Source organism: Marinobacter similis, from assembly GCF_000830985.1.
GTDB lineage: Bacteria > Pseudomonadota > Gammaproteobacteria > Pseudomonadales > Oleiphilaceae > Marinobacter > Marinobacter similis.
Window position 1 is genome coordinate 1949421 of record NZ_CP007151.1, and the last position, 230686, is coordinate 2180106.

Genomic DNA, 230686 nt, shown 5'->3' on the forward strand with positions numbered 1-230686 from the left:
TCGCTCTCGCCTTCCAGAATGACCGGAAGGCCCTGGTTGGAGGCATTCAGGACCACCTGACTTTCCGGAATCACACCTAGCAGCGGAATTGCGAGGATTTCCTCAACGTCGGCTACGGACAGCATTTCGCCGCGCTCGACCCGATGTGGGTTGTAGCGGGTCAGCAGCAAGTGCTCCTTGACGGGATCCTGGCCCATTTCCGCACGGCGGGATTTGCTTTGCAGAATGCCCAGGATACGGTCCGAATCGCGTACCGATGATACTTCCGGGTTGGTCACGACCACGGCTTCGTCGGCGTAGTAGAGCGCCATCAGGGCTCCGTGTTCAATACCGGCCGGTGAATCGCAAACGATGTAGTCAAAGGTTTCCGACAGCTCGTTGATGACTTTTTCAACGCCTTCTTTGGTCAGGGCTTCCTTTTCACGGGTCTGGGACGCGGGGAGGATGTAGAGGGAATCCACCCGCTTGTCGCGAATCAGTGCCTGGTTCAGGGACGCTTCGCCCTGGATGACGTTGACGAAGTCGTACACGACCCGTCGTTCGCAGTTCATGATCAGATCCAGGTTACGCAGGCCCACGTCGAAATCGATAACGACGGTTTTGTGGCCGCGTTTGGCAAGTCCGGTGCTGATCGAGGCGCTGGTTGTGGTTTTACCAACGCCGCCCTTTCCTGAAGTAACGACAATGATTCTAGCCAAGGTAAAATTCCTGTTTCGCGGTGGATTCGTCGTGTCTGCGGAATTATCCGGTCAATTTTTTGCAGTCCGTCTCGATATCAGGCCTTGTCCAGTGGCGTCACCACCAGCAGGTCGTCCCTGAGCTGGATCTGTACAGCTTTTTTCCAACCGTTATCCTGAAGATCTTCGGAGATTTTATAGTGTCCGGCGATGGACACAAGCTCCGCCTCAAGAGATTGGCAGAAAATTCGGGCCGACTCCGCTCCGTGAATGCCCGCCAGTGCCCGGCCACGCAGCGGACCGTAGACATGAATGTTGCCTGCGGCCAGCACTTCAGCGCCCGCCTGCACCGGTGCCAGTATGACCAGGTCACCCTCGGGCGCGTAGATCTGCTGGCCGGATCGCACTGGCTGGTTGATCACCCGCGCCGGTGCCGGTTCGCCAGCACTGGCTACCGGGGCTTCCGACGCGGCGGCACCGCTGGCCTCCGGGGTCTCGGTTGAGGCTTCCGGAGCATGGGCACGGTCCCGCTGGCTGTTGCCTGGCAGCAGCGCCAGAGCCGCGCCACGGGCCAGTCGTCGCTGGTCGTCATTGCCGCCGCGGACGCCGACCACATGGATCTGATGTCGACGGCAGGCGCCGATGATCTTGAAAAAGTCCAGTTCGCTGTCCAGGCCTTCGTATTTTTCCAGGCTGACAATGATCGGAATGTCCTTGAAGAACCCCGGTGCCTGGCTGATCTTGTCCCGAAGCGTGGCCTCAAAGTCGTCATTGTCGAAATAGTGCAGTTCCAATGCAGTCATGGAGACACTGGCACTTTTCAACTGGAAAGCCTGTTTAACGCCGGGGTTAGCGGTATCGGTCATGAAGGGGTCTCTTCCATGGTGTTGGGCGACGGGCGCGGCCGCAGCGGGCTGTCTTCAAAACGGATGCCGGACCAGCCGGTGCTGATGAACTGGCGGATATTGCCATGGCTGTTGCCGGCAGGCTCATCCAGAACCTGACGGTAGTGCTGGGCAAACAGTGCCAGCGTGTCGGCCTCGGCCAGGTTGCAGTACTGGCCCAGGGCAAAGACCCGACACGAGCCGGCATTCTCACCGGCGGCGTTGAACAGCGGGCCGTTGTGAAAACCGGTCGGCTGATACTCGAAATGCCGCTCGATCAGCGCCAGGGTATCGTCGAAATCCGCGTGGCCGGCGGCCAGGGAGGCCAGGTGGATACGTACCGCCTCGTTCACATTCATTATTTGTGGTCCTGCTTGGCACCGGTCTGGTAGCGGGTTTTCCACTCGTCATAGGGCATGCCGTAAATCTCTTCACGGGCCTGCGGGTCCGAAATCTCGAAGCCTTGCTGCTCGGCTTCGGCGCGATACCATTTCGACAGGCAGTTGCGGCAGAAGCCTGCCAGATTCATCAGATCGATATTCTGTACTTCCGTGTGTTCGCGCAGGTGCTTCACCAGGCGACGAAAGGCGGCAGCTTCGATTTCGGTGCGATTGGATTCGGGGATAGGGTTGCTCATAGGGCCTCGCGAAGGGGTCGACTCGTGATCATTGGATTTCCTGACATTCTCAGCATAGTACCGTAAGATACAAGGCTGTATAAATGTACAGAATGTTGACGCGAGTTCCAGGCACCATGCATCAGCGCAAGATCATTCATGTCGATTGTGACTGCTTTTACGCCGCGGTGGAGATGCGTGACGATCCAACCCTGCGGGAGGTGCCGCTGGCCGTAGGCGGCGCCGGCGGCCGGGGTGTGGTGACCACGTGCAACTACAAGGCCCGCGCCTACGGTGTGCGCTCTGCCATGCCGGGCAGTGAGGCCCGGCGGCTATGTCCGGGCCTGGTGACTGTGCCCACAGATATGGGCCGTTACCGGGCGGCTTCCCAGCAGGTCATGGCTATTCTGCGGGAAATGACCGATCTGGTGGAGCCGTTGTCACTGGACGAAGCCTTCCTCGATGTCTCCGAAATTACCGATCATAAAGGCAGCGCCACATTGATGGCCCGTTACCTGCGCGAGCGCATTCGCCGCGAGGTCGGCATTACGGTGTCAGCGGGTGTTGCACCCAACAAATTTCTCGCCAAGATTGCCAGTGACTGGGAAAAGCCCGATGGCCTGTTTGTTGTCCGGCCTGAGGACGTCGACGGCTTTGTCCGTACATTGCCGGTACAGAAGCTGTTCGGCGTTGGGCAGGTGACTGCGGCCAAGCTCAACGCCCTGGGTGTCGAGACCTGCGGCGATCTCCAGGCCATTGGTCCGGAAGTGCTGATGGACCGTTTTGGCAAGCAGGGTTACCGTCTGCACGAGATGGCACACGGTCGTGATGACCGGCCGGTGGTGGTGTCGCGCATTGCCAAATCAATCAGTGTCGAGCGTACTTTTTCCCAGGATCTGCCTGACCGAGCCGCCTGCGAGACGGTGATGGCGTCGCTGGTCGCGGATCTGAATCTGCGGCTGACCCGGAAGGGCGGGCGCAAACCGATCCACAAGCTGTTCATCAAAATCCGCTACAGCGACTTTTCCACCCATACCCTCGAACGGGTCCGCGAGCATGTGCAGGAGCCGGAATTCGACGACTATCTGCCCTTGCTCAAAGAGCTGGCGGGCGAGAAAGATCGACCTGTGCGGCTTCTCGGGCTGGGGGTGCGATTCCGCAATGACGATGCGCCAGTCACGCAGCTGCGGCTGTTTGACTGAGCTCAGCCCGGGAACAGCAGCAGGAAGTCGCCCAGCAGGTAGTGCATCGACAGACACCCCAACAAGCCGCCAATCACCGCTCCGGCAGCAACGTCGGTAGGGTAATGCAGTCCCAGCACCACTCGTGAAGCGGCAACACTGAGGGTGAAGGGCAGGATGGTCAGAGCAAAAGCGGGGCTGGCCATGAACAACATGGTCTGAAAGCAGGCCGCGTGCAGGGTGTGACCGGACGGAAAACTGTATCGGTCCAGAGGTGGCGTGCCACAGTTAATGGACGGGAAGGAAATAAACGGTCGCTCTCGAATCAGGTGTCGTTTGAGCAGTTTGTAGGTCAGGGTGCAGGTCAGACCGGTCAGGGTCATGAGTAAAGCCAGCGCTGGACCTTCAGTTGGCCAAAGGAAGGGAGTGGTCAGAATCAGTGCGTACCAGAACCAGCCATCGCCCAGGCGGCTGACCAGTCGGAAATAGCCGAGCACTGAGGGGACGCCGGCAACCCGGTTGATGGCTGGCAGAACGCGTATTCCCTCTGATCCACCAGTTCAAAGAAGCGAGATGCTTTGGTTGTCGATGGCATGATATCGGGTCCTGGCTGTTTGCGTGAAAACCAACTGTTCGAACTGTTCAATTTGCGAGTTCCAATCCAGCTCGAGGGCGTCCAGTCGGGCCTGGGCCCGAATGCGATTCAGTAACGTCGGCTGGTCGGCCAGCCGCAGGGCGCCGTCGACAAAGTCTTCGTCCTCCTGCAGATCGGCTTTCATGCCGTTCTCCTCGTGCCGCAGGTGTTCGCTGGCGGCGCCGTCGTCAAAAGCAACCACTGCCAGCCCGCTGGCCATGGCTTCGAGCACCACGTTGCCAAAGGTGTCGGTTTTGCTCGGGAACAGGAACAGGTCGCCGGAGGCATAGTGTCGAGCAAGGTCTTCACCGCGCCGGGTGCCGCAAAAATGTAATCCGGGTGTTGCTCGGCCAGTTGCCGGCGCATCGGTCCGTCACCCACCAGGATGAACCGGGCCCGAGGGTGCAGGTTGCGAAGTCGCTCGAAGCAGGCCACCGCCATGCGTAGATTCTTTTCCGGGGCCAGCCGGCCAACGTAGATCACCGCGCGCTCATTAGCCTTCAGTCCCCATTGCGCCCGTAATTTCTCATCCCGTTTATGGGGAGCAAACCGGGTGCAGTCTACGCCGCGGCTCCAGAGTCCGGTGGGCCTGATACCCATGGCAGCGGTGGTCTGTGCCATTTTCCGGGTCGGCACCAGAGTGATCGACGTGCGATTGTGAAACCAGCGGCCATAGGCGCATAGAAGGCGTTCGAGCACACCAACGCCGTAGTAGTTGCTGTAACTGTGAAAGTTGGTGTGAAAGCCGGAGCTGACTGCCAGGCCCAGGCTATGGGCCGCCGAAACCGCCGCTACGCCCAAGGGGCCTTGGGTGGCCACATAGATGACATCGGGCCGGTCCTGTTTCCAGAGTTTGCGAAGAGTTCCACTTCGAGCCAGGCCAAAACGCAGGTCGGCGTAGCCGGGCAGTGGCAGGCCGGTAACCAGGTGTTCCCGACTGAACAGTGCCTGGCCCGCTTCGGCGACCAGGCCCTTGCATTCTTGGCGCTGACGAGGCCGGATCACGGTAACCCGATGGCCTCGCTGCATCAGACCCTGGCACAGGTGCCTGAGCGTGTTCGCCACGCCATTGATTTCCGGCGGAAAGGTCTCAGATACAATGGTAATGTGTTGTTGGCGCCGTGCGGCCTGAACGGTCTCGGTCACGATGATTCCTGGGGTTCCCCTGACATGTCCCTACTATGGAAACCGGGCGTGACAGTTCTGCGACAGTCCCATGACAATCCCTTTACCCGTTCCACCATCCGATGCGGAGACACTATGCAAACGCGAAAGCTGGGAAATACTGACATTGATGTCAGCCTGATCTGCCTGGGTACCATGACCTGGGGGGAGCAAAACACCGAGTCGGAAGCCTTTGAGCAGTTGGACTACGCAACCGAGGCTGGTGTGAACTTCATTGATGCTGCGGAGATGTACCCGGTGCCACCCCGGGCTGAAACCCAGGGTTTGACCGAGCAGTACCTGGGAAACTGGCTGGCGCGCCGCGGTCGCCGTGACGACCTGGTGATTGCCTCCAAGGTGGCGGGGCCGGGTAATGGCCTGACCTACCTCCGAAACGGCCCCCGCTTGACCCGCGAACACATCAGGGAGGCTTGCGAGACCAGTCTGAAGCGCCTGCAAACTGATTACATTGATCTTTACCAGGTGCATTGGCCGGATCGGAGCACCAATTTCTTCGGTCAGTTGGGTTACCAGCAACCCGGAGGAGAGCTCGACCCCCATTGAAGAGACTCTGGAAGCGCTGGATGAGCTGGTTCGGGAAGGTAAGATTCGGCAGATCGGGTTATCCAACGAAACGCCTTGGGGCACCATGGAGTATCTGCGCCTGGCCCGGGAAAAGGGCTGGCCGCGCGCGGTCAGTATCCAGAATCCCTACAACCTGCTGAACCGGTCGTTTGAAGTGGGTATGGCTGAAATCGCCCATCGCGAACAGGCCGGTCTGCTGGCGTACTCGCCCCTGGCGTTTGGCATGCTTTCCGGCAAGTACCTGGGCGAGAGCTGGCCGGAGAAGGGCCGGCTCACCCTGTTTGAGCGGTTCAAGCGTTACAGCAACAGCCGCGGCATGGCCGCAACCCGGGCCTATGTGGAGCTGGCACGGGAGCATGGGCTGTCACCGGTGGAGTTGGCGCTGGCCTACGTCAACAGTCGCAGTTTTGTCACCAGTAACATCGTGGGCGCTACCACCATGGCGCAGTTGAAGGAGAACATCGGGTCCGCAGCCATTACCCTTGATCAGGATGTGCTCGACGCTATCGAGGCGTTACACACGGAGTTCACCTATCCCTGCCCATAACCGGCGGCCCGGTCCCGGCAAATGCCGGGGCTGGGCGTTGTCTGTTACACGCTGAAATACCCTGGATTATTTTTTGACATAAACGGGGATGTTCGCTGACAAAACAGTGGCGATTTTGTGTTCAATTTCACATCTTTCCGGTGTTTAATCATTAGACTTTAGCCTTAGGTATCATTACAATCCTTTCGGTTTCCAGGTCGTTGAAGTGTCATGATTATTCGCATCTTTGTCGCATTACTAGCCCTTAATCTAGTCGCCTTTGTTGTCCGCGCCGAAGCTGCTGAGCGCGTGTTCGACGAATTTGGCGAAACAGTCACCGTCGAGGACGTTTACGAGCTCCAGGAGCGCATGTCTGGTGATTTTGAAGATGGCCCGGTCGAGGCTGTCAGTGAGATTGGCTCCCGACTGTTAACGCTGACCCTGAGCCGCTCCGACCATGGTGGCAAACGATATGCGTCCGAGCCGGCCCGGCCCGATCATGGCATCGCGCTGCTTAACGAAGGTGCCTGCCTGAACCTGAAGTGGAATTTCTGACTTTCTCCCGATCTCGTTTGTTCTTGCCCTCGCATTGCTAATCTCTCTGTCGTAAACCTGATCTGGCGCATTGCCAGCGTTCAGGTGTCGTGTGATCATCGCCCGTAACAACAGCCGTATTGATCCATAAGGAGCTTGGCAATGGCGACTGATACTGGTCGACGTTCACACGATGTAGAGGCTTGTGTTGATGCAGTGATTGACCGGGTGGGGAAGACCATCACGCTCGGCCTGCCCCTGGGGCTGGGTAAACCCATCCGTTTCGTTAACGCCCTGTACCAGCGTGCGAAAGTTGATCCTGAAATACAGCTGCACATTGTTACCGCCCTGTCGCTTTTGGCGCCCAGGGGTGGCTCGTCACTAGAGAAACGATTCCTGACCCCCTTTGCCGACCGGCTCTACGGTCGGATTCCGGAACTGGCCTACGCCAGGGACGTCTCCGCCAACCGTCTCCCCGATAACGTGCAGGTTTCCGAGTTCTTCTTTAAAGCCGGCAACTATCTCAACAATAAATCGCAACAGCGGCATTACGTCTGCAGCAATTACACCCATGCGGTTCGAGATCTGATGGCGCAGGGTGTCAATGTGGTGGCCCAGATGGTCGCTCCGGGTGAACTCGCCGATCGCGAGGGCATGGTCAGTCTGAGCTGTAATCCGGATCTGACCCTCGACCTGATCCCGGAGCTGCGTGCCCGGGAAGAGCAGGGCACGCCGGTGGCGCTGGTGGCGGAAACGAATCGAAACCTGCCCTGGATGGATCGCCATGGCGCCGTGGAAGAGTCGGTGTTTGATGTGGTGTTCGAGCAGCCCTCCACCGATTACCCGTTGTTCTCGGCGCCGGAGATGGCCATCAGCCGGAAGATCATCTGATTGGTTTTTACGCCAGCGCCCTGTTGAAAGACGGCGGCACCCTGCAGGTGGGCATCGGTTCCCTGGGGGCGGCGCTGGTGCACAGCGCCATCCTCCGGCACAAGGACAACGACCACTGGCGCTCGGTGTACGATCACCTGAGAATTGCCGAGCGCTTTCCCGTGGCCGAAACCGACGGCGGCACCGGCCCGTTCGAGCGAGGGCTGTATGGCTGCAGCGAGATGATGGTGGATGGTTTTCTGTACCTGATGCAGGCGGGCATTCTCCGGCGCGAGGTCTTCGAGCATGCCGGCCTGCAGACACTGATCAATCGGGGCGAACTGAGTGAGCAGGTGACGATGGCTTCCCTGGATGTGCTTCGCCGCGAACAGCTGATCGATTCACCCATGCGGGCCCGGGATGTGGCCTGGTTGGTCCGGTTGGGCATCCTTCGGGATAGCGTGGAATTCCGGGGTGGCCGTTTGCTTGTGGGCTCCGAGTCGGTGGATGGGGATCTGGATGATCCTCAGGCCCGGGAGGCCATTGAGTCCCTGGCGCTTGGGTCGCGGCTGAAGGGCGGAGTAACCATGCACGGCGGCTTCTACGTCGGCCCCGAGAGTTTTTACCGGGCGTTGCGGGACCTGAGTGACGAGCGCCGGGATCAGATCTGCATGACCAGCGTGAATTTCATCAATCACCTGTACGACCATCGCTTTGGTGACCAGCGGCTGAAAGTGGCACAGCGGCTCCACAGCCGGTTCGTTAATTCCACCATGATGTATACCCTGGGCGGTGCCGCAGTTTCAGACGGGCTGGCGGATGGGCGCGTGGTCAGTGGTGTAGGCGGACAGTACAACTTCGTTGCCATGGCCCACGAGCTGCCCGGAGCCCGCTCCATTGTGACCCTGCGGGCGACTCGCCAGTCGGGCGGTAAGACCCTCTCCAATATTGTCTTCAATTACGCCCACTGCACCATTCCCCGGCATCTGCGGGACATTGTCATTACCGAGTACGGTATCGCCGATCTGCGGGGCCAGTCCGACGAGCAGGTCTATCTGCGGCTGATCCGCATTGCCGATTCCCGTTTCCAGCCCGGCTTGCTGAAGCAGGCGCAAAAGGCCGGCAAGGTGGCCGCAGATTTCCGCCTGCCGGCGGACTGGTGTGACAACACGCCGGAAGCTGTTCAGGCTGCAATTGCGGCCGGGGGCGATGCCGATGTGTTTCCGGCGTTCCCGTTCGGACGGGACTTTACTGACGAGGAACTGACGTTAGGGAAAGCCCTTAAGACCCTGAAAGCCGCAACGGCAACCCGCCGTGGTAAACTGTGGACACTTCTGCAGGCTGTCAGAGCCAGGGATCACGACAACTGCTTCGCTTCATTGCTCGAACGCATGGGGCTGGCGCAGCCATCGGGGCTGCGGGCAAAGCTGGATCAGCGCCTGGTGATTTACGGTCTGCAACTGAATGACACACCAACCGACACAGGAAACCCAGAAGCCTGATGGATGTCTCACAAACCAAACCTGACGTTTTCACCGTTCATTACGTGCTGAAAAACAAGATCGGCGAACTTGTCGATACTTCTGAAGGCAGCGAGCCGCTGCACTTTATCTATGGCAGCCCGGACATCATCGAGGGTATTCAGAAAGCGGTGAAGGATCGCAATGTCGGTGATTGCCTGGAAGTCACGGTACCGCCGGCGATGGCCTACGGCGAGCATAACCCGGAGCTGATCCGCAAGGTGCCGCGCTCGCTGTTTGAGGGGGTCGAGGATCTTCAGATCGGCATGAAGTTCCAGACCAATACCGGTGATGAGGCGCAGATCGTTCAGGTTGTCTCTATTGACGGCAATCTGGTCAAGGTTGATGCCAACCATCCGCTGGCCGGCTTCACCCTGTACTTCGATCTGGAGATTGTGGGCCGCCGGGAAGCTACTGAGGATGAGATGGCCCAAGGCCGTCCGCTGTTTTGATGCAGTCGTCCCCGGCGTGGTCCAGCTCCCCGGCCTGAACCTGCGACAGACCGGCCTGAACGGTATTTCGGAGCTGGAGAGCCAATTGCGATGAGCTCAGCTCGGGCTTGACCCTAATCGCCGGGTGAAACACAACATCGACCTGAGTTGGCGGCTGTTTCAGCAGCGTTACCAGGTGGTTGTGGAAGGCGTCGTCGCCTACGAACGGAGCCAGATGGTCCGGGCGTCCCGCGCGGCGATAGCTGATGGTGACTGGTTGGATCGGCGCCCCGCAGTCGGTGGCGGCGCCGAGTAACAAACCGTGAAAGGGAAGCACTGTTAATCCGAAACCGGTGGTGCCTTCCGGAAACACCAGTACCGATTCCCCCGCCTGCAATTTTTCCGTAATCGAAGCCCGGACCCGCCTGGCCCGCCCACCCCCGCGTTTGATAAACAGGGTGCCGGCCTGTTGCGCCAGCCAGCCAATGATTGGCCATTCGCTCACTTCCGCTTTCGACAGGAACAGGATCGGGGTCAAGCTGCCCAGAATCGGGATATCGGACCAGCTGATGTGGTTGCTCACGTAAAGGACGTTGCGTTCGGGTGGGGCGCCGTGAACCCGAACCTCAAACCCGAGACACCGGCACGCCCACAGGAAACATCGGCGCGCCCAGGGCGTTCGATCAATTTGCCGGCGGGTCAGCATGTCGAAGGCCAGGAGGCTGGATGCCAGCAGCACGGTCGCTGCCAGGAACAGGCAAAATGCAGCCAGCCGAAAGGTGAGTCTGAGCCATGCCATGGCAGGTCTCCTGTTTTTTGCCGTCTCACTGGCAGTCTGTAAGCTCCGTTAATAGGCCCCAAGAGGCCTTAAGAGGCCTTGCCCAGGAAATGGCGGCTGTAGCGAGTGGCCAGATTGTTCACTTCCAGCAAGACCAGCAAATCGGCGCACCGGAACTCCGGATCCCAGCAGGGTTCGCCGCATACCTTGGCGCCCAGACGCATGTAGGCCTTGATCAGCGGTGGAATCATGACCGCTCGGGTTTCATCAATAACATGGGTCAGATGCGGCAGTTTTCGTCGCGGAAACACGCGATACTCGTCGTCTGCCAGGTATTCGTTCTGCAGTTGACGAGCGATCCGCCAGGCTTTCAGGCCGCCATCGGCCATGCTGATGCTTGCACAACCGATCACATAGTCCACCTTGCGGGCCATCAGGTATTCAGCCACGGCAGACCACAGCAATCCTATGGTCGCGCCATTGCGGTAGTCCGGGTGCACGCAGGTGCGCCCTAGCTCGGCGACGGTGCCCGGCAACTGGTTCAGCGCCGACAGATCAAATTCGCCAGTGGAATAGAAGCCGCCGACCAGTTCGGTGTCGGCCTGATGCAGGATGCGGGTAGTAGCTACGAGCTCACCACTGTCACCGTCGGTGACGATCAGATGGTCGCAGACGGCGTCGAAGGAGTCGCGATCCAGTCCGGGCACCTCGGCGCCCAGGTCGCTGCCGTATTCGTCGGAAAATACCTGGTAGCGCAGACGCTGCGCCGCTTCAATCAAATCGGGGCCGCGGGTGATGGCGCTGGTCAGGCGACGGGCGCTTCGACGTGGTCTCGCGGTTTGTGCAGTCATGGCATGGTCTCTTTTGTGTCCATTTCCCGACAAGCCTATGAAGCCGGTGTGACACACCCATGACGACGGAATGACGTCTATATGACAGATCGCGATTAGCTGATGTAGGTGAAGCGCTTTGTCACGGGCTGTAACAGAGTCCGGGTTCCATGTATATTTCTGAATAGCATGTATAATTGCTGTTACCGGAGGTTGTCTGTATTGTCGGGCAAACGGTACGACTCACAATTGGAAAAACAAAATCAGAGATGGATGGCGTGGAACAGACAAACGAAAGTTGGCGAATTCTCATTGTTGAGGACGACGAGCGACTGGCCGAGCTGACCCGTGAGTATCTGGAGAGTAACGGTCTGCAAGTCTCGCTCGAAACCCACGGTGGTGCGGCTGTTGAGCGCATCCGCAACGAGCAGCCGGATCTGGTGGTATTGGATCTGATGTTGCCGGGCGAGGATGGCTTGTCGATCTGCCGTCGTGTGCGCCCGTTCTATTCCGGCCCCATCATCATGCTGACAGCCCGCACCGATGATCTGGATCAGGTCCTCGGCCTGGAAATGGGTGCCGACGATTACATCGGCAAACCGGCTAAGCCGCGAGTGCTGTTGGCTCGCATACGCGCCATGCTACGCCGGGTGACGGAAGCCGGACAGGCGGCAAGTGACGAAGCCAATGGCGAAGAGCCGGTTCGTTTACAGTTCAACGATCTGGTGGTCGATCGGTCCATGCGCGAAGCCTGGCTGAGTGATGCCAGTATCGACCTGACCAGTGCGGAATTCGATCTGCTCTGGTTGTTGGCGAGCAACGCCGGACGGGTGCTGAGCCGCGAGGAAATCTTTACCGCCTTGCGTGGCATCGAATACGACGGTCAGGATCGCTCCATTGATGTTCGGGTCTCTCGTATCCGGCCAAAAATCGGCGACGATCCCATCCATCCCCGTCGAATCAAGACCGTCCGCAGTAAAGGCTACCTGTTCGTAAAGGAAGCCTGACGATTCAGTCTCTGGAGCCGGTGCGACCTCTATGAAAGGCGCCGGCGTTCCGTACCAGGGTTCATGACATGCCCCTGATGTTCTTTCTCAAGCTTTATGCTCGCTTTGCCGCCCTGGTGATGCTGGTTCTTGTTGTCTGTGTCGCTCTCTTCGTGGGCGTCAATTCAGTCAGATCCCAGTTCTGGCACGAGCGTTTCCCCGAGCCGCTGATGCGCTGGCTCCAGTCCGACCCCGATGCAGCCGAGCGTTATCACTGGCTTGGCACTCTCTACGACTTCGAAGTAACTTCCCCCGACGAGCTGACGCTGTCTCCGGTAACGCTGGAGCGCCTCGGTTACGATCAGATTGTCTCCCTGGCCAGTCCGGCTGGTTACCGAATTCTTGCTGCCGGGCCTGGCGGCCGGGTGTTGCAGATGGAGTTTGACGATCCCTACCAGGAAGTGGCTGAAGCCGTCGCCTGATCGTCCGTTGGCATTTGCGGGCGACCGGCCCGGATGAGCGTGCCGGCCTGACGTCCCAACTTGCCGAGGCGCTCAATGTCGAGGTGGCGTCGGTGAACGATGTCGGCCTGCTGCCATCTGATGAAGTGCTTGAGCAGGTAGCCAGCGATGGCCTGGTGTTTTACCAGGAGGGCCCAGTCGGTAAGGGGCATGTGTTGTTGCAGCTTGACGATGGTGAGCTTTACCGGGTTGCCATGCCGCCGCCGTTTACGCCCTGGGCCTGGCCGGTCATTTTGCTGCTGGTAGCAGTGGTGGGTGGAGTGCTCGCGGTCGCGGTTTTCCTTGGTGTACGTGCGGTCGACAGTAACCTGCGGAAGGTTGAGTCGGTGGCCGTTCGGATTGCCCGCGGTGAGATGGGCGCCCGGGTGGAAACCGGGTCTGGCACCCTGGTTGCCCGCCTCAGCGCCTCCTTCAATGGCATGGCGGAGCACATTCAGCGTCTGGTCAATGTGCAGCGCGAAATGATTCACGCGGTCTCCCATGAGCTGCGCACGCCGGTCGCCCGCATCCGGTTCGGCGTGCAGATGATCGAGGACTGCCAGGATGAAGGGCGGTTGCAGAAGCAGCTCGATGGCATCGATGGCGATATTCAGGAACTGGATGAACTGATTGATGAAATTCTGACCTACGCCCGGCTGGAGCAGGGCGGGCCGGTGTTCTCGTTGCAGGAGCGTCGGTCACCGATCTGGTCCGGCAAGTGGTGTCGGAGCAGCAACTGATTCGACCGGCACTGAAAATCGAGGCTGATATTGACCCAGCTTCCGAGCAATGGGCCCTTGCCGATGTCGAGCCGCGTTATATCCACCGGGCTGTTCAGAACCTGGTCGGTAATGCAGGTCGGTACGCCGCTGGCCAGGTGCTGGTGCGTTGCCACATCGACGAGGACAACTGCCGGATCGACGTCGAAGATGACGGCTCCGGGGTTCCTGAGGAAGATTGGGAGAAAGTGTTTACCGCCTTTGCACGCCTTGATGACAGCCGCACCCGTACGTCTGGCGGATATGGCCTGGGCCTGTCCATTGTCCGACGCATCCTTTACTGGCATGGCGGGCAGGCTTTTGTGGGCCGCAGTAATGAATTGGGTGGGGCGCGTTTCAGCCTGGTATGGCCGCGTAAGAAGCCGATAGACTATTGTGTGACTTACAGCTCAGGGTCTAACCAGATGTAACAAAGTCGCTACACAACCGCTACGGACGAACGCGACCGCTTGGCTAATACTAAGAGTGTAAGGGATGGCTTTTGAGGTTGTAGTTCTTACGAACTTTCCTTGTTTCATTCGTCATTTGAGGGCCGGTTTTCCGGCCCTTTTTTTATTTTCCCCTCCTTTTTTGCCCCATTCGGTCTCCTCGTTTTTCCACTACTGCTAGAATCCGGGAAAAACAAACGGAGATCTTTATGCCTCGCTACCTGCTTGCCATCGATCAGGGTACTACCAGCTCTCGCGCCATCGTGTTTGATGACACCGGTGCCAGTGTTGCTTCTGACCAACAGGAGTTTCACCAGTATTTCCCCCAGGACGGCTGGGTTGAGCACGATGCGATTGAGATCTGGGAAAGTACGCTGGCGGTTTGTCGCAGTGCCTTGGAAGAGTCAAATGTGTCGGCGGCAGACCTGTCGGGCATCGGCATCACCAACCAGCGCGAAACCACGGTGATCTGGGAGCGCAGTACGGGCAAGCCCATCTACCACGCCATTGTCTGGCAGGATCGACGCACCGCTTCAGTGTGCACAAAGCTCAAGACTGATGGTCATGAGGATGCGGTGGTGGAGAGCACCGGTCTGCTGATCGATCCCTATTTCTCGGCCACGAAGATAGCTGGATTCTCGATAACGTCGAAGGTGCGCGGGCTCGCGCTGAGGCCGGTGAGCTGGCCTTCGGCACCGTTGATAGCTGGTTGCTGTGGAATCTGACCGGTGGCGAGTCCCATTGCACTGACGCGACCAATGCTTCTCGTACTGCCTTGTTCAACATTCACGACCAGAACTGGGACGATAGGCTGCTGGAGCTGTTCCGGGTGCCCCGGTCGTTACTGCCCGAGGTGCTGGATAGCGCTGCCGATTATGGTACTACCCAGGCGGATTGGCTGGGTGCGCCGGTAGCCATTGCGGGCGTTGCCGGCGACCAGCACGCAGCCTTGATCGGGCAGGCGTGTTTTGAGCCGGGGATGGCGAAGAGCACATACGGCACCGGCTGTTTTTTGATGCTGAACACTGGCGATAAGGCTCTGCGGTCGGAAAACCGGTTGCTCACTACCATGGCCTACCGCCTCAATGGCAAGCCCTGCTATGCCATGGAGGGCAGTATCTTTGTGGCGGGCGCTGCCATGCAGTGGCTGAGGGATGGCCTGAAGCTGATCAAACATGCCAGTGAATCGACGGCGCATGCGGAGTCAGTAGGTGTTGAGAATCCGGTATACCTGGTGCCCGCGTTCACCGGTCTGGGCGCACCACACTGGGACCCGCATGCCCGAGGCGCGATCATGGGGCTGACGCGGGATACCGGAATAGCTGAAATTGTGACCGCCGGTCTTCAGTCCGTGTGTTACCAGACCAAGGATCTGATTCGGGCCATCCAAAACGACGGCGCCCACCTGAAAACCTTGCGGGTGGATGGTGGCATGGTGGTCAACGACTGGGTGATGCAGTTTCTCGCCGATATCCTCGATGTCACCGTGGACCGTCCCAAAATCACTGAGACAACCGCTCTGGGCGCGGCCTATCTGGCAGGCCTGCAAACGGGGGTCTACTCCAGTCTTGAAGAAATCGCCAAACTCTGGGAATGCGAGCACCGATTCGAGCCGCGCATGGGGCCCTCGCTGCGGGAGTCCCTGTACGCTGGCTGGATCGATGCTGTTGAGCGTGTCTGCAACGACTGACTGCGGTCAGACGTTGCGCTCAAACGCAATGAGGTGATCAGCTTCGACGCGCACCGGCACGTGTTCGCCCAGGTGAAAATCGAGGTGGCTTCGGAACAGTGCCTCGAACTCGGTGTCTTCAGAACATCGGAAACGGTAGAGCGTTGAGGTTCCGGCAAAGGTTTTTTCAATCACTTTGGGGCGAAGCTCGGAGTCGGCATCGTAGACGATGTCGTCGGGGCGGATGAGAACATCCACCAGGGTGCCGGCTGACCAGTTGTAAGCCCGGTTGCCGTGAATCACACCCAGTTCGGATTCGATGGTATCCGGCCCCAGGGTCTTCCCGGGTACGAAACCGCCCTGGCCAACGAAGCCGGCAACGAAGCGATTCGAGGGTTCGTGGTACAGGTTGTAGGGGACGTCCCACTGTTGGATCTGACCGTCGCGAAGCACCGCCACCTGATCGCACATGGCAAAGGCTTCCTGTTGGTCGTGGGTGACCAGGATGGCGCTGATGCCGAGCGTCTTCAGTATGTCCCGCACATCGAGGCTTAACCGGCGACGCAGGTCTGCGTCCAGGTTGGAGAAGGGCTCGTCCAGCAGGATCAAAGTCGGTTCCGGGGCCAGGGCGCGAGCCAGGGCGACGCGCTGTTGCTGGCCACCCGACAATTCGTGCGGGTAGTTATTGGCCAGGTCCTGCAGGTGCACCACTTCGAGCAGTTCCGCCACTTTCTGATGCTTCTCGGCCTTGGACATGTCGCGCAGGCCAAAGCCGACGTTGTCGGCGATGGTCAGGTGCGGGAACAAGGCATAGTCCTGGAACACCATGCCCACCCGGCGTTTCTCCGGCGCCAGCGTCCGGCCGGGCAGGCTGATGGCCTGGGAGAGCAGGCTGATCTCGCCGCCGTTAAGGGGCAGAAAGCCGGCCAGAGCTCGCAAGATAGTGCTCTTGCCGCAGCCACTGGGACCCAGCAGACACCCGATGTCGCCATGGCTGAGGGCAAAGCTGACGTCCTTGACCACGGAGTCACCCCCGTAACCGCAAGAAAGGTTGTTCACCTCAAGCAGCCAGCCGTCCGGGGAGTGGGTGGGAGTATGCATGGGGTTAGTCCAGCTGGTTAAGGATGAGAAACTCCAGCAGAGCTTTCTGGGCGTGCAACCGATTTTCGGCCTCGTGCCACACCACCGAACTGGGATGTTCCATCATGTCAGCGGAAATCTCCTCACCACGGTGAGCCGGCAAGCAATGCATGAACAGGGCGTCTTTGTCAGCCACTTGCATCAACGCCGGGCTGATCTGATAGCTTCGGAAGGCCTGTTCACGGATCTTCTGTTCCTCTTCCTGTCCCATGGACGCCCAGACGTCGGTGACCAAAAGGTTGGCCTTGCGCGCCGCTTCAGCCGGATCCCGGAACACGGTTACCCGGTCGCCATGGGCTTTCAGCAGCCCGGCATCGGGCTCGTAGCCTTCCGGGCAGGCAACATTAAGATGAAAATCGAACTGCGCCGCCGCATTGACGTATGAATGGCACATGTTGTTGCCGTCGCCAATCCAGGCCACGGTGGCACCGCGAATGCTGCCACGGTGTTCCCGGTAGGTTTGCATGTCGGCAAGCAGCTGGCACGGGTGAAAATCGTCAGTCAGGGCGTTGATAACCGGGGCCCGGGAAGCGGCGGCGAAGCGTTCGACCGTGTCATGGGCGAAGGTACGGATCATCACCGCATCGACCATGCTGGAAATGACAATGGCGGAGTCTTCAATCGGTTCTCCGCGACCCAGCTGGGTGTCCCGGGGTGACAGGAACAAGGCCGAGCCGCCCAGCTGTGCCATCCCGGCTTCGAACGACACCCGGGTCCGGGTCGAGGATTTCTCGAAGATCATTGCCAGGACGCGGTTCTTGAGAGTGTCCCGCACCTTACCTTGATGCCACTCATCCCGGAGTTTGGAGGCATGATCCACCAGGCTTTCCAGCTCGGTGGTGGTCATGTCATTCAGTGTCAGAAAGTGTCGTGCCGCCATGCATTGGCCCTTATGTCAACGAAGCCCGGCATCACCGGAGTTGGCGAATACGTTGCCTGAAAAAATGGGCCAACAAGTCTAGCCCTTCGTAGCAGGGATGACAACGCTGTGGCGCCCGGCTGAGGCGGTCAGCGAGGTGCCGTGTTTGGTGCGGTCTTCGCTGGACGTGTACAATAGACGGCAAGTCCGTTGCCCATTGGCAATTCCGTTTCCGATCAGAGGTGAATGTTCATGGACATTAACGAAACCATCAAAAGCCAGCTCTCCGATAACCCCGTCATCCTGTACATGAAGGGTAGCCCCCAGGCACCCCAGTGCGGCTTTTCCGCCAAGACGGTTCAGGCTCTGATGGCCTGTGGCGAGCGCTTCGCATTTGTAAACATCCTGGACAACCAGGAACTTCGTGAAGCCCTGAAGGTATATTCCAGCTGGCCAACCTATCCCCAGCTGTACGTCAACGGTGAGCTGGTTGGCGGTTGTGACATCGTCCTCGAAATGTCTGAGAGCGGTGAGTTGGCTAAAATTGTCAAGGACGCTGCCAAGCAGGCCGAAGCCTGACTTGACCGGTTCAGAACCGGTTCGGGGAGAACACCAGTTCAATCTCGAACCGGCTCTGGCCGCCGACCGGAGGCTCCGGATAGGGGCTGGCGGCCAGTGATGCGCGGTAAGCCGCATCATCTATTCGTTTAAGACCCGTCGATTTCAGTACCCTCGCCCGAGTCAGGGCACCATTGTTCAGCAGTTGAAGTTCGATCTCCATCGCCCTCCGTTCCGACAGTTGGGTGATCGCTGGCTCTCTCAATTTTTCCAGCGCGTGACCAAGGTGGACTGCCAGTTTGACGAGGTAGGGGTCTTGCTCGTCCGGTGATTCGGTGATCCGGGTGGCAGTTGCTACCGGTTGTGGCTCCACTAGAGGAGCCTGCTCGCCTGCGCGGGCGGGGGTGCTGGTCATGGTGCTGGTGGTTTGGGCAACGGGTTCAGACTGTGACCTTTTTGTCTCGGTCTGAAGAGGGGAGACCTCAAATCTGGGGTTGCGGTTATTGGCCAGTGCCGTCGCCGTGGGACGTTCCGGGCGGGTTACTGTGCCGGGGGCGATCAACTCAACGCTGACGCGATGGTGGGCATCGTCGGGCTCCTGAAACGGCGACGGAAACCCGGACAGTAGCAGCGTGTGGGCCAGAAAGGCCGCCGACATCGCAAGAGCTATACGATAACCGGCCGGCAGGCTGTGCTTGGGGCCTTCTGTTTGCTGAATCAGACTCAGGCTGTTTTGCTCCGCAGGCTGCCGACTACCGCGTCCAGGGCCCGGTCGATCAGGGCGCCTTGTTCAAGCAGGGTCAGGCGGCCCCGGCGCATTTCGTGCGCCAGCTCAATCCGGTTCTTCTCGATGACCTTCAGGCCCATGCGGTTAACGAACACGAAGCAGTCCGCCTCTTCGATGATCGCCGACAGCTTGCAGCGGAAGCTGGCACCATTCACCAGGCGGAATTCCACCCAGTTGCCAATTGCGATGGTATCGATCTGGGCTACGTACTCCGAAATCGCTGCGTCTTCCAGTTCCTGCTGGCGCTCCACTGCGGTCTGGTGCAGCGTGGCAATGTCTTGCTCGGGCTCGGCTGGGGAGTCCTGTCGTGCTTCGATAGCGGCGTTGGTCCGGAAGGCTTCGGCGAGCTCGTGCTTGAGGTGGCCGATCATTACATCCAGTTTCGATGAGTTGTAGGAGACCTCTTCCAGTCCGGCGCGAAGCGTCTTGAGAAGACTGGGGACCACCCGTACCCACTGATCCCGTTCGTCGTCTTCCTGGTGCGGGTGCAGGCACCAAATCAGGTCGTCGACGACACGCACAGATTCGTTCCAGCGATGCTCTACGTCGTCCCGCAGGTACGCAAGGAACATTACGCGGCTCCAGCCATTCATCAGGATATCGTGGATGGTTTCAGGCAGTTTGTAACGGGAGACTTTCTGCTTCAGCAGGTTGTCGACGGTTTCCTGAGCCCGCTGAGACTTGATGCGGCCACGCTCGGATTCCCGGGTGCGCTGCTCGACGAGTGAGGACTTCCGGTTCTCTTTCTCGAGGAACTGGTCAAATTCTTGGTTCAGGGTTTCGAACAGGGCCACGTCTCCGGTGAATTCGTTGAGAATCCGCTGAACAATGTTATGGATCTGGTTGTACAGCTTGTCTTTTGCCTTTTCATCGCTGGAGCTCCAGCCAATGCCGGCGCGGGCCATGGAGTTGAGCAGGCGCCGAGCCGGGTGGTTGGCCTGGCTGAAAAAGGTCTTGTCCCGGATCACCACTTTCAGAATGGGGATCTGCAATCGGCTGATCAGAACCTGTACTGGCGCTGACAGGTTGTAATCGTCCAGGATGAACTCGAACAGCATGGACACCAGGTTGATGAGGTCTTCATCGAACTCGTCCAGCGCTGGCTTCCGGCCATCGCCGGCATCGGCCTGGGATAGAATCTGCTGGACCACGTAGCGGAGATCGATGGTGATTGGCTCGCCGTCGCTGAGGTTGCCGTTGATCGGGCGGGTATCCGGCAGGGGCAGGGCGTTCAGAAGATCTGCCAGCTCGGAATCACCAACCAGACGAATGCCCGGATCGGAGGCGCGTGGCGGAATTCCAGCATTAGCCCGTTGCAGGGCCAACATCTGACGAATTTGTTCGAATACCGCGCTGTTGCTTGCGGCCTCGGCGCTGGATTGCTCCGTTGCCTCTGGCGCCGGGGGCGGTGCATCCTTGGTGGATTCGGCAGTGTGTTGCGTGCCGGCCTTGCCATGGTAGCGGAAATTCGGGATCACACCGGCCTGAATCAGAATCCGGTTGGCCTCGTCCAAGAGCATGCCCAGGTTGGATACCACGTAGCGATCAAACTGCTTGAGCAGGATGAGACGCTCACGAATCTGGATTTCCAGGGCTTCAATGGCTTCGGTGAAGGCGCTGCAGAGATGCTCGGGAGCCATCGGATTGACGGGGGATTCTTCGGTCGCTTCGGAGTAGACCTGGCCGAACCGGGTTTGCAATTGCAGCAGCGGGCCCTGGAAATGGGCCTTGGCTTGGTGATCATGGCATTCAGGGCGACCTGTTCTTCCAGGTCCTCATCGCCGACCAGCGACAGGCTCTCGGAGCTGGCCTGTTTGCTCAGGATCTCTTCCTGACTATGGCCGGTGTGCGGTGGATTCGAAAAGAAGTGGGCGACGGCGCTCTGGAAATGGCGCTCAACGCCTTTGCGCTTGATTCGGATCTCGCGCATAGCCTCAAAGTAGCGATTCTGTTCGTTGTTGCTGCGCGCATTGTTGGCGAGCTCGAACAGTGAATCGTCGACGGCATCGAATGCGCCCTGCATCAGATCGCCCAGCCCGGCGACCACCGTGTCACGGATGCGGGTAACCTCCGCAGGGACCGGTTTTTTGTTGCCCGCTTCCCTGTGCTCGCGAAGGTAATGTATGCCGGACTGCTTGTTCATGGCAGACTCCTTTTACGCCTCAACCGGATACATGACCGAGCAAAAATCCTGATTTTCTAATTATTGGTCAAATTTACCGCATTTTCAGCAAAGTTAACATCACTAAAGCCAGACCTGCGACCGACGTCAAAAAACGGTGCATGTGTCAGGCACTGTATTCGGTAATACTGGCCCAGTTCTCCGTACCGCCAGTGAGAGCCTGGGAAGTATCGGGTTGAGGGGCTCAGGGGTGGGGCAGCCACCCAACGCTGGGCGATGGGGCCAGGGGCCTGCTCCCAAAGATTACTTATTCGTCACCATTCTAAGTGTTGGTGGCGAATCCATAAGGGTCAAGAAAGCGGTTAATATTTGATCTTTCTAAAGTCCGCTTCTTCATAACTCCGGGGTCTATAGCGAGCCCGGAGTTTACTTTGTCACTGAGCGCTTACGGCGTTTGCGTGGGTGGACAATGGCGGCCTTGACCACGTTATCTTTGATCTGGAGCACTTCAACGCAGTGCCCTTCGACTTTCAGGCACACGTTGGTGTCCGGAATGTTCTCCAGGGTTTCGGTGATCAGTCCGTTCAGGGTTTTCGGGCCATCGATCGGCAGTTTCCAGCCAGAGTCTTGTTGATGGTGCGCACGGCAGCGGTGCCATCGATAATAAAGGTACCGTCGTCCTGGGGGATGATGTCAGGGCTGGTGGCCGCGTAGTCGGTGGTGAACTCGCCGACGATCTCTTCCAGTATGTCCTCCAGGGTGGCCAGGCCGAGCACGTCTCCGTATTCGTCAACGACCACACCGAACCGACGCTTGCCTTTCTGGAAGTTGATCAACTGGGTATTCAATGGCGTGCTTTCGGGCACAAAGTAGGGCTCCTGGCACAGCTGCATGATCATGGCCTTGTTGACTTCCTCGTGCAGCAGCAGCTTGGAGACGCTGCGCAGGTGCAATATGCCCTTGATCTCGTTAATGTCGCCCGAGAACACCGGCAGGCGGGTGTGCTGACTGCTTCGGAGCTGACGCAGGATTGTGTCGGTATCGTCTTCCAGGTCGATACCCACCACTTCGTTGCGCGGCACCATGATGTCGTTCACCGTGACCTTTTCCAGGTCCAGAATGCTGACCAGCATGTCTTTGTGCTTGGCCGGTATCAGGGCGCCAGCCTCGTTCACCAGGGTGCGCAGTTCTTCCCGGCTGAGGTGGTCGGTAGCCGCGTCCTCCGGCGAGATGCCCAGGAGTTTCAGGATTCCGCCGGTGAGCAGATTCACCGCCCAGACGATGGGGTAGAGAATTTTCAGTAGCGGGCCAAGGATGTAGCTGGCCGGAAAGGCGATTTTCTCGGGGAAAAGGGCCGCCAGGGTCTTTGGGGTGACCTCTGCAAAAATCAGAATCACCACGGTCAGCAAGATGGTTGCGATGGCAATGCCGGCGTCGCCCCAGATCTTGATGGCGATGACCGTGGCGATCGACGACGCAAAGATGTTCACGAAGTTGTTGCCGATCAGGATGACCCCGATCAGCTGGTCGGTTCGCTGAAGCAGCTTTTCTGCCCGGCGTGCGCCCCGGTGACCGGTTTTGGCCAGGTGTTTGAGGCGATATCGATTCAGGGACATCATGCCGGTTTCCGAGCTCGAGAAGAAACCGGACAACATGATCAGGCCGACGAGGAGGATAAACAGCGCGGTCAGCGATGTTTCGTTCAAGGGGTGTGTCCTTATATTACCGACAAGTGGGGAAAATAGGGTGTGGCCAAGGTCGGTGTCAAGTTATGAGGTCCGGGCTCAGGCACCTTTCTGGAACAGCAGTTCCAGGACGAATTTGCTGCCGTAAAACGCCAGCATCAGCAGTGCGCAGCCTGCCAGCGTCCAGCGACTCGCAGTCAGGCCGCGCCAGCCCCTGGTATAACGCCCGATTAGAAGGGCGACGAAAACCAGTAGGGAGAGCATGGAGAATACGGTTTTATGCGCCAGGTCCTGGGCAAACAGGTCCTGTACAAACAGGGCGCCGGTCGCGATGGCAAGAATCAGCATGACCACGCCTGCCCAGACCATCTCAAACAGCAGCGACTCCATGGTCTGCAGCGGCGGCAGATTCCGCACCAGCAGACTGTTGTAATTGCGTTTCAGTTGACGGTTCTGGAAGTAGAGCAGGGTTGCCTGGATGGCAGCGAGAGTAAACAGGCTGTAGGCTGTGACCGACAGTGCGATGTGTGACAGCATGCCGTAGCTGTCATCCGAGACCAGCTCGATGGCGTGTGCGTTACCAGGGCCAGGATGATGGTCAGGGTGGCCAGCGGATAAACGATCAGGAACAGGTTCTGAACCGGCTTTCTAAGGTTCAGGCCCAGCAACATAAGGACGATCAGCCAGGAAATCAGCACTGAGCTTTTAAAGAAGCCGAAGTCGAAGCCGCCGTCGTGATGGACGCTTTGGGCTATGAGCAAACCGTGGCTGATCAGTGCGAGCACCCCGATCAGGGTGGTGATGGCGAGATTGCTGGTAATGCGTCCCCTGAAATGCAAAGCCTGCAGCGCGGTGCCGACGCTGTACAGGAAAAGAGCGGTGACCGCGAGAATCAGCGTTCCCATAACTTCCTTATATACCACTGTTATTACAGGAGATCGGTGGTTCGTTTCACCGATTTGACCGGGCTGGTCGTTTCAGGGCGATAGTCTGGTTATAATGTCGCGATTATGCAACTGGAATCAAGGCGCCGAGCCGGCACCTGCACTCCATGCACTCAATTTATCCGGGGTACGGAAGAGCAACATGTTTGAGAACCTCCAAGACCGACTTTCCGGTAGCCTGCGCAAGATTTCCGGTCAGGCGCGGCTAACCGACGACAACATCAAGGATACGCTGCGCGAAGTTCGGATGGCGCTGCTGGAAGCGGATGTCGCCCTGCCGGTCGTCAAGGATTTCGTCGAAGGTGTCCGCACGCGGGCCATTGGCCAGGAAGTTCAGCGCAGCCTGACGCCTGGCCAGGTGTTCGTGAAGGTGGTCCAGCAGGAGCTGGAACGCGTCATGGGCGAGGGCAACGAGTCCCTTAACCTGGCAGTGCAACCGCCGGCGGTCATCATGATGGCCGGTTTGCAGGGTGCGGGTAAAACCACAACCGTTGCCAAGCTGTCTCGCTTCCTTAAAGAGCGCCAGAAAAAATCAGTGCTGGTGGTCAGTGCCGACGTATACCGCCCTGCCGCTATCCGGCAGCTGGAAACCCTGGCTGGTGAAGTGGGTGTGGAGTTTTTCCCCAGCACTGCCGAGCAGGATCCGGTGGATATTGCAGAGGGTGCAATCGACGCGGCCCGCAAAAAGCACATTGATGTTGTCATCCTGGACACCGCCGGTCGTCTGCACGTAGACGAACAGATGATGGGTGAGATCGGCCGACTGCATAAAGCGGTGAATCCGGTTGAGACCCTGTTTGTCGTTGACGCCATGACCGGTCAGGATGCCGCCAATACCGCAAAGGCGTTCAATGATGCACTGCCATTGACCGGTGTTGTGCTGACCAAGACCGACGGCGACGCCCGTGGCGGTGCGGCGCTATCCGTTCGTCACATCACTGGCAAGCCGATCAAGTTCCTGGGCGTGGGTGAGAAATCCGACGCCCTCGAGCCCTTCTACCCGGACCGGGTTGCTTCCCGGATTCTGGGGATGGGCGATGTGCTCTCCCTTATAGAGGAAGCAGAGCGCAAACTGGACCAGAAGAAGGCTCAGAAGCTCACTAAGAAAATTAAGAAGGGTAAAAGCTTCGATCTTGAGGACTTCCGGGACCAGCTCCAGCAGATGAAGAGCATGGGTGGCATCGGTGGTCTGATGGATAAGTTGCCGGGCATGGGGCAAATGGCCCAGATGGCGCAGCAGCAGGTCAATGACAAGTCCATGGGGCAGATGGAGGCCATTATCTGCTCCATGACGCCGAAGGAGCGTCGCTACCCCGATACCATCAATAATTCGCGCAAGCGTCGAATCGCATCCGGCTCTGGCACCCAGATCCAGGACATCAATCGTCTGCTCAAGCAGCACAAGCAAATGCAGAAGATGATGAAAAAGTTTGGCAAAAAGGGTGGTATGGCGAATATGATGCGCGGACTTGGTGGTATGATGCCGCCCGGCGGCGGTGGTGGAGGTGGAATGCCTCCGTTTGGCCGTATGTAAAAAGCCTTACACCGAAAACGGGGAATCAACGTGTTTCCCTGTTTTCATTGGCGCTTAATTAGCATAGAATAGCGCCCCTTTCGAGTATGGGTCTTCGCGCCAACTGCGTTTCAGCTGGCGTGAATCGTACAAGTTTCGTACAACAGAACAGGATATTGGTTAAATGGTAAGCATCCGTTTGGCTCGTGGTGGCTCCAAGAAGCGCCCGTTCTATCATCTGACAGTTACCGACAGCCGCAAATCTCGCGACGGTCGTTTCATTGAGCGAGTTGGCTTTTTCAACCCGGTCGCCCGCGGTCAGGAAGAGCGTCTGCGTGTAGATCGTGAGCGCGTTGAATTCTGGATGGGCCAAGCGCCCAGCCGAGTGAGCGCGTTGCCCAGCTGCTGAAAGGCGCTGAGTAAGTACGATTTAAGACCGGGGTTTATGGCATGACACAGACTTCGCAGGAAACTGTGATCGGCCGGATTACCTCGGTGTTTGGGGTCAAGGGGTGGCTAAAAGTTTACTCCTTCACGGACCCCAAGGACGGAATCCTGAACTACCGCCACTGGACTCTAGAGCTCGACGGTAGACGTATTCCGGCCAAGCTTGAGGAAGGTCGCCGCCAAGGGCAGGGGATCGTCGTCAGGCTTAAAGGCATTGATGATCGAGATGTTGCTCTCAAGTACTGTGGTGCAGAGGTCAAAGTCGGCACTCATGAGCTGCCAGAGCTCCCGAAAGGTGAGTTTTACTGGTTTCAGCTTGAAGGTCTTGAGGTATCTACGGTCGACGGTGAGTGCCTGGGAACAGTGCACCACCTGATTGAAACGGGTTCCAACGACGTCCTCGTGGTGCAAGCTTCGGCAAGCTCCATCGATCAGCGCGAGCGTCTGATTCCTTACCTGCCGAGCAAGTGGTCAGGGATGTGGATCTGGCAGCGGGCCGAATGGTCGTAGACTGGGATCCGGAGTTCTGACGGGTGTGGATTGGCGCAGTCAGTTTATTCCCGGAGATGTTCAGTGCGGTAACTGACGTTGGGATTACGGGAAGGGCAGTTCGGGATGGTCTTTTGACCTTCCAAAGCTGGAATCCCCGTGACTACACCCATGATCGTCACCGCACCGTGGACGACCGGCCATACGGTGGTGGGCCGGGGATGCTGATGAAAATTCAGCCTCTCCGCGATGCTATCAGTGCGGCACGGGAGTCGGCACCTGGCAAGGCCTGTGTAGTGTATTTGTCACCGCAAGGTGAAACGCTGAATCAGTCCGTTGTTGAGTCCCTGGCGGCGGAAGAACGACTGATTCTGGTGGCGGGCCGATACGAGGGTGTGGATGAACGCCTGATTGCGACGGAAGTCGATCGGGAAGTGTCGCTGGGTGATTTTGTACTGTCCGGTGGCGAACTGGCGGCCATGGCTGTCATTGATGCGGTTACACGCCTCATCCCCGGAGCGCTGGGTCATGCGCAGTCGGCAGAGCAGGATTCCTTTGCTGACGGTTTGCTGGATTGTCCGCACTACACTCGGCCCGAAGTTTACGAAGGTCAGGCGGTGCCGGATGTTTTATTGGGCGGTCACCATGATCAGATCCGGCGTTGGCGACTGAAACAGTCGCTGAGGCGAACCCTGGAGCGACGCCCCGACCTGCTGGAACAGCGGGTGTTTACGGATGAAGAGCGTCAGCTACTGGAAGAGATTTTGAACGAACCGGGTGCCTCTGAATCATCAGGGCATTAAAAGATTGGGTATCAGGAGCATTACGATGAGCGGCAAGAACAACATCATCAGTCAACTTGAAGCAGAACAGATGACCAAGGAAATCCCTGCCTTCGCGCCGGGCGACACCGTGGTCGTACAGGTTCGCGTAACCGAGGGTAACCGTGAGCGTCTGCAGGCGTTCGAGGGTGTTGTCATCGGCAAGCGTAACCGTGGCATGAACTCCTCCTTCACCGTGCGTAAGATTTCCTACGGTGTTGGTGTTGAGCGTACTTTCCAGACCTTCTCCAAGCTGATCGACGGCATCAGTGTGAAGCGTCGTGGTGACGTGCGTCAGGCCAAGCTTTACTACCTGCGCGACCTGTCTGGTAAGGCAGCTCGTATCAAGGAAAAGCTGGGCTGATCAGCCATTCGCTGAGCAGAACGCTTGTAAAAAAGGCAGCCACTGGCTGCCTTTTTTGTGTCTGTTTGTCCGGTCAGGCATGCTACTGTCAGAGCGACTGCATGGGATTTGAGTATTGAGACTCGAAGATGAGCCATCATTGCCCGTTTTACCGATGCCATCTGGCTGGAGGACGGGTTGGGCGAGAAGACGCGGCAAGCGTACCGCAGTGATCTTGTTCGCCTGGCAGACTGGTTGCACGAACAGCCGGGTCAGCCCTTGCTCACGGCCGTGCGCCGAACCGATCTGCTGGCGTGGATGGCCAGGGGGTTGGCTGAGGGTGTAAAGACCTCCACTGCCGCCCGGCGCTTGTCCGGCTTGCGGCGCTTCTATCGGTTTCTGTTACGCGAAGGCGTAATTGCTGAGGATCCGACTCTGCGCATCGACAGCCCCAGCTGCCGCGCCGGTTGCCGGATTCGTTGACCGAAGAGGAAGTGGAGTCGCTGCTGGCCGAGCCGGACCCTGAAGCGCCCATTGAGCTGCGGGATCGGGCCATGCTGGAAATATTGTATGGTTGTGGCTTGCGGGTGTCTGAGCTGACCCAGTTACGGGTAGACCAGGTCAACTTGCGTCAGGGTGTGGTCCGGATTTCCGGTAAGGGTGGCAAGGAGCGCCTGGTGCCGTTGGGCGAGGAAGCGGTCGATTGGTTGCTCCGCTACATGAAAGAGGCGCGCGGGGAGCTGCTGAAAGGACGTTCCTGCGACGCGCTGTTCCCCGGTAACCGGCCAGAGGCGATGACCCGGCAAACCTTCTGGTATCGCGTTAAGCACTACGCAAGCCGGGTAGGGATTCGCAAGCATCTCTCCCCTCATACCCTGCGGCATGCCTTCGCAACCCACTTGCTGAATCACGGGGCGGATTTGCGCGTGGTGCAGATGCTGCTCGGACATTCCGACCTCTCCACCACGCAGATATACACTCACGTTGCCCGCCAACGTTTGCAGTCGCTGCACCAGTCGCATCACCCCCGTGGCTGAGCCGGTGTTTTTTGGTTAAGGTGTCGGCGTTGAACTTTTGCGGTCGCGCTGTGTCGCAGTATCGTGTTTTCATGGCTTGTCCGGTGCGCCCGGGGCCCAATGTCATCTAACTGGATGTAGGTATGTCTGCCAGAAATTATGTGAAAAATGTGGTTATGGGTGCGGCCCTGTTCGCCGGTGTTGTGGTGGCCGCGCCGAGCACGGCGGGTGAGGTCGAGGATGGGATCGCTAACCGCCTGACCGCTGCCGTGCCAGGCCTTAAGGTGTTGTCCGTTAAGGAGTCCGAGGCGCCGGGTCTGTACGAGGTCCAGAGCAACAACGGCGATACCATTTACACCACCGCCGATGGTCAGTACCTGATGACCGGGGATCTTTTGAAGATCACCGATAACGGCATTGCCAATGTGACCGAAGAGGCAAGGGCCAGTCAGCGTACACAGACCATGGCTGATTTTGGTGACGACGGCGTGATCCGGTTCCCGGCCAAAGGCGAGCAAAAGGCTGAAATCCATGTCTTCACCGACATCGATTGCCCTTACTGCCGGAAGCTGCACGACGAAGTGCCCCAGCTCAACGCCTATGGCATTACCGTCAACTACTACGCCTTCCCAAGGTCCGGTCCGGGCACCCCTTCGTTTACCAAGTACGTGTCAGTCTGGTGCGCCGAGGATCAGCAAGCCGCCATGGATGCCGCCAAGGGTGGTCGCTCGGTCGCCTCAGCCAGCTGTGAGAATCCAGTGCTGGAACAATACCAGCTGGGTGGTCGTGTGGGTGTGACCGGAACCCCCGCCATCGTGCTCGAAGACGGCAACATGGTTCGTGGTTACGTGCCTGCAGACAACCTCGCCGAGGGTTTGGGCCTGCTCTAACGCCTGCCAGGGTCCCGTTCCGATACGGGACCCTTCACGGATTTGATACGGTTCCGGTTCAGGGCTTATTCACGGGCACCTGAATCGGTATACTGTCCCCCCAAAATTGCAATTCATCAGCACCCGTTCGGGATCAGAGGTGAAAGTTTGAAAGACGTCAGTGTCGGAATCTGCGGACTGGGTACCGTTGGCGGCGGTACATTCAATGTCTTGACCCGGAATGCCAGGCTCATTGCCGGCAGAGCAGGGTGCAACATCCGAATTACCCGGATTGCCAGTCGTCGTCCCCGGACCGATATGGATCTGGGCGATGTGCCGTTTTCGACCGATATCTTTGACGTCGTGAATGATCCCGGCGTGGACATCGTGGTCGAGCTCATCGGTGGTTATGACACTGCCAAAGAGTTGGTCATGACTGCCATCAATAATGGCAAGCACGTGGTCACCGCCAACAAGGCCCTGATCGCTGTGCACGGCAACGAGATTTTCGAGGCAGCTCAGAAAGCGGGCGTGGTTGTGGCCTATGAGGCCGGTGTCGCCGGTGGTATTCCGGTGATGAAGGCCATCCGCGAGGGTATGGCGGCCAACCGCATCGACTGGATCGCCGGTATCATCAACGGCACTGGCAACTACATCCTGACCGAGATGCGCGCCGGCCGTGAGTTTGCCGAAGTGCTGAAAGAAGCCCAGGACCTCGGTTACGCCGAAGCCGATCCGACCTTTGACGTGGAAGGCATTGATGCCGCCCACAAGCTGACCATCCTGCCTCGGCCGGTTTTGGTGTGCCGCTGCAATTTGAAAAAGGATTCACTGAGGGCATCTCCCAGATTACGCCCTACGATATTTCCCACGCCGAGCTCCTCGGCTACCGCATCAAGCACCTGGGCATTGCCCGTCGCCGCGATGATGGTATCGAGCTGCGGGTGCATCCGACCCTGGTGCCCCAGAGTCACCTGATTGCCCAGGTTGATGGTGTGCTGAACGCCGTTCTGGTGGATGGAGATGCCGTCGGCCAGACCATGTACTACGGCCCGGGTGCCGGTGACGAAGCAACCGCTTCTGCGGTTATCGCCGACATCGTTGACGTGGCACGGGCTGTCGCCAGTGGCAGTCAGCAGCGGGTGCCTTACCTTGGCTTCGAACCCGAGGCTCTTGAGGAGCTGGATGTGCTGTCCATGGAAGACATCCAGTCCGCGTACTATCTGCGCATTACTGCCCTGGACCGTCCGGGCGTGTTGGCCAAGATTGCCTCGATCCTCAGTGAGCATGGCATCAACATTGAGTCCATCATGCAGAAGGAATCCGAGCTGCAGGATGGCCGCATTCCGGTCATCATCCTGACCCATACCGTTCAGGAGCGGCAGATCAATCGCGCCATTGAAGAGCTGGAAGCCCTGACCGACACCGACGGTCATGTGGTCCGCATCCGCGCTGAAAACTTTAACTGACAGGTAGCTCGCACGTGAGATATATCAGTACGCGGGGCGAAGCCCCCGCACTGGGCTTTGAAGACGTTCTGCTCACCGGTCTCGCCACCGATGGCGGACTGTACGTTCCGGAATCCTTGCCCCATTTCAGCCTGGAAGAAATCCGGAGCTGGCGCGGGCTGTCGTACAGTGAGCTTGCATTCAATGTGATGCATCCGTTTGTGGACGACGCGATTCCGGCCGACGATTTCCGCAAGATGCTGGATGAAACCTACTCGGTGTTCAGCCACAAGGCGGTAGCGCCTCTGGTGCAGCTGGACTCCAACGAGTGGGTGATGGAACTGTTCCGGGGGCCGACCCTGGCGTTCAAGGATTTCGCCCTGCAGTTGCTGGGTCGTTTGCTTGATTACGTACTCGAGAAGCGCAAGCAGCACGTGGTCATCATGGGGGCGACCTCCGGTGACACCGGTTCTGCGGCTATTGAAGGCTGTCGTCGCTGTGAGCACGTGGACATTTTCATCCTGCATCCTCACGAGCGGGTGTCGGAAGTCCAGCGTCGCCAGATGACTACGGTGACCGGGGACAACATCCACAACATCGCTGTGCGTGGCAATTTTGACGATTGTCAGCGCATGGTGAAGGAAAGCTTTGGTAACCAGAACTTCCTGGGTGGCAAGACCCAGCTGGCTGCGGTGAATTCGATCAACTGGGCCCGGATCATGGCTCAGATTGTTTACTACTTCCAGGCCTCCCTGGCCCTGGGTGGTCCGGATCGCAGCATGGCGTTTTCCGTGCCCACCGGGAACTTCGGCGACATCTTCGCCGGCTATCTGGCCAAGAAGATGGGGCTGCCAATCTCCCAGTTGGTCATTGCCACCAATCGCAACGATATCCTTCACCGCTTCATGAGTGGCAACAAGTACGAGCAGCATCAGCTCGAACATACTCTGTCGCCGAGCATGGACATCATGGTGTCCAGTAACTTCGAGCGCCTTCTGTTCGATCTCCATGGCCGCGATGGCCAGGCCGTGAAAACGCTGCTGGAGAACGCTGCTAAAGGTCCGGTCAGCATCGAAGACTACCGCTGGAAGCACGCCCGCAAGTTGTTCGACAGCGATGCCGTGGACGACAAGGCGACCTGCGATACCATTCGCGAGATCCAGGACAAGAACGAGTATCTGCTGGATCCCCACACCGCCATCGGTGTGCGGGCTGCTCGCAATTGCCGTCGGGACAGCTCGGTGCCCATGATTACTCTGGGTACGGCCCATCCGGCCAAATTCCCGGATGCCATTGCCCAATCCGGAGTGTCGGTGAAGCCGCAGCTTCCCGCGCACATGGCGGACCTGTTTGAGCGCGAGGAACGTTACACCGTGCTCGACAACAACATCGCCGGTGTGCAGGAGTTTATTGCCAAGCACTGGAAGAACGCCTGACTTGGTATGACACCAAAAAAGATTCTGCGTCGCCCCCAGCCGGACACCACGCCGGCTTGGGGGCAGAACCTGCCGCCCTTGCTTCGCCGTCTCTACGCTGCCCGGGGTATCACCTCCGATGAGCAGCTGAGCTATACCCTGAAATCCCTGGCATCACCGATGGAGTTGCGCGGCATCGATCGTGCCGTCGAGCTGTTGGCCGAGGCCGTCGGGCAGCAGCAGCGTGTTCTGGTGCTGGGCGATTTCGACGCCGACGGTGCCACCAGTACAGCTGTCGCCATGCTTGGACTGTCGATGCTCGGGCTGCAAAGTGTCGATTTCCGGGTGCCAGTCGGTTTGCTGATGGCTATGGCCTGACCCCGGGCATCATCGAACGACTTCGGGATGAGGGCGAGTTGCCGGACCTGCTGGTGACCGTGGATAACGGTATCTCCGCTATCGAAGGGGTGAAGGCTGCCCGCGATATGGGCATGAAGGTAATTGTCACCGACCATCACCTGGCTGGCGACACCCTGCCGGAAGCCGATGCCATCGTGAATCCGAACCAGCCCGGTTGTCCGTTCCTGAGCAAGAATGCCGCCGGTGTTGGAGTCATGTTCTATGTCCTCACCGCGCTGCGTAAGCACCTGCGTGAGCAGTCGCTGCTGCCGCAACCTGAACCCAACCTCGGCGCGCTGCTCGACCTGGTTGCATTGGGCACCGTCGCGGATGTGGTGCCCCTGGATCATAACAACCGGATTTTTGTTGAGCAGGGCCTGCGCCGAATCCGTCAGGGCGAGGCCCGGCCGGGCATTCTGGCATTGCTGGAGGTCGCTGGAAGGGACCACAGTGCCATCAGCTCCACCGATCTTGGCTTTGTGGTTGGTCCGCGCTTGAACGCCGCCGGGCGTCTGGATGACATGAGTATCGGCATTGCCTGCCTGCTCGCCGACAGTCCCGACGAGGCTCGCCGACTGGCTCGTGAACTGGACACCTTTAATCGGGAACGCCGCACCATCGAAAAGGACATGAAAGCCCAGGCTCAGGATCTGCTGGCTTCGATGTCACTGGATCTGGAAGGTCTGCCCTGGGGATTGGCACTGTATGATCCGGAATGGCACCAGGGCGTGATTGGTATTCTTGCGGCCCGCATTCGGGAGCAAACCAATCGGCCGACCATCGCCTTTGCCAGCGACGATAACGGCGAAGACATCAAGGGTTCAGCCCGCTCCATTCCCGGCTTACACATCCGCGATGTGCTAGCTGCCGTGGATGCCCTCCATCCGGGTATGCTGAAGAAATACGGCGGCCACGCCATGGCTGCTGGCATGACCCTGGCCCAAAGCGACCTGAACGCGTTTTCCGAAGCCTTCGACAAGGTTGTGCGCGACACTCTGGTGGCTGCAGATTTGGAAGCCGCGATCACCACCGATGGCCCGCTGGCGCTGAATGAGCTGCGCCTGGAAACAGCAGCTCTGCTGAAGCGCGCCGGGCCCTGGGGTCAGCATTTCCCGGAGCCGATTTTCGATGGCGAGTTCCGGGTGGTCAGTCAGCGCGTGGTTGGCGAGAATCACCTGAAGCTGGTGCTGCAGCCGTTTGAGGGTGGCGGTATCATCGATGGCATTGCCTTCAATACCGGCCCCGAAGTGCCGGACTACACTCGCACCGGGGCGCGGGTGGTGTACAAGCCGGATGCCAATACCTTTCGCGGGCGGACCAACTTGCAGCTTTTGGTGGACTATCTCGAGCCTCTGGGCTGATCTTTTGTTGGTGGCTGGCCGCGAGCCGGGGTGTCTTTTCTTCTGGGAAAAACAACTCGCTGCGCTCAGACATCTTTTTCCCGGCAGAAAAGACACCCCGGCCCCCGGCCGACCGAGCCCAGGTAAAAGATCCCGTGCTTGCTCCCGTTCTTTTTGACGTTGGTCCGATGAGAAAGCTGCCCCCTGTCTGGAGGCGTTGAGGCGTCTGGCAATAACGTCTGCCGGCTACGGTGTGGGGAGAGCTTTTCTGCAGTGACAAAGGTGTCTGAGCGCAGCGAGTTCTTTTCACGAAAGAAAAGCTCTCCCTACGCCGGAGCCAGCCCCCGCTGCTTACCCCAAGCCTGAACCCGAACCCCAGTTCAGCCCTCTATGCGGAAACCCGCAGGCTGATTTACTGCCGGAAATCCGGTAGAATCCCGCCTCTGTTTTTACTCATCATTTTATAGAGCGAGTAAGGGTTTCATGGAAATCAATCCCATTGTGACGAAGATTAAAGACCTTCGTGAGCGCACTGAAGCGCTCAGGGGGTATCTTTGACTACGATCAGCGAAGCGAACGACTGGTCGAAGTAGAGCGCGAACTGGAACTGCCCACCGTTTGGGACGACCCAGAGCGGGCCCAGGCGCTGGGTAAAGAGCGCTCCGATCTTGAGCTGATCGTGAAAACCATCGACAACCTCACCAGTGGTCTGGGCGACGCCGAGAGCCTGCTCGATCTGGCCGCCGAGGAAGAGGATGCCGACACGGTTGCCGAGATCGAAGCCGATCTGGAAACGCTCGACAAGGAACTCGAAAAGCTGGAATTCCGCCGGATGTTCTCCGGGGAAATGGATTCCAACAACGCGTACCTGGATATCCAGGCTGGCTCCGGCGGCACCGAGGCCCAGGACTGGGGAAACATGCTGCTGCGCATGTACCTGCGCTGGGCTGAGCGTCGCGGCTTCAAGGCCGAGATTGTCGAACTGCAAGAAGGCGACGTGGCCGGTATCAAGAGCGCCACTATCCATATCCAGGGCGACTACGCCTACGGCTGGCTGCGCACCGAGACCGGTGTCCATCGCCTGGTTCGCAAGTCGCCGTTCGATTCCGGTAACCGTCGTCACACCTCGTTCTCGTCGGTGTTTGTGTCGCCGGAAGTGGACGACAGCTTTGAGATTGAGATCAACCCGTCGGACCTGCGCGTCGATGTCTACCGGGCATCCGGTGCTGGTGGTCAGCACGTTAACCGGACCGAGTCTGCGGTCCGTCTGACCCACAATCCGACCGGTATCGTGGTGGCCTGTCAGGCTGGCCGAAGCCAGCATCAGAACAAAGATCAGGCCATGAAACAGCTGAAAGCGAAGCTGTTTGAGCGCGAGATGCAGGAACGCAACGCGGAGAAACAGAAGGCCGAGGACGCCAAGGCCGACATCGGCTGGGGCAGCCAGATCCGTTCTTATGTGCTGGATGACAGCCGCATCAAGGATCTGCGGACCAAGGTTGAGACCAGCAATACCCAGACGGTACTGGATGGCGATATCGATAAATTTATCGAAGCCAGCCTGAAGATGGCGCTGTAATTATTGGCAGCGCCCAAAGAACCCGGACATTCCCGATTTTAGTGAGCCAACATGACTGATCACACCCAGAATGCACAGCCTGAGGACAACAAGCTGATTACCGAGCGTCGCGCCAAGCTGTCGGAGCTTCGCGAGCAGGGCAATCCCTTCCCCAACGATTTTCGTCGTGATGCCACTGCGGCCGAGCTGCAGGCGACCTACGGCGAGAAAACCAAGGAAGAGCTGGAGTCCATGGGTATCAAGGTGGCCATCGCCGGCCGCATGATGCTGGATCGTAAGGCGTTCAAGGTGGTTCAGGACGCGTCTGGCCGTATCCAGATCTACGCGTCGAAAGACGTGCAGAAGGACACCAAGCACTGGGATCTGGGCGATATCATCGGTGTTCGTGGCACCTTGTCGAAATCTGGCCGGGGCGACCTCTACGTCACCATGGACGAATACGTGCTGCTGACCAAGTCCCTGCGTCCGCTGCCCGAGAAGCACAAGGGTCTGACCGATACCGAGGCCCGTTACCGCCACCGGTACGTGGACCTGATGGTCAATGAAGACAGCCGCCGGGTGTTCCACGCCCGTTCGAAAATCATCAGTGCCATGCGTCAGTACTTCACCGACCGGGATTTCATGGAAGTGGAAACTCCGATGCTGCAGGTGATCCCGGGTGGCGCCACCGCCCGTCCGTTCGTGACTCATCACAATGCCCTGGGCATCGACATGTACCTGCGCATCGCGCCGGAGCTGTTCCTCAAGCGTCTGGTTGTCGGTGGCTTTGAGCGGGTGTTCGAGATCAACCGTAACTTCCGGAACGAGGGGCTTTCGACCCGCCACAACCCGGAATTCACCATGGTGGAGTTCTACCAGGCCTACGCTGACTACAACGATCTGATGGACCTCACGGAGGACATGATCCGCACCATCGCCCAGAAAGTCCTGGATACGACCACGGTGGTCAATACCCGGACTCTGTCCGATGGTACTGAGGAGTCAGTGGAGTATGACTTCGGCAAGTCGTTCGAGCGCCTGACTGTCGTTGAAGCCATTCTGCGCTACAACCCGGATGTGAAGGCCGAGCAGCTGGCGGACGAGAACTCAGCCAGACAGGTGGCCAGGGACCTTGGTATTCACCTGAAAGAAGGCTGGGGCCTGGGCAAGGTTCAGATCGAGATCTTTGAAGCCACTGCCGAGCATCGTCTGATTCAGCCGACCTTCATCACCGAGTACCCGAAAGAAGTATCGCCGCTGGCTCGTTGCAAGGACAGCAACCCGTTTGTTACCGAGCGGTTCGAATTCTTCGTCGGCGGTCGCGAAATCGCCAACGGCTTCTCCGAGTTGAACGATGCCGAAGATCAGGCTGAGCGTTTCCAGGAGCAGGTTGCCGAGAAGGATGCCGGTGACGACGAGGCCATGTTCTACGACGAAGACTATGTCATGGCGCTGGAATACGGCCTGCCACCGACCGCCGGTGAGGGTATTGGTATCGACCGTCTGGCGATGCTGCTGACCAACAGCCAGTCAATCCGTGACGTCATCCTGTTCCCGGCCATGCGCCCGGAGCACAAGGCAGAAACCCGCAACAACGAGGGCTGAGCCATGCACCGGTTGAGGTTCTGGCGCATCAGCTCAGGCCTGATCGGGGCTGGTCCGATCACCTCGGTAATGAATTCCGCCAGCCCTATATGAAGGCGCTGGCGGAGTTTCTGGCGGCAGAGGAGCAGGCCGGGACGGCTTTGTTCCCGGCCCGCGATCACTGCTTCAATGCCCTCAACAGTACCCCTCTTGCCAATGTCTCCGTGGTGATACTCGGGCAAGATCCCTATCATGGACCCGGGCAGGCTCACGGGTTGTGCTTTTCGGTCCGGCCCGAGGTGGCGACGCCACCGTCTCTGGTCAACATCTTCAAGGAAATTCGCAGCGATCTTGGTATCGAGACGCCTGATCACGGTTGTTTGCAGCCGTGGGCCGATCGCGGTGTGCTGTTGCTGAACAGCGTGCTGACCGTGGCGCAGTGCCAGGCTGGCGCCCATCAGGGCAAGGGCTGGGAGACGTTTACCGACAGGGTGATCGAGACCGTCAATCGTGAGCGCGAAGGGGTGGTGTTTCTACTCTGGGGCGGTTACGCCCGCAAGAAAGGTCGACACATTGATCGTGATCGACATCTGGTGCTGGAGGGACCGCACCCTTCGCCGTTGAGTGCTTATCGCGGTTTTTTCGGCTGCCGCCACTTTTCCCGCGCTAATCAATGGCTGCAACAAAAAGGGCAGCCATCCATTGATTGGACGCTGCCCTCCAAAGCCGAGTTGATCGCTAACTATCAGTTCTAGCGATCCACCCTGATCACCAAGTCCAGTCGTTACTGCAGAAGCGCCATCGCGGCTTCCATCTGGGCGTTGAGGTCTTCTTCCTCGCTCATGTCGATGTTCGGATCAAGGCCCATGCGCTCAAAGGCGGGGATGTCATTCCAGTCCATTTCAGTCCATGGATGCTCGCTGCCTGCCACCAGTTGCAGGTTGGCCACCATAACCAGGTCGGCGTAGTCGGCAGCCGGAGCCTGGCGTTGGAAGTTGGCGTATTCCAGGGGCACATTCTGCAGTTCGGGCGGGAAATCCCAACGCTTGAGGATGGTCGCGCCCAGACGCGGGTGCAGTTCCTCAATGACGTTGTCGAGCATGATGCTACTGATCTGGATGTCTTGGTCTTCCACGTAGCGCAGAATCGGCAGCACACCAATCAGGTGCACCAGCCCCGCCAGTGTTGCCTGGTCGGGCTTGAGCCGGGTGTAGTGCTGGGCCAGCACGTGACAGATACCAGCCACTTCGGTGCTGGTCTGCCAGGTTGCACGCAGGCGCTTGTCGATCATGTCTGAGGTGGCCTGGAACATCTGTTCCATGGCCAGGCCCATCGCGAGGTTGCTGGTGTAGGCCATGCCCAATCGGCTGACCGCCATGTTCAGGTTTTCAATGGCCCGGCTACCCCGGAACAGCGGGCTGTTGCAGACCCGAATGATGCGGGCAGACAAGGCAGTGTCATTACTGATGACTTTGACCAGATCGGCAATGCCCGAATCCTCATTCTCCGCGATCTCCCGAACCTGCAGGGCAACTTCCGGCAGCGTGGGCAGCAGCATCTTGTCATTTTCAATGGCATCAAGCAGTTCAGTCTTAATGGTTTCGACGATATTCGACATGGTCAGTAGCAATCCGCTTGTCAGGAATGGGTTCCGGCGGTCAGAAACTGCCAGCGCCCAGGAAAATCAATTAAGTGAGTTACTTTATAGCAAATCAGCCCATATTTTCCTGTCAACTTATGTATCTGTCTGAGGACTTTTTTCCCGCTCAGGTACGGCGTAGGGCAGCGGCAGCAGATCTAGCGCGACGTCAGCGTAACCCTCTACCGCCAGTGGCTTGTCTGCGGCATCGTGCCGAAGCACCGCAAGTAACTCGCAGGTGCCGTTGGCCAGTGCTACCGCATTGACCACGGTGCCGACCGACCGGCCGTCGGCCTGAACCGATGCTCCGGGCTGCGGCGTTTCCGCACTGGCAAGTCGGCAGCGGAACAGGCTTTTCTTCAGCTGACCGAGAAAATGCATCCGCGCGATGACCTCCTGACCGGTGTAGCAGCCTTTCTTGAAATGCACACCACCGACGTGTTGCCAATTCAGCATCTGGGGAACAAAAGCTTCTCGAGTCTGTTCTGTAAGACTGGCAATTCCGGCGGCAATCTCCGACGCCTGCCAGTCTGCTTCGGGATGTTCATCGGTGTCATCGAGGGCAGTCTGACCAGGCCCTGTGTGCCAGAGTTCGAACCGGTCGAGGCCATCACCAGTTGGTTCGACGCGAATCAGGAAGCCACCGTCAACGGCCACCGTATCGCCGGGCTGGTTCAGCTCGCCGAGCCCGTCGCCAGCCAGGGCGCTTGCCACCGAGGTGCCGAACAGACCCATGACACGGCCTTCGTTGACGGTCTCTGCCGACGTGCCCCGGAACAGCATCAGGTATTTGCGCAGTTGGGTCAGGGTGGCGTCAGCCAAATCGTGTTGCAGGTCAATCAGCACGTCGTCGCCGTCACGAACCATGCGCGTCAGGCAGTAAGCCCGACCCTTGGGCGTGGCGGCGGCCGCGCGGGGCGAGTACCCGGTGATGACTTCATCCAGGTGCTGGCTGAATTGACCTTGCAGGAACTTGTCAGTGCCCGGTCCGCTGATGCGCACCAGCAGCCGGTTGCTCAAGCTCGACCAGCCGGTCTCGGGCAAAGGAAAATCGGCGGTCAATGGGGCAGAACCACTGTCTGCGGTGACCGGGGATTTCGCGTCAGTCATGGAGTACTCCAACTCGGGGCGTTACACGGGGTTTGGCTGAGATCGGCCCAGTCTGAGCCATACCCGCAGGCGACGAAATTCATCTTCCGGCACGTTACCACGAACAATGCCGTTGCCGGTCAGAAGAATCGCGGAATATGGAAACAATCTGGTGCCGACAGGTCGCAGTTTCAAGAGTGCGAGGTGGGGGGCGAGCTGACTGGAGCTGGCTATTTCCATGGCGACGGTGCGGGAATGGCCCAGCTGGGCGTAAAGTTGCCCATCCAAAACCTGTAGGGCGGTCACGGCGCGTTTTGTGCTCAGCAACCCCGTGCTACGGAACTGAAAGAGGGCGCCGGCCAGGGTTGGAATGAGGCCCAGCAGTAGCGGGCCTTTGTTGGACGTACCTGCTATCAGGATAAAGCAGGCCATCGCCAGCCAGGATGCCGAGGCAACCAGACCGGCGGCTAGCGATGGCTGAAGTGGCAGCTCAATCCGGCTGGACACGATTCACGATCATGTCGACCATGCGCTGAAGATCCGGATCTTCCGGACGGCTGCGCTGCATGAACCACTCGAACATGTCATTGTCCTCGCAGCTGAGCAGCTTCTTGTAACGAGCCTTGTCTTCGTCAGGAAGGTCGCGGTAGACCTCCTCGATAAATGGAATGAGGAGGTTGTCTAATTCCAGCATGCCGCGGCGGCTGTGCCACCACATGCGGTTGAAATCGACGTTGTCGGAGGAAGCAGTGTGTTCGGGCATAGCGGATTCCGTTGAGTTGAATGGGTTGTTAGCTAAAACACACCCCGGTCAGGGGGATAGCGTACGGTAGGTGGTTGGAACCAGCACGGTGTCCTTCGCTTCACTGGTCAGTCCAGGGAAATCCAGGGTGTAGTGCAGACCCCGGCTCTCCTTGCGCTGCAGGGCCGAGCAGATGATCAGATCAGACACGGTCACCAGATTCCGCAATTCCAGCAGGTCATTGGATACCCGGTAATTGCTGTAGAACTCGCCGATCTCCCGGGACAGCAGATCGACGGTGCTTGGCTCGCTGCAGCCGTTTGGTGGTGCGCACGATTCCGACGTAGTCCCACATGAAGTGGCGCAGTTCATCCCAGTTGTGCGAAATCACGACGTCCTCATCGGAGTCGCGAACCTGGCTTTCATCCCAGTCCGGGGCGTCGGGCGGTGGCGGGATGTCTGCTTCCCGGCGGGCAATATCCGCCGCCGCCGAACGGCCATAGACCAGGCATTCCAGCAGGGAATTGCTGGCCATCCGGTTGGCTCCGTGCAAACCGGTAAAGCCCGCCTCGCCAACAACGTACAGGCCGTTGATGTCGGAGCGGGCACGCTCGTCGGTGATGATGCCGCCACAGGTGTAATGGGCGGCCGGCACCACCGGCAGGGGTTCGCGGGTTATGTCGATGCCAAAACCAAGGCATTTCTCATAGATGGTCGGGAAGTGGTGCTTGATGAAGTCGGCCGGCTTATGGCTGATATCCAGGTACAAATGGTCAGCACCCAGGCGCTTCATCTCATGGTCGATGGCCCGGGCCACGATATCCCGGGGCGCCAGTTCCGCGCGCTCATCGAAGCGGTCCATGAAGCGGCTACCGTCTGGCAGTTTCAGCAAACCGCCTTCACCCCTGACTGCTTCGGTAATGAGAAACGACTTGGCATGGGGATGGTACAGGCAGGTCGGATGGAACTGGTTGAATTCCATGTTGGCAACCCGGCAGCCGGCCCGCCACGCCATGGCAATGCCATCCCCGGACGCGCCATCCGGATTGGTGGTGTAGCGGTACGCCTTGGAGGCGCCGCCGGTGGCGATCACCGTAAACCGGGCCCGGAAGAGTTCCACGTGGTTGTCTTCCAGATTCAGGATATACGCGCCTACACAGCGGTTACCCGGCAACGACAGCTTCCGGTGGGTGATCAGGTCGACTGCCACCCGGCTGGACATCAGCTCGATATTGGGTCGTGCCAGCGCCTGTTCGGTCAGTGTGGTAGACACCGCGTGGCCGGTCGCATCGGCGGCGTGGATGATGCGGCGATGACTGTGACCGCCTTCCCGGGTGAGGTGGTAATGGGCGTTTTCATCTTTCGTGAAATCGACCCCGGAATTAATCAGCCAGTCGATGCTTTCGCGGCCGTGCTCGACGGTAAATCGGACTGCATCCTCGTGGCACAGCCCGGCACCTGCGGCCAGAGTGTCCTGGATGTGATCTTCGGTGGAGTCGTCGTCATCGAGCACCGCGGCAATACCGCCCTGGGCCCACAGTGTCGCACCGCTGGAAATGTCGGCTTTGCTTATAACGCAGATCCGCAGGTGTTCGGGCAGGTTGAGTGCAACGGTCAGGCCGGCTGCACCACTGCCGATAACAAGGACATCGAATTCGTAGGACTGTGGCATTGGGTTGTGATCGCGGGCCATAATGTGGACGCCTATTGAACTAAACTTTGCACGTGCTGTCTATTTGGCCTGAATGGGTCAGCCGCCTCACGGGGAGCGCCCTCTTCTTTTAATGGACGCCGGACAGCAAGAATGAATCAACGAAGTCTCGCAAAGGCCCAATCTTTGGCCGAGAAAACAGGGAAGCCCGGCAAGCCGTCCATGACTCCTGACCAAGACCCACGACAGGGTGAACGAAGCGACAGTCAGACCGATCTTCAGCTTGTACGCAAGGTGAGGAATGGTGATCGTGCGGCGTTCGATCTACTGGTGGTCAAATATCAGTCCCGAGTGGCGTCGATCATCAGCCGTTATGTTTACGATAGTCAGGAAGTGATGGATCTGACCCAGGAGGCCTTTGTGAAAGCCTTCCGGGCCATGGATCGGTTCCGTGGTGACAGTGCGTTTTATACCTGGCTGTACCGGATAGCGGTCAATACCGCCAAAAATTATCTCGAGTCGCGCGGGCGCAGGCCCCAGGGCAGCGCAGACGTGGCCGAGGCCGAGAATTTTGATGACGGCGGTCGGCTTCGGGACGTCGCGTCGCCCGAGCGGATGTTGCAGAGGGAAGAGCTCCAGAAGGCGTTGTCAGAGGCTATTTCCCAGTTGCCGGAAGAGCTACGCTCGGCGTTTTTGCTGCGCGAGTATGACGGGCTCAGTTACGAAGACATTGCCCGGATTCTCGACTGCCCGATCGGTACCGTGCGTTCGCGTATTTTTCGGGCCCGTGATTCCGTTGATCGGTATCTCGGGCCTTTGCTCAATCATTCAGTGACGTAGTTGAGGGTGCATCCGATGGATGATCGTCTCAGAGAAACACTTTCCGCCATGATGGACGATGAAGCCGACGAGCTGTCGGTTCGTCGCCTGCTGTCCCACGGTCGGCAGGACGAAGTATGCGATCAGTGGCAGCGTTGGCAGCAGGTTCGGGGCTTGATGCACAAGAATCACTCGCCGGCCGAGGGCGTGGATGTCAGTGGTGCCGTCCGGGAGGTTCTCGATGGCCGGCCCCGGCGCATCAGTGAAAAGGATCCGGCAGCGCCAGATCGGTAGCCCGCTGGCAGTGGCCAGCGGTTGCCATGGTCACCATGGCGCTGCTCATAGGCTTTGGTGCCGGTGCCGGTTGGGAGTCAGTAGATACCAATCAGGGTGCGCCGGTGGCTAGCGCTGAACTCAACAAATCCACTGAGATGCAACCGGTGGATGAAGTGGCGTTGCAGGGGCTGGATCAAGAGCAGTGGGAACACGTCAGTCGGTACTTGCTGGAGCATGCCCAGCACAACAGCGTGGGTGCCGGTCGCGGATCGGTGGGCTATGCGCGCATGGTCAGTGCCACAGGCAGCGGTTACTGATGTTGGATGCAAAGTTCAATGCGTTTAGCCGGGCGGGCGGTCTCCTGCACCGAGGCTGGCGTCATCTGATGGCCGCAGCTGCACTGGTAATGTTGGTCGCCAGCCCATTGGCGGCGAGCGAACCGAACCAGGCCAGCCAATGGCTGGAGCGTCTGGGGCCAGCCCTGAATATGACCTCTTATCGAGGTGTTTTCGTATACGCCCGCGGCGACCGGGTGCATTCCATGCGTATCGCGCACCGGTTCAGGAATGGCATGGTTCACGAACGCCTGGTTTTGCAGGACGGTGGCGATGGTGAAATTGTCCGCAAGGGCATGAACGTGGTGTGCGTGTTGCCCCGGCATGGCGAGGTTCGGCTGGACCAGGTGATTCCGTCAGGCCCTTTTGCCGAGGCCTACGCCAATGAACTTGTGCCGGTAAGCCGCTGGTACAAGGCTGAGCTGGTTGGCGAAGATCGTGTGGCCGGCTATGACGCGGTGATCATTGCGTTAACGGCCAAAGATCCACATAGATACAATCATCGCCTCTGGCTGGAGAAAGCCAGTGGCCTGTTGGTCAAGAGTCACGTGGGCGAGCCCCGTGGCAAGGTCTTGGAGCATTTCCAGTTTACCAGTCTGGAAATTACGGATGACCTCGCCGACAGCGAATTTGAAATTCAGACCAAGGGTCGGGAAGTGACCCACAGTCTTGAACAGGAGCCATCGCCGGAGCCGGTTCAGAGTTCAGTCATGAAAGGCTGGAATCTGGGGTGGCAGCCGCCGGGGTTTGTGCCGGCCGCCGCGCCGCGCTCTGGTCCAGGGCGAGCCATTGCCTTTTCCGACGGTCTGGCAGCATTCTCGGTGTTCGTTGAGCCGGAGGGTGCGGTCAGAATGCCGGTTGGTGCCTCACGTATTGGTGCCACCACCGTATACATGCGGGAGCTTGATGCCGGCAATGGCCGGTTCCTTGTGACCGTGGTGGGCGAAGTGCCGCCAAAAACCGCGCGTAAAGTGGCGGAATCGGTGCGCGTTGATGATGCCTGGCACTCCATTCGGATGATTCATGATTACTGAAACCGGAACTGTAATTGCACTCAAAGGTGAGCAGGTCTGGGTTCAGACCATTCGCCAGAGTGCCTGTGAAAGTTGCTCGGCCCGCAGTGGCTGTGGCCAGCGGGTGATGGCATCGGCGTCCGGCGGACGCGCCAATCAGGTGCTGGTACACAATGCGGTGAGTGCCCGGGTTGGTGACGAGGTGACGCTTGGCATCAATGAGCAGGCGCTGCTGTCCGCTTCGCTGGTGGTCTATGCGGTTCCGCTGCTGCTGATGGTGCTGGCGAGTATCGCCGGCCACCAGTTGTCCGGTGGCGAGGATGCTGGCGCGATAGCGGGGGCGTTGGCTGGGCTGGCGGCCGGTTTCTGGATCGGCCGACGGCTCCAGGCTGGCCGGGGTGACCGTTACCAGCCCCGGCTGCTTCGGGTAAATCGCATTGCTGCTGGGGAGTGGGCCTGACCTGTACTCAAACCCTACCGTTTTTTAAGTTGAAAAACGCTTCGTCGATCTCAAAAAATGAGTGTGGTGACATGAATCTAAGGGAGAACAACATGCCGACAATACTGACAGAGGTCGCTCAACCTGCACCTGCCAATCGGGTGTGGAGAGGGTTCTGTGCTCTGCTGATGCTGTCCGTCATGGTTTCGGTTTTCTGGAGTCAGGGTGTTGCGGCTGCAGGCCTGCCCGATTTCACCGAGCTGGTGGAAGAAAACTCCAGTGCAGTGGTTAATATTGCCACCACCAGCGCGCCCAAAAGTGGCTCGCAGGGATTCAGGGGTTTCAAAGGTTTTGATGGCACCCCATTTGATCAGGAGCAGTTCGAACAACTTCCCGAGTTCTTCCAGGATTTCTTCCGGGGCCCCAGTCACCTTTTGGTGGCGGTCAGGGCAAGTCCCGGCCTCGCCGCTCCATGGGCTCGGGTTTCATTGTGTCCCGGGATGGCTATGTCCTCACCAACAACCACGTGGTGGAAGGGGCTGATGAAATCATCGTGCGCCTGAACGATCGCCGCGAACTGCCGGCGACTCTGGTGGGAACCGATCCCCGTTCGGACATGGCAGTACTGAAGATCGAAGACGGTGATGACCTGCCAGTGGTACAAATTGGCCGCTCCCGCAATCTCAAGGTGGGCGAGTGGGTGTTCGCGATTGGTTCGCCTTTCGGGTTCGACTACACCGTAACCGCGGGTATTGTGAGTGCTCTCGGCCGGTCACTGCCGACCGAGAATTATGTTCCGTTCATTCAGACCGACGTTGCCATCAACCCGGGAAATTCCGGCGGCCCGTTATTCAATCTGGATGGCGATGTGATCGGTATTAACTCCCAGATCTACACCCGCTCCGGTGGTTTCATGGGGGTCTCGTTTGCCATTCCCATCGACGATGCCATGAACGTATTTCGGCAGATCCGCGACAACGGCACCGTGGCACGGGGCTGGCTTGGCGTGCTGATCCAGGAGGTCAACCGTGACCTGGCCGAGTCCTTTGGCCTGAAACGGCCGAGAGGCGCGCTGGTGGCAGAAGTGATGGAGGGGTCGCCGGCACAGCAGGCTGGATTGCAATCGGGCGATATCGTGTTGGCTTATGATGGCGAGGACGTGCAGTTGTCGTCCGATCTCCCGCCGATGGTAGGCAGAACGCCGATTGGAGAAACCGCTCAGCTCACAGTGCTTCGCGGTGGTGAAGAGATTGAGCTGGACGTCGAAATTGGCAAGCTCCCGGAGCAGGGCGGCGAGAAGAAAGCCGCACCGGAGGATAGCTCGGGGGATTCATCGTCGGCGCCGCTGGGCATGCTCGTTGAGCCCGTCCCGGCTGAACTGGCTGACTCCCTTGGCGTCGATGGCGGTGTGGTAGTGTCTGATGTCGCCCGCGGGCCCGCCTTCGAGGCCGGTATCCGGCCGCGGGACGTGATCACTGAGATCAATCGGGAAAAGGTATCGTCGGTCGAGGAGTTCCGCGAGGTGATTGAGGCACTCCCGAAGGACCGGGCGGTGTCAGTGCGAGTAATCCGTCAGGGCAGGGCAGTTTATCTGGTTATGAAGCCCTGAGCTTCCGGGCCTCCCGCCAATGAGCGCTGTTATCGCCGACTGAGCGGTGAACTCAAAGCCCCCGGGTGTTGTCAAAAACGACACACTCGGGGGCTTTTGTTATACTGGCACATCTCCAGCAAAATCATGGCCATGGATCGGACCAGAACAGATGACGAACGCAAAGGATCTTCCTCTACGACAGCTGCTGCAATTTCGTAACGCGTGGGTTGCCTGGCTGATTTTTTTTGTCGTGCTTGGCGTTACTGTTCTGCTCTGGCAGGTGTCGATCCACTTGGTCGATGAACGCACCGAGGCCCGTTTCCGCACTCAGTCCCTCCAGCTTAAGACCGCGATTGAAGAACGTTTGCTGAACTACGAGCAGGTGCTGGCGGGCAGCGCTGGCCTGTTCTCTGTTGCAGGCGATGTCTCACGTGACGAGTGGCGCGTTTACGTCGATAAGGTCGACATTGATCGCTATTACCCGGGTATCCAGGGGATCGGTTACGTCAAGCGCATCGGGGTCCGGCAGATGGCCGACCACATCTCTTCGGTGCGCAAAGAGGGTGTCTACAATTACCTGGTCAGTCCGCTGGGCACCGGTCCCTACTACTACCCGATGGTGTATCTGGAGCCCGGCACTGACCGCAACCACCGGGCCCTGGGCTACGATGCCTTCAGCGATCCAGTGCATCGCAGGGCCATGGAGCTGGCGCGGGACGAAGCCAAGCCGACGGTGACCGCCAAGGTGGTACTGATTCAGGAAGAAGTGGCCGAAGATCAGGCCAGCTTCCTGATGTACTACCCGGTGTACCAGGGCGGGACGGTGCCGGAGCTTCGCAACGAACGGCGGATGATGCTGGCGGGCTTTGTCTTCAGTGCGTTCCGGATGAATAACCTGATTGATGGTATCGTCGGGCTGATTTCACCCTTTCTGGATGTCCGTATCTACGACAACGGAGCGGTCAGCCGTGAAAACCTGATGTACGGCTCGAACCTGGGCTCCCTGGATAACGACTTCAGTTTCCAGATGAGCCAGACGCTGAATGCCGGCGGCCGGGAATGGCTGCTCCAGACCCGGTCCACGCCCGCCTTTGATTTCCTGGCCTCGGACCCGCGGCCACCCATTGTGTTGGGCAGCGGTATTGTTATCAGTGTTCTGCTGTTTTTGTTTGTGCTGGCCCTGATCCGGTCGCGCCTGATGGCGCAGATCAGTGCCGGGCGCTATCGGGCCATCACCGAAGGCGCGGCCAGTGTGACCCTGGTGCTGGATCGCGCCGGCCAGGCTTCCTACGCCAGTCCCTCCAGCGACGAAATTCTGGGCTTCGATCCGGGCGAGATTGCGTCGCTGAATCTTGAAACCCTGGTGCATGTCGACGACTGGTCTAAGTTGCAGCAAGGCTTCGAGGGCGCCATCGGTGCTCCCGGACAGCAGCAACCAGTGATTCGGGCCCGAGTCCGTGACTCGGAAGGCCGTTGGCGCGATATGGATTGCACCTTTACCGCCATGCTCTCGGTGCCCGGCGTGAATGGCGTGGTGCTCAGCCTGCGCGACCTGACGCAGCTGAAGGCGGCCCAGACAGAGCTGCACCGGCTGGCGTTTTACGATCCGTTGACGGGACTGCCGAACCGCCAGTTATTCCGTGATCGGCTTAATCATGCCGTGCGTCGTTGCCGACGCAGTGGTGAGCCCGCCGCGCTGATGTTCCTGGATCTGGATGGCTTCAAACGGATCAACGATACCCTCGGGCACGATGCCGGCGATGAGTTGTTGCGCCAGGTCGCCGAGTGGTTGGAAGGCTGTGTCCGCGAGGAGGATTCGGTAGCCCGGTTGGGTGGCGATGAGTTTGTTGTTTTGCTGTCCCGGGTGGGTGAATCGGAGGCTGCCGGTAAGGTGGCGGAAACGATTTTGCACCGGTTGTGCCAGCGTGTCCGGCTTAGTGAACATGAGGTTGGTATCACCGTCAGTATCGGTATCACCATGATTCCGCAGGACAGTGAGGATCCCGGGACATTGATGAAATACGCGGACCTGGCCATGTATCGTGCCAAGGAAATGGGCCGCAATACCTACCAGTTCTTCACGCCGGCCATGAATATCCAGGCGGCTCGCCGCCTGCTGCAGCAGGAAGAGTTGGCGGCAGCGCTGGAAGGCGATCGTTTTGTGTTGCATTACCAGCCGAAACTGGATCTGGTCAGCGAGCGGGTCATTGGTGTTGAGGCGTTTTTGCGCTGGCATCATCCGGAGAAGGGGCTGGTCTCGGCGCAGCAGTTTATTGGCCTGGCCGAGGAAACCGGTCTTATTCTCCAGCTCGGTGAGCTGGCGCTGCGCCAGGCCTGTATTCAGGTGCAGGCGCTGGAGCGGGCCGGTTTCGAGTCCCTGAAGATGGCGATTAACCTGTCAGTGCGGCAGCTCACCGATGCCGGGTTCCTGGACATGATCCGGCAGGTAATTACCGAGACAGGGGTGTCGCCGGAGCGCCTGGAACTGGAAATGCCGGCGGAGTTGCTGAACGAAGACCCTAGAGTCCTGCGCGAGCTGTTAACAGCCCTGCACGACCTGGGGGTGTGCCTGATTCTGGACGATTTTGGTACTGGTTCCTGTTCCCTGGTGTCACTGCAGCAACTGCCGCTGGATGTGGTCAAGATTGATCACCGCTTTATTCGCGACATTCCCTACAACGTCAGCGCCACCGATGTGGCCTCGGCGGTTATCGCCCTGGCGCGCAAGCTGCACCTGACGGTCGTGGCCGAAGGGGTGGAAACGCCACAGCAACTCGCCTTCCTCAAGTCTGCAGGCTGTGCCCAGTGTCAGGGTAACCTGTTCAGCTACCCGTTGGATGAAGATGCCCTGATTGGCTTCCTGATTCGCCAGTACGAGAAGCCGCTGATGTCCTGATCATGGCAATGACGGCCGGTAACCGGTAAAATCACGGCGTTCCCGGATCCCGGCACCGGCCCTTCCGGCTCAATCCTTCGTCTATACGAGTATTTATTGTCTGTGACTGAACTGAGCCGAATCCGTAACTTCTCCATCATTGCCCACATTGACCATGGTAAATCCACCCTCGCGGACCGTTTTATACAGATCTGCGGTGGCCTGACCGAGCGCGAAATGGCCGAGCAGGTCCTGGATTCCATGGACCTGGAGCGGGAGCGCGGGATTACCATCAAGGCCCAAAGCGTCACGCTCAACTACACGGCGAAGGACGGTCATGAATACAAACTGAACTTCATCGATACCCCTGGACACGTCGATTTCTCCTACGAGGTCTCCCGCTCGCTGTACGCCTGTGAAGGTGCTCTGCTGGTGGTCGATGCCGGCCAGGGTGTTGAGGCCCAGTCGGTAGCCAACTGTTACACCGCCATCGAGCAGGGGCTTGAAGTGGTTCCGGTTCTGAACAAGATGGACCTGCCCCAGGCTGAGCCCGAGCGGGTGGCGGCCGAAATTGAGGACATTATTGGTATTGAGGCGTCGGAAGCGGTCCGCTGCAGTGCCAAGAGTGGTATCGGCGTTGAGGACGTGCTGGAAGACCTGATCAAGCGTATCCCGCCTCCCAAGGGTGACCGCGGCGCCCCATTACAGGCGCTGATCATCGATTCCTGGTTCGACAACTATCTCGGCGTGGTGTCACTGGTACGGGTCACCGAAGGCACCATGCGTAAAGGGGACAGGATTGTCATCAAGTCCACCGGAAAATCCTGGAACGCGGAGAAGGTGGGCATCTTCAATCCCAAGCCGAAAGACACCGATGTCCTGGAGTCCGGCGATGTGGCTTTGTCGTTGCGGGTATCAAGGATATCCACGGGGCGCCGGTCGGTGACACCATCGTACATCAGAAGTTTTCCGAGCAGACACCGATGCTGCCGGGCTTCAAGAAGGTCAAGCCGCAGGTTTATGCGGGCCTTTTCCCAGTCAGTGCCGATGATTACAACGATTTCCGGGATGCTCTGGAAAAGTTGACCCTGAACGACGCCTCGCTGTTCTTCGAACCCGAGAGCTCCGATGCCCTTGGCTTTGGCTTCCGTTGTGGCTTCCTTGGCATGCTGCACATGGAAATCATCCAGGAGCGGCTTGAGCGGGAATACGACATCGACCTGATCACCACGGCGCCCACGGTAATTTACGAGGTGGAGACCAAGCAGGGTGAGACGCTCTCGGTGGACAACCCGTCCAGACTTCCGGATGTTGGCTCTATTGAGGAAATGCGTGAACCCATCGTCGAAGCCAGCATCCTGGTGCCCCAAGAGCATCTTGGCAACGTGATTGCGCTCTGTGAAGAAAAGCGTGGTGTACAGAAAAACATGCACTTCATGTCTACGCAGGTGCAGCTGACCTACGAGCTGCCGATGGCAGAAGTGGTGTTGGATTTCTTCGACCGTATCAAATCTGCGAGTCGTGGCTTTGCTCCCTGGACTACCATTTTATTCGCTTCCAGGCAGCCAACCTGGTGCGTCTGGACGTGTTGATCAACGGTGAACGGGTTGACGCACTGGCGCTGATCGTTCACAAGGAACAGGCCCACTACAAGGGGCGTCAGCTGATCGACAAGATGAAAGAACTGATCCCCAGGCAGATGTTCGATATCGCCATCCAGGCTGCCATTGGCACCCAGGTGGTGGCGCGGGTGACCGTGAAGGCCCTGCGTAAGAACGTGACGGCCAAGTGTTATGGCGGCGACGTCAGCCGTAAGAAGAAGCTGCTTCAGAAGCAGAAAGAGGGTAAGAAACGAATGAAGCAGCTGGGTAATGTCGAGGTGCCTCAGGAAGCGTTTCTGGCCGTATTGCAAGTGGATAAATAGAAGGCGCCTGGATGGACATCGATTTTCCCCTGGTTCTGGTAGTTCTGACCTTCGCGACAGGTCTGATCTGGCTGGCGGACAAACTGTTTTTGCGTGAGCGCAGGCTGGACGCAGCTCGGGCCAATGGTCAGGCGGCTTCCCCTGATGCCCAGGTCGGCACTGTCGACGAGGCTGACGAGCCGAAAGAGCCTTATCTGGTCGATCTTAGCCGGTCGTTCTTCCCTGTTCTGGCGATTGTGCTGGTGCTGCGCTCGTTTCTTGTGGAGCCGTTTCAGATCCCCTCTGGCTCCATGTTGCCGACCCTTGAGGTGGGTGACTTTATCCTGGTCAACAAATACGCCTACGGGCTTCGGCTGCCGGTAGCCGGTACCGAGGTACTGGAGCTCGGCGACCCCGAACGCGGAGACGTCATGGTTTTCCGTTACCCCAAGGATGGCGCCACCAACTACATCAAGCGTGTGGTCGGTATGCCCGGTGACACTGTCCGCTACCGCAACAAGCAGCTGTTCATTAACGGTGAGCAGGTTGAGAGCAAGTTTGTCGCCCGTCTTCCGCCGGTGGAGTTACGCCGCGAGAGCCTTGGTGATGTCGAGCACGATATTTTCCTGACCATGGGACGGCCCGGCGCCAGTGGCGAAGGTGAGTGGGTGGTGCCCGAGGATCATTATTTCGTTATGGGCGACAACCGCGACAACAGCAACGATAGCCGGTACTGGGGCATGGTTCCCGATGAACTGGTTGTGGGCAAGGCCTTTGGCATCTGGATGCACTGGAAATCGCTTACCAGTCTGCCATCCTTTGATCGTGTGGGCGGTATCGAGTAATTCCGACAAATCTGGAGTGCAGTCAAAATGAAGAAAAATAATCTCTCCGCCATGACCCGGCAAACAGGTGCTTCGGCGTTGACAATGATGGTGATGGTGCTGTTTTTCGGTGGCCTGTTGACCCTGGCGATCAAACTTGGCCCGATCTATCTGGATGACATCACCATTCAGGAGGCGCTGGAAAGCCTCGACGGCACTGATGGCCTGTCCACCATGGGTCCGGCGCAGGTGCGCACTCTGATTAACAAACGCCTGAGCGTGAACAACGTTCGCGGGTTTGATGCCAAGAACATCACTGTCGAGAAGGATGGAGACACCGTGATGATCCTGGTCGATTATGAGGTTCGCAACGATCTGTTCAGCAATGTCGATACGGTCGTCCATTTCAAGCATGAATACGAGATGAAGGGCAAGTGAGTTCGCAACCAGACCTGGACCAGTTACAGCGCCGCATAGGCTACCAGTTCAAATCGCCAGAGCGGCTTTTGCTGGCGCTTACCCACCGAAGCTTTGGTAATCAGAACAACGAGCGCCTGGAGTTTCTCGGTGATTCCATTGTTAATATGGTGATCGCCGAATATCTGTTCCTGCACTTCGAAAAGGCCCGGGAAGGGCAGTTGAGCCGGTTGCGGGCGCGCATGGTCAAAGGCGTGACCCTGGCTGAAATCGGTCGTGAGTTCGAGCTGGGCAGCTATCTGCGTCTTGGGTCGGGTGAACTGAAGAGCGGCGGGTTCCGCCGTGAGTCGATCCTGGCCGACGCGGTAGAGTCGATCATTGGTGCTATCTATCTCGACAGTGATTTCCACACTTGCCGCGAGAAGGTGCTGCAGTGGTTCGAGCAACGCCTTAAAAACCTGGATTTGCAGGACACCCAGAAGGACCCCAAGACCCGTCTGCAGGAATACCTGCAGTCGCGCCAGTTTCCGTTGCCACAGTACGACGTCATTTCGGTTGATGGTGAAGCCCACAACCAGACCTTCCACGTAACCTGCGCGCTGCCGTCACTGGATCGCAAGACCAGCGGAACCGGCAACAGCCGCCGCGTCGCCGAGCAGCAGGCAGCCCGAAACGCCCTGAAAGAACTGGGCGTGGAGAATCAGTAATGAATGATATTACCCGGCCGGAAAACCCGGACAGTCGCTGCGGGTTCGTGGCCATTGTCGGTCGTCCCAATGTGGGTAAATCCACATTGCTGAACCATATCCTTGGCCAGAAGCTGAGCATCACCTCCCGGAAACCACAAACCACCCGGCACCAGGTTCTGGGCATCAAGTCCATGGGGCCGGTTCAGGCGATCTATGTGGATACCCCGGGCATGCACGAGGAAGAACCCCGGGCGCTGAATCGGTATATGAACAAGGCGGCCACCTCGGCGCTGATCGACGTTGATGTCGTGGTGTTCGTGGTTGATCAGCTGTCCTGGACCACGGCGGACGAGCTGGTTCTGGAGAAACTGTCAAAGCTCAAGTGTCCGGTGATCCTGGCGGTGAACAAGGTCGATAAGATCGAGAAGCGGGAAACCCTGTTGCCGCACCTCACATGCTGTCGAAAAAGCGGGATTTCGCCGAAATTATTCCCCTGTCAGCGCTCAAGGAAAACAACCTGGAACCGCTGGAGGAGGCCGTTGGCCGTTTCCTGCCGGAAAGCATCCATTTTTACCCGGATGACCAGATTACCGATCGCAGTGAGCGTTTCCTGGCCTCTGAGATCGTGCGGGAGAAAATCACCCGGCAACTGGGCGCCGAACTGCCGTACTCCGTGGCTGTTGAAATTGAGGAGTTCAAGCGCGAAGGCAAGACCCTGCACATTTCTGCACTGGTTCTGGTCGAGCGTGAGGGACAGAAGAAGATCATGATCGGCGACAAGGGTGAGCGCATGCGCCGCATTGGTCAGGAAGCCCGGGCCGATATGGAGCGGTTGTTTGATAGCAAGATCATGCTGCGGCTCTGGGTCAAGGTGAAACGGGGCTGGGCTGACAGCGATCGGGCCCTGAAAAGCTCGGTATGAACGACCTCTGAGGCAACTATGACGGGGCCGGAGCACCAAGAGCCCGCCTACGTGATTCACCGCCGACCCTGGCGGGAGACCAGCCTCATGGTGGATGTGTTCACCCTGAATCGTGGGCGGTTGACCGTCATTGCCCGGGGCGCCAACAGCGCCAAGAGTCCGCTGAAGGCCCAATTGCAGCCCTTCCAGCCGCTGATGCTGGACTGGGCAGGGCGCGGCGACCTGAAAACCCTGACCCATGTTGATACCCGCATTGGCCCCTCGCTGCACCGCACGGCGTCCTTGTACAGCGGTCTCTACCTGAACGAACTCCTGCAGCGCATCCTGCCGGCGGCAGACCCACATCCCACCCTGTTCGCAGCCTATATCGACGCCATTGCCGAGTTGGCCGAAACCACCGACATCGAACCGGTGCTGCGGCGTTTTGAGCGCGCCTTTGCCGCAGAGCTGGGGTTTGATTTTTCCTGGGACCTTGCCACCGATACCGGGCAATCCGTCGAGGCGGGTCAGCAGTATTGTTATGATCCGGAACAGGGAATTGTCGCGCAGCCAGGCCCTGGCGCCCGGGTCCAGAAACTTCCCGGGGAGGTCTTGCAGGCGCTCGCGGCCGGAGATCTGGACGCCGAACCTTGCCGGCGCGTCGCCAAGCGCGTCATGCGGGCCTTAACCGATTACCTGTTGCAGGGGCGTCCGCTCCACAGTCGCAATTTATTCAGTCACCTTCGGAGAGAACGGCATGAATCCTAGAGTGTTACTCGGCGTCAATATTGACCACGTCGCAACCCTGCGCCAGGCCCGGGGTACCCGTTATCCTGATCCGGTTCAGGCCGCCCTGATGGCGGAAGAGGCGGGAGCTGACGGGATTACCATTCATCCGCGTGAAGATCGTCGTCACATTCAGGATCGTGATGTCCTGCTGTTGCGGGAAACCCTGCAGACCAAGATGAACCTCGAGATGGCAGTGACTGACGCCATGTTGGCCTTTGCCGAACAGGTTAGGCCGGAGTGCGTGTGCCTGGTGCCGGAGAAGCGCGAGGAGCTTACCACTGAAGGCGGTCTGGACGTTGAGGGCCTGGAGGCGAGAGTGGCTAAGGCCTGCGATCGCCTGGCTCAGCTGGGTGCGGAAGTGTCGCTGTTTATCGATCCGGCGACTGCCCAGATTGATGCCGCCGTGCGCTGTGGCGCACCGGTTATTGAGTTGCACACCGGTGAATACGCCGAGGCCAAGACCCCTGAGGAAGCCGAGGCTGCGTTTCAGGCTATTGCCTCTGCGGTCGCCTATGCCCGCAAGAAAGGCCTGATCGTCAATGCCGGCCACGGCCTGCATTACCACAACACCGAGCGGGTCGCCGCCATTACCGGGATCAACGAACTTAATATCGGCCATGCGATCATTGCCCGTGCGGTGTTCACCGGGCTTAAGGACGCGGTACGGGACATGAAGGCGATTCTCGATCAGGCCCGCGGCCGGGCCTGAGCCTGAGTTAACTTTTCTAGGCCTTCCCCGGTCTCAGCTGGTTTCGGTCGGCTGGGACTGGGCCCGGAACAACCGTTGCCAATCAGTCTGTTCGCTCCAGTTCTGTAGCCGCTCCATCGCCGCCAGTAGTTGTTCCTTGTGGTGCTCGATATCCGGAGCAGCGCACTTCAGAGCGGTTTCCAGTCGGTTGGCGGCCGCCCTGAGTTCGGGCACGCCGCAGTAACGGGTAGCGCCGTGCAGCTTATGCACGCATTCCAGCAGTCCATCCAGATCACCCCGGCGCCAGAATTCCGCTACCTGACTCTGATCATTGTGAACCTGTTCCAGCAGCATGCTGAACAATTCTTCGGCCAGATCGGTCTTTCCCGCTGCCAATTGAATGCTCTCGCGAATACTGACGCAGTCCTGCTCCATCTTACGGGTTGATGGTCGCATGGCCCGCCGGGTATCACGTATCTCCGGAACCCGGATCTGCTCGTTGTGGCTGGCTGGGACGCTTTCATAACCGGTGTATTCCCGGATAATGCTGGTGAGCTGGCTGCTGCTGATGGGCTTGGGCATATAGCCGTCGAAGCCCTGCTGGAATAGCCGGTCCTGTTCGTCCGCTAATGCATGGGCGGTCAGCGCTATGACCGCGGTACGGTGCGGGGACTGGTCCAGATCCCGCAGGCGGGCCGTGGTTTCCACTCCGTCCATGCCCGGCATTTGCAGGTCCATGAACACCAGGTCGAACGGTTTCTTGCGCGCCTTGCTCAGTGCCTCAAAGCCGCTCGAGGCTCCTTCTGCGTCGATCTGGCAGTCCTTAAGCAGCGTCATCACCAGTTTCAGGTTGGCGTCGTTGTCATCCACTGCCAGCACTCTGGGGACGTCGGTAGCGGCCAGGCTGGTGGTACGGTGATCGAAATCCAGTGCCAGGTGGCCACCTGAGCTGATGCCGTGTACCAGTAGCAGCAATTCGTCGTAGAACGCGCCCCGGCAGATCGGCTTGGTCAGGTGCCCGCTGGCGAGCCCGGACAGAGGGGTATCGTGCGTTTCCAGGGTGGGTGTCAGCAGCAGAGTGCGGCAGTCCCGTTCAATCTCCAGGGTTCGGAACATGGCACAGTACTGGCTGGAATTGAGCAGGTGCCGGGTGATACCGATAATAGCCAGGGCGTAGCCGGCCTGTCTTTTCTGAGCCTCTTCGATCTGTTCCTGCAGAGCGCCGGGGGAGGCGACCCGGTCGACCGTTATGCCCCATTCTCGCAGCAGGTGCTCCACTGCCAGTCCGGTTGTGGTTTGTTGCTCCAGATAGATGACCCGCTCGCCTTGGAGACCATCACGGGGCGCAACGCTTTCGGCGCTAGTGGACAGTTCCGAGGTGAGCGTGAACCAGAACGTAGAGCCCTTGCCGAGTTCACTGTCCAGGCCAATTTTGCCCCCCATCTCTTCCACCAGACGCTTGGAAATCGCCAGACCCAGGCCGGTGCCGCCGTATTGGCGGGCGGTGGACGCGTCGGCTTGGCTGAAGGCGTTGAAGAGCGATTGTTGCTGGGCCCGGGAAAGGCCAACACCGGAGTCGGAAATGCTCAGGCGCAGAGTCACCCGATTGCTGTCCTCAGAGTCTTCCTCAAGGCTGGCGCGCAGCACCACTTCGCCGGTCTGGGTAAACTTGATGGCGTTGTTCACCAGGTTGGTGATTACCTGCTTGACCCGCAACGGGTCGCCCATGATGTTGTCCGGTACGTCGTTATAGACCAGCGGTACCAAGTCGAGATTCTTCGCGTGCGCTGCCGGTGCCAGCATTACCATGACCTCTTCGACGATGTCTCGAAGCTGGAACGGCACACGGTCCAGGATGAGCTTGCCGGCTTCGATCTTCGAGAAGTCCAGAATGTCGTTAATGATGGTCAGCAGAATTTCCGAGGATTTTCGGATGGTGCTGAGGTGGTCCCTTTGCTGGCGGGGCAGGGGGCTCTTCAGCAGCAGCTCGGTAAAGCCGATGATGCCGTTCAGCGGTGTGCGGATTTCGTGGGACATATTGGCCAGGAATTCCGACTTGATGCGGCTGGCCTCTAGTGCCTCCTTGCGGGCGAAATCCAGTTCGATATTCTGGATCTCGATGGTCTCCAGGGTTTCCCGAAGATCCTCGGTGGCCTGGTCGATGTTCTGCTGCATTTCCGCCTGGGCCTTGCTCAGTTCTTCGGCCATGGCATTGAGGCCTGATTCCAGTTGCTCGAATTCCGGACCGGCCTGGGTGAATACCCGGGTGTCGAGTTTGCCTTCCTTGAGTTTGGCGACTGCCTCGTTCAGCTCGAAAACCGGGTCGGTAAAGGCCCGGCTCAGGCGCAGCGCAACGACCAGACTCAGTACCACGCCGGCAAGGACCAGCAGCAGCGAGATCAGCAGCGCCTTGTAGGTTTCCTTTTCGGTGCGAACGTGGGACATTTCCACCGCAACCCAGCCCAGAGGCGGCCGTGGCTCCGCCCCCAGTTCACGCGCGTCCGGGTCGAGCATGGTTTCGATCATCAGTTCCTGCAGTGATACAGGGGTCACGAACCGGGTGCTGTCTTCCCGGGGAATCCGGATCGCGTTGTCTGACACCAGGCTTTCACTGGTAACGGCTTCGGAGCTGCCTGGCCCGGTATGCAACAGGCGAGCGCCGTCGCTATCGAAGAAAGTTATGGAGCGGACATCCTGCTCTTCCAGCAGGGCATTGGATAGATTGCTAAGCAGGCTGCGGTTGGCCGTGAACAGACCGTATTCGGAGGCTGCCGCCAATTGCCGTGACAGAGATTCGCCACGGTCACGCAGCAGGCTTTCTATGTTGTTCACCCAGCTGTAGGTGAAGAACATGCCCAGCATCAATGTGGTCAGCAGGGTGGGAATGAGGGTCACCACCAATACTTTTTTGCGAATGCCCCAGCGCCGCATACCCGGTTCCTGATTTATTGCCTGGGCCCCGAGGTGTAGTTACGGGGTCACGTCCTTGTCAGAATAGATGATCCGTAGGCGATTGACTGAGGTATCAGTCCCAACGCCCCGGGAAAAGTCGACTCGGTTATAGCTGCCGGTCATGGATATAGCGAGAAGCTGTATTGGGAGACGGGGGCTATAACGCGTATCATGCGATCGCAAAAGTGTACCACAGGGTAATGATATGAATTTCCCCACAATTGAAGATTATGTCGGGCATACCCCTCTGGTTCGCCTGCAGCGACTTCCGGGCGAGACCTCCAACGTCATCCTGGCAAAGCTGGAAGGCAACAACCCGGCCGGATCGGTCAAGGATCGGCCGGCTATCAGCATGATTCAGGAGGCCGAACGGCGCGGCGAGATTAGCCCCGGGGACACCTTGATCGAGGCTACCAGCGGAAATACCGGCATCGCCCTGGCCATGGCGGCAGCAATCAAGGGTTATCGCATGGTGCTGATCATGCCTGCCAACATGAGCGAAGAGCGTCGGGCATCAATGCGCGCATACGGCGCCGAGATTGTCACGGTGAGCCGGGAAGAGGGCATGGAAACGGCCCGGGATCTTGCGCTGCAGATGGAATCCGAGGGCAAGGGCAAGGTGCTGGATCAGTTCAGCAACCTGGATAACCCGCTGGCCCATTATCGCACCACCGGGCCTGAAATCTGGGCACAGACCGACGGGCGGGTCACCCATTTTGTAAGCTCCATGGGGACGACCGGCACCATCATGGGCGTTTCCCGCTACCTGAAAGAGCGTAATCCCGACATCCGGATCATTGGCCTGCAGCCGAAGGAAGGGGCCTCCATCCCCGGTATACGGCGCTGGCCGGAGGCGTACCTGCCAAAGATCTATGACGCCGCCCGGGTGGATCAGGTGCTTGATATCGGCCAGGAAGAGGCGGAAACCACCATGCGCGCCCTGGCATCCCAGGAAGGTATCTTCTGTGGTGTATCCTCCGGCGGCTCCATTGCCGCCGCCCTTAGACTGTCTGAGCAGGTTGAAAACGCCGTCATCGTGGCCATCATTTGTGACCGTGGCGACCGATACCTCTCCACTGGCGTCTTTCCCGGCGCCTGAGCAGCCCCAAGACTAGGACCTTTCATCAAGAGTAGTCAGTATGAGTAGACGACGCCGTAAGGCTCTTCCTAAAGAGCCAGTGCGCTGTGAAATTGAAAAACTGAGTCATGACGGCCGGGGTATTGCCCGCCAGGACGGCAAGACCCAGTTTGTAGACGGTGCCCTGCCGGGTGAAACCGTCATGGCAAAGATGATCAGTACCCGCAGCAAATTCGACGAACTGCGGAGCCTGGAAGTGCTGGAAAGCGTACCGGAGCGCCAGACGCCGCCGTGCGAATTTGCCGACCTGTGTGGCGGCTGCAGTCTTCAGCACATGAGTGCCGATGCCCAGATCAAGTTCAAGGAAGACACCCTGCGCGAACACTTTGCCCATTTTGGGGGCATTGAGCCGGAAGAATGGGTGGCGCCGATGCGCTCGGAAAGCGGTCTGGGTTACCGCCGTAAAGCGCGCCTGGGCGTGCGCTATGTACCGGCGCGGGAATCGGTGCTGGTGGGCTTTCGCGAAAAACGCAACAGTTTTCTGACCGACATCGACCGATGCGCGGTGCTGGATCCGCGCATCGGTGAGCGCATTTTGCCCCTGCGTGAACTGCTCCATGGCCTGGACGCTACAATCGCATTCCCCAGGTCGAGGTGGCCTGCGGCGATGATGAGGCGGTCATGGTATTCCGCAACATGGACAACCTGAGTGACAGTGATCGGGCCAGCCTGATCGAGTTCGGTCAGGCCCATGATTTGCATATTTACTTGCAGCCCAAGGGACCGGACACGGTACACCGGATCTGGCCGGAGTCTGCCGGGCGGCATGATGAGCGGCTCAGTTACCGGCTGGACGAGTTTGACCTGACCATGAAATTCCATCCGATGGATTTCACCCAGGTCAACGCCGGCATCAATCGCACCATGGTGCATCGCGCTGTCGACTGGCTCGATGTGCAGCCGGGTGAGCGTGTCCTCGATCTGTTCTGCGGACTCGGTAACTTCACCCTGCCGCTGGCGCGCAAGGGTGGTCAGGTCGTCGGTGTTGAAGGTGACGATGCCATGGTGGTTCGTGGCCGCGAAAACGCGGAACTGAACGGCCTCGATAATGTGGCCTTCCACGGAGCCGATCTGCACGGTGATTTCACTGGTCAGAGCTGGGCAAAAGAGGGGTTCGACAAGATCCTGATTGACCCCCCTCGCTCGGGTGCAGAGGAAATCTGCAAGTACCTGACGGCGTTCGGGGCCAGTAAAATCGTCTATGTTTCTTGTAACCCTGCAACACTGGCACGGGACGCCGGTGTCATGGTGCGCAATGGTTATCGGCTGGTGCGTGCTGGCGTGATGGATATGTTTCCTCACACCACTCATGTCGAATCCATCGCCCTGTTTGAGCGGGATTCCGGCTAAAGGATTGGCGCCGCCACCCGGGTGGCGGCGGGAACGACCGAGAATAGTAAAACCGATATGGTAAAAGTTCGCGAAGATTATGCCGTTACTGGCGATGGTGAGGTGGACATCGAGCGTTGTGTCCAGCACATCGCTGCCCAAACCCAGCTGGACGATGTCGACCAGTTTCGCCGTGCCTGTGAGAAGGCTGCGGAAATCGATCTGGAGGCGTTCCGGGAGGACCGCCTGTGGGCACCGGGCTCCAGCAGCTTTCGCATTGGTATCGAAATGGCCCAGGTGCTGGCGGAGCTGCACCTGGATCAGGCCAGCCTGGTGGCGGCGATACTGTATCGGGCCGTTCGGGAGGAACGGGTCGCCCTCGAGGACATCCGTAAGGAGTTCGGTGACGAGATTGCCGGTCTGATCAACGGCGTTCAGCAGATGGCGGCGATCTCCTCGATCCATCATCCGCTCAAGGGCAATGTCCTGGGGCAGAGTGAGGGTCAGCTGGATAACGTCCGCAAGATGCTGGTCACCATGATTGATGATGTCCGGGTCGCGCTGATCAAGCTGGCGGAGCGGACCTGCGCCATCCGGGCGGTCAAGAACGTCTCGGAAGAAAAGCGCATGCGGGTCGCGCGTGAGGTGTTTGATATCTACGCCCCGCTGGCGCACCGGCTCGGCATCGGTCACATCAAGTGGGAGCTGGAAGACCTGTCGTTCCGCTACCTGCACGAAACGGCCTATAAAAAGATCGCCAAGCTGTTAGACGAAAAACGCCTCGACCGGGACGGCTACATCAAACGGGTCATCGAGACTCTGCAGGCGGAACTGGAAGCCTCGGGGATCACCGCGGACCTGTCCGGTCGCGCCAAGCACATCTACAGTATCTGGCGCAAAATGCGGCGCAAGGGCATCGATTTTTCCCAGGTTTACGATGTTCGTGCCGTTCGCATTCTGGTGCCGGAAGTCCGCGATTGCTACGGCGCTTTGGGCATCGTGCACGGGATCTGGCGCCACATTCCCAACGAATTCGACGACTACATCGCCAACCCCAAGGAAAACGGCTACCAGTCCCTGCATACCGCCGTGATCGGGCCCGAGGGCAAGGTGATGGAAGTTCAGATCCGTACTCATAAAATGCACGAGGAGGCGGAGCTGGGTGTCTGTGCCCACTGGTTGTATAAAGGCACGGATAAGAGCAACAAATCGACCGGTTACGACGCCAAGATCAACTGGCTCCGGCAGGTGTTGGAGTGGCAGGAAGATCTGGGTGATCTGTCCGGTCTGGCCGACCATCTGAAGTCTGACGTGGCCTCGGACCGGGTCTATGTCTTTACCCCGGAAGGCCATGTGGTCGATCTGCCGCAAGGTGCAACACCGGTGGACTTTGCCTACCGCGTGCACACGGAAATCGGCCACGCCTGTCGCGGTGCGCGGGTCAACAACCGCATCGTACCGCTGACTTATCCGCTGAAAACCGGCGACCAGATTTTCATCCTGACCTCCAACAACGCGGCTCCGAGCCGGGACTGGCTGAACCCGAGTCTGGGCTACGTGCAGACCTCCCGTGCCCGTGCCAAAGTAACGCACTGGTTCAAGGAGCAGGATCGTGACCGCAACATTGTCGATGGCCGGGCTATTCTGGAAGACGAGTTCAAGCGGTTGTCGCTCTACGATGTGAACCTGAACGAGCTCGCCCAAAAGGTGAACTACCACGCTCGGAAGACATGTTTGCCGCCATCGGTGCCGGCGATCTTCGGCCTACCCACGTGGCCAATGTGGCGCAGCAAATGCTCGAGCCAAAATCCGAGCAGCTGGATTTGAAACTCAGCAGCCAGCGTCAGGCCCCTTACGACACCGCCACCGATATTCAGATCCAGGGTGTTGGCAAGCTCAAGACCCAGGTCGCCAAGTGCTGCAAGCCGCTACCCGGTGATCCCATTGGGGGCTACATTACCGTAGGTCGCGGAGTCACCGTGCACCGGCAGGATTGCCTGACGTTCCTGAACCTGCGCGAGTTTGAGCCCAATCGGATCATCGAGGTCAATTGGGGTGGCCAGCCTGCGGCTGTTTACCCGGTGGATGTGGAAATCCAGGCCTACGATCGCTCCGGCCTGTTGCGGGACATCACCCAGGTGCTGTCCACCTCCAAGAGCGATGTGCTGGCACTGAACACCCTGACCAACAAGGACGAGAACACGGCCACCATGACGGTGACGCTGGAGATCTCCAGCCTTGAGCAGTTGGCCAGGTTGCTGGCGCAGATTCGCAACCTGCCCAACATCATTGACGTAAGGCGCAAGCGCGGATGAGTTACACCATAGACGACCTGAAAAACCTGATGGCACGGCTGCGGGATCCGGAGACCGGCTGCCCGTGGGATACCAGGCAGAGTTATAAGACCATCGTGCCGCACACCCTTGAGGAAGCCTACGAGGTGGCGGATGCCATCGAGCGGGGAGACTATCCCCATCTCAAGGACGAATTGGGCGATCTGCTGTTTCAGGTAATTTTCTACGCCCAAATGGGCAAGGAAGATGGCCATTTTGATTTCGACGCCATCGTCGACAACCTGGTGCGTAAACTGGTTCGTCGCCATCCCCACGTATTTCCGGCGGGCACGCTGGACAGCAAAATTGATCCGGAAAATCGGCCCGACGAAGCCTGGATCAAAGAGAGCTGGGAGCGGATCAAGGCCGAGGAGCGGGCCATGGTGCCGCCTTCCAATGAGCCTGTAAGTCGTCTTGACGGCATCGCCCGCACCCTGCCAGCCATGGCCCGGGCCGAGAAGCTGCAGAAAAGGGCCGCCAGGCATGGTTTTGACTGGCCAGATATCGAGCCGGTGTTCGACAAGCTGCACGAAGAGCTGGATGAACTGAAAGAAGCTTGGCACGCTGCCCAGACTGGAGCAGGGGACCACGATGCGGTGGAGGACGAGCTGGGCGATCTGCTGTTTGTTTGTGTCAATCTGGCACGCTTTATGAAGGTAAATCCTGAGCAGGCTCTGAAACGAACCAACCATAAGTTCGATAGCCGATTCCGGGCCATTGAAGGGATTCTCAACCGTGAGGGGCGGGACATGGACGAGGAAAGCCTGGATGCGCTGGAAGCCGTCTACCAGACGGTCAAGGGGGTAGAGAAGGGCAGTTCCGGGCACTGATTGTTGGTCTTCGGTAAGTACAATCCGTTACCAATTAGCAGGTTCCCGAGGCGCTGGCTTCGTCTACACTTCGAAGTGTGGCTGCACTGATGTTGTGCGCCGTGCGCCATCAATAAGATGCAGGAGTGAGGGCACCATGAAAATTAAGGATCTGGTCAACTACTGGGACAAGCACGCTCGCGGTCGACTGACTCGCGATGCTTACTTTATGGCATTGTCTGACCAGCATCATAAGCGTCTGGAGAAACTGGCCGCGCTCTATCCCATGAAATCGCCGCAGGATCTGATGCGGGACCTGATTTCGGCCGCGCTGGACGAGATGGAAACCAGCTTCCCCTACGTCGAGGGCACCAAGGTAGTGGCCTACGACGAGGACGGTTTCGAGATCTATGAGGATCAGGGCTTAACCCCGAAATTTGTGAGTCTGAGCCAGAAGCACATCCAGCGCCTCAAGGCCCGTCAGTTGGAATCGGTCGCCTAACGACCCGAATTCGATCTGGCCCGGTCGATTATCTTTGCGCGGAGTGGCGCCTGCCACTCCGTTTCAGTACCCCTCGTGTTCCTTACTTGTCTTTGTTCTCAAGCCGATCCTTAAGGGGCGTTTTCCGAACCAGGTCGTCCAGCGCGGCACCGATCATGTCATTGAGAATGTCGGTTTCGGTCCGGTCCGGGTACAGTTCCGCCAGCGCCGCAATCCTTGCCGCGTCCTCCAGAGGCAGTCTCAGATTGTAGTCGTGGGTCCGGTCCACGGGCGCTTTCTGGTTTTCCCAGTGCTTGGGCAAATCGGTAACTTTCATTAGTACTCCTTACGGCTATAGGCTCCAATCGCCAATAGACTTTTTCGACTATTCCTTAGTATCGTAAGTTTACTTTGCCTCCGTCAATTAAAAGGACGTCAATGTGACTGAGCTTCACTCCGATCTTCGAGAAAACGTACGCATGCTGGGCGAATTGTTGGGTCAGAGTATCCAGCGCCACCCAGGCCAGGACTGTTTCGAACTGATCGAGGAGATCCGCGCCGCGGCCAAGGCCGACCGGCGCCAGGAAAGTGGTTCCGGGCAGCGCCTGGTCAATCTGTTGGGAAAGCTGAGCGACGATGAGTTGTTGCCAGTAACCCGGGCCTTTAACCAGTTTCTCAATCTTGCCAATCTGGCCGAGCAATATCACGCATTCGCCGTAAGAAGGGGCACCAGTCCGACCTGATGGTGGAATCCCTGGGCCAGGTGTTTGAACGTTTGAAAGCCGGTGGTGTGTCGTCGGAGGAGCTGCATGAGCGGGTGTCCAACCTGCGTATCGAATTTGTACTGACTGCCCACCCGACCGAAGTAGCGCGTCGCACCCTGATCATGAAGTACGACGAGATGTCAGAGTGCCTGGCCCAGCTCGATCACGATGATCTGATGCCAGCGGAGCGTGAGGAAGTTATTGATCGGCTGACCCGGTTGATCACCGAGGCCTGGCACACCGATGAGATACGACACGAACGGCCGACGGCGGTGGACGAGGCCAAGTGGGGCTTTGCGGTCATCGAAAACAGCCTGTGGCAGGCATTGCCTCGGTTTTTGAGCAGTCTCGATGCGTCTCTTACCGAATCGACCGGGCGAGGATTGCCCCTGGAAGCATCGCCGATTCGTATTGCCTCCTGGATGGGCGGCGACAGGGACGGCAACCCCAACGTAACCCACCAGGTTACTCGCAAGGTTTTCCTGCTTGGCCGTTGGATGGCCGCGGACCTGTACTTGCGTGACATCCAGGCGTTGCGGGCAGAGCTGTCCATGTGGCAGGCCAGTGATGAACTTCGGCAACGGGTGGGTGACGCCCGTGAACCCTATCGCCAGGTTCTGGCGGAGCTGCGCGAGCGGTTGGTGAAGACCCGTGATTGGGCCGAGGCCGGGGTTAATGGCACCGCCGCCGATGCCACCGACATCCTGTTCGAGAACGAGGATTTCACCGGACCTCTGGAGCTGTGCTACCGGTCGCTGGTTGAGTGCGGGTTGGAAAGCATTGCCAATGGCCCGCTGCTGGATACCATTCGCCGCGCCCACACCTTCGGGCTGCCGCTGATTCGCCTGGATATTCGCCAGGAAGCCTCGCGCCATGCTGAGGCAGTGGCGGAGATGGTGGACTACCTGGGGCTGGGGGATTACCTGTCGTGGTCGGAAGCGGAGCGTCAGGAGTTTCTTGTCAAAGAACTTCGCGGGCGCCGGCCGCTGGTGCCGCGCAACTGGGAGCCTTCCGACCCGGTGCGCGAGGTTCTGGCCACTTGCGAGGCGGTGGCGGAACAAACGCCGCAGGCGCTGGGTTCCTACGTCATCTCCATGGCTTCCAAGCCGTCAGACGTGCTCAGCGTGATACTGTTGCTGCGGGAATCCGGGATGAAGTTCCCGATGCGAGTGGTGCCACTGTTCGAAACCCTCGATGACCTGAAGGGCGCGCCGGACAGCATGGCGGCCCTGTATGAGGTCGACTGGTATCGGGACTACTGCCAGGGTCGTCAGGAAGTGATGATCGGCTATTCGGATTCGTCGAAAGATGCCGGTCAGCTAATGGCAGCGTGGGCACAGTATCAGGCCCAGGAACAACTGACCCGCATTGCCAAACAGTACGATGTGCACCTGACCCTGTTCCATGGCCGGGGCGGCACCGTGGGTCGCGGCGGCGGGCCAGCCAATCGGGCGATCCTGTCGCAGCCACCGGGTTCGGTTAATGGCAGTTTCCGGATTACCGAGCAGGGTGAAATGATCCGCTTCAAGTTTGGCCTGCCGGACCTGGCGGTGCAGAGCCTGACGCTCTACACCACCGCGGTGATCGAAGCGACCCTGGCGCCGCCGCCCGAGCCAGAGCCGGAATGGCGAGCCACCATGGATTGGCTGACTGAACGCTCGCTGAAATCCTACCGGGACGTGGTGCGGGAAAATCCGGATTTCGTTCCTTACTTCCGGCAGGTCACGCCGGAACAGGCCCTGGGCAAGCTGGCCCTGGGCAGTCGGCCGGCCCGACGCAAGGCCACCGGCGGCGTTGAGAGCCTGCGTGCTATTCCCTGGATCTTTGCCTGGACGCAAATGCGGCTGATGCTGCCGAGCTGGTTGGGCAGTGATGTAGCGCTGGAAGCGGCGGCCCAGGACAACCGGTTACCGCAGCTCCGTGAAATGATGAAGGGCTGGCCGTTTTTCCGGACCTACGTCGACATGCTTGAGATGGTGCTGGCCAAATCGGATCTGCGCATAGCCAGCTATTACGAGCAGACTCTGCTTGACGACGATCAGCTGCAAGCGCTGGGAACCGACCTCCGGGAGCGGTTGCAGCGATGTATCCAGCGGCTTCTGGAGCTTAAGGAACAGTCGGACTTGCTTGAGGGGGAGCCGGTGTTCGCCCACTCCATGCGCGTGCGCAATCCGTACACCGATCCACTGCATTATCTCCAGGCCGAACTGCTGCGCCGCAATCGTGAAAGCGAAGGCAGGGGCGATGTTCAGGATCTGGTGGAGCGGGCGTTGAAAGTGACCATGGCTGGTATCGCAGCGGGCATGCGTAACACCGGTTAAGCCGGACACAATAAGAGCGGTGGCCATATAGCCCGCTGATCAAGGTAAAAGGAGTAAGCTGTGGCTCTCGCTGCGCGACTGCAACGTTTTCTGGCCCGCAAGGGCATTCCGTATTCGGAGCTGCCGACGCCGCAAGCCGCTGATCTTGAGGCAGCCGTGATTGCTTCGGGCCAGCCCCGTTCCGATTTCGTTCAGGCAACCGTCCTGATTGATGTCGGCGGCGCCTTGCTGGTGGCGCATGGTTTGGACAGCACCCTGGATCTGGAGGCGGTATTCCAGCTGACCGGCCGCCGACTCCAGCCTCTGACGGCGCGCCAGACCATGCGCCTGTTCGGTGACTGTGATCCGGGATTTGTGCCGCCCATCGGAACGGCCTACGACCTGCCGGTTCTCATCGACGACGACGTCGCGCACGCCGAACGGGTCTTGCTCACCGGTGGCACCAACCATGGTGTGGTCAATATGGAAGGGCGTGATTTCCGGCTGGCTCTGGCCGGCGCCCGGAATGGTCATCTGGTAATTCGGGGCCAGGGCAGCGGCGACCGTGCTGCCCTCAGCCTGGATGAAGTGGCGGATAAGCTCCAGCGACTGTATCGGCTGCCACCGATGCCAGCTCTGGCATTGCGGATCTTGCGGCTGACGGCGCACAGCGAGGCCACGGCGAAAGAACTTGCGGAGCTGATCGAACTCGACCCCAGCCTGACTGCCCAGATCATGCGTTATGCCCGCTCTGCGCTGTTCAATTATCCCGGCCATATTCACTCGGTGCAGGAGGCGGTAACCCGCGTTCTGCTTCGATCGCGTCGCTCACATCGCCATGGGTATTGCTTCGGTAAGGGCTTTCGATGTTCCCCGTAAGGGCGCGCTTGGGATTGATAACTTCTGGCGCCACTCCCTCTATAGTGCGTTCGTTTGCCAAAGTCTCGCGGTGCATTGTGGCGCCGACAAGGCCCTGGCGTATCTGTGTGGTTTGTTGCACAACTTCGGTCTGCTGTTGATCGGCCACCTGTTCCCAGCCGAGTTTGAAGAGCTCAATGTTCTGCACGCGGATAATCCTGAGGCCAGCATGCATTCCCTGGAGCAGCAGGTGTTTGGCCATGCCCGTGATGAGCAGATCCTTGCCGTTGGCCATGGTGCTATTGGTGGCATCCTGCACAAGCTCTGGCAATTGCCGGATGCCGTAGTCAAAGCCGCGGCCATGCATCAACACCCGGGCTATCACGGCGATCACGAACCCTACGTATTGATGGTTCAGCTGGCGAACGCGTTGCTGAAGCCCCGTGGCATTGGTGACGAATTCAATCCGGACGATATTCCCGCTCTGCTGGAAGGCCTGGGGCTGGCGCCCGATACAGTCGTCGGTCTGGAAGCTGAGATTGATCGTGTGGCTCCAGATCTGGACGCACTGGCCAACTCCCTGTCATCCTGAACAGGGCTCGGGTTCAGACATCGTATGCCCCTTTTCCGTGCATGATACGGAGGTCGACTTTCTCTATAGAGGCGGACTTCGTATAATGCGCTGGCTCCGAGTCCGGCTAATTGCCGCTCGGTGCTGAGAGGTTGTCGCAAAGGCGAGGGTCTTTGCCGCAACTTTTCCAACGATAATGACTTATACGGGAGCACAACGTTATGCGAATCATCATGTTAGGGGCGCCAGGCGCCGGCAAGGGGACGCAGGCACAGTTTATTACCGAACGCTTCGACATCCCCCAGATTTCCACCGGTGACATGCTGCGAGCGGCGGTCAAGGCCGAATCCGAGCTGGGATTGCAGGTTAAGGAAGTCATGGCGACCGGTGGTCTGGTGTCTGATGACATCATCATCGCATTGATTGAGGAGCGTATTCAGCAGCCGGACTGCAAGAACGGCTTCCTGCTCGACGGCTTTCCGCGCACTATTCCACAGGCCGAAGCACTCAAAGACCAGGGCATTGTCATTGATTACGTGGTTGAGATTTCCGTTGATGACGAAGAAATCGTCAGCCGTCTGTCTGGTCGCCGTGTTCACGAAGGCAGTGGCCGAATCTATCATGTTAAATTCGATCCGCCCAAGGCGGAGGGCAAAGACGATGAAACCGGCGAGCTGCTGGTTCAGCGTGAAGACGACAAAGAAGAAACCGTACGTAAGCGTTTGAAGATCTACCATGATCAAACCGCACCACTGGTTGGTTACTATCAGGACTGGGCTGCCGAAAACCCCGCCGCTGCACCCAAGTATGTGCGCGTCGCTGGTGTTGGCAGTCTCGACAGCATCCGTGACCAGATTCTGTCCAAGCTTCAATAAATCCTCGTTATCCTGACCTGAGGCTTCGTTTCGTCCGTGAAACTGCTGGCACTGGATACATCATCGGAGGGCTGCTCGGCAGCCCTTCTTGTTGATGGCAAGATATCCGAACGTTTTGAAATAGCCCCCCGGGGCCATACCAGGCTCTTGATGCCCATGGTGAGAGAGTTGTTGGCAGAGGCTGACGTGGCGCCGGCAGAACTCGACACGGTGGCCTTTGCCTGTGGTCCGGGCTCATTTACTGGTATTCGAATTGCCACGGGCGTGGCTCAGGGTTTGGCTTGGGGACTGGGCGTGCCGGTCGTGCCGGTGTCGTCTCTGGCAACCGTTGCCTTTGGCGCTATTGAAACCATGGGTGTCAGCGAGCAGGGCGGTGTTGCCATCGCTTTTGACGCCCGCATGGGTGAGCTGTACTGGGGCTGTTTTGTTTGCCGCGACGGACTGCCGGTGCTGCAGGGCGAGGAGCGAGTCTGCGCGCCCTCTCTGGTGTCGCTTGAAGGCGACGCGAAAGCATGGTCCGGTGCTGGCCGTGGCTGGGCTTTCCAGCAAGACATGCCATCTGAGGTGGCTGACCGGATTGTGGCCGCTGATGACACGCTGATTCCGCATGCAGCCTGGGTCGCTAAACTGGCCGAAATCGGGTTCCGGAATGGTAAGGCGGTCCCGGCGGAGCAGGCCCAGCCTGCGTACATTCGCAATGAGGTTACCTGGAAAAAGCTGCCTGGACGAGAGTAATCGGGCGCGCTCGGTCGGCGCGCCGGTCAGAAACTGAGCAAACGCTTTTCTTCCAAGGCCGATTCTTCCATACTTTGTCTTACCTCTTTCGTTATTAGGCCAGCGGTATCGGGTCATGATCGGCAGTATAAATTCAGGCAACAGCTTTACCCCCCAGTCAGGCAACAACAGCCCGATTCGGGAACGCAGTGATGTAGCCCGAGCACCGGCAGCCTCCCCGGAAAAAACGCCGGAAAGCGCCCGCCGCGATCTCGCCGATGCCCGCACGGGAACACTGGTTGAACGCACGTCGGGCGAGAGCCTCGAGCGTCGCATTGAGCTCGCCGAGCCGCCGAAGATACCCGGCTGGAACGTTTCCGAGCCGACGACATGCCGTTGCCAACCGCCAAGGCGCTGTCTACCTTCGCTGTGGTCGCAGCCGCAGGGCAAGAATCGGGTGACGATCTCCCCCTGGCCGGCATTGATATTCTGGTCTGATGACTGACTCCCGCTCGCACAAAACCGACCCCTCTGAGACTTCCGAGAATCTAGCCGTAGGGCGCAGCCCGCTGGGTGATGGCGAGCAGGCGGTTGCCCTGAGTGAGGCGTTGGCGATCCCGAATCTTGGTGTGGTGCGGCCAAAGGATGTGCGCGACTACTCCCTGCTGCTGTTCCTGGATGATCAGGGGCTCGGCCTGCAGTTGACCGGCAAGGGGGCGCCCGGGCCGGTTCGAGCCGAGTTTGTCACCGGCAAGATGGGTTACCGTCGTGAACACGGTGGTGGAGCGGGTCAGTTGGTGGCGAAAGCAGTGGGTCTGCATAAAACCCGCGCCCATCTGCACGTGCTCGATGCGACCGCAGGTCTTGGACAGGATGCGTTCGTGCTGGCCGGTTTGGGCTGTACAGTGACCCTGTTTGAGCGCAATCCGGTGATTCATGCCTTGCTGGCGGATGGGCTCGCGCGGGCGTCGCTGAATGTCGATTGTGCACCCATCATCGAGCGTATGCATCTGCGCGAGGGCAGCAGCATCGCCTGGTTAGCGTCTGCAGGCCCGGAGTGCGCCGATGTTGTTTACCTGGACCCGATGTTCCCGCACCGGGACAAATCGGCCCTGGTGAAGAAAGAAATGCAGCTGTTCCAGCGAGTGGTTGGCGATGACGACGATTCCGAGGCGTTACTGACTGCGGCTCTGGAGTGCGCGCGCTACCGCGTTGTAGTCAAGCGCCCGCGCAAGGCCCCCGCCATTGCCGGACCCGAGCCAACAACCCGGGTGGAGGGCAAAAGCAGTCGCTATGATGTTTACTCCATCAAGCACTGCCTGCCCGCTAGGGCGCCTCAGGCTCTGTTCATACTGGGGGCGCTTCAGACTCTATCCATAGAGGGGGCGCTTCAGGCTCTATCTACATAGGGGGCGCCTCAGGCGCCTAGCATCGTGACTTGCTGTATGGCCTGGCGCTTCTCGACGCTCAACACCAGGCGGGCATCTTCCGCCACTTCATCCAGCCCCTCGCCATAGCAAATCAGCCGTTCTCCTCGGTGGTGATCACACCATTCTTCTGCAGATTGGCAATGAAGTTGCGGAACAGGCTCTTGTCAAAGAATTCCGGCGCATTCAGGCCAAACAGAATCGACATGCGTTCGGCCAGCAGAGTGCTCTGCTCTTCGAGCTCGGCGGCGCTGAGTTTGCCCGAGCCGTACTTGCGTAGGATGCCCAGAGCGATGTGGTAGCGCTCAAGCGTCTGAATGATAAAGCGTGACAGTACCCGCAGTCTCAGCATCGCTTCCGTGCCTTCCTCAGGGCGGCCAATGCGGTCGTCATCCAGTTCTTCCAGCAGGCCCTGCTCAATCAGCACATTGATCCAGTCGTTGATAACCGGCTCTGCCTCGTCTGCCTGATACTTCAGGAACAGCTCCGACTGCAGATAGGGGTAGGCTACGCTTGCCAGGAACACCACGCGCTCCCGGCGCAGGGTGTCCTTGTTCTCAAACAGGCTGGCGATCAGCGACGGCAGCGCAAACAGGTGCTGGATATTATTGCGGTAGTAGGTCATGAGGGTGGCGTTGCTGCCCTCAAGGGCGATGATGTCACCCAGTTTCTGCGGTTGGCGTGCCACCAGACCCATGTTCTCACAGTAGGCCACCCAGTCCTTACCGCTGCCCTCCGGCAGGGTCACTGTTTCTGCGTACGGGTAGGCCTTGAGCAGTCCGGCGTACTGATCCATCAGGCGGATTAGCTGGTGCTCATCCATGGCCAGGCGATCGGTGCCCAACAGCACGGTAGCGGTAATGCCGATCGGGTTTACGGCCACCGAGGCGTTGATGTTGGAGGCAACCTTCAGCGCCAGCTCATTGACCGCCTGGTTCAGCCAGGGCGGACGGTACTCGGCGTCGTAGGCTTCCTCACGCCAACTGCTGTGAATGTTATCCAGTACATCGGCCAGAGGAATGGCCTCGCCAAAGTTCACCGCTACACGGCCGAAGGAGTTGCTGAGTTTGCGCACGGTCTTGGCTAGCGCAAACACGCTTTCTTTCTGCTTTTTCTTGCCCCTAAGCTCACCCAGGTAGGACCGTCCTTCCATTACTTTTTCGTAGCCGATATAGACCGGAACAAACACGATCGGTTTGCGATGATCACGCAGGAAGCTCCGGACGGTCATCGACAGCATGCCCGGGCGTGGCTGCAACATGCGACCGGTGCGGCTGCGGCCGCCTTCCACGAAGTACTCCACTGAGTAGCCGCGGGAGAACATCACGTGCATGTATTCGTTGAACACGGTGGCGTAGAGCGGGTTGTCCTTGAAGCTGCGGCGCATGAAAAAGGCGCCACCACGGCGCAGGATAGGGCCGACAAGGGGCATGTTCAGATTGATGCCGGCGGCGATGTGCGGCGGCATCAGGCCGTTCTTGTAGAGTACGTAGGAGAGCAGCAGGTAATCGATGTGGGAGCGGTGGCAGGGCACGTAGACCACTGCGTTCTCCTGGGCGACTTCCTTCACCACCTTGATGTTGTTGACGGCAATACCGTTGTAAATCCGGTTCCAGAGCCAGGCCAGTACCACTTCCATTATACGAATGGTGACAACGGACATGCTGGCAGCTATTTCATCGGCGTACTTCCAGGCCTTTGCGCGCACCTTTTCCGGCGGGATTTCCTCCCGTGCCGCGGTTTCCCGGATGGCTTCCTTGACCGCCTGGGTCCTTACCAACCGCCCACCAGTGTGCGCCGGTGTGACAGGTCGGGCCCGAGCACGGCCTGGCGCACGCGCCGGAAGTGAGTGCGCAGGATCCGTGCGAGTTTGCGTTTGGCCCGTTCCTCCGAGTGGCGGTATTCGTCGACCACCAGTTTCAGGGACAGTGGCTGGTTGAACTGCACGTAGGTGTTGCGGCCATGGACCATGATGATCAGCAGCTTCTGGAGCCGGCCCGCCACCGACCAGGTGTCGGACAACAGCAGCTTCACCAGTGATTTTTCCTTGTCCGGAGAGCGACCCCAGAACATGGACACCGGCACAATCTGAACATCCTGCTCGGTGTGTTCCACGCCATAGTGAATCAGGGCTTCGAATTCATTGGTCGGTACCGGTGTCTGACGCCGACGAAAGAGCCCTCCGGTCCGCCGGTACAGGAAGAAAAACGAGTGGGAAGGGCCATTCTTGACCGGCAGGGCCTCGGTGGCCCCGGGCAGGCCGGCGTGGATCACTTCCTGTTCCAGCACCAGTCGGCTCGACAGGGAGCTGTATTGAAGTACGTAGCAAACCGGCTTGTCGGGGTCGATCCCCAGCGCTTCCAGGGTGTTGCCGCTAACGTCGGTCCTGACCCACAGAAAAAGTATCTTGCGGAAAATGGTCAGGATCAGGCTGCGAATGCCTGGTAAAGTCGCATAAAGTGTTGCTCCGGTGAATCAGACAGCTGCCAAGTTTACTTGGTTGCGTTCGGTGCGGAAAGCCGTTGATCTTACTTGCCTTGTTGCCCAGTGTGGTACATTTCAGCTTGGTCCATTCATCAGGCAGGTGAAAACAGACAATGGCGAGCTCAAATTCAGACTGGTCCCCGGGTTGGACCACGAATGCGCCGCGTCCTGGAGACCGGGTTCTGGCCATTTCAGGTTCAGACATTCTCAAGCCGGAGCAGGGCTGGTTGCTGGCCGCAGATGACGCCAGGCTCGGAGACCGGGCCAGCGTGGCGGTTTCGGTAGGGACCCTGGACGGCGTGCCGGTATACGTGACCGAGCTCGAAGACGCGGGCGAGGCGGGGCTGGAGCCTGTGGGCCTTCGGGACGCCCTGCTGATGATGGAACAGGTCCCGGCAGAGCTGTTGAGTACCGGGTTTCAGGTTTGGCAGTGGTGGCGCGACCATCGCTACTGCGGCCGGTGCGGCTTGGAAACCGGCTTTCACCCCCGTGAACGTGCCAAGTGGTGTGAGCCCTGTGGCATTCCCTGGTACCCGAGACTGGCCCCCTGCGTGATTGTGGTGATCAGGCGGGACGACAGGTTGCTACTGGCCAAGAACGCACGTGCGGCACCATTTCTACAGTCTGATTGCGGGCTTCGTCGAGCCGGGCGAGAGTCTGGAAGGCGCGGTCGCCCGTGAGGTCAGGGAAGAAACCGGCCTGGATGTCGCCAACGTGCGCTACCAGTCGTCCCAGCCCTGGCCGTTTCCACACCAGCTGATGGTGGGATCTTTGCCGATTATGCCGGCGGCGAACTGATACTGCAGGAAGATGAGCTGGCGCACGCCGACTGGTTTCTGCCCGGAGATACCCCGCCGGTGCCGCCGCAAACCACCATTGCCGGGCGCTTGATCCGTGCCATGGAAAGCGAGATTACCCGGGGAGGCATAGCTCTTTGACTACGGTTTCCAAAGCCCGCGTGCTGGTTTTTGATTCCGGGGTTGGTGGCCTCAGTGTCGCCGCCTGTGTGCGCCAGCATCTTCCGGGCACGGAACTGCTTTATCTGGCGGACAACGCCGGATTTCCCTACGGCGACCAGCCTGAATCCGTGGTCGTCGAGCGCTGTTGCCGGCTGATAGGCAAGGCGATCGAGCAGTACTCCACGGACGTCATTGTGGTCGCCTGTAACACTGCCAGTACCGTTGTTCTGCCTCATCTCCGGGCCATGACCGCAACGCCGGTGGTCGGTGTGGTGCCCGCCATTAAGCCGGCGGCCGCCAAAACCGAAAACCGCCGGATCGGAGTGCTGGCGACGCCGGCAACTGTTCGAAGGCCGTATCTGGATCAGCTGGTGTCGGAATTTGCCAGCCACTGTCAGGTGGAGCGTATTGGCCATCCTGACCTGGTTCGCTGGGTGGAGGAGTCGGTCAGCGGTGTCGAAGTATCGCGAGCCGCGTTGTCGTCGGCAGTGGCTCGCTTCCGAGAGGCTGGCGTGGATACCGTGGTGCTGGGGTGTACGCATTACCCTTTGCTGCTGAGCGCCCTTAGAGAGGTTCTGCCGGAGGTTCGGTTCTGGTTGATTCGGGTGAGGCCATTGCCCGCCGAGTCAGTCACCTGTTATCAGAACAGGGCAAACACGGCAGTGCGGCCGAAGCGGGGACTTCCAATGGCTCCCCGGTACGTGCGGCTCTCTTTTCCGGGGCCGCTCCGACAGGCTTGGCCAAATTCATGGCCGGGTTAGACCTGAGTCCTCAGGCCGTGCTCGATAACTGGCCCGGGTGCAACGAGCCGGTCAGATCAAGCGCGTCAGTTTGAACATCGCCAGGAATTCCAGAGCTGGAATGGCGCGCCGATGACAGCAGTAGGTCTTAAAGCCTTCGCCCCGGAAGCGTGATTTGGTGAATTCCAGGCCCTTGAAGTTGTACAGGAAGGTGCCTTTGTCATAGACCAGATGCAACAGCTGTTTTAGCAGCCGGCTTTCCTGATGCTCGGTGGTGGCATCCAGCGATAAAGGAATTAGCCCCAGATCCAGAAAAGGAACGCCTTCGGCTTTGAACACTTCCATGGCATGCGCCATCAGGGTGTAGAAAATGCCCTGGCGGAAATCGGCGTTGGCGCGGGAAATATTGGGCACGTAACTGATGATTTCGTTGTTCTGGTAGATCGGATCAAAGTAGATGAATCCCACCGCCTTGCCGTCCTGGTAGGCATAGAAGTGACGCTCGTTCTCCCGATATGCCATCTCCATGGGCCGGATCAGAAACCGGATTTCATTGCTCTTGCACTTGCGGGTGCGAATCCAGGCTTCGGAGATTTCCCGAGTATGGTCGTCGCTGAATCGTTCTTTTACCGTGATGTTGTTTTTCTCGGCCTGGTTCAGAGCAGTACGCAGGATCTGTTTCTTCTTGCCGGACAGCGACCAGGTCGCAAGATCGATACGGGATTCGCTGCCAAACTGGGTGCCGTACAGTCCAAAGCGAAGGTGCAGGACATCGACCACCGGCTTGGACACCTGCATGTAGCTGGCGTTCGGGAAGCGTTTGTGAAAGTGCTCAAGAATGAGGGCGAAGTGCTCCGGGGCACAGACCGGGTCAGACAGTACAAAGGTGCCTCCCCACTTGCGCATGTAGGCGATGTAGCCGACGCCGGGCACATCGAAGTACTGCATGCCGGGTTGCAGGGTGGAGAAGGACTGGGAATGAACCCCGTGCTTTTTCAGGTACCCCACCCGTTCAGTGAACGTGAACGTGTTGTCCGCCAGTTCACGCAGTCCGTCCAGTGCCAGGATCTGATCCGACATGTCATTGCTCCCCATGAGTTGAAGTGGTGGAAGGCTGGATCAATCAGGCCTGTTTGCGCCCGAGAATGGACCAGTAGCAATCCATGTTCAGAAGCTTGAAGTGCTTCTTCTCGGTGACCTGAAGGCCCAGGCGCTGCATGTGCTCGGGGTAGTTGTAGATCTTGTGGAAGGCATTGTTGGCGAACAGCCAGAACGTGAACACCGCCATGTACCAATAGAGTTTCTTGAACAGGCGGGCCACCAGATTGCCGGTGGGGTAGCAAAAATCACCGACTACCACGCCGGCATCAGCTTTGCCGAGCCGGATCAGGTGCTCAAGCACACGCACCATCATGTTCTCGTCGAACACGTTCAGGAAGAAGTTGGCGACGACCAGGTCATACTGCTCAAACTCCTCCACCTTCATGATGTCGCTGTGAATTCGGCGAATTGTAAGCTGGGGAGCTTCCTTTTGCTGGGCTTCGGCAAACTTGCGCAGCATGGTTTCCGACAGGTCAACCACGGTGACGTCGGCGCCTAGCTCGGCAGCCCGGATGGCATCGCGGCCATGACCGACGCCGGCGAACAGGATGCGATCGCCCGGTTTAACGGTTTCGACATCCAGCATCGCGGTTTTGCACCGGTGAATGTTCTTGCCGCTGTAGAGGTTGCTCAGGAAATCGTAGACCGGACCAATGTACTTGTACTTGTCGCGCATGATGACTGCCGCCTGTTCTTGTTCCTCAAAATGTTGTCACCGTTGTTGTCGTTATTGGCCTGACAGCCTGTCGGGAATTCGGTGATCAACGCCTGTCATAAGGAGCTTAGGGAACAGGTTGGCGGATTTATGTGCAGTAATGCGCATTTCTGGATACAAAAGATAACGCAATGCAACACTCTGCAAACCATTTCATGGTTTGCGTTAGGAGTGTCGGACAATCAGATGACGGGCTGGGTGGTAGCGGCTTTCACCGTGGGCTGGCCCAGGGTTCGGGAAATATGCACGGCAGGCCGTGCAGGCCCGTAAAAGAAGCCCTGAACCTGATGGCAGCCGAGGCTGCGCAGGTAGGACAGCTGTTCGTCGGTTTCAACACCCTCGGCCACGATTTTCAGTTTCAGACCGTGCGCCATGGCCACGATGGCGTTGACGATGCAGGCGCCGTCTTCGCCGCTGCGAATGGCCTTGACGAAGGATTGATCAACCTTGAGGGTGTGGATGGGGAGTCGGTGCAGGTAGTTCAGGGAAGAGTAACCGGTGCCGAAGTCGTCAATGGCGATCCGGACACTGAGGGCAGCCAGCTCCCGCAATTTCTGACTGATCTGTTCAAGGTCCTGCATGATCACGTTTTCGGTGATCTCAATCTCCAGATTCCCGGCCGGGAACTGGTGGGCCTGTACCCGCTCCATCAGCGTCTCGACAAACTTCGGGTGTTCAACCTGCACCGGCGAGAGATTCACGGCCAGGCGCAGATCCGGGTAGCCGGAGCGAATCCAGGCTCCTACGTCCTGGCAGGCCTGATCGAGCACCCGCTCGCTAAGTTGGCCAATCAGTCGGGTTTCTTCGGCCAGTGGCAGGAAATCCCGCGGGTAGAGCAGTCCCCGCTCGGGATGCTGCCAGCGCACCAGCGCCTCCAGGCCAACGATCCGGTTGGTGGTTGAGCAGACCTGGGGCTGATAGAACACCCGCAGTTCGTCCCGTTCCAGGGCCAGTCGCAGATCCCGTTCCAGGTTGAGGCGATTCGCGGAATCGATGCTCATGGACTCGGAGAAGAAGCGGTAGCCGTCTTTGCCTTTGGCTTTCACGTGATACATGGCGATGTCAGCGTTCTGGATCAGTTGATCCATGCTTTCGCCGGCATCCGGGTAAATCGCAATGCCGATACTCACGCCCACGAATACTTCGTGCTCGCCAAGCTGAAACGGTGCCCGCAGGGCTTTGATCAGCTTCTTGGCGATAAGCCGCGCATCCTCATGGGTGTGGATCGACGGCAACAGCAGGGTAAATTCGTCGCCGCCAAAACGGGACAGGGTATCGCCCTTGCGCAAACAGCCTTCTAGCCGATGGGTCACTGCCTGGAGCAGTCGGTCGCCCATGGCATGTCCTAGGGTATCGTTCACCACCTTGAAGCGATCAAGATCGAGGAACATGACGGCCAACTTCTGGCGCTGCGCCGGGCCTGGGTTATTGCCAGCTCCAGCCGGTCCTTGAACAGGGCCCGATTGGGCAGGCGGGTCAGCAGATCGTGGTAGGCCTGGAAATTGATGAATGCTTCGGCTTCCTTACGCTCGGTGACATCCCGCGCGGTGCCGTAATAACGCGCCGATTTGCCGCTGCCGCCGCCGCGGGTGGCATCTGAGTGCGGCCAGGTTTGCGGGTCGATCGGGAACGCGGTGATTTCGAAGTGTCGGGTCGCGCGTCGACTGCCCCGAGTCTTCAGCCTGACTTCAAGGGTTCTGGGATTGTCAGCCGAGATGTTGGGGCCGTTCAGGGCATACATGCCCCGGGCGATATCCCGGTCATCCAGAATATGCCGGAAGTGCCGGTCACACAGTTCACCGGGCTGATAGCCCAGGAGGCTCTCAACTTTGCTGTTCACAAAGCAGAAGCGGCCGTTATCGTCGAGCATGAACACGATGTCAGGTGAGCTGTTGACGATGTAGCGGTGCAGGGCTTCGGATTTTTCCAGTCGCAGCTGGACATGCTCGTGCGCCTTGAGCAGGCTTTGCTTGCTGGTGACACTGGCGACCGTGGCCAGCAGTTCATCGGGGTCAAAGGGTTTGCGGATATAGTCCAGCGCGCCACGCCGGAGTGCGCGACTGACCGCGCTGAATGAGCTTTCACCACTTACCACAATGGCGCCACATTCCGGCTGCACATTGGTCAGGTGAGCCATGACATCGAATCCGTCCACCTCGGGCATCCGCAAATCGAGCAGTGCCAGGTCAAACCTTTGCGCATCAATAAGAGCACAGGCCTTTTTGCCACCGTGGGCCTCGGTGACCTCGTAGCCGCTAGATCGCAGCAGCTTTGCGAGGGTATCAAGCAGGCGCGGTTCGTCATCCACCACCAGAATGCGGGCTGTTAACCCGTTACTGAAATGCTGTGCAGTGACTTCAGGTGCCATCGGTCTGTGTCCGTTATTTCTGCGTCAGTCGGTCTGGTTTTTAGTTTCACTGGCCGCCGGCAGCAATATCCTGAAGGTGGTGCCTTCGTGCCCCGTGCGACAAGCTATGATGCCCTCCATGTCATCAATAAGCTGTTTTACAATACTCAGGCCCAATCCACTGTGGCCGTTCCCTTTCGTTGTTGCTACCGGTGAAAACAGGCAAGCCCGAACCTGATCCGGGATTCCTCCGCCGGTGTCGGTAATCTCCAGTTCCACCCAGGCGCGATTGTTCTGCCAGACTGGAGCAGCGGTGCGTAATAGCACCTCGCCGCCCTGTTCGGGCAGGCTTTCGGCTGCATTGCGCACCAGGTTTATGACAATCTGGCGAAGCGGCGCAGCATCTGAGGTCAGCGTGGTTGGATGGTCACAAAGTAGCACGCTGAGCGAACTGTGACCGTCGGAAAACAGACTGTCTTCAAGAATGCGTGACAAATCCTTGAGCTCGGCATTGAGCTCGATGCTGCCGGTGTCCTCCGGTGCATTTTCGCTGCGGCTCATGTTCAGCAAAAGGTCGCCAGCGCGATCCAGCTCGTCCCGAATGATGTCCAGTTCCTGCTGAACCTCGGTATCGTCCAGTCGGTTTCGGAGCTGGTAGATGTATTGCCGGATGATGGTCAGCGGGTTGCTGACTTCGTGAATCTGCGAGCGCAGGTGCTGTCGCGCCAGCTCTTGTTGAATTTCGTCTGGCTGGTTGGTGTCCTGGGGTTCTGGTGCCGGCTCAGCCAGGCTAGCTGACAGTTGGCGGGTGAACAGCAGTGCCAACTCGGTAGTGGTCTTTAGATTTGCGTTATCGGTACCCAGCGCAAATATCCCGGGGCATTCATTGCCGGTAACTACCGGCACAGCGAGTAGTGAAGGGGTGCGCAGGAGCGACAGCAGCTGTCGATCCAGTACGGTTGGTGTGCGAGTGCCCAGGCTGACCGGTTGGCCCGTTGTGAAAGCTTCGGTAAGGACGCTGCCGCCGGGTTGCGCCGACAGGGCAAACTGAGGGGTGTCTCCAGCGGTGCCCGACAACAGCATCAGGCTGTCCTCAGTGTGGCCGAAGCAGAGCGCTGGAAGCCCGGTAATCAGCGTCAGACTGTTCACCGTTTCTGCCAGCACCTGTTGCGTTGGGCCCTGCAGGTCGGCCAGCCCCAGAGCCTGGCTGGCAATGGCCTGCTGCAGAATGGTCTGTTTCAGTTTCCGGGTGGCACTTTCGCCGCTATAGTCGTCATCCAGAGGAATGCCCATGGAGGCCGCCATGCTCGAAACTTCATTGGCGATCCGGCGGTTGATTTCCCGGGTGAGTTCTTCATTCAGGCCAAAAACCGTCGTTGCCGCTGCAATGCCGGCGGAATCTGAAAGAGCAAGACGAGTGGCAAGGCTGATCAGCTTGACCAGGTGGCTGGCATCCCGGAGTTCATTTGGAAGTGCCTGCTGGTAGCGCATGGCATCGGCGGCCATGGCGCCCAGTCCCCAGGTGGTCACTAATTCAGCGGCTACCTCGGGTTGGTGACTGACGTAGTATTCCTGCGCTTCCGGGGCTGGCGTTTTCAGTGCGATCAGCTCGCCGATATTATGCAGCATGCCGAGCATGAAGCTTCGTCCGGCTCCTGGTATCGGGTCAGGGTGGCCAGCGCCCGAGCCGTCAGTGCTGTGGTCAGCGAGTGTCGCCAGAAGTCGCGGAGCTGCTGCCACTCGTCACCGCCCAGTTCGAACAGCAGCTGGCGCAGCGCGGCAGTCAAGAGCAGGGTATGGAAGCGGCGGATACCGAGTCGGAGCAGAGCCTGCTCGACAGATTTGATGGGGCTTCGGGTCGGTAAAGAGGGGAATTGACCAGTGCCAGGACCCGTGCAACCAATGCAGTGTCGACAGATACGATTTCGCTGATAGTGCGGTAGCTTTCTTCTTGCTGGCAGGCTTCGAGCGCCCGAAGGGTAACCTCCGGAATACTTGGTAACTGAAGATCAGGAGCTAAATCCATGAAGCCTGTCCGCCCCATTCGTAATTAGTTTTTGGTTATTCAATTGGTTGTCGACGGCATTTTTGGTTCTTGTTTTGGTTTTGGAGCTTAGACAATTACCCGTCGTTATTAAATACTTATTGTTGTTTTTTTAAACAGAATAATATCTGTCGCGTGATATGTGTAGACTTTTTACAGGTTTCAGCGTGCGAATGCTAACATGTAGCGAACAGATTTCTGGTCATGCCTGTAAAAGAGTTAGCAAAAAAAGAGCCAGCAAAGCAGATGCCGAACCAACACAGAACAATAGCAATTACCGGCGGCAAAGGCGGTGTGGGTAAAACGTCGGTTGCACTTAACCTGGCGTTGACCCTGGCGCGGCAGGATAAACGCGTGCTCTTGTTGGATGGCGATACGGACCTGGCCAACGTCAGCATCATGGTGGGGATGTACCCCAAGCAAACTCTGGCGAACGTGATCGCCGGTGAGTGTCGTCTGCAGGACACATTGCTGGAGACGGATTACGGCCTGCATATTGTGCCGGGGGCCTCGGGTGTCCAGGAATGCATGGATATGGGGCCGACTGACAGCTTACGGATTCTGCGGGCCCTGTCTCAGCTTGAAAGCCAGTACGATTACGTCATCACCGATACGGCGGCCGGTCTGCAAGCGCCCAGCCTACATATGATCGCGTCTGCTGAGCTTGCCTGTATTGTCGTTACCCCGGATCCCGCGTCTTTGACCGATGCTTTTTCGTTAATCAAGGTTATCCGGCGTCGTGGCTATAAACGGGTGCCCAGCGTGTTGGTGAATATGGCCCAGGGCGCCAGCCAGGCACGTTCGGTATTTCAGCGTTTAGATAGCGCGGCCCAGCGTCACCTGGGCTTGTCCCTCCACTATATGGGCGGCATCTGGCGTGACGAAACCCTCAGGCAATCGGTTCTGAATCAGAAGCCAGTGGCCCTGCTGCCGGTGGCCGATCCTTCCTGTCGCCAGTTCCATACCCTGGCCGACATGCTCAATGTCCGCCTTGCCCAGTTGCCGCCCAGGAAGGCTGGCATAGCTGCCTATTGGCATCGGGTGTCGCGCCAGCAATCGGAAGCAACGCAGGCCTCGGCGAAATCGACTGCGCAGGCCAGCCCAAAGGACCGTTGTCTTCAGGCGGTGAGTGAGTTGGAGTCGGTATTGGTTCAAACTCCTGACAACGCCATGCTACGTTATGAAGCATTCACCCGGCTTTTTGCACTGCTGGGGCGCGCACCTGACAGTGACACCATCGAAATTATTCAAACTGGTCTCGGCTCTCTTGAATGGGAAAAGTTGAACGAGGAGCATCGACAGCACCTGGCTGCCCACCTCCGCCACTTAGCCGACCAGATCGTGTCGACTGCACCCCCAACATCGACGCCCGCACCGGAAGAAAACGAGCAGACAGATCCGGTTTACGACCGGGTCAGCTTCGGTGAGCAGGAGCGTCTGGTGCGGGCTCTGCGGGAACAGCCTGCGGAAATTTCCCTGGATGAGCTGCTGCGCTCCCTGGCCGGAAACGGTCGCAATCAGTCCTGAGATCAGGGTTAATACCTGCCCCTTTTTTGGTCATTTCTTTTACTCTTTTTGTAGAGTAATTTTGCAGTGTGTCACCGCACTGTAACCCTGGTTGTGTGAAAATCAATCACCGTAGACGATCGTGGCCCGCAAAATGCAGTGAATCTTTCCTGCGCATTTCATTAACAGATTTCCCGCCGACAGGCTGTTAGAGCGGCTGTAGATATAGGTTACAGAGAAGGAGTTCTTCCAATGGCAACATCGCATTTGAATACCGGAGAGTCGTCGTCCAAGGTTCTTGCACAGCTCCGTGGCAAACATGTCCTGATTACCGGAACAACCGGGTTTCTGGGCAAGGTTGTACTTGAGAAACTGATTCGGACGGTTCCGGATATCGGCGGTATTCACCTGCTGGTCCGGGGCAACAAGCGGCACCCGGAGGCGCGTGCAAGATTCCTCGATGAAATTGCGACCTCATCCGTATTCGAGCGCCTGCGCGCTGACGACAACGAGGCTTTCGAAGCGTTCGTGGAAGAGCGCGTGCACTGCGTGACTGGGGAAGTGACGGAGCCGATGTTCGGGTTGCCGGTTAAACAATTCCAGGCCCTGGCCAATCGCGTCGATGCCGTGATCAACTCCGCCGCCAGCGTGAACTTCCGGGAGGAGCTGGATAAGGCCCTGGCGATCAACACCCGCTGTCTCGATAACATCGCCGAGCTGGCACGCCAGAACAGCAGGCTGGCGGTTCTGCAGGTCTCGACCTGTTACGTCAATGGCATGAACTCCGGGCACGTATCCGAAGCGGTGATCAAGCCGGCGGGTGAGGCCCTGCCGCGCAGTGTCGATGGCCACTACGAGATTGATGAACTGGTGCGTTTGCTGGACGACAAGATTGCCGACGTGCGTTCGCGTTATTCCGGTAAGGCCCTGGAGAAGAAGCTGGTGGATCTGGGTATCCAGGAAGCCAACCGCTACGGCTGGAGCGATACCTATACCTTCACCAAATGGTTGGGCGAACAGCTGTTGATGAAGGCGCTGGCTGGTCGTTCCCTCACAATTGTCCGTCCCTCCATTATCGAAAGCGCCCTGGAAGAGCCCGCTCCCGGCTGGATTGAAGGAGTTAAGGTGGCGGATGCCATCATCTTGCCTATGCGCGGGAGAAAGTGACCCTGTTCCCCGGCAAACGCTCTGGTGTAATTGATGTCATTCCGGTGGATCTGGTGGCCAACAGCATAATTCTGTCACTGGCCGAGGCCCTGTCAGAGCCCGCTGACCACCGCATTTACCAATGCTGTAGCGGTAGCAGCAACCCAATCTCGCTTGGTGAATTCATCGATCATCTGATGGTCGAGGCCAAGGCCAGTTACGCGGATTATGATCAGTTGTTCTACCGTCGGCCCACCAAGCCGTTCGTTGCGGTGAATCGGAAACTGTTCGATGCCGTGGTTGGTGGTGTGCGCATCCCGTTGAGTTTCACCAGCCGGATCATCAAGTTGCTGGGCCATAATCGGGAGTTGAAGGTGCTGAGGAATCTGGATACCACGCGCTCGCTGGCCACGATTTTTGGTTTCTACACGGCGCCGGATTACGTCTTCCAGAACGATGGTCTGTTGGCCCTGTCGTCACGGATGGGCGGACTTGATCGAGTGTTGTTCCCGGTAGATGCCCGTCAGATCGACTGGAGTGTCTACCTGCGCAAGATCCATCTGGCCGGCCTGAACCGCTACGCGTTGAAAGAGCGCAAGCTGTACAGTCTACGGTCTGCTAAAACCCGCAAGAAAGCGGCGTAATACCAGACCAATCGCGGGCCGGCAGGTTGGGTCGGTCCGCGTGTTCCCTCCTTACCTATCCTCGTTGTTCGTCGGCGTCAGCCGAGTTTGCGAACAGTCTTGTTCTGTCTATTCTTAAGGATGTTTCTCGTTCAGCGGGGGCTGTCCGCCGCGTGTCTGTGGTGGCTCGCGACAGTTAATAGGTATCTGCGTCAAAAGTTCAGACACATTAGGACGTTAGTCTAATTAATTGTTCAGTCGCACCCATGTTGTACTACAGACATTCGTCGTATTCAGGCCCGAGCTGGCCGCACCGCTCTTTTTTCCACATCGACAATGACAAAAGACTCTGAAAAGGGGGAGCACCATGACTGAGAAACACGTCTTTCCAGTAGCGCCGGAGGTGGCCCAGCGGGCTCTGGTAAATCGGGATCAGTACAACGCGATGTATCGTGAATCGATCGAGAATCCCGATGCGTTCTGGTCAGAGCACGGCAAACGCCTGGAGTGGATCAAGCCCTACACCAAGGTTAAGAACACCACCTACGATTTCGACAACCTGTCCATCAAATGGTTTGAAGACGGCGAACTGAACGCCTCCGCTAACTGCCTTGATCGCCACCTTGAGAAAAAGGGTGACCAGACCGCCATCATCTTTGAAGGTGACGACCCGGCGGACTCTCGCCATGTGACCTACCGTGAGCTGCACGAGGAAACCAGCAAGTTCGCAAATGTGCTTAAGGGGCTGGGTGTAAAGAAGGGCGATGTTGTCACCATCTACATGCCGATGATCGTTGAAACCGCGGTCGCCATGCTGGCTTGCGCTCGCATCGGCGCGATTCACTCCGTCGTTTTTGGCGGTTTCTCGCCCGAGGCCCTGGGTGCACGCATTGTTAACGGCAAATCCCGGTTCGTGGTCACGGCCGATGAAGGTGTTCGCGGCGGCCGCAAGATTCCGCTGAAGAAAAACGTCAACGCGGCCCTGAAGACCGACGGCGCTGATGCGGTGGAGAAAGTGGTGGTAGTTTCCCGCACCGGTAATTCCGAGGTGCCCTGGGACGACAGCCGCGATGTGAAGTACGAAGACCTCATGCAGTCTGCCTCGGCGGATTGTCCGCCTGAGCCGATGAATGCGGAAGACCCGCTGTTCATGTTGTATACCTCAGGTTCCACTGGCGCGCCAAAGGGTGTGTTGCACACCACCGGTGGCTACATGGTGTATGCGTCGATGACGCACGAGTACGTGTTCGACTATCACGACGGTGACGTATACTGGTGCACCGCCGACTTTGGCTGGGTGACCGGTCATAGCTACATTCTTTATGGCCCGCTGGCCAATGGTGCCATCACCGTGTTGTTCGAGGGTGTGCCCAACTACCCGGACAGCTCCCGTATGGGGCAGGTGGTCGATAAGCACCAGGTCAACATCCTGTACACGGCGCCTACCGCCATTCGGGCCCTGATGGCCGAAGGTGCGTCCTGCATGGACGGTACCAAACGCGACAGCCTGAAATTGCTGGGTTCCGTCGGTGAGCCGATCAACCGGAAGCCTGGGAGTGGTACCACCGAGTCATTGGCAACAGCCAATGCCCGATTGTTGATACCTGGTGGCAGACCGAGACCGGTGGCATCCTGATTTCACCGCTGCCGGGCGCTACCGACCTCAAGCCTGGCTCGGCGACCGTGCCGTTCTTTGGTGTTCAGCCGGCCCTGGTCGATAACGATGGCAATGTCCTGGATGGCAAGGCTGAGGGCAACCTGGTGATCATGGATAGCTGGCCTGGGCAGATGCGCACCATTTACGGTGATCATGAGCGCTTCAAGCAGACTTACTTCAGCACCTACAAGGGACGGTATTTCACCGGTGATGGTGCGCGCCGTGATGAAGATGGGTATTACTGGATTACCGGTCGTGTCGACGACGTCCTGAACGTGTCCGGTCACCGCTTGGGTACGGCGGAAGTAGAAAGTGCGCTGGTCGCTCATAGCAAGGTTGCTGAGGCCGCGTGGTTGGTTTCCCCCACGACATCAAGGGGCAGGGCATCTACGTCTATGTCACTCTGGTGCAGGGCGAAGAGCCATCGGATGAGCTGAAGAAAGAGCTGGTGCAGTGGGTGCGCAAGGAAATTGGTCCGATCGCCTCGCCAGATGTGATTCAATGGGCACCTGGACTGCCCAAGACTCGTTCGGGCAAGATTATGCGTCGGATTTTGCGTAAAATTGCTGCCAACGAGCACGATCAGCTTGGCGATACGTCCACCCTGGCAGACCCGGGTGTAGTTGACGAGCTGATCAGCAGTCGCGAATTTAAATAAGGTCGAATCCAAGACCGTAACCCTGTTAAGGAATTTGTTGAATGGCACAAACAATTATCGTCGCTGATGATCACCCGTTGTTTCGCGCAGCATTGAAGCAGGCGGTCAGTCAGGCGGTGCCCGATGCCGAGACGGTTGAAGTCGATAGCATCAAGGCTCTGCAGGCGGCGGTAGAGTCGCACCCGGATGCAGATCTGGTCTTGCTGGATCTGAACATGCCGGGCGCCCACGGCTTCTCCGGGCTGGTGTTCATGCGCGGGCAGTACCCGGGATTGCCGGTGGTGGTTGTGTCGGGTTCGGAGGAGTTGCAGGTCATGCGTCGCTCGATCGACTATGGCGCGTCCGGGTTCATTCCCAAGTCGGCGCCCCTGCCCACCATCACCGAGGCTATTCAGGACGTTCTGGAAGGGGATGTCTGGTTGCCAGACGGGGTGGCGGACAAGATTGAGCGCATGCACTCAGACGCCACGGATTTTTCCGAGAAGTTGGCGTCGCTGACACCGCAGCAATTCCGGGTATTGGGCATGTTGGCCGAAGGGCTTCTGAACAAGCAGATCGCCTACGATCTGGATGTGTCTGAGGCCACCATCAAGGCTCACATCACCGCGGTATTCCGCAAGCTGGGGGTTCGTAACCGGACTCAGGCGGTCATTGCGATTCAGCAGATGGAGATCGATCCTTCGGATCAGTCATTGTCTGGCAGTTAATAACGGCGCTAATCAGCGTGAATGTGAAACGGGAGCCCTTGGGCTCCCGTTTTTTTATGTTCTGGATTTTTGTCCGGGCGCTATGAACATTCTTCTCTCTGTTTAGTGGTACACGTGTACTCACTTAAAGCCGTTTTATAAGCAAATTTAAAAGATAGGCATTGTCATCGTTATTGTCTTTCGGTAAATTCAGCGCACAAGTGTACTCTCAAAATAAAATTTGAGTGCGCCAGTCTGGATTCTTGAAAGAGTAAAGGTGACGAATGAACGCAGCCGTGAAGCCCGAAGCCCTGGGCCAAGCCGTGTATGGAAAACCTGATGAGCGTGAGCTCAGAGACCGAATGAAGAAGGACCTGCCGGCCGATACCTTCAAGACGCAAACCTGGCGGGTGGTCTGGTTTGTGCCGCTGCAGTTGATGATCTGGGGTGGGATCGCGACGATTCTGCTGGCGGGGTTGCCCTGGTATGCCAACCTGGTGCTGGGCTGGTGGTTGGTCACAGCATCGGGTGCCAGGCCTTGCTGGCCCATGAGGTGTTGCACGGTGCTTTGGGGATGAGCCGGCGCTGGCAGAATTTCTTCGGCTGGCTCGGGTTCGGACCTTTTGTGGTGCCGCCGGAGTTCTGGCGCAAGTGGCATAACGTGATTCATCACGGCAACACCAACGCCGGCGATACCGATCCGGATAGCTTTGGTACATTGCGTCGCTACCGCGCCGACCCCAAGCAAAAGAAATTCGCCAAGCTCGCTCCCGGTTCCGGCACCTGGTACAGCTACCTATTTCTGACCTATTCGTTCACCTTTCATGCCCAGCTGGTGCTGTGGTTCCAGGCCCGAAAGCGTAAGCAGTTCAAGGGCTTTGACCGGACCAGGGCAGTCCGGCAATCGGTTGTTTGCGTGGTGGCCTGGGCAGTGTTGGCCGTGCTTTCGGGTCCGCTGGCGGTGTTCACCGTGCTGATCCCGTTCATGGTGGCGAACGTGCTGGGGCAGGGGTATATCCTGACCAACCACTTCCTGCGGCCTCAGACCGCCACCAATAACCCGTTGGACAACTCCATGAGCCTGCGCAGTCATCCGGTTCTTGATCGGCTGCACTTCCGTTTCAGTCACCATGTGGAGCATCATTTCTTCCCGAAGATGGCCTCCAACAAGGCACCCCGGGTTCGGGCGTGGCTGGAACAACATCACGGTGAACGTTACGTGGCGATGCCCCACAGTACAGCGCTGAAGCTGTTGTACACCACGCCCCGGGTCTACAAATCGTCCACTGAACTGGTTGATCCGAACCGGCCGGAGCGGGTGGTGGATCTGCTGCCATTGCAGCAACAGTACGCCGCCAGCAATCGCGGCTGACGGCATCCGCCGGCAGGTTATTTGCTGCCGGCGTACCCCAGCTCTTTATTGACCAGGTTGAACAGCTCTCCGCTGTCATGCCAGTGGTCGAAGTTCTCCAGGAATTGATCGGTGAGCGCCCGTTTCCAGCCGATAAAGTCACCGGCCATGTGGGCGGTCATGGTGACGTTCTCCATGTCCCACAGAGGGTGGTTTTCCGGCAGGGGCTCTTCTTCAAATACGTCCAGGCCTGCCCCGGCAATTTCGCCATTTCGCAGCGCGGCAATCAGGTCGTCGGTTTTGACGATGGGGCCGCGGCCAATGTTGATCAGCCGGGCCGACGATTTCATGGCCTTGAACGCCTTCTCATCAAACAGGCTTTCGGTCTGCGGCGTTAGCGGTGCAGCAATTACTACGTAGTCGGCGTGCCCCAACTGTTCGAACAGTTCGTCGTTGCCGTGCACGGCAACAAAGTCCGGGTCGTCGTGGCGGGGTGTCCGGGCAATTCCGTGGGCATTCAGTCCGGCTGCCCTGACCAGGCGGCCGATCTGCCGGCCAATGGAGCCGGCGCCTACCACCAGGACCTGCTTGCCTTCGGCGCGCTCGGTATCCCGGTGCTTCCACTGATGTTTCATCTGCAAGCGGATCGAGCCGGGAAAATCCTTGGCGAACATCAGGATGGTGCAAAGCACGTACTCGGCAATGGTGCGGTCGAAAATGCCGCGGGCGTTGGTGACCACCACGTCGCTGTGAATCAGCGCAGGAAACATCAGCGCATCAACCCCAGCGCTGGTGGCGTGAATCCACTGCAGCTTGTCGGCTGACTCCCAGGCCGCTTCCAGGGCCTCGGTGCGGAAGTCGGTGACCATCATGACGTCGGTGCCCGGCAAGGTGTCTCTCAGCGTCTGCTCGTCGCAGGCGAATCGCACTTCCGCACGCGCCTGAGTGCGTCCATGCCCGGTGGCTCCGGCTCGCCGGGTGCAGTGAGAACGGTTATCACGGGTTTGCTTGGCTGTGTCATTGAACCTCCGCCTTATGAGCTGATGGGCGACCTCGAAGCTGGGTCTCACGACAGTCTGGTATCCCGCTGCGGTACGGTCAACTTGTGACGGTGAAAGTTGGCTTCTTGTGAGCGGAAGTAGGCCAATTCCATAGTTGGTATCTTTCTGCTTTTTTGTCTTGTGTGGCCTGTTCTTACTGGCTAACCTGCAGAGGTAAGTTATTTTTGCCCCGCTCGCAGGAGGTGTTTTATGGCAGACTCTGCCAACTACGAGACTGGCCAGTCCAGACCACGTAAAGTGAAGTACCGGAAGAACAAGGCCAGCTGGAACCCTGCCATGCAGGCGATTCCTGTGCCGGGCATTCGTCGCATGGTGAACATGGCGGCCTCGATGAAAGATGTTATTCATCTTTCGATCGGTCAGCCCGACTTGCCGACGCCAAAGCATATTATTGACGCCTACGTTGAGGCGCTGAACGCCGGGCAAACCGGTTACACCATGGATGCCGGGTTGCCGGAGCTCCTGGTCGCGCTCCGTGATTATTATGGCAAGCGCTACAACCGCAAGCTGACCCGCGACAACATCCTGATCACCAGTGGCGCCACCGAGGCCATGTACCTGGCAATCTCGGCAACGTCGGCGCCGGGCCGTCAGTTCATCGTGACGGATCCGTCGTTCCTTCTGTACGCGCCCTGATCCGGATGAACGGTGGCGAGGTCAAGTTCGTGCCTACTCACGCCGAGAATGATCACCAGCTTGATCCGGACGAAGTCATCCGCGCCATGGGTCCGCGTACTTTCGCGCTGATCCTGAACAACCCCAACAACCCGACCGGAGCGGTGTATCCGCGCAGCACGGTGGAGACCATCCTGGAGGAGTGTGCGTACCGGGGAATTCAGGTTTACGCCGATGAAGTCTATGACCACCTGATCTTCGATGATGACGATTTCGCCAGCGTCCTGAACTGCTCCATGGACCTGGACAACATCATGTGCATCAGCAGTTTTTCCAAGACCTACAGCATGGCTGGTTTGCGGGTTGGCTGGGTGATCGCGAGTCAGGCGGCAATCAAATCCCTGCGTCGGTACCACATGTTCACCACCTCCGTGGCCAATACGCCGTCCCAGTTTGCTGGCGTGGCGGCGCTCACCGGTGATCAGCAGTGCGTGCAGGACATGGTTAGTATCTACAAGGAGCGCCGTGACAAGGTGGTGGAGTTGATTGACCAGACCCCTTACATGACCGGCTATAAGCCCGGCGGTGCCTTCTTCGCGTTCCCGGGCCTGCCGCCCCATGTGGATGGCTCTGATCTGGCGCTGCGCATGCTGAAGGAAACCGGCGTTTGTATGGTGCCGGGGGATGCCTTTGGTGAGGCGTCTACCAACGCCGTGCGGATCAGTTTCTCGACGACCTGTGAGAAACTGGAAGAAGCCTTTGATCGCGTCATCCCGTGGATGGCGAAGCAACAGTTCTGAGGAGTTGTGATGTCAGCCCTGGAGTCTGTCCTCATACAATGCCCCTACTGCTGGGAGACGCTGGATGTCAGCGTCGACCCGTCAGTGCAGGAGCAGGAGTATGTGGAAGACTGCCAGGTCTGCTGCCAGCCCATTCTCATACGCGTGTTGTTTGATGATGATCTGACGCCCCATGTTGAAGCCCGCGCCGAGAACGAATAGCGGCGCCCGGCAATTCTGACCGATCCTTAATCTTGCCGTCTTGCCCCCAGTTGGCACCGTGCTCAGGATAGGTGGGTAACTCATGGAGGCGATCGCATGCACACTTTTTCCAAGTCCGGCCTTTGGGCCTGATTCTTCTTACGCTTACCCTGACCAGTGGCTGTGCAAGCCTGTCGCCGTATTCGATATCCGAGGGCGAGCTGGAGCGCCATCTTCAGGACGTGGTGAGCGATTTTGATCGCCAGCAACTCAAAAGCGGGTCGCCGCTCAGCCTGAGTCTGAGTGATGCCGACATTACCCTGGGTCCTGATGGCCGGGACGTAGCGGTGATTGATGTTAAAGGGCAGGTGGCGGTCAATGCCATGCTGGCCCGCCTGCCGGTTGATATCGCGCTCAAAGTGGAAGGTGCACCGGTCTATGACAGCACTGAGAAAGCCATCTTTATCCGGCGGCTGCAGTTGTTGGATAGCAGCATCGATTCCCCGTTTTTCCGGGGCGATCTGAAACCGATAACAGAGCACGTTATGCGGGCGGTGGCACAGATGCTGGAAACCATGCCGGTTTACCGACTGGATGAAACTAACTTTGCCCAGCGTATGTTTGGCGCCATGCCGGTGGATGTGCGGGTGGCTCCGGGGCGTCTGGAATTCGTGATGGCGGATAAGTAGAAGAGAGTTATCGGACAGGCCGAAGCTTTCGAGGAGAGTACAACGGCGGCGCTGTGCAGATGCGCCGCCGTTGGCAGATTCAACCGTTCAGCCGCTGGCAAATAGCAACACCGATCTCATGGGTGCCACGTTTGCTGCCAGCGTTTTCGGCCAGATCAGCAGCCACCGCATCGTAAAGTTCCTTGCCCGCCGCAGCCAGATTCGGGTCTTTCCGGCCCAGCCATTCCAGCATACGCGCTGTGGTAAACAGCATCGCGGTTGGGTCAGCTAGACCCTGGCCGGCAATGTCCGGCGCACTGCCGTGGGTCGGTTCGAACATAGAGGGCATTTCCGGATCGGTCGGATTCAGGTTGCACGACGGCGCCACACCCATGCCACCTGACAAAACCGCAGCCAGGTCTGTCAGAATGTCGCCCTGAAGGTTGCTGGCGACCACCACATCGAAGGCCCAGGGGCTTTGCACGAACTTCATGCAGGCCGCATCCACCAGCTCGTGGTGGACGGCCACATCCGGATATTCCTCGCTGATTGCCTCGAACGCCTCTGTGTACATGTCGCCCCAGTGCCGGAGCGCATTGCGCTTGGTGACCAGGCATACCTGGCTCTCACAAGTTCGGCCATCGAGAGTGCGGAAGCTGCGCGTCCGCCCCTCTTTTACCCGCTCAGCAGCCCGGTTCCGGGCCTGCTCGAAGCCGTAGCGGATAATCCGGTTGGTGGCCTTGCGGGTGAATACCTCCATCTGGGTAGCGACTTCATCCTCGGTACCTTTGCGCAAGCGGCCACCCTGGCTGACGTACTCGCCTTCGGAGTTCTCGCGAATCACCAGCATGTCGATGTCTTTGGCTCGCTCGTCGGCCAGGTACTGCCGGGCGCCTGGTAGAAGCCGGGCAGGGCGTTCACAGACCCATTGGTCAAAGCCCTTGCGCATCTCCAGCAGCGGCGCCAGTGAGACGCTGTCTGAGAGCAGATAGCGCTCGGAATCGTCGATCGGGCCCGGGTCGCCCAGCGCTCCCAGCAGAATCGCGTCGTAAGCCTGGAGTTGCTTGAGGGCATCTTCAGGCATGGATTCGCCGTTTTCCTCATGCCAGGCATGGGAAGGCCAGGGGAATCGGGTCCACTCCACCGCCAGGCCGTGTTTTGCGCGCAGGGTTTCCAGGCAACGGACGGCTTCACCCACCACTTCCGGACCTATGCCATCACCGGGGGTGACTGCGATGCGGGTTGTTTCAGCCATTCAGGCGACTCCTTTTTTAAATCGGCACGTATGTTTACCAGTCTCCCAGTTTAGACGTCCAAGAGCGGGATGCCACCACTCATTCGGGTAATGGCTCCAGGTTAGGTTGCGCCCGCGCTCTGGACCTTATAGTGGGGCATACATACCTTATAGTTGCTGTACCTAAGTGGTGCAGTTCGTTTGTTTAGGAGACCCAGTGAACCAACCCGCAGTCCTATTTGATGAATCCAACTGTGAGCAATGTGCCTGCGGCGAAGGGTTGGATTTCTCCTTTACCTTTGCGTTCCAGCCGATTGTTGACGTCCTAAATCAGTCCGTCTACGCCTACGAAGCCTTGGTTCGTGGTCCGGAAGGCGAGGGGGCCATGAGCGTCCTGTCGAATGTTAACGAGACTAACCGTTATTCTTTTGATCAGGTTTGCCGGGTCAAGGCGGTCAAACTGGCGTCGCGACTGGGCATGAAAACGATGCTCAGCATCAATTTCATGCCGAACGCGGTTTATCAGGCTGAATATTGTATTCGCACTACGCTGGCGGCAGCAAAGACCTACAATTTCGACACCAGCAAGCTGATCTTTGAATTAACTGAAAACGAGCAATTAACGTCTGTTGATCATCTGGTGTCGATCATTGAGGCGTACCAGGAGATGGGCTTCAAAACAGCAATAGACGATTTTGGCGCCGGCTACTCACGCTACAACATCATGATGGCTAGCCCTCCGGACATTCTTAAGCTCGATATGGGATTGGTGCGCAATATTCACAATGAGCCTAACAAGCAGGCTGTGGTGTCCGGTATCATCACCATGATGAAGCAGCTTGGTGGAAGGATTGTGGCCGAAGGGGTGGAGACCGAGGAAGAGTATTTCTGGTTGCGCTCTCAGGGCATCACCCTTTACCAGGGGTTTTTATTCGCCAAGCCGGGATTCGAATGCTTGCCTGAACCGGTCTTTCCGGTCTGAGGCAGCCTCAACTAACAGGGAACTGCTTTGCTCTATCGCATCATGACCGTCATTGGCGGTCTCGTATTTGTTGCTGCACTGTTCGCTCTGCTGTGGTTTTTCTGTAGAAAATTCCTTCAGCACCATGGTGTGACTGACCAGGTATCGGACCGGGCGACGGTACTCGCTACCTGGACCTTCGCAGGCATCAGCGTTGGTTTGGTTTTTGCCGTGGTAGGTGCCTTTGTGCTGGGCCCCTGGGCCTTCTACCGGACTTTGCGCGGCCACGACGTCAACATTTCCGAAGGCGCCGCCATCTGGTGGGGCTTTGGGATTGTGTTGGCATCTATGGCGATCACCGGGTTGGGCTTTTTCGGCTTCTTGATGGCCGTGGGTGCTTACTGAACCTTGTCTCAGGCGATTTCTCGCAGTTGCTCCCGGAACCAGATCAGGGCCGGTTCCTTTTCATAGGCCCGGTGCCAGTACAGGTGCACATCAATAGACGGTAACTCCGCCGGCGGATCCATCAGGGTCAGGCTGGCCCGCTCGGCGATAATCCGGGCGTAGGTTTCGGGCATGGTCAAAAGCAGGTCGGTTTCCTCAACCACCCGGCAGGCCGCAAAATAATGCTGGCAGCGCAATCGGATATCCCGCTGCACCCCCAGGCGTGAAAGCTCGAAATCCTCAATGCCTGGTCCTTCCGTTCTCGACGACACCAGCACGTGCTTCGCCTTCAGATATTCTTCCATCGTCAATTTGCCCTTGATTAAAGGGTGATCGCTACGGGCAATCAGTACCAATCGATCCCGCCGCAACAGCTGGTGCGATGTCTGGTTGCTGACCGGCAAAAGCACATCCACCGCAAAATCCAGCTTCCCGGCTGCGAGCTGGGTTTCCATTTCCCGCCGCGGAATCCGCTGACTGACAATCTCCAGCTCGGGGTAAGGCTCCAGTCGTTTCATCAGCTGCGGCAAAAAGGTGGATTCGAGAATATCCCGCAGCCCCAGCGAGTAGGTTTTGCGCTGGCTGGCGGGATCAAAGGCGTGAAACTGGTTTACCGCCCCCTGTATCTGGTTAAGGCCGGGCCGCATGGACTCCAGGAATCGGCGGGCCAGTGGGGTGGGCACCATCTGGTTTCCCTGCCGGGTGAACAGGGGGTCATCAAAGTGGTCTCGGAGCCGCGAAAGGGAGTGGCTGACCGCCGGCTGGGTCAGGTGCAGGGCCCGGGCTGCGCGGGTGAGGCTGCCTTCGCGATAGATAGTGTCGAAGACGTGCAGCAGGTTCAGGTCGAGGCGATTCAGTGCCATGTCGAGATCCGTGTCTGTGAATAAGTACGGGTAATGATAAAGGATAAGAATAATTCAGTCGCGTAATAGTTTGAGCGGTCCTAGACTGGCTTCATCGTGATCAATTCAATGCACCAGCCGTCAGGATTTCAGCGAGGATAGGGCGATGGATTTCAATATTTCCGAGAGAGGCCAGGATTATCTCAAGCGCGTGAAGGCGTTTATGGCCGACGAGATTTTTCCCATTGAGGCGCAGTACCACAAGGAGCTAGCGTCCCAGGACAACCGCTGGGTGGTTCTCCCGATCATCAAGGAGTTGAAGGAGAAGGCCAAGGCCCAGGGTCTGTGGAACATGTTCTTCCCGGACGAGAAGCATGGCTGTGGTCTGCTCAACTCCGACTACGCCCTGATTGCCGAGGAAACCGGCCGCAGTTTTATTGCTCCGGAGATTTTCAACTGCAACGCGCCGGATACCGGCAACATGGAAGTGTTGATCCATTACGGTTCCGAGGAGCAGAAAGCCGAGTGGCTGCCGCGCTTGATGAGCGGCGAGATCCGGTCAGCGTTCTGCATGACCGAGCCGGGCGTGGCGTCCTCTGATGCCACCAATATGGAAGCTACCGCCGTGGTTGAGGGTGATGAGGTGGTGCTCAACGGCCGTAAATGGTGGAGCACCGGTATCGGTCACCCGGACTGCAAGGTCGCTATCTTTATGGGCATGACCGATCCGGATGCCCAGAAGCACCGTCGCCACTCCATGGTTCTGGTGCCGCTGGACACGCCGGGCGTTCGTATTGAACGTATGCTCCCGGTTTTTGGCGAGTATGATGAACCTTATGGCCATGGTGAGGTGGTGTTCGACAATGTCCGCCTGCCCAAGAGTGCCTTTATTGCCGGGCCGGGCCGTGGTTTTGAGATTGCCCAGGGTCGTTTGGGGCCAGGCCGGGTGCATCACTGCATGCGTGCCATCGGTGCCGCGGAGCGTACGCTGGAGTTGTTGATCAAACGCGCCACCAGCCGTGAAGCGTTTGGCCGGCCGATTGCCAAGCTGGGTGGTAACCCGGACATCATCGCCAATGCCCGTATGTCCATTGAGCAGGCGCGCCTGCTGACTCTGAAATGCGCCTGGGCGCTGGATACCAAGGGTATTGCTGGTGCGCTGCAGGAGGTTTCGATGATCAAGGCGGTGATTCCGGCGATGCTGCAGACCATTGTTGATCAGGCTATTCAGATTCACGGTGGCGCTGGTGTAAGCGATGATGATTTCCCGCTGACTCAGTTGTTTGCTTACGCTCGGGTTCTGCGCTTGGCAGACGGGCCGGATGAGGTGCATCGGGCTATGGTGGCGCGTCTTGAGTTGGCTAAATATAAAAATCGGGGTTCCTGAATCTGGGGCGGGAGCTGGCGGGCGGTATTTCTGAAACCCGCTCAAGCACGTCCATGTGACGCTTGAGCTCCGCCATCCATGGCTCCGCACAGTTTCAGAAATACCCACCCGCCAGCTCCGTCGTTGTTCGGAGTTGGCTTCGGTTTTTTATAACACGTGACGGAAATAATTATGACTCAGAGAATCTTCATTACAGGCGGCGCCAGCGGCCTTGGTCGTGCAATTGCGCTCCGCTATGCCAAAGAGGGTGCCAGGGTTTGTATTGGTGACATCAACCTGAGCAGGGTGCCAGTGTCGAGCAGGAGATCAACAACGCCGGGGGCGAAGGCTACTACTTTGAATGTGATGTTCGGCGCCTGACGGATCTGGAGAAGATCTGTGACGACCTGACTGCCAAGTGGGGCGGTGTCGATGTGGTGGTTAACAACGCCGGAGTGGCTTCCGCCGGGTCGATTGAAGACACCACTATGGCGGACTGGGAATGGATTCTGGATATCAACGTGCTGGGCGTGGTTCGTGGCTGCAAGGCCTTTACGCCGCAGTTCAAGAAGCAGGGTTCAGGTGCGTTTGTGAACATCGCGTCTATGGCTGGTCTGATGCTGGCACCGCTGATGGATAGCTACAATGTCTCCAAGGCGGGTGTTATTGCTCTGTCCGAAACCCTGAGCCACGAGCTGCGGGATGACGGTATCCACGTGAGCTGTGTCTGCCCGGCGTTTTTCCAGACCAATCTGGCCAGCAGCATGCGTTCCGATCTGCCGGGTATTCAGCAGAACGTGAACAAGCTGATGAAGCGCTCCAGCATTACCGCGGAAGATGTCGCTGAAGACATCATGCGGTCGGTGCAAGACAAGAGCTTCTGGGTGCTGCCCCACGCCAAGGAGCGCCGCATGTGGATGGTTAAACGGCATGCGCCTAAGGCGTTTGACTGGTTGATGCACCAGGAAAGCAAGCGCTGGATGAACAAGATGGGCGGTAAGGCCAAAGCCTGAACGATTGGAAAGACGAGAGGAGAGTCCTGAATGACCCAGATTGATCAGGCAAAGGATGTCCGCGAAGGCGAAGAGCTGGATGTGGCCGTTGTTGATCGCTTCATGAAGCAGGCGATTCCCGATCTCAGCGGTGAACCTGAAATCCGGCAGTACCCGGGCGGCGCCTCCAACCTGACCTACCAGGTGGATTATGGTGAGCGCTCGTTCGTGCTACGCCGGCCGCCGTTTGGCAAGATCGCCAAGTCCGCACACGACATGCTGCGCGAAGCCAAGGTAATGCAGGCCTTGAAGCCGGTTTATCCCTACGTGCCCAACATCATTGCGATTTGTGACGACCACGATGTCCTTGGTTGTGATTTCTACGTGATGGAGCGCCTGAAAGGCATCATTCTGCGTCAGGATTTCCCGGACGGTTTCGACCTGAGCGAAGCGGACACCCGCAAGCTGTGCCTGAATGTGATCGACAAGCTGGTGGACCTGCACCGGGTGGATGCTCAGGCAGCTGGCCTGGACAAGCTGGGCAAGGGCGCCGGCTACGTGCAGCGCCAGATTGGCGGCTGGAGTGACCGGTTCCGCAAGGCGCGCACCGAGGATGTCGGCGATTTTGAAGAAGTCATGGCATGGCTCAACGACAAGATGCCGGACGACATTGCCCAGGTGGTGATTCACAACGACTACCGGTTCGACAACGTGGTGCTGAACCCAGACAACCCGTTTGAGGTGGTGGGCGTTCTCGATTGGGAAATGGCGACCATCGGCGATCCGCTCATGGACCTGGGCAACAGCCTGGCGTACTGGATCGAAGCTGACGACGAAGGCCCGTTCCAGATGCTGCGGCGCCAGCCCACCCATCGCCCGGGCATGCTGAGCCGCAAGGAAGTGGTGGAGTACTACATGGAGAAGTCCGGTTTCCGGGTTGATAACTTCGATTTCTATGAGATCTACGGGCTTTTCCGGCTGGCGGTTATCGTCCAGCAGATTTACTACCGCTTCTACCACGGCCAGACCAAGGACAAGCGCTTTGCGGCATTTGGCCACGCGGCCAATTACCTGGAGAAGCGGTGTCAGCGTCTGATTGCAGAGAGTTCCCTGTAATGGCGACGGTCTATCTGGTGCGCCATGGCCAGGCCAGTTTTGGCAAGGCCAACTACGATCAGCTCTCGCCGACGGGCTGGGAGCAGGGCCGGGTGCTGGGGCGTTGGCTGGCGAATCGGTTAACCCCGGGTGCGGTTTTCGGCGGTAACCTGGAGCGTCACCGGGAAACGGTTGAGGCCATTACCACCGGCTTTGGCAGTCAGCTACCCGATATGCAGGTAACCACGGGCTTTAACGAGTTTGACCATAACGAGGTGGTCACCCGTTTTCGGCCCGAGTGGGAAGATCGAGAGATCATGACCCGTGACCTCAGGGCGTTTCCGAAACCTGCCAAGGCCTTCCAGGAAGCCTTTGTTCAGGCGGTTCGGCGCTGGGCCTCGGGGCAGCACGACGGTGATTATTCGGAAACCTGGCCCGGGTTCAAGGCCAGGGTGCTGCAGGCGTTCGAGGAGATGGTCGAGTATGCCGATGGCAGTGACGTTCTGGTGGCTACCTCCGGTGGCCCGATCTCGGTGATCTGTCAGGAGCTCCTGGGGCTGGATGATGCCCGGGCACTGGGGCTGAACGAGGTGATAGCCAACACAAGCGTTACCCGTGTGCTTTATTCCGGCCCCCGTCGCAGCCTGTCCGTTTTTAACAACTACAGTCACCTGGAAGCGGAAGACCCCGCCCTGGTGACCTACCGATAACGATTGAGGTAAACGAATGAGCAGCAAAGACCTGTTTGATCTGACCGGCAAGGTGGCGCTGATTACCGGTGCCAGCCGGGGTATTGGTGAAAGCATTGCGCGCACCCTGGCCAACTATGGCGCCCACGTGATTGTTAGCAGCCGCAAGATTGATGGCTGTGAGGCCGTAGCGGGCAGCATCCGCGAAGCCGGTGGCAGCGCCGAAGCCTATGCCTGCCACATTGGTGAGATGGATCAGATCGAGGGTATCTGGGCGCATATTGAGAAAACCCACGGCAAGCTGGATATTCTGGTCAACAACGCGGCCGCCAACCCTTACTTCGGGCCGATTGAAGATACGGATCTGGGTGCATTCAATAAGACCGTGGATGTGAACATCCGGGGCTATTTCTTCATGTGTGCCCGTGGCGCGCAGATGATGAAGAAAGCCGGCGGCGGAGCATCGTAAACGTGGCGTCGGTGAATGGGGTGAATCCCGGTCATTACCAGGCATTTACTCGGTCACCAAGGCGGCGGTTATCTCCATGACCAAGTCGTTCGCCATGGAGCTGGGCCAGCAAAACATTCGGGTGAACGCATTGCTGCCGGGTCTGACCGACACCAAGTTTGCCAGTGCCCTGACCACCAACGAAGCCATCAAGAAGCAGGCTATGGCCCACATCCCCATGAAGCGGGTGGCCGATCCTGACGAGATGGCTGGCACGGTGCTGTATCTGGTGTCTGGCGCTTCAAGCTACACCACGGGTGCCTGCATCAACGCCGACGGTGGTTACCTGACCATCTAAACGGTTAGCTCTCAGCGATTTCGGACCCGGGCGAGCAGGTCAGGGCCTCGAAATCGCGGTTGAGTTCAACGGTCCGGTTTTCCAGATGGGCCAGCTGAGTCGTGTTGCCTGCTGCCACCACGTCGTGGATCAGGGTGTTCAGGGCGACTCTGCTGCGCTCCATCATCGCCTCGTATTCCTCTCCCCGTATCGATGTTGACTCGTTCAGCAGTCGCGCAACCTCCTGTTCAAATCCCGGTTCCTGGCGCCTTTCCAGCGCATCAATGAAGGCTAGCTGCCAGTTGCGACGGCCCTGCAGCCAGATTTCGGTCTGGCGATCGCGTTGCTCCGACCAGCGGGTAACGATAGCTTGCTGGTTGTCGTTCAAATCGCCCAGCCAGCGTTCCAGTCTCTCCGAGGTGCGCTCAGCTCGGGCTGCCGCGGTAGTTTCGGGATCCTCTCCCAAATACTCTTGCTCCAGTTCGCGCTGGCGTTCTGCCATATTCTCAGTTAGCTCGCGCACCTGCGCATCATCCAAGCTGGCAAGCAGCCTGCTCGCGATCGGGGTGGCCCGGGAGAGTAATGGCGGGAAGAAGCCGAGGAGCTCATCCTGATGTTCGGAGAGAACCTCCGGTGTGATGTTTTGCTGGCGGACATCGGTTTCCAGTGTGTTCAGCCACACCTGATATTTGGGCAGTTCCGTGGCGCAGTGCCAACCCCGGAGGTCGTCCAGGTCGTCGTACAATTGTGTTTTCTGAACATCAGTCAGGGTGACGTAATCCTCGACCCACCAGACAACGCCCCAGTCCGCATAGCGGTAGGCCATGCGCGTTGAGCTACAGCCGGACAAAACGAACAGTGCGATAAGCACCAATGTGCTCCAAACAAGGGTTTTCGTTGGTGCAGCGTATTGCCTGTTCATAATTCACCCTGTGGCCGGAGGAGCGGGTTACTTGAAACGAGTGCTCGCAAAAAGCACGCAGGCTTATTAGCATGCGCTCTTCCTATCCTGTCAGTGTACGGTATTTAGTTTAATTCGGATGCGGCTCCAAACCAGGTTGGGGCTAACGGGAGATGATATGAGCAAGCTCAAGCCTGCGCGGGTCCGACAGCTGATTTTCGGTATCTATATGTCCGGCATCATGTCGTTTCTGATGTCCGGTGTTATCACCTGGCTCAACACCGGTATTGATTCCGGGTATCCCGCTCGCTGGACTGCGGCCTGGCTGGTCGCCTGGGCGGTGGCGTTCCCCCTGGTCACTTTCATTGCGCCGCTGGCGGCGAAATTAACCGAGTTCACCCTCCGGCGCTTTGAGCCTGAGGCTCCACCAATGCCTATCTGTTCAATTGTCAAAAACTGTTAAACCGTTTCGTTTGGGTGCCCGTAAATTGCTGTGATGCATAGTTCAGGTTTTTAACTACTGCAGATGCGAACCACCTTTTCTGGTAACTACCTCAGCAATCGAGGCACAGTGACAATGAACACCAAATTCACCTTACTCCTAGTAGCGATGGCCGGATCAGTGCTGTTATCCGGCTGTTTTGACGGCGATAGTTCTAAGGACACCAGCGTTCGGATAGTTCACGCCTCATCAGACGCACCTGCAGTGAATGTGCGCGTCAACAACAACACGGTTCTGTCCGGCGCTGACTACAAACAGGCCGCCGAACTGTCTCCAAAGGCCGGGTCTTCCACCATTGCTATCGACGGCATATTGCCTGGCGGAACAACCACCACCGTAATAGAGACCGATGCCTCCCTCCGTTTTGATACCCACTACGATGTGATTGCCGTTGGCAAAGTCGGCGATAGCAGCATCGCGCCTCTGGTGCTCGCCGATGATGGCAGTCGTAGTTCTTCGACCTCCGTTAGGCTCCGCGTTGCCCATCTGTCGCCTGATGCCGAGGCTGCTGCGGCCGGCCCCGTGGATGTGTTTGTGACAGCGGCGGGTGATCCACTGCCGGCTGATGCCACCTTCACCTTCTCCTTCAAGGAGAGCGTTGGCCCGCTGGAAGTCCCGGCCGGGGATTATCAAATCCGGGTAACGCCAACCGGCACGGACACCGTGGTTTACGACAGTGGCACCGTGCCTCTGCCCGCTGGTGCCGATCTGCTGATTGGCGCGGTGGATAACACCGTGTTTGGAGACTCACCGGTCAGCCTGCTGGTAGTGAACGGTGCGGATACGTCTGAGATTGTGGATGTCGGCACTGGCGTGGGTATTCGCGCGGCGCACAATTCCGCAACGCCGACGCCGGACGTGGATATTTATGTGAATGAGGATCCGGACGGATCGCCGGCTGCTGGCCCGGTGGCTTATGGAGAAACAGTGCCGGCAAGTCCTGAAACCGGTAGTTACGTGGAGCTGGCGGCCGGCTCCAACCGGGTAGCGATAACCGCAACCGGCGACACCAGTAACGCTGTTATTGACGAGACGTTGGATCTGGCTAACGGCGATCTGCGGACGCTCGTTGCCGCTGGAATACTCGCAGACGGTCTCGATCTGTTTGCGTTCACTGACGACAATCGCCGCATTGCGACAGAGGCTCGCCTGCGAGTGTTGCACGGAGCAGTGGAAGCCCAGAGCGTGGATGTGTTCCTCATACCCACCGCAGCTGGTGGTGCGGGCGCAACCTTGATCGGGAATGCGTCACCTGCGCTGGATGATTTCCAGTATGGAACCTCTTCGGGGTATGTGAGCGTTGCAGCCGATGAGTATGTGATCTTCATTACCTCTGACGATGGCTCAACAGAGCTGTATAAATCTCCGAGCTTGTCGTTGTCAGCCGGTGGCGTCTACACGGCGCTGGCGCGGTTGGAAGAGAGCATGGCGAGTGTTGCCACAGTTACGCTCCTGGACGATTTTGTCATACCCTAGGACTGATAAGCGGGACGACCCCGCCATAAACGAAAAGCCCCGGTCTGACCGGGGCTTTTTTTATTGAATCGAGGTTTCCGGCTTTTTGCTGCCGGACTCGGCCCGCGAGAATGCAGTGCCTGTCGGTGGCCGGTAGTGCAGCGAGTACAGAACCCGGTCCAGGACTGCCTGGCCATTCCAGGCCGGATCATTGTTAACCATGCCAACCACGGCCCAGGTTGTGTTGTGTTCATCCCGGGTGAAACCGGCGATGGAACGAACATCTTCCAGGTAACCGGTTTTGATCCGGCCACTGCCGTCCATGCCAGTGTTGCGCAACCGGCGGGCCATGGTGCCATCCATCGCGATGATGGGCATGGAAGCCATCAGGTCGGCGGAAAACGGGCTGTTCCAGGCGTGTTGCAGCAGTTGAGCACCCTGGCGCGCGGTGATGCGGCCATGGCGAGTGAGGCCAGCGCCGTTGTCAATCACCATGCCAGCGGTGTTGATGCCTTTTTTCTCGAGCCAGTCGTAAATCACCCGAATGCCGGCAACCCGATCATCATCCTCGTCGTCCAACCGGTTTTCGGCCCCGATATTCAGCAACATCTGGCGCGCCATCACGTTGCTGCTCCACTTGTTGATGTCGCGCACCATGGCGACCAGGTCAGGAGAGGTGGTCTTCATGACCAGGCGAGCGTCTTCAGGAGTTTCGCCGGTGCCGTTAGCGCCCATGACTGCGACGCCGGTTTCCGCAAGCATCGACCGGATCAGGGCGGCGCTGTATTGGTCATGGGGCATCAACGACAGGTAACGGGTGGTTCGACAGCCTGGGGCAGGGAGCCGGTCACCCGAACGGTCACCTTGTTGTCATCGTGGAAGATAGGTTCCCACTCAAAGCTTCGGCGGCTGGGGCAGGCACCTTCTGCGGTTGCAGTGACGCGGTTATCGATAACTACATCAGTCAGATTCGGCACACTCCAGGCCTGGGTTCCGCGTTCGTCGGCACGCACCTGGAAATGCAGCAAATTCAGGTTGGTCAGGTAGGGTGACGGTTCCACCAGAAATGGCGCGTGAGGGTTGTCGCCATTGTCTTCGAATTGAGGGAAGCCGCTGTCAATTCTGAAATAGCTGCCATCCAGAATCAGGTCGCCTTTAACGGTGGTAATCCCCATGCTGTGCAGTTCCCGCAGGGTACTCCACAGGCGTTCGATGGTGAGTTTGGGGTCACCACCAAAGCGCACGTACAGGTTGCCGGTCAGGGTATCGCCGACCATGTCGCCGTCAGTCAGAAAATCGGTATCCCAGTGGTGGCTGGGGCCGAGGATTTCCAGGGCGGCGTAGGTGGTGACCAGCTTCATGATGGAGCCGGGGCTCATCAGCTCGTCGGCATTGATGTACTGCTCGATGCCCGGTCCATTCAGGGGAATAGCGGCAACACTCAGGGCGTTCTCGGCGTCCAGGGACTTGGCAGCGTAGTCACGAACCTGGTTGCTCCAGACCTGGGCCGACGAAAAACCGCCGTCGTCCTTGTCGAGGGCCAACAGGGCAGGGCTGACGGCCAATGCAAGCGCAGAACCTGCGGCGATGACCGAACGTTTGAAAAACGAGCTCTTGTCTATTGCCTTCTGAGCGCGCTGCATACCCGGGTTACCCTGATGAAGATGGTTGGATTCTTATTTCTCAACAATAGCCCATCTTTGCTGCGTGTACTATGCAGAAAACCTATACATGACGTTAAAAAATGGCAGTAGAGTCATTGTTTGTATTGATTTTTTGTGACTTCCTGTAAGTGGCCTTTTGAATCATGAACTTGCTGACGGCGATAAGCGCCTGCGGGCCAATGGAAAACCGGCCGATGGCATGATATTTAAGAGAAACACCAACTGAAGGTTTTTAGCTATGCCCAACATACTCGCTCATAACGTCAACGTGCTTGGATCCGTGACAACCTCGTCTCTGTCGGCCTGGCGGGGCTGCATGGTTGTCGAGAAGTGCGTACAGCCCGAGCTGCCTATCATTCTTTACGACATGGAGGCCTGCCCGTTTTGTCGACGTGTTCGCGAGGCTCTTACGGCGCTGCACCTGGACGTGGAAATCCGTCCGTGCCCGAGGGGTGGCCAGCGTTTCCGGACTGAGGCCGCCGAAATCGGAGGCAAGCAGCAATTCCCACTGTTGGTCGACAAAAATACCGACACCGTGATGTATGAATCCAGCGACATCGTGGCGTATCTGTTCCGGGAATATGCCGGGCGTTCAGTCCCGAAGTTCTACCGGGGCAAGCCCTGGCAGCCAGCGGTGGGTTCAGTCGCATCGGCTGTCAGTGCCTTGCGGGGTTTGAGAGCCAGGGCCAGTAGCCAGCCAGTGCAACCGTTGCACCTGTGGAGTTTTGAGGGCAGCCCTTTTTCACGCCTGGTTCGGGAACGGCTGTGCGAGCTCGAGATCCCTTACACGCTGCATAATCTGGGCAAGGAACACTGGACCGAAGTCGGACCAGCAACGCAGCGGCTGAAGCCGGGGCCCTACACACCGATTCCAGGCGGCAAACGGGATGTCTTCTTCCAGCAACACAGGCGGGTACAGGTGCCCTACCTGGAAGATCCGAATACGGATGAAGGACTGTTCGAATCAGCACGGATTCTGAAATATCTGGAGACCCACTACGGGGCCTGATGCCCCTCCAAGAGGGTCGGCACTGTGCGCAAGGGCACGGAAGGAGGGCCAGACATGGTGGTGCGTCTAACACGAAGACAGCTCCTGATTGGCGCCGGTATCACCGGGCTTGCGCTGAAATCCCCGAGTTTGTTTGCGGATCTGGCGGACGGCTCTGCGGCTTCTCCAATCTTGCGCACCATTCCCTCAACCGGCAAATCTGTGCCTGCCATAGGCATGGGCACCTGGATTACCTTCAACGTTGGCAACGATCCCTATCTTATTGAGAACCGAACAGAGGTACTCAAAACATTCTTGGATCGCGGTGGCAGCGTGGTCGACTGTTCGCCCATGTACGGCACTTCAGCCGATGTTCTGGGTAAAGCGTTGAACTCGCTACAGGCGCATGAACAGGTTTTTGCCGCAACGAAGATCTGGACGGCTGATGAATCGGCGACCCGCGCGCAGGCTGAATCGTCCCGAAAGAGATGGGGGGTAGCCCGTTTTGACCTGCTACAGGTACACAACCTGTTGGGATGGCGGGGACACCTTGAGACCCTCAAGGAGATGAAGGCCCGTGGCGAGATCCGTTACCTTGGAATCACTACCTCCCATGGCCGGCGTCACGATGAACTTGCTCGGATCATGGAAGCTGAACCACTGGATTTTGTGCAGCTAACCTACAACGTTCTGGATCGCGAGGCGGAATCGAAGCTACTGGGCCTGGCCCGTGAGCGGGGGATTGCGGTGATGGTGAACCGACCGTTCCAGGGAGGCGCGTTGTTTCGGCGGGTGCAGTCTGAATCTTTGCCGCCCTGGTCAGCGGAGGCTGGGGTCAGCAGCTGGGCGGAGTTTTTCCTGAAGTTCGTGATCTCCCATCCGGCGGTCACTTGCGCCATTCCAGCAACCTCGCAGGTGGCCCACATGCAGCAGAATATGGCGGCAATGTACGGCCAACTGCCCAGCGAATCGCAACGGCAGCGGATGGCGGCATTTGTGAGGTCGCTGTGACGGAGGTCGACTGGCTGAGCTATTCCTTGCAGGATTTTCTGATGTTCGGGCCGCAGGTATTTCTTCGCCTGTTCATCCGGCTCAATCAGGATGTCTGGCCCTGGCAACTGCTAATCGTGCCGCTGGCGTTGGTAGTACCCTGGTTGATGTGCCGGCCAGCGCCCGCATCGCGTCGCTTGGCAGTGTGGCTGGTTGCCGCCGCCTGGATTGCCAGTGGAGCGGTCTTTCTGGTCCGCTATTTTGGCGAAATAAACTGGCCGGCGGTCTGGTTTGGCTGGGCTTTCGTGGCTCAAGGATTATTAATGGCAGCTGTGGCTACCTTCTGTCACTTGAAGGCGATTCCGAAGGGCCGAACCGGGGTGTTTACAGGGCTTTGGCTGACCGGCGTTGGGGTGCTGCCCTGGGTGACGGTGCTGCAGTCCGGAGAGCTGAGGGCCCTGGCGGTGTTTGGGTTAACGCCAGACGTCACCCTTGCCGCCAGTTCGCTGGTATTGGCGATGATGCCCAGGGTGTTGCTCTGGTCGTTGCTGCCAATCCCCTTGCTCTGGGTGCTGTTCAGCGCGGCCACCTATTGGGCATTGCAGATGGTTTGGCTCCTGCTGCTACCGGCGGCCACGCTCATTTTTTTCGCCCTGAGCTGCTGCCTCAGTCCCAGTTCGGCGCAAAGCCGGGATCCGCAATCCGTTCACCGCGATCCAGTTCGTCGATAGCGCGAATCTCTTCCTCGCTCAGCGTGATGTTCAACGCATCGAGGTTGGCTTTCTGGTGCGCGGGACGGGTGGATGACGGAATCGGCACTATGCCTCTGGACGCAACCCATGCGATGGCAATCTGAGCCGGTGTTGCGTTGTGTGCCTCGCCTATGTGCTGGAGTGTTTCATCCTCCATTACCTTACCAACGGCCAGCGGCATGTAACCGGTCACGGTAATGCCGAGTTTCTGGGCGTGTTCCACCACCTTGCGGTTGGCGAGGAACGGGTGCACCTCCACTTGGTTGGTGAGCAGGGCGCCTTCGCCCAGAATCTCAACAGCTTCATCCATTTGGGCGCAAGTGAAGTTTGAGACGCCAATGTGCGTGGTCAGGCCTTCTCGCTGAGCGTCCCGCAGGGCGTTGAGATACTCCGCCATGGGAACTTCGGCGTCTGGAGACGGCCAGTGGATCAGCGTCAGATCGACGTGATCGGTTTTCAGTCGGGCCAGGCTGTCGTGCAGGCTGTTGATTAGGTCGCTGGCGCGAAGCTGGTCATGCCAGATTTTGGTGGTCAGGAAGATCTCACGACGGGGAATGCCACTGGAGGTGATGCCATCGCCAACTTCCGCCTCGTTCTCGTACATCTGGGCGGTATCGATATGTCGATAACCCAGAGACAGGGCACTTTTGACGGCATCCCGCGCATCATTGCCTTTCAGCCGGAAAGTTCCCATGCCGATGTTCGGAAGTGTGCTGAATGACATACGTTCCTCCTGTTCGTTCTGTGTGATCTTTAGATGGTGCCGGCGCGCTGGTTCTTCAAGTGGCTGCCCGGTATCATCAGCGCTGATTTGATTCGACCCGCTGAACCGAGAGAGATTCCCATGTTTACCGGCCAATGCCTGTGCGGCGACATTACCTTTGAATACGACGGCCCGCTCGGACCGATTTCTTTGTGTCACTGCAAGCAGTGTCGACGGGCCCACGGCAGCGCTTTTTCGGCGAGTTCACCGGTCCGGAAGGTCCACTTTCAGTACCTGACCGGTGAGGAGCGGGTCACCGAATTCGAATCCCGCCCCGGCAAATACCGGGCGTTCTGCAATCGCTGTGGCAGTCACCTGTACAGCCGCCTGGATGCTATTCCGGGTATCCTGCGCCTGCGGATTGGTGTCATCAATGAACCACTGGAAAAAGGCCCGTCCCGGCACATTTACGTCGGTTCCAAGTCAGACTGGTTCGACATCACTGACGATTTGCCTCAGTTTGAGAAAACAGAGCGCACCAACGATCCTCACTGAGCGGGAACGAGCCGGTAAACCTTGCCGTCCGGCGCATCGGTGAGTAGCCAAAGTGCGCCTTCCGGCCCCATCCGAACATCCCGGATGCGCGCTCCCAGGTCTGTCAGCAAATCCTCTTCTTCAACTACTTCGCCCTCTTTTATTCTCAACCGCACCAGTTTCCGCATCTTCAGTGCGCCAACAAACAAGTCGCCGCGCCACTCCGGAATCTGCGATCCGGTGTAGAACGCCATACCTGACGGCGCAATGGATGGGTCCCAGTAGTGCAGGGGCTGGGCCATGCCCTCCTTTTCCGTATCCATAGTGATCGGTAGTCCGGAATAGTCGATGCCGTAGGTGATCTCTGGCCAGCCATAGTTTGTGCTGGCACTGAGAATGTTGATCTCGTCGCCACCCCGTGGGCCATGCTCATGAGTCCAGATGGCTCCTGTTTCCGGGTGTACCGTCATGCCCTGAATGTTGCGGTTGCCCCAGGTGAAAAATGTGTCGTTGATGCGCGGGTTGTCGAGCTCGGGGTTGTCCGGTGCAGGTTTGCCATCAATGGTAATCCGGTGCACGCCGCCGGCGTCGTCCGCCGTATCCTGGGCACGATCCATTTCGCCCCGATCCCCGACCGCAATGTAGAGATTTCCGGTTTCATCGAACGCCATGCGCCCTGCGAAGTGGCGGCTATTCCCAGACCGGGGCATGGCCTCGAAGATCACCTGAACGTTGTTCAAACGCCTTTCTTCCAGCGTTGCCCGGGCTACCCGGGTAGTCATGCCGTCACGACCTCGGTGCGAGTAACTCAGGAACAGCGTTTGGTTACTGGCAAACTCGGGATGAAGCAATACGTCCAGAAGGCCGCCCTGGCCAGACACCACCAGGTCAGGCACGCCGGCAACTGGCTCCGGAACCAGTTTGCCGTTGCGGATCACCCGAAGCCTGCCTGCACGCTCGGTTACCAGCAGTGAGCCGTCTGGGAGGAACGCCAGGCTCCAGGGGTGTTCCAGCTCGGAGGCAATGGTGTCCAGTCGGAAGGTTACGTCATCCGATGAAAAGGTCTGGCTAAACGCACAGGGCAGGGCCGCTAGGTAAACACAGCAGGCTGTTGCCAGAGATTTTATTGAGGGCATCGGGACCTCCCTTGGACGTTGAGGTTGGGGCATCAAAATGCGGTACGACGGAGCTCTCAGGATAGCACCTGTCCCACTCTACTGCCGTTACGGCATCCGTTTTCAAGGGCATAAATCCCCGGCAATTCAAAATAATTATTTTAAATCATAATGATTCGCATTAAGATGTGCGCATTAAACCTGAGTGACTCAAAAAACGGAGAAGACGATGTCCCGAATGTCCGCAACCGGCTTTCGCCGCAAGGCACTGTGTACTGCGATCATGGCGGCTTCTATGCCAGGTCTGACGGTAGCTCAGAGCCAGCAGCCGGTGGCCCTCGAGCCGCTTGAAGTGTCCGCTGAGCGCGAAGCACCCAGTTCTGAACAGACTCGCAGTTACGTAGCTGAAACCACAACCACCACCATGAAGATGGGGTTGACCCATCGGGAAACTCCGCAGTCGGTGACCGTGGTTACCCGCGAGCAAATGGATGACTTCGCCCGGAACGACATCAACGATCTCCTGGAAGGCACCACCGGGGTTACCGTGGAATCGGTGGAAACCGACCGCACCTATTACACCGCCCGTGGTTTCGATATCAACAACTTCCAGTACGACGGCGTCGGCCTGCCGGCAGTCTACGACAATGTGCAGGGCGAGCTGGACACCGCCTTTTTTGATCGGGTGGAAGTGGTGCGTGGCGCCAACGGTCTGATGACCGGGTCGGGTAACCCTTCGGCCACCGTTAACTTCATTCGTAAACGCCCAACCGCAGATACTCAGGCTCCATCGCCGTTACCGGTGGGTCCTGGGACAAGAAACGCATTGTTGGTGATGTGTCTGGTGCGGTATCGGAATCCGGCGCGGTTCGGGGCCGGGTCGTGGCCGGTTACGAAGACAAGGATTCCTACCTCGACCGTTACAGCAACGAGAAACAGATGTTCTACGGGGTGATTGAGGCAGATCTCACCGACACCACCCTGCTGACCCTGGGACACTCCATCCAGACCTCCGATACTGACAGCCCGATGTGGGGCGCCTTGCCACTGTTCTATACCGATGGCACCGCCACCGATTATGCCCGTTCTACCAGCACGTCCTCAGACTGGTCGTACTGGGACAACACCCTGAGTAATAGCTTTGTGGAGCTCCAGCAGGAGTTGGACAATGGCTGGCGCGCCCAGGGCTCGGTGCTCAGGCTGAAGAGCGAGAGTGAGTCCGAACTGTTCTATCAATACGGTACGCCAGATCCCGACACGGGCGAAGGGATGGCCGCCTATCCCAGCCAATACGATCTGGATGTCGAGCAGTGGGTGGTGGATGCCTACGCCACCGGCCCGTTCAAGCTGGCAAACCGCACCCACGAGCTGGTGTTGGGCGCCACCTGGTCACGCTCGGAAACCGTAGACGAATCCCGCTATGGCCAGGGTATTGGTGACCCGCTGCCGCCGCTCGAGGAGTGGCAGGGCAACTATCCGAGGCCTGCCTTTGATAACGGTGTTGGCGGCTCCGACTGGACCGACAAGGAAGTAGCCACCTACGCCGCTGCGCGCTGGTCGCTGACCGACCGGCTGACCGCCATCACCGGCCTGCGCCTTACCTGGCTCGATAGCGACGGTGAAAGCTACGGCAGCAGCAAGTCCACCAGCTACGATGCAGTGGAGACCCCCTACGCTGGCCTGATTTACGACCTCACTGATGATCACTCGGTTTATGCCAGTTACACGGAAATCTTCACACCGCAGACCGAGGAAGACATCAACCGGGACCGTCTTGATCCTATTGATGGCGTTAACTATGAGATTGGCCTGAAGAGCGAATTTGCTGACGACCGTGTGAACACCACCGTGGCACTGTTCCAGACCAGGCAGGAGAACGTGGCGGAAGCGGCTGGTACCTATTCAGGGACTCAGGATCCTTACTACAGGGGGCAGGACGGGCTTGAGAGCCAGGGTGTCGAGCTGGAGTTTGTCGGTGATGTGACTGATCGCATTCAACTGTTTGCCGGCTACACCTATGTCGACATTGAGGATGCCGACGGCAATCCGGAAAAGTCCTTTGTGCCGGAGCACCTGGCGCAGCTGCGCGGAACCTGGCAAGTGCCCGGTATTGAGGGCCTGAAGTTGGGCAGCGCAATTCGCTGGCAATCAGAGATCACGCAAGAACAGATCTATCGTCCGGATGCCAACACCGCGATTTCCTACGAAACCAAGCAGGAGAGCTATGCGGTGGTTGATCTGATGGCCAGTTACGACTTCGCCCGCCACTGGAACGCCACACTGAACGTCAACAACGTGACCGATGAAAAGTACATCGAAAGCCTGAAAAAGTTTGGCGATGCCGCCCAGGCTTCTACGGCGATCCGGCCAATGCCAGCCTGACTGTCTCCCGGGTGTTCTAGAACTAAGGATGGGCCAGAAACAGTAGGGGCCAGGAACAGAAGGGGCCAGCAACAGAAGGAGCCTGGAACCGGAGAGGGTATAGCCCACTCCGGTAGTCTCTTCCACGCATTGGATGCAGGGAGTACACGCGATGACACCGGAACAGGAAATGATCGAAGGATTGAAAATCGCCGCAGGCGCAGGGCTGTTTATTGTCCTGGCTGCCACTGGCTGGTGATGGGTGCTGGGCTGGGCGGTTGAGCTCTGCCAGGCGCACCTTACGATAAACACCACAGGTACCGCAGTAACCACCCTCCGGCAGAAGGTATTTGAGGCAACACCCCTTACGCTGGGGGATGGCGCAGGTTTGGCCATTGAACGTCGCCGGAATCCAACCCACAAACCGACTGCCGTCGCAGTCAAAATTGTCCAGCCACGCCTGAGCCAGCGCACACACCGACTGTGCATCCGCTTGATTCCACACCGCTGAAAACGGCGCGCCGAGGCCAAGCCCGATACTGCTCCAGAAAGCGCCGGGGCTGACGCCCAGTGCCTGCCGAAATACCGGGTACCAGGCGTTAAGCTGGTCAGCCAGATGCTTCACGAAGTTATTGATACCAACGCACGGGCCGGTCGGCCTATGAAACCAGCGCGAACTGGCCATGGCGCCGTTGGCTGGCCCTAGAAATACCTCGTGTTCATTCGGCAGCGGTGCTTCGCCATACCGAAACAGGTTCAGGGTTAGCGGTGCAATCACCGACAGCGCCAGATCCTGTTGCACGACAGACACATGCGCCCGCATCAGGCGGGCGTCTGAGGTTTCCGGATGATCCATTCTGAGCTGGTGTCGCAGGCGTTCCGGCTGAGCCAGACACTCCGCCAGGGACAATGGCTCCGTTTGTCCGGGGGCTGAAGGCGACTGAGCCTGCCTTGAAGAACCCGTCAGAGCCAGAGCTTGGCTCAACACCGTATCGGTGTTGAGTTCTGAGCTGGCCAGCAACTGGCGATAGTGGTCACGCCAGTCTGGGTAATGGCACTCAGGCACGGCCATGACGGCTCAGCCCCCACAGGAAGTAAATACCTCCGACCAGCGCGGCCAGAAGGCCTGCCGGCAACTGCGACGGGAAGATCACGATCCGGGACAGGTAATCGGCCACTGCCAATAGCAGGCCCCCGGTCAGGCGGAGACAATCATCTGCCGGCCAACCGTCTGCTGCCCGAGTACCCGCGCCAGGTGAGGTGCAATCAGGCCGACGAAGCTGAGAGGACCGATGACCACCGTGGCCGCAGCAGTCAGAATGGCCGCAAGAATGAGCAGCCCCAGGCGGGCCCGAGTGACCGGCAGCCCCAGCGACGAGGCCGAGGTGTCACCCAGCGCCAGCAGCGTCAGCGGTCGGATCGCGACAAACAGAGCGAGGCAAATTACCAGGGTCAGGCCAAGAAGACTCAGGGCCTCGGTTTCCGAAATCAGCCAGGTGGCCCCGTACATCCAGTTCAATAGCTTGGCGGCAACGGTACCGCCGGACGCCATCACCAGACGCAACCCGGAATCCATAAAGACATACAGCGCCAGACCGCCCAGCAACAGCTGGTTGCCGGCAAAGCGATGGCGCCTGGCGAGCAGGATCAGCAGGCCAAGGCGCCGGCGGCGCCCAAAGTGGCCGCACCAAGCTGCCCGGCGCGGCCGATCTCGGTGCCGGTGAGCACAATCAGCACCATGACCAGAGCCGCACCGCCGCTGATGCCGAGCAATTCCGGGCTGGCCATCACGTTGCCGGTCATGCGCTGGATCAGGCTGCCGGCCAGGCCCAGGCAGATGCCCGCGAGAATGGCGGCGAGCAGCCGTGGGCCACGCCAGACCCAGCTTCGCCCCAGTCGGCGATGGGTGTCCAGCTCCATTCCTGCAAGCCGGGTGACCAGCCCATGGAGACAAAAAAGGTGGCCAGCAGCAAGCACAGTAAAACTGCGCCAGTAACCAGAACCGAGCGTCGTTTCGGCAGGAAAGCACCGGGGTTGGATTCCTGGCCAGGCATGTGATGAGTGTTCTTGAAGCCCTGCAGTGCCAGCAGAATAATGGGGCCGCCGATCAGGGCCGTTGTGGTGCCAGTGGGCACCAGAGAGCCATCACCCCAGGAGGACGCCCAATGCGCTAGGGTGTCTGCTAATAGCAGTAGCCCGCCACCGAGCAGGGTGCTCCAGATCAGACGTTCCTGAAGGGTTCTGGCGCCTAGCAGACGAGCCAGAACCGGTGCCGCCAGACCGACGAAGGCGACAACGCCCACCCGGCTGACCACGGTGGCGCTCATCAACACCACCAGGAACAGCGCCAGTATTCGTAGCAGGCCAACCCGGGCGCCGAGGGAACTGGCGGAAGCTTGCCCAAGCTGCAGCAGTTGCAAGGGGCGCATCAGCAACACCAGGGCGGCGCCCAGAATCAAAACCCGCGGCCAAAGATCCATAAACGGCTGCCAGCTGTTCTGGACCAGGGAGCCGGCGCCCCAGATAAACAGATTGCCCAGCCATTCGCCCTTGATCAGCATGAACGCCATGTTCAAAGCGCCCATGAAAAACGTAATCACCAGACCGGCAAGAATGACGGTCACCGGCGAGAAACCCAGTCGCCAGGTCAGTGCGATGACCATTCCGATCGCCAGCAGGCCACCGGCAACCGCAACCAGGTCCTGGCTAAACGCCAGCAAGGCGGGCGCAAAAAGGGTGGCCAGGGTTACGCCGAACTGGCCGCCGGCTTCGACGCCCAGGGTGGTTGGTGAAGCCAGGGGGTTGCCCAGCACCTGCTGGGTTACGGCACCGGCCAGGCCAAGGCCGCAGCCAATGAGCAGGGCAATGGAAACCCTGGGCGCCCAGCTGAAGTGGGCCAGCACCGAGGTGTAATCAGTGGTGTCGTAGGACCAGAACGCGGATACGACTGCCAGCGGATCAAGCTCCAGGAACCAGGGCGCGGCGCTGGCCGCCAGTGCGCCCAGCACGAGCAGCATGGCGGTCAGCGGCAGCTTGCCCGGCAACCGTGGCGCCGTACTGACGACTTGAGCCTCAGCGTACATTATCGCTACCTCCCTGGATCAGCGCGTCCGTCAGCTGAATGGCCAAGCGCTTGACCGGAAACACGGCGCCAAAGGGCCACACCGGCTCAATCTGGTAAACCTGACTGCGCTGCACAGCGGGGAGGTAAGTCCAGAACGGACTCTGGGCGAGGTTGTCAGACAGCCCCGGGCTGATTGGTTCTATTACAACGACCCGGCCGTTCGGGTAGGGCGCTATGGCTTCCAGGCCGACCGTCGAGAAGCCCCAGTAGTTGCCGTCGTGGGGCCAGACATTGTCCAGCCCGAGACCGTCGAGGGTGGTCTGGTACAGACCGTTCGGCGCAAAGATGCGAACGTGGCGATCATCCAGGAAACTGACCAGCGCCACCGGCCGTTCATGGGCGCGTGCGCTTCCAGGCGACGGCGCTGATTGGCCAGGGTGGTGTCGATATCAGCCAGTATCTCCCGGGCCCGATCTTCCCGATCGAGCATTTCACCCAGGGTAATGAGCATCTGCCGGGCTTTGGCGAACGGCTGGGAGCCTTTTTTGTAGACGCTGCTGACGTAGGTGGGGGCGATCTTCTCCAACAGGTCCGCCGCCGGTGCATTTCCGAGCTGGTGACAATCAGGTCTGGCTCAAGTTCGGCAATGGCTTCGAGGCTCGGGGCGACACGGGTGCCAATGTTGGGCACGTGGTCCGGCAGTACCGGTTCACGGACCCAGGTGGCATAACCGGTTTTGTCCGCCACCCCAATCGGGGTAACGCCCAACAGAAGCAGCGCCTCGGTGGCGGCCCAGTTCAGGGCGACAATGCGTTGCGGCGGTTCATCGAGCTCACACGGCCCTGCTCGTGTTGCCAGGTTTGTGCCGCTGCCGTCGCTGACAACAGCAACAGGCAAAGGCCAGCCATTATCCGCGCCAGGGGATTGGTGAAAAGAGGGTTGTTGAAAACGGCGTTTGTGAAAGGCGAGCTAGTGGACATAGGACACCCACTGGCCCGGGGCACGTTCCAGAACTCCCATCGGCACACCGTAGATGGATTCCAGGGTGCCGCTGTTCATGATTTCCTGCGGGGTGCCATCGGCAATCAGTTGGCCGCCGCGCAGGGCTACCAGGCGATCACAGAACCGGGCGGCCAGGTCCACATCGTGCAGAACCACCACCACGGTGAGATCCCGTTCCTCGGCCAGTCGATGCACCAGGCGCAGGGTCTCAACCTGATGCTTTACATCCAAAGCCGAAATGGGCTCATCCAGCAGCAGGCAGCGGGTTTGCTGGGCCAGCAGCATGGCAATCCAGGCCCGTTGGCGTTCGCCCCCGGACAGGGTATCCACCGAGCGATGGCGGAACGGGGTCAAACCGGTGTCGGCAATCGCCTGGTCAATTAACGTGTAGTCGTCGGGTGTGTAGCGGCCCAGAGGTCCGCGCCAGGGGTAACGACCCAGGGCCACTAGCTCGCTGACGGTCAGGCCGTCGGTGCCGGGCGGGTGCTGGGGCAGGTAACCCACGGTACGGGCGAATTCACGGGCATCGGTGCGGTGGTTGCGGTTGCCAAGAAGGCGAGCTTCGCCCTTGGCTGGCGAAAGTTGCCGGGCCAGCACCTTGAGCAGGGTTGATTTGCCGGAGCCGTTGTGGCCGAGCAGGGCGGTTACTTCGCCCTCCCGGAAGTCGAGGTTGATGTCTTTTACGATGTTGGTGTTGCCGATGCGAACACCGAGGCTGGATACTTCAAAAAAGGCAGACATGCGGACTCCCGATTCCCAGAAGCTCCGCAGCATAATCTAAACGCGAATCACTATCAATGGCGTTATTTGGTGCGCCTGGCTAGTCCGAGCCAGGTGCAGTCTCAGGCCGGGGCTCTCTTAGGCCGGCACTCTTTTAACCAGGCACCATCGGGGCCGCTTGCCCGGTCTGCACCTGCCACTGGGCGTGGTAGGCGCCCCGCTGTTCAAGCAGTTCATCATGGGTGCCGGATTCCACCACTTTGCCTGCTTCCACGACTGCAATGGTGTCGGCGTCGACAATGGTCGACAGGCGATGGGCGATCATGATCACCGTCCGGTTGTGGCCAATGCGCCTCAGGGAGCGCTGAATGGCTGCCTCGGTCTCGTTGTCCACTGCACTGGTGGCCTCGTCCAGCACCAGAATGGGCGGGTCCTTTAGCAGGGCCCGCGCCAGAGACAGACGCTGGCGTTGGCCGCCGGACAACCGTATGCCACGTTCGCCAACCGCCGTGTCCAGGCCATCGGGCAGGGCTTCAATGAAGGACCAGGCCTCCGCCGTTTTTGCGGCGTCTATGATGTCGGATTCGGTGGCGTCGGGTTTGCCGTAGGCCAAGTTGTCTCGAATGCTGCCTTCGAATAGATAAACGTCCTGGCTCACCAGACCAATGGCGCTACGCAGGGATTTCAGACTCACGCTCTGAATAGGCTGATCGTCGATCAGAATGCGACCGTGACTGGGGTCGTAAAACCGCAGTAGCAGTTTGATCAGGGTGGATTTGCCGGACCCGGTAGCGCCAACCAGGGCGAGGGTGTTGCCAGCAGGCACGGTCAGATCAATATCCCGTATGCCAGCGCCGCTAGAAGGATAGTGAAAACTTACTTGCTCGAAGTGGACATGGCCTTTAACCGGCTCGGCCAGGGGCAGGCTTGCCTGGTCGTGCACATGCACGGGCTCTGCCAGCAGGTCCAGGATGCGACGGGTACTGGCCATGGCCCGCTCGAAAAGGTCGATAACTTCGGCCAGGCCAGTTAGCGGCCAGAGCAGGCGCTGGGTAAGGAACACCAGCACGCCGTACGCGCCGACGTTCAGTGAGCCCTCCAGGGCCATCATCCCGCCCACGGTAAAGGTGGCGAGGAATCCGGCCAGAATCGCCATGCGGATCACCGGGATGAACGCCGAACTGATGCGGATGGCCCGGCGATTAGCTTCCACATAGGCTTCGCTGCTGGCCTTCAGGCGCTCGGCTTCACGCTGCTCCGAAGTAAAGCTCTTGATGGTAGCGATGCCGCCCAGGTTGTTGGCCAGGCGGCTGGAGAGATCGCCGACTTTTTCCCGCACGTCGGCGTACAGCGGGCCGGCCTTGCGCTGGAAGTAGAAGGCGCCCCAGATAATCAGCGGGATCGGGGTAAACGCCAGCAGGGCAATCAGTGGCGAGAGCACGAAGAACACGGCACCAACCGCCACCACGGTCACCAGCACCTGGATCATGGCGTTGGCGCCGCCGTCCAGGAAGCGTTCCAGCTGGTTGACGTCGTCGTTCATGGTGGCGACTAGCTGCCCGGAGCTGCGGGCCTCGAAAAAGCTCATGTCCAGGCGCTGGGCATGTTCGTAGGCATCTTGCCGCAAGTCTGATTGCAGGCGTTGGGCCAGGTTGCGCCACAGGATCTGGAACAGGTACTCGAACAGGGATTCACCGGCCCAGATGAAGAAGGTCAGCACTGCCAGTATGGTGATCTGCTCCTGGGCGGTTTCGAAGCCCAGGCCGGCGACAAAGCTCTCTTCCTGGTTGACCACCACATCGATGGCGACGCCGATCAGAATCTCCGGAGCAATGTCGAACAGCTTGTTGATGATTGAGCAGATGCTGGCTGTGATGATCTGGCGCCGGTAGCCCCGCGCGTATCTCAGCAGGCGGGCAAGGGCGGCAAAGCTGCTGTTGGGCGGGCTGGAGGCGCTGGAACGGCCGGACATGTCTTCACTCCGTGGGAAATTGGAAAGCGGGAAGGGTAGCGGGTTACTCCTAAAAATTAAAGAGAATCATTATCAACAAATATTTGTGCTCTCGATCAGTGCATAGTTAACTCTGGCGATTGCGCTGCAGCCAGCGGTCCAGTTTGTCGGCGAATTCCTTGCGGTCGGTCTGGCTGAAGGGAGCCGGGCCACCAGTGACCTGGCCGGCGTTGCGCATTTCTTCCATGAAGTTGCGCATGGCCAGGCGCTGGCGAATATTCTCTTTGGTAAAGGCCTGGCCTCTCGGGTTGAACACGTCGGCGCCTTTTTCGATGGCTTCGGCGGCCAGCGGAATATCCTGGGTGATCACCAGGTCGCCCTGGGTCATCTGATCCATGATTTCGTTGTCGGCCACGTCGAAGCCGTGGGCTACCTGCTTGCGCTGAATGTAGGGACTCGGCGGCAGGCTGATGGCGTGGTTGGCAATGAAGGTGGTCTGGATCTGCCAGCGGGCGGCGGCCCGGCAGAGGATTTCCCGAATGGGGACAGGGCAGGCGTCGGCGTCGACCCAGATTGGCATGGTGTGGTCCTTCGTTGGTTTGGTGTCTTTTGGGGAGTTTAACGGGTGTTGGTGTGAGCTTGGTAGTCGTTAGCTGCGTATTAGCTTTTGGGCTTTTTGATTCGGGGGCTGAGGCATTGAAAGCGTTTTGCCAAAAACCGCTACGAGCACATCCATGTGCGCTTGTCTTCGGCCTTCCGTGGCCTACGACATTTTTGGCAAAACCCTTTCAATACCTCGGTTGCACATGGCAGTTGCCTTCCTGCCATTGGTTAATAGAGCTATAGACTGGTCTTGGAGGGTTGTGATGGCTTTCAGAACATTTTGTTGCGCATTGCTTTCTCTGGTGATTTCGCTACCGGTGCTGGGGGCCGATGACAATGGCGATGCCTGGTCGGCGCTCCGGGAAGGGCGGGCGGTCTTGATGATGCGCCACGCCCTTGCGCCAGGCATGGGCGACCCGGCTCGCTTCGAGCTGGGTGACTGTAGCACCCAGCGCAATCTGAACGACGAAGGGCGGTTGCAAGCCCGTTCCTGGAAACCCTTTCTCGCCGAACATGGCATTGATGAGGCCCGGGTGTATTCCAGCCAATGGTGTCGCTGCATGGACACGGCGACGGAGATGAATGTTGGGGACGTGACTGATTGGCCGCCGTTGAATTCGTTTTTTCAGAATCGGAGTGAAGGGCCAAGACAAACTCGGGAGATTATTGAGGGCGTAAATGAGATGGGTGAGGGCGCGCCGATTATTCTGGTGTCCCATCAAGTGAATACTACGGCGTTGACAGGGGTTTATCTGGCCTCAAATGAGGGCGTGATCATTGCGTTGCCGCTGTCAGATGCACCGGAGATTCTCGCTCGAGTCGCACCGTAAAGAGCTCGAACTTGAATCCGTGAGCTGCTTGGTCAGCCAGGTTGCAGGGCGATACTTTGGCCGGCGGGCTGGTGGCTGAGGTCGATGTATTTCTGCATCACCAACAGGGCTGTGATCCGTTCGATGCGCTCGTTCTGGAACCGTGCGACGTGGCGTTGGGCGTTGGCGATGATTTCCTGGGCTTCCTCAGGAAAACGGGTGTAATAGTCGATCTTTTCAGGCAGGTCCGAGTGATCGTCGGCCAGTTCCACGTAGTGGTAGCCGGGCACGAGTGAGCCTTCCATAAACCAGGTTTCGAAACGGGGTCGGCGCATCATGCATAGGGAGTTGGAGGCCATGATCCATTTCAGGTTGGTGGCCACATCGATACCTTCAACACTGACCACGAACTGGTATTCCAGTTGCTCTTCAATACTCATGAACGGCTTTAGATAGGGTGCTGGCCCGGTTTCCTTGTGTCGGGTGCAGCCAACGTTGCAAAGAGGGTGATCGGCAAACCGGGTGGCGAACTCGATGCGGTGGGGGCGATTGGATTTGCCGCGCCAGACCGCCATGGGCGTTTTGTCGGTGAAGGCGCGCTTGTCGGGGACAAAGTTGTAGTGGCGTATGCTGTTGAGTTTCAGCAGTACTGAGTTTTCGTTGCTGCGATTGGCGCGTATGGGGCGGCTTTTTACGAATCTGGGCTGGTCTGGAACTTCGGTAATGTCGCCAAACTGGTAGTCGACTTTCTTGTGGCGAGGGAAGCATCGGATCAGGCTACAGAAGTCGATACAGTAAGCGGTGCTTTTACCGGAGGAACGGAAACAGCCGACGGCTTCAGCGCGGGACGAGGGGCGGAAAGGCTGTTGAAGACGGTTGTAGTAGGCAACCCGGCGCTGGATGTCGGCCTGTTGCGGGCGTGACAAATGAGAGAATGAGTCTAGCAACAGGCGCCGCTGGTATTGCCAGATCAGTCGAGGCACGATTGAGCGAAGTCCGTGCTTAAGGTAAGCAGCCAGTTTGTGAGCAGCTTTTCTAGGCATCGCAGAGTTCGACTCCGTGTATATTGGCTCATGGGTTTCATGCACCATAGGAGCGGTAGGTTTCAGCGAGATTTCAGAAAGGTGAAGGTTTGACGAAGCGTCAGTGATGACATCAGAGTGCGAGTTTGTGAGCCTTGCCTGTCGGCCGCCGTTGATCATTTCTCATGGGTTGACTAATTTTTAAACAGTGGGCCCGGTTTTTTGCAGCGAAACTATCCTAGCCGGGTGAGACTTGGCTCTGCTAATAGATAGAGGTCCTGAGCCTTGGCAGTGGACGTTCTTTGCTGACCTTCGATCACAGTGCGGCAACCGGCGCTGTCACGAGTGACCGATTAACTAATCGTAAATTCGAGGGAGGTGGACTCGGCCTATAATGGGCTTGGCATGTTGTCCGTGCACTAACATGGGCATGCCCGGGGGGACGTTTGACGACACGCAAGCGAAATATCTGGACGCTATTCTGGCTCGTGTATGCCGGCGGCCTTGTATTGCTGGCGTTTCTGGTGTCGTCCTCCTGGAATGACACCGTTGATCGCTATGAGCGTCATCACCAATCCCGCGCCGAGTTCTTCGCACAATCCGTATTCAGCATTCTCAGTACCCAGGAGCTCGTGCTGGATGTTGTTGGCCGCGAGCTGCTGCGCCGGGGTGAGTTCCCTCAGGTGCCCTATGCGCTGCCACTGCTAGACAGCGTTCTGGCCTCTAACCCTTCCATAGCAGGCATTGGGCTGGTGCGGCCCGATGGCCAATTCATTGCATTGAGTTCCAACGTAAATCTGGAAAAATTACCCAACCTCCGGGGCTCGGAAACAACGGCCCCCAGTTTTGATCTGACACTCACAGAAGACAAGCTGATCCTGGGGCGGACCTACTATTTCGAGCCACTCGAGAAATGGATCATTCCGGTTCGCAAAGCCCTCAGGGACGACAGTGGCGAAGTGGTCATGGTGGTGACCGCCGGTCTCGAAATTGAGAGTGACCGAGGGATCTTTCGCAAGGATCACCACAGCCGCGACGCCGACAGTTTAATGCTGTTCCGAGAGCGAGATGGCTATCTCCAGTACCTGGACCGGGAGGGAGTTGGCCCGGCGGACTATGCAGCGATTCGCCGCACTGAAGAGCAAGCGCGTGAGGAAGTGGTTCGGTTGGAGAAGCAGACCGGTCGAACCATTGAGGCCATCAAAGCGGATGATGAAGCCGTTGTCTTCTACTCGGAACGGGACAGCGGTAATTACATGGGGGCTGCGGTTTACGACCCCCGCTTCGAACTTTGGATCGTATCCGAATCCGACATGGCCGGCATTCTCCGGGATTTCTTTGAAGAGCTGTCGATTTATCTGGGGCTGTTTTTTGTTGTTTCGGCGCTGCTCTATTTTCTGTTCAATCGCATCGATAAAATCGAGAAAGAGCGCCTTGAGGAACTGTTTCATCAGTCCCGGCACGATGACCTGACAGGTCTGCTCAACCGGGCCGGATTGATCGACCAGATTCATACCCGCATTAACAGCCATCAACCGTTCAGTATGGCGTTGGTGGATATTGATAATTTCCGCGGCATAAATGACCGGTTTGGCCAGGACTTCGGTGACCGGGTGCTGGCGGAATGGTCGCGCTGCTTGAAGAAGAATGCGGGGAATGAAGCGGTTGTGGCCAGCCTGGGTGGAGATGAGTTTGCCGTTGTTACCCACCTGTGTGAACCGGAGCAAGTGTCCAATTATTGCTGGCGACTGTTAACCGATACCAGCCACTGCATTCAGGGCGGCTCCCTTGAGCTTCAGCTGGGCGCCAGTATTGGCGCCGCCATTTTTCCGGAGAACGGGCATTCTTTCAGCAGCATCGTGCGCAGTGCCCACCTTGCCCTGCACAAGGCGAAACGAAATCGGAATGAGGTTTGCCTGTTCCGTAACGACATTGAAACCGGGTATTTGCGCCGTGTTCACATCGAACAGCGACTCAGGGGGGCGCTGGAGCCGAACCTGATTTCTATGGCCTACCAGACCCAGGTGGATGCCAACGGACAGGTGATCGGTATGGAAGCCCTGGCACGGTGGTACGACAAGGAACTGGGCTACGTGCCGCCCAATGAATTTGTGTCAGTGGCCGAGGCATCCGGCCTGATGGTTCAGCTGGGCGACTATGTGCTGGACCACAGCCTGGCTGACTTCGGTTTGCTGCCACGCTCGGAAGAGGCACCGCTGGAGCTGTCGGTAAACATTTCAGTGCTGCAGATCATGCAGCCGGGGTTTGCCGAATCGGTCCTGGAAAAGCTCGACTACCATCAGGTGGCGCCGAGCGAGCTGACTCTGGAAATCACCGAAACTTTGTTTATGTCCGGGCACACCCAAATCCTGCCGGTGCTGAACCAGCTCCGTACTGCCGGAATTCGGATGTCGATGGACGATTTTGGCACCGGCTATTCGTCCCTGAGTTTGTTGCGTAACTTGCCCATCGACGAGTTGAAAATAGACAAATCCTTTATTGATCATATCAGCGCCGATAAGCAGTCCCGGAACATGGTGGAAAGTATTGTCGCCATTGCAAGCAATCATGGCATGGAGCTGGTCGCTGAGGGCGTGGAGCACAAATCCCAGGCCGATGCGCTGATAGCCATGGGCTGCCGGCGTTTCCAGGGCTTCTACTTCAGTCGGCCGGTGCCGATTGAGCGGGTTCGGGAGCAGGTTGCGGCCTCCGTGAGCTGAATTCTTACTGACCTTTTCCTGCACTCCGCCGCATGAAAATGCTTGTGCCCGTCCGCACCTCCGTTAAGATTTATCCCAAATCAACCTTTGGACAAGGAATCGCCGAGTAATGAAAGTAAAAGCCCTGCTTGCCGCTGCGCTAATCGCTCTGACCCCGACTTGGGCCGCAGCTCATGAATTCGTCTCTGAGGCGGTGCACATTGACCATCCATGGAGCCGGCCGACGCCACCGGGCACGCCAATGGGGGTGGGCTACCTGGTCATCACGAACACCAGCGACGCGGACATCACCCTGGTTGGTGCACAAACCCCACGGGCGGCCAGTGTTTCGATTCACGAATCCATGATGCATGACGGCATGATGAGCATGCAACCGCTCAAAGACGGCCTGACTATTCCCGCCGGCGAAGCGTGGAATTGAAGCCCCACGGTTACCATCTGATGCTGGAAAAACTGAATGGGCCGCTTCAAGAGGGTGAGATTATTCCGCTGACCCTGCAATTCGACGGAGCCGAAGCACTGGAAGTGGAGCTTATGGTAAAGCCTCTCGACGACGGTTCGATGAAAGAGAAAATGGACCACTCCGATCATCACATGGAGTGATGAGCTAACTGAGGAATAACAGATTATTGGTGCGGCCCCATTGTTTCCAATGGAGGCCTGCTGGGAATTGTGAAGGGTGAACCAGTATGGTTCCAGGTGCCGTTTACGTTGTTCTCGCGGACTCGTTGCTGGTCCTGCATGTGGCTTTTGTCGCTTATGTGGTGCTCGGCTTGCTTATGATCTACCTGGGCCACTTTCTGAATTGGTCCTGGGTGCGCAATCTCTGGTTTCGGGTCACCCACCTGATTGCCATTGGTATCGTCGTTGTCCAGTCCTGGCTCGGCGTCATCTGTCCGCTAACCACCTGGGAGATGGCGCTGCGCAGCCAGGCCGGTGATGCCAGTTATGAGGGCTCGTTTATCCAGCACTGGCTCCATGCCATTCTGTATTTCAGTGCGCCAGAATGGGTGTTCATCCTGAGTTACAGTGTGTTCGGTGGTCTGGTCTTACTCAGCTGGTTCATCATCCGACCACGCTAGTCTGGTTCCGGCCGAAACTCAATCATCGGGTCCAACCGGTAGAAATCGCAGAGCACGGCATACACTGCCGGCTGTGTGTCCTTGAGGTGAGTGGGCTGTTGAAAAAAAGCCTCGGTCAGCACCGCAAAGAATTCAGCCGGCTGGGTCGCGCCGTAGGGGTCGAGCCAGCTCTGATGGTGATGCCTGAGGGAGCGCCGCAGGTGCTCATAGGCTTCGGTCATGGTGTGTAGCCATTGCTCGGCTTGCTGGCCACTTAGCGGTGGTGCTCCATCGGCAGTTCCGTCGAGGTAGTCGAGCTGATGCGCAAACTCGTGCAAAACTACGTTGTGGGGCTCGTTCGGGTGCTGGGCATCGTCTTCGCATTCTGACCACGCCAGTACCACCTGGCCCCGGGAAGATGCTTCGCCGGCCCGGATCTGTTCGTCCACGCTCACCACCATGCCGTCGCTTTCTGCGGACTGCACCCGGTATACGTCCGGGTAGACCAGAATGCTGCGTACCTCATCGTAATCACTGAACGAGCGGGCGAGGATCAGCAGGCAGGCGTGTCCGGCAATGGTGACCCGAGCCTCGTCGTCCACCTCAAATCCGTCGCAGCCGTAAAATTCCTTTTCAGCCAGAAACAGTTGAACATGTTGTTCAAGGCGCTGTTGCTGCTCCGGTGCCAGTCGTTGGTAAAGGGGGACGTTGGCGTGCAGCAGGGCGCGCCAGGGAGCCGGGAAGGGCTGCTCCAGCTCCCGCTGTCGGCGCCAGCCGCGGTAGAAGAACAGGTAAAAGACGGAAAGTGAAATGAACGTTACTGCAAACAGCGCAAATACAAACAGGGCTGACATTCCGTATGATTCCAGTCCGGGTGGGCGTATCGTCATCTTACCCTATACCAACTTCTGGAGTTTGCTATGTCTGAGAAACGAACCGTTGTAATCACTGGTGCCAACCGCGGCATTGGCCTTGAGCTGGCCCGATATTATGCCGGTGAGGGTTGTGACGTGATCGGGGTGTGCCGTGAGGCGTCGGCCGAGCTGACCGAGGTGGCTGCGCGCGTAATCGAGGGCATTGATGTAACCAAAGATGCTGGCGTAGACAAACTCACCGATGCCCTGGCAGGCGAGCGCATTGACCTGCTGATCAACAACGCCGGCCTGTTGCAAGATGAAAAGCTCGGTAGCATCGATTTCGACTCAATTCGCATCCAGATGGAAATCAACGCTTACGCACCACTGCGAGTCACCGAGGCCCTGGTGTCGCAGATTCCTTCTGGCGGCAAGATCGCCAACATCACCAGTCGCATGGGCTCGATCGCTGATAATGATTCTGGCGGCCGTTACGGTTACCGCGCCTCAAAGGCAGCGCTAAACGCCTTTGGCAAATCCCTGGCTATGGATCTGAAGCCTCGGGGCATTGCCGTTGCCCAGTTGCACCCCGCTATGTCCAGACCCGGATGGTAAATTTTGGCGGTCTGATTACGCCCGAGGAGTCGGCCAAGGGGCTGGCGGCGCGTATCGAAGGCCTGAACCTGGAGAATACGGGATCGTTCTGGCACAGCAACGGCGAAGCACTGCCGTGGTAAAGTGTCGCGGCACCTTTCCCCTCCCTATCCGCCACTGAGGTTTTTATGGCCCGTTTCGAGCTGCTCGGCACAGCAACCATTCCCGGTAAGGGAACCCAGCTGCGTTTGTTGCAGCGTAACGATGAGTTTTCCATCAAGATTGCGGGCAGCACCGGCGAGTTGATGAACAGCCGTCTACACGGCTCCGAAGATGCGCTGGCAACGCTGCCATGCGAACGCATTGCTGACCACCCGGCACCGCGAGTGCTGATAGGCGGGCTGGGCATGGGGTATACCCTGGCGGCGGCGCTTCAATCCCTGGGTGAGACCGCTGAGGTGACCGTCGCTGAGCTGGTGCCCGAGGTGAAAGATTGGAATCTGGGGCCTTGGTGGGGCGGCCGGTTACCCCCTGAAAGACCCCAGGGCCAGGGTTCATATTGGCGATGTGGTGCAGTTGATTAAAGAGTCGCCTTCCAGCTACGACGCCATTCTGCTGGATATCGATAATGGCCCCGAAGGTCTGACTCGCAAGGAAAATGACTGGCTGTACACCACGGCAGGTATTGCCGCAGCTCAAGCGGCATTGCGGCCGGATGGCGTTCTGGCGTATTGGTCTGCGGGGCAGGATCCGGCGTTTACGGAGCGTCTTAAGCGGGCAGGGTTGTCGGTTGAACCGATTACGGTGCGGGCACATCGCCCCGGCAAAGGGGCGAAGCACGTTATCTGGCTGGCCTGGTAAGGCCGGTCAGGTGTCTTCCTCTTCCATCTGCTGGCGTTCCAGGCGCTCCTGCTCTTCCAGCTTGGCCGCATCGATCACGGCCATCAACTCGTCGACATCGGCGCTGTGGGTGTCGTGTTCGAAACAGCCGGTCAGCCTGCTGTCCGGGCGGAGGTCGCCGCTTTCATAAAGGGCCCAGATTTCCTTGGCATAATCGGTCAGGAGCAGGTCCGGGGCATAACGGCCAAAATGGCGGCGCATATTGTCGACATCCCGTTCCAGCATGCGCTCGGCATTGTTGTTGCCCGCGGCATTGACGGCCTGGGGCAGGTCAATGATAACCGGGCCCTGGGCGTCAACCAGCACATTGAACTCAGACAGGTCGCCGTGAATCAGGCCAGCGTCGAGCATGCGGACAATCTCTGCGATGACTTGCTCGTGGTACTCCCGGGCGACTTCTGGCGTCAGGGTGACATCGTCAAGCCGGGGCGCCGCTTGACCGTCTTCATCGGCAATCATTTCCATCAGAAGCACGCCATCCACGAACCCCAGCGGTTGTGGCACTCGCACGCCGGCAGACGCAAGGCGATAGAGGGCGTCCACCTCGGCGTTCAGCCAGGCGTCTTCCTGCTCTTTCTGGCCATAACGGGTTTTCTTGCTCATGGCCCGGGCGCGGCGGCTGTTGCGTACTTTGCGGCCCTCCTGGTATTCCACTGCCTGCTTGAAACTGCGTTTCTGGGCTTCCTTGAATACCTTGGCACAACGCAACTGGTCGCCACAGCGCACCACGTACACCTGTGCTTCTTTGCCGCTCATTAACTGGTACATCACTTCATCCACCATGCCGTCGTCGACAAGGGGCTGTAATCTCTTCGGTACTTTCATAGCGCCTTTCTGATTAACAGTATGCAGGCTCGCCGCACGCTTGGCCCATGGCAGGGTCAAGTTGAGGCACGGGGATAACTGGATTGAAGCATAGCTTACTTGAGTCAGCGCACCACAAACACTGAAATATTGCTGTGCTTCACAATGTTGCCAGCGTTGGAATGGAGGATATGCAGGCGGTCTCCCACTCCGGGGGCGTGTGAGGCCATCACGATGAGATCGGCGCCGGTATCCTTGATGGCATCAAGGAGTTTGTGGTCGAGCTCTACGGCGGTATCGGGTGTCGCCAGCACTTCGCTACTGGTACGCAGGCCATGGGCTTTACCCTGTTCTTCGGCAAAAACCTGAAGTTTCTCGGCGAGTTCCTTGGGATTGTGCGCCGCGGCACCGGGAGTAGTATTGGTTACCGTGACGTAGCAGACGGCGGCATTGTAATGCTTGGCAATATCGACGGCCGTATTCAACGCTTTCGAGAGTTTCTCGGTATGTGCCAGATCAACGGGCACCAGAATTTTGCTGTACATGACCCCTCCCTGAATTGCGTGGCGTGCAATTGTTCATGTTACGAGCTTACCGTAAGCATGGCACGGGCTTGGGGATCTGCAAAAAAAGGGCATAAAAAAAGGCAGCCGAAGCTGCCTTTTTTCGCGGTTATTGCTTAATCCGTTAAGGATTACAGAGCAACAACGTTCTCCGCCTGAGGACCTTTCTGGCCCTGAGTCACGGTGAACTCAACTTCTTGGCCTTCGGCCAGAGTCTTGAAACCACCGCCTTGAATAGCGCTGTAGTGAACGAATACGTCCGGGCCGCCTTCACGAGTGATGAAACCAAAACCTTTCGCTTCGTTGAAGAACTTAACGTTGCCGGTAACTGTAGACATAATAAACTTTCCTGAAATTGATCTTTTAAAAGCGCCGTCAGACTATCGTTGTGATATCCGATCAGCATTGTGCGGGAAACAAAAAACTGGCGTGATCAAAAACAGGACGTACGACTTATTACAGCTACAATGCGTCTTATTGATGAAATGCTTTGCTAAATCTTTCCAACGGCATCTACAGTACCTCACAAGTTTCCAAATGCAAAGGACTTTTTCATAAGCATAAACCCGTGGATGTGCGAATCTCCGTGGTAAGGCTGTCGAGCCGACAGGGTTTGGCGATGCCGAAGCCCTGGGCGTAATCCACCTGTATCTCCCGCAGGGTTTCCATGATCTCCATGTTTTCCACGTATTCGGCGATGGTCTTCAGGTCGAGGAAATGGCAAAGCTCGTTGATCGACCGCACCATGGCGTAGTTGGTGAGGTTGGTGGCCATGTCCTTCACAAAGATGCCGTCTATCTTCACGTAATCAACTGGCAGCTTCTGCAGGTAGGCGTAGGACGACAGGCCTGTGCCGAAATCATCCAATGCAAACCGACAGTCCAGGCGCTTTAGTTCGCGCATGAAGTCGGCAGCGTAGTGCAGGTTGGCGACCGCAGAGGTCTCCGTCACTTCAAAGCAGATTTTCGGTGTTAGGTTTCGATTGGCTCGCAGCAGCGCTTCCAGGTCCAGCATAAACCGGTCGTCACTGAGCGACGCGCCGGACAGGTTAACGTTGAGCGTATCAATTCCCTCCAGAATGTCTGGGTTGCCGTTCATCCAAGCGAGTACTTCCTGCACCACCCAAAGATCCACCCGGGTACTGCGTCGGAATTTCTCGGCCGCCTCGATATACGCCTGCGGAGAGATCTGGTTGCCGGCTGAGTCCGTGAGCCCAAGGAGAAGCTCGTAGGACTTGCCGCCTGTTACCGTATCAATCAACGGCACAATCGGCTGGGCACGAATGAACAGGCTGCCGTCGTTGATACTGCGATCGATTTCGGACACCCATTGCGGCGTCTCCGGTTTGGCCAGCGGGCTCGAGCTCTTTACCAGTTCTACTCGGTTTCCCCCCAACCGTTTCACTGATTTCAATGACAGACTGGCTGAGTTCAGCAGATCTCCAGCCGATTCTGCAGTATCGGTAATAGGGCACACGCTTACACTCAGGGTTGCCCTATACGCCGCGTCGCCCTGGGTAAATTCCTGATCCTCGAATGCCTGGCGTAGGTGCTCAGCAAAATCCAGGCTCTCCTCAATGGCCGTGCCATCAATCAGGATGGCAAATTCGTTGCCGCTGATTCGGCCAGCATGGGGCTCCGGGTGATGCGACGCGCAGTGTTTCTGGACCAGCGCACCGGTGGCCTCAAGCAGTCTGTCACCGGCCTTGGCGCCGTAGGTGGAGTTAATGACGCTGAACTCGTCGATGTCGAGAACCACCAGTGCCCCGGCGCTACCTGCGATCGTACCTCGGGCTAGCACCGCTGACACCAGTTTTTCGAAGTCGTGGCGATGCATGCATTTAGTCAGGGCGTCGTGCGTTGCCTCGAAATTCAGCCGGCGATAAACGTCCTGAACCATGTTGAACAGGCTTTGGTCGACAAAGGGAATGTCGCCCTCCTCAACCAGTGACGCGGTTCCCATGCGCAGCTTTTGCACAAACTCCCGAAAATTGAAGCTGATTTCACTCATGCCCGTGGGCGACAGGAAAACAAAGCGCAGCACATCTTCACCACCCCAGACCAGGCGTAGCTTGCGGGTTTCGCCGGAGTCCAGTGTGATCTCCACCCAGTCGCCGACGGTCAGTTCACGAGCCCGGGTGGTCCAGCGGTCAGTTTCGGCTTCTGGCGACTCTGCCTCGGGTTTCGGCTTTTCGCATAAACCTCCAGGTACACTGTGGTGATGCTTTCCTGTCGCTGAAGTTGCCCGGTTAGCTCCGTCATCAGTGACCGGAAGCGGCCGATGTCGCCAACGGTACGAAGCTCCCGGTCAATAAACCTCAGAACATTGCCGCTCTCCAGCTCCCGCTCAAAGGCCAGCTCATCATTTGATGCATCCGGAGAGTCCGGGGTGAGCCAGCTCTTCAGGAGCTTCACAACTTCCAGCAATTCACCGTAGTAATGACTGTCCGGGCCCTCCCGCAGGAGTGCGAGCACCATCAGTTGCTCCCAGCCGGCCGCCAGAAGTGTCAGGAGTACCGTGGGAATTTCCTGGCCGCCAACAATCGTATTGAGTTCTTGCTGTACCAGTTTTCGGGTCTTCTTGAGCCGTTCTTTGCCTTCCAGTGTCTTGGCAAGACGTTCGGAATTCCTGACGAAGGATTGGTCCTGACGCTCGACCAGGGTTTTGAGTTTGCCGTTGAGAAGTTGAAGCTGTTCGGAATCCAGGTTGTCAGCGTGGATGAGGTCCTCAATGATGCCGGAAACGGTGGACTCCAGATTCTTTGTGGAGGCGCGCTCGGCCAGGCAAAGGCGCATGAGGTCGTTCACGATTTCCCGCGCCGGATGGTCTTCGTCGTTGAGGAATTCGGGCGTATCGAGCAAGGCCTCGAAAACCGGAAGTTTCAATTGCTCCAGTTTGTCTCGCAATCCGCCGGAAATTCGCTGCTGGGTTTGCAGTGGCGCGAACAGCTGGTCCACAAGGTTGGCCTTCGCCAGCGTCGGTTCATCAATAGAGCTGCCAAAATCCGGATCGGCCTCTGCCAGTTCCCTCAGGGCCTCGGTAAGTTCTGGTTGTGAGGTCTGCAGTTTCTCAAGTAAGTCAGACCGTCTCGGTTTCAGATCGGCACAGAACTGGGGGCTCGATTGCTGCCAGCCGACCAGATCGGCGTCGCCTCCGTGTGCAAGTCCCATCAGCCGGAACAGAGACTGGTCTGGGGTGTGGGCCTCGTGCTGCTCTGGCTGAGAGGAAGCAAAGTGGTCGTCGGTATCGCTCTGGGTTTCGTCTTCAGCGGTGTCTGGTGACAATTCGGCCTCCGCACTGGCTACTCCCCGTGCTGACCAATTGGGCGGCAGTTGGGCAAAACCGATTGTGTTCAGGCCGTTGCGCGCGCAGTCATCAATAAGCGCTTGCATGGTCGGCGCCCACACCTCTCTCAGTGAGGATTCGAATGCATGATAGATAGTGTGGCGGTGTTCGTTTGCAATCCCCAGGCGATCGGTTGCGTATTGCAGGCAGGTGCAAAGGGCGGCTGGAGAAAGGGGGTTGTTGGACTCGGTGATGTCTTTTCGAAAGATCTGATTCAGCAACTGGTGCAGAGCGAACAGAATGTCGGAGTGTTCGCCGGCCAATCGTGCGGCAACGGTTTGGAGGTCCAGCCAGTCCTCAAATACCTGCTGATGAAGAATGTGAAGTTCTGACTCCTGTTCCTGCTCGACCCGGTTGTCGGTTATTTTCGTGCTGTTGTTCGTAAATCTTGCCTCGAAATCCTGGCAGATCTGGGGCTGGCGGCTGGCAAAAATGAATCGCATGTCTTTCAGACGAGTGATTTCCCGCATCTCCGCGGCATTCTCGAGCTCCTGCTCAATCATCTTCCCGGCGGTTTCCAGAAAATCGGGTAGCAGCCGCTCCAGCAGGCGAATTGCGTGTTGCTGGTACAGACGCTTCAGGCGATCCATTGCCGCCTTGTCTGCAAGAACGGGTTGTCGGCCGAGTACCTCTTGCGGCGCGCTTAGCTTGGCAAGCACGCTGGCAGAAGGTTTTGCCGTTAGAACAAACGTTTCGCCCTCGCTGGCGCTGAGAGTGCCCCTTAAATGCAGGCTGAAGTCCTGGCCGTTGCCGCCTCCGAGGATGTGCAGATCCACCTTGCCAGGCTCGCCCGAGGCGAATCGGCTGGTCACGGCGGGAGAGGTCAACTGGCTGAGAGAGAGCAGGGCCCGATCACCCTGCACCTCTACGCGGGAGACAACACAACCACAGGGATTAAGTGCCGGGCAAACTAAGAGGGCATCCTGCAGAAGCTTCGTGCTTTTATTCCTTCGGGCTGAAGTCATTACCGCCTTCCTGAGCAGCGATACATCGCAAAATGCGCGTGTGAACTTGTTTTCAGATTAATGGCATAGGCGCAGAATGCAAAGCATAAATGCCGATGACGAAAATTGTGGAGGACACCATGAAGTTTATTTTCGAGGTCCGCATGAAAGAAGGGCATGCGCCGGAAGAATATGCCGAGGCCTGGGTACGAGCCAGCGAAATCATCCAGCAGGCGCCCGGTGCCCGGGGCACTGAACTGCATCGCAAGATCGGCGATCCCAACACCATGATCGCGATCGCTCGCTGGGACAGCAAAGAGGCCAGAGATGCCATGGAGTCGAAACATAATTCCAGCGTAGCCGAAATTATTCGAAGCGTCGCACCGTTTGTGGAAATCACGCCGCTTGGGGAGTTTGAGGAGCCTGAGTGGGTTGTACTTCCACCAGGGAGGTCTGGCTGAAAATGCCTGCTATCTTGAGAGACAACGAAACAAACCAGGGGATTTAGTAATGTGGGATTCCGTCGAAGCAGGAGTGAGTGCCTGGTTATATCCTGCACTGTCGGCTGTGATTTCCGTGCTACTGGCCTACATAGGCTTTCGCCTCGCCCTTGGCGTGATTCGTCGGCTTACTCGACGCAAAGCCGTGCCCCGATTATTTCTCGATGCCTCCGCCCGAGCCCTGGGTTTTGTGATTTGTCTGATGGTGCTGAACGGGGTGCTGGAGGCAGCGCCTGAAGACCTGGCATTTTTGCCGGAGCTTCAGCACCTGGCAACGTTGTTGCTAATCCTTTCCCTGACCTGGGCCCTGGTACGCTGTACGTCGGCCATTGGTGAGGTCATCGTCACCCTCAATCCGGTCCTCGAAAACGAATGGAAACGGGCCCGGAAGGTGGAGACCCAAACCCGGTTTCTGGTTCGGGGCCTGAATATCCTGATCGTGATTCTCGGCCTGGGTGCCGCTCTTATGACCTTTGAGTCGGTGCGGCACGTGGGTGGCAGTCTGTTGGCGTCGGCCGGTGTCGGCGGCATCATCCTGGGTTTTGCCGCCCGCCCGGTGCTGGGCAACCTGCTGGCGGGGATGCAGATTGCGCTGACTCAGCCCTTTCGGATTGATGACGTGTTGAATGTTCAGGGCGAGTGGTGCTGGGTAGAGGAAGTGACTGCAACCTATGTGGTGTTGAGAGTCTGGGATCTGCGGCGTCTGATCGTGCCGTTGCAGTGGTTCATCGAGAACCCGTTCCAGAACTGGTCCAGAAACGCCGCCGACCTGCTGGGCACCGTGTTCCTTCGGGTCGATTACACCATGCCGTTGTTTCCGTTGCGGGAGGAGTTTGCTCGCCTGTTACGGCAAGCGCCCCAGTGGGATGGCAAGACTGAGACCGTTCAGGTGACTGATTCCGACGACACTACTATCCAGGTCCGGTTTCTGATGAGTGCGCCGGACTCCAGTCAGACCTGGGATTTGCGCTGCGCCGTGCGTGAGGGGCTGATTACTTTCATGCAGGAGAACTACCCGGAATACCTTCCCAGAATTCGGGCCCGCATGCTGGATCCTGAACAGCCCGGGGAGCTGTCACCGCCGCCACGGTGAACGTGGTCCTTGCAGGCGTTCGCCCTGCCACTGGGGAATCTCGCCAAAGCGTGAGCTGCGGGCGTCCCAATCCTGCTCGGCCTGAACGATTTCCTGCTGGTGGTAACCCACGTAATTCCACCACATGACGACGTCTTTCCCTAACGGCTCACCGCCGATCAACAGCGCGCGAGTGCCCGCGGTGCAGTTGATGGTCAGGGTGCTGAGGCTGGAGCGAGGTAGGCGAGTTCATCGGCTTCAAAGCACTCACCTTCAATATCGCAGGTTCCGGTCAAAGGCAAGATGCCGTATTCGAAACCGGGCTCCAGGGTAAGCCTGATGCTCTGGGGCAGTTCACAGTCGATGTCCAGTGCCATGATGGGTGAGTACTGAAGCGTGTCGGCGGTTCTGGATTCGTACTGCCCGGTCAGCAGGGTCCAGGTCGCGCCCTGGTTCTGCCAGCGGGGCAGGGTGGGGTAATGATCAAAACGTGGCGTGGTGTCGCGATCTGCTTCCGGGAGCGCAATCCACAATTGCGCCGCGTGCAGTGAGCGCTCGCCAAATACGGATTCCTCCGTATGGCTGATGCCGTGACCAGCGGTCATCAAATTCACTTCACCCGGGCGGATGGGCTGGCTGGTGCCCAGACTGTCCCGGTGCAGCAGTTCGCCCTCAATCATCCAGGTAAAGGTCTGCAAGCCGATGTGGGGGTGAGGACCAACCCGCAATCCCTTCTCGGTCTCATCAAACGTGACCGGGCCGATGTGGTCCAGGAAGCACCAGGCGCCTATCTGGCGGCGCCCGCGAGTGGGAAGATTCCGGGCAACCGGGATGCCGCCAACTTCCCCGGTTCGGGCCTGAAAACGCTGTGTCATAAGTTCTGCCTCGTTCACTGTAGCTTCAGCATGGTCCTGCCGGTTTGAAACGGCAAGCGCCTGGTCAGAGGCAATTCCACTGAATGTTTCAGAAATTTTGGGCGCCGGGTTGTCGGCTTATGGTTAGCTGGGTAATTATGATAAGCCGTGAGTCTGGTGGCTGTGCCCAGGCGTCCAAAACAATTTCAATGAAGGAGTCCTCTTTTGTCTGACCTCGCCACTTACGAAAGTTTCAATGTTGAAGTAAAGGATCATATTGCCCACGTTCAGTTCAGTCGCCCGGAGGCGCTGAACTCCATGAACAAGGCATTCTGGCTGGAACTGCCGAAGTGCATGCAGGACATTGAGGCGAATTCCGACGCGCGGGTCATCGTAATTTCCAGCACTGGCAAACACTTCTCCGCCGGTATGGACCTGGGCGTGTTCAGCGACCCGAAGGCGGTCCCGATGAGCGGTGATCCCGGCCGTATGGCAGAGAACCTGCGTAGGGTTGTGCTGCAGTTGCAGGACACCCTGACATCGCTTGAGAAGATCCGGCTGCCTGTGCTGGCCGCTATCCACGGTGGTTGCATCGGTGGTGCACTGGATCTGGTCTGTGCCGCTGACAGCCGATATTGCACTGAGGATGCGTATTTCACCATCAAGGAAACCGAGCTGGGCATGACGGCCGACGTTGGTACCTTACAGCGCCTGCCCAAGCTGATGCCCGAGGGCGTGGTGCGTGAGCTGGCGTATACCGGTCGCAAGTTCTCGGCCCAGGAAGCGCAGGGACTTGGTTTTGTGAATACCACCTACGAAAGCCAGGACGCCATGCTGGATGCCGTTATGGCGATTGCCGGCCAGATTGCTGCCAACTCACCGCTGGCGGTTACCGGCTGCAAAGAGATGCTCAACTACAGCCGTGACCATTCCGTGGAGGACAGCCTTCGATATATGGCAACCTGGCAGGCGGGGATGTTCCGCCCGGGCGATATGATGAAAACCTTCCAGGCCAAAGCCCAGAAGCAGACACCGGAATACGATAACCTGCTGCCTCTGAAGGGCCTGTTCGAGTCCTGAATGGCTGAAGGTTCCGGATCCCGGATGTCTGCCCGGACCGCTCTGTTGTTTCAGAGCGGTATCGGCGTGCTGGGCTTGATCGCCATTATGCTGTTCGACATCCCGGTGCAGAACAGCGGCCTGTCCTGGACGCAGAGCTTGGGCTGGGGCTGTTTCGGTGCGTTTGGCACCTATGGAATTCTGGTTTTGCTGACCCGCGTGCCCGGGTTATTTCCGGATAACCTCGAGCGCCAAATGCGCCACCTTTATGAATTTGCCGCCAGTTTTGGCTGGCCAGCGCTGGTTGCGCTGTCGATTGTTGCCGGGGTGGGGGAAGAGCTGCTCTTTCGGGGGGCGGTGCAAGGTTGGCTGACACAAAGCCTGGGAACTGGCGCGGCTATTGCCGTTGCTCGGTGCTGTTTGGCCTGGTGCACTACGTCTCGTTTACCTATTTCCTGGTGGCAACGGGGCTTGGGCTGTTGCTGGGCACGGCTTACGCGCTGTCAGACAGCCTGGCTCTGGTCATGATCTGGCACGCTATCTACGACATGATTGCACTGTTCTGCCTGCTTCGCTTTCCCCACTGGTTTGGCGTAAAACGCCACTTTCATCGTTGATCGCTTTCTTTCGCTGAAGCATCCTTGCGTGCTTCAAAATTGGCTAATTCAACGTTAATGGCGTTGGTGGATATCTGTATCTCGTAGAGCGAATACAGCAGCGACAAGGACAACAGCACCAGGCTGATGCCAAAGGCCACAACGCCCTGCAGCTCGGCGCCCAGAAACAGCAGAAACATGGAGACAGTGCACAGGAAAAAACTCAGCACTCCAAAGGCCTGCATGCGCTTGGTCAACGTGATGCGTTGCCGCAGCATGCCGATTTGTCGGGCAATGAGTGAGTGGTCCTCCTCGGAATCCATCTGTTTCAATTGCCGAATCAGCTGGGCGAGCACCATAAAGCGGTTGGTGTAGGCCAGCAACAAGAGCGAAATGGCTGGAAATAGCAATGCGGGCGTTGTCAGATCCAAAGCGGAGTCCTTGTATTCCGGGGTAAAGGTGAGACAAGCGCTACCAGTTGCCTGAAGCGATGCGCCGGTGGTTCGCCACCGGCCTGTTGTAAATATAGACCCACGCGAATCCAAACTGGGTGGGCATTTCCCGACGCAGGTACAAGCTTTCCTCGGGCGCCTGGGGGAAGAAGTCTTCAAGCCGGTCGAGCTGCCCCAGGGTTTGATCGTTAACCTCAAACACTTCGACTTTCACACCTTTCGAAGGCTCAGCCAGTGCGCCGGGGTATGGACCGAGGTCGTACAGTGTTACGCCAGTCAGCCAGTCTTCCCCGAGAAAAGTGGCTCCCCGTAGCAATTTGCTGTTGCTGCCGTCTCGTTTCAGCGTGCCATAGACTGCGACCCGTTGTGTCACGCCCGTATCCTCAACCCATGGAGACCGGAGACACACCGATCAGCCACTGGTGCGCCCAAACCACAGTAACCACGTAAACCGCCAATCCGGCAACGACCGCAATGATGTCGTTGGCTTTACCCGCGGGCAGGGTAGGCGTTGCGCGCTGGGGCCGACGCTTAAGCGAAATGCGGTCCACCACCGCCCAGGCCAGGAAGGTGCCGAACAAAAGCACATCATGCAGCATGCCGTTGGCCAGCAGGTGCGCCAGGGCCCAGAGTTTCACCGCAACCAGCATCGGGTGCTTGAGCGTGGTTTTGATACGGCCCGGCAGGTACGCAGCAAACAGCAGCGGAAACACTGGAATCAGGAGTAGTAGGGCCAGATGCCGCAGCTCCGGGCGGTGTGTAGAGCACTGTCGGTTCCAGTCGGGCGGCGCCGTAGCCGACAACGATCAGCACCAGGCCGATCAGTGCAATCACTGAGTAGAGACCTTTGAACGGCCCTTCACCGAGGGACGCCTGCAAGCGATTGCGCAGCGGTTCATTAACGATGGACAGCGAGTGAATGCCGAGAAACAGAACCAGGCCGGCGATCAGTGTAGCCATTCCCACAACTCCTCTATTGGGTAAACGTGTTGGCGGATGTCAGCGATTGGGTCAGTCGATCCATGATACCGCCGCCATGGCGCCAAAAGTGCCAGTATAGCTGTACCTGCAAGGACTTACCGGGGGCAATACTAACCAATTTCCCGGCATTGAGCTCCTCCCGCGCCTGCATTTCCGGGATCATGCCGTAGCCCATGCCCGCCAGTGCCAGCTTTACAAACCCCTCCGAAGATGGACACAGGTGGTGGGGAACGCTGCCGTGAAAACCACACTCGGCCAGAAACCGGTGTTGGAGCTGATCGTTGGGGCCGAAAACAATGGCCGGGGCGGTCTCCAGACTCTGCTCGTTGATGCCCTCGCTAAAATGCCGCCGAACATACTCCGGCGTGGCCAGCGGCAGATAGGTCATGCTTCCCAGCGGAACGCTGCGGGCCCCGGCGATCGGTTGCGGGCTGCTGCACAGGCAAGCGGCTACGTCGCCCTCACGCATGCGGCGCAATCCGATGTCCTGGTCTTCAATGACCATGTCCAGCAGCAGGCTTTCCTCGCTGCAGAACTTGCCGATGGAACTGGCCCACCAGGTGGCCAGGGTATCGGCATTGAGCGCGATTCTCAGCCGGGCAGAAGGTTCGGAGATGGCGGGAATCGAGCGGGCAAGGTCCCGCTCCAGTAGTTGCACTTGCTGGACGTGGTTCAATAGCCTCTGGCCGGCCGGCGTGGCCCTCAGTGTTGGGCTGCGCACCAGTACGGGCTGGCCCAGGCGGATCTCCAGGGTTCGGATGCGCTGGGACACGGCAGACTGGCTCAGGCCCAGAGCCGTACCGGCTTTTTCAAAGCCGCCACATTCTGTCACCGTGGCCAGCGCTTCCAGCAGTTTGTAATCAATCATAAGAAAAACTTATGCAGCATTACCAGTATGAATTTCAAGTATAACGATGAATGGCTATCCTTGCGCCACCAATTTATAAATTTGTCCTGGTCTGGAGTTGTGCTGTGCTGGAAAGTTATCTGACAGGTTTGGTGGTTTGTGGTGGCATCATCGTGGCCATTGGTGCCCAGAATGCCTACATTCTTGGCCAGGCAATTCGCCGTGAGCACCATTGGTGGTCGGCCGGGTTGTGCATGCTCGCCGACATCAGCCTGTTTACCCTCGGCATGTTTGGTGTCAGCGCCGCGCTGATGGCGATGCCCGAAGCCCTGCAGATTCTGCGCTGGCTCGGCGTTGTTTTCCTTGGCTGGCTGGCGATTCAGGCTTTCTACCGGGCAAGCCGGGGGCGGGTGGCCCTGGAAGTCGGTGAAATCAAGCGGCGCAGCCTGAAAGGGGTGTTGTTTACTACCCTGGCTGTCACTCTGCTGAACCCTCAAGTGTATCTCGATACCCTGTTGCTGATTCCCGCCATTGGCGCCCAGCAGGAAAATGCCACTACCTTTGTCGCCGGCGCCAGCAGCGCTTCCGTCATGTGGTTTGGTTTGATTGCCTGGGGCGGCTCTGCGTTGGCGCCGGTACTGTCGCGACCGTTGGCCTGGCGAATCATTGACGGTTTTATCGGTTTGATGATGGCAGGCATCGCCCTGCAGCTGGCCTTCGGCGGATTGTAACGACCGGCTGCCGACCACGCTGAAGACCAATCGACCGTATGGAATTCTGTTGCATGCGCCCGTGTCCTTGGAGAAGATAGCCTGCTACGTAAAACTGAACACTCTGCAGGGGCACATTTATGAACAGAAAAATCCGCCAGTGGTTCGCCAGCGCAAGCGCTTTGCGCGGAATGCTCTCAACCTTTGCCCCTTACCTGGGCGCTGGCATCAAGGTCACCAAAGTTGCAGAGGATTTCAGCGCGGCCACGGTGGAGCTGCGTCAGCACTGGTACAACACCAACTACGTGGGCACGCACTTCGGCGGTTCGCTCTACAGCATGGTTGATCCCCACTACATGCTATTGCTCATGCGTCGGCTCGGCACGGGCTATATCGTGTGGGACAAGTCAGCGAGTATCGATTTCATCCGGCCGGGCAAGGGCACCGTCCGCGCCCATTTTGAGCTCACCGACGAGCGGGTTGAAGAGATCCGAAGAATGACTGCTGAGGGCGACAAGTACCTCCCGGAGTGGGACATCGACATCCTCGATGAAAGCGGAGAGCTGGTCGCTCGGGTGCACAAGGTGCTGTACGTGCGCAAGAAGCGGTAGTGACGAAGCCGCAGTAAAAAAAAATAACTGTGTAGAAACCCAGTGCTTGTGGGCTTCAGTCGAACCGACGGGCCTGGGTAAACCGGTCTTTCCAGTAATAGCCGTTGAGTTCTGACAGCGTCACGCCGATAGACGTTGACGCGTGCATGAAGTGATTGCCACCCATATAGATGCCCGCGTGCTGCTCCTTGCCACCAATACGGAAGAACACCAGGTCGCCCGGTTGAATCTCGCTGGGAGGAACCACCTCGCCATGTCGAAGCATCTGTGAGGTTGTTCGCGGCAGTTGCTGGTCCAGCCCTTCCCGAAAAGCCGTGGTGATAAACCCGGAACAATCGAAACCCTCGGCGGAGGTGCCGCCGTACTCGTAGGGTACACCCACATAGCGTTCATAGACCTGCCACAGCTTGTCAGTCTTGTCGGACGCTGCTCCTCGGGCCTCAACCGGAATTGGCCAGGTATCGGCGGGCTCGGTGCGCAGATTCTGGTTGCTGGCACAGCCGCCCAGCACGAATGCCAGTACCAGCAGAATGAGGGATTGTCTGAGCTTGAGGGGCATTCACTGACTCCGGGCAATTGAACCTGGCCCAACCTTATTACTGAAAGCGCCGGATGTCAGGTTACGGTTAATTCTTAATGTGTTGATTTACTCGGAGACTTGCCGGGCAGGTGTGCACCGGCGGTTTTTTCGAGGATGCGGTCGGCGTCCAGCGTTGCGATCGGCACACGGGTATCCCGGGGGATGTCACCGCTCAGTTGCAGAGCCAGATAGCGCATGGCGCACACCCGCAGGAACGAGGTGAAATTGCCAAGATCGTGCCCGGCATCGATGGATTCGTGGTAGAGCCGGGTAATCATCTGGGGCAGGTTCATACCGTCCCGCTCGGCCAGCTCCCCGAGCACGTTCCAGAAGGTATTTTCCATCCGCACGCTGGTTACCATGCCATCAATGCGCAGCGAGTGGGTTTTGCTAACCCACAGCTCAGGGTCGGCGTTGACGAACAGTTTGCACATGGTGGACCTCCTGTCTAGGTCTGGCAAAGGCAAGGCCGGGCTGTTGCCCGGCCTTTAGCCGGCTTACTTTTCCAACAGCTTGAAGAACTGGGCCAGCCAGGCCGGATGGGCTGGCCATGCCGGCGCTGTCACCAGATTAGCATCGGTCACGGCCTGATCAACCTCAATGCTGGCGAAGCTACCACCGGCCAGTTCCACTTCTGGCTGGCAGGCGGGGTAGGCGGAGCATTTACGACCTTCGAGCACGCCAGCGGCGGCCAGCAGCTGGGCGCCGTGGCAGATGGCGGCGACCGGCTTTTCAGTTTCGAAGAAATGCCTAACCAGATTCTGGACATCCTTGTTCAGGCGCAGGTATTCCGGTGCCCGGCCGCCCGGAACCACCAGGGCGTCGTAGTCCGCCGGGTTCAGGCCGTCAAAATCGGCGTTCAGGGCAAAACGGTGACCCGGTTTCTCGGTGTAGGTCTGGTCGCCTTCGAAATCGTGGATGGCGGTCGCCACGTTGTCACCGGCTTTCTTGTCCGGGCATACCGCATGAACGGTGTGGCCGACAGCCTGCAGCGCTTGAAAGGGCACCATGGTTTCGTAGTCTTCGGTGAAGTCACCGGTAATCATCAGAATCTTTTTCCCGCTCATGTTTCTCTCCTTGTGGTTGTTCGTCAGAGCAGCCGGCAAAGCCTCGGGCGCGGCTCGGAAAACCATAGCAGCGCCTCTGGAGCAGCGGGTATTAGCGGGATACTACAGGTGAGTCAGGCGCGCTTGATCAGGTCTGGTGAGTCGTGGCGTGCATTGTTGACCGCCGTGGATACCCTTAATTCTTCCAGTTGTTCCGTGGGCAGGCGGCGGGTCACAGAGCGGATGCTGTCACGATCGGTGCGGCTGGGGTCCAGCCATTCCTGCAGGCAGCTGGGGTCGAGCACGACTGGCTGACGATCGTGAATGTGCTTGAGTGTCTCGCTCGCCGGCTCGGTGATGATGGCGCAGGCGCTGGTGTTATCGCCCTCTTTCGGGGTCCAGATGCCGGCAAAGAAAATAGCCGGGTTCTGTTTCGGGTTGGCCGGAGTGATGTAGTGAGGTTCCTTACCAGATGGGGTCTGGCGCCACTCGTACCAGCCGTTGGCCGGAATCAGACAGCGGTGGTGGGCAAAAGCGTCACGGAAGTAGCTGGAAGTGGCCACGCTTTCGGCGCGGGCGTTGATCGGGGTGGGGGCCTTGTCGCCGGCCCAAACCGGGCGGAAGCCCCAGTCGGAGTGGGTCAGCAGGAGCGGGCCGTTCATGGTCGCGCGGATCATGCGATGCCGACGCCCGGCGGGATGTTATAGCCGGGTTCAAAGTGGCCATCGATCTCCAGGCCGTCCGGGAAGAAGTCGTTGATCAGTGTTTCCGGAGGCGTGTAATAGGTGAATCGTCCGCACATATCGGAATTACCCTGTTTCGAGGCCAGTTAAAGGGCGGCGCCTTCTGACCCCGGATTTGTTATCCTTGGGCCATGCTGAAACTGTCTAATGCTGTTGAAATTGCTGACTGGGAGCTTGATATCACCCAGATCCGTGCCCAGGGGGCCGGCGGCCAGAACGTGAATAAAGTGGCCTCTGCCGTTCACCTGCGGTTTGATATTCTGCACTCCAGCCTGCCGCCGTTCTACAAGGAACGGCTGATGTCGCTGAACGACCAGCGCATCAGCAAGGACGGCATCCTCATAATCAAAGCACAGTCCTTCCGAACTCTCGAGCTGAACAAGGAAGACGCGCTGAAGAGGTTGAAAGACTCATCCTCGAGGCGGTAAAACCGGTAAAGGCTCGTCGTCCTACCAAGCCGTCCCGCTCGGCACAGCGCAAACGGGTTGACCGCAAAACCCAGAAAGGTAAAACCAAGTCCCTGCGCGGCAAAGTTCAGGTCTAAGCGGTCTGGGCCGGTGACCGACCGGCTTCTACTTTCTGCAGGAATTCCCCGATGTCCTCAAAGGCGTCGTCCGCTTCCGGCAGTAATGACACAAAAATGTGCCAGACATGCACCATGCCCGGCCAGGTATGCAGCTCCACTGGCGAGCCCTCAGCCTGGGCCTTGGCGGTATAGCGTCGGGCATTGTCCAGCAGCATCTCGCTGTCGCTGGCGTGAATAAGTATGGGCGGCAGGTTGCGCAGATCCCCCCGCACCGGGGACGCCACGGCGCTGGCCGGAGACACACGGAATGCGGCCAGGGTGGCCCACCAGATTACCGGCAAGGGAATCCGAGACAGCCCCCCGAAGGCCGGCCCCAGCAGTGGGTCAGTGCTAATGTTGTCACGATTGCTGGGCGCGGTAAGGGTCAGGTCGGTCGACGGCGACAGCGCCACTCCCGCATCGGCCTGGGGCAGTCCATTGTCGCGAATCCAGGCCAGCAAACCGAGGGTATGACTTCCGCCCGCGGAATCCCCGGCCACCACCATGAATGAAGCATCTCCGGGGCCGTCCGGTCCATGCTTCAGCAGCCAGGTGTAGGCTTTCCGGCAATCGCGCACGCCATCCATATAGCGGTTTTCTGGCATCAACCGATAATCCACCGCGAACACGGCTGCGTTGGCCAGGTGAGATAAACGGTCGGTAATACCCCGGTGGCTTTTCGGGCTACCCGCTGCCCAGGCGCCGCCATGGATGTACAGGATCCGGCGACGAGGATCGGCGCCGGGTGCGATCACCCATTCGCCCCTGGGTTCGTCATTGGCCCGGAATTCGGCCTGCAGGTCCAGGCCCTCACTGAGCCCATCCATGTGTTTGCGCAAGGCCGCCAGGCGGGCCTTGCCTCGAAGTCCCCGGGAACTTTGTCCAAGTTCGCGGATCCTGCCAAGGACCTCATGGTGGGCATCGCTTGGGGAGCCCTCCCGAATCGGGTGATCGTGCTGGTCGAGGTGCGACAGGTCTTCAACCCTGAACAGAATCAGGGTAGTGATGATAAAGAGAGCAATGATGGCCAGGAAAAACCAGAGCATGGGCGGTCCGTCTCAGATTGGCCCCGGGCGTGGGGGCGAACTATCCTTCAAATAATACCCGCTGTTCAGGCGGGTGCTGCCCTCAAAGATCACAGAAGGAGTAGGGCGATGCAAATAGCTTACCGGGCCAGAGACATCACCGAAGCCCATATTGTTGCTGGATACCTCAATGCCAACGGTATTGAGGCTCATGTGGGCGGACATTACCTGCAGGGAGCCATGGGCGAAATCGGCGCCGCCGGCTTCAGCAATGTTCATGTCGATGACGATGACCTGTATCGCGCCCGGGAACTGGTGCGGGAATACGAATCGGGCGGGCGTGCCGCCGTGGCGTCCGATGATGATGACGACAAACCGGATTTCTACGCCCGCTGGTTTCTGCTGGCGCTCGCCATCGTTGCAGTTGTTCTGATCAACGCCTACTGATCTCGCCCTGTCTTTGATGCATCACTGATCGGTCGCGCCCTTGCGGCCGTAGTTTCTTCGACACGTTCATCACAAGGAGAAAAGGTTTATGGCCAATCAGCCAGTTATGCTTATTACAGGCGCATCCTCGGGCATCGGTGCCGCCACGGCACGGGCAGCTGCCGAGCAGGGTTATCGGCTGGTGCTGGCGGCGCGGTCTGAAGCCAAACTCAGTTCACTGGCCGAGGAATTGGGCGGCGCCGATCAGGTGCTGACGGTCCAGTGCGATGTTCAGGACAGCGACGATCAAAAAGCCATGGTGGATGCAGCGCTGGCCAAGTTCGGCCAGATTGATGCGGTGTTCGCCAATGCCGGTCGCGGTGGTGAGCCCGGTGGCTTCAGCAAGGCTGATCCCGAGGTTTGGAAGGACATGATCCTGACCAACATCTATGGCGTGGGCCTCACCCTGCAGCATTGCCTCCCGGCGCTCCGGGAAAGCAAGGGCCAGCTGCTGCTGACCGGTTCGGCCGCCGGTCGGGTGACCATCCCCGGCTCCATGTACAGTGCCACCAAGTGGGCAGTATCAGCGATTGGCTATGGTGTACGAGAAGAACTTCGCGGCTCTGGCATCCGAGTTACGCTCATTGAACCCGGCATGGTCGATACACCGTTTTTCGACGAGCAACCGGAACATGCCCTGAAGCCTGAAGATGTGGCCAGCGCGGTCATGTACGCGGTCTCTCAGCCGGCCCATGTGGATGTGAACGAAATTCTGGTGCGGCCGACTCCGGCTGAGAAATAACCGCTCGCCAGATTCCGCACGAACTGAAAAGCCAGCTCAACGGCTGGATGCAACATCTGTATCATCATCTGAATTCCGGCAAGGCCTGAGAGTCTGATCTCAGGTTGCATCATCAACGAAGAGCAAGGAGAGTGTAATGTCCATTGAACAAGTAGTGTATCGCGCCTCAGCAGAAGCCACAGGTGGTCGGGATGGCCGCGCCATCTCCTCCGACGGCGTACTGGATGTGGAACTGACCACCCCGAAAGAGCTGGGCGGAGCTGGTGGCAAGGGCACTAACCCGGAGCAGCTGTTCGCCGCAGGTTATTCCGCCTGCTTTATCGGTGCCATGAAGTTTGTCGCCGGTCGCGACGACCTGGCGATGCCGGAAGATGCCTCCATCGAAGGCGTGGTAGGCATTGGCCAGATTCCCGGCGGCTTTGGTGTTGAAGTTGAGCTTCGCATCAGCCTGCCCGGCATGGATGACGCCCAGGCCAAGCAGCTAATTGATGAAGCCCACAAGGTATGCCCGTACTCCAACGCTACCCGTGGCAACATCGACGTTACCCTCAAGCGCGTCGACTAAACTGAATGAGCGCTTGCGGCTGCCGGGAAACCCTGGCAGCTGTGGTTTCAGGAGACCACCATGAACCAATCTGACCAGGTCGCGCTGGTGACCGGTGGCGCAAAAGGCATAGGCCGTGGCATCGTTCAGTACCTGGCGCAGCAAGGCTGGCGTGTGGTGTTCTGCGACACCGACACCCAGGTTGGTGAGGAACTGGCCCAGGCCGGTTCCGGCCAGCTGAAGTTCGTCCCAACCGATGTTGCCCGGGAACCCGATGTTGAACGCCTGCTGCAGGCAACCCTGGAGTGGGGTGGCCGGCTGGACGCCGTCATCAACAACGCCGGGATTGCGAATCCGGAGACCGGGCCCATTGAGAACCTGAGCCTGGAAGACTGGCAGCGCCGCCTCGACGTAAACCTGACCGGCCCCTTTCTGGTCACCAAACACGCCGTACCCCATCTCAAAAAAAGCCGCGGTGCCATCGTCAACATGGCCTCGACCCGCGCCCTGCAATCCGAACCGGACACCGAAGCCTACGCCGCCACTAAAGGGGGATTGTCGCGCTGACCCATGCGCTGGCCGTCAGTCTTGGCCCGGAAATCCGGGTGAATTGCGTCAGCCCGGGCTGGATCGACACCCGCGCCCATCAGGGCAGCTCCGAGGGCGTGCCACCGCTGACCCAGGATGACCACAGCCAGCACCCGGCCGGGCGCGTCGGGGTGCCCAATGACATCGCCGCACTCGTGGACTACCTGATCTCGCCTAAAGCCGGCTTCATTACAGGGCAGAACTTTGTGGCCGACGGGGGCATGGTTCGCAAAATGATCTACGAGGATTAGTACACATGCAGCGTCTGTTCTTTGCCCTGGAGATGCCAGAGCCGGTCCGGGAGAAATTGCTGCGCATCAAGGCGCCGGTGGCCGGGGCCCGATGGCAGAGTGATGCGCAACTGCACCTGACGCTGCTGTTCCTTGGCAATGTGCCGCCAGAGACGGTGCCAGACATCAGTCTGGCCCTGCGGGAACTGTCATTGCGGCAGTTCGATCTACACGTATGCGGGCTGGGTTGCTTTGGCCAGCCGGACACTCCCCGTAACCTCTGGGCGGGCGTCTCTCCCGAAGCGCCTTTGATAGCTCTGCAAGCAGCACTTAAAGAACGCCTGAACCATCTCGGGTTCTCGTTCGAGAAGCGCCCGTTCAGGCCTCACATAACTCTGGCACGTTTTAAAAAACAGCCAGGCTCAGTACAGTGGCTGCTCACCGAACATGGTCAGGACGATTTTGGCGTTGTACCGGTCCGGGACTTTGTCCTTCTGCAAAGCACCCAGGGATCCAGGGGCTCCGATTACACCGTGCTCGAGCGTTTCCCCCTCATCGAATCTCCTTGACGAAACTGGCTTGCCTCACCAAAGATGAAGGTACTTCTGCGCCTTCTTTGAGGTGTTTATGTGTCCTCCGTTTTCGGATCCCGATCAGCGCTTGTTCGTGCGCAATGCGTCCCTGTCTGACCTTTCCGGAATAATCGCCCTGAGCCGTCGTGTCTACGAAGGCACGGGCATGTACGGTTACTCCAAAGGCCCACTAACCGGCCAAATCAATACCTTCCCCGATGGCCAGTTCGTGGCCATGCTCGGGGACACGGTGGTGGGTTACTGCGCGACCTTCCGGATCTCGGGTGAGATTGCGCTCGGGCCCCACGACTGGACCTCCATCACCGGCAATGGCTACGCCTCCCGCCACGATTCGGAGGGGGACTGGCTCTATGGGATGGAAGTGTGTGTGGACCCCGAATGCCGCGGTTACCGTATTGGTGAGCGCCTGTACAACGAGCGTAAACAACTTTGCCAAAGGTTAGGCTTGCAAGGAGTGGTGTTTGCGGGGCGCCTGCCAACCTTGCGCAAGCGGCTGAAAAAATACGATTCGGTAGAGGCCTACATCGAAGCCATCAAGTCCAAGGAACAGTCCGATCCGGTGCTGTCGTTCCAGCTTCATAACGGCTTCGACGTCCACGGGGTCATTCCCCATTACCTGGATTCCGATCACGATTCCCTGGGCTACGGCGTTCATCTGGTCTGGCGTAATCCGAAAGTGCCCCAGGCGGGCCCTGAAGAAAAAGCCAAGCGCTATGGCAAACGCATGCCGGACACGGTGCGTGTGGGCACTGTTCAGTATCAGCAGCGCCCGGTGGCGTCGTTCGATGAATTTAGCGACATCGTCCGTTATTTCGTCGATGTAGTGTCCACCTACAAGGGCGATTTTGTGGTGTTTCCGGAGCTGTTCACCCTCCAGTTGCTCTCCATCGAGCGGCGGGAGGGCAGCGCGGCCGACGCGTTTGCGGCGGTTACGCACTATGCCGGCCGCTTCCGCGACCTGATGCGGGACCTGGCGCTCAGGTACAACATCAACATCATTGCCGGCTCCACGCCGGTGCGGGAAGAAGACGGCACTGTGCACAACACGGCGTTCGTGTGCCTGCGCGATGGCCAGGTGTTTACCCAGCCCAAAATTCACCCGACGCCGAACGAGGCCTACTGGTGGAACGTACGGGGTGGCAATCGGGTCAGCGCCATCGAGACCGACTGCGGCCCCATTGGCGTACTTATTTGTTACGACGCGGAGTTCCCGGAGCTGACCCGTCACCTGGTGGATCAGGGCGTGCAGATCGTCTTCGTGCCTTTCTGCACCGACGAACGCCAGAGTTATCTGAGGGTGAGGTATTGCTGCCAGGCGAGGGCGGTGGAGAACCAGGTTTACGTGGTGCTGTCTGGCAATGTTGGCAACCTGCCCAATGTGCCGAACATGGAAATCCAGTACGGCCAGAGCTGCATTCTCACCCCCTGTGATTTCCCGTTTGCCCGGGACGGCATCGCCGCGGATACCGAGCCCAATGTGGAAACAGTCGCGTTCGCCGATCTGAGGCCGGAAGTGCTGATCACCGCGCGCAACAGCGGCACGGTGAAGAATCTGCAGGATCGCCGGCACGACCTCTATAGCGTGAACTGGCGCGGGGAGTAGCCAGGCCGGCGCGGCTATCGTTTGGTGCTGCGCTGGCGCTGTTTTTTTGGCTTGCCTCGTCCCGGAGCAGAGGAACCCGGGCGGCCAGCGGGTTTGCCCGAAGGTTTCCCAGACGGCTTGCCCGCCGGTTTCCCTGAAGGTTTGCCTGAAGGCTTGGTGCCGGCGCCAGGTTTGCGGGGTTTGCCACCCGGGCGTTTGCCGGGCGCCGAACCGGCAGGCTTGTTCTTGCCGGATGGCTTACCATGTGAGTTGCCACGTGAGTTGCCACGTGAGTTGCCACGTGAGTTGCCAGGCTGGCTGCGGATCTGCTTCCGGGCACCGGCCGGTGCTTCGGACGAGGAATCCTTGATGGCGTCAAACAGCACCGCCAGTTCTTTATCGGTGAGGTCGCGCCACTGGCCCACGGGCAGCCCACCCAGGCTGACGTTCATAATGCGCACCCGCTCCAGCTTGGTCACCTCGTAACCAAAGTGCTCACACATCCGGCGGATCTGCCGGTTCAGGCCCTGTACCAGGGTAATCCGGAACACGAAGCGGGATTCCTGCTGCACCTTGCACTTCTTGGTGACCGTTCCGAGGATTGGTACGCCATTGGCCATGCCCTGCACGAACTCCCGATTGATGGGACGATCGACGGTGACCAGGTATTCCTTTTCATGGTTGTTGCCGGCGCGCAGGATCTTGTTCACCAGGTCGCCGTTGCTGGTCATGAAGATCAGGCCCTGGGAATCCTTGTCCAGTCGCCCGATCGGGAAAATTCGGGTGCTGTGGCCGACAAAACGCTGGATGTTGTGGCGCTCGGCGTCGTCGGTGGTGCTCACCACGCCTACGGGTTTGTTCACTGCGATAAACACCAGATCTTCTTCAGCCCGGGGTTCAATTACCTGGCCATTTACTTTCACCGTGTCAGTCGGCAACACCTGATCGCCCACGGTGGCCCGTTTGCCGTTGATAAACACGTTGCCCTGCTCAATGTAACGGTCGGCCTCCCGCCGCGAGCAGAGTCCGCTTTCGCTGATGTATTTGTTCAAACGGGTGGAAGAGCTGTTGGTCATCGGGGGTCCGTTGGGTGACTGAGTGCGCCCATGATAACAGGGGTATAGCGGGCTTACAGCCTTGCGGCTGGCGGTTTTTTCCTGGGTCTGCGATGATTCCGGCTCTGATCTATACCAACTGGCAGGTGAGCGTAGTCCGTGATAATCAAACTTATTTCTGCCCTTTTTCCAGCCAGCCTGTGGCGCCTGCCAACACTCTCTCTATTTTTGGTATCAATGACAGTAGCTTCTTTTGCGTCCGCGGAACGCCTGCGTCTGGTGACCGAAGAGTGGCCGTCGCTGATCGACAATACTGACGATGGCCCGGCGGGCATCTTGTGGGAAATCTCCCGGGATGTACTGACCAATCTGGGGTATGAGGTGAGTCTGGAGTTCGTACCCTGGAAACGAGCTCTTCGAATGGTGCTAGAAGGTGAGCGAGACGGCATCGTTGGCATCGGCATTACTGAAGAGCGGGCTTCACGGTTGCGCTTTCCAGACGAGATTTTACTGATCAGTGAAACCGTGGTGGTGTCCCGAAAAGATCGTTACGTGGTTTACTCGGGCCCTGAATCGCTGGCGGGATTGCAGGTCGGCATTTCGCCTGGTTACAGCTATTACGGAGCCATTCGAGATGTCACTAATTTTGAGCGAGTCTCCATGCCAGGTATTGATTCCGGGGTGAGGATGCTCATGCTTGGGCGTATTGACGCCATGCTGTCGAACCACTACGTGATAATGGCGGAAGCCCAAAGGCAGGGTGTGAGCGACGATATTGTTGTGTCTGAACTGCCAATAAGCCGTGGCCCGCTCTACCTGGCGTTCCGTCAGGGAGTGCCGGAGGATTTCGTGGTCAAATTTTCCAATGCCCTGAAACGCTATAAAGCGGCTAATCTCATCACCGAACGTCCATCAAGCGGGCTCTGACGGGATAGCAGTGACAACACTAACACTCGATAACATTTCGGTCGGCGCGCTGGAGGGGGTGAACCTCTCCCTTCAGGGCGGCGACATTGTCTGTGTCTCTGGGCCATCCGGCTCTGGCAAGAGTCGTCTGTTGCGGGCCGTGGCGGATCTCGACCCGCACCAAGGCACTGTGGTGCTGGATGAGGTGCAGCAGGGATCGATGCCGGGCCATTGCTGGCGCCGGCAGGTGATGATGGTGCCCGCCGATAGCCAGTGGTGGTATGAAGACGTCGGCGCCCACTTCGAACCAGAACAGCGCACACTCCCCAGTGCCTTGGGTTTGCCCCCGGAAACCATGAACTGGACCGTTAACCGGTTGTCATCCGGCGAGCGTCAGCGGCTTGCCATTGCGCGCGCGCTGGCACGTCAGCCTCGGGTTCTGCTGCTGGATGAGCCAACGGCGAATCTGGACCAGGATATGACCCATCAGGTGGAGAACTGGCTGCTGGAGGAAATTCGCGCCCGGGACCTGATTGTGATCTGGATCGCCCACGACATCGGCCAGATCGAGCGAGTTGCTAGCCGGCACTACCACATCCAGGGCAGCACACTGGAGCCGGTTCATGGAAGTCATTGATCTCGCCTGGTGGAAACTGGCGCTGACAGCGCTGCTGGTTCTGGCGTTGGCCGGCGTAAGCCTGGCGACCCGGCTGGGTATTGGGCGCAGCCTGCTGATCGCTGCCAGCCGAACCGTTATCCAGCTGGCGCTCATCGGGCTGGTGCTGGAGGCCCTGTTTGCGTCTTCGGAATTTTATTGGATTGCCCTGCTGGCGCTAATTATGCTGCTGGTGGCCGGCCGTGAAGTGATGGCGCGGCAGCAGCGACGCCTGAGTGGCATCTGGGCGTTCGGGATTGGTACCGGTGCCATGTTCGTGTCCTCGTTCACGGTGACGGTGCTGACCCTGGTGGTGGTGATCGGACCAGAGCCTGGTATGCGCCACAGTACGCCATCCCGCTGCTGGGCATGATGCTGGGCAACACCATGACCGGCGTAGCTTGAGCCTGGACCGGCTGAACGAATCGGTCTGGAGCCAGCGCACGATCATCGAAAACCGGCTGATGCTCGGTGAACCATGGAACCAGGCCCTGGAAGATATTCGCCGACACGCCATGCGCAGCGGTATGATGCCTTCCATCAACGCCATGGCCGCCGCCGGCATTGTCAGCCTGCCCGGGATGATGACGGGTCAGATTCTGGCTGGCAGTCCACCCGCCATTGCGGTGAAATACCAGATCCTGGTGATGCTCACGATTACTGTCGGCACCGGATTCGGCACCCTGATGGCGGTATCCTGGGGCAGCCGCCGGCTCTTTGATGATCGTGAGCGGCTGCGGCTGGACCGACTGGTGCACCAAAAGAACCAATGAGGTTAGACCCCCTTCCATGAAACAACCCATTCCTACCAACTTGATCCTCGGTTTCCTAGGCGTTGGCAAGACCACCGCCATACTGGATCTGCTGAAAACCAAGCCTGAGGGCGAAGTCTGGGCCGTGCTCGTTAACGAGTTTGGTGAAGTCGGCATAGACGGCGCCATGTTGCAGACCGAGGGCGCCTTCATTCGTGAGGTACCTGGTGGCTGCATGTGTTGTGTTGCCGGTCTGCCCATGCAGATTGGTCTGAATATGTTGATCCAAAAGGCCAAGCCGGACCGCCTGATCATCGAGCCCACCGGCCTTGGACACCCGGCAAAAATCCTGGAAACCCTGACTGCCGAGCACTACGCCGATGTGCTGGCATTGGGCCCGGTCATCACCCTGGTGGATCCGCGCAAGCTGGAAGACACTCGGGTGCTGGAGAATGTTCAGTTCCGGGATCAGGTCGCCGCCGCGGATATTCTGGTCGCCAATAAGACGGATGTGGCCTCGCCGGAGCAAATTGAGGGCTTTGATCGCTGGGCCGCTGAGCTGGCACCGGCCAAGAAGGCGATTTTCAAGACCCATCATGGCAGGCTCCGCCCGGAGTGGCTGGATGGCGAAACCAGCCTGCCAGCTGTCAGCTCGCCCCATGCCCACGATCACCATCATGCCAAGACGGTGGCGCCTGCGCCGGATATCACGGAGCAGCCTTGGCAACTGGTCAGAAATGAAGGGCAGGGCTATGTCAGCCTGGGCTGGCGCGTTCATCCGGAGATCCGATTCGACGAGCAGTCGCTGATGGCTCTGGCAATGGACAGCCGTTTTGAACGGTTCAAAGCTGTTGTTCACTGCATCGACGGCTGGCGGACCCTGAACATGGTCGACGGTTCGCTGTCGGTGTCAGAAAGCGACAGCCGTGAGTTATCCCGACTGGAAGCCATCAGCCCAGAGGCGCTGTCGGACGCCGAGCTGGATCAGGCTATGAAAGAAGCGGCTGGCGTGGCTGATGAGTGTGTTGCAACTCCATGACGGAATGCCCGGTATGCGAGCGAGGCCAGCTGGAGGACTTCCAGGTGGTCAAGTCCCAGCAATACCTGCGTTGTCAGGTCTGCGAGGCTACTTTGCTGGCGCAAGCCTGTCGGTTGTCAGCCTCTGAGGAACGGGCGATCTACGATTTCCACGAAAATGAGACCGAGGATCCGGGCTATCGGAAATTCCTGAGCAAACTGACCGAGCCGCTGCTGGAAAGTCTGGAACCGGGAATGGCCGGTCTGGATTTCGGCTGTGGGCCTGGGCCTGCGCTGGCCGGGATGCTCACCGAGGCGGGCATGGCAATGAGCCTGTACGACCCCTTCTTCCACGACTCGGCCCAGGCCCTGGAACGGGAGTACGATTTCCTGACCTGTACGGAGGTGGTGGAGCATCTGCATCAGCCGGCGCAGGTCTTCCGCCAGATGGATGGCCTGCTAAAGCCCGGGGGCTGGCTGGGTGTTATGACCTGCTTCCAGACCGACGACGCCCGCTTTGCGAACTGGCATTACCGGCGCGACCCCACCCACGTGGTGTTCTACCGGGAGCACACGCTGGCGGTCATCGCCGATCAACTGGGGTGGGAGTTGGTGGTGCCAAGAAAGGACGTGGCTTTGTTTCGAAAGGCCGGGACCCGCAAGGCTCACTGAATTTCTCAATCTTTGGTTTGAGGCAGGGCGGGGCAGGCCGGTACGGAGCACTGATTCACGTGTACTTTGTCTGATACTGATTCCACGTGCGATTCGAACCGTTCAGGAGCCAGCGCGGCGGCGCACTGCTGCGCTTTGGTTGCCTCCTCAGAGCAGCCCAGCTCACCGAGAGTGTGGGCAAGGTTGTTCCAGCCCACCGCTTCGTTCGGGAATTTTGTGACCAGGCGGTCAAAGTGCTTGCGGGCCTGCTGCACATGTTGGCGGGTGTAAGCGATGTTGCCCTGGCCCAGAATGGCGGCGGGTTGATCCGGCCAGCGGCGTTCGGCGGTGCGGTAGGCGGTCATGGCGGCATTGGTTTGGCCGGTGGTTTCCAGATCGTTGGCGGCACTCAGGTACTTTAATGGCTTTGCAGTTGCGGGAATCTGGTCTGGCGGCAGGATCACTGCGGCCCAGTTATCAGACCTGGCCCAGGTATTGGCAAACACTTCCACGCTGGCTTCATGACGCTCGCGGGTGCCGTGTGCAGGATGATGGTCTGTTTTTCCGGATCAAAACCCATCACGACCGCAAAGTGCCACTGCGGCCACCAGTTGTAGAACAGGTTCTGCATGACCAGCACCGGGTTGCCGGCTTCCACCTCACGCAGCAGACTGTCCAGCTTGCCATCCAGAATATAGACCAACATGTTGTGGGACCTTGCCGCGGCCACCATTTCCACCTGCAGAGAGCCTTCCCGGCCGGGTATGTACACCAGCTCCCGCAGTATATCCGGGTTGGTGTTCAAACCCTGACTGTTGAGCATCATCGCCAGGGCAGCCGGGCCGCACTGATAAAGCTCTTGAGGATAGAAAGGGACATCCTCCAGCACCGTGCGCGTCTGCAACGACAGGTTGCTGTCGTCAGTGGCAGGCCACTTTGGGGTTGTGCTGCAGCCGGCCAGCAGCAGGATCAGTAACAGGCTGATCAGGCCGCTGGCTGGCTTGGGTGTGAAGGGAAAGGACACTTACCGGATGCAGTGCACAAACGGGAAGATATCGGTCGCGCAGAGCATGTCTGTCACGATGAACACCAGCAGGAACAGCACGATGATGCCAACGACACCCTGGCCTGCAGGTGCTTCTGCCAGTTGCTGCTCAAACTCCGCCAGTTCTTGCGGGGTGAGGTTCTGGATACGGTCCCGAACCTGATCTTCGCTAACGCCCATATCGGCCAGCTTATCCTTCACTTCCTGTTTCTCCAGCATATCCATCAGCTGCTGACGATCGAGCTGGACTTCCTGTCCGGTAATCATTTCTCCAGTGCCGACCATGGCGGCGGTGGCTGTGGAGGACCAGACTGAACCGAGGCTCAGCATCAAGGCCATGAAAAACGAAACGTACCTAAGGTGCTTTCTAATACCGGACATCTTTGGCTCCTGTTTCTAATTGGTGTGATATGACGATAGTCCAGACATAGGTTATTGTTCAACATACAGTTTGGTCATCAACTGGATCTGCTGCCCGCGAAAAAGTAAATCTGCTGAACCTATTTGAAAATTTAGACCCGCCTCCCAGGTGAACAAACCCTTACAAAAAACACTTCTTTGGCGCTATCACCCGGCCCTGACTGTTTCTAAACTAGCCAGATCAACCATTTACAGATAAGTGACTCGTGAACGCTCTATTCTACCTGTGCTCGCACCTGTTTAGCCTGAGGTTGTTGCTAGTTCTGGCAGCCGTGGTGCTTGCCCTGGCGGGCGGGCAGCTGGAATTCCTCAGCTGGGCCGATCGGGTTTTCCTGGGCCTGATGGGTGCTCCTGACACCGGCAATGGGCCGGTGCCCATCCCGCCCGGTGCGGTGTCAGACACCTTGGCGGCACGGGCGATCTCGGAGCCATTGTGGTCCGAGCTAGGCATTGGTATCGCCCTGGTGCTGTCTTCGCTTTACCTCGCATTAGCCATTCCAAGAATGGGCGTGGCGGTAGCGCTGCCGGTCACGCTGCTTCTGGGTGGTTGCCTGGTGGTGTTGCAGGCCGCGCTGACCTTCTATCGGAATGAGTGGCTACCCCTGGGCGAAGTGATCACCCTGTTGGTGGCGGGTTTTGTCGTGATGCTGTTCTGGCTCCAGCCCAATCGTGAAATATGCTCGCTGAAAGCGAACGTGCAGGAAGCCCGGTTACGGTTGTCCCGGCTGTTGCTGCAACAGGGCCACACGGATGAAGCCGTCAGTGCGCTCCAGGGATGCCCCACCTGTGAGGACGCTCTGGAGCTGCGATACGACGTTGCGATCCAGCAGGAGCGCAAGCGTCAGTACGAAAAAGCCATCGCCAGTTACAGCCATATTCAGGAGCACCGGAAGAACTTCCGGGATGCCAGTGAGCGCCTGTCCGCATTGGAGAAGCTGTCGAACGAGTCTACCTCGATTCAGCCCAGCGGCTTCGACAATACCCGCACACTGCTGATGCCGGAACAGTCCCTGAGCCGCCCGACCCTGGGCCGTTACGAAATTGAGCGGGAGTTGGGTCGGGGCGCCATGGGCGTTGTGTTCCTGGGCAAAGACCCGAAAATCGCCCGCACCGTAGCCATCAAGACGCTGAGCTACCAGGCTTTCGACGATGGCCACCTCCCGGAACTGAAACAGCGTTTCTTCCGGGAGGCGGAGGCTGCCGGCCGGCTTGATCATCCCTCTATCGTGACCGTGTACGACGTCGGCGAAGAGGCTGACCTTGCTACATAGCCATGGACTATGCCCAGGGCCGCCCGCTCAGCGAATTTGGCAAGTCGGGCCGGCTGTTGCCGCTGCCGGCGGTGCTGGAGATCATTGCCCGGGTGGCCGATGCGCTGGCCTACGCCCACAGCCAGAAAGTGGTCCACCGGGATATCAAGCCGGGCAATATCATCTACAACCCGAATGACGGGGCCATCAAAATCACCGATTTCGGGATTGCCAAGATCTCCGACGACTCCCGCACAAAGACGGGCAGTGTCATGGGCAGCCCGCTGTACATGTCCCCGGAGCAGCTCAAAGGGCAGAAAGTCACCGGCGCTTCGGATATCTACAGCCTTGGGGTCACGCTCTACAAGCTTGTGAGTGGGGAGACGCCTTATCAGGGCGATACCCTGGCTAACCTGACCTATCAGATTCTGAACAAGCGTCCGCGCAGTGTGCGCGAATTCAATGCCGACATTCCCAATGGCGTGGTGCGGCTGATCAACAAGGCGATTCAGCGTGAACCGGACAAGCGTTTTGCGTCCGCCGCCACCATGGCCGAGGCGGTACGGCGCCTGGCAGTCAGGGAAGCCAGGGAGGTGTCGTAATGAACATAACGGTTGCAGGGCGAAGTCACACCGGAGCCGTCCGGGAACACAATCAGGACGTGGCGGTGTGGCAGGTTCGGGAGGACGCCTGTGCGGCCCTGGTGTTGGTGGCGGACGGAATGGGTGGCTATCAGGGTGGCGAAATAGCCAGCCGGTTGGCGGCCGAAGCGGTCATGGAATCGCTCACACCGAGACTGTTTTCGGGGGATCTGCACGAGCATGAGATGACAGCCCACGACAACCTGATGGCGGCATTCGCCCTCGCCAACCAGCGAATTCAAGATCGCCGGGCCGAAGACAGTCAGCTCGACAAGATGGGGACCACCCTGGTGGCGGCCTGGCTGGATGGCGCCAAAGCTCACATCGCCCACGTTGGTGATTCCCGGTGCTACCTGATTCGACAAGGGAAGGGCACCTGCCTGACCCGGGATGACACTGTGGTTCAGAACATGCTCGACGACGGCAGCATTACTGAGGCAGATGTTCCGAATGTGCCATTCAAGAACGTTCTGACCCGGGCCGTGGGTGCTATGGAGCCGCTGGAAATCAGCTACGCCCGACAGACCCTTGAGCCCGGCGACAGCCTCATGTTGTGTTCCGACGGATTAACCAATTCGGTGGCACAGCAGGAGTGGGAAGACATCTTGCAGCAGGCTGACAGTGGCGAGTCTGCGGTTGAAGCATTGATTGAGACAGCCCTGGACAATCTGGCATCGGACAACGTGTCCGTTGTGTTGTTGACCCTGAACTAAGCAGAGGAACCTGAGATGGCAACCTTTTCACAGCTGGTGGATAACGTGGTGGTAAACACGTTCGAGCTGGATCAACCCGAAACCCGGATCGGACGTCGTGCCGAGAACGATATCCAGATTGATGAGATCTCGGTGAGTGGTCAGCATGCGTTAATCGAGGCGGTGCCCAACGCCTACCTGGATAACACCATCGATTACTACATCACCGACAGTGACAGCACCAACGGCACCTTCGTGAACGACATCCGTCTGGAGAGCCGTCAGCGCCTGAACAGCAACGACATGGTTCGGGTGGGCTGGAACGAATTCCGCTTTGTTGACGAAGAAGAGAATTCCCTGGAGAAAACCGCCTACATCCTGGACTGAGGCTGGCGCTGTGGCCAAGGCTCAGCGCTGGCGGTTCATGATCAGGTTCGAGAAACGCTGCAGCAGGCTTGAGGCCACCGGCGCAGGCTCGGCGGCCGCCAACAGAGCCTTTGGGTCCAGGTTCTCAGCAATCAGCTCCGGGGCCTGGACATTCAGGTAGCCTTTCATAACCGTGTCAGTGAATTCCGGGTGGAATTGCACCCCCCAGGCACACTCGCCAACCCGAAATGCCTGATGCGGCTCGAAGTCGCTTCGGCCCAGCAGAACCGCGCCTGCTGGCAGCTTGAGTACCGACTGCTTATGGGTCAGCTGGGCCTTGAATGAGCCCGGTAGGGTGGCAAACAGTGGGTCAGCGGCGGCTTCGGCGGTCAGCTCAATGGTGCGGGTGCCGGTTTCCCGGCCTTTGGGATGGTAACCAACCTCACCACCCAGGGCGTGGGCCAAAAGCTGATGGCCGTAACACACCCCGAAGACCGGAATCTGCTGTTCAACCGCATCGGCTAGCCAGCGGGCCGTGTTCTCGCTCCATTCAGCGCGATCGCTGACCATGGCTGGCGAGCCGGTGACTACAATGCCATCCCACTGCTCGGGTGCACCGGGCAGCTCGCCCTGTTCCACATTGATGACCGTAAGCGCCAAGTTCGGCGACAGGCCACGAACGAACCAAGCCTCGAAATCACCGTGAACCTCCCGAATGCTGGGGTAGGTGGTTCCGGTCTTGAGGATGACAACCCGAGCCGGCTGGCTCTGTGGGCGTGGTTCGCTCATGTTGGGTTTCCTTGTAGGCCGGAGGCTTATTCGGCTTGTTCCGGCAGTTCGGCGTTGTGGAAAATATTCTGCACGTCGTCCAGGTCATTCAGCATGTCATAGAACTTCTCGAACAGCGGAATGTCGTCGCCTTCGACCGGTGTGGTGGTCTTTGGCAGGAACTGGATTTCGTCGGCGTCAAAATCGATACCTTCGAACGCATCGGTCAGCGCCTGACGGGCCTTGGCGTACTCGGTGTTCGGAGTGAATACTGTGATCAGGCCATCTTCGTTTTCGATGTCAGTCACGTCGACGTCGGCTTCCATCAGGCTTCCAGTACCGCCTCTTCATCCTCGCCCTTGAAGGCGAAAATGGCGCAGTGATCAAACATGTGCGACACAGTACCGGGGGTGCCGATCTTGCACTTGGTCTTGGTAAAGGCCAGGCGAACATCACCGAAGGTGCGGTTCGGGTTGTCGGTCAGGCAGTCCACGATCACCATGCAGTTTCCGGGGCCATAGCCCTCATACCGAGCCGCGGAATAATCTTCGCCGGCACCGCCCTTGGCTTTATCGATGGCCTTTTCGATGACGTGAGACGGAACCTGATCCTTCTTGGCGCGGTCGATCAGTCCACGCAGTGACAGGTTGCCGTCCGGGTCTGTACCACCGGATTTAGCGGCCATGTAGATCTCGCGACCGTACTTGCTGTAAACCTTGGTTTTTGCCGCGGCCGTCTTGGCCATGGATTCTTTGCGGTTCTGGTAGGCTCTGCCCATCTGCGCTGCCTCTTGTTTCTTATGAAAGGGCCGGATTTTACTCAACTAATCAGGCAGGGAACAGGCTTATTTGGTAAGGAGCGCGAAACGTCCGGAGACTATGATTAACTGGAAGTCGTTCCGTTTTCCGGAAAGCTTGTCAGCAGGGCTCTTGGGTAGGGCTATTAAGCAGTGTCTTAGGTGGGCCGCTGACCACAGAAAACCAACGGACCCTCCTCAAATTACGATTCATTGCGGCGGGTTATTGAACTTCGCCTTCCCCCTCCGACAGTGGATCATCCCTGTTCATTTCGGTTTCCATATCGCCCGATGACGGCTCTTCCCGGCCAGCGGCGGTGGCTGGCAGATCCTCGATATCCTCAAGATCCATTCCCTGGGACCTCGCGCGCTGGGTCATCCGGTCACGATGCAATGCTCGGTAAGCCTGACGCTGTTCGGCAGAATCCAGCCCCTCCATGCGGTCCTTGAACTCCTGCCTCTCTTCCGGCGTCATCAGCTTGTAGCCGGCAATGGGTTGGCCATCCAGATCTACCGCTCCGGCCTCGGTTTGAGTGGTGGCGGCTTCTTCCTGTCCCATTTTGCTATCGTCCGCCCAAACGCCAGCTAGTGGCAAAGAGCAAAGAACCGCGAGGGACGCTGCGTATAGCTTGATCTTGTTCATGATAGAAAGCTCCTTCTTGATGCCAATATCCCTGGCATAAGGAACTGCTTGAGAGACGGCGCACTGCGGATTTTCCGACGCCGATCGTCAAAGGATACTCCTGTGCCATGTAAGCCGTAGATGAAATTGCTGTAAGGAGATGGAGGTTTAATCTTCCGCGCGGTAACAAAGGCGCGTTCAGAGTGTCTCTGTAGTGGGGCCGTGCGAAGTTAACAGTGGTCCCCTCAGAGTAGTTCCCGTGGCCGGGGATAGTCGGCCTTAAAAGGGAGGGTAACTCGATGAAAAAACTGCTTATTGGATCCCTGGGCCTGGCAGTGTTGCTGCCTCTCACCTCGGCAACCGCTGACCAGTGGGAACGGCAGAAGGAACGCCAGCAAATGATGATGGACGGTCAGCCCGGCATGCATTCGGATGACACCATGATGCGGCGCCAGAGCCGTACCGGAATGGGTCATGAAATGAGGCTGGAGCCGGGTAGTCCTCGAACCATTGAGGATCTGGAAAACATGCCCCCGACGGCCGCAGGCCGGGAAGAGGGCGAAATGGACAAAAGACGGCAGTACAAGAAGCGGTCAGGGCACCGAGGAGAGGGTGGTGGGGGCAGCTACTAACAGCTCCTTTGGAAAAGCCGTTATGCGGCTTTAACAAATACCGTGGCAACAAGGGAACAGCCGTCCGGGGCCGTTCCTTTCCTATTATCCCCAGTCGATTCAAGCCAGTTCAGGCACCCGTTTAATGCCCCGGCGGATACCCTGTTCAAGGGTGGTGCTCACTACCTTGCCGGTAAACGGCACGATGTCGTCAAAACGGATGGTGTAACGGATCTGGGTGAGACCATCCGGGGTGTCGTCAAAGCGGATCCGGCCGAAGTGATTTTTGATCGGGCTCAGGCTGCTGATGGTGTACTCAATCAGCGAATCCGGCTCGAAACTCAGAATGGTTTCTTCCAGGCCAATGGGGCCGATACCGATCTTACGGACCGAACCGATGCCGTTGGGATCTGCCTGATCGCTGTCCTTGATGCGTTTCACCGGTGCGCCCAGCAATTGGCCAAAGCGCTTGTGGTCGGCAAACAGGGCGAACACCCGGCTGCGGGGCACATCAAAGGTTTCGTTGATTTCGATGGTATACGAGGCCATGGGGTCACTCTTGTTGTGCGTGATGTTTTGTTAGACGTTCTTTGGCTCAAGGGTATCCGTTTAATTTTTCGAACAAAAGTTGCCGAAATGGCAGATGGGACGTTGGCCCGAATCGCAGTGCTCAGTGCTCAGTGCTAGGCGTTCAGTGCCTCGCCGTGTGCCGATAATCCCGGGGCGATTGCCCCATCACTTTCTTGAACAGCCGGGAAAAATAGTAGGCGTCGTCATACCCCAGGCGCCGGCTAATGTCGGCGAAGCTGAGGTCACTGGTGTCCAGCATCTGGCACGCCCGCTCCACTTTCAGGTGTAAGAAATGTTGGATCGGCGAGCTGCCGGTCTGTTCCCGATAGCGGGTGGCAAAGTGCGCCGGTGACAGCCCGGCCAGATCGGCCAGCTGATCCAGCGAGATTCGTTCGTCCAGATGTTCGCGCATGTAGTTGTGGATGGTATCCAGCTCTGCCTGTTGTTCATGGCTGGTTTCATCGGCACTCAGGGGTACCGCTGCCATCAGCTGCCGCAGGCGGTTGGCGGCGTGAATCAGGCCCCGGGCCCGGAAACCGGTCTGGCGCACCGACAACAGCCCGTTGAAATCCACCAGCAACCGGGGCTGGCGGCCCAGGTGACGGATGCGGGTGTTGCCAAAGCCCATGTAATGGCGGAATTCCTCAGCCAGAGGCCCGGTGTAATGCACCCAATGAATTGTCCATGGGTTGTCGGGGTCCGAGGTGTAGCGGTGGTGGGCGCCGGCTGGGAGTAGCAACAGATCTCCCGGGCCTACGGTGTAGGGCTCGCCCAGCACGTTCAGGAACGCCTTGCCTTCGGTGCAGTAGATCAAAAGATAGTCGCTGTGGTGTTCCCGGTGCATGTGGTGCCCAACCGCGCGCCGGTAGTGGCCAAACGCCAGCGGGTACAGGTCCTGGGTGAGCGGGTGACTGGCCAGCAGTCGAATGATCGGGGCCGGTACCACGTAACGAACGCTGTCCTGGGGTACCGGCCACTGTGAAGTCTGGGGCATCGTAGTCGCCATAAGTCGAATGCGAGATCGAAAGATAGTCCATCAAGAGCGAAATTTAGTCAATCACCCTTGCGTGTGCACCATGCTAGTCTTCATTACATCGTGGTCGAAACCCGCGGGTTTTGGCTTGCTTCCCTCATAACAACAAATAGGGCCTTCAACATGAAAAATGTACCTCTGTACCTCGCTGGTGAATTTGTACAAAGCCAGACCCAGGATTGGATTGACGTTACCGATCCCGCCACCAACGAAGTAATCGCCAAGGCTCCGTGCACTACCCACGCGGAAATGGAGCAGGCCATCAAATACGCCGGCGAAGTCTTCAAGACCTGGAAAGAAGTGCCGGTGTCCGAACGGGCTCGGGTGATGCTTCGCTACCAGGCACTGCTGAAAGAGCATCACGATGAAATTGCCGAAATTCTGTCTAAGGAAACCGGCAAAACCTTTGAAGACGCCAAGGGCGATGTTTGGCGCGGTATTGAGGTGGTTGAACACGCGGGCAACGTGGCGTCCATGATGATGGGCGAAACCGTTGAAAACGTGGCCCGCGCAGTCGATACCCACTCATGGATCCAGCCGCTGGGCGTCTGCACCGGTATTACGCCGTTCAACTTCCCGGCCATGATCCCTCTGTGGATGTTCCCGATGGCGATTGCCTGCGGTAACACCTTCATCTTGAAGCCATCCGAGCAGGATCCCCTGACCCCGATGCGGCTGGCTGAGTTGTTTGAACAGGCCGGTGCACCGAAAGGCGTTCTTCAGGTTGTCCACGGTGGCAAGGAGCAGGTAGACACCCTGTTGAACGACCCGGCCATCAAGCGATTTCGTTCGTGGGCTCTGTTCCGGTTGGTCGCTACATTTACGAAACCGGTACCCGCAACATGAAGCGAGTCCAGAGCTTCGCCGGTGCCAAGAACCACATGGTGGTTATGCCGGATGCCGACAAACAGCAGGTGCTCAATGCCCTGGTCGGTGCCTCCGTGGGTGCGGCTGGCCAGCGCTGCATGGCGATTTCCGTCGCGGTCTTCGTGGGTGAAGCCCAGCAGTGGATTCCGGAACTGAAAGAAGCCATGGCCAAGGTGCGCCCGGGTGCCTGGGACGATTCCGGTGCCAGCTACGGGCCGATCATCAGCGCCAAGGCCAAGGATCGGGTTGAATCCCTGATTGCCACGGGCGAAGCCCAGGGTGCGAACCTTCTGCTGGACGGTCGCGGTTGCACCGTAGACGGTCTGCCCGACGGTAACTGGGTAGGTCCGACTCTGTTCTCTGGTGTTACCACCGAGATGGATGTGTACAACGAGGAAATTTTCGGCCCGGTACTGTGCTGCATGGAAACCGATACCCTGGGTGATGCCATCGAGCTGATCAACAACAGCCCTTACGGCAACGGTACTTCCATCTTCACTGCCTCCGGTGGCTGCGCTCGTCGCTTCCAACACGAGATTGATGTGGGTCAGGTGGGAGTTAACGTTCCCATTCCTGTGCCCCTGCCGTTCTTCTCCTTCACCGGTTGGAAGGGCTCTTTCTACGGTGACCAGCACGCCTACGGGAAGCAGGCCGTGCGTTTCTACACCGAAACCAAAACCGTCACTTCACGCTGGTTCTCCAGCGAGGCCAGCACCGAAGCGAACTTCTCTATCCAGTTGCGTTGAGTGTGTTGAAGGTGGGGTAACTTGGGCCGGAACCTGTTTCCGGCCCCCTTTTTCCCATCATTACCAGCCTACTTAGATCTGGAGTGATTCGATGGACTTTAACCTGACCGAAGACCAGCTGGCGTTCCGGGAAGCGGCACGTGCGTTCGCGGAGAAATCCATGGCGCCGCACGCGGCCAAGTGGGACGACGAGCATATTTTCCCCGTGGATGTGATGAAGGAAGCCGGTGAAATGGGCTTCATGGGCCTGTACACACCGGAAGCCCTGGGCGGCATGGGCCTGTCCCGGCTTGATACCTCGGTGATTGTCGAGGAGCTGGCCGCAGCCTGCCCCTCCACCGCGGCCTTCATCACGATTCACAACATGGCGACCTGGATGGTGGCCAGTTTTGCTTCTGATGACCTGAAACAGGAAGTGGTGCCCAAACTCGCCAGTGGCGAGTGGCTGGCGTCCTACTGCCTGACCGAACCCGGAGCCGGGTCCGATGCGGCCAGCCTGCGCACCAAGGCGGTTCGCGATGGTGACGATTACCTGATCACCGGTAGCAAGGTATTTATTTCCGGCGCCGGCAGTACCGACATCCTGGTGCTGATGGCCCGTACCGGAGCGCCAGACAGCGGCTCCAAAGGCATTTCCACCTTTGTGATCCCGGCCGACGCCGACGGCATCACCTACGGTAAGAACGAAGAAAAGATGGGTTGGCGTAGTCAGCCCACTCGCATGATAAGCCTGGAGAATGTACGCGTTCCGGCCTCTTATCGTGTGGGCGAGGAAGGCGACGGTTTTGCCATTGCCATGAAAGGCCTCGACGGTGGCCGCCTGAACATCGCCACCTGTTCCCTCGGTGGCGCCCAGGCGGCATTGGTGCGGGCCCGCAATTACATGCACGAGCGTGAACAGTTCGGTAAACCGCTGGCGGCCTTCCAGGCCCTGCAGTTCAAGCTCGCCGACATGGCGACCAACCTGGTAGCGGCCCGACAGATGGTGCGTTTGGGTGCGTTCAAGCTTGATAGCGGCGACACCGAAGCCACGCTGCACTGTGCCATGGCCAAACGATTCGCCACCGATGCCTGTTTCGAGATAGTCAACGAAGCCCTGCAGCTGCACGGCGGCTATGGCTACATCCGCGAGTATCCCATTGAGCGGTATCTGCGGGATTTGCGGGTGCACCAGATTCTCGAGGGCACTAACGAAATCATGCGTCTGATTGTCGCCCGTCGCTTGCTCGAAGACGGCGTGGCCGAAGCGATTCAATGAGGCGCTGCAAACAGAACCAAGAACACCGCAAGGAAAGGGGAGACAGACAATGAGCGATCTGATTCAGCTCGAAAAACGCGGACACATTGCGGTACTGACGATCAATAATCCGCCGGCCAACACCTGGACGGCGGAGTCCCTGCCGGCACTCAAGGAAACCATCCGTGAACTGAATGCCGACCGGAACATCTTCGCACTCGTGGTCACCGGCCAGGGTGAAAAGTTCTTCTCGGCCGGTGCCGACCTGAAAACCTTCGCCGACGGCGACAAAGCCCGGGCCAACCAGATGGCCCAGCTCTTCGGTGAGGCCTTTGCCGAGCTGAGCAAGTTCCGTGGCGTTTCTATCGCGGCGGTAAACGGCTACGCCATGGGCGGTGGCCTGGAATGTGCCATGGCCTGCGATATCCGCATCGCCGAAGAACACGCCCAGATGGCCCTGCCGGAAGCGGGTGTTGGCCTGCTGCCCTGTGCCGGTGGCACCCAGAACCTGCCCTGGCTGGTGGGTGAAGGCTGGGCCAAGCGCATGATTCTGTGCGGCGAGCGGGTCAAGGCCGACAAGGCCCTGCAGATTGGCCTGGTGGAAGAAGTGGTTCCCGCCGGCACCAGCCTGGACAAGGCACTGGCGCTGGCGGAAATGGCCTGCAAGCAAAGCCCGTCCTCAACAGCCCGCTGCAAGACCCTGGTGATGAGCGCCCGCGACGGCCGCAGCCACGACGACGGCTGGCGCATGGAGCGTGAACTGTTCGTGGAGCTGTTCTCCACAGAAGACCAGAAAGAAGGCGTGAACGCCTTCCTGGAAAAGCGCACACCGGACTGGAAAAACCGCTAACAAATTGCTGGAGAGCCGCTGCCGGGCAGCGGCTGAAGGAAATACTATGAGTGACCAACCCATTATTTTTGAAGAGTGGACTACCGGTGACGACGCACTGATCGCCGTGGCCCGCCTGAATACGCCGAAAGCACTCAACTCGCTCTCGCTGGAAATGATTCGCCTGCTCACGCCCCAGCTCAAGCGCTGGGCGGAAGATCCGCGCATTGGCGCGGTCTGGCTGGAATCTGAAGGCGACAAGGCATTCTGCGCCGGTGGCGACATCGTTGCCCTGTATCGGAGCATGACCGAGCCCCAGGGCGCCAGCGAAGGCGAAGCCTTTTTCACCGAAGAGTACGAGCTGAATTACCTGCTCCACACCTTCCCCAAGCCCATTGTGTGCTGGGGCCATGGCATCGTCATGGGTGGCGGCATGGGCATTATGGAAGGCGCCTCGCACCGTGTGGTTACTGAAAAGTCCAAGCTCGCCATGCCCGAGATCACCATTGGCCTGTACCCGGATGTTGCCGCTGGCTGGTTCCTGAACCGCACGCCTGGCCGTACCGGTATGTTTCTGGGACTGACCGGCGCACGTTTGAACGGCGCCGACGCTGTCTTTACCGGCCTGGCGGACCGCTTCATCAAGCATGAGCTGAAAGCCGATGTTGTTGCTGAGCTTTGTAAAAAGACCTGGCAGGGCGAAGATCCTCACGCCGTGGTTGGCAGTGTTCTGCGCCAGTTTGAGCAGCAAAGCACCGATGCCATGCCGGAATCGCCCATTCGCAGCCATTTCGACGAGATCAACCGGGTGACCGATGCCGATTCCCTGGAAGCGGTGGTTAGCCAGCTCAGTGAGCTGTCTGGTGGTGACAGCTGGTTGGGCAAGGCGACCAAGTCCCTGGCGTCGGCATCGCCCACGTCTCTGGCTCTGGTTTGGGGCCACCTGAATGGTTGCAAGCACAACAGCCTGAAGGAAGTTCTCGATAAGGAACTGGTGTTGTCGAAGAAGTGCCTGAGCAAAGGCGAGTTCGCAGAAGGCATCCGGCCCTGCTGATCGATAAGGATCATCAGCCACGGTGGCGCTACGCGTCGCTGGCGGAGATGGACAGCGCCTGGATGGACGATTTTTATAACGCATAGCCAAACGGCCACCAGCAGCGGTGGCCCACATAACCGACTAGAACAATAAGGAGAAGGGATATGGCAACGATTACCTTTATCGGCTTGGCAACATGGGTGGCCCCATGGCCAGCAACCTGGTGAAAGCCGGGCACGACGTCACCGTATTTGATTTGTCCAAAGAGGCGGTTCAGACACTGGTCTCCGAAGGCGCAAAAACCGCGGACACCGCCCATGAAGCGGCCCAGGGTGCGGAGTGCGTGATCACCATGCTGCCCGCTGGCCAGCACGTGGAAGCAGTGTACCTGGGTGATGACGGCCTGTTGGCGAAGCTGCCCGAAGGCACTCTGGTGATCGATTCTTCCACCATTGCCCCGGAAACGGCACGCGGTGTGGCTGAAGAAGCCACGGCCCGCAATATTCCGTTCCTGGATGCGCCAGTCTCCGGCGGTGTTGGCGGTGCCAAAGCTGGCACATTGACCTTCATCTGCGGTGGCGCCGACGATACCTACGCCAAGGCCAAGCCGATTCTCGATGCCATGGGCAAGAACATCTTCCATGCTGGCCCGCACGGCTCCGGCCAGGTCGCCAAGATCTGCAACAACATGCTGCTGGCGATCCTGATGGCCGGCACCAGCGAAGCGCTGGCCCTGGGCGTGAAGAACGGCCTGGATCCGGCGGTGCTGTCGGAAATCATGAAGCAGAGCTCGGGTGGCAACTGGGCGCTGAACGTTTACAACCCATGGCCGGGGGTGATGGAAAACGCACCTGCCTCGCGTAACTACGAGGGTGGCTTCCTGGTTAATCTGATGACCAAGGATCTGGGTTTGGCGTTCGACAACGCCGTGAAGAATCAGGCGTCCATCCCCATGGGCTCACTGGCTCGAAACCTGTTCTCGCTCCACGCAGGGCAGGGCAATGGCACGCTGGACTTCTCCAGCATCCAGCGCCTGTACAAGCCTGAATAAACCCGCACGCAAAGCGGTCCCCCGGGCACAGTAAACCGTGCCCGGGGTCTCTGTTCCTACCCCAATGGCCGTTAGTTCGTGCGGCCTATATCAACTTCGTAACTTATTCGTTACTGCACTGGGACAACCGGCTGCCAGACGCCTTCGATTCCACGATAACCGCGTGGGTTGGGGTGCTGCCCGTGTTCTCGCCGGTGTGGGTTTGTGCTGGTGACCAGATGACGTCGCCTGCGGCAAAGCTTCGGTTAATCACCTTGCCGCCCGGCAGATGAATCACCCGCTCAAACGGTGCCAGCGCATAGAGCACAAAGGCCGGGTGCTGGTGTTCCTGAGTGATCTGGCCGGGTTCGTCGCGATACTCAAGCACGCGGACACAGGCGTTTTCCAGCAGAACTTTGTACTTATCGCCGTCTGTAACAACTGGATCCGCGGCGAAAACAGGCAGGGCAAACGCAAGGACTGCGAGGGTAAAACCGTGGGTGCGCATAGAGACCTCCTGAACAGGCCAAAAGCCCGCTCGTCGCCTCTTCAAAGTCTAGGTGGTTTGCCCAGTGTCAGCGACGGTTCCGGATAATATTTTTGTGCTTGAAAGGTCACTACATAGTCCGTGGTTGGCTCTCTTTGACGTGGGGTGATTGTGGTGTCCGGCCTGATTGCTGGTCTTACCAAAGCGCCGGATCGTTGAATGCGTCGACGCAGCGGGCGACCCCGGGCAGGGGCTTAATTGCGGCGCCTGTCAGGGACAGGACCAGCCATCCCTCCGGATGCGATAATTCAAAAGGCGCTTTTGCTACCTGCTGAGAAACAGTCTTGAAACCCACCTTTGAATAATAGTTCGGATCGCCATAGGTGAAGACAAGTTCCACACCGGATTTACCCATTTGCTCCATGCCGAACCTGATAAGCCGTTGGCCGACGCCTTGGCCTTGATACTCTGTGCGAACGGCAACGGGGGACAACAAAACTGCTTTGGACGGGGCATCGAACTTTAGCGGTGTGAAGAATATACACCCGACGATTTCCTGGTTCTCAGAGGCAACAAAACCGAAGGCGTTTTCAGCATCGGTCTCGTCCATAAGTTGCTGCGCTAACTGCCCAACCAGAGCGCCCTCCGCTGAGCTGTCTGATTCGGAGAAGGTTTCGGTGAACAGCTGCTGAATTTCCGGCTTGTCGGATTCGCTGCAGAGTGAGAGCTTCATGCGCTGTAATTCTCTAGAACTTTGAGCTTTAAAAGCCCCCCAAATCAGGCAGACAGCGAATCAGCCAGGCTTCGCAGCAACTTCCCGCCATCCCCGCGCCACGCGCTCCCATGCATGCACGCGAGCGTGGTCGGCTGGGTAGCAGCCAAGCGCTCAAGCATCGCGTCAGCGTTTCGGGTGTGGGAGAAGTAATCCATCTTATGCCGGAAGGCTTCGCTGGGGCCCAGAATGTCGGATTCGGTGAGTGCAGGAAGCTTACTACCACCCTGGGTAAACAGATCGCCGCAGAGTAAGGTGCGAGTTGTCTCCTCAGTCAGAAAACCGCACTCCCAGGCATGCGGAAGGTGAGGGGCATCGAACCAGCGGACAGCATGGGTCCCCAGCGTAATCAACTCGCCATCGGCCATCGCTCGTGGGCTGCGATCGGCAAGGTCTTCGATGGACACCATCGCCGCTACACGCCCGCAAAGGGGCACCGCATGGGGCGCAACCGCAAGCCACTCGTTGAGAGATCCGCACTCATCGGACTCGACGTGTGAAAAGCCGATATACCTTAGCCGTTCAACCGGCAGGATGCTGGCGACTGCTTCCCGCACGAGCGGAAACATCTTGCGTGGCCCGGTGTGGAACAGCAGAGGTTCATCATCCAGGATCAGATACTGGTTGAACGAGAAGCCGCTGCCCGGGATTGAAACCGGGGTGTTGATTCGATAGATGCCGTCGGAAACCTCGTGAACATTGGTGCCCGATTCTCGGTTGGTGACACCCATAAGCCCTCCTTGCCATGCCGTCTATGTACAACCCAGTTTTTACCGTGCTTCCTTTCACCGGGCGTTGTTGTGTTAGGCGCACTCGCGGCCTGTTACCTGAGCATAGAAGGAAAAGCTGAAGGCAGCCACGGCCAAGCTTTTTGACTCGCCGATTGCTCATGAGTTTTATCTGGCGTAAAAATATCTTACCCGACTGCACTAACGAATCCGGCCATGGCAACCCATCTCTTCATGGTATCAGCCACCTCCCCCGTACGGCCGGGTGATCATCTCCATGAAATGCCCATCGGGGTCATCGAAATACACACCGCGCCCGCTATCGTGCCGGTTGATTTCGCCCGGAGACTCCTTTCCGGGATCCGCCCAATAGGGAATGCCTCGGCTACAGATTCTGTCGAAGCTTTCGTCGAAGTCTTCTTCATCAATCAGAAAGGCGTAGTGCTGCGGAGAAATTTCGCCGGTGGTTTCGTAGAAATCCAGGGACACGCCATTGTCCAGCTCGACCACAAGAAACGGCCCGTAACGGGTGGGGCTCGCAAGACCTAAGATTTCAGTGAGGAAGGCTGCCGACTTCTGCTTGTCGCGGCACCAGACGATGGTGTGGTTCAGTTGCACGCTCACGTTGAACCTCCTTTTTTGTTCAATGCCGGTCACTAACAGTAGTAGCAGATAGGCAGGGAAGCAGAAAATCTGTCGGCTGAAGCCCAATTAAAGGCGGTGTCGGCTCATTAAAATGTCATAGATCTCATGCACCGCTGCCACTTCCTTGTCCGGGCCGCTGAGGCCCTCAACATCGTTCTGTTCCAGCCGTTCCCTCAACTCCGGGTTCACATTCCTTTCTAGCCAGCCTGCCACCAATCGCAGGAGCTTTCTTTCATCCGGCCCGCCGGTTGAGGGCCAGTAGAAATAGGGCACCAGTTTGGGATTTCTGATGTAAAAGGCCGGGAAGGATTCCCGGTCACTCTCTGCGTCGCCCCGAACACCAAAGTGAAATTCGTGGCCGTCTTTGTCCACGAAGGCGGCAGAGATGGATTCGCCATCTGCTCCGACGGACGCAGAGCTGAGGGTGATCGGCTGTTCCAGATCGGGCAGGGCGGTGATGTAGTACTGGAAGACGATGCCTGCGAGCAGGATGATGATCAGGGTGGCGAGTGCTACGGATTTGATGGCTGAGTCCTTACCGGTGGTGTTGAAAATAGGCGGTGTTAATCAGGTGGTCAGCTTAAATCATTTGCCCGAAGGATTGAGTTCTTTCGCATAAACATGCGTCGTTTTTGTGAGCTCAAAACCGATGGAGGGGTAAAACTCATGAGACTCCAGGCGAGTCACATTGGAGCGAACAACAAGCCGCGACAGACCTGAGTCCTTAGACCAGTCCTCGACTGCATTCACCAGCAGCTTGCTTATCTTTACGCGCCCTGAACTCCAGGGCGCGAGTGCTTTAAGTAATGGGTCTCTTACGAGGCTGGCGCCTCTTTTGGCATCAGATACCACAGAGCAATCGCGACCAGAAAAAGGGCAGGTACATCGCCTGCCAGATTAGCGTGTTCTGTTTCATCAACGATGGCCTGCACGAACATGATCCCGCCATGAACAATGCTCGACCAGACCGTGAACCAGATCAGGCTAGCGTTGGCCAGTGGGTCCTTCGCCGCAAGAACGAGGAAAATGCCCAGCGTGACATACATCCCCATGATCATTTGTTCGTACTCGGGTTGCCTGGGCTCCCATGCCCAACCGGAAGGCCATACCCACATCATCATCGGATAGATGCCTGCGATGAAGATGATACCCACCACCACAAGCGCAACTTTCAAAGACCGGAGTTTCAGTTCGTTATTCATGGGGTGCCTCCTGATCCACATGCCAGAGTGTCTTCACATCAACCCCGGGCCGGATGGTCTGCATGACCACACAGCAGGCTTCAGCGTACGTCATCAGAGACTTCAGTCGGCTTTCATCGGTATGCGTAGCGAACTGCAGCCACACATTGCACTCCATGCTCTGAAAACCCACCGGCACAGACATATCCACCATAAGCGAGCCCCGCACATCGCATTTAGCGACCACGGCCACCTCGATATCCGCAAGTTCAATATCCAGCCATTGCGCGATCATGCGCGTGGTCGAGAGTAGACACGCCGCCAGTGACGTGCAGAGTAGATCCCCCGGATTCGGAGCATCGTGATACCCGCCAACCGCCTCATGAATACCGAATGACCATCGCTTGCCGGCGTTGTTCGGGGGCTCGAGTTCGCCGTGAAAAGGGTCGGCACCGTCACCAATCACCGCCCGGCCTTCATCTTGTATCCATGCCGCATCCGGATCTTTGCGGTAGCGTTGCTGCAAAGGCTTCTGACGAGTGGGAACCAGCCTTGGTTCAATGTTCGCGGTAGATGCTTTCATGATCTGACTCCTTCAGTTTGAGGCTTATAGCTTCAAACTACGGCACAACAGGAGCCCGGGGCATGAGGCAGGTGTCCCGATTGGATGAAAAAAACAGCGGTTAGCCGGGACAAAGGTCCCGGATGACGATCATTCCGCGCCAAAGCCATGCTCCCGGCCCTGCACGATCAATTGTGCACGGGTAGGGATATCGAGTTTGCCGCAGATGGCACTGACATGATTGCGTACGGTTTTTGCCGCGATCGACAGAGCATGGGCGATTTCTGCATTCGACTGCCCCTGGGCCACCAGATTGAGCACCACCCGCTGGCGGCTCGTCAGCTCACCAATCCACGGCACGGCCTGATTCCCCGGTGTCGTCGGCTCTTCTGCAAGAAAGCGGCGAAGCTCCCCAACGAAAACCGGCCAGGAACTGTCTTCAAGCTGCAGTATGTGGTTGGCGCCCTTCAGCGGTAAAAAGCGCGCTTCCGGTAGTTGGGAAGCCAGGCTGCGACCCAGCTCGAAAGGCACCATGCATCGTTTTCAACATGGGCGACCAGAGTTGGGGTATGGATATGCGGGAGAATGTCGCGGACGTCAATCTGGTGAAAACCGCGCCACAGACGCACCGCATTTTCGGGTGAGGCCGTGGTTTTTTGCAGCTCGTCCCACCAGGCAATCTGTTTGGTGTCATGGCCAGGGGACAAACGGCGGGCAAACAGCTCCCGGAAGGCGCCGGTTTTACGTCCCCAGCCCACCTTAATCATGGCGGCCAACGCCTCCGCCTCCTCGCTGTTTCGTTCGCTGGCTCCCGGCGTAAACGCCCCGTTGGTATACGCGTTGTATAGCACCAGCTTATTGACCCGTTCCGGATGTCGGAATGCGTAGAGTAGGGCGATGGGCCCACCCTGGCACAGTCCAATCAGTGAGAAACGCTTCCACCCCAGGCTGTCAGCCACTGCCTCAAGATCCCTGAACCAGGCCTCGAGGCCCTGTTCGGCAACATCATGATCGGACAGCCCGCTTCCACGAATATCGAACCGGGCGAGGGTGTGCTCGTGGGTCAGTTCTTGCAACCAATGCTGCCATACAGGGCTGCCCCAATCGCGTTCCACATGAGTCAGCCAACCCCCTACGCGAATAAGCGGGGGGCCACTACCGGCAACGGCGTAGGCAATACGGACACCGTCCGATGTGGTGCAGAAACTGATTTGCTGTCTCATAGGCTATCTTCGCGCCAGAGGAGGGGGGATTACTGCATCGAGAAAAATCTGGTTCTGGAAAGCTGAGCTCAGAGAGCGAGTAGGATGTAATGAGTCTAGCAGAGCCGTTCATTGTGGCTGCCAGAGGGGAAGAAACCTCACCACGCATTGCAGTTCTGGATGCACTCAGGGGCCGCCGGGCGTAGTGAGCCTTGCCGCTGCACTGTCGTAATTGTGTACAAAAAACGCGCCGGGGCTGTTGTCAACCGGCGCGTCAGGGAGTGGTGCTTTTTGGAGTTTTAGCTTTTTCTTAGTTGGCTGTCAGCTCAATCACATCAATCCCATACAGGGTGGTTGTCCCACTGACTTCATTACCTACCGCCAGCATCGGTTTGCTGTTTGGGCTGCTGCCTGCAGGGATAAAGGCCAGGCCTTCGGGGCCCAGGTCGCCCGCCATGCCGGCTTCCAGTTCGGTCTGGCTTGCGCTGAAGTCGCGGTTGTTGATGTACTGCACAAACTCCGGGCTCTGCGGGTTGGAGACGTTGTACACCATAATACCGCCTACGCGTTCCAGGCCGATGAAGGCGAAGGTCTGGCCGTTGATTTCACCCACGGTGATGGCCTCCGGCTCCGGGCCTTTGTCGTCAGATCGGGCGTCTGCATCGTTTTCATCGTTGGAGGCATTAAAGCCTTCTGGAATCAGGCTGGCGGTGATGCGCTCGAACTCGCTGCCGCTGTCGAAGACACGCTTGCCATCGGCAGACCAGATGCTGAAGGAGCGAGCGCCGTAACCGTAAAGGGTGTCGTACTCGCAATTGTTCTCCACATGGAATACCACGTCGTCGATATCAATCTGGGAGTCACTATTCAGGTCGCCCAAGTCAGCGGGAAGCTGGGAGGCGTTGCAGCCGTTGCTCGAACCCAGGGTAGAGGTAATGCGGAGACGGCCCAGGTTCTCATCATCCTGCAGCCCGGCGATACCAGCCAGTGCACCGGTCAGGGTCAGGTCGCCTACCCGGAATTCCTCAGTCCAGGTGTCGTAGTCCCGGGCATCGCCCTCATTGGCGGTGAGGTAATAGGTTTTGCCGTTGTAACCATAGCTGGCGATGGAATCCGGGTTGTACATGCCCTTAACCGGCCAGTTGCGGATATTGATGCCACTGTCGCGGTTGCTGGCGTCCAGCTCGTTGCCGATCAGGTTGTAGTCTTTGAAGCCCAGCGGAAGGATGGCGGTGATTTCACCGGCGGCGATGTCCAGCTCGGCCACGGCGTTATTTTCCTGCAGGGCGACCCAGGCGGTTTGATCATCAATGGATACCGCGATGTACTCCGGCTCCATATCCTGGGCCAGTGTGGCATTTGGGCCAAATACGCGCAGGCCGGCGGTTTCCAGTGTTGCCTGTTGGGCGTTGAACGATGTGAAACCGGCGGTGGTTACGGTGGCGGAGGCAACGCCGTTAGAGAGGTCAATGATGTTGACGGAGCCTTCCGGATCGATACTGTAGTCGTCGTTGGGCTCGCCCTCGTTGGCCACCAGTACTTTCTGGCCGTCGCGGGTGAAAGTCACCATGTCTGGAAGTGCGCCTACGCTGGCTTCGCCGACTTTATTCAGGTCAGTGGTGTTGTAGAAAACCACCTTGCCGTTGTCCTGCTTTACGTTGGCCTCTATGGCGACAGCCACCAGATCGCCGTATACGGCCACGCTGTTAGCAGAGGCGCCCTCAGCCGTGGCGTCGATGGTGCCAAGCAGGGTGGGCACCTCCGGGTCATTGATGTCCAGCACGTCCACGGTGGAGTTATTGGCGTTCACCACAAACAGGCGCTGGTTGGCGGCGTCGTGGGCGACAATTTCCGCTGCGCTTTCATCAAACGAACCGCTGGCGTAAGTGCCAGTACGTTCATTTCGATCAGGGTCTGGCTGGTGCCGTTTGTGCCATCATCGCCGTCGTCGGTGCAGCCGGCAAGGACCACCAGTGAGCTGGCCACGGCCACTGAGATCAGGGTTTTGCGGAAGGTGGGTGTGCGAAATTCCATAGTCGCCTCGGGTGTGAGTGAATCAGTCGATGTATATGTCGTGACTCAACACACTAGAGCTGACTAATGACGGTTCTGCGTCAGCTTTGCGACAGTTCCAATACAGATAGGTGACAGTGCTGGCAGGGAAAGCCGGTTTCCCGTTATGACGTTCCTACCGCGGAAAAAACATCCCTTGGCTCAGCACTGAAAGCGAGGCACCAAAAGAAGCGCTATAGCATTGCTTGCGGTTTTCAGGCGCGCACTTCCCTGCGACGGTAGCCAATAAAAATGAGCAAGATTAGACAGGCGATACTAACGGACAGCGGGAAGAGCACCGTTGTTAGCGAATAAGTCTCCAAAGCCAACAGAGCAAAGACGTTTCTTGCCATAAACAATGTAAAGAAAAGAATGTTTTCCTGGTGAGGGGCGTCATAGGCTTTACGAATTGTGGGCCCAAAACCAAGCAGGTCGACGGTTGTAAGGACGACCACAGCCCACAACGGGTTTGACGTAAGGTACCAAAAGGGAAGCGACGCCAATGCCGATAGAAAAAACACCCAATCCGTTTTCGTTATCGAGATATCCGAACGTTTTACGAACGCAAGAAAAGCAATGAAAACGGCAATGGCTCCTGAAACACCAATCGGCCAGGCACCAATACCACCTTTGGCTTCAACTTGAGCAAAGAAGACGATCGATGTCGTCGTCCCCCAAATAACCCAGGAGAATACATGCGGCTTTGTGGCTCCCGACAGTATCGAGAATATATAGGGCACGAAGGCGACAAAGGTGAGCGCTATCGCTAAGCCACTAAATGCCAGCTTAAAACCTGAATCCATAACTTACGCTTAACGTCTGAAGTGAGCCATCCTGGCAAGAGCGTCTGGCGGCCATTGGCCGCCACCTTCCCTAATTGTCCGGCTGAATCGAGGTGTGCGTGTCCGGCGGCGGAAGTTTGGGCAACATGGCCTCCACGTCAACCGTGTAAGTAGCGAAAAAAGCTTCCGCCGCTTCAATCAGAGCCGCCTCGGTTTTGAGGATACCAAGATAGACCGGCCATTCGGCGTCGATCAGATCCGTGCTGTAACGTTCCGAATCGACTTCCACCTGCAGCGCCATAAACCGGAACTCCATTTCGTTCATAACGATGAAATCGCACCGTTTACGCAGAAACATGCCCAGCATCTGCTGGGCATTGTACCCGTCATGGCGGACCAAGTCGGTTCCGATCCGCCGCTCAAGTCGATCACTGTAAACAAACCATTTGCGCAGACAGATGTTGCCCTGAAGGTCATCGAAGGAGTCCGGTCGTCGGCCAGTCTGAGCGAACACTCGGTCACGCCAGATTAACACCGGTCCGACAGCATGCATCCGGTCCGGCATCCAACGCGGGTTGGCGAAAACCGCGTTAGCTAGTCCTTTTTCCAAGGCCCAGGCATGGCGTTTGCGCGCCATAGGGCGGAAATCAGCTGCGATACCCGTCTCCACCGTAAACTCATTAATCACCTCGACCAGAATGCCCTTGTTAAGGTTGTCACCATAATAAAACGGCAGGAAGCCCTGATCCGACCCCATAATCTGGAGCGTTTGCGATGAAACTGGAAGGAACCAGAATGCTGAGATGATCAGCAGGACTATTCTCACTAGATTGCCCTCCCAGTAATTGATCGGGGGTAGTCAGAAGGGTGCATGGCCTTGTTGGGCGCTCCAATATGTGAGTGTTCCGATGCTACTCAGCAATACTTTCGCCAGAGCCACCCATTTCTTCAGGGACATCTTTTAATTTGGTAATGCCATCGTGGATACGCAAAACAGCTTCTTGGTAATGCACATGGACGTCAGCTACAAATGGAAAGCTAGGTATCACTGCGGCATATACATCAACTAACCCCATCGACGGATGCTCAGTAAAAATATGCCCTCCGCACGTTTTACACCATTTTCGGTGGCTTTGAGGGGTCTTCGCGTAGGTCCCAATATTGTCGGTACCCTGAGTGATGTTCACTGATTCAGGCTTCCACAAAGTGAATGCATTTACTGGCCCGGCTGACCAGCGCCGGCAAGATTCACAATGGCAATAGCCCATGGCGGCAGGATCGCCAGAGACGGTCAATTTGACCGAACCGCAGAAGCAACTGCCAGTGTGCGTTTGTTCATTGCTCATGATGCACCTCCTACCTTTTCGTTCAGCCTCACGAAAGTCTGGCTGCTCCTAAAAGTGTAGAAGTTCTCCTGCCTGGACGCCCAACGCCGAAATAAGCGCCCTGACAAGGCGTCCGGTGAAGGGCCGCCAGGCCCGAAACGTACTACAACTACTTGTTAAAGGCTTTTGTAGGAAGCGCTCGGTAATCACTACAACCCCGACAATATTGTCTGGAAGATGCTCGCAACTGTCAGGAATCCGCCAATGACGATCAGTCGTCTTCGAGAGAGATCGATCCCCTGAATCAGAACAAAGGTTCCGACCGCGCCGCTGAAAAAGCCTCCGCTGAACAGGGAACCACCGACTGCATAAACAAACAGCAAGTAAACGACTGCCAGTAGATACAGCAATACTCGTAACGGCTTGAACTCAAAACGCTTGTAGTAGGCTTGGTCTACTGGGGATAGGTCTTCCTTGTTCACCGAAAACTCCCTTTAGCCTTAAACGCCAGAATTAAGGGGCGCCCGAATAGGGCGTCCGGTGGACGGCCGCTAGGCCGGGAACGAACTTGAATGATTGGTTAGGCATTTTTCAGTCTCCCGCTCCGCACGGAGCTGCCGGTAATTTGCCTGTCAGAGTTCGCTGCCATGCAGTGGCAACCTCTTGGGAACTGAATGCTCCATGTAAGTCCCCATTAGACATTGGCCCCAATATTGTCGCCCTCAAGAACTCCTGATCACCGACAATAATTCGGCTCATTCTGCCAATGTTTGCTTCAGTGAACCTCTCAAAACTTGCGGCGCCAATCTCTGTCAACTTTGCGTGAACCGGCCATTCATTCTCGATCTGTGTACCTACTGCCGATTGCTGCACGTAAGCCGAACACAAGTGAAAATTTAGCTCAGTCTCTGCTAATACAGCACCGGGGGTAAGCAGCAAAAGGGTTGCGATCCATTTCATCATCACGATTGCCTAACGCCAGCCATAAGCGGCGCCCTGACAAGGCGTCCGGTCGAGGGCCGTCGGCCCGGAACAACCTTAATGGCCTTGTTAACCTTTTTTGTCGATGTGTGGTCTCAACCAAGCCTCGAACTCGGAAACCGCAGCTTCGATTTTCGGCGTGAAGTTATCATGCCGCGAATTGGAGCCAAGATGGTAAAGGATTGAATGAGACTCCCTTTTCTCAGCTTGCGATTCCCATTCTTGCGCAAACCCCGGTGACTTTTTTGATTCGATAAACTGCTGTACTGCAACAAGCAGTTCAGCACGACACTCCCTAAGTGCCATTATTTTTTCCTGATACTGCCCGCCCCACTCGACCTGAGCATCTAGGTGTAGATCCTCTAGCTCGCGGAACGCTGACTCTAAAACCTTCCAGCGCGTTTCATAGACGTGAGCAGTACCCTCGTAACGATGCTCAGCGATCAAGTGACCGTTTTTGTCTGTCATTTCTTCAGGGTACTCAAACTGGTATATGACTATATTTCGGACATGCTTAAATCCATCTCGCACACGAAATACGGCTTTAAGCAAAGCTTTAGCTAAATCGTATTCTGATTTCCCTTTGATCTCTCTGCGCCAAGTATTTAGTCCCAAATAGGCAAAAAGTGCTACCAGTCCTGCTGACACACCAACGACGGACTCCTTGAGCAAGGGTAGCCAAACATGTATTGCAGGAATTGATTGTTCTTCCATGTAACCTCAGATGATTAACAGCGTATTCAACGAACGCGTTCGTATAACATTCGTTCGCAAAACTCCATTTTCGGATGCCCTGTGCCCAGCAATATCGGCTTTTCAGTCAATGCCCTGACGTACCCAAAGCAACCACCGTCCGGATTTTATGCGCCCACCCCCGATCAGGTTTCGATAGCCAAAGGGGCGTATAACTCCAGCCTTCAGTGCCACCGAGTGCTCAGATTCAGTGTTCGCGCGTTGCTTCAGAGGTGCCGTGCTGGTAATTTTCAGCCCAGTTTCACCGGGTAGGGTAGCCAAGGATTTGGCGTTGCGCGTAACCCGGTGAGCACATCGTTAATGCTTCAAAGGATTGAAGGCATGCCTCAGGCAAATGGATTGCAATTCACCGCTCGTGTCGGTGAGTTTCCCTCAGAAGTTTTTTCTGTCGTCGGCTTTGCGCTGACCGAAGCCCTTTCCGAGTTGTTTCATGGCCGCTTGCAGCTGGCGAGCACCGATCCCGCTATTGGCGCCGCGGATGTGCTCGAGCAGCCGGTTGAACTGATGGTCTGGCAGGATGGGGAGCCGCTGCGGCGCTTCACCGGTGTGGTCAGTGAATTTGTCCGGGGCGACTCTGGCCATCGCCGAATCCGCTATGAACTGGTCATTCAGCCGCCGTTGTGGCGGTTGGGGCTGATGCACAACAGTCGAATTTTCCAGAAGCAACGTCCCGACTCCATTGCACGCACACTGCTGGAAGAGCGGGGCATTGTGGATTCAGTGTTTGAACTAAAACGCGAGCCGGCGGAGCGGGAATACTGCGTTCAGCACCGGGAAAGCGATCTGGCGTTTCTGGAACGGCTGGCGGCAGAGGAAGGCTGGCATTTCCGCTATCAGCATGGTTCAGTAGACCGCAGTGCATCGGCTGGGCTGATTTTTTCCGACCATCACGCGATGCGCCGGTTCTGGTTTCGGCCGAATATAACGCCTCTGCGGGTGGCAGTCACCGGCAACGGTCGGTGTTCAAGTTCCGCTACCAGGAACGCGTGCGCGCCGCTTCCGTTGCGCTCAAAGACTACACCTTCAAGAATCCCGCCTACGCCCTGATGCACGAGCAGGGTGCCAGCTCCCCTAACCACAGCGACGATTACCAGCACTTCGACTACCCGGGCCGGTTCAAGGCTGATGCCAGTGGCCAGCCATTTACCCGGGCCAGATTGGATGCGCTTCGAAATGACGCTAGCACCGCTCAGGGCGAAAGCAATCGCCCGGACTTCGCACCGGGCGCCAAGGTTGAGCTCACTGACCATGACCAACCGACCCTGAACCGAGACTGGCTACTCACTGCCGTTATCCATCGCGGGCAGCAGCCGCAGGCGTTAGAGGAAGAGGGCGGGTCGGAACCGACCACTTATCACAACAGCTTCAGCGCCATCCCCGCGAACCTCACCTGGCGCCCACAGTGTGTTCATCGCCCCATCATGGACGGCCCGCAGATCGCCATCGTCACCGGCCCTGAGGGTGAAGAAATCCACTGTGACGAACACGGCCGGGTCAAGGTGCGCTTCCCCTGGGATCGTTACAGCCAGAACGATGAACACAGCAGTGCCTGGCTCCGTGTCAGCCAGGGCTGGGCCGGCGGGCAGTATGGTTTTATGGCGTTGCCCCGGATCGGCCATGAAGTGATTGTGTCCTTTCTGGATGGCGACCCGGATCAGCCGATCATCACCGGTCGCACCTATCACGCCACCAACAAACCACCGTATTCATTACTAGAGCACAAAACCCGCACAACCCTGAAAACCCAGACCCACAAGGGCGAGGGCAGCAACGAATTACGATTCGAGGACGAAGCGGCCAAGGAGCAGATCTACATCCACGCCCAGAAAGACCTGGACCTGCTCACCGAGCACAACCGCACCGAAGTGATCAAGAACGACAGCCACTTCACCGTGGATAACAACCGGTTCGAGCGCGTGGGTGGCAACAGTCACAGCACGGTAGAAGGTGAGGGCAGGGAGCGCATCGGTGGCGATTTCAGCCACACCGTGGGCGGCAGCCACCACAGCCATCAGGCCGAGCCCAGCTCATCGAGGCAGGCCGCGAGATTCATCACAAGGCTGGTATGAACATCGTGATTGAAGCGGGGGCGGAGGTGACTCTGCAGGCCGGGGGCAGTTTTGTGAAGGTGGACCCGAGTGGCGTGACGGTCTCTGGACCGCTGGTGCGGATGAACTCCGGCGGTGCGCCGGGCAGCGGTACGGCTGCCGCTGCCCAGTCACCGGAAGCCCCTCAAACAGTAGCGACATGACCCGACAGTAACGTCCCAGTGATGCGAACGGTTGTCAGGAAGCGTAAAGTAGGAACCTTACAACCTTTTTAACACAGGGACGACTCGCTCACCGTGGACGAAAATAACGCCGACAGCTCTCACAACAACGCTTCTGATAACCCAGACCACAACGCTGACACTGCCGCGGATGCCGGGCCTCGCCCGTTAATCTCATCCGAATTATCGACGCCCATTTACGGCCTGTTCGCGCTGGGTATTCTTTACACTCTGTATGTGGCACACCAGATTGTCCTGCCCATTATTCTGGCGATTCTGACCAGCCAGTTGCTGTCGCCGGTGGTTAAGAAGCTCTACGTGGCCTTTCGGGTGCCGCGCATGGTGAGCGCGTTGTTACTGGTGCTGATGGTGCTGGGCGGCATTGCGGGGTGACCTACGCGGTGGCATCGCCGGTGATGACCTGGGCGGAAGAGGCGCCCCAGGGCATCTCCCGTTTATTGGTGGGGCAGAGCGAAATCAAACGTCAGATCAGCAAGGTCACAGAATCGGCTGAGAAGGTCGAGAAGTCCATGGAGGAGCTGTCAGACAGCAGCAAAGCAAAGCCGACTACGGTGGTGCTGAAAACCGATTCCTGGCGCAGTCAGCTGATGAGCAAGGCCCGGGATGGCGTTGCCGGCTTACTGCTGGCGTTAGCGCTGACTTACTTCCTGCTGGTGGGCGGTGACCGGATCATCAAGAATTTTGTGCGCCAGCTGCCAAGGATGCAGCGCAAAACGGTGCTGCGTATCACCCACGATTCCCAGCATCAAATTGCCCAGTACCTGGGTGTGCTGGCCCTGAGTAACACGGCCGTGGGCGTGGCAACGGGGCTGATGTGCTGGGCCATTGGCCTGCCAGATCCTGCGGTTTGGGGGCTGATTGCCGGCCTCGCTCGTTTTATCCCTTACCTTGGTGTGATTCTGACCATCTCGCTGCTGGCGGTGGTGTCGGCCATCAGCCTGGATGTGGTCTGGATGATGGCGTTTGCGCCGGTGGGTTACCTGGCATTGACCACGCTGGTGGGCTTCTTCATCGAGCCCTGGGTGCACGGGTTCCGGATGGCCATTAACCGGTGGTGATCTTTGTCTCGATCTTCTTTTGGGGCTGGCTGTGGGGGCCGGTAGGCGTACTGCTGGCAGTGCCACTGATGACAGTGATTCAGGTGGTGCTAAAGCAGATTCCGAAACTGCGGCCGGTGTACAAGGTCATCGCCCGCTAGGCGCATAACGGATACCCGCAACACCCACTGACACCTTGGGGGATCTAACCTATGCTGATCTGAAGTCTACATTCAGTCAGCAGGGAGGATCCCTCGCCCATGATTCCCACTACCATGAAGGCCATGGTGCTCACCGGGCACGGCGGTGTTGATAAGCTTGAATATCAGGATGTGGCGACGCCACAACCGGCACCCGGTGAGGTGTTGGTTCAGGTGACGGCCACCGCCAAGAACAACACCGACCGTAAGGCGCGGGAAGGGCTGTACCCCACCAAGAAAGGGGAAATGACGTCCTTCCAGATGGGTGGCAAGCCCACTTTGCTGTTCCCCCGCATTCAGGGTGCAGACATCGCGGGCCGGATAGTGGCCGTAGGTGAGGGCGTGGATGAACGCCGAATCGGCGAGCGTGGCCTGCTGGATTTCAACATTTACGCCAATGACCGCCGCGACATTAATCTCACCCCGGACTACTTTGGCCACGGTGCGGACGGCGGCTATGCCGAGTATGTGGCGCTGCCCTCCGATCAGTTTCATCACATTCCCAACTCTGAGCTGTCCGATGCCGAGCTGGCATCCATGGGGATGTGTTCCTATCAAACCGCCTACCACATGGTCACCTCCGCCAATATCAAAGCCGGCGAACGGGTGCTGGTCACCGGTGCCAGTGGTGGGGTTGGCACTGCACTAATTCAGCTGTGCCGTATTGTCGGGGCCATTCCCTATGCCCTGAGTAAACAGGATAAGGCCGAGCCGTTGATGGCGATGGGCGCCGAGGCGGTGCTGGACCGCTCCGATATGGACAGCTTTGTGGAGCGGGTGAAGGCCGCCACCGGCGGCAAGCCCATTGATGCGGTGATGGATCTGGTGGGCGGTGAGATGACCGATGTGTTCATCGACACCATGATCTTCGACATGAACGCCCGGTCGTCTTACCCGCGCCTCAGCATTGCCGGCGCCAGCGGCGGCAATATCAGCGAAATTCTGTGGACCCGGATTTACCTGTACCAGGTGCAGATTTTCGGGGTGTCCCACGGCACCCGTGAAGAAGCTGACCAGCTAATGGCCTGGATTCGCGGCGGTCAGCTTAAGCCGGTGCTGCACGGTGCGTTTCGGCTCTCGAATTTGCGTCATGCGGAAAACTACTTTGTGAACCGGGGCAGCAATTACCTCGGCAAGATCGTGATCGTGCCCGATGCCCAATGGGACGAACACGGCCAACCCTGGTCACTGGAGACGCTGTGATGAAACCCGAACTCACCATTCAGTTAATGGATACCCATGCCGGTGGCGATGTCAGCCGGATTGTGACCGGCGGGATTGACCCATTGCCGGGAGACACCGTGCGGGCGCAGATGGAGTACCTGCGGGACGACGCCGATGGCCTGCGCCGGCTGCTGCTGGAAGAACCCCACGGTATCCCCGAAATGTCGGTGGACCTGCTGGTGCCCCCAACCGATCCCCGGGCGGCGGCCGGCTATATCATCATGGAAGTGATGGGCTACCCGATCTACTCCGGCTCCAACACCATCTGCACCGCCACCGCTGTGCTGGAGGCCGGCATTGTGCCAAAACAGGAAGGGCGACAGCAGTTCATGCTGGAATCGCCGGCTGGCCTCGTGCAGATCGACGCCACTGTGCGCGACGGCGTGGTGGAAGCCATTACCTGCGAAGGTCTGCCCAGCTACATCGATACCTACCGGGCCACCATTGAGGTGCCTTCTCTGGGCAAGGTGACATACAGCGTGGCCTACAGCGGCGGCTTCTATGCGCTGGTGGACGCCCAGCAACTGGGATTCCATCTCACTCTGGATGAGGAGCGGGCATTGGCGGCAACCGCCCACGCCATCGTGGAAGCGATCAAGGCCGAGCGGGGGTTTTCCCATTACACCCTGGGTGATGTCGGGCCCTTGCCGTTCCTGCACTTCATGGGGCCGGTGGAGCATGTGGCTGAAGGTTATTACCGATCCCGATCGGCCACCTATGTGCACCCGGGCGTGATTTGCCGCAGCACCACCGGCACCGGCACCTCGGCCCGCCTGGCTTTAATGAACTACGAGGGCAGCATCCAGCCCGGCGATCGGCTGGAAACCGTGTCCCTGCGGGAGACCGGCTTTATTGGTCAGTTCAGTGCCGTGGAGCGGGAGGGCGATCTGGAGGTGGTGAAGAACAACATTACCGGCAAAGGCTATGTCATCGCTCGCTCAGATATCGTCATTAACTGTGACGATCCGATGGTGGATTGCTCCAGCCTTCATCACATCCTGTCTGGCCGTCATTCCCATCCGATTGATCCGGAGTCCTGAGCTCCGGAGCTGAATTTGTCCTCCAATTCTCGCTCATAAAATGGCTGGATTTTGGGTCGTTTTGGTCTAAAGTTTACCTTTACGTAAAGTGTACCCTGTGATAAACCTGAAACTCGTGGACTTAACGACAACAACAACAGGAGTTGAAAATGAGCCTCCCGGAATACACTGCCGTCTACAACAATTTTGATCCTGCCGCACTGGAAGCGGAGGTTCTGGATGGCCGCCTGAACAGTGGCCTGAACGTTTGCCACGAGATTGTCGACAAGTGGGCGAAAGATCCCCAGAAAGTGGCCCTTTACTACGAGAAAGAGGGCGGTGGCGACGGCGTTTTGACCTTTGCCGAGCTGAAAGAAGCCTCTGCCCGTTTTGCCAACTATCTGAAGGCCCAGGGGATCGGCAAGGGTGACCGGGTAGCCGCACTGCTGCCGCGCACTCCCGAACTGCTGATTGTGATTGCCGGCGCCCTGCGCGCAGGTGCGGTGTACCAGCCCCTGTTTACTGCCTTCGGTTCCGGTGCCATTGAGTACCGCTTCGAGCGAGCCAGCACCAAGCTGGTGGTGACCAACCCCGAAAACTACCCGAAGCTGCTGGACGTAAAAGATTGCCCGCCGGTGGTGGGTGTGAACGCCAAAGACATTGATGCCGACCTTCCCGATTTCGAGGAAACCCTGGCGGCTCAGTCCAGCGATTTTGAGCCGGTGATGGTGACCGGTGATGATCCGTTCCTGCAGATGTTTACCTCCGGTACCGTGGGCAAGTCCAAAGGTGTGGCGGTTCCTGCCAAGGCCCTGCTGGCGTTCTATGTATACATGAAGTACGCCATCGATCTGCGCGACGACGACGTGTTCTGGAACGTGGCTGACCCGGGCTGGGCTTATGGCCTTTATTACGCCGTAGTAGGCCCACTGCTGATGGGCCACGCGACCCATTTCAATCCGGGCGGTTTCACTCCGGAATCCACCTACGACATGATCCGCAAGTACAAGATCACCAACCTGGCAGCGGCGCCCACGGCGTACCGTCTGCTCAAGGCCAATGATCACGTACTGCCGGAAGGCGAGAACCTGGGCCTGCGGGTGGCCAGCAGTGCTGGCGAGCCGCTGAACCCCGAGGTGGTGAACTGGATCAAGAACCGTCATTTCTGCCCGGTGAAAGATCACTACGGCCAGACCGAAACCGGCATGACCTGCTGCAACTTCCACGGCCTGGAGCACCCGGTTAAGGAAGGCTCCATGGGCTTTGCATCGCCTGGACACCGGGTGGTGGCGCTAAGCGAAAAGAACGAGGAAGTAGGCGAGGGCGAAGTCGGTCAGCTGGCAGTGGATGTAGCGGCATCACCCCTGTTTCACTTCGACGGCTACACCTGGGGCGAGAAAGATCCGTTCGTAAAAGGCTACTACCTCACCGGTGACATGGTGATCAACAACGGCAACGGCTGCTTCTCCTTCAGCGGCCGGGACGACGATATCATCACCACCGCTGGCTATCGCGTAGGCCCCGCCGATGTGGAAAGCACCCTGCTGGAGCACGCGGCCGTGGCCGAGTCCGGTGTGGTGGGCAAGCCCGATGAGAAGCGTGGCTCCATCATCAAGGCCTACGTGGTCGTGAAGAGCGATCAGGCGCCGGCAGACGATCAGGCCCTGAAAGACGAACTTCAGGATCTGGTGCGCCGCCGGTTGTCCACCCACGCTTTCCCGCGTGAGATTGAGTTTGTGGATGAGCTGCCGAAGACCCCCAGCGGTAAGATCCAGCGTTTCGTACTGCGCAATCGCGCCAAAGATGAGCCCGGCGCATGATCATTACCTTTGAGGAACTGCAGGCGTTTCTCGATGAACAGTTTCCGCAGGGTGCCGCCTTTGGCACCTTGCAGAAGCTCGGCGATGGCTGGGCGGAAATGAAACTGGACGTGGATGAGGAGCACCTGAGGCCCGGAGGCACCGTCTCCGGCCCTGCGATGATGGGGTTGGCGGATGTCACCCTGTACGCGGCGCTGTTGAGCAAAATTGGCCTGGTGCCGCTGGCGGTCACCACCAACCTCAACATCAATTTTCTGCGCAAACCCGTCGCCCACAAACCGATCTGGGCCCGGGCGACCATGCTGAAAGTTGGCCGGACTATGGGGGTGGGCGAGGTGTTCGTCTATTCCGAAGGTGCGGAAGAGCCGGTCGCCCATTCCACCATGACGTATTCCATCCCGCCTGAACGGTAAGGTCATGCAGATCCGAGACTCGATAGTATCTCTGGGTGACGGCATCCATGTGGAGGTGCGTCGCATCACCCATCCGGACCCCAGCTCGCCGCTCCAATCCCCGCGGCCCACGCTGGTATTCCTGCATGAGTCCCTGGGCAGTATTGCCCTCTGGCGCCGGTTTCCTGAGCGCTTGGCCAAGGCCACCGGCTACGACGCCGTCATTTATAACCGCCTGGGTTATGGCAATTCTTCCGATGAGGAGTTGCCACGGCCCTACGATTATCAGGAACGGGAAGGGGCAGTGATACTGCCGCGCCTGCTGGATGAGCTGGGCCTGAGCAAGGTGGTGCTGATCGGCCACAGCGACGGTGGCTCCATAGCCCTGATTGCGGCCGGTGCGCTGGGCGAGCGCGCTCACGCACTGATTACCATGGCGGCACACACCTACGCGGACCAGCTAACGATCGATGGCATCACCGAGATGATGGACCGCTATCAGACCAGCAATCTGCGCGAGAAGCTTCAGCGCTACCACGGTGCAAGGACAGACGATTTATTCCGGGCCTGGCATACGGTGTGGCTTGATGAAGGGTTCGACGAGTCGCTGGATTTCAGTGATTGGCTGGCGGGCATCCAATGTCCGTCTATGATCATTCAGGGGGAGGTCGATGAATATGGGGTACCTGAACAGGTCACCGATATCGTCGCAGGCATTGGGGCGTCTGCCCAGCCACTCTTTTTGTCAGACACTGGTCACTCGCCGCACCTTGAAAAACCGGACGAGCTTCTGGAGTTGGTCTGCGACTTTTTGCTAAGTTCAGATCCGGCGAAAAGCGAAAATAGACATTGACGTTTACGTAGACGTCAATTTACTCTGTAAACTAGTTCAAATGTACAACAATAACAAAGGTAGACTGGCTCATGAGTGAACAGTACGTTCTGGAGACCCGCAACCTTGTCAAAGAGTTCAAGGGCTTTGTTGCGGTCGACGACGTGAATTTGAAGATTCAGAAAGGCCACATCCATGCCCTTATCGGTCCTAATGGCGCCGGCAAGACCACCGTTTTCAATCTTCTCACCAAGTTTCTAATCCCCACCCGCGGCCAGATCCTGTTTAACGGCAACGACATCACCGCTCTGAAATCAGCGGCCATTGCCCGCAAAGGCGTGGTGCGTTCATTCCAGATCTCGGCGGTATTCCCGCACATGACCGCCCTGGAGAACATCCGGGTGGCACTGCAGAGCTTTGAAGGCAATTCCTACAGCTTCTGGAAATCCGGAGCCAGCCTGAACCGGCTGAATGAGCGCTGCATGGATCTGCTGGACCAGGTTGGCCTGGCAGAGTACGCCAACACCACCACCGTTGAACTGGCCTACGGCCGCAAGCGGGCGCTGGAGCTGGCCACCACACTGGCCATGGAGCCGGAGCTGTTGCTGCTGGATGAGCCGACCCAGGGTATGGGCGCCGAAGACGTTGACCGGGTAGTGGAGCTGGTACGCAAGGCGGCCAAGGGCCGTACCGTGCTGATGGTGGAACACAACCTGAGCGTGGTCAGCAAACTGTGTGACCGGATTACTGTGTTGGCGCAGGGTGCGGTGCTCACCGAGGGTGATTACGACACGGTATCCGCCGACCCACGGGTTCGGGAAGTCTATATGGGGACAGATTCCAGTGGTGAGCGTGGCTCATCGTCTGAAGCCAGCGAAGCGGAGGCGGCAGAATGAGCCAGGCCCAGCAGAAAGAATACGAACAGTTGCGGGTCTCCGGGCTGCACTCTTTTTACGGCGAATCCCACATCCTCCACGGCATTGACCTGGTGGTGAACCGGGGCGAGCTGGTTACGCTGCTCGGCCGAAACGGCGCGGGCCGCAGTACTACCCTGAAATCGATCATGAACATGGTGGGCCGCCGCACCGGTTCCATCATGATCAACGGGGAGGAGACGATGTCTTGCGCCCCGCACCATATTGCCAGATTGGGTGTCGGCTACTGCCCCGAACATCGGGGCATTTTTTCGGCCCTCAATGTCGAGGAAAACCTCACTCTGCCGCCGGTGGTACGCAGTGGAGGTATGAGCCTGGAAGAAATCTACACCATGTTCCCGAACTTGTATGAGCGTCGCTTCAGCCAAGGCACCAAGCTGTCTGGTGGTGAGCAGCAGATGCTGGCCCTGGCCCGCATCCTGCGCACCGGCGCCAACATGCTGTTGCTGGATGAGATCACCGAGGGCCTGGCCCCGGTAATCGTCGAGAAACTTGGTCATGTCCTGACCAAGCTAAAGGAGAAGGGCCTGACGATTGTACTCGTGGAGCAGAATTTCCACTTCGCAGCGCCCCTGGCTGATCGACATTATGTCGTTGAGCACGGGCAGATTGTGGAAGAAATCAGTGCCAATGAACTGAGTGCCAAGCAGTCGGTACTGGATGGTTATCTGGGGGTATGACCCAGGAACAGGAAAGAACGAGCGTTAAAAAGCAAAAATAAACCTGAAACAACGCAACACAGTAGCGGAGATACAACAATGACAATGATGAAAAAGCTTCTGACCTCAGCGGTTGCCTCAGCCATGATGGCCACAGGTGCCCAGGCTGCAATATCCAACGACACCGTGAAGATCGGCTACCTGGCTGACATGTCTGGTACCTATCGTGACCTGGCCGGCCCGAACGGCCTGAAAGCCATGGAAATGGCCATCGCCGATTTCGGCGGTGAAGTGAATGGCGCCAAGATCGAAGTGGTCAGCGCCGACGACCGTAACAGCGCCGATGTTGCCTCCAGCACCGTGCGTCGCTGGGTCGAGAACGAAGACGTGGATCTGGTTGCCGGCCTGGTAGCTTCATCCGTTTCCATTGCGGTCAGTGACATCCTGGAAGAGAACGACCGCTTGGGTATCGTTTCCGGTTCTGCTGCCTCCAGCATCACCAACGAGCACTGCACCCCGAACCACATTCACTATGTGTACGACACCTACCCGCTGGCCAATGGCACCGCGAGTGCCGTGGTGAAAGAGGGCGGCAAGACCTGGTTCATCCTGACTGCCGACTATGCCTTCGGCCACGCCCTGGAAGGCGACGTGACCCGCGTGGTTGAAGCCAACGGTGGTGAGATCATCGGAACCCTGCGTCACCCGTTCCCGACACCTGACTTCTCATCGTTCATCCTGCAGGCCCAGGCCTCAGGTGCAGATGTTGTTGCCCTGGCGAACGCCGGTGCCGACACCACCAACGCTATCAACACCGCCAGTGAGTTCGGCCTGACCCAGTCTGGCCAGACCCTTGCCGCGCTGCTGCTGTTCCTGAACGACGTGAAAGCACTGGGTGTTGAAGCCGCCCAGGGTATCCAGCTGACCACTGGTTGGTACTGGGACATGAACGACGAGACCCGTGCCTGGTCTGACCGCTTCATGGAAGAAACCGGCGCACGCCCGACCATGATTCATGCCGGTGTTTACTCCAGCACCATGCAGTACCTGAAGGCCGTCGAAGCCACTGGCTCTGACGATGCCCAAACGGTCCGCAAGCAGATGATGAACACGCCGATCAACGACATGTTCACCAAGAACGGTGTGATTCGTGAAGACGGCCGCATGGTGCACGACATGTACCTGGCGGAAGTAAAAACTCCGGCCGAGTCCAAGGGCGAGTGGGACCTGTACAAGATCCTGCGCACCATCCCGGCTGAAGAAGCTTACCGTCCGCTCTCCGAGAGCAAGTGCCCTCTGGTTAATAAGTAAGAGCGTAACCCAGGGGACTCTCCGGCGAATTGAGCCGGAGCGTCCCCGGAATCCGCAGCGGTGGTCTTTGCGCCCCCGTCTGCGCAGCTTCTGGAGTTAGCAACATGTCCATGATTTTCGGTGTCCCCCTTGCTGTGCTGTCTGGTCAGCTTCTGATCGGGGTCATTAACGGTGCGTTCTACGCACTGTTGAGTCTCGGGCTTGCCGTCATATTCGGCCTGCTCAAGATCATCAACTTTGCCCACGGGGCAATGTACATGCTCGGTGCAATGGTCACCGTCATTATGTTTGACGTAATGGGTGTCAACTACTGGGTCGCCCTGTTTATGGCACCGCTTCTGGTAGGCGCGGTCGGGGTTTTGATCGAGTACTTCCTGCTTCGCCGTATTGCCGGCCAGGACCACATCTACAGCCTGTTGCTGACCTTCGGTATTGCCCTCTTGATGCAGGGTGTACTGACTAATATCTATGGCGTGTCCGGCATGCGTTACTCTATGCCGGATCTGTTCAAGGGCGGGATCAACCTCGGGTTTATGTTCCTGCCGTACTATCGGGCCTGGGTTATCGTTATCGCCCTGGTGGTGTGCTTCGGTACCTGGTTCATGATCGAGAAAACCAAGCTCGGTGCCTACCTGCGCGCCGGTACCGAAGATGCCCAGCTGATGCAGGGCTTCGGTATCAACGTGCCGCTGCTGGTCAGCCTGACTTATGGCTTTGGTGTAGCACTGGCGGCGTTCGCTGGCGTGCTCGCGGCGCCCATTTACTCGGTGACACCCGTAATGGGCTCGCACATTCTCATTACCGTGTTCGCCGTGGTGGTGATTGGCGGCATGGGGTCCATCAGTGGTGCGATTATCACCGGCATTCTGATGGGTGTTGTGGAAGGCCTCACCAAAACCTTCTATCCGCCTGCCTCGTCCGCAGTGATCTTCCTGGTCATGGTGGTAGTTCTGATGTTCCGGCCTGCGGGTCTGTTTGGTAAGGAGGCGTAATCATGAGCCAGTCATTCGATTCGACGGCGATTCATCAAGCATCCTGGAACAGCAGAAAGCCGATGGCCGCAAGAAGATGTTGCTCAACGCAGTGCTGGTCCTGCTTTTGGTAGCAGCCCCGTTTGTGCTGTACCCGGTCTTCCTGATGAAGATCTTGTGTTTTGCGCTGTTCGCGGTGGCCTTTAACCTGTTGTTTGGTTTCACCGGCCTCTTGTCCTTCGGCCATGCTGCGTTCCTGGCAACGGGTGGCTATACCACCGGTTACCTGCTCACCAACTTTTCCGGGTTGAGCACGGAGTTGGGCATTATGGCGGGTACCGGCATTGCAACCCTGCTGGGCCTCGCCTTTGCGCTGCTGTCCATTCGCCGGCAGGGCATCTACTTCGCCATGGTGACCTTGGCGCTGGCTCAGTTGGTGTTCTTCTTCTTTGTACAGTCAGAATTCACCGGCGGTGAGGACGGCATGCACGGGATTCCCCGTGGCCACCTGCTGGGAATGATCGATCTCAATAACAACTTCAACATGTACTACTTCGTGTTGGCGGTGTTCCTGGGGTGCTACCTGCTGGTTCAGCGTATTGTTTCCAGCCCGTACGGCCAGGTACTCAAGTCCATCAAGCAGAACGAGCCTAGAGCAGTTTCGCTGGGCTACAACGTGAACCGCTACAAGGTTCTGGCGTTCGTGATTTCTGCTGCTCTGGCGGGTCTGGCCGGGTCGATGAAGTCGGTAGTGTTCCAGTTGGCGTCACTGAATGATGCCCACTGGCACATGTCGGGTGAGGTCATCCTGATGACCCTGGTCGGCGGCATGGGCACCTTGCTGGGGCCTGTGGTCGGCGCCACCTTTGTGGTGAACGTTGAGTATCACCTGTCTCAGGGCGCCTTGCGCGACTGGGTAGATCCGATCCTCGGCGGCATCTTCATTCTGGTAGTACTGGCGTTCCGTAGCGGCTTCGTTGGTGAACTCCAGAAGTTCTTCAAAAAGAATCTGGGCTAAGTCTCTTTCGAGATAGCGATAAGGCTGAGGATCTGGCCGTCCCGGTTTACGAACTGGGCGTCCAGCTCCCGGTCGCAGCACCAGTGCTCCGACAGGTCGGTGAGCAGGCGCAGCCGCGCGGTGCCATCGGCCTGCCACCCAAGCAGTTCCGCATGTTCAAAGTAGAACCGTTTCAGGGTTAGCGGATAGAGTGCCTTGAACAGGGTTTCCTTCAAAGAAAACGCAAGCGTAAGAAGCTCCCCGGGTGTATCCGTCAGAGTGGTCGCAAAGCGGTCCTGCTCGGCGCTGGTCAGAATCTGATCGGCTAGCTTCAGAGCTCTCTCATCCGGCATCAAGTGTTCCATGTCCAGGCCCACGCTGGCGTAGTAGGGCGCGGCTCCCACAATGGCCGCAGCCTTGCCATGACTGTGGGTAATAGACCCCACGCTACCTGTCGGCCACTGGGGCGCACGATCCTCGCCCGTACCGGGCACCGCACCTACCCGATGGCCTTCCGCAACGCTTCACGAGCACACAAACGCCCGGCCAGGTATTCGGCTTTGCGCTTGGCGACCGCACGGTGAAGGTTGGAGGGCATCGCAATGCCGCAATGTTCGAAGTCCTGGTCCTGAAGTCCGTCTGAATCGAAATCCACCGCGACCAGCGGGAGGTGTGGCAGTGGACGCGGCCAGGGCAGGCGGTCGTCTCGTTCGGTGCAAAAAGCAGGTAAGGTCGCTTTGAAGGACATCCAGATAAGGCTCGGGGGTTGAGACGGAATAGGGCGTTATCGCTGCTCGGGCAACGCCATCAGCATAGCTTATCCAAAAAAAAGCCGCACCCGGAGGTGCGGCTTTACTTCGTTCCCGTCGCGATTACTGAGTGACGTTCGCGAAGTACTTCTCGAGACGATCTTTGTTGGTGGCCGCGGCGGCGGTCAGCTCAGCACGGCAGCCTTGGCGCTGTCGTAGTTGGTGGCTTCGCCCACCTGGATCACGCCTGCCATGTTCAGCGCAGCGTGCGGGGTGCACTTGTAGACGTACACACCTTCCTCGTCCAGGGTCACGGTGATCTCTTCATTGATACCACCCTGCCAACCGCTGGCACCTTCCGGTACGGCTACGGTGGCGGAGTTGTGCGCCTGACCGACCAATACGAACTTCACTGTGTCACCCGGCTCGGCTTTCACGAAGCCTGGCTCGAAGACCATCGCTCCATCAGCGCCCGCGTTCTTCATTTCGACAATGTGCTCGGCTGCTAATGCAACGCTGGAAAGAGCGGACATCGCCAGTGCGGCCAGTGTTTGCTTAAGCTTCAATTTCATAATGTACCTCGTCGTCAAGGTTGGTTGCTTAATAGAATCAGAGGGTTTTACGGCGCAGTTTCATTCAAGGATCGCTATCAGCTTAAGTGGATATGCCTATGGTAAAGAGAAGCTCCGAACTCTAACTAACGTGGTCGGATTCGTGCAAGCCCCCGTATTTAAAAGGTTATCCGTCAAGGAACAATGTAAATGAATCAAAAACCGGGAGAGCTCATATGTTAGGACGAACATTACCTGCGGTGGCCGCCGCTCTCGTCGCAAGCACGCTGGTTGGCTGCAGCCTCGTGCAGAATCACGCGGCGACTGCGCCTGCGCACGCCAGTGATTCGGCGTTAGCGCCGGTGAAAGGGGAGCTTCGCACGGTTGCGGTTCTGCCCATCCGCCCGGGCAATGCCGCCGCCACTCCAGACGGTCGGGTATTCAGCACTATTCATCCGATGGATGGCGATCATGACGTCCAGTTGATCGAAGTGACCGGCCCTCACAGCTATCGCGCCTGGCCGTCTACCCGGTTCCAGACCCGTAACGGCAATTACTCCAATGACACTATTGATTCGCCCCTGGGCATCGCCCTGGACGGGGAGGGTGGTCTCTGGATTACCGATATGGGCAACCATCTGGGTAAGACCCGGATCTGGGGCTTTGATATCGCCTCTGGCGCTCTGATCAAGAAGATCATCCTGTCCTCAGACGTCGCGCCGGAAGGCAGTTTCATCCAGGATCTGGTTGTTGACCGCGAGCGCGGCTGGATTTACCTGGCGGACATCGCAAACCCTAGCCTGCTGACGGTGGATATCGATACCGGCACCGGACAGCGTTTTGACGGTTTCGACGCAATGGAGGCGCAGCCGGATGCCAAGATGGTCATCAATGGTGAGGCGATTCAGTTTGGCGGTGCGCCGGCGAGTGTCGGGGTGAACCCGGTGACTTTGTCGGAGGATGGCGAAACCGTGTATTTCGGTGCCATGAGCGGCTTGGACTGGTACAGCGTGCCGACTGAGCTGCTTCGCAACGGCGCGGAGCGTGACGAGATCGCCTCCGCGATTGATCGGGTAGGCCCCAAGCCGGTCTCTGATGGCGCTGACACTGGCCCTGGTGGCACACATTACTTTACCAATCTGAACGATAACGGTGTGGACGTAATGGGTGCAGACGGCATTCTGAAGCCGCTGGTGCGTGATGAGCGGCTTGATTGGCCGGACAGTGTGCGCCTGGGTGCAGACGGGTGGCTCTACGTAGCGGTGAATCAGCTTCATAAAGCACCCCCGTTCTCCGGCGGTGCCGACGAAGGGAAGCCGCCGTACTATATCTACAAGGTGTGGACGGCTCCCCAGGCTCCTAGATAAGCCGCTCGTTAACCGACGAACATCTTCTTGGCCAGGGGGAGGCCTTTCAGTCCGCTGACGGCAATGGTCGTCAGCAGGCCGCCCACCATGGCGCCCACCACGCCGCAGGTCATAACGTCCTGGCCGGTCAGGTACAGGCCCGGTATGCGGGTCTTGGGCCTGAGCCAGTCCTGCTCGAAGCGATCCGGGGTGTGGTTCAGGCCATAGATCTCACCTTTGCTGTAACGGCAGAAGTAATCGGTGGAGAGCGGAGTGGACAACTCGTAGTAATCCACCTTGCCTTCCAGGTGCGGGAACTTCTCGTACAGCTTGGCCAGCAAGCGCTGGGCGTAGGCTTCTTTCTCCGCTTCGTAGTCCTCACCCCGTTTGCCCCAGTTTTTGTCTGCCCACTCGGCGTACCACTCGTAAGGACCGGGTGCCACGATTTCGATGGTGGCGCGGCCAGGGTAGCGATCAGCAAAGCTTGGATCTTTGGCGGACGGGAATGAGATGTAGGTCAGCGGGATATCGGCTTTGTCCGGCTCCGCCATGAACTCTTCTAGGTTTTTCTCATAGTTGGGGCCCGGGTAGATCCAGTAGTTTGTCTTCGGCAGTTGCAGGTTCTCGGCGGTATCCTGCAGGCCGATGTACAGGCAGTTGCTGGCCATGGAGCGTTCCACGGTTTGCAGTTTCTGCTGGTAGAAGTTTTTCTCCGGAGCTGAGTCCGGCAGCAGGGTGCCAAAGGTGTTGAACACGCCAGCGTTGCTGATCACCAGGGGTGCCCGCACTTCCTCGCCATCGGCCATACGCACGCCCACGGCCTTGCCTTTCTCAATCAGAATCTCTTTCACATCGGCGTAGGTGAACACTTCGCCGCCGCTCTGCTGCACCACGGGAATGATGGTTTTGGCCATCTCGGAGGCGCCGCCGATGGGGTAGTAACCGCCATACAGATAATGCCGGGCAATCAGGGCGTGGATGATGAAGCTGGATTCCGCCGGTGGCAGGCCGTTGTCGCCCCACTGGCCGGCCAGTACCGCAATCAGTTCCTGATTGCTGGTCAGGCTCTCGAGAACCTCGCGGGTGGGCTTGTTCAGGTAATCGGGGGCGACGCGGCCAACGATTTTGCGCAGCGGGCCGGCGGCCAGATTTGGCAGTACCTTGCCGACCACCAGGCCGGGCATGGCCTTGGCAACCTGGCGCAGATACTTCAGGTAGGTATCGATGGCTTTTTCTTCGCCGGGGAAGGCCTGCTTCAGTTCGGCTTTGAACGCCTTCGGGCCGGCCACCAGGTCTACGTGACGGTCACCCAGGAAAATGCGGTCGTAGCGGTCATCCAGCGGTGCCCATTTCAGTTCACCGTCGGTAATGTGATCGAACAGCCGCTTGCTCAAGGTGTGGTCGGCGCCCATGTCGCCAATGTAGTGCACGCCCACGTCCCACTCGTAGCCATTGCGGTCGTAGCTGTGAGTGAAACCGCCGGCGGTGTAATGCTGCTCAAACACCACCACTTTCTTGCCCAGCTTGCTCATGCAGGCAGCGGTGGTCAGGCCGCCAATCCCGGAGCCGATGATGATGGCGTCGTAGGGGCCATTCAGGCGGTTGGCGCGATAACGGCGACCGACGCGGATAGTGCTGGGTTTTGGGCTGCTCATTGCTCTATTTCCTTATGTGAGGTTGGTTCGGGGTCTGACAGGGAGCCATCCAGCAGGAGGCTAAGGACGCCCTCGGCGAGCATCGGTTCCGCGTTGGCCGCTGGAAGGTGGCCATCAATGGTCAGTTGCGCCAAACCATGCACCAGCGACCAGGCAGCGGCCGTCATCAGTGCCACGGGCATGGGTTTCAGGTAACCGACCTGCTGGGCGCGGGCAATGGTGTCTTCGAGTACTTTGAAGGCTTCATGGCCAGCTTCATCAAGTTTGGGGTGGGCACCCTTTGGTAGGACTCGACCACCGAACATCAGGCGGTAAAGGTTGGGCTCATCCTGGGCGAAGCCGACATAGACCAGGCCAATATCGATCAGCGCGCGGCGGGGCACCCGTTGATCCACCGCCAACAGGCGTTCCCTGAGTTCCTCGAAGCCGGTCACTGCAAGTTCGGCCAGCAGGCTGTCACGATCTGAGAAATGCCGGTACAGGGCGGGCGCGCTGACACTGAGTTGTTTGGCGAGAGCGCGCAGGCTAATACCCGTGTCGCCTTGCTCTCGGAGTGTTACCAGTGCCAGCAGGCTGGCCTCTTGCCGGAGATCGCCGTGATGATAGGAAGCAGTTCGGGCCATGGGACGTTCGCTATAGAAGTTAACGGTTGTAACATTGTTAACAGTGATAACATCACAGTAGGCGATCGGGTGTCAATGAATTCTGTTGGATTTATATACGGGTTGTTAGCGGTGCAGGGAGGCATGAGGATTGTGATAGCGTAAATGGATAATCGATGCCCCTTACTGGAGTGAAGCTCATATGTCCCTGGATCTGAACGCGCTCAAAAAGTCAGAGCTGCACATTCACCTCGAAGGCAGTCTTGAGCCGGACCTGATGTTCAGGTTGGCGAAGCGCAACGGTATTGCGCTGCCCTACGCCAACGTAGAAAGCCTGCGCGCTGCATACGATTTCAATAACCTGCAGGATTTTCTCGACTTATACTACCGGGGCGCCCAGGTGCTCTTGCAGGAAGAAGATTTCTACGATCTGACTCGCGCCTATCTGGACCGCTGCCGGGCCCAGAATGTGACCCATGTCGAGCCCTTCTTTGATCCCCAGACCCACACCGACCGGGGCGTTTCGATGGCAACGGTGATTGGTGGCATCACCCGTGCCCTGAAAGAAGCGAAGGCCGAGTGGGGCCTGAGTTATGGCTTGATCCTGTGTTTTCTCCGGCACCTCAGTGAAGATGAAGCCCAGCACACCCTGGATGCCGCACTGCCGTTCCGCGAGCACTTTGTGGGCATCGGCCTGGACAGCAGTGAGCAGGGCCATCCGCCTTCCAAGTTCAAGTATGTGTTTGCACGCGGTCGGGACATGGGGCTGCTACCCGTGGCCCACGCCGGTGAGGAAGGGCCGCCCAGCTACATCTGGGAAGCGCTGGACGAGCTTGGTGTTGTCCGGGTGGACCATGGGGTACGAGCAACGGAAGATCCTGATCTGATCGAGCGGCTGCGCCGGGATCAGATTCCGCTCACCGTCTGCCCGCTGTCCAACATTCGGCTGAAGGTTTACGAAAGCCTGAAACAGCATCCGATTCTGGATCTGCTGGAAGATGGCCTGAAAGTCACGGTCAATTCCGATGATCCGGCGTACTTCGGGGGCTACATGACAGAGAACTTCGAGGCGCTAAGAGCGCAGCTGGGGATGACCGATGACCAGGCCGAGCGCTTGGCCCGCAATGGCTTCGATGCGGCGCTGGTACCGACAACTTAATTTGCTGGGGCTACCTGTTGGACCAGCGGCGGGTATTGCAGGATGGTAGTCACCACGCCTTCCCGGGTCATATCTGTTATGGCGGCGTTGAACTGGTCCAGCATGTTCGCCGCCTTGCCTGCCTGGGATAGCCCGACCCGGAAGCCCACCGGCTCGAACGGGCCTTTTCGTACAACCAGACGGTCCCTGAGTTCGGGCCGGCTCAGCAAAGTGAAATCTGCAACGACCCGGTTCACCAGGAACACGTCGATCCATCCTCGTTCCAGTCGCAAGAAATTACTGAGAACGGTCGGTACGGGTTCGACGTTCAGGCCCAGCTCGTTCGTTGCTTCGGCAAAGGCTTTGCCGTAGTTGAAGCCCTCCACGATGCCTATTCTCAGACCCTGGAGCTCTTCGAAGGTAGTCCTGTCGGCCGCGTGTTGGTTGTCGTTCAGATACCAGAGCAGGTTGGCGTCGTGCAGCAGAGGTTCGGTTAGGTACAGGAAGCGGCGTCGATCTTCGTTCGCGGTGAGCAGCATAATGCCGTCCATTTCCCCGGTCTTGTTCATGGCGAGGCAGCGTAGCAGGGCAGGATGCTTAGCCGAACAGGGTGATCGATACGCTTGGATATCTCGCGCATGAAATCGATGGCATAGCCACCAATGGGCTGAGCGCGTTTGTCACCGTAACTGTAGGGCGGCCAGTGGCTGTTGCAGAAATGCAGGGGGGCACGGCTATCTCTCACTTCTGCCTGGAGGACAGGACAGGCAATCAGGAATAGCAGGCAAACTAGTAGCTTTCGCATAATAGATACGCAGTCCGGACAACCCGCTCCCTCGGGTCTAATAACTTTATAATAGTCCGGTTTGAAGACCTGACCATTGACCAAGGTCAGATTTGCTGTGACTGGATTGCGGAGGCTCTGATGCCAAGCGAAAACCTGCGCCGGCCCGGGACCGGCGCAGGCAATATCATTTTTTCAGACCGAGCTCTTCGATAGAAATCTCCCGCATCTTGAACTTCTGGATTTTCCCGGTCACGGTCATCGGGAATTCGTCCACGAACTTGTAGTTCTTCGGGATCTTGAAGTGGGCGATCTGGCCCTTGCAGAACTCGATCAGACCATCCGCATCCACGGGATCGGCTTCCGGGCGCAGTTTTACCCAGGCGATCAGCTCCTCGCCGTACTTCTCATCGGGAATGCCGGTGACCTGGACTTCCTCGATGGACGGATGGGTGTACAGGAATTCCTCGATCTCTTTCGGGTAGATGTTCTCACCGCCCCGGATGACCATGTCCTTGATCCGGCCTACGATCTGGATGTAGCCGTCCTCATCCATGGTGGCCAGATCGCCGGTGTGCATCCAGCCGGCGTTATCGATGGCTTCCTGGGTTTTCTCGTCGTTGTTCCAGTACTTCAGCATCACGCTGTAGCCCCGGGTGCACAACTCGCCAATCTCGCCCCGTGGCACCACGTTGCCGCTGCCTGGGTCCACAATCTTGGTTTCCAGGTGCGGCTGAGTGCGGCCCACGGTGGTGACCTGCTTCTCGAACGGGTCGAGGGAGCTGGTCTGGGTGGAGACCGGGCTGGTCTCGGTCATGCCGTAGCAATCTGAACTTCTTTCATGTTCATCTTGCCGTTGACCTTCTTCATTACCTCGGCCGGGCAGATGGAGCCGGCCATGATGCCGGTGCGCAGGGTTGAGAGGTCGTAGGTCTCGAACTCCGGATCGGCCAGCTCGGCAATGAACATGGTGGGCACGCCGTACAGGGCGGTGGCCTTTTCCTGGTGCACGGCCTGTAGCACGGACTTGGGCTCGAAGCCTTCATCGGCGTAGATCATGGTGGAACCGTGGGTAATACAGCCCAGGTTGCCCATGACCATGCCAAAGCAGTGGTACAGGGGGACCGGAATTACCAGCCGGTCTTTCTCGGTAAAACGCTGGCTCTCGGCCACAAAGTACCCGTTGTTCAGGATGTTGTGGTGGGTGAGGGTAGCGCCCTTGGGATTGCCGGTGGTGCCGGAGGTGAACTGGATATTGATCGGGTCGTCGAACTGCAGCTGGCCCTGAGCCTTGTCCAGTTCGTCCTGGCTGACCTTGCTGGACAGCTGCACGAACTCGTTCCAGGTCCACATGCCGTCGTGCTTGTCGGTGTCCAGATTGATCGCTGCACGCAGGTCCTGCAGGCGACGGGCCTTGGTCTCGCCGGGCTGGCAGGTTTTCAGTTCGGGCGCCAGGTCATACAGGGTCTTGCGGTAGTCTGAGGCCTTGAAGCTGTCGGCGGTGACCAGCACGCTGATGCCGGCCAGATTCATGGCGTATTCCAGCTCGTGCATACCGTAGGCCGGGTTGATGTTTACCAGGATGGCACCGACTTTGGCGGTGGCAAACTGGGTAACGGTCCACTCGTAGCGGTTGGGTGACCAGATGCCGACCCGGTCGCCACGCTTCACGCCGATCGCCATGAAGGCGCGGGCGGCTTCGTTCACTTTTCCGACGAACTCTTTGTAGGTCCAGCGGATGTCCTGGTGCAGGCACACCAGGCTTCGGTGTCGGGGTACTTCTCGGCGGTGCGGTCCAGCATTTCGCCGATGGTCATGCCCAGTAGCGGCGTTTCAGAGGTGCCACTGGTATAACTTGGAAGAGTCTTGCTCATTGTCTCTGCCTCCGTTGTTTTTATAGTCGAGGGCGAGCAGGGCGGTGATCCTGCTAGCGACTCTGGCTGTGATATTCAGTGTTTGGTTGCATATCGCTGGCAATAGCCACGCGATTGGACATGTTGTAGAAGCCGATCAGGTTGCTGATGTCCCAGATGGCGCGGTCGCTGAAGCCGGCATCCCGCAGGGCCTGGGTGTGCTCTTCAGTGACCGTTGCCGGTGAACGGGTCAGGTGCGAGGCGAAATCCAGCATCGCGCGCTGGCGCTTATCCAGGCGGGCACTGCGGTAGTTCATCACCAGGTGCTCGCCCAGCATCGGATCGCCACTGAGCACGCGCACTGCGGCGCCATGGGCTACCAGGCAGTAAAAGCACTTGTTCTCGGACGAGACCACCACTGCGATCATTTCCCGCTCCAGCTTGCTGAGCTCGCCTTCGCCCAGCATCAGCTCGTTATACAGGCGGGTGAAGCCTTCGAGTTGCTTGAGGTTCTGGCTGTACGCCGTCAGCACGTTCGGAATCATGCCCAGCTTTTCCTGGCAAATTTCGAAATACTTCTGGGTATCCTCGGGTAAGTCCGCAACGTCAGGGATCGGGAGATCCAGGGCTACCACGTTCTTGTTCTGGTTCATGTCACATCCTTTGTTTTTTAGCACTGCCCGCCGAGCGCCTGGCCCACCTTGGAGCCGTTGTGGCGGCGCAGCTGGCCACTGATCCAGTTACCGGTGGTGACCAGTTTGTTCAGGTCCACGCCGGTCTCAATGCCAAGTCCTTGCAGCAGATACAGCACGTCCTCGGTGGCGACGTTGCCAGAGGCACCCTTGGCGTAGGGGCAGCCCCCAAGGCCGGCGACGGAAGCATCTATAACCGCAACGCCTTCTTCCAGCACCGCGTACAGGTTGGCCAGGGCCTGGCCATAGGTGTCGTGGAAGTGGGCGGCCAGTTTCTCGACCGGCACGTGAGCGGTCACGGCTTCGAGCATGCGCTTGGCTTTCTGGGGCGTACCGACACCAATGGTGTCGCCCAGGGAGATCTCGTAGCAGCCCATATCGGCCAGCGCCTTGGCGACCTTGGCGACCTGCTCGGGAGCGATGTCGCCTTCGTACGGGCAGCCCAGCACGGTGGAGACATAACCGCGCACCGGGATGTTGTGCTGTTTTGCCGCTTCCATCACCGGCAGGAAGCGATCCAAGCTCTCGGCGATGGAGCAGTTGATGTTCTTCTGGCTGAACGATTCGGAGGCGGCACCGAACACGGCGACTTCGTCGACACCCGCTGCCAGCGCGTTTTCGAAACCGCGCAGGTTGGGGGTGAGCACGGAGTAGCGCACACCGGGTTTGCGCTTGATGCCGGCCATGACCTTGTCAGCGTCGCCCATCTGGGGCACCCATTTGGGCGACACAAAGCTGGCGGACTCGATGTGGGTTAAACCACAGTCGGCCAGCCGGTCAATCAGGCCAGTCTTGATGCGAGTGGCGATGACCGGGCCGGGTTCGTTCTGCAGCCCGTCCCGCGGGCTCATCTCTACCATCCGAACCTGCTTTGGAAAGGCCATTACTCTGCTCCTTCTTCCGCCACATCAATGGCGATCAGTTCAGCGCCTTCGGAGACCTGGTCGCCTTCGGCAAAGAAAATCTCGCTCACCACACCATCGGCCGGAGCTTGATGGCATGTTCCATTTTCATGGCTTCCATGATCACCAGAGTCTGGCCAGCGGTTACCTTATCGCCCACCTTGGCCTGCACCGCCACGATGGCGCCGTTCATTGGCGCCTCTAGGCTGCCTTCGCCGGCCATATCTTCAAAGCCGTAGGTTTCCCGGTATACGTTGCACTGGAAGGTGTCACCTTCGTAGAAGAGCACCAGCTGGTCGTTGTGCAGATTGCCGTGGATGCTGATCCGGTGGCCGTTCACCACCGCCTGAAGGAAGTCGTCGTCCAGGCGCGCGGTCAGGTTGTAGACGCTGTCGCCAACGTACACCTGGTAGCGATCGTCCCGTTCCAGAATCTTGAGATCGTGGATGTCTTCACCGACCTGCAGTTGCAGCGGCTGGGCGTATTCGGAGTTCAGGCGCCAGCTGTTGCGACGGCCAAATGGCGACCAGGGGTCGGTCGAGGCCGGCTCGCTGGACTTGCGTGCCTCCAGGACAAACCCGGCGGCCAATACCAGGGCCTTGTGAGTATCGAGCTTCGATTTCGGGAACAGCAGCTCCCGATGGGTATCAATAAAGCCAGTAGTTAGATCCTGCTCCCGGAACGGCTGGGCATCGGCCAGGGCGTGCAGGAACCGGATGTTGGTTTTCACGCCGGCGATGCGGTAATTCTCCAGCGCCTGGACCATGCGGTTGATGGCTTGGTCCCGGGTTTCGTCCCACACGATCAGTTTGGCGATCATGGGGTCGTAATGGATGCTGATGTCGTCGCCTTCGGTCACACCGGTATCAACGCGCACGTGGGCGTTTTCATCCGGGGTGCTCAGGTACCGCAGGTGACCGGTAGCGGGCAGGAAGTCGTGGTCCGGGTCTTCGGCGTAGATTCGTGCTTCCAACGCGTGGCCGCGGGTTTTTACCTCGGACTGCTGAAGAGGCAGTGGCTCGCCCCAGGCGATTTTCAGCTGCCATTCCACCAGATCCTGGCCGGTGACCATTTCGGTGACCGGGTGCTCCACCTGCAGGCGGGTGTTCATTTCCATGAAGAAGAACGAGCCGTCTACGTCATACAGAAACTCGACGGTACCGGCACCCACGTAGTTGATGGCCTGGGCTGCGCGCACGGCGGCTTCACCCATGGCCTTGCGGGTATCCTCGCTGAGGCCCGGGGCCGGGGCTTCTTCCAGCACTTTCTGGTGGCGGCGCTGCACGGAACAGTCACGTTCGGCCAGGTACACGCCTTTGCCGTCCTGATCGCAGAACACCTGAATCTCCACGTGACGTGGCTGGGTCAGGTAGCGCTCGATCAACATGTCCGGGTTGCCGAAGGCATTCTTGGCTTCACGCTTGGCCGCGGCCAGGGCATCGTCAAATTCTTCCATGCGTTCTACTACCCGCATGCCTTTACCACCGCCACCGGCGACGGCTTTCAGCAACAGCGGGAAGCCGCACTTTTCGGCTTCTTTGCGCAGGGTTTCCGGAGCCTGGTCGTCGCCGTGGTAACCCGGTACCAGCGGTACGCCGGCTTTTTCCATGATGGCCTTGGCGGCTGACTTGGAACCCATGGCCGCGATGGCGGAAGAGGGCGGGCCGATGAAGACCAGGTTGTTGGCTTCACAGGCTTCAGCAAAGCCGGTGTTTTCCGACAGGAAGCCGTAGCCTGGGTGGATTGCCTGGGCGCCGCTTTCCTTGGCGATCTCGATGATCTTCTCGGACCGCAGGTAGCTCTCTGAGCTGGGTGCCGGGCCAATGTGGAAGGCTTCGTCGGCCATGGCCACGTGGCGGGCGTGGCGTCTGCGTCGGAATAGACCGCGACGCAGCGGATTCCCATGTCGTGGGCCGTCTGTATGATCCGGCAGGCGATTTCGCCCCGGTTGGCGATCAGAATTTTGCTGAACATATCAATTGTTCTCCGGAATCCAGTTGGCGCGACGCTTGTTCAGGAAGGCACTCAGCCCTTCCTGTCCCTCTTCTCCCACGCGGATATCGGCAATGCGATGGGCAGTATCGTCAATCACATCGTCGTCGATCGGTTTGTTGCTGACTGCGAACACCAGGTCCTTGGCCGCCGTCATGGCTTCCGGGCCGTTCTGGGCCAGTTGCTGAACCATGGCGTCACATTGGCTTTCCATGGCTTCCACGTCGTCACAAATGATGTGCACCAGGCCGTAATCTTTCGCCTTTCGGGCGGTGAACACTTCGGCTGAAATGAAATACCGGCGGGCCTGGCGTTCGCCGATGGCACGCACGACATAGGGCTGATGACAGCAGGTATCAGCCCCAGCTTCACTTCACTCAGGCAGAAGCTGGCTTTCTCGGTGGCGATAACAATGTCGCAGCAAGCCGCAAGGCCCACGGCACCGCCAAAGGCAGCACCCTGCACCAGACCGATAACCGGCTTGGATAGATGGTTAAGCACGTTCATCAGCCGCGCCAGTTCCCGGGAATCGTCCAGGTTTTCCTGACGGGTGTTGTCGGCCATGCGACGCATCCAGCCAAGATCGGCACCGGCGGAGAAGTGCTTGCCTTCGGAGCGAAGCACCACAACCTTGGTTTCCGGGTCCTGGTTGACCTCGTCCAGCGCGTTGATCAGTTGCTGGATGATGACGTCGTCAAAGGCGTTGCGTTTGTCCGGGCGGTTCAGCACCACATCGGTGACGCCCTGTGCGCGGCGTTTGATCAGAACCGCATTTTCTTGTTCTGTCATGACTGATCTCCCGATTACATGCGGAACACGCCAAAGCGTGTCGGCTTCGCGGGTCGGTTAAGCGTGGCGGACAGGCTGAGGGCAACCACTTCCCGGGTTTGCGCCGGGTCGATTACACCGTCGTCCCACAGGCGGGCGCTGGCGTAGTAGGGGTGTCCCTGCTCCTCGTACTTGTCGATGACCGGTTGCTTGAACTCGGCTTCTTCTTCGGTGCTCCAGTCCTGGCCTTTGCGCTCCATGCCTTCGCGCTTAACCTGCGCCAGTACACCGGCGGCCTGTTCGCCACCCATCACCGAGATGCGGGCGTTCGGCCACATCCACAGGAAGTCCGGGCTGTAGGCGCGGCCACACATGCCGTAGTTGCCGGCGCCAAAGCTGCCGCCGATCAGCACGGTAATCTTCGGCACGTTGGCGCAGGCCACGGCCATAACCATCTTGGCGCCGTGCTTGGCGATGCCTTCGGCCTCGTATTTCTGGCCGACCATGAAGCCGGTGATGTTCTGCAGGAACAACAGCGGGATGTTGCGCTGGCAGCACAGTTCGATGAAGTGGGCGCCTTTCTGGGCGGCTTCACTGAACAGGATGCCGTTGTTGGCAATGATGCCGACTGGGTAGCCGTGGACGTGGGCAAAGCCGGTGACCAGGGTCTGGCCGTAATAGCGTTTGAATTCGTCGAATTCAGAGCCGTCGACGATACGGGCAATGACGTCGCGCACGTCGAACTGCTTGCGCAGGTCGGTGCCCACGATGCCGTAGATTTCCTCGGCGTCGAACAGCGGTGCCTTGGGCTTGCGGATTTCCACCTCGGCCGGCTTGCGGCGGTTCAGGTTGGAGATGCTGCGCCGGGCGATTTCCAGGGCGTGGGCGTCGTTCTCGGCGTAGTGGTCGGCCACACCGGAGATCTTGCAGTGAACGTCGGCGCCGCCCAGATCTTCAGCGGTGACCACTTCACCGGTGGCGGCTTTCACCAGCGGCGGACCCGCCAGGAAGATGGTGCCCTGGTTGCGGACGATGATGGATTCGTCGGCCATGGCCGGGACGTAGGCGCCACCGGCAGTACACAGGCCCATGACCACGGCGATCTGCGGAATGTCGTCGGCAGACATGCGGGCCTGGTTGTAGAAGATGCGGCCGAAGTGGTCGCGGTCCGGGAAAACTTCATCCTGGCGGGGCAGGTTGCGCCGCCGGAATCGACCAGGTAGATGCAGGGCAGGCGGTTTTCCAGGGCAATTTCCTGGGCCCGCAGGTGCTTTTTCACGGTCAGCGGGTAGTAGCTGCCGCCTTTTACCGTGGCATCGTTGGCGATGATCATGCATTCGGTGCCGGAGACCCGGCCCACGCCAGCGATGAGGCCGGCCGCCGGAACTTCTTCACCGTAGACGTTATAAGCGGCAAATTGGCCGATTTCGAGGAATGGGGAACCGTCGTCCAGCAGGCGGTTGATGCGCTCCCGGGGCAGCAACTTGCCGCGGGCGATGTGGCGTTCCTGGTAAGAGGGGCCGCCGCCTTGTTGGATGGTGGTCACTTTGTCTCGCAAGTCGGCGACAGCTTTCGCCATGGCTTCCTGGTTTGCCAGGAACTCTTCAGACCTTGGATTTATTTTGCTTTGGAGTGTGGTCATAGCTTCTTCATCCGTGCATTCGGGGGCGTCGGAGCTGGCGGAAGGACGGCCCGGGAACCGCTACTAGCACATCCATGTGCGCTTGTTTTCGGCCATCCCTGGCCTACAACATTCCCGGTCCATCCTTCCGCCAACTCCTTGTCGAACATTGGGTGCTGACGTCCTGGTGCTGTTACTTGTTCAGGAACAGCTCTCGACCGATCAGCATCCGGCGGATTTCTGAGGTGCCCGCGCCGATTTCATACAGCTTGGCGTCACGCAGCAGGCGGCCTGTCGGGTATTCGTTGATGTAACCGTTACCACCGAGCAGCTGGATGGCGTCCAGGGCCAGTTTGGTGGCCATTTCTGCCGAGTAGAGGATGGCGCCGGCAGCGTCTTTGCGGGTGGTCTCGCCGCGGTCGGCAGACATAGCCACCATGTAGACGTAGGACTTGGCGGTGTTCATCCAGGTGTACATGTCAGCCACCTTGCCCTGAACCAGCTCGAACTCGCCGATGGCCTGGCCGAACTGTTTGCGCTCGCGGATGTAGGGCACGGTTACGTCCAGGGCTGCCTGCATGATGCCCAATGGGCCGCCAGACAGTACCAGGCGCTCGTAGTCGAGGCCGCTCATCAGAACCTTGGCGCCGTTGCCTTCGCCGCCCAGGATGTTTTCCCGGGGTACTTTGCAGTCCTGGAACACCAGCTCGCAGGTGTTGGAGCCGCGCATGCCGAGCTTGTCGAGTTTCTGGTGGCGGCTGAAGCCCGGTGCGTCGTGCTCAACAATAAAGGCGGTAACACCGCGTGAGCCGGCGGAGGTGTCGGTCTTGGCGTAGATCACGAAGGTGTGGGCGTCAGGGCCGTTGGTGATCCACATCTTGTTGCCGTTCAGCACGAAGTGGTCGCCTTCGTCCCGGGCAGCGAGTTTCATAGAGATCACGTCGGAGCCGGCGTTAGGCTCGGACATGGCCAGGGCACCTACGTGCTCGCCGCTAACCAGCTTGGGCAGGTATTTCTTCTTTTGTTCTTCGGTGCCGTTGCGGTGAATCTGGTTCACACACAGGTTGGAGTGGGCACCGTAGGACAGGCCAACAGAGGCAGAAGCGCGGCTGATTTCTTCCATGGCGATAACGTGCGCCAGGTAACCCATGTCAGAACCACCGTATTCCTCAGAAACGGTAATGCCCAGCAGGCCCATGTCGCCCATTTTGCGCCAGAGATCCATGGGGAACTCGTTCTTGCGGTCGATTTCTTCGGCGCGGGGCGCAATTTCGGAGGCCGCGAAGCCGTTGATCTGCTCGCGCAGCATGTCCAGGGTCTCACCAAGGCCGAAGTTGAGCTCTGAGTATTGTGATTTCATGTTAGTTACCTTTCCTATGATCTCTGCTGGCAAATTATTCAGACCGGACAGCTGGGAAGCAGGGCACCTGGTTGGCGGTGTCTTGCCCTTTATCGCTGTTCGGCAGTCGTTTTTTCTTCATCATCGTTGGCCGGCATCTTCTGTTCTTTCTTTCTCTTTTCCAGATCTGCCAATGCTTCGCGGCACCGTGCTTCAGCGGTATCCATTTCCATTTCGGCCATCGCGATGTCGTTTTTCTGTTGTTCGAGTTGGGCGCGCTTACGGCTCAAGGTATCCAGCATTAGCAGCAATTGCTTTTCGTTGCCGCTGAGGGTCTCGTCCCACAAGTCGAACAGTTCTTTGGTTTCTGACAGGGAGAAGCCCATGCGCTTGCCCCTGAGAATAAGTTTCAGCCGTACGCGATCCTTGGAACTGAAGATGCGTGTCTGCCCCCGACGCGTGGGCTTGAGCAGCTCCTGATCTTCATAAAACCGGATGCTACGAGTGGTCACATCGAACTCTTTGGCGAGCTCACTGATGCTGTATGTTTCTTTTTTGACCATAGCTATTTCCTTTTTAGAGCTAGGTTAGATAAAGTTTACGTAAACGTAAAGTATTTGCGGTCGAGATTTAAACAAAAAGATCCATCAGGATTCGCGAGAAAGGAGCAAACAATGGAATTCAAAAATGTTGCGGCGATTGTAACAGGTGGGGCCTCTGGCTTGGTGAGGGCGCAGCCCGGGCACTGGCTGCGGCTGGTTGTAAGGTCGCCATTCTGGATGTTAACAAGGAGCAGGGTGAGAAAGTGGCTGCAGACATAGGCGGTCTTTTTCTGCATTGCGATGTTACCTCTTCGGACAGCGCTGAAGCGGCGATCACGGCAGCGCGTGAGGCCCATGGTCCCTGTGGCGTGGCGGTGAGTTGTGCAGGTATCGCTCCGGCTTCCAAGATTCTGGGCCGCGAAGGGGTGATGCCGCTGGAGAGCTTCAGCAAGGTTATCCAGGTCAACCTGATTGGTACCTTTAACATCATGAGACTGGCGGCTGCCGACATGGCAACCCGTGAGCCCAACGCCGACGGTGAGCGCGGTGTGATTATCAACACGGCCTCCGTGGCTGCTTATGAAGGCAGATTGGCCAGGCTGCCTACAGTGCATCGAAGGGTGGCGTGGTGTCTCTGACCCTGCAGTCAGCCCGCGAGCTGGCCCGCGAGGGCATCCGGGTGAATACCATTGCTCCGGGTCTGTTCATGACTCCGATGCTGGCCGGTATGCCGGAGGAAGTTCAAGAGAGCCTGGCGGCGACCCTGCCGTTCCCGAAGCGTCTGGGCAAGCCGGAAGAGTTCGGCATGATGGTGGACCAAATGGTCCGCAACCCGATTTTGAACGGCGAAGTGATTCGTCTTGACTGTGCCCTGCGCATGGCGCCGAAGTAATAGCTTAATTGGCGGGAGAAAGTAATGACCAGCCTGTTGATCAAGAAGAACTGGCCCTGTTTCGGGATTCGGTTATCAAGGCCCTCGAAACCGAGGTGAAGCCGCACTACGAAGCCTGGGAAAAGTCAGGCCTGGTACCGCGTGAGCTTTGGAACACCCTGGGTAACGCCGGCATGCTCTGTGTGGATGTGCCGGAGGAGTGGGGCGGCTGTAGCGCGCCTTTCCAGTACTCAGTGGTGGTCGGCGAAGAGCTTGCCCGCATGGGTTTCGGTGCCCTGTCGACCAACGTGATGGTGCATTCGGACATTGTGGCCCCCTACCTGAGTCACATGGGCAGTGAGGAGCAGCGTCAGTACTGGTTGCCGAAGATGGTTTCCGGTGAGGCGGTGGGTGCCATTGCGATGACCGAGCCGGGTGCCGGCAGTGACCTGCAGGCCATTCGTACCAGCGCTGTGAAAGACGGCGATGACTACATTCTCAATGGGTCCAAGACGTTCATCACCAACGGCCAGCACGCCGACATGGTGATTGTGGCGGCCAAAACAGACCCTTCCGCCGGTGCACGCGGGATCAGTTTGTTCCTGGTGGATACCTCGCTGCCGGGATACAGCAAGGGCCGGAACCTGGACAAGATTGGCCAGCACTCCGGGGATACCTCCGAGCTGTTTTTCTCCGACATGCGAATTCCCGCCTCCGCGCGGCTGGGTGCAGAAGGTCAGGGCTTCATGTACCTGATGAACGAGCTGCCACGGGAGCGCCTGGTTATCGGCGCCCTGGGCGTTGCTGCGGCCCGGGGTGCGCTGGATCTGACCATTGCTTACGCCCAGGAGCGTGAGCTGTTCGGTCAGAAACTGGCCCAGCTGCAGAATACTCGTTTCGAGATTGCCCGCATGGAGACCGACTACCGGGTCAATCGAGCCTTTGTGAACGAGTGCATTGATTCGTACGAGCGTGGCGAGCTGGATGCGGCAACCGCCTCCATGGCCAAGTACAGCGCCACCGAGATGCAGTGCCGGGTAGCCGATGGCTGTCTGCAGCTGTTTGGCGGCTATGGCTACACCACCGAATACCCGATTTCCCGGGCGTTCATGGATGCGCGTGTTCAGCGGATCTATGGCGGTACCTCGGAAGTCATGAAAGAAATCATTGCCCGCTCTGTCTTGGGCAGAGGCTGAAAAGCCAACCGGTTTTAGTGAGGAAAGGTTATGAGTGACAACAGCGTTGTAATTGCAGGTTCCGCCCGGACCCCCATGGGCGGTTTGATGGGCTCACTGAGCTCGGTACGTTCACCGCAACTGGGTGCTGAATCCATCAAGGCAGCCATCGAGCGGGCCGGACTCCAGCCTGCCGATGTTCAGGAAGTGATCATGGGTTGTGTGCTGCCCGGCGGCCTCGGCCAGGCGCCAGCGCGCCAGGCCTCGCGAGCTGCGGGTATCCCGGACAGCTCTGGCTGCACCACCATCAACAAGATGTGTGGCTCTGGTATGCAGTCGGTCATTATGGCCCACGACCAGATCAAGGCCGGCACCAATAACATCATGATCGCCGGCGGCATGGAGAACATGAGCCAGGCCCCGTACCTGCTGCCCAAGGCTCGCTCGGGCATGCGCATGGGTCACGGCCAGGTCATGGACAGCATGTTTCTGGACGGCCTGGAGGACGCCTACGAAGGCGGTCTGATGGGCGTATTCGCCCAACGCACCGCCGACAAGTGCGACATCAGCCGCCAGGCCATGGATGAATTCGCCATCGGCTCCCTGCAGAAGTCCCTGGCCGCCATTGAAAATGGCTGGTTCAAGGACGAGATCGTGCCGGTGAACGTACCGGGCCGGGGCGGTGACACTGTGGTGGATGCCGACGAGCAGCCGGGTAACGCCAAGCCGGAAAAGATTCCCAAACTGAAACCGGCCTTTGCCAAAGGCGGCTCGGTCACCGCCGCCAACTCCAGCTCCATCAGTGACGGCGCATCGGCGCTGGTACTGGCTTCAGCCGCTGAAGCCGATGCCCGCGGCCTGGTCCCGCAGGCCCGCATCATCGCTCACGCGACCCATGCCCGCCTGCCGTCCGAGTTCACCCTGGCGCCCATCGGTGCTATTGAGAAGGTTCTGGCGAAAGCCGGTTGGAGTAAAGACGACGTCGATCTGTTCGAGATCAACGAAGCTTTTGCGGTAGTCACCCTGGCTGCCATCAACGAACTGGGTCTGGCTCCGGAGAAGGTGAACGTGCACGGCGGCGCCTGTGCGCTCGGCCATCCCATCGGTTCTTCAGGCTCAAGAATCCTGATCACCCTGATCAATGCCCTGAAGCAGCGCGGCCTGAAGCGTGGTGTTGCCTCGCTCTGCATTGGTGGTGGTGAGGGTACTGCCGTGGCGATTGAGCTGATCTGACCCAGCCCAATCTGAATACCGTTTGAGGTCCGTCGCGCAGATCGCGTTGGCGGACCTCATTTCTTCCATTTTCCTTTTCTTATCTCTTTCCTTGTTCAACTTACAACGCGTTAAACAGCATCCGTCCGGCAATGATCAGCAAAAAAGCGCCGAAGCCGCGTTTCAGCGTGGCAGCCGGAATTCGATGACTGAGGGCGACACCCAACGGCGCGGTAATGACAGTAAACACCGCAATGCAGGCTGCTGCAGGCAGGTAGACATAGCCAAATGACCAGTCGGTGATATTGGCCCCCCAGCCTGAGATGGCGTAACCAATGGTGCCGACCAGCGCCAACGGAAATCCGAGGGTGCTGGAGGTGGCTACCGCACGTTGCATGGGCACATTGAAGAACACCATCAAAGGCACCATCACATTGCCACCGCCAATGCCGGCCAGGCCGGACAGCGTGCCGCTGAAGAGTCCTAGACCGGCCGTGCCAGTCTTACCGGACATGGTTCTCGCGGGATCGGGAACCCAGCGACTCAGCATGATGAGTGAAACCACCAGCAGGAAGCAGGCGATGCCGATTTCCAGAACCAGGGTGGGGAGCCGCGCGGCGATAAAACCCGATAGAAAACTGCCGAGCACGACCGTGACAGACCAGCGCTTGAAGATGTCCCAGTCCACGGCTTGCCGTTTGATTTGCGATCGGGCGGCCGAAATGGAGGTGAAGATAATGGTGCAGAGCGAGGTTGCGACGGCTGTTATGACAATGGACTCGGCGGGGAAATCCTGAAAACCGAGGATGATGATCAGGCAGGCACGATAACGACCCCGCCGCCAATACCAAGCATGCCGGCAAGAATGCCAGCAATAACGCCGAGTGCCGAACAGGCGATAATAATGTCCATAAACGAGTCCTCTCTCACGTTTTCGGGCACCCATTGTTCCAACTTGAGACTATCACTGCCGCCAAAAAAAACTCGACCCTGCAGAAATCAGACGACAACGAGCGCACGATATATTGTGCGATGTTAATCGATAAGTGGAATGGCCAGAACCATTTATGTTGAAGGCTGCCCGTCGCCGCCGCGAAAGGCTCGGGCATCAATCTTGAGCTTTTTCAGGCGTGAGGTGAGGGTGGTGGGTTTCAGTCCCAGCAGGCTGGCCGCGCCGTCGTCGCCGAACACCCGTCCTTCGGTTATTTCCAGTGCCTGCATCAGATTGTCCCGCTCAAGCTTGCGCAACTGCTCGTCGGTTAGGAGATCGGACGAATAGTGGCGTACGGGGGTGGTCGTGGTTTCGGTCTCGAAGGTGGTGTCGCCATCGTGGCTGAGTAAGTCGAAGTCGAGTTGTTGATCGGCCGTTATCACCTGGCGCTCAATAAGGTTTTCCAGCTCTCGGACGTTGCCTGGCCAGGAATAAGAGGTCAGTGCTTCCACATCCCGGTTGCGAAGCTGCAGTGGCGGACGATTGAACTTTCGGCATGTGCGGTTCAGAAATTCTTGGGCGAGCAGAGGAATATCCTCAGCGCGCTGTCGCAGTGGCACAGACTCGATCGGGAACACGTTCAGCCGGAAGTAAAGATCTTCCCGGAATTCCTTGTTGCGCACTTCTGTTTTCAGGTCCCGATTGGTGGCGGCAATGACTCGGACATTGACTTCTCGGGTGCGGTTCTCGCCTACCCGTTCAAACTGTTGGTCCTGGAGTACGCGTAGCAGTTTGCCCTGCAATTCCAGTGGTATCTCACCGACTTCGTCCAGAAACAGGGTGCCGCCATCCGCCAGTTCAAAACGACCAGTGCGGTCGCTCATGGCACCGGTAAAGGCTCCTTTTGTATGTCCGAAAAACTCGCTTTCGAACAGATCCTTTGGGATGGCAGCGCAATTGACCCGAATCATTGGTCGGTCTCTGCGGTCGCTGGCTTGATGAATGGCGCGGGCAATGAGCTCTTTGCCGGTGCCGGATTCACCGGTGATCAGAACGTTGGCGTCCGTGGGGGCGACGAGCCCGATCCGGCGGGCTATGCCCTTGATCGCTTCGCTCTGGCCCACCAGTTCGTGAAAATGGTATTCCGCTCTGAGCTCCTCCTGTAAATAGGCGTTCTCCATTTCCAGTCGATGCTTGAGGTTTTCCACCTCTTCGAGCGCCTTTTGCAGCTCGCCCTCGGCTTCCCGGCGGGCGGAAATATCCTTGAACACTACCACGGCTCCAATCGGGTGACCGTTGTCTATGATGGGCGTGCTGGTGTATTCCACCGGGAAACCGGTGCCATCTTTGCGCCAGAACCAGTCCTCGCCTATCCGTTTGGAGGAGGCATCGCGGAAGGCCTGGTAAATGGGGCACTCCTTGAGGGGAAACAAGCTGCCATCTTCGTGGGAGTGGTGAACGACTCTGTGGATGACCCGACCCATAAGCTCATCAATTCGCCAACCAAGCATGCGTTCTGCGGCGGGGTTGGCAAAGGTGGTTCGGCCTTCGGCGTTGACACCGTAAATGCCTTCGCCAACCGCATGCAGGATCAGCTGGTTTTCCCGTTCCATATCCTTGAACAGTTCTTCCACCCGACGCCATTCCAGCAACCCTCCCCGGTGGTAGTGATTGGCGTCATGGCGCTCTCTGAGTGTGCGTAATTGACCTCGGTCTCTGATCAGGAACAGCACGTTCTGTGATTCGGCTTCACCAACCCGGGAGGAGGAAATCTCCAGCTCCAGAGAATGACCATCCCGGTGTTTGATGACGAAGTCCCGACTCCAGCCATGGCTTCGAAACAGTGTTTCCTCCGTGAAGGCGATGAGGTTAGGGCGTTGATCACTGAATAGATGGGTACAGGGTGTTCCGATAACGGATTGCCGGTCCGTGCCAATAAGTCTGCCCATTGCGCTGTTGGTGGCCATGATCAAATCGCGTCCGGCATCGACCAGTAATGCGGCCTCTGGAAGGTGATTGATCCATTCGTAGCAAGTGTTGATTGCCGGTTCATTCATGGGACTGTCTCTGAGTGTTTGATCAAATAACAAACAATCACTGTGCCAACTACGAGAATTCGAAGTTATTGCTACGAAAAATAGTAATTTGCGAAATATCGTAGTTAGCAAGATATGCTTTTTATGACAAAAATAATAATTAAAACAGTTGGTTATTGGGTTTTTGATAGTTGGCACGAACCCTGCGATACCTCTCTCAGAACGACTAAGCGGCTCAGATCTGTTTTCGGATTTGCGCCAGGTACGCACTTTAAAGGTGCATGAATATCTGAGAGTAGGGAGAGTGCCCCATGACGATCAAAAGCCTCGGAAACCCGTTTGATGGCGATCAGTCTTTGATTCACGCGAAAACTTGCGGCTGCCCGCAATGTCAGCCGGGGCAGGAAGTGCCTTCGGTGTCCCTGAACATGGAGCAGAACCCAAACGCTGTGACCGCAGACTCGCCAGCGGATTCAGAGGCCATGATGGACCGGGCCATTGAGAGTGCGGTAGTGCGCTCGGTTTTTGGTCACAACGACCACAGCCGGCGAAGCTTCATGAAGATGATGGGGGCCGGCACTGCGGCTGCCCTGCTGGCAAGTGTCTTCCCGATGGACAAGGCCAAGGCAGCAGTGAAGGAGTCGCTCGGCAAGCTCGAAAAGACCAAGCTGAACGTCGGTTTTGTCCCAATTACCTGTGCCACGCCAATCATTATGGCGCACCCACTGGGGTTTTATGAGCGTTACGGCCTGGACGTTACCGTGACCAAAACCGCGGGCTGGGCCGTCGCAAGGGACAAGTCTCTGGCGGGTGAATACGATGCCTCGCACATGCTGACCCCCATGCCCCTGGCCATGACGATGGGCGCAGGCTCAACGCCGGAGCCTTTATCATGCCGGCGGTTGAAAACGTTAATGGCCAGGCCATCGTTCTGCACGTGGATCACAAAGACAAGCGCGATCCTAAGCAGTGGAAAGGCTTTAAGTTCGGGGTGCCGTTCGAGTATTCCATGCACAACTTCCTGTTGCGCTATTACCTGGCCGAAAACGGCATTGATCCGGATAAAGATGTGCAAATCCGGGTGGTTCCGCCACCTGAAATGGTCGCTAACCTGCGCGCCGGCAACCTCGACGGATATCTGTCGCCCGACCCGTTCAACCAGCGTGCGGTTTGGGAGAAGGTGGGCTTCATCCACATGCTGACCAAAGATATTTGGGAAGGTCACCCATGTTGCGCCTTCGCTTGTAGTCAAAAGTTTGCGAATGCCAACCCGAACACCTACGGAGCTTTGTTGCGGGCCATCATCGATGCCACCCAGTACTCCAATAACCATGATAATCGCAAAGAGATTGCCGAGGCGATCGCTCCCAAGAACTATCTGAACCAGCCAGTCCCGGTTATCCAGCAGGTGCTGACTGGCTATTACGCCGATGGTCTTGGCGAAATCCAAAACGTGCCCGATCGCATCGACTTCGACCCATTCCCGTGGCACTCCATGGGTGTCTGGATCCTGACCCAGATGAAGCGTTGGGGCTACATTGAGGCGACGTCGATTATCAGGCATTGCCGAGCAGGTTTACCTGGCGGGCGAAACCGGCAAGTTAATGGAAGAAATGGGCTACTCCGCTCCGGATAAGACATACAAAACCCACACCATCATGGGCAAAACCTTTGATCCAGCCAGTCCGGAAGAATATGCCCGCAGCTTTGCAATTGGGAGGGTGTAACCATGGCTTCCCTGAATGTTCGGGCAGCCTTGCTGTCGGTTTCGTTCCTGATTCTGGCCCTGGGGCTTTGGGAGATGGCTACCCAGCCTCCGGAGGCCCAGACCGGATTGACCGAGTACGAGATGCTGATGGGTGGAGTCGAGCAGGAATCGAGGGTGCCGCCTCCCTCGGCGGTGATCAAGCTGGCTTGGGCCGAGCTGTCTGACCCCTTCTATGACGCAGGAGCCAACGACAAAGGCATCGGTATCCAGTTGGCCTACTCAGTGTATCGGGTGCTGATGGGGTATCTCGCAGCCATGGCCATTGCTTTGCCTGTCGGTTTCCTGATTGGTATGTCGCCCCTGATGTATAAGGCTCTGAACCCGTACATCCAGTTGCTCAGGCCAATCTCGCCCCTCGCCTGGATGCCGCTGGCGCTGTTTATCATCCAGGATTCCGACGCCTCAGCGATCTTTGTGATCTTTATCTGCTCGATATGGCCCATGTTGCTGAATACCGCGTTTGGGGTAGCGAATGTGCGGCAAGACTGGGTCAATGTGGCTCGCACTCATGAACTGAGTGCCATTAAAACAGCCGTCACCGTAATCCTGCCAGCTGCGGCTCCCACCATCCTGACCGGTATGCGCATTTCCATCGGGATTGCCTGGCTGGTGATCGTGGCCGCGGAAATGCTCGTGGGTGGCACCGGCATCGGTTACTACGTGTGGAACGAATGGAACAACCTGGACCTGGCCAGTGTGATCTTCTCCATCTTGATGATCGGGGTGGTGGGCATGCTGCTGGACCTGGCCCTGGGCAAAGCCCAGAAAATGGTGGAATTCAAAGAATGAGTGGTCCGGTGCCGGCTGACCGGCACCGGCCTCAACCCTCCGAATGGAGACCTGTTATGAGTAAGTCATTCCTGGAAGTAGACGGCCTGTCCAAAGTTTATCCGGACGGTCAGGGCGGTGAATTAACCGTCTTCGAGGATATTCGTTTCGCTCTGGAGAAAGGTGAGTTTGTGTGCATCATCGGCCACTCCGGTTGCGGCAAGTCCACGATCCTGAACGTGCTGGCCGGGCTGGACGAAGCCAGCTCCGGCAACCTGGTGATGAATGGCAAGGAAGTGAAAGGCCCGAGCCTGGAGCGAGGCGTGGTGTTCCAGAACTACAGCTTGTTGCCGTGGAAGACCACGCTTAACAACATCGTGTTCGCCGTTAAGGCGCGCTGGCCGAGCTGGTCGAAGGAAAAAGTCAAAGAGCACAGTGAGCGGTATCTCAAAATGGTCGGCCTGGATCATGCTCTTGATCGCAAGCCGTCGCAGCTGTCTGGTGGTATGCGACAACGGGTAAGTATCGCCCGCGCCTTTGCTACCCAGCCGGAGCTGTTACTGCTCGATGAGCCTTTTGGTGCGCTGGATGCGCTTACCCGCGGGGTTATTCAGGACGAACTGGTGAAAATCTGGGAAGAGACCAGGCAGACCGTGTTCATGATTACTCACGACGTGGACGAAGCCATCTTGCTCTCTGACCGCATCTTCCTGATGTCTAACGGCCCTAATGCCCGCATTGCGGAGAGCGTGAAGGTGGATATTCCGCACCCGCGGGCCCGGTCCACCATTTTCCAGAACCCTGCTTACCACAAGACCCGGGATTACCTGGTGGATTTCCTGGTAAACCGGAGTGGTTCTGCGCTGCCTGAAAAAGACGGAACTCCAAGAGAAGTAGAGCCGGCGCAAGGTGTGAGTACGTCACAGCCGGCGTCGGAAACATCTGAAGTTGAACCTGCCGCGCGCGCGGTGAATTCCTGAAAGCGACTGTCACACGAGGAAACGATCATGATGAACAAAGAACTGATGACTGCGAAAATCCTGGAAGCCAAAGCCACCAAGGGTGTTTCTTGGGAGGCGCTGGCCGAGGCTATTGGTATGTCGCCGGTGTTTACCACCTCCGCCTGCCTGGGGATGAATAGTCTGACTGAAGACAAGGCGTTTGGGGTTTGTGAAGCTCTGGGCCTGGACAAACCGGTGGCTGAAGCGCTGCAGGTCTGCCCGAAGAAATCCTGGGATGATGCGGTGCCCCAGGACCCCCTGATCTATCGCCTGTACGAGGTAGTGGGTGTCTACGGTGATACGTTGAAGGAGCTGATCCACGAGAAATTCGGTGACGGCATCATGAGCGCTATCGATTTCACCATGCATGTGGACAAAGAAGAAAATCCGAAAGGGGATCGGGTGGTGGTGACCATGAACGGGAAGTTCCTGCCATACAAGTCCTGGTAAAGTTCGATATAAACATTCAAGCCCCGCTTTCGCGGGGCTTTTTTATGCCGTCTTGATGGTCGCAGCAGACTCGGGAGTTTGTAGGTCAACCCGGATCACGGTCTGGAGTTTTTCGAGTTGCGCCTGAAGCATAGTAATTGATCGTGTTCCCTCAAGCGTCAGGGCGATATCCAGCTGGCCTTCGAAGTTCTCGACTGCCATTTGGACAATTCGGAACCCGCGGATACGCACCACCTGGCAAAAACGTTCCATGGCCGCCGCTTCATGGCTCATTTGGCAGTTTAGAGTGTAGTTAGGCGTGTGAGCAGCGTTACTGGTCATGCGACGTTCTCCGTCTTTGTGTTTTTGCTACGGCGGTTTTCATCGATCATTTCGCGGTTACTGGCACCGGGTTTTACGATGGGCCAGACGTTTTCTTCACGGGCAATGGCAACGTGCAGCAGCATGGGGCCATCGTAGGCAAGGATGGTTTCGATACCGCGGCGGATTTGATCGGTGCGTTCGATGTGCAGGGCAGGGATGTCGAACGCGCGGGCCATGGCGACGAAATCCGGGTTGTCGTTAAGGTCGATCTGGCTTTCCCGATTGTTGTAGAACAGCTCCTGCTGCTGACGGACCATGCCCAGGCACTGGTTATCCAGGATGATCATTTTCAGCGGCAGGTTATAGCGGCGAATAGTGGCCAACTCCTGAGCGTTCATCATGAACGAGCCGTCGCCCGCAACGTTAATAACCGTGCTGCGGCGATCGGCAAACTGGGCGCCAATGGCGGCGGGCAAACCAAAGCCCATGGTGCCCAGGCCGCCACTGGAGAGATGGTGGCGCGGGTGGTCGAACTGGTAATGCTGGGCCACCCACATCTGGTGCTGGCCAACGTCGCAGGCGATGACGGTGTCGTCCGGTGCAATACGGGACAATTGCCGAACGAAGGCCGGGCCGGTGATGGGGGCCAGAGGCTCCTCGTTGTCCGCGGCGCTGAAGCCGCCGGTGGTGTTCCAGGTGCGGCACTGGCTCTGCCAGTCGCTGATTGCCAGTGGTGACGATTCAAGCTCGGCGGTCATTGCCTTCAGAATGCCGTTCAAATCACCCCGCAGGGCCAGATCCACCGAACGCAGTTTGTTGATCTCGGTGGCATCGGCGTCGATGTGGATGGTCCGGGCGTTGGGGGCAAAAGTATCCAGTTTGCCAGTCGCCCGGTCATCCAGACGGGCGCCGATAACCAGCAGCAGGTCGCATTCGTCGACGGCGCGATTGGCGGCGCGGGAGCCGTGCATACCCAGCATGCCCAAGTGGTGGGCGCTGTGCTTCCCGCCGTTGCCGATTCCTTTCAGGGTGACAACGCTGGGCAGGGCGGAGGTTTCGGAAAATTCGCGGAAATTCTCTTCAGCGTGGGCCAGGCTAACGCCGCCACCGCTGTAGAGCAGGGGCTTACGCGCAGAGCGCAGCATGGCCATGGCATCAGATATATCGGTGTTGGCGTTGGCAGCATTCGCGGCTTGGGACTCGCATGAGCGCACTGGAGCGGATGCCAGCAATACGTCTTTGGGAATGTCGATCCATACCGGCCCGGGACGTCCGCTTTGGGCGAGATTAATTGCTTCGTCCATGATCTCGGCCAGCTCGTTGGCGCTGTCCACCAGGTAACTGTGTTTCACGATGCCCAGGGTCATGCCCAGAACGTCGGTTTCCTGGAAGGCGTCAGTGCCGATCAGGCTGGAGGGCACTTGCCCGGTGATCACCAGCATCGGGATGGAATCCCGGTGGGCGTTGGCAACACCGGTGATCAGGTTGGTGGCACCCGGCCCCGACGTGGCGATGCATACGCCCAATTTCCCGCTGGCTCGGGCGTAGCCGTCAGCGGCCAGGGCGCATCCCTGTTCGTGGCGACACAGCACGTGTTCGGTCCCGACGTCGTCCACGAGTGCATCGTAGAGCGGCATGATACAGCCACCTGGGTAGCCGAAAACGGTGGAGATGCCGTGGCGATGGAATGCGTCGAGGATGTGCTGTGCGCCGTTCATGATCGATGTTTTCCTTTTTGTGGCGGCAAAAAAAGCCCCCGGGACCTTTCGGTGCCGGGGGCTCTTGGTGTCTTGTCAGGTTGTTGCTATCTCACCCGCTTGTCCACGCAAAAGCCCCCGGACGGTACCACGACCACCAGGACAAGCTTCACTAGGACAATCACTGCGCTGAGATTCATAAGATGAACAATCTGCTCTGAATTCGTTAATTCGTGAGAGTAGAATCTACCCCACGTTTTTTATCGGTTGCAACCGTTTCTTTGCGATTTTTCGAGTAGGCCGGCGCACCTGCTTAGGTGTGAGGGCGAAATGTTCAGACTATAATCGGCTGGTCTGGCATTGTCCTGGAACTCGAAAATCGGGGTTCTGGTCTTTTCATGAGTCTTTTCTTGGTCTTTTCTCGATGGTTTCGTCCTTAAGCAATCCCCTGCACGTTCTCTATCAGGACGAATTTTTGTTATTCGTCCATAAGCCTGCGGGCCTGCTGGTGCACCGAAGCCCGATTGATAAGCACGAAACAGAGTTCGCGCTGCAGTATGCCCGGGCCTTGAACGGTGGTGAGCATGTATACCCGGTTCACCGACTGGATCGGCCAACGTCAGGAGTGCTGGTGTTTGCGAAAGATCCGGAAACCGCCCGTGCGCTTGGCTTGGCCATGATGGCCGGAGAGGTGAATAAAACATATCAGGCCGTTGTTCGCGGCTGGCCGGCGGAGTCCGGTTTCATTGATCATCCGCTTCGAGAAGAGCCGGAGGATCGCCGTCAGAAGGGCACGGAGCAGCCGGTACGGGATGCCCGGAGCCGCTACAGAACCCTCGCGACCACGGAAATTCCGGTGGCGATAGAACGTTACTCGAGTAGCCGCTACGCGCTGGTCGAGCTTTATCCGGAAACGGGGCGTAAGCACCAGCTGCGCCGGCACATGAAGCACATTAACCATCCCATCATAGGCGACGCCAATCACGGTCGTGGTCGCCATAACCGGTACTTTGCCGAACGGTTCGGGCAGGGGCGGCTGATGCTCGCGGCTACGGCTATAGAATTTGCTCATCCGGTCACGGGTGAGACGTTGGTGATAGAAGCAGCGCCGGAACCCAGTTTCCAGCAGGTGCTATCGATCTTTCCGTGAGTTCGCAGTTTGTAGTTTTTTATGTTGATTTGCTTCGAATGGTAGTCATTACCAGCGGGTACCTATTTCCTAAGCCATAATGCGGCCGACAACAAAAAAATCGGAGCGGCTGATTGCGGATGCCATTGTTGCGTGTTCTGACCATTTTCTTCGGCTTGATGGTTGGCTTTTCGTCTCTCTTTGCTGCGGCTGAGGATCGCCAGGCTACCTGGATCTGCAATCCGAGCGCGTTGAACTCTCGCGCTTCGTTGATTTCTGGCCGGAACCAGAGCCGCGCACTGGCATCGAGGACGTAAGGGGGCTGGATCCGCAACGTTGGACGCCGAATCAGAGTGAAAGCCTGAGTCTGGGATATGGGAAATCGGCTTACTGGTTTCGGGTAGCCGTGGAGAATCCAACCGAAGATGCCCTGAAGCCCCTGTTGGAAGTCGCCTACCCGGTCCTAGATAGAATAGAGATCTTCATCAATCCGGAAAGCTCCGGCGCCGAGCCTTTAGTGCTCGGCGACAAGCAGCCATTCCATGCTCGGCCCATCGAGCATCGTAACTTTGTGGTTCCCCTGACCCTGGCGGCCGGCGAGCGAACCTGGATTTACCTGCGGGTCGAAACCACCAGTTCCATGCAGGTGCCACTGATCTTGTGGGAGCAGGACGGCTTTCTTGCCGCAGAGCAGGCACGCAGCATCTTCCAGGGATTCTATTACGGGATCATCCTTGTCATGGTGCTCTACAACCTGTTCGTGTTTATGGCGGTTAAAGAGCAGAGCTTTCTGCATTATGTTGGCTATATCACGGCAATGCCCCTGTTCCTGGCAAGCCTCCATGGCCTGGCCTTTCAGTACCTCTGGCCGCAGGCCACCTGGTGGAATGACCAGGCGATCACCGTGTTCCTGAACCTGGCTCTGGTGTTCGGTGGTACGTTCAGTCTTCGATTCATCAATGTTTCACCCAGCAATCACCCGTTGCTACACCGGTGGACGGTCGGGGTCGTCGTGGCCGCCGCTGTGCTTGCTGTCGCGGGTCTGATGGTGCCGTACAAATATCTGATTCTGCCTACTATTTTGCTGGCTTTCATCACCTGTTCCACCATGTTGGTGTTGAGTATCGTCCGCTGGGTTCAAAGGGATCCGGCGGCCCGCTACTACACCTTTGCCTGGGTGTTTATGCTGTTCGGCGGCATGGTGCTGGCGCTGAGCAAATTCACGGTGTTGCCGCGGAACCTGTTGACGGAAAATGCCACCCAGGTTGGCTCTGCGCTGGGTGTGATTCTGCTTTCCATTGCCCTGGCAGACCGTCTGGAAAGGGAAAAGAAGCGGGTTTTCGAAACCCAGCAGCGACTGATTCGCGAAGAACGCAAAGCGCGAATGGCCCAGGAAAAATCCTTGCAGGTACAACGGGAGGCCAACACCAAGCTTGAAGAACGGGTTCAGCAACGCACCCGGGACCTGGAACACCTGAACGAACAGTTACTGGAGCTCAGTGCCACCGACGCCTTAACCCGGCTAAAGAACCGCGGGCACTTTGATCGGATCTTCCAGTCTGCTGTGGTGCGGGCTTATCGGTACGATGAAATCCTGTCGCTGTTGGTGCTGGACATCGATCATTTCAAGAAATTCAACGATACCTACGGCCACCTGGTCGGTGACGACTGTCTCAAAATGGTCTCTCAGTGCATCCAGAAATTCATTACTCGCCCTCAAGACCTGGCAGCCCGATATGGCGGTGAGGAATTTGTGGTGCTGCTGCCGGAGACACCGATGAGTGGTGCTCTGCAGGTTGCGGAGCGCATTCGGATGGAGATCGAAAAAACCGCTTTCCCGGTTTCTGGCGATGTGGTGCACCTGAGCGTCAGTATTGGCGTGTGCAGCGTGTCTCCGGCCAAAGCCGATTCCACCAAGGAAATTTTCAAGTGGGCGGACGAAGCCCTGTACGAAGCTAAAGGCCAGGGCCGTAACCGGGTGGTTGCCTGGAATGCAGACGGTCAGCCAATGGTTTCACACCTTTCACCGGCCTGACGGCTGGTCCTGGTCTGATAAAGATGGGGCCAGGGCGCCTCTGACTCCAGGGTAAAGGCCAGGTCCAGTAACGTCTGCTCGTCGCCATGACGCCCCATGAACTGAACGCTACAGGAAGATTGTCTCCGGTTACGCTTGCGGGTACCGCGATGGCGGGTGCGCCGGTTGCGTTTGCCAGTGGGGTAAAGCTGACGTATCGGGTGAGTCGTTCAAACAAGGTATCGAAGGGTATTTCGGGACTCAGATAACCCAGCGCCGGGGTTGTGTGACCGAGCACCGGAGTTAAAACCGCATCCAAACCGGCGATGGCTTTGGCGTAATCCTGGCGGGAGCGGCGCAGGCGCCAGAGGGCGCCGGGCAAACGATAGAATTGTCGTTTGAAAGTGCGGGCCAGACCTACGGTCAGTCCGTCCACCCGCTGCTTATCAAAGCCCGAGTGAATGAGTTGTCGCCCATTGACCGTCACACCGAAAGCCAGGAAAGCCCAGTACAGGGCGAAGTCGTCGGGGAAGGAGTCGGCCACCGGAATGGGAATCGGCTCAATTCGGTGGCCGAGCTTTTCCAGCCGCCGGGCTGTTGCCTCTGTGGCTGCCCGGGTTTCGGCGTCGGTGGCGTGACCATTGAGGGAGTCCAGCACCAGTCCAATGGTGAGGCGTCGGCCGGATGGGCCTTCCAAACGGCCAATTCCCGGCAGTGAACGAGGCTTGAAATAGCGTTCAGCCTCGGCCATGAAGTTCACGGTATCCCGCACTGACCGGCTGACGATTCCGTCGCTGATGATATTCACCGGCAGCGTTCGGGCGGCGTCGTTGTCAATCAGACGCCCCCGGCTGGGTTTCAGGCCCACCAGTCCACAGCAAGCCGCCGGAATGCGGATGGAGCCTCCACCATCGTTGGCATGCGCCACCGGTACCACGCCGGCGGCAACCAATGCCGCAGAACCACCGGACGAGGCACCGGTGGAGTAGTCTAGATTCCAGGGATTGCGTGAAGGCGCATCATGGGCTGGTTCGGTGCTGGCGTTAAAGCCGAATTCCGGCAGTGCACTTTTGCCCAGGCAAGTGAAGCCCTGATCCAGAAGTTGCTGGCCAAAGGGGCTGGTTTTGGCGGCGGTTGATTCAGGAACCGCGGCAGAGCCGTGACGGGTGGGCAGGCCCTGGATATCAGTGTTGTCCTTGACCACCGTTGGCACGCCAGAGAAAAAGCCCGAGGCTTCGGAAGACCGCTTTCGGTCGAGCCGGCTTGCCATATCCAAAGCTCGCTCATAGTTCTCCGTTGCCAGGCCACGAATCCGTGGATCCACCGAGCGTGCGCGCGCTATCGCCGCCCGGGTCAGTTCGGTAGCAGAAACCTCACCACGCTTAAGCCGCTCCACCAGGCCGGTGGCATCAGCCGTACCCAGTGCATCGTTGGTGAAGGCGTGGAGCGATTGGGTAGGGGTGGAGGTTGTGGACCGTGCTGCCATGGCAAGATTCCTGTTTGTTGGGCCCGGATCGACTTTACTGCAATCCCGGAGCTCGCAACATGGCATATGAGGAAAGTGTGAGCAGTTTCAATCAGGCCGAACGTCACATTGCTCATAAATCCGCTTTTCACAGGCCTTTTCAGATAATAAGCTTGCAGCACGATAAAGTAGTAAGCGAGTCAGATGGAATCTTTAGAACCTTTAATTCGCCATTTTCTGGGCATCTTTTTTTTGATGATCGGCCTGCAGTTCAGCGGACGGTCGCTGGGGTTGTATCAGCGCATGCAGTTTTCCCACATCAACTATGGGAACTGGTACGGCACCCTGGTGGCATCGGCAGATCTTCAACGTGTTTCGAACCTTGATTGTCAGTGTCTGCGTTGTTCGGATTTTCGCTGACATTGATGCCTGGCTGGGAGTTTTTCCGTCACTGTATCAGTGGCCGGTACTGTTGGTGGGGATGTTGCTGCTGTTGGTGTCGTTTACCACTGTGAATTATCTGCAGGCCTATATGCACGAAGACTGGCGCTCCGGTATCGATCCCCGAAAGGAGGGCCGCAAGCTGCTCACCGGGGGACCGTTTGCCCGATCCCGAAACCCGCTGTTCATAAGCGTAATGACGGGACAGCTGGGCTTCTTTCTGGCGCTCCCGAGTGTCTTCTCGTTGGTTTGTCTGATCGCCGGTGTGCTGGTCATTACCCGGCAGGCCAGGGAAGAGGAAAAGGCCCTGGCCAGTAACTTCGGCAGCCAATACGACGACTATCGAGCGCGGGTGCCTCGCTGGTTCTAGGCGAACCCGCGCCCGGCCAGATTAGCTGGCTTCTTGCGGGCGTCCTTGATCACGTCGTAGGCGTGGCTGATGTCTCGTGTCCGCTCTTCCGCCATTTCCCGCATACTTTCTGGCATGCCCTTGCCGGCAAGTTTGTCCGGGTGGTTCTCGCTCATCAGTTTGCGGTACGCCTTCTTCAGTTCGTCGTCGCTGGCTGAGGGTGAAACTCCCAGAACCTTGTAGCGTCATCGATCTGTTGGCTTGAGGAACGCTGGCCAGCGCCGGCACCGGCTTGCCCGCTGTGAGCGCCTCGCAACATGGCCTCCAGCTGATCCACTTGGCTTTCCGGCAAGCCCAGACCGCGGGCAATTCGCACCAGCATGGCGTGCTCGTCCGGATGGATAACGCCATCGGCGGCAACCGCGGATACCTGAACTTGCAGGAACATCTGCAGGAAGGCCGGCTGGCTACCGCTCATGCGCAGGAAGTGCTGGAGCTCCGCATCCAGATCGAATTCTGGAGCCTTGCCGCGATTGAAGGCGGCCCGGGCCTTG

At 58.3% G+C, this 230686-nt stretch carries 197 protein-coding genes and 51 pseudogenes (2 of these 248 only partly in view); 139 read left to right on the forward strand and 109 right to left on the reverse strand.

The window, feature by feature from the left end:
* The 4 genes from minD to AU14_RS09020 form a co-directional block, all read right to left on the reverse strand.
* Positions 1-698: the 5' portion of a septum site-determining protein MinD gene (gene minD, locus AU14_RS09005; RefSeq protein ID WP_041340413.1), read on the reverse strand. 115 nt of this gene lie to the left of the window's left edge; 698 of the gene's 813 nt are visible here — the first part of the coding sequence; the start codon lies at positions 696-698; its stop codon lies off the left edge, out of view.
* Between the two features lie 77 nt (positions 699-775).
* Positions 776-1543 (reverse strand): septum site-determining protein MinC, encoded by a 768-nt coding sequence (minC, locus tag AU14_RS09010; RefSeq protein WP_041340415.1) that lies wholly within the window; start codon positions 1541-1543, stop codon positions 776-778.
* Positions 1540-1920 carry a HopJ type III effector protein gene (locus AU14_RS09015; RefSeq protein WP_041340418.1) on the reverse strand — a complete coding sequence of 127 codons (381 nt, stop codon included), beginning with the start codon at positions 1918-1920 and terminating at the stop codon, positions 1540-1542. The genes minC and AU14_RS09015 overlap by 4 nt, the downstream gene beginning before the upstream one ends.
* A complete protein-coding gene (locus AU14_RS09020) occupies positions 1920-2198 on the reverse strand; it encodes a DUF1244 domain-containing protein (RefSeq protein WP_041340421.1) in 279 nt (92 codons plus the stop codon). The genes AU14_RS09015 and AU14_RS09020 overlap by 1 nt, the downstream gene beginning before the upstream one ends.
* Positions 2199-2314: 116 nt before the next feature.
* On the opposite strand from AU14_RS09020, the gene dinB reads away from it, so the two are divergent.
* Positions 2315-3379, forward strand: coding sequence for a DNA polymerase IV (gene dinB / locus AU14_RS09025; protein ID WP_041340424.1), 1065 nt, complete (start codon positions 2315-2317; stop codon positions 3377-3379).
* Between the two features lie 2 nt (positions 3380-3381).
* Here the strand turns inward: dinB and AU14_RS09030 are convergent, their stop codons facing one another.
* Both AU14_RS09030 and AU14_RS23790 read right to left on the reverse strand, forming a co-directional pair.
* Positions 3382-3855, reverse strand: coding sequence for a phosphatase PAP2 family protein (locus AU14_RS09030; RefSeq protein ID WP_236744571.1), 474 nt, complete (start codon positions 3853-3855; stop codon positions 3382-3384).
* 63 nt (positions 3856-3918) lie between these two features.
* Positions 3919-5138, reverse strand: a pseudogene (locus tag AU14_RS23790) (glycosyltransferase family 4 protein).
* A 114-nt stretch (positions 5139-5252) separates the two neighbouring features.
* On the opposite strand from AU14_RS23790, the pseudogene AU14_RS09040 reads away from it, so the two are divergent.
* The 4 genes and pseudogenes from AU14_RS09040 (at position 5253) to AU14_RS09055 (ending at position 9643) form a co-directional block, all read left to right on the forward strand.
* A pseudogene (locus tag AU14_RS09040) lies at positions 5253-6288 on the forward strand (NADP(H)-dependent aldo-keto reductase).
* A 210-nt stretch (positions 6289-6498) separates the two neighbouring features.
* On the forward strand, positions 6499-6822 hold the full coding sequence (locus AU14_RS09045; RefSeq protein WP_041340426.1) for a hypothetical protein: 324 nt from the start codon (positions 6499-6501) through the stop codon (positions 6820-6822).
* A gap of 141 nt (positions 6823-6963) precedes the next feature.
* A pseudogene (locus AU14_RS09050) lies at positions 6964-9173 on the forward strand (acetyl-CoA hydrolase/transferase C-terminal domain-containing protein).
* Positions 9173-9643, forward strand: coding sequence for an FKBP-type peptidyl-prolyl cis-trans isomerase (locus AU14_RS09055; RefSeq protein WP_041340429.1), 471 nt, complete (start codon positions 9173-9175; stop codon positions 9641-9643). The pseudogene AU14_RS09050 and the gene AU14_RS09055 overlap by 1 nt, the downstream one beginning before the upstream one ends.
* Here AU14_RS09055 and AU14_RS09060 read toward each other — a convergent pair.
* Positions 9603-10421, reverse strand: coding sequence for a lysophospholipid acyltransferase family protein (locus AU14_RS09060; RefSeq protein WP_041340430.1), 819 nt, complete (start codon positions 10419-10421; stop codon positions 9603-9605). The genes AU14_RS09055 and AU14_RS09060 overlap by 41 nt on opposite strands.
* 68 nt (positions 10422-10489) lie before the next feature.
* A complete protein-coding gene (locus tag AU14_RS09065; RefSeq protein WP_041340431.1) occupies positions 10490-11251 on the reverse strand; it encodes a GNAT family N-acetyltransferase in 762 nt (253 codons plus the stop codon).
* Positions 11252-11499: 248 nt separating this feature from the next.
* Between AU14_RS09065 and AU14_RS09070 the strand changes: the two genes are divergently transcribed.
* The 5 genes and pseudogenes from AU14_RS09070 to glpK all read left to right on the forward strand — a co-directional run bounded on the left by AU14_RS09070 (position 11500) and on the right by glpK (position 15613).
* Complete coding sequence (locus AU14_RS09070; RefSeq protein ID WP_041340432.1) at positions 11500-12237, forward strand: response regulator; 738 nt, start codon at positions 11500-11502, stop codon at positions 12235-12237.
* Positions 12238-12305: 68 nt separating this feature from the next.
* Positions 12306-12698 carry a hypothetical protein gene (locus AU14_RS23795; protein ID WP_407942836.1) on the forward strand — a complete coding sequence of 131 codons (393 nt, stop codon included), beginning with the start codon at positions 12306-12308 and terminating at the stop codon, positions 12696-12698.
* 14 nt (positions 12699-12712) lie between these two features.
* A complete protein-coding gene (locus tag AU14_RS23800; RefSeq protein WP_407942837.1) occupies positions 12713-13456 on the forward strand; it encodes a histidine kinase dimerization/phospho-acceptor domain-containing protein in 744 nt (247 codons plus the stop codon).
* Positions 13438-13905, forward strand: a complete 468-nt coding sequence (locus AU14_RS23805) for an ATP-binding protein (protein ID WP_407942838.1) — start codon at positions 13438-13440, stop codon at positions 13903-13905. Before AU14_RS23800 ends, AU14_RS23805 begins: the two co-directional genes overlap by 19 nt.
* 227 nt (positions 13906-14132) lie before the next feature.
* A pseudogene (gene glpK, locus AU14_RS09080) lies at positions 14133-15613 on the forward strand (glycerol kinase GlpK).
* Between the two features lie 6 nt (positions 15614-15619).
* Here glpK and AU14_RS09085 read toward each other — a convergent pair.
* Together AU14_RS09085 and argF are read right to left on the reverse strand one after the other, a co-directional pair.
* Positions 15620-16693, reverse strand: coding sequence for an ABC transporter ATP-binding protein (locus AU14_RS09085; RefSeq protein ID WP_041340433.1), 1074 nt, complete (start codon positions 16691-16693; stop codon positions 15620-15622).
* A gap of 4 nt (positions 16694-16697) precedes the next feature.
* Positions 16698-17612, reverse strand: coding sequence for an ornithine carbamoyltransferase (gene argF / locus AU14_RS09090; RefSeq protein WP_041340435.1), 915 nt, complete (start codon positions 17610-17612; stop codon positions 16698-16700).
* Between the two features lie 231 nt (positions 17613-17843).
* On the opposite strand from argF, the gene grxD reads away from it, so the two are divergent.
* Entirely contained in the window at positions 17844-18170 is a 327-nt protein-coding gene (gene grxD / locus AU14_RS09095; RefSeq protein ID WP_041343812.1) for a Grx4 family monothiol glutaredoxin, read from the forward strand.
* Between the two features lie 10 nt (positions 18171-18180).
* On the opposite strand, the gene AU14_RS09100 is transcribed toward grxD, so the two are convergent.
* From AU14_RS09100 to AU14_RS09115, 4 genes and pseudogenes are all read right to left on the reverse strand, one after another.
* Positions 18181-18807, reverse strand: coding sequence for a TonB family protein (locus AU14_RS09100; protein WP_052472006.1), 627 nt, complete (start codon positions 18805-18807; stop codon positions 18181-18183).
* Positions 18808-18872: 65 nt separating this feature from the next.
* Positions 18873-21079, reverse strand: a pseudogene (locus AU14_RS09105) (DUF1631 domain-containing protein).
* A 405-nt stretch (positions 21080-21484) separates the two neighbouring features.
* Positions 21485-22764, reverse strand: a pseudogene (locus AU14_RS09110) (HlyC/CorC family transporter).
* A 78-nt stretch (positions 22765-22842) separates the two neighbouring features.
* Positions 22843-23648: pseudogene (locus tag AU14_RS09115) on the reverse strand (cytochrome C assembly family protein).
* Positions 23649-23829: 181 nt separating this feature from the next.
* On the opposite strand from AU14_RS09115, the gene ffh reads away from it, so the two are divergent.
* From ffh to ung, 13 genes and pseudogenes are all read left to right on the forward strand, one after another.
* On the forward strand, positions 23830-25221 hold the full coding sequence (ffh, locus tag AU14_RS09120) for a signal recognition particle protein (protein ID WP_041340439.1): 1392 nt from the start codon (positions 23830-23832) through the stop codon (positions 25219-25221).
* Positions 25222-25384: 163 nt separating this feature from the next.
* Positions 25385-25623: pseudogene (rpsP, locus tag AU14_RS09125) on the forward strand (30S ribosomal protein S16).
* A gap of 27 nt (positions 25624-25650) precedes the next feature.
* Positions 25651-26177 (forward strand): annotated as a pseudogene (gene rimM, locus AU14_RS09130) (ribosome maturation factor RimM).
* Between the two features lie 3 nt (positions 26178-26180).
* Positions 26181-26939: a tRNA (guanosine(37)-N1)-methyltransferase TrmD gene (trmD, locus tag AU14_RS09135; protein ID WP_041340441.1), complete on the forward strand. Its 759-nt coding sequence runs from the start codon at positions 26181-26183 to the stop codon at positions 26937-26939.
* Between the two features lie 25 nt (positions 26940-26964).
* Complete coding sequence (rplS, locus tag AU14_RS09140) at positions 26965-27321, forward strand: 50S ribosomal protein L19 (RefSeq protein ID WP_041340442.1); 357 nt, start codon at positions 26965-26967, stop codon at positions 27319-27321.
* A 135-nt stretch (positions 27322-27456) separates the two neighbouring features.
* A pseudogene (gene xerD / locus AU14_RS23290) lies at positions 27457-28337 on the forward strand (site-specific tyrosine recombinase XerD).
* Positions 28338-28492: 155 nt separating this feature from the next.
* Complete coding sequence (locus AU14_RS09150; RefSeq protein WP_407942850.1) at positions 28493-29206, forward strand: DsbC family protein; 714 nt, start codon at positions 28493-28495, stop codon at positions 29204-29206.
* A 147-nt stretch (positions 29207-29353) separates the two neighbouring features.
* Positions 29354-30654: pseudogene (locus tag AU14_RS09155) on the forward strand (homoserine dehydrogenase).
* Positions 30655-30668: 14 nt separating this feature from the next.
* Entirely contained in the window at positions 30669-32069 is a 1401-nt protein-coding gene (gene thrC / locus AU14_RS09160; protein ID WP_041340446.1) for a threonine synthase, read from the forward strand.
* Between the two features lie 6 nt (positions 32070-32075).
* Positions 32076-33808: pseudogene (recJ, locus tag AU14_RS09165) on the forward strand (single-stranded-DNA-specific exonuclease RecJ).
* 462 nt (positions 33809-34270) lie between these two features.
* A protein-coding gene (gene prfB / locus AU14_RS09170; protein WP_148312731.1) for a peptide chain release factor 2 occupies positions 34271-35366 on the forward strand; the annotation gives its coding sequence in 2 pieces (ribosomal slippage) (positions 34271-34342 and positions 34344-35366; 1095 coding nt in all).
* A gap of 51 nt (positions 35367-35417) precedes the next feature.
* A complete protein-coding gene (lysS, locus tag AU14_RS09175; protein WP_041340449.1) occupies positions 35418-36950 on the forward strand; it encodes a lysine--tRNA ligase in 1533 nt (510 codons plus the stop codon).
* Positions 36947-37684 carry a uracil-DNA glycosylase gene (ung, locus tag AU14_RS09180; RefSeq protein WP_041340451.1) on the forward strand — a complete coding sequence of 246 codons (738 nt, stop codon included), beginning with the start codon at positions 36947-36949 and terminating at the stop codon, positions 37682-37684. The genes lysS and ung overlap by 4 nt, the downstream gene beginning before the upstream one ends.
* A 29-nt stretch (positions 37685-37713) precedes the next feature.
* Here ung and AU14_RS09185 read toward each other — a convergent pair whose 3' ends face one another.
* The 5 genes and pseudogenes from AU14_RS09185 to nadB all read right to left on the reverse strand — a co-directional run bounded on the left by AU14_RS09185 (position 37714) and on the right by nadB (position 42071).
* Positions 37714-38547 carry an HDOD domain-containing protein gene (locus AU14_RS09185; RefSeq protein WP_041340453.1) on the reverse strand — a complete coding sequence of 278 codons (834 nt, stop codon included), beginning with the start codon at positions 38545-38547 and terminating at the stop codon, positions 37714-37716.
* A 117-nt stretch (positions 38548-38664) separates the two neighbouring features.
* The gene (gene ygfZ / locus AU14_RS09190; RefSeq protein WP_041340455.1) at positions 38665-39678 is read right to left on the reverse strand and encodes a CAF17-like 4Fe-4S cluster assembly/insertion protein YgfZ; all 1014 of its coding nucleotides are present in this window, start codon (positions 39676-39678) and stop codon (positions 38665-38667) included.
* Positions 39679-39699: 21 nt separating this feature from the next.
* Positions 39700-40164 (reverse strand): hypothetical protein, encoded by a 465-nt coding sequence (locus AU14_RS09195; protein WP_041340457.1) that lies wholly within the window; start codon positions 40162-40164, stop codon positions 39700-39702.
* Positions 40148-40420, reverse strand: a complete 273-nt coding sequence (locus AU14_RS09200) for an FAD assembly factor SdhE (protein ID WP_041340459.1) — start codon at positions 40418-40420, stop codon at positions 40148-40150. The genes AU14_RS09195 and AU14_RS09200 overlap by 17 nt, the downstream gene beginning before the upstream one ends.
* A 48-nt stretch (positions 40421-40468) precedes the next feature.
* A pseudogene (gene nadB, locus AU14_RS09205) lies at positions 40469-42071 on the reverse strand (L-aspartate oxidase).
* A gap of 132 nt (positions 42072-42203) precedes the next feature.
* Here nadB and rpoE point away from each other — a divergent pair.
* The 14 genes and pseudogenes from rpoE (at position 42204) to pdxJ (ending at position 55630) form a co-directional block, all read left to right on the forward strand.
* On the forward strand, positions 42204-42890 hold the full coding sequence (gene rpoE / locus AU14_RS09210) for an RNA polymerase sigma factor RpoE (protein WP_041340461.1): 687 nt from the start codon (positions 42204-42206) through the stop codon (positions 42888-42890).
* A gap of 15 nt (positions 42891-42905) precedes the next feature.
* Positions 42906-43163 (forward strand): sigma-E factor negative regulatory protein, encoded by a 258-nt coding sequence (locus AU14_RS21235; protein ID WP_236743928.1) that lies wholly within the window; start codon positions 42906-42908, stop codon positions 43161-43163.
* Between the two features lie 35 nt (positions 43164-43198).
* Positions 43199-43462 (forward strand): hypothetical protein, encoded by a 264-nt coding sequence (locus tag AU14_RS21240; protein ID WP_236743929.1) that lies wholly within the window; start codon positions 43199-43201, stop codon positions 43460-43462.
* A 68-nt stretch (positions 43463-43530) separates the two neighbouring features.
* A complete protein-coding gene (locus AU14_RS09220; protein ID WP_052472146.1) occupies positions 43531-44514 on the forward strand; it encodes a MucB/RseB C-terminal domain-containing protein in 984 nt (327 codons plus the stop codon).
* Positions 44504-44953, forward strand: coding sequence for a SoxR reducing system RseC family protein (locus tag AU14_RS09225; RefSeq protein ID WP_041340462.1), 450 nt, complete (start codon positions 44504-44506; stop codon positions 44951-44953). Before AU14_RS09220 ends, AU14_RS09225 begins: the two co-directional genes overlap by 11 nt.
* Positions 44954-45120: 167 nt before the next feature.
* A pseudogene (locus tag AU14_RS09230) lies at positions 45121-46541 on the forward strand (DegQ family serine endoprotease).
* Positions 46542-46692: 151 nt separating this feature from the next.
* The gene (locus AU14_RS09235) at positions 46693-49419 is read left to right on the forward strand and encodes a bifunctional diguanylate cyclase/phosphodiesterase (protein ID WP_041340464.1); all 2727 of its coding nucleotides are present in this window, start codon (positions 46693-46695) and stop codon (positions 49417-49419) included.
* 102 nt (positions 49420-49521) lie between these two features.
* A pseudogene (lepA, locus tag AU14_RS09240) lies at positions 49522-51322 on the forward strand (translation elongation factor 4).
* Between the two features lie 11 nt (positions 51323-51333).
* Positions 51334-52146, forward strand: a complete 813-nt coding sequence (gene lepB, locus AU14_RS09245; RefSeq protein WP_041340465.1) for a signal peptidase I — start codon at positions 51334-51336, stop codon at positions 52144-52146.
* A gap of 27 nt (positions 52147-52173) precedes the next feature.
* Positions 52174-52563 carry a DUF4845 domain-containing protein gene (locus tag AU14_RS09250; RefSeq protein WP_041340467.1) on the forward strand — a complete coding sequence of 130 codons (390 nt, stop codon included), beginning with the start codon at positions 52174-52176 and terminating at the stop codon, positions 52561-52563.
* Positions 52560-53249 carry a ribonuclease III gene (gene rnc, locus AU14_RS09255; protein WP_041340468.1) on the forward strand — a complete coding sequence of 230 codons (690 nt, stop codon included), beginning with the start codon at positions 52560-52562 and terminating at the stop codon, positions 53247-53249. The genes AU14_RS09250 and rnc overlap by 4 nt, the downstream gene beginning before the upstream one ends.
* Positions 53249-54153: pseudogene (gene era, locus AU14_RS09260) on the forward strand (GTPase Era). The gene rnc and the pseudogene era overlap by 1 nt, the downstream one beginning before the upstream one ends.
* A gap of 18 nt (positions 54154-54171) precedes the next feature.
* A complete protein-coding gene (gene recO / locus AU14_RS09265) occupies positions 54172-54900 on the forward strand; it encodes a DNA repair protein RecO (RefSeq protein ID WP_041340469.1) in 729 nt (242 codons plus the stop codon).
* Positions 54890-55630 carry a pyridoxine 5'-phosphate synthase gene (gene pdxJ / locus AU14_RS09270; RefSeq protein WP_041340470.1) on the forward strand — a complete coding sequence of 247 codons (741 nt, stop codon included), beginning with the start codon at positions 54890-54892 and terminating at the stop codon, positions 55628-55630. Before recO ends, pdxJ begins: the two co-directional genes overlap by 11 nt.
* A gap of 33 nt (positions 55631-55663) precedes the next feature.
* Here pdxJ and AU14_RS09275 read toward each other — a convergent pair whose 3' ends face one another.
* Entirely contained in the window at positions 55664-58540 is a 2877-nt protein-coding gene (locus AU14_RS09275) for an ATP-binding protein (RefSeq protein WP_041340472.1), read from the reverse strand.
* Between the two features lie 226 nt (positions 58541-58766).
* On the opposite strand from AU14_RS09275, the gene cysM reads away from it, so the two are divergent.
* The 5 genes and pseudogenes from cysM to AU14_RS09300 all read left to right on the forward strand — a co-directional run bounded on the left by cysM (position 58767) and on the right by AU14_RS09300 (position 64672).
* Entirely contained in the window at positions 58767-59660 is an 894-nt protein-coding gene (gene cysM, locus AU14_RS09280) for a cysteine synthase CysM (protein WP_041340474.1), read from the forward strand.
* A gap of 40 nt (positions 59661-59700) precedes the next feature.
* Positions 59701-61049: pseudogene (gene rlmD / locus AU14_RS09285) on the forward strand (23S rRNA (uracil(1939)-C(5))-methyltransferase RlmD).
* A gap of 57 nt (positions 61050-61106) precedes the next feature.
* Positions 61107-63343 (forward strand): annotated as a pseudogene (relA, locus tag AU14_RS09290) (GTP diphosphokinase).
* The gene (gene mazG, locus AU14_RS09295; RefSeq protein WP_041340476.1) at positions 63340-64191 is read left to right on the forward strand and encodes a nucleoside triphosphate pyrophosphohydrolase; all 852 of its coding nucleotides are present in this window, start codon (positions 63340-63342) and stop codon (positions 64189-64191) included. Before relA ends, mazG begins: the two are co-directional and overlap by 4 nt.
* Positions 64192-64327: 136 nt before the next feature.
* Complete coding sequence (locus tag AU14_RS09300; protein ID WP_041340477.1) at positions 64328-64672, forward strand: hypothetical protein; 345 nt, start codon at positions 64328-64330, stop codon at positions 64670-64672.
* An 82-nt stretch (positions 64673-64754) separates the two neighbouring features.
* Here the strand turns inward: AU14_RS09300 and AU14_RS09305 are convergent, their stop codons facing one another.
* Positions 64755-64988 carry a hypothetical protein gene (locus tag AU14_RS09305; RefSeq protein ID WP_041340478.1) on the reverse strand — a complete coding sequence of 78 codons (234 nt, stop codon included), beginning with the start codon at positions 64986-64988 and terminating at the stop codon, positions 64755-64757.
* A gap of 103 nt (positions 64989-65091) precedes the next feature.
* On the opposite strand from AU14_RS09305, the pseudogene ppc reads away from it, so the two are divergent.
* From ppc to AU14_RS09335, 7 genes and pseudogenes are all read left to right on the forward strand, one after another.
* Positions 65092-67736 (forward strand): annotated as a pseudogene (gene ppc, locus AU14_RS09310) (phosphoenolpyruvate carboxylase).
* A gap of 60 nt (positions 67737-67796) precedes the next feature.
* Entirely contained in the window at positions 67797-68594 is a 798-nt protein-coding gene (locus AU14_RS22795; protein WP_269079024.1) for a YbaK/EbsC family protein, read from the forward strand.
* Positions 68554-69165: an HDOD domain-containing protein gene (locus tag AU14_RS22800; protein ID WP_269079025.1), complete on the forward strand. Its 612-nt coding sequence runs from the start codon at positions 68554-68556 to the stop codon at positions 69163-69165. Before AU14_RS22795 ends, AU14_RS22800 begins: the two co-directional genes overlap by 41 nt.
* A 200-nt stretch (positions 69166-69365) precedes the next feature.
* Positions 69366-70019, forward strand: a complete 654-nt coding sequence (adk, locus tag AU14_RS09320) for an adenylate kinase (protein ID WP_041340480.1) — start codon at positions 69366-69368, stop codon at positions 70017-70019.
* A gap of 36 nt (positions 70020-70055) precedes the next feature.
* Positions 70056-70754 (forward strand): tRNA (adenosine(37)-N6)-threonylcarbamoyltransferase complex dimerization subunit type 1 TsaB, encoded by a 699-nt coding sequence (gene tsaB, locus AU14_RS09325; RefSeq protein ID WP_041340481.1) that lies wholly within the window; start codon positions 70056-70058, stop codon positions 70752-70754.
* Between the two features lie 115 nt (positions 70755-70869).
* Positions 70870-71238, forward strand: coding sequence for a hypothetical protein (locus AU14_RS09330; protein WP_236743930.1), 369 nt, complete (start codon positions 70870-70872; stop codon positions 71236-71238).
* A pseudogene (locus AU14_RS09335) lies at positions 71231-72061 on the forward strand (class I SAM-dependent methyltransferase); the annotation flags it as partial. The gene AU14_RS09330 and the pseudogene AU14_RS09335, both read left to right, overlap by 8 nt.
* Positions 72062-72254: 193 nt before the next feature.
* Here AU14_RS09335 and plsB read toward each other — a convergent pair.
* Entirely contained in the window at positions 72255-73940 is a 1686-nt protein-coding gene (gene plsB / locus AU14_RS09340; protein ID WP_407942795.1) for a glycerol-3-phosphate 1-O-acyltransferase PlsB, read from the reverse strand.
* A complete protein-coding gene (locus AU14_RS23810) occupies positions 73934-74449 on the reverse strand; it encodes a lysophospholipid acyltransferase family protein (RefSeq protein WP_407942796.1) in 516 nt (171 codons plus the stop codon). Before AU14_RS23810 ends, plsB begins: the two co-directional genes overlap by 7 nt.
* A gap of 24 nt (positions 74450-74473) precedes the next feature.
* Here AU14_RS23810 and AU14_RS23815 point away from each other — a divergent pair, with 24 nt between their 5' ends.
* The 4 genes from AU14_RS23815 (at position 74474) to murI (ending at position 76364) form a co-directional block, all read left to right on the forward strand.
* A complete protein-coding gene (locus AU14_RS23815) occupies positions 74474-74608 on the forward strand; it encodes a hypothetical protein (RefSeq protein WP_407942797.1) in 135 nt (44 codons plus the stop codon).
* Between the two features lie 149 nt (positions 74609-74757).
* Positions 74758-75324, forward strand: a complete 567-nt coding sequence (locus AU14_RS09345) for an NADH pyrophosphatase zinc ribbon domain-containing protein (protein ID WP_236743931.1) — start codon at positions 74758-74760, stop codon at positions 75322-75324.
* Positions 75248-75442, forward strand: a complete 195-nt coding sequence (locus tag AU14_RS21245; RefSeq protein WP_236743932.1) for an NAD(+) diphosphatase — start codon at positions 75248-75250, stop codon at positions 75440-75442. Before AU14_RS09345 ends, AU14_RS21245 begins: the two co-directional genes overlap by 77 nt.
* A 136-nt stretch (positions 75443-75578) precedes the next feature.
* On the forward strand, positions 75579-76364 hold the full coding sequence (gene murI, locus AU14_RS09350; protein WP_330217871.1) for a glutamate racemase: 786 nt from the start codon (positions 75579-75581) through the stop codon (positions 76362-76364).
* A gap of 51 nt (positions 76365-76415) precedes the next feature.
* Here murI and AU14_RS09355 read toward each other — a convergent pair whose 3' ends face one another.
* The 5 genes and pseudogenes from AU14_RS09355 to AU14_RS23820 form a co-directional block, all read right to left on the reverse strand.
* A complete protein-coding gene (locus tag AU14_RS09355; RefSeq protein WP_041340483.1) occupies positions 76416-77423 on the reverse strand; it encodes a DUF2156 domain-containing protein in 1008 nt (335 codons plus the stop codon).
* Positions 77424-77466: 43 nt separating this feature from the next.
* Positions 77467-78120 (reverse strand): class I SAM-dependent methyltransferase, encoded by a 654-nt coding sequence (locus AU14_RS09360; protein WP_041340485.1) that lies wholly within the window; start codon positions 78118-78120, stop codon positions 77467-77469.
* 221 nt (positions 78121-78341) lie between these two features.
* Positions 78342-80527, reverse strand: a pseudogene (locus AU14_RS09365) (EAL domain-containing response regulator).
* A 24-nt stretch (positions 80528-80551) separates the two neighbouring features.
* On the reverse strand, positions 80552-82144 hold the full coding sequence (locus AU14_RS09370; protein WP_330217872.1) for a HAMP domain-containing sensor histidine kinase: 1593 nt from the start codon (positions 82142-82144) through the stop codon (positions 80552-80554).
* Positions 82111-82550: pseudogene (locus tag AU14_RS23820) on the reverse strand (HDOD domain-containing protein). Before AU14_RS23820 ends, AU14_RS09370 begins: the two are co-directional and overlap by 34 nt.
* Positions 82551-82796: 246 nt before the next feature.
* On the opposite strand from AU14_RS23820, the gene AU14_RS09375 reads away from it, so the two are divergent.
* The 7 genes and pseudogenes from AU14_RS09375 to AU14_RS09395 all read left to right on the forward strand — a co-directional run bounded on the left by AU14_RS09375 (position 82797) and on the right by AU14_RS09395 (position 90198).
* Positions 82797-84077: an AAA family ATPase gene (locus AU14_RS09375; protein WP_236743933.1), complete on the forward strand. Its 1281-nt coding sequence runs from the start codon at positions 82797-82799 to the stop codon at positions 84075-84077.
* Between the two features lie 231 nt (positions 84078-84308).
* A complete protein-coding gene (locus AU14_RS21250) occupies positions 84309-85223 on the forward strand; it encodes a fatty acyl-CoA reductase (protein WP_236743934.1) in 915 nt (304 codons plus the stop codon).
* Entirely contained in the window at positions 85220-85846 is a 627-nt protein-coding gene (locus AU14_RS21255; protein ID WP_236743935.1) for an acyl-CoA reductase C-terminal domain-containing protein, read from the forward strand. Before AU14_RS21250 ends, AU14_RS21255 begins: the two co-directional genes overlap by 4 nt.
* Before the next feature lie 346 nt (positions 85847-86192).
* Positions 86193-88140: pseudogene (gene acs, locus AU14_RS09385) on the forward strand (acetate--CoA ligase).
* Positions 88141-88181: 41 nt separating this feature from the next.
* Positions 88182-88847: a LuxR C-terminal-related transcriptional regulator gene (locus AU14_RS09390; protein WP_041340488.1), complete on the forward strand. Its 666-nt coding sequence runs from the start codon at positions 88182-88184 to the stop codon at positions 88845-88847.
* A 263-nt stretch (positions 88848-89110) separates the two neighbouring features.
* Positions 89111-89404, forward strand: coding sequence for a hypothetical protein (locus AU14_RS21260; protein WP_236743936.1), 294 nt, complete (start codon positions 89111-89113; stop codon positions 89402-89404).
* Positions 89335-90198 carry a fatty acid desaturase family protein gene (locus tag AU14_RS09395; RefSeq protein WP_236743937.1) on the forward strand — a complete coding sequence of 288 codons (864 nt, stop codon included), beginning with the start codon at positions 89335-89337 and terminating at the stop codon, positions 90196-90198. Before AU14_RS21260 ends, AU14_RS09395 begins: the two co-directional genes overlap by 70 nt.
* 17 nt (positions 90199-90215) lie before the next feature.
* On the opposite strand, the gene AU14_RS09400 is transcribed toward AU14_RS09395, so the two are convergent.
* Positions 90216-91106, reverse strand: coding sequence for a D-2-hydroxyacid dehydrogenase (locus AU14_RS09400; RefSeq protein WP_236743938.1), 891 nt, complete (start codon positions 91104-91106; stop codon positions 90216-90218).
* Positions 91107-91427: 321 nt separating this feature from the next.
* On the opposite strand from AU14_RS09400, the pseudogene AU14_RS09405 reads away from it, so the two are divergent.
* The 3 genes and pseudogenes from AU14_RS09405 to AU14_RS09415 all read left to right on the forward strand — a co-directional run bounded on the left by AU14_RS09405 (position 91428) and on the right by AU14_RS09415 (position 93522).
* A pseudogene (locus tag AU14_RS09405) lies at positions 91428-92653 on the forward strand (pyridoxal phosphate-dependent aminotransferase).
* A 9-nt stretch (positions 92654-92662) separates the two neighbouring features.
* A complete protein-coding gene (locus AU14_RS18625; RefSeq protein WP_052472008.1) occupies positions 92663-92854 on the forward strand; it encodes a CPXCG motif-containing cysteine-rich protein in 192 nt (63 codons plus the stop codon).
* Positions 92855-92976: 122 nt separating this feature from the next.
* Positions 92977-93522 (forward strand): DUF1439 domain-containing protein, encoded by a 546-nt coding sequence (locus AU14_RS09415; protein WP_041340492.1) that lies wholly within the window; start codon positions 92977-92979, stop codon positions 93520-93522.
* A gap of 79 nt (positions 93523-93601) precedes the next feature.
* Here the strand turns inward: AU14_RS09415 and AU14_RS09420 are convergent, their stop codons facing one another.
* On the reverse strand, positions 93602-94756 hold the full coding sequence (locus AU14_RS09420; RefSeq protein WP_041340493.1) for an isocitrate/isopropylmalate dehydrogenase family protein: 1155 nt from the start codon (positions 94754-94756) through the stop codon (positions 93602-93604).
* Positions 94757-94952: 196 nt separating this feature from the next.
* Here AU14_RS09420 and AU14_RS09425 point away from each other — a divergent pair, with 196 nt between their 5' ends.
* On the forward strand, positions 94953-95717 hold the full coding sequence (locus AU14_RS09425) for an EAL domain-containing protein (RefSeq protein WP_179944705.1): 765 nt from the start codon (positions 94953-94955) through the stop codon (positions 95715-95717).
* Positions 95718-95744: 27 nt separating this feature from the next.
* Entirely contained in the window at positions 95745-96101 is a 357-nt protein-coding gene (locus AU14_RS09430; protein ID WP_041340495.1) for a hypothetical protein, read from the forward strand.
* Positions 96102-96109: 8 nt separating this feature from the next.
* On the opposite strand, the gene AU14_RS09435 is transcribed toward AU14_RS09430, so the two are convergent.
* Positions 96110-97003: a LysR family transcriptional regulator gene (locus tag AU14_RS09435; protein WP_041340498.1), complete on the reverse strand. Its 894-nt coding sequence runs from the start codon at positions 97001-97003 to the stop codon at positions 96110-96112.
* Between the two features lie 145 nt (positions 97004-97148).
* On the opposite strand from AU14_RS09435, the gene AU14_RS09440 reads away from it, so the two are divergent.
* From AU14_RS09440 to AU14_RS09460, 5 genes and pseudogenes are all read left to right on the forward strand, one after another.
* Complete coding sequence (locus AU14_RS09440) at positions 97149-98369, forward strand: acyl-CoA dehydrogenase family protein (RefSeq protein ID WP_041340500.1); 1221 nt, start codon at positions 97149-97151, stop codon at positions 98367-98369.
* 171 nt (positions 98370-98540) lie between these two features.
* A pseudogene (locus tag AU14_RS09445) lies at positions 98541-99361 on the forward strand (SDR family oxidoreductase).
* 30 nt (positions 99362-99391) lie between these two features.
* Positions 99392-100456 carry a phosphotransferase family protein gene (locus tag AU14_RS09450; protein ID WP_041340502.1) on the forward strand — a complete coding sequence of 355 codons (1065 nt, stop codon included), beginning with the start codon at positions 99392-99394 and terminating at the stop codon, positions 100454-100456.
* Positions 100456-101145, forward strand: a complete 690-nt coding sequence (locus tag AU14_RS09455; RefSeq protein WP_041340503.1) for a histidine phosphatase family protein — start codon at positions 100456-100458, stop codon at positions 101143-101145. The genes AU14_RS09450 and AU14_RS09455 overlap by 1 nt, the downstream gene beginning before the upstream one ends.
* Positions 101146-101161: 16 nt before the next feature.
* Positions 101162-101930: pseudogene (locus AU14_RS09460) on the forward strand (SDR family oxidoreductase).
* A 4-nt stretch (positions 101931-101934) separates the two neighbouring features.
* Here the strand turns inward: AU14_RS09460 and AU14_RS09465 are convergent.
* Complete coding sequence (locus tag AU14_RS09465) at positions 101935-102780, reverse strand: DUF6279 family lipoprotein (RefSeq protein ID WP_236743939.1); 846 nt, start codon at positions 102778-102780, stop codon at positions 101935-101937.
* 208 nt (positions 102781-102988) lie between these two features.
* On the opposite strand from AU14_RS09465, the gene AU14_RS09470 reads away from it, so the two are divergent.
* Together AU14_RS09470 and AU14_RS09475 are read left to right on the forward strand one after the other, a co-directional pair.
* Positions 102989-103273, forward strand: coding sequence for a DUF2798 domain-containing protein (locus AU14_RS09470; protein ID WP_052472010.1), 285 nt, complete (start codon positions 102989-102991; stop codon positions 103271-103273).
* Between the two features lie 147 nt (positions 103274-103420).
* Positions 103421-104788 carry a DUF4397 domain-containing protein gene (locus AU14_RS09475; RefSeq protein WP_041340505.1) on the forward strand — a complete coding sequence of 456 codons (1368 nt, stop codon included), beginning with the start codon at positions 103421-103423 and terminating at the stop codon, positions 104786-104788.
* A 60-nt stretch (positions 104789-104848) separates the two neighbouring features.
* Here AU14_RS09475 and dacB read toward each other — a convergent pair.
* Positions 104849-106410: pseudogene (gene dacB, locus AU14_RS09480) on the reverse strand (D-alanyl-D-alanine carboxypeptidase/D-alanyl-D-alanine endopeptidase).
* Between the two features lie 259 nt (positions 106411-106669).
* On the opposite strand from dacB, the gene AU14_RS09485 reads away from it, so the two are divergent.
* From AU14_RS09485 to AU14_RS09495, 3 genes are read left to right on the forward strand one after another with little or no spacing between them, the layout of a single operon-like run.
* Positions 106670-107440, forward strand: a complete 771-nt coding sequence (locus AU14_RS09485) for a glutathione S-transferase N-terminal domain-containing protein (RefSeq protein ID WP_041340507.1) — start codon at positions 106670-106672, stop codon at positions 107438-107440.
* A gap of 54 nt (positions 107441-107494) precedes the next feature.
* Positions 107495-108430, forward strand: a complete 936-nt coding sequence (locus AU14_RS09490) for an aldo/keto reductase (protein ID WP_041340509.1) — start codon at positions 107495-107497, stop codon at positions 108428-108430.
* A complete protein-coding gene (locus AU14_RS09495) occupies positions 108427-109140 on the forward strand; it encodes a DUF6064 family protein (protein WP_041340510.1) in 714 nt (237 codons plus the stop codon). The genes AU14_RS09490 and AU14_RS09495 overlap by 4 nt, the downstream gene beginning before the upstream one ends.
* Here the strand turns inward: AU14_RS09495 and dkgB are convergent.
* On the reverse strand, positions 109076-109885 hold the full coding sequence (gene dkgB / locus AU14_RS09500) for a 2,5-didehydrogluconate reductase DkgB (protein WP_041340512.1): 810 nt from the start codon (positions 109883-109885) through the stop codon (positions 109076-109078). The genes AU14_RS09495 and dkgB overlap by 65 nt on opposite strands.
* Before the next feature lie 120 nt (positions 109886-110005).
* Here dkgB and AU14_RS09505 point away from each other — a divergent pair, with 120 nt between their 5' ends.
* Positions 110006-110419 (forward strand): GFA family protein, encoded by a 414-nt coding sequence (locus tag AU14_RS09505; protein ID WP_041343825.1) that lies wholly within the window; start codon positions 110006-110008, stop codon positions 110417-110419.
* On the opposite strand, the gene AU14_RS09510 is transcribed toward AU14_RS09505, so the two are convergent.
* Complete coding sequence (locus tag AU14_RS09510; protein ID WP_052472011.1) at positions 110413-111534, reverse strand: PQQ-dependent sugar dehydrogenase; 1122 nt, start codon at positions 111532-111534, stop codon at positions 110413-110415. The two genes, AU14_RS09505 and AU14_RS09510, sit on opposite strands and share 7 nt — an antisense overlap.
* Positions 111535-111742: 208 nt before the next feature.
* Here AU14_RS09510 and AU14_RS21265 point away from each other — a divergent pair, with 208 nt between their 5' ends.
* The gene (locus tag AU14_RS21265) at positions 111743-112468 is read left to right on the forward strand and encodes a TonB-dependent siderophore receptor (protein WP_236743940.1); all 726 of its coding nucleotides are present in this window, start codon (positions 111743-111745) and stop codon (positions 112466-112468) included.
* Positions 112351-113895, forward strand: a complete 1545-nt coding sequence (locus AU14_RS09515; protein ID WP_236743941.1) for a TonB-dependent siderophore receptor — start codon at positions 112351-112353, stop codon at positions 113893-113895. Before AU14_RS21265 ends, AU14_RS09515 begins: the two co-directional genes overlap by 118 nt.
* 22 nt (positions 113896-113917) lie before the next feature.
* Here the strand turns inward: AU14_RS09515 and AU14_RS18630 are convergent, their stop codons facing one another.
* The 9 genes and pseudogenes from AU14_RS18630 to AU14_RS09545 all read right to left on the reverse strand — a co-directional run bounded on the left by AU14_RS18630 (position 113918) and on the right by AU14_RS09545 (position 121191).
* Positions 113918-114946 (reverse strand): (2Fe-2S)-binding protein, encoded by a 1029-nt coding sequence (locus AU14_RS18630; protein ID WP_052472012.1) that lies wholly within the window; start codon positions 114944-114946, stop codon positions 113918-113920.
* Positions 114933-115480 (reverse strand): annotated as a pseudogene (locus tag AU14_RS21270) (iron chelate uptake ABC transporter family permease subunit). Before AU14_RS21270 ends, AU14_RS18630 begins: the two are co-directional and overlap by 14 nt.
* 41 nt (positions 115481-115521) lie before the next feature.
* Positions 115522-115794 (reverse strand): iron chelate uptake ABC transporter family permease subunit, encoded by a 273-nt coding sequence (locus AU14_RS21275; protein ID WP_236743942.1) that lies wholly within the window; start codon positions 115792-115794, stop codon positions 115522-115524.
* Entirely contained in the window at positions 115686-116957 is a 1272-nt protein-coding gene (locus AU14_RS21280; protein WP_236743943.1) for an iron ABC transporter permease, read from the reverse strand. The genes AU14_RS21275 and AU14_RS21280 overlap by 109 nt, the downstream gene beginning before the upstream one ends.
* Positions 116947-117324: a TroA family protein gene (locus AU14_RS21285; RefSeq protein WP_236743944.1), complete on the reverse strand. Its 378-nt coding sequence runs from the start codon at positions 117322-117324 to the stop codon at positions 116947-116949. Before AU14_RS21285 ends, AU14_RS21280 begins: the two co-directional genes overlap by 11 nt.
* Positions 117325-117331: 7 nt before the next feature.
* Positions 117332-117835, reverse strand: a complete 504-nt coding sequence (locus tag AU14_RS21290; RefSeq protein ID WP_236743945.1) for an ABC transporter substrate-binding protein — start codon at positions 117833-117835, stop codon at positions 117332-117334.
* A gap of 72 nt (positions 117836-117907) precedes the next feature.
* Positions 117908-118681: an ABC transporter ATP-binding protein gene (locus AU14_RS09535; RefSeq protein ID WP_041340514.1), complete on the reverse strand. Its 774-nt coding sequence runs from the start codon at positions 118679-118681 to the stop codon at positions 117908-117910.
* Between the two features lie 133 nt (positions 118682-118814).
* Entirely contained in the window at positions 118815-120632 is a 1818-nt protein-coding gene (locus AU14_RS09540; RefSeq protein ID WP_041340516.1) for an ABC transporter ATP-binding protein, read from the reverse strand.
* Positions 120633-120738: 106 nt separating this feature from the next.
* A complete protein-coding gene (locus tag AU14_RS09545; RefSeq protein ID WP_041340518.1) occupies positions 120739-121191 on the reverse strand; it encodes a YaiI/YqxD family protein in 453 nt (150 codons plus the stop codon).
* 286 nt (positions 121192-121477) lie between these two features.
* Here AU14_RS09545 and AU14_RS09550 point away from each other — a divergent pair, with 286 nt between their 5' ends.
* Positions 121478-122044: a histidine phosphatase family protein gene (locus AU14_RS09550; protein ID WP_041340520.1), complete on the forward strand. Its 567-nt coding sequence runs from the start codon at positions 121478-121480 to the stop codon at positions 122042-122044.
* 32 nt (positions 122045-122076) lie between these two features.
* On the opposite strand, the gene AU14_RS09555 is transcribed toward AU14_RS09550, so the two are convergent.
* A complete protein-coding gene (locus AU14_RS09555) occupies positions 122077-123066 on the reverse strand; it encodes a glycosyl transferase family 90 (protein WP_041340522.1) in 990 nt (329 codons plus the stop codon).
* Positions 123067-123491: 425 nt separating this feature from the next.
* Here AU14_RS09555 and AU14_RS09560 point away from each other — a divergent pair, with 425 nt between their 5' ends.
* The 3 genes and pseudogenes from AU14_RS09560 to AU14_RS09570 all read left to right on the forward strand — a co-directional run bounded on the left by AU14_RS09560 (position 123492) and on the right by AU14_RS09570 (position 126847).
* Positions 123492-125765: a bifunctional diguanylate cyclase/phosphodiesterase gene (locus AU14_RS09560; protein WP_041340523.1), complete on the forward strand. Its 2274-nt coding sequence runs from the start codon at positions 123492-123494 to the stop codon at positions 125763-125765.
* Positions 125766-126006: 241 nt separating this feature from the next.
* Positions 126007-126368: pseudogene (locus AU14_RS09565) on the forward strand (copper chaperone PCu(A)C).
* 86 nt (positions 126369-126454) lie between these two features.
* A complete protein-coding gene (locus AU14_RS09570) occupies positions 126455-126847 on the forward strand; it encodes a DUF2784 domain-containing protein (protein ID WP_041340525.1) in 393 nt (130 codons plus the stop codon).
* On the opposite strand, the gene AU14_RS09575 is transcribed toward AU14_RS09570, so the two are convergent.
* A complete protein-coding gene (locus AU14_RS09575; protein ID WP_041340527.1) occupies positions 126844-127680 on the reverse strand; it encodes a M90 family metallopeptidase in 837 nt (278 codons plus the stop codon). The two genes, AU14_RS09570 and AU14_RS09575, sit on opposite strands and share 4 nt — an antisense overlap.
* 66 nt (positions 127681-127746) lie before the next feature.
* Here AU14_RS09575 and AU14_RS09580 point away from each other — a divergent pair.
* Positions 127747-128417: pseudogene (locus AU14_RS09580) on the forward strand (SDR family oxidoreductase).
* 45 nt (positions 128418-128462) lie between these two features.
* Positions 128463-129135: pseudogene (locus AU14_RS09585) on the forward strand (spermidine synthase).
* Positions 129136-129141: 6 nt separating this feature from the next.
* Here the strand turns inward: AU14_RS09585 and AU14_RS09590 are convergent.
* From AU14_RS09590 to AU14_RS21305, 6 genes and pseudogenes are all read right to left on the reverse strand, one after another.
* Positions 129142-129999: a PA4780 family RIO1-like protein kinase gene (locus AU14_RS09590; protein WP_041340529.1), complete on the reverse strand. Its 858-nt coding sequence runs from the start codon at positions 129997-129999 to the stop codon at positions 129142-129144.
* A gap of 104 nt (positions 130000-130103) precedes the next feature.
* Positions 130104-130523 carry a universal stress protein gene (locus AU14_RS09595; protein WP_041340531.1) on the reverse strand — a complete coding sequence of 140 codons (420 nt, stop codon included), beginning with the start codon at positions 130521-130523 and terminating at the stop codon, positions 130104-130106.
* Between the two features lie 149 nt (positions 130524-130672).
* Positions 130673-130879 (reverse strand): cold-shock protein, encoded by a 207-nt coding sequence (locus AU14_RS09600; protein WP_036130097.1) that lies wholly within the window; start codon positions 130877-130879, stop codon positions 130673-130675.
* Between the two features lie 214 nt (positions 130880-131093).
* Positions 131094-132503: an EAL domain-containing protein gene (locus AU14_RS21295; protein ID WP_330217987.1), complete on the reverse strand. Its 1410-nt coding sequence runs from the start codon at positions 132501-132503 to the stop codon at positions 131094-131096.
* Positions 132495-132671, reverse strand: a pseudogene (locus AU14_RS21300) (hypothetical protein); the annotation flags it as partial. The gene AU14_RS21295 and the pseudogene AU14_RS21300, both read right to left, overlap by 9 nt.
* Positions 132662-134851 carry a DUF1631 family protein gene (locus tag AU14_RS21305; protein ID WP_330217875.1) on the reverse strand — a complete coding sequence of 730 codons (2190 nt, stop codon included), beginning with the start codon at positions 134849-134851 and terminating at the stop codon, positions 132662-132664. The pseudogene AU14_RS21300 and the gene AU14_RS21305, both read right to left, overlap by 10 nt.
* A gap of 119 nt (positions 134852-134970) precedes the next feature.
* On the opposite strand from AU14_RS21305, the gene AU14_RS09610 reads away from it, so the two are divergent.
* Complete coding sequence (locus AU14_RS09610) at positions 134971-135291, forward strand: antibiotic biosynthesis monooxygenase family protein (RefSeq protein ID WP_041343830.1); 321 nt, start codon at positions 134971-134973, stop codon at positions 135289-135291.
* Positions 135292-135340: 49 nt separating this feature from the next.
* A complete protein-coding gene (locus tag AU14_RS09615) occupies positions 135341-136423 on the forward strand; it encodes a mechanosensitive ion channel family protein (protein WP_041340534.1) in 1083 nt (360 codons plus the stop codon).
* Here AU14_RS09615 and AU14_RS21310 read toward each other — a convergent pair.
* Both AU14_RS21310 and AU14_RS09620 read right to left on the reverse strand, forming a co-directional pair.
* Positions 136406-136585, reverse strand: coding sequence for a pirin-like C-terminal cupin domain-containing protein (locus AU14_RS21310; RefSeq protein ID WP_236743946.1), 180 nt, complete (start codon positions 136583-136585; stop codon positions 136406-136408). The two genes, AU14_RS09615 and AU14_RS21310, sit on opposite strands and share 18 nt — an antisense overlap.
* 32 nt (positions 136586-136617) lie before the next feature.
* Positions 136618-137277, reverse strand: a complete 660-nt coding sequence (locus AU14_RS09620; protein ID WP_236743947.1) for a pirin family protein — start codon at positions 137275-137277, stop codon at positions 136618-136620.
* A 204-nt stretch (positions 137278-137481) separates the two neighbouring features.
* Between AU14_RS09620 and AU14_RS09625 the strand changes: the two genes are divergently transcribed.
* Positions 137482-138336, forward strand: coding sequence for a crotonase/enoyl-CoA hydratase family protein (locus tag AU14_RS09625; RefSeq protein WP_041340536.1), 855 nt, complete (start codon positions 137482-137484; stop codon positions 138334-138336).
* 234 nt (positions 138337-138570) lie between these two features.
* Positions 138571-138932 (forward strand): annotated as a pseudogene (locus tag AU14_RS21315) (CPBP family intramembrane glutamic endopeptidase).
* Here the strand turns inward: AU14_RS21315 and AU14_RS09635 are convergent.
* From AU14_RS09635 to AU14_RS09650, 4 genes and pseudogenes are all read right to left on the reverse strand, one after another.
* On the reverse strand, positions 138923-139342 hold the full coding sequence (locus tag AU14_RS09635) for a DUF2721 domain-containing protein (protein WP_041340538.1): 420 nt from the start codon (positions 139340-139342) through the stop codon (positions 138923-138925). The pseudogene AU14_RS21315 and the gene AU14_RS09635 overlap by 10 nt on opposite strands.
* Positions 139343-139382: 40 nt before the next feature.
* A complete protein-coding gene (locus AU14_RS09640) occupies positions 139383-139736 on the reverse strand; it encodes a gamma-glutamylcyclotransferase family protein (RefSeq protein ID WP_041340540.1) in 354 nt (117 codons plus the stop codon).
* A gap of 10 nt (positions 139737-139746) precedes the next feature.
* A pseudogene (locus tag AU14_RS23825) lies at positions 139747-140323 on the reverse strand (NnrU family protein).
* A gap of 13 nt (positions 140324-140336) precedes the next feature.
* Complete coding sequence (locus AU14_RS09650) at positions 140337-141212, reverse strand: LysR family transcriptional regulator ArgP (protein ID WP_041340542.1); 876 nt, start codon at positions 141210-141212, stop codon at positions 140337-140339.
* Positions 141213-141316: 104 nt separating this feature from the next.
* Between AU14_RS09650 and AU14_RS09655 the strand changes: the two genes are divergently transcribed.
* Together AU14_RS09655 and AU14_RS09660 are read left to right on the forward strand one after the other, a co-directional pair.
* Positions 141317-141922 carry a LysE/ArgO family amino acid transporter gene (locus AU14_RS09655; protein ID WP_041340544.1) on the forward strand — a complete coding sequence of 202 codons (606 nt, stop codon included), beginning with the start codon at positions 141317-141319 and terminating at the stop codon, positions 141920-141922.
* 119 nt (positions 141923-142041) lie between these two features.
* Positions 142042-142512 carry a DUF4442 domain-containing protein gene (locus tag AU14_RS09660; RefSeq protein ID WP_041340545.1) on the forward strand — a complete coding sequence of 157 codons (471 nt, stop codon included), beginning with the start codon at positions 142042-142044 and terminating at the stop codon, positions 142510-142512.
* A gap of 55 nt (positions 142513-142567) precedes the next feature.
* Here AU14_RS09660 and AU14_RS09665 read toward each other — a convergent pair whose 3' ends face one another.
* The 5 genes from AU14_RS09665 to AU14_RS21330 form a co-directional block, all read right to left on the reverse strand.
* Positions 142568-143071, reverse strand: coding sequence for a C40 family peptidase (locus AU14_RS09665; RefSeq protein ID WP_041340546.1), 504 nt, complete (start codon positions 143069-143071; stop codon positions 142568-142570).
* A gap of 74 nt (positions 143072-143145) precedes the next feature.
* Positions 143146-143526 (reverse strand): ribbon-helix-helix domain-containing protein, encoded by a 381-nt coding sequence (locus tag AU14_RS09670; RefSeq protein WP_041340547.1) that lies wholly within the window; start codon positions 143524-143526, stop codon positions 143146-143148.
* A gap of 63 nt (positions 143527-143589) precedes the next feature.
* Positions 143590-144159, reverse strand: a complete 570-nt coding sequence (locus AU14_RS09675) for a DJ-1/PfpI family protein (protein ID WP_041340549.1) — start codon at positions 144157-144159, stop codon at positions 143590-143592.
* Between the two features lie 113 nt (positions 144160-144272).
* Positions 144273-144815 carry an SOS response-associated peptidase gene (locus tag AU14_RS09680; protein ID WP_236743949.1) on the reverse strand — a complete coding sequence of 181 codons (543 nt, stop codon included), beginning with the start codon at positions 144813-144815 and terminating at the stop codon, positions 144273-144275.
* Positions 144812-144940, reverse strand: coding sequence for an SOS response-associated peptidase (locus AU14_RS21330; RefSeq protein ID WP_236743950.1), 129 nt, complete (start codon positions 144938-144940; stop codon positions 144812-144814). Before AU14_RS21330 ends, AU14_RS09680 begins: the two co-directional genes overlap by 4 nt.
* Positions 144941-145012: 72 nt before the next feature.
* Between AU14_RS21330 and arfB the strand changes: the two are divergent.
* Positions 145013-145425 (forward strand): annotated as a pseudogene (gene arfB, locus AU14_RS09685) (alternative ribosome rescue aminoacyl-tRNA hydrolase ArfB).
* Here the strand turns inward: arfB and AU14_RS09690 are convergent.
* Positions 145422-146492 carry an alpha/beta hydrolase gene (locus AU14_RS09690; protein ID WP_041340551.1) on the reverse strand — a complete coding sequence of 357 codons (1071 nt, stop codon included), beginning with the start codon at positions 146490-146492 and terminating at the stop codon, positions 145422-145424. The pseudogene arfB and the gene AU14_RS09690 sit on opposite strands and share 4 nt — an antisense overlap.
* A gap of 108 nt (positions 146493-146600) precedes the next feature.
* Here AU14_RS09690 and AU14_RS09695 point away from each other — a divergent pair, with 108 nt between their 5' ends.
* From AU14_RS09695 to AU14_RS09720, 6 genes and pseudogenes are all read left to right on the forward strand, one after another.
* Positions 146601-146918: a putative signal transducing protein gene (locus AU14_RS09695; RefSeq protein ID WP_041340553.1), complete on the forward strand. Its 318-nt coding sequence runs from the start codon at positions 146601-146603 to the stop codon at positions 146916-146918.
* Between the two features lie 88 nt (positions 146919-147006).
* A complete protein-coding gene (locus tag AU14_RS09700; RefSeq protein WP_041340554.1) occupies positions 147007-147699 on the forward strand; it encodes an SDR family oxidoreductase in 693 nt (230 codons plus the stop codon).
* 136 nt (positions 147700-147835) lie between these two features.
* A complete protein-coding gene (locus AU14_RS09705; protein WP_041340556.1) occupies positions 147836-148264 on the forward strand; it encodes an organic hydroperoxide resistance protein in 429 nt (142 codons plus the stop codon).
* Between the two features lie 60 nt (positions 148265-148324).
* Positions 148325-149082, forward strand: a pseudogene (locus AU14_RS09710) (SDR family oxidoreductase).
* Positions 149083-149087: 5 nt separating this feature from the next.
* Positions 149088-149630, forward strand: a complete 543-nt coding sequence (gene thpR, locus AU14_RS09715; RefSeq protein WP_041340557.1) for an RNA 2',3'-cyclic phosphodiesterase — start codon at positions 149088-149090, stop codon at positions 149628-149630.
* Positions 149631-149688: 58 nt separating this feature from the next.
* Complete coding sequence (locus AU14_RS09720; protein ID WP_041340559.1) at positions 149689-151257, forward strand: bifunctional GNAT family N-acetyltransferase/carbon-nitrogen hydrolase family protein; 1569 nt, start codon at positions 149689-149691, stop codon at positions 151255-151257.
* A gap of 14 nt (positions 151258-151271) precedes the next feature.
* Here the strand turns inward: AU14_RS09720 and rluF are convergent, their stop codons facing one another.
* Entirely contained in the window at positions 151272-152312 is a 1041-nt protein-coding gene (gene rluF, locus AU14_RS09725) for a 23S rRNA pseudouridine(2604) synthase RluF (protein ID WP_041340561.1), read from the reverse strand.
* 216 nt (positions 152313-152528) lie between these two features.
* On the opposite strand from rluF, the gene AU14_RS09730 reads away from it, so the two are divergent.
* The 5 genes and pseudogenes from AU14_RS09730 (at position 152529) to AU14_RS09750 (ending at position 156293) form a co-directional block, all read left to right on the forward strand.
* Positions 152529-153218, forward strand: a complete 690-nt coding sequence (locus tag AU14_RS09730; protein ID WP_041340562.1) for a substrate-binding periplasmic protein — start codon at positions 152529-152531, stop codon at positions 153216-153218.
* A gap of 10 nt (positions 153219-153228) precedes the next feature.
* Positions 153229-153834 carry an ABC transporter ATP-binding protein gene (locus tag AU14_RS09735; protein WP_041340563.1) on the forward strand — a complete coding sequence of 202 codons (606 nt, stop codon included), beginning with the start codon at positions 153229-153231 and terminating at the stop codon, positions 153832-153834.
* Positions 153821-154625 (forward strand): annotated as a pseudogene (locus tag AU14_RS09740) (ABC transporter permease). The gene AU14_RS09735 and the pseudogene AU14_RS09740 overlap by 14 nt, the downstream one beginning before the upstream one ends.
* 16 nt (positions 154626-154641) lie before the next feature.
* Complete coding sequence (locus AU14_RS09745) at positions 154642-155643, forward strand: CobW family GTP-binding protein (RefSeq protein ID WP_041340564.1); 1002 nt, start codon at positions 154642-154644, stop codon at positions 155641-155643.
* Positions 155640-156293, forward strand: coding sequence for a class I SAM-dependent methyltransferase (locus AU14_RS09750; RefSeq protein ID WP_041340566.1), 654 nt, complete (start codon positions 155640-155642; stop codon positions 156291-156293). Before AU14_RS09745 ends, AU14_RS09750 begins: the two co-directional genes overlap by 4 nt.
* A gap of 5 nt (positions 156294-156298) precedes the next feature.
* On the opposite strand, the gene AU14_RS21335 is transcribed toward AU14_RS09750, so the two are convergent.
* From AU14_RS21335 to AU14_RS09760, 3 genes are read right to left on the reverse strand one after another with little or no spacing between them, the layout of a single operon-like run.
* On the reverse strand, positions 156299-156784 hold the full coding sequence (locus tag AU14_RS21335; RefSeq protein WP_236743951.1) for a hypothetical protein: 486 nt from the start codon (positions 156782-156784) through the stop codon (positions 156299-156301).
* Entirely contained in the window at positions 156733-157296 is a 564-nt protein-coding gene (locus tag AU14_RS21340; protein WP_236743952.1) for a PA2778 family cysteine peptidase, read from the reverse strand. Before AU14_RS21340 ends, AU14_RS21335 begins: the two co-directional genes overlap by 52 nt.
* Complete coding sequence (locus AU14_RS09760; protein WP_041340568.1) at positions 157297-157698, reverse strand: PA2779 family protein; 402 nt, start codon at positions 157696-157698, stop codon at positions 157297-157299.
* 245 nt (positions 157699-157943) lie between these two features.
* Here AU14_RS09760 and AU14_RS22805 point away from each other — a divergent pair, with 245 nt between their 5' ends.
* From AU14_RS22805 to AU14_RS09775, 4 genes are read left to right on the forward strand one after another with little or no spacing between them, the layout of a single operon-like run.
* The gene (locus tag AU14_RS22805; protein WP_269079026.1) at positions 157944-159008 is read left to right on the forward strand and encodes a protein kinase domain-containing protein; all 1065 of its coding nucleotides are present in this window, start codon (positions 157944-157946) and stop codon (positions 159006-159008) included.
* Between the two features lie 2 nt (positions 159009-159010).
* Complete coding sequence (locus AU14_RS21345; protein WP_269079027.1) at positions 159011-159589, forward strand: serine/threonine-protein kinase; 579 nt, start codon at positions 159011-159013, stop codon at positions 159587-159589.
* Positions 159589-160341 carry a Stp1/IreP family PP2C-type Ser/Thr phosphatase gene (locus AU14_RS09770; protein ID WP_041340569.1) on the forward strand — a complete coding sequence of 251 codons (753 nt, stop codon included), beginning with the start codon at positions 159589-159591 and terminating at the stop codon, positions 160339-160341. Before AU14_RS21345 ends, AU14_RS09770 begins: the two co-directional genes overlap by 1 nt.
* Positions 160342-160356: 15 nt before the next feature.
* Positions 160357-160707 carry an FHA domain-containing protein gene (locus AU14_RS09775; protein ID WP_041340571.1) on the forward strand — a complete coding sequence of 117 codons (351 nt, stop codon included), beginning with the start codon at positions 160357-160359 and terminating at the stop codon, positions 160705-160707.
* 21 nt (positions 160708-160728) lie between these two features.
* Here AU14_RS09775 and AU14_RS09780 read toward each other — a convergent pair whose 3' ends face one another.
* From AU14_RS09780 to AU14_RS09790, 3 genes and pseudogenes are all read right to left on the reverse strand, one after another.
* Complete coding sequence (locus AU14_RS09780) at positions 160729-161475, reverse strand: glutamine amidotransferase (protein WP_041340573.1); 747 nt, start codon at positions 161473-161475, stop codon at positions 160729-160731.
* 26 nt (positions 161476-161501) lie between these two features.
* Positions 161502-162232: pseudogene (locus tag AU14_RS09785) on the reverse strand (YebC/PmpR family DNA-binding transcriptional regulator).
* A 241-nt stretch (positions 162233-162473) separates the two neighbouring features.
* Positions 162474-162893 (reverse strand): hypothetical protein, encoded by a 420-nt coding sequence (locus AU14_RS09790; protein ID WP_041340575.1) that lies wholly within the window; start codon positions 162891-162893, stop codon positions 162474-162476.
* Between the two features lie 278 nt (positions 162894-163171).
* Between AU14_RS09790 and AU14_RS09795 the strand changes: the two genes are divergently transcribed.
* Entirely contained in the window at positions 163172-163504 is a 333-nt protein-coding gene (locus AU14_RS09795) for a hypothetical protein (protein WP_041340576.1), read from the forward strand.
* 99 nt (positions 163505-163603) lie between these two features.
* On the opposite strand, the gene AU14_RS09800 is transcribed toward AU14_RS09795, so the two are convergent.
* The gene (locus AU14_RS09800) at positions 163604-164032 is read right to left on the reverse strand and encodes an SRPBCC family protein (RefSeq protein ID WP_041340577.1); all 429 of its coding nucleotides are present in this window, start codon (positions 164030-164032) and stop codon (positions 163604-163606) included.
* A gap of 142 nt (positions 164033-164174) precedes the next feature.
* On the reverse strand, positions 164175-165047 hold the full coding sequence (locus AU14_RS09805; RefSeq protein WP_041340578.1) for an AraC family transcriptional regulator: 873 nt from the start codon (positions 165045-165047) through the stop codon (positions 164175-164177).
* A gap of 162 nt (positions 165048-165209) precedes the next feature.
* Between AU14_RS09805 and AU14_RS09810 the strand changes: the two are divergent.
* The 5 genes and pseudogenes from AU14_RS09810 to mmsB all read left to right on the forward strand — a co-directional run bounded on the left by AU14_RS09810 (position 165210) and on the right by mmsB (position 170852).
* Positions 165210-166699 (forward strand): annotated as a pseudogene (locus AU14_RS09810) (CoA-acylating methylmalonate-semialdehyde dehydrogenase).
* 91 nt (positions 166700-166790) lie between these two features.
* Positions 166791-167957 carry an acyl-CoA dehydrogenase family protein gene (locus tag AU14_RS09815; protein WP_041340580.1) on the forward strand — a complete coding sequence of 389 codons (1167 nt, stop codon included), beginning with the start codon at positions 166791-166793 and terminating at the stop codon, positions 167955-167957.
* A gap of 49 nt (positions 167958-168006) precedes the next feature.
* Positions 168007-168786 (forward strand): enoyl-CoA hydratase, encoded by a 780-nt coding sequence (locus AU14_RS09820; RefSeq protein WP_041340581.1) that lies wholly within the window; start codon positions 168007-168009, stop codon positions 168784-168786.
* Between the two features lie 46 nt (positions 168787-168832).
* Positions 168833-169905 (forward strand): annotated as a pseudogene (locus AU14_RS09825) (enoyl-CoA hydratase/isomerase family protein).
* Positions 169906-169965: 60 nt separating this feature from the next.
* A pseudogene (gene mmsB, locus AU14_RS09830) lies at positions 169966-170852 on the forward strand (3-hydroxyisobutyrate dehydrogenase).
* A 103-nt stretch (positions 170853-170955) separates the two neighbouring features.
* Here mmsB and AU14_RS09835 read toward each other — a convergent pair.
* The 5 genes from AU14_RS09835 to AU14_RS18635 all read right to left on the reverse strand — a co-directional run bounded on the left by AU14_RS09835 (position 170956) and on the right by AU14_RS18635 (position 173835).
* The gene (locus tag AU14_RS09835) at positions 170956-171339 is read right to left on the reverse strand and encodes a cupin domain-containing protein (protein ID WP_052472013.1); all 384 of its coding nucleotides are present in this window, start codon (positions 171337-171339) and stop codon (positions 170956-170958) included.
* Between the two features lie 175 nt (positions 171340-171514).
* Positions 171515-172051: a GNAT family N-acetyltransferase gene (locus AU14_RS09840; protein WP_041340583.1), complete on the reverse strand. Its 537-nt coding sequence runs from the start codon at positions 172049-172051 to the stop codon at positions 171515-171517.
* Between the two features lie 44 nt (positions 172052-172095).
* The gene (locus AU14_RS09845) at positions 172096-172821 is read right to left on the reverse strand and encodes an MBL fold metallo-hydrolase (protein WP_041340585.1); all 726 of its coding nucleotides are present in this window, start codon (positions 172819-172821) and stop codon (positions 172096-172098) included.
* Between the two features lie 237 nt (positions 172822-173058).
* Positions 173059-173442 (reverse strand): VOC family protein, encoded by a 384-nt coding sequence (locus tag AU14_RS09850; RefSeq protein WP_041343842.1) that lies wholly within the window; start codon positions 173440-173442, stop codon positions 173059-173061.
* Between the two features lie 87 nt (positions 173443-173529).
* Positions 173530-173835 (reverse strand): hypothetical protein, encoded by a 306-nt coding sequence (locus tag AU14_RS18635; protein ID WP_052472014.1) that lies wholly within the window; start codon positions 173833-173835, stop codon positions 173530-173532.
* Between AU14_RS18635 and AU14_RS19505 the strand changes: the two genes are divergently transcribed.
* The gene (locus tag AU14_RS19505; protein WP_158498312.1) at positions 173818-173994 is read left to right on the forward strand and encodes a hypothetical protein; all 177 of its coding nucleotides are present in this window, start codon (positions 173818-173820) and stop codon (positions 173992-173994) included. The two genes, AU14_RS18635 and AU14_RS19505, sit on opposite strands and share 18 nt — an antisense overlap.
* A 284-nt stretch (positions 173995-174278) precedes the next feature.
* On the opposite strand, the gene AU14_RS09860 is transcribed toward AU14_RS19505, so the two are convergent.
* The 11 genes from AU14_RS09860 to AU14_RS09900 form a co-directional block, all read right to left on the reverse strand.
* Entirely contained in the window at positions 174279-174665 is a 387-nt protein-coding gene (locus AU14_RS09860; protein ID WP_041340587.1) for a DUF6632 domain-containing protein, read from the reverse strand.
* Complete coding sequence (locus AU14_RS09865; protein ID WP_041340589.1) at positions 174658-175227, reverse strand: OsmC family protein; 570 nt, start codon at positions 175225-175227, stop codon at positions 174658-174660. Before AU14_RS09865 ends, AU14_RS09860 begins: the two co-directional genes overlap by 8 nt.
* A gap of 129 nt (positions 175228-175356) precedes the next feature.
* On the reverse strand, positions 175357-175740 hold the full coding sequence (locus AU14_RS21350; protein ID WP_236743954.1) for a LuxR C-terminal-related transcriptional regulator: 384 nt from the start codon (positions 175738-175740) through the stop codon (positions 175357-175359).
* Positions 175674-176429, reverse strand: a complete 756-nt coding sequence (locus AU14_RS21355) for an alpha/beta fold hydrolase (RefSeq protein ID WP_236743955.1) — start codon at positions 176427-176429, stop codon at positions 175674-175676. The genes AU14_RS21350 and AU14_RS21355 overlap by 67 nt, the downstream gene beginning before the upstream one ends.
* A 289-nt stretch (positions 176430-176718) precedes the next feature.
* Positions 176719-178221: a choice-of-anchor I family protein gene (locus AU14_RS09875; protein WP_236743956.1), complete on the reverse strand. Its 1503-nt coding sequence runs from the start codon at positions 178219-178221 to the stop codon at positions 176719-176721.
* The gene (locus AU14_RS21360) at positions 178215-178442 is read right to left on the reverse strand and encodes a hypothetical protein (protein WP_236743957.1); all 228 of its coding nucleotides are present in this window, start codon (positions 178440-178442) and stop codon (positions 178215-178217) included. The genes AU14_RS09875 and AU14_RS21360 overlap by 7 nt, the downstream gene beginning before the upstream one ends.
* A gap of 233 nt (positions 178443-178675) precedes the next feature.
* Positions 178676-179263, reverse strand: coding sequence for a hypothetical protein (locus AU14_RS09880; protein ID WP_041340590.1), 588 nt, complete (start codon positions 179261-179263; stop codon positions 178676-178678).
* A 70-nt stretch (positions 179264-179333) separates the two neighbouring features.
* Positions 179334-180068 (reverse strand): type 2 periplasmic-binding domain-containing protein, encoded by a 735-nt coding sequence (locus AU14_RS09885; RefSeq protein ID WP_041340592.1) that lies wholly within the window; start codon positions 180066-180068, stop codon positions 179334-179336.
* A gap of 85 nt (positions 180069-180153) precedes the next feature.
* Complete coding sequence (locus AU14_RS19060) at positions 180154-180588, reverse strand: GFA family protein (RefSeq protein WP_094191194.1); 435 nt, start codon at positions 180586-180588, stop codon at positions 180154-180156.
* Between the two features lie 188 nt (positions 180589-180776).
* Entirely contained in the window at positions 180777-181049 is a 273-nt protein-coding gene (locus AU14_RS09890; RefSeq protein ID WP_041340594.1) for a hypothetical protein, read from the reverse strand.
* Between the two features lie 568 nt (positions 181050-181617).
* Positions 181618-182262, reverse strand: a complete 645-nt coding sequence (locus AU14_RS09900) for a hypothetical protein (RefSeq protein ID WP_041340597.1) — start codon at positions 182260-182262, stop codon at positions 181618-181620.
* 360 nt (positions 182263-182622) lie between these two features.
* Here AU14_RS09900 and AU14_RS09905 point away from each other — a divergent pair.
* From AU14_RS09905 to AU14_RS09960, 13 genes and pseudogenes are all read left to right on the forward strand, one after another.
* Positions 182623-184543, forward strand: a pseudogene (locus AU14_RS09905) (type VI secretion system Vgr family protein); the annotation flags it as partial.
* Positions 184544-184645: 102 nt separating this feature from the next.
* The gene (locus AU14_RS21365) at positions 184646-184963 is read left to right on the forward strand and encodes a hypothetical protein (protein ID WP_236743958.1); all 318 of its coding nucleotides are present in this window, start codon (positions 184646-184648) and stop codon (positions 184961-184963) included.
* A 137-nt stretch (positions 184964-185100) separates the two neighbouring features.
* A pseudogene (locus AU14_RS21370) lies at positions 185101-185789 on the forward strand (AI-2E family transporter).
* A 99-nt stretch (positions 185790-185888) separates the two neighbouring features.
* Positions 185889-187031 carry a zinc-binding dehydrogenase gene (locus tag AU14_RS09915; RefSeq protein ID WP_041340599.1) on the forward strand — a complete coding sequence of 381 codons (1143 nt, stop codon included), beginning with the start codon at positions 185889-185891 and terminating at the stop codon, positions 187029-187031.
* Entirely contained in the window at positions 187031-188092 is a 1062-nt protein-coding gene (locus AU14_RS09920) for a proline racemase family protein (protein ID WP_041340601.1), read from the forward strand. The genes AU14_RS09915 and AU14_RS09920 overlap by 1 nt, the downstream gene beginning before the upstream one ends.
* Before the next feature lie 149 nt (positions 188093-188241).
* Positions 188242-189891 carry an AMP-binding protein gene (locus tag AU14_RS09925; RefSeq protein WP_041340602.1) on the forward strand — a complete coding sequence of 550 codons (1650 nt, stop codon included), beginning with the start codon at positions 188242-188244 and terminating at the stop codon, positions 189889-189891.
* Positions 189888-190304: a PaaI family thioesterase gene (locus AU14_RS09930; protein WP_041340604.1), complete on the forward strand. Its 417-nt coding sequence runs from the start codon at positions 189888-189890 to the stop codon at positions 190302-190304. The genes AU14_RS09925 and AU14_RS09930 overlap by 4 nt, the downstream gene beginning before the upstream one ends.
* Positions 190305-190308: 4 nt before the next feature.
* A complete protein-coding gene (locus tag AU14_RS09935) occupies positions 190309-191136 on the forward strand; it encodes an alpha/beta fold hydrolase (protein WP_041340606.1) in 828 nt (275 codons plus the stop codon).
* A 71-nt stretch (positions 191137-191207) separates the two neighbouring features.
* Entirely contained in the window at positions 191208-192011 is an 804-nt protein-coding gene (locus tag AU14_RS09940) for an ABC transporter ATP-binding protein (protein ID WP_041340607.1), read from the forward strand.
* Entirely contained in the window at positions 192008-192730 is a 723-nt protein-coding gene (locus AU14_RS09945; RefSeq protein WP_041340609.1) for an ABC transporter ATP-binding protein, read from the forward strand. The genes AU14_RS09940 and AU14_RS09945 overlap by 4 nt, the downstream gene beginning before the upstream one ends.
* A 78-nt stretch (positions 192731-192808) precedes the next feature.
* Positions 192809-194020, forward strand: coding sequence for an ABC transporter substrate-binding protein (locus AU14_RS09950; RefSeq protein WP_041340610.1), 1212 nt, complete (start codon positions 192809-192811; stop codon positions 194018-194020).
* Positions 194021-194124: 104 nt separating this feature from the next.
* Positions 194125-195012 carry a branched-chain amino acid ABC transporter permease gene (locus tag AU14_RS09955; protein ID WP_041340612.1) on the forward strand — a complete coding sequence of 296 codons (888 nt, stop codon included), beginning with the start codon at positions 194125-194127 and terminating at the stop codon, positions 195010-195012.
* 76 nt (positions 195013-195088) lie between these two features.
* Entirely contained in the window at positions 195089-196009 is a 921-nt protein-coding gene (locus AU14_RS09960) for a branched-chain amino acid ABC transporter permease (protein ID WP_094191195.1), read from the forward strand.
* On the opposite strand, the pseudogene AU14_RS09965 reads toward AU14_RS09960, so the two are convergent.
* Both AU14_RS09965 and AU14_RS09970 read right to left on the reverse strand, forming a co-directional pair.
* Positions 196006-196736, reverse strand: a pseudogene (locus tag AU14_RS09965) (4'-phosphopantetheinyl transferase family protein). The gene AU14_RS09960 and the pseudogene AU14_RS09965 sit on opposite strands and share 4 nt — an antisense overlap.
* 186 nt (positions 196737-196922) lie before the next feature.
* Positions 196923-197309 (reverse strand): pseudoazurin, encoded by a 387-nt coding sequence (locus AU14_RS09970; protein WP_201773463.1) that lies wholly within the window; start codon positions 197307-197309, stop codon positions 196923-196925.
* Positions 197310-197524: 215 nt separating this feature from the next.
* On the opposite strand from AU14_RS09970, the gene AU14_RS09975 reads away from it, so the two are divergent.
* A complete protein-coding gene (locus AU14_RS09975; RefSeq protein ID WP_041340613.1) occupies positions 197525-198655 on the forward strand; it encodes an L-dopachrome tautomerase-related protein in 1131 nt (376 codons plus the stop codon).
* Positions 198656-198663: 8 nt separating this feature from the next.
* On the opposite strand, the gene AU14_RS09980 is transcribed toward AU14_RS09975, so the two are convergent.
* Both AU14_RS09980 and AU14_RS09985 read right to left on the reverse strand, forming a co-directional pair.
* Positions 198664-200289: a phytoene desaturase family protein gene (locus AU14_RS09980; RefSeq protein ID WP_041340615.1), complete on the reverse strand. Its 1626-nt coding sequence runs from the start codon at positions 200287-200289 to the stop codon at positions 198664-198666.
* The gene (locus tag AU14_RS09985) at positions 200286-200912 is read right to left on the reverse strand and encodes a TetR/AcrR family transcriptional regulator (protein WP_041340617.1); all 627 of its coding nucleotides are present in this window, start codon (positions 200910-200912) and stop codon (positions 200286-200288) included. Before AU14_RS09985 ends, AU14_RS09980 begins: the two co-directional genes overlap by 4 nt.
* 181 nt (positions 200913-201093) lie before the next feature.
* On the opposite strand from AU14_RS09985, the gene AU14_RS09990 reads away from it, so the two are divergent.
* A complete protein-coding gene (locus AU14_RS09990) occupies positions 201094-202050 on the forward strand; it encodes an adenosine deaminase (protein ID WP_041340618.1) in 957 nt (318 codons plus the stop codon).
* Here AU14_RS09990 and AU14_RS09995 read toward each other — a convergent pair.
* The 10 genes and pseudogenes from AU14_RS09995 to AU14_RS10040 form a co-directional block, all read right to left on the reverse strand.
* Positions 202047-202598, reverse strand: coding sequence for a substrate-binding periplasmic protein (locus AU14_RS09995; protein WP_041340619.1), 552 nt, complete (start codon positions 202596-202598; stop codon positions 202047-202049). The genes AU14_RS09990 and AU14_RS09995 overlap by 4 nt on opposite strands.
* Complete coding sequence (locus tag AU14_RS10000) at positions 202595-202834, reverse strand: hypothetical protein (RefSeq protein ID WP_041340620.1); 240 nt, start codon at positions 202832-202834, stop codon at positions 202595-202597. The genes AU14_RS09995 and AU14_RS10000 overlap by 4 nt, the downstream gene beginning before the upstream one ends.
* A gap of 166 nt (positions 202835-203000) precedes the next feature.
* A pseudogene (locus AU14_RS10005) lies at positions 203001-204687 on the reverse strand (AMP-binding protein).
* Positions 204688-204740: 53 nt separating this feature from the next.
* Positions 204741-205319 (reverse strand): peroxidase-related enzyme, encoded by a 579-nt coding sequence (locus AU14_RS10010; protein WP_041340622.1) that lies wholly within the window; start codon positions 205317-205319, stop codon positions 204741-204743.
* A gap of 17 nt (positions 205320-205336) precedes the next feature.
* On the reverse strand, positions 205337-206242 hold the full coding sequence (locus AU14_RS10015; RefSeq protein ID WP_041340624.1) for a hydroxymethylglutaryl-CoA lyase: 906 nt from the start codon (positions 206240-206242) through the stop codon (positions 205337-205339).
* A pseudogene (locus AU14_RS10020) lies at positions 206242-208234 on the reverse strand (acetyl/propionyl/methylcrotonyl-CoA carboxylase subunit alpha). Before AU14_RS10020 ends, AU14_RS10015 begins: the two are co-directional and overlap by 1 nt.
* 1 nt (position 208235) lies before the next feature.
* A pseudogene (locus AU14_RS10025) lies at positions 208236-209041 on the reverse strand (enoyl-CoA hydratase-related protein).
* A gap of 14 nt (positions 209042-209055) precedes the next feature.
* Positions 209056-210662 (reverse strand): annotated as a pseudogene (locus tag AU14_RS10030) (carboxyl transferase domain-containing protein).
* A gap of 172 nt (positions 210663-210834) precedes the next feature.
* A complete protein-coding gene (locus AU14_RS10035; RefSeq protein ID WP_041340626.1) occupies positions 210835-212001 on the reverse strand; it encodes an isovaleryl-CoA dehydrogenase in 1167 nt (388 codons plus the stop codon).
* A gap of 89 nt (positions 212002-212090) precedes the next feature.
* Positions 212091-212543, reverse strand: coding sequence for a MerR family transcriptional regulator (locus tag AU14_RS10040; protein ID WP_041340628.1), 453 nt, complete (start codon positions 212541-212543; stop codon positions 212091-212093).
* A 111-nt stretch (positions 212544-212654) separates the two neighbouring features.
* Here AU14_RS10040 and AU14_RS10045 point away from each other — a divergent pair.
* The 3 genes and pseudogenes from AU14_RS10045 (at position 212655) to AU14_RS10055 (ending at position 215801) form a co-directional block, all read left to right on the forward strand.
* Positions 212655-213414 (forward strand): annotated as a pseudogene (locus AU14_RS10045) (SDR family NAD(P)-dependent oxidoreductase).
* Between the two features lie 8 nt (positions 213415-213422).
* A complete protein-coding gene (locus tag AU14_RS10050; protein WP_041340630.1) occupies positions 213423-214589 on the forward strand; it encodes an acyl-CoA dehydrogenase family protein in 1167 nt (388 codons plus the stop codon).
* Positions 214590-214619: 30 nt separating this feature from the next.
* Positions 214620-215801, forward strand: a complete 1182-nt coding sequence (locus AU14_RS10055) for a thiolase family protein (RefSeq protein ID WP_041340632.1) — start codon at positions 214620-214622, stop codon at positions 215799-215801.
* 100 nt (positions 215802-215901) lie between these two features.
* Here the strand turns inward: AU14_RS10055 and AU14_RS10060 are convergent, their stop codons facing one another.
* Together AU14_RS10060 and AU14_RS10065 are read right to left on the reverse strand one after the other, a co-directional pair.
* Positions 215902-216597: a sulfite exporter TauE/SafE family protein gene (locus AU14_RS10060; protein WP_236744607.1), complete on the reverse strand. Its 696-nt coding sequence runs from the start codon at positions 216595-216597 to the stop codon at positions 215902-215904.
* Between the two features lie 248 nt (positions 216598-216845).
* Entirely contained in the window at positions 216846-218768 is a 1923-nt protein-coding gene (locus tag AU14_RS10065; protein ID WP_052472015.1) for a sigma 54-interacting transcriptional regulator, read from the reverse strand.
* 464 nt (positions 218769-219232) lie between these two features.
* On the opposite strand from AU14_RS10065, the pseudogene AU14_RS10070 reads away from it, so the two are divergent.
* The 4 genes and pseudogenes from AU14_RS10070 (at position 219233) to cynS (ending at position 222734) form a co-directional block, all read left to right on the forward strand.
* A pseudogene (locus tag AU14_RS10070) lies at positions 219233-220383 on the forward strand (CmpA/NrtA family ABC transporter substrate-binding protein).
* 93 nt (positions 220384-220476) lie between these two features.
* A complete protein-coding gene (gene ntrB / locus AU14_RS10075; protein WP_041340633.1) occupies positions 220477-221304 on the forward strand; it encodes a nitrate ABC transporter permease in 828 nt (275 codons plus the stop codon).
* Positions 221305-221360: 56 nt separating this feature from the next.
* Positions 221361-222263: an ABC transporter ATP-binding protein gene (locus AU14_RS10080; RefSeq protein WP_041340635.1), complete on the forward strand. Its 903-nt coding sequence runs from the start codon at positions 221361-221363 to the stop codon at positions 222261-222263.
* 27 nt (positions 222264-222290) lie between these two features.
* On the forward strand, positions 222291-222734 hold the full coding sequence (gene cynS, locus AU14_RS10085) for a cyanase (protein WP_041340636.1): 444 nt from the start codon (positions 222291-222293) through the stop codon (positions 222732-222734).
* A gap of 42 nt (positions 222735-222776) precedes the next feature.
* On the opposite strand, the gene AU14_RS10090 is transcribed toward cynS, so the two are convergent.
* The gene (locus tag AU14_RS10090; RefSeq protein WP_041340638.1) at positions 222777-223055 is read right to left on the reverse strand and encodes an ACT domain-containing protein; all 279 of its coding nucleotides are present in this window, start codon (positions 223053-223055) and stop codon (positions 222777-222779) included.
* The gene (ilvG, locus tag AU14_RS10095) at positions 223052-224755 is read right to left on the reverse strand and encodes an acetolactate synthase 2 catalytic subunit (protein ID WP_041340639.1); all 1704 of its coding nucleotides are present in this window, start codon (positions 224753-224755) and stop codon (positions 223052-223054) included. The genes AU14_RS10090 and ilvG overlap by 4 nt, the downstream gene beginning before the upstream one ends.
* A 454-nt stretch (positions 224756-225209) precedes the next feature.
* Here ilvG and AU14_RS10100 point away from each other — a divergent pair, with 454 nt between their 5' ends.
* Together AU14_RS10100 and AU14_RS10105 are read left to right on the forward strand one after the other, a co-directional pair.
* A complete protein-coding gene (locus AU14_RS10100) occupies positions 225210-225884 on the forward strand; it encodes a pseudouridine synthase (RefSeq protein WP_236743959.1) in 675 nt (224 codons plus the stop codon).
* Positions 225885-226098: 214 nt separating this feature from the next.
* Positions 226099-227898, forward strand: a complete 1800-nt coding sequence (locus tag AU14_RS10105; RefSeq protein WP_407942851.1) for a sensor domain-containing diguanylate cyclase — start codon at positions 226099-226101, stop codon at positions 227896-227898.
* Here the strand turns inward: AU14_RS10105 and AU14_RS10110 are convergent.
* Positions 227819-229363 (reverse strand): amidase, encoded by a 1545-nt coding sequence (locus AU14_RS10110; protein ID WP_236743960.1) that lies wholly within the window; start codon positions 229361-229363, stop codon positions 227819-227821. The genes AU14_RS10105 and AU14_RS10110 overlap by 80 nt on opposite strands.
* A 349-nt stretch (positions 229364-229712) precedes the next feature.
* On the opposite strand from AU14_RS10110, the gene AU14_RS10115 reads away from it, so the two are divergent.
* Positions 229713-230153: a methyltransferase family protein gene (locus tag AU14_RS10115; protein ID WP_236743961.1), complete on the forward strand. Its 441-nt coding sequence runs from the start codon at positions 229713-229715 to the stop codon at positions 230151-230153.
* Here AU14_RS10115 and djlA read toward each other — a convergent pair.
* Positions 230150-230686 (reverse strand): annotated as a pseudogene (gene djlA / locus AU14_RS10120) (co-chaperone DjlA) (it continues 272 nt past the right edge of the window). The gene AU14_RS10115 and the pseudogene djlA overlap by 4 nt on opposite strands.

Coding starts and splice junctions, on each gene's coding strand:
- AU14_RS09475 (WP_041340505.1), top strand. CDS start 103,421: ATGGCCGGATCAGTGCTGTTATCCGGCTGTTTTGACGGCGATAGTTCT.
- AU14_RS09860 (WP_041340587.1), bottom strand. CDS start 174,665: ATGAATAACGAACTGAAACTCCGGTCTTTGAAAGTTGCGCTTGTGGTG.
- AU14_RS09845 (WP_041340585.1), bottom strand. CDS start 172,821: ATGGGTGTCACCAACCGAGAATCGGGCACCAATGTTCACGAGGTTTCC.
- AU14_RS09545 (WP_041340518.1), bottom strand. CDS start 121,191: ATGCCAATCTGGGTCGACGCCGACGCCTGCCCTGTCCCCATTCGGGAA.
- AU14_RS10015 (WP_041340624.1), bottom strand. CDS start 206,242: ATGGCCTTTCCAAAGCAGGTTCGGATGGTAGAGATGAGCCCGCGGGAC.
- AU14_RS09485 (WP_041340507.1), top strand. CDS start 106,670: ATGCCCAACATACTCGCTCATAACGTCAACGTGCTTGGATCCGTGACA.
- thpR (WP_041340557.1), top strand. CDS start 149,088: ATGCAGCGTCTGTTCTTTGCCCTGGAGATGCCAGAGCCGGTCCGGGAG.
- AU14_RS09330 (WP_236743930.1), top strand. CDS start 70,870: ATGATCGGCAGTATAAATTCAGGCAACAGCTTTACCCCCCAGTCAGGC.
- AU14_RS09490 (WP_041340509.1), top strand. CDS start 107,495: ATGGTGGTGCGTCTAACACGAAGACAGCTCCTGATTGGCGCCGGTATC.
- AU14_RS21355 (WP_236743955.1), bottom strand. CDS start 176,429: ATGAGACAGCAAATCAGTTTCTGCACCACATCGGACGGTGTCCGTATT.
- AU14_RS10035 (WP_041340626.1), bottom strand. CDS start 212,001: ATGAAATCACAATACTCAGAGCTCAACTTCGGCCTTGGTGAGACCCTG.
- AU14_RS21360 (WP_236743957.1), bottom strand. CDS start 178,442: ATGGAATTTCGCACACCCACCTTCCGCAAAACCCTGATCTCAGTGGCC.
- AU14_RS18625 (WP_052472008.1), top strand. CDS start 92,663: ATGTCAGCCCTGGAGTCTGTCCTCATACAATGCCCCTACTGCTGGGAG.
- AU14_RS09070 (WP_041340432.1), top strand. CDS start 11,500: ATGGATGGCGTGGAACAGACAAACGAAAGTTGGCGAATTCTCATTGTT.
- recO (WP_041340469.1), top strand. CDS start 54,172: ATGACGGGGCCGGAGCACCAAGAGCCCGCCTACGTGATTCACCGCCGA.
- AU14_RS09690 (WP_041340551.1), bottom strand. CDS start 146,492: ATGCTCTGGTTTTTCCTGGCCATCATTGCTCTCTTTATCATCACTACC.
- AU14_RS18630 (WP_052472012.1), bottom strand. CDS start 114,946: ATGGCCGTGCCTGAGTGCCATTACCCAGACTGGCGTGACCACTATCGC.
- AU14_RS21235 (WP_236743928.1), top strand. CDS start 42,906: ATGGATGATCGTCTCAGAGAAACACTTTCCGCCATGATGGACGATGAA.
- AU14_RS09745 (WP_041340564.1), top strand. CDS start 154,642: ATGAAACAACCCATTCCTACCAACTTGATCCTCGGTTTCCTAGGCGTT.
- grxD (WP_041343812.1), top strand. CDS start 17,844: ATGGACATTAACGAAACCATCAAAAGCCAGCTCTCCGATAACCCCGTC.
- rpoE (WP_041340461.1), top strand. CDS start 42,204: ATGAATCAACGAAGTCTCGCAAAGGCCCAATCTTTGGCCGAGAAAACA.
- argF (WP_041340435.1), bottom strand. CDS start 17,612: ATGGCGGCACGACACTTTCTGACACTGAATGACATGACCACCACCGAG.
- AU14_RS09800 (WP_041340577.1), bottom strand. CDS start 164,032: ATGGCCTCGTATACCATCGAAATCAACGAAACCTTTGATGTGCCCCGC.
- AU14_RS09955 (WP_041340612.1), top strand. CDS start 194,125: ATGTCCATGATTTTCGGTGTCCCCCTTGCTGTGCTGTCTGGTCAGCTT.
- AU14_RS09390 (WP_041340488.1), top strand. CDS start 88,182: ATGGCACAAACAATTATCGTCGCTGATGATCACCCGTTGTTTCGCGCA.
- AU14_RS09235 (WP_041340464.1), top strand. CDS start 46,693: ATGACGAACGCAAAGGATCTTCCTCTACGACAGCTGCTGCAATTTCGT.
- AU14_RS09750 (WP_041340566.1), top strand. CDS start 155,640: ATGACGGAATGCCCGGTATGCGAGCGAGGCCAGCTGGAGGACTTCCAG.
- AU14_RS09250 (WP_041340467.1), top strand. CDS start 52,174: ATGAAGAAAAATAATCTCTCCGCCATGACCCGGCAAACAGGTGCTTCG.
- AU14_RS19060 (WP_094191194.1), bottom strand. CDS start 180,588: ATGAGCAATGAACAAACGCACACTGGCAGTTGCTTCTGCGGTTCGGTC.
- cynS (WP_041340636.1), top strand. CDS start 222,291: ATGATGAACAAAGAACTGATGACTGCGAAAATCCTGGAAGCCAAAGCC.
- mazG (WP_041340476.1), top strand. CDS start 63,340: ATGAGTTACACCATAGACGACCTGAAAAACCTGATGGCACGGCTGCGG.
- AU14_RS22800 (WP_269079025.1), top strand. CDS start 68,554: ATGGGTATTGCTTCGGTAAGGGCTTTCGATGTTCCCCGTAAGGGCGCG.
- AU14_RS23795 (WP_407942836.1), top strand. CDS start 12,306: ATGCCCCTGATGTTCTTTCTCAAGCTTTATGCTCGCTTTGCCGCCCTG.
- ygfZ (WP_041340455.1), bottom strand. CDS start 39,678: ATGACTGACGCGAAATCCCCGGTCACCGCAGACAGTGGTTCTGCCCCA.
- AU14_RS09225 (WP_041340462.1), top strand. CDS start 44,504: ATGATTACTGAAACCGGAACTGTAATTGCACTCAAAGGTGAGCAGGTC.
- AU14_RS09975 (WP_041340613.1), top strand. CDS start 197,525: ATGTTAGGACGAACATTACCTGCGGTGGCCGCCGCTCTCGTCGCAAGC.
- AU14_RS09575 (WP_041340527.1), bottom strand. CDS start 127,680: ATGTCAGCCCTGTTTGTATTTGCGCTGTTTGCAGTAACGTTCATTTCA.
- AU14_RS10055 (WP_041340632.1), top strand. CDS start 214,620: ATGAGTGACAACAGCGTTGTAATTGCAGGTTCCGCCCGGACCCCCATG.
- AU14_RS09795 (WP_041340576.1), top strand. CDS start 163,172: ATGAAAAAACTGCTTATTGGATCCCTGGGCCTGGCAGTGTTGCTGCCT.
- AU14_RS09650 (WP_041340542.1), bottom strand. CDS start 141,212: ATGATTGATTACAAACTGCTGGAAGCGCTGGCCACGGTGACAGAATGT.
- AU14_RS21240 (WP_236743929.1), top strand. CDS start 43,199: ATGGCGCTGCTCATAGGCTTTGGTGCCGGTGCCGGTTGGGAGTCAGTA.
- AU14_RS09360 (WP_041340485.1), bottom strand. CDS start 78,120: ATGCGCGACAAGTACAAGTACATTGGTCCGGTCTACGATTTCCTGAGC.
- minC (WP_041340415.1), bottom strand. CDS start 1,543: ATGACCGATACCGCTAACCCCGGCGTTAAACAGGCTTTCCAGTTGAAA.
- AU14_RS09790 (WP_041340575.1), bottom strand. CDS start 162,893: ATGAACAAGATCAAGCTATACGCAGCGTCCCTCGCGGTTCTTTGCTCT.
- dkgB (WP_041340512.1), bottom strand. CDS start 109,885: ATGTCATTCAGCACACTTCCGAACATCGGCATGGGAACTTTCCGGCTG.
- AU14_RS21345 (WP_269079027.1), top strand. CDS start 159,011: ATGGACTATGCCCAGGGCCGCCCGCTCAGCGAATTTGGCAAGTCGGGC.
- dinB (WP_041340424.1), top strand. CDS start 2,315: ATGCATCAGCGCAAGATCATTCATGTCGATTGTGACTGCTTTTACGCC.
- AU14_RS09970 (WP_201773463.1), bottom strand. CDS start 197,309: ATGAAATTGAAGCTTAAGCAAACACTGGCCGCACTGGCGATGTCCGCT.
- ntrB (WP_041340633.1), top strand. CDS start 220,477: ATGGCTTCCCTGAATGTTCGGGCAGCCTTGCTGTCGGTTTCGTTCCTG.
- AU14_RS09720 (WP_041340559.1), top strand. CDS start 149,689: ATGTGTCCTCCGTTTTCGGATCCCGATCAGCGCTTGTTCGTGCGCAAT.
- AU14_RS09680 (WP_236743949.1), bottom strand. CDS start 144,815: ATGATCCGCGCGACCATGAACGGCCCGCTCCTGCTGACCCACTCCGAC.
- AU14_RS09370 (WP_330217872.1), bottom strand. CDS start 82,144: ATGCTCGGCATGCTGCATAATATCGGCGAGCTGATCGCACTGAAAACG.
- AU14_RS09770 (WP_041340569.1), top strand. CDS start 159,589: ATGAACATAACGGTTGCAGGGCGAAGTCACACCGGAGCCGTCCGGGAA.
- AU14_RS09880 (WP_041340590.1), bottom strand. CDS start 179,263: ATGGATTCAGGTTTTAAGCTGGCATTTAGTGGCTTAGCGATAGCGCTC.
- AU14_RS21260 (WP_236743936.1), top strand. CDS start 89,111: ATGAACGCAGCCGTGAAGCCCGAAGCCCTGGGCCAAGCCGTGTATGGA.
- AU14_RS09555 (WP_041340522.1), bottom strand. CDS start 123,066: ATGCCTAGAAAAGCTGCTCACAAACTGGCTGCTTACCTTAAGCACGGA.
- AU14_RS09355 (WP_041340483.1), bottom strand. CDS start 77,423: ATGTCGGATCAGATCCTGGCACTGGACGGACTGCGTGAACTGGCGGAC.
- AU14_RS09835 (WP_052472013.1), bottom strand. CDS start 171,339: ATGCGCACCCACGGTTTTACCCTCGCAGTCCTTGCGTTTGCCCTGCCT.
- AU14_RS09060 (WP_041340430.1), bottom strand. CDS start 10,421: ATGGCATGGCTCAGACTCACCTTTCGGCTGGCTGCATTTTGCCTGTTC.
- AU14_RS09220 (WP_052472146.1), top strand. CDS start 43,531: ATGGCCGCAGCTGCACTGGTAATGTTGGTCGCCAGCCCATTGGCGGCG.
- AU14_RS09705 (WP_041340556.1), top strand. CDS start 147,836: ATGTCCATTGAACAAGTAGTGTATCGCGCCTCAGCAGAAGCCACAGGT.
- AU14_RS09540 (WP_041340516.1), bottom strand. CDS start 120,632: ATGTCCGGCCGTTCCAGCGCCTCCAGCCCGCCCAACAGCAGCTTTGCC.
- AU14_RS09550 (WP_041340520.1), top strand. CDS start 121,478: ATGGCTTTCAGAACATTTTGTTGCGCATTGCTTTCTCTGGTGATTTCG.
- AU14_RS09455 (WP_041340503.1), top strand. CDS start 100,456: ATGGCGACGGTCTATCTGGTGCGCCATGGCCAGGCCAGTTTTGGCAAG.
- AU14_RS09275 (WP_041340472.1), bottom strand. CDS start 58,540: ATGCGGCGCTGGGGCATTCGCAAAAAAGTATTGGTGGTGACCCTCATT.
- ilvG (WP_041340639.1), bottom strand. CDS start 224,755: ATGAACGGCGCACAGCACATCCTCGACGCATTCCATCGCCACGGCATC.
- AU14_RS10090 (WP_041340638.1), bottom strand. CDS start 223,055: ATGACCAGTAACGCTGCTCACACGCCTAACTACACTCTAAACTGCCAA.
- AU14_RS21350 (WP_236743954.1), bottom strand. CDS start 175,740: ATGGTGCCTTTCGAGCTGGGTCGCAGCCTGGCTTCCCAACTACCGGAA.
- pdxJ (WP_041340470.1), top strand. CDS start 54,890: ATGAATCCTAGAGTGTTACTCGGCGTCAATATTGACCACGTCGCAACC.
- AU14_RS09065 (WP_041340431.1), bottom strand. CDS start 11,251: ATGACTGCACAAACCGCGAGACCACGTCGAAGCGCCCGTCGCCTGACC.
- AU14_RS09420 (WP_041340493.1), bottom strand. CDS start 94,756: ATGGCTGAAACAACCCGCATCGCAGTCACCCCCGGTGATGGCATAGGT.
- lysS (WP_041340449.1), top strand. CDS start 35,418: ATGACTGATCACACCCAGAATGCACAGCCTGAGGACAACAAGCTGATT.
- AU14_RS09305 (WP_041340478.1), bottom strand. CDS start 64,988: ATGAAAGTTACCGATTTGCCCAAGCACTGGGAAAACCAGAAAGCGCCC.
- AU14_RS10110 (WP_236743960.1), bottom strand. CDS start 229,363: ATGGCAGCACGGTCCACAACCTCCACCCCTACCCAATCGCTCCACGCC.
- AU14_RS09815 (WP_041340580.1), top strand. CDS start 166,791: ATGGACTTTAACCTGACCGAAGACCAGCTGGCGTTCCGGGAAGCGGCA.
- AU14_RS09610 (WP_041343830.1), top strand. CDS start 134,971: ATGAAGTTTATTTTCGAGGTCCGCATGAAAGAAGGGCATGCGCCGGAA.
- AU14_RS09865 (WP_041340589.1), bottom strand. CDS start 175,227: ATGAAAGCATCTACCGCGAACATTGAACCAAGGCTGGTTCCCACTCGT.
- AU14_RS21280 (WP_236743943.1), bottom strand. CDS start 116,957: ATGTACGCTGAGGCTCAAGTCGTCAGTACGGCGCCACGGTTGCCGGGC.
- AU14_RS09150 (WP_407942850.1), top strand. CDS start 28,493: ATGGGTGCGGCCCTGTTCGCCGGTGTTGTGGTGGCCGCGCCGAGCACG.
- AU14_RS09045 (WP_041340426.1), top strand. CDS start 6,499: ATGATTATTCGCATCTTTGTCGCATTACTAGCCCTTAATCTAGTCGCC.
- AU14_RS09505 (WP_041343825.1), top strand. CDS start 110,006: ATGTTTACCGGCCAATGCCTGTGCGGCGACATTACCTTTGAATACGAC.
- rplS (WP_041340442.1), top strand. CDS start 26,965: ATGAGCGGCAAGAACAACATCATCAGTCAACTTGAAGCAGAACAGATG.
- AU14_RS09805 (WP_041340578.1), bottom strand. CDS start 165,047: ATGCCCCAGACTTCACAGTGGCCGGTACCCCAGGACAGCGTTCGTTAC.
- lepB (WP_041340465.1), top strand. CDS start 51,334: ATGGACATCGATTTTCCCCTGGTTCTGGTAGTTCTGACCTTCGCGACA.
- cysM (WP_041340474.1), top strand. CDS start 58,767: ATGAATTTCCCCACAATTGAAGATTATGTCGGGCATACCCCTCTGGTT.
- AU14_RS09510 (WP_052472011.1), bottom strand. CDS start 111,534: ATGCCCTCAATAAAATCTCTGGCAACAGCCTGCTGTGTTTACCTAGCG.
- AU14_RS09300 (WP_041340477.1), top strand. CDS start 64,328: ATGAAAATTAAGGATCTGGTCAACTACTGGGACAAGCACGCTCGCGGT.
- AU14_RS09990 (WP_041340618.1), top strand. CDS start 201,094: ATGTCCCTGGATCTGAACGCGCTCAAAAAGTCAGAGCTGCACATTCAC.
- AU14_RS09470 (WP_052472010.1), top strand. CDS start 102,989: ATGAGCAAGCTCAAGCCTGCGCGGGTCCGACAGCTGATTTTCGGTATC.
- AU14_RS09620 (WP_236743947.1), bottom strand. CDS start 137,277: ATGACACAGCGTTTTCAGGCCCGAACCGGGGAAGTTGGCGGCATCCCG.
- AU14_RS09950 (WP_041340610.1), top strand. CDS start 192,809: ATGACAATGATGAAAAAGCTTCTGACCTCAGCGGTTGCCTCAGCCATG.
- AU14_RS09695 (WP_041340553.1), top strand. CDS start 146,601: ATGCAAATAGCTTACCGGGCCAGAGACATCACCGAAGCCCATATTGTT.
- AU14_RS09925 (WP_041340602.1), top strand. CDS start 188,242: ATGAGCCTCCCGGAATACACTGCCGTCTACAACAATTTTGATCCTGCC.
- AU14_RS09600 (WP_036130097.1), bottom strand. CDS start 130,879: ATGTCTACAGTTACCGGCAACGTTAAGTTCTTCAACGAAGCGAAAGGT.
- AU14_RS09185 (WP_041340453.1), bottom strand. CDS start 38,547: ATGTCGAATATCGTCGAAACCATTAAGACTGAACTGCTTGATGCCATT.
- AU14_RS09675 (WP_041340549.1), bottom strand. CDS start 144,159: ATGAGCGGGAAAAAGATTCTGATGATTACCGGTGACTTCACCGAAGAC.
- AU14_RS10065 (WP_052472015.1), bottom strand. CDS start 218,768: ATGAATGAACCGGCAATCAACACTTGCTACGAATGGATCAATCACCTT.
- AU14_RS09995 (WP_041340619.1), bottom strand. CDS start 202,598: ATGAACAAGACCGGGGAAATGGACGGCATTATGCTGCTCACCGCGAAC.
- AU14_RS21275 (WP_236743942.1), bottom strand. CDS start 115,794: ATGGAGCTGGACACCCATCGCCGACTGGGGCGAAGCTGGGTCTGGCGT.
- AU14_RS21305 (WP_330217875.1), bottom strand. CDS start 134,851: ATGACTTCAGCCCGAAGGAATAAAAGCACGAAGCTTCTGCAGGATGCC.
- AU14_RS09570 (WP_041340525.1), top strand. CDS start 126,455: ATGGTTCCAGGTGCCGTTTACGTTGTTCTCGCGGACTCGTTGCTGGTC.
- AU14_RS21295 (WP_330217987.1), bottom strand. CDS start 132,503: ATGGGAACCGCGTCACTGGTTGAGGAGGGCGACATTCCCTTTGTCGAC.
- AU14_RS09915 (WP_041340599.1), top strand. CDS start 185,889: ATGATTCCCACTACCATGAAGGCCATGGTGCTCACCGGGCACGGCGGT.
- ffh (WP_041340439.1), top strand. CDS start 23,830: ATGTTTGAGAACCTCCAAGACCGACTTTCCGGTAGCCTGCGCAAGATT.
- AU14_RS09920 (WP_041340601.1), top strand. CDS start 187,031: ATGAAACCCGAACTCACCATTCAGTTAATGGATACCCATGCCGGTGGC.
- AU14_RS09435 (WP_041340498.1), bottom strand. CDS start 97,003: ATGGCACTGAATCGCCTCGACCTGAACCTGCTGCACGTCTTCGACACT.
- AU14_RS09670 (WP_041340547.1), bottom strand. CDS start 143,526: ATGTGCAAACTGTTCGTCAACGCCGACCCTGAGCTGTGGGTTAGCAAA.
- AU14_RS09590 (WP_041340529.1), bottom strand. CDS start 129,999: ATGAAAGTACCGAAGAGATTACAGCCCCTTGTCGACGACGGCATGGTG.
- AU14_RS10040 (WP_041340628.1), bottom strand. CDS start 212,543: ATGGTCAAAAAAGAAACATACAGCATCAGTGAGCTCGCCAAAGAGTTC.
- AU14_RS21265 (WP_236743940.1), top strand. CDS start 111,743: ATGTCCCGAATGTCCGCAACCGGCTTTCGCCGCAAGGCACTGTGTACT.
- AU14_RS09930 (WP_041340604.1), top strand. CDS start 189,888: ATGATCATTACCTTTGAGGAACTGCAGGCGTTTCTCGATGAACAGTTT.
- AU14_RS09940 (WP_041340607.1), top strand. CDS start 191,208: ATGAGTGAACAGTACGTTCTGGAGACCCGCAACCTTGTCAAAGAGTTC.
- AU14_RS09780 (WP_041340573.1), bottom strand. CDS start 161,475: ATGAGCGAACCACGCCCACAGAGCCAGCCGGCTCGGGTTGTCATCCTC.
- AU14_RS09700 (WP_041340554.1), top strand. CDS start 147,007: ATGGCCAATCAGCCAGTTATGCTTATTACAGGCGCATCCTCGGGCATC.
- AU14_RS09730 (WP_041340562.1), top strand. CDS start 152,529: ATGACAGTAGCTTCTTTTGCGTCCGCGGAACGCCTGCGTCTGGTGACC.
- AU14_RS09440 (WP_041340500.1), top strand. CDS start 97,149: ATGGATTTCAATATTTCCGAGAGAGGCCAGGATTATCTCAAGCGCGTG.
- AU14_RS09020 (WP_041340421.1), bottom strand. CDS start 2,198: ATGAGCAACCCTATCCCCGAATCCAATCGCACCGAAATCGAAGCTGCC.
- AU14_RS09085 (WP_041340433.1), bottom strand. CDS start 16,693: ATGCATACTCCCACCCACTCCCCGGACGGCTGGCTGCTTGAGGTGAAC.
- AU14_RS09985 (WP_041340617.1), bottom strand. CDS start 200,912: ATGGCCCGAACTGCTTCCTATCATCACGGCGATCTCCGGCAAGAGGCC.
- AU14_RS09345 (WP_236743931.1), top strand. CDS start 74,758: ATGGCGAGCTCAAATTCAGACTGGTCCCCGGGTTGGACCACGAATGCG.
- AU14_RS09595 (WP_041340531.1), bottom strand. CDS start 130,523: ATGTACAGCAAAATTCTGGTGCCCGTTGATCTGGCACATACCGAGAAA.
- AU14_RS09840 (WP_041340583.1), bottom strand. CDS start 172,051: ATGAAGCTCTCACTCTGCAGCGAATCCGACAAGCCGGAAATTCAGCAG.
- AU14_RS09960 (WP_094191195.1), top strand. CDS start 195,089: ATGTTGCTCAACGCAGTGCTGGTCCTGCTTTTGGTAGCAGCCCCGTTT.
- AU14_RS10010 (WP_041340622.1), bottom strand. CDS start 205,319: ATGAACCAGAACAAGAACGTGGTAGCCCTGGATCTCCCGATCCCTGAC.
- AU14_RS09980 (WP_041340615.1), bottom strand. CDS start 200,289: ATGAGCAGCCCAAAACCCAGCACTATCCGCGTCGGTCGCCGTTATCGC.
- AU14_RS09775 (WP_041340571.1), top strand. CDS start 160,357: ATGGCAACCTTTTCACAGCTGGTGGATAACGTGGTGGTAAACACGTTC.
- AU14_RS09100 (WP_052472006.1), bottom strand. CDS start 18,807: ATGTCGGCGGCCTTTCTGGCCCACACGCTGCTACTGTCCGGGTTTCCG.
- AU14_RS21250 (WP_236743934.1), top strand. CDS start 84,309: ATGGCAACATCGCATTTGAATACCGGAGAGTCGTCGTCCAAGGTTCTT.
- AU14_RS09055 (WP_041340429.1), top strand. CDS start 9,173: ATGGATGTCTCACAAACCAAACCTGACGTTTTCACCGTTCATTACGTG.
- adk (WP_041340480.1), top strand. CDS start 69,366: ATGCGAATCATCATGTTAGGGGCGCCAGGCGCCGGCAAGGGGACGCAG.
- AU14_RS09615 (WP_041340534.1), top strand. CDS start 135,341: ATGTGGGATTCCGTCGAAGCAGGAGTGAGTGCCTGGTTATATCCTGCA.
- AU14_RS09450 (WP_041340502.1), top strand. CDS start 99,392: ATGACCCAGATTGATCAGGCAAAGGATGTCCGCGAAGGCGAAGAGCTG.
- AU14_RS10080 (WP_041340635.1), top strand. CDS start 221,361: ATGAGTAAGTCATTCCTGGAAGTAGACGGCCTGTCCAAAGTTTATCCG.
- AU14_RS09820 (WP_041340581.1), top strand. CDS start 168,007: ATGAGCGATCTGATTCAGCTCGAAAAACGCGGACACATTGCGGTACTG.
- AU14_RS09900 (WP_041340597.1), bottom strand. CDS start 182,262: ATGGAAGAACAATCAATTCCTGCAATACATGTTTGGCTACCCTTGCTC.
- AU14_RS09535 (WP_041340514.1), bottom strand. CDS start 118,681: ATGTCTGCCTTTTTTGAAGTATCCAGCCTCGGTGTTCGCATCGGCAAC.
- AU14_RS09665 (WP_041340546.1), bottom strand. CDS start 143,071: ATGCCCCTCAAGCTCAGACAATCCCTCATTCTGCTGGTACTGGCATTC.
- rluF (WP_041340561.1), bottom strand. CDS start 152,312: ATGACCAACAGCTCTTCCACCCGTTTGAACAAATACATCAGCGAAAGC.
- AU14_RS09935 (WP_041340606.1), top strand. CDS start 190,309: ATGCAGATCCGAGACTCGATAGTATCTCTGGGTGACGGCATCCATGTG.
- AU14_RS09375 (WP_236743933.1), top strand. CDS start 82,797: ATGCCGAACCAACACAGAACAATAGCAATTACCGGCGGCAAAGGCGGT.
- AU14_RS09760 (WP_041340568.1), bottom strand. CDS start 157,698: ATGTCCGGTATTAGAAAGCACCTTAGGTACGTTTCGTTTTTCATGGCC.
- AU14_RS09015 (WP_041340418.1), bottom strand. CDS start 1,920: ATGAATGTGAACGAGGCGGTACGTATCCACCTGGCCTCCCTGGCCGCC.
- AU14_RS21330 (WP_236743950.1), bottom strand. CDS start 144,940: ATGTGCGGACGATTCACCTATTACACGCCTCCGGAAACACTGATCAAC.
- AU14_RS09945 (WP_041340609.1), top strand. CDS start 192,008: ATGAGCCAGGCCCAGCAGAAAGAATACGAACAGTTGCGGGTCTCCGGG.
- AU14_RS09200 (WP_041340459.1), bottom strand. CDS start 40,420: ATGCCCGAACACACTGCTTCCTCCGACAACGTCGATTTCAACCGCATG.
- AU14_RS10000 (WP_041340620.1), bottom strand. CDS start 202,834: ATGCGAAAGCTACTAGTTTGCCTGCTATTCCTGATTGCCTGTCCTGTC.
- AU14_RS09660 (WP_041340545.1), top strand. CDS start 142,042: ATGAACAGAAAAATCCGCCAGTGGTTCGCCAGCGCAAGCGCTTTGCGC.